The organism is Sorangium sp. So ce406, assembly GCF_051474675.1.
Taxonomy (GTDB): Bacteria; Myxococcota_A; Polyangia; order Polyangiales; family Polyangiaceae; genus Sorangium; species Sorangium cellulosum_G.
This window is the reverse complement of the sequence record NZ_CP150340.1, coordinates 519,045-749,730: the sequence shown is the minus strand read 5'-3', so window position 1 is coordinate 749,730 and position 230,686 is coordinate 519,045. Positions and strand designations below refer to the sequence as shown.

Sequence of the window (230,686 nt, the reverse complement as noted above, 5' to 3'; positions counted from 1 at the left end):
GCGCCTGGACATGCGAGTCCACGACGCCGAGCAGCCGCAGGTGAGCGACCGGGACAAGCAGGCTATACGGCAGCTCGATGCCGAACGCATAGGCCACGACCCGGGGCGTGAAGGAGGGAGTCCGCGCCCTCCCCAGATTCCAGACTCTGAACCAGGCGGCTCGGCTGATCGCCACGTCCGTCACCCCCACCGGTTGAAGCATGGCCCTGGGGTCCGCGCCTGCGGGGCCCTCGGCGACGAGTCGATGAGTCAGGTCGCCAGGCCAGCCTTGCTATGGAACCAACCCGTGAGTTGGTCGACCGATTTGCGCGGCCCGTCGTGTCGATTCGTTCGACTGACACATTCCGTCCTGGCCTGGTCAGCCTGTATTTCCCGGCTCAACTCAGGCGCTGCCTTAGGACGCTCCCGGCGATGACCAAGAGTGGTCAGCCTGTGTTTCCTGGATCAACTCAGGCGCTGCCTGAGGACGCTCCTGGCGAGGAGGAAGAGAATGGTGAGCACGTGGCGCGCGCGCAGGCCGCTCGCCTCGCCGCGGTAGACGGGGCGCACGCTGACCTCGCGGACGCGGAGGCGACGCGCCGCGAGGGCGGCGAGCAGGTCGTTCGGGTAGCCGTAGCGGGGCCAGAGCCCGTCGAGATCGAGCGCGTCGAGCGCGCGCGCCGAGATGGCGGTGTATCCGCACTGGCTGTCGGAGAGGGCCTCGAGCCCCGCCGCGCGGCGGGTGAGCGCGGCGAGCGCCGCCGTCGCGGCGAGCCGCTGGAGGGGCATGACGCGCCACACGTCCGGGTGTCGCAGGCGATCGCCCTTCACGTAATCGGCCTCGCCGGAGGTGATCGGGGCGACGACGCGCGGGAGGTCGCGCGGGTCCATCTGCCCGTCGCCGGCCATGACGGCGACGGCGGCCGCGCCGAGGGCGCGAGCGCGCCGGTAGCCGGCGACGATCGCCGCCCCGACGCCGCGGCACGCGGGGTGCGTGACCACCTCGAGGCGCTCGTCGCCCGCCGCGCGCGCGAGGTCGGCGGTGCCGTCTCGGCTGGCATCGTCCACGACGATCACGTGGTCGACGAAGGCGGGGACCGCCCCTACCGCCTCGGCGATCCAGCGCGCCTCGTCCCGCGCGGGGATGACCACTGCGACACGTGCACCGTGGAGCACGCCGGTTCGTAGCGGAAGGCGCGGCTGTCGGCAATGCGCTCAGGGCTGCGGCAATGCGCTCAGGGCTGTCGGCAATGCGCTCAGGGCTGTCGGCAGTGCGCTCAGGGCTGCGGCAGTGCGCTCAGGGCTGCGGCAATGCGCTCAGGGCTGCGGCAATATGCTGGGGGCCGCGGCGATGCGCCCGGCGCTGCCTCGCGACCCCCTGCGGGCCCGAGGCGTCGCCTGCTGCTACCCGGTGGGTCGTTTATCTGCCGGCCTTCTGCCGGAGCTCGGCGTACGACGCGCCCGGTGTGGTCGTCTCGACCGGCAGCCCGGCCGGCCCCCACCCCCGCTCCGTCAGCGCGCCGAACGCGTCGCGCGGGCCGTCGAAGCCGGCGCGCTGGTCGATGACGGCCGTGTAGCCGGCCGACACCATGGCCTCGGCCGCGCGCATCGAGCGCTGCCCGGACCGACAGCCCACGATGATCTTCGCGTCCTTGGGGTAGAGGGCGCAGACAACGTCGAGGAAGTCCGGGTTGGGCTTCATGCCGCCGGGGCCGGCGTGCAGGAGCGGTACGTTGTGGGCGCCGCTCGGGTGGCCAGCCGCGTATTCGGGCTCGCTCCGGACGTCGAGATAGAGATACCCCTCCTCCTCGATGAGCTTCTTTGCCTGTTCGGGTGATACGCGCTTGATGTCCGCCATGCGCGCAGTCTACCCCCGGCGGGGCGCGCTGGTCAGAACGTATGCACGAAGAGCCCGCTGCGGAGCTTCGGCTCGAACCACGTGCTCTTCGGCGGCATGAGCAGCCCCGCGTCGCTGACCGCGAACAGCTCGCCGATCTGCGTCGGGTAGAGGAGGATCGCCACCGTGAACGCGCCCGAGTCGACGCGCCGCTCGAGCTCGGCGACGCCGCGGATGCCCCCGACGAAATCGACGTGCTTGTCCCGCCGCGGGTCGCTGACGCCGAAGATCGGGCCGAGGATCTGGTCCTGGCATATCGAGCAATCGAGCGAGGCCACCGGGTCCTTCGCGTCGAACGACCCCGGGCGCACCCGGGCGGTGTACCAGCGGCCGCCAAGGTAGATCCCGAAGGCCTTGGGACCTGCCGGGGTCGCGGCCGCGCCGTCCTGGACCGGCGCGAGCTCGAGCCGCTCGCCGAGCGCGGCGAGGAGCGCCTCCACGCTGCGGCCGGCGAGATCTCGCACCACGCGGTTGTACGGCATGATGTTCATCTGGTCGTGCGGGAAGACGACGGCCAGGAACACGTCGTGCTCGCCGCCGTCGCCGCGCAGCTTCCGGTGCACGCGCGCCGCCGCGGCGCTGCGGTGGTGGCCGTCGGCGACGTAGAGCGTCGGGATCTGCTGAAAGCGCTCCTCGAGTTCGGCGGTCGACGCGCGGCCGAGGACCCAGAGCCTGTGCTCGACGCCGTCGGCCGTCGTGAAATCGTAGATGGGCGGCGACTGCGTGGCCTGCGCGACCACGCGGTCGATGCTCGGGTCGGCGCGGTACGTGAGGAAGACCGGCTCGTCGTGGGCGCCCAGCTCCTCGATGTGGCGGGTGCGGTCGTCCTCCTTGTCCGGGCGCGTCTTCTCGTGCTTCTTGATGACGTCCTGCTCGTACTCCGCGACCGAGGCGCAGCCGACGACGCCGATCTGCCGGTGATCCCCCATCTTCTGGGCGTAGAGGTAGAGGTGCGGCTCCGGGTCCTGCGCGAGATCGCCGCTGGCGATGAGGTCGGCGAGGTTCTGCGCGCCGCGGGCGTAGACCGCGTCGTCGTGCTCGTCGGTCCCCTCGGGCAGGTCGATCTCGGGGCGGGAAACGCGCAGGAAGCTGTGCAGCCCCCCCGCCGCGAGGGCGCGCGCCTCGGCCGTGGAGATCACGTCGTACGGCGGGCTGGCGACGCGGGCCGCGTGAGCCTGGGGAGGTCGGTAAGCGCGAAAGGGTCGGACGGTGGCCACGGCGAAGCGCCTACCCCAGCGGCCGGGGCGCGTCGAGGCGGCTCTGACGGCAGGCGCCGCGGCGAACGAGGCGGGCGGCCGCGCGCCGGCCAGCGCGGGGCCGCGGCGACGGCGACGCTGATGGCGGCGCGCGGCGCGTGCTAGGAGGGGACGCGCCCGCTCCCACGAGGCGGGCAGCTCGCCGCGCCGCGTCTCGAGACCGCACACCGCACACCGCATCACGAGGAACCTTGTCCAGCTCCGGTGAGTCCTACCCGCCGTCCCGCTATTCGACGCTCCCGCCTGGCTCGTCGGACGACGACCTCGCCTTGCCGGGCGAGGTCCCCTCGTTCTCCACGTCGCGCTCCCGCCGCGTGATCGCCGTCGGGGGCGGCCGCGGGGGCGTCGGGAAGGCGACGCTCGCGGTCAACCTGGGGGTGTATTTCGCGCAGCTCGGCCGCGACGTGATCATCATCGACACCGACGCCTACAGCCCGGGGCTGCACGCGGCGCTCGGGATCGAGGCGCCGCCGCTCGTCACGCGCGAGGACATCGAGGAGGGCAAGGCCGAGCCGATCGCGACAACGGTGCCCGGGCTCCGGCTCGTCCCGACCGCGTACGACCCGATGACCGCCACGCCGCTCCGGCCGAGCCGCGCCGCCTACTGGATGAAGATGATCCAGGAGCTCGACGTCGACTACGTGATCGTCAGCCTCGGCGCGGCGACCGGCTCCTCGACGCTCGACCTCTTCCTGCACGCCGACGTCGGCATCTGCGTCACCACCCCCGAGCCGCTCGCGGTCGAGCACGCCTACCGCTTCTGCCGCGCGCTCTACCAGCGCACCCTGCGCCGCGCGCTCATGAAGGAGCGCTTCAAGATCCGCCTCGTGGAGAAGGTGGCCGCGTCGCTCCCGGCGCTCGCGACGCCGCGCGACTTCATCATGGAGGTGAAGCGGTTCGACGAGGGGGTCGCGTCGCTCGCGGCCGCGCAGCTCCCGCGGGTGACGCCGCACCTCGTGGTCAGCCAGACGCGGCACCGCTCCGACCTCGAGCTCGGCCCGGCGATGAGCGCCGTGTCGCAGCGCTTCCTCGGCATCTCCCTCGACTACCTCGGGCACATCGAGCACGACGACGCGGTGTGGCTGACCGCGCGGCGGCGCCAGCCGCTCCTCATCGACAGCCCGACGTCGAAGAGCGCGCGCAACCTCGAGCGCGTGGCCCGGCGCATCCTCGCGCTGCTCGCCGCGCGCGACTCGCGCCCGGCCGAGGCGCACGCGCGCGCCCTCGCCGCCGCCGCGAAGAGCGCCGCGCCGGCCACCCTCTACGAGGCGCTCGGCCTCGCGCGGACGGCCGCCGACGACGAGATCCGGCGCGCCTACAAGCGGCAGCGCGACATCTACCGCGAGGGGAGCCTGCCGGTGGTCAGCGTGCTCAGCCCCGCGGTGCTCCAGAAGGAGCAGGCGCGCATCGAGGAGGCGCACGACACGCTCCTCGATCCGGTGCGCCGCCGCGCCTACGACCTGTCGACCTACCCCGACGATCCGCGCACGCCGCTCGGCCCGGCGCGGGCCGAGAACTCCGCCGTCGCGGCCGAGCTCGCCATGCTCCAGGCCGAGCTCGCGCGCGAGATCAACGCCGAGACGCAGTTCAGCGGCGCGCTGCTGCGCAAGGTGCGCGAGTCGCAGGGCGTCGAGCTCACCGACATCTCGCAGCGGACGAAGATCTCGCTGGCGCACCTCCAGGCGATCGAGAACGAGTCGATGGGCGACCTGCCGGCGTCCGTCTATGTACAGGGATTCGTTCAGGAAATTGCCAAGTACCTGCGGCTCGATCCGGCCCAGGTAGCGAAGACCTACATGCGCCGCCTGCGCGAGATCTCCGCCGGCACGCGCGCGAAGCAGCATGGCTGAGGCGGCGCCGGCCGGCGCCGAGGCGGCGCGCGCCGGCCGCGATCCCGCGAGCCGCGGCGGGGACCTCGGGTTCTCGGCGATCGCGTTCGTGCTCGCGCTCTTGCCGCGGCTCTACGTGGCGCTCGCGTGGGCGCGCGAGCCGGTGTGGGACGGCCATTACTACGACTTCGGCGCGCGCCGGATCGCCGCCGGCCTCGGCTACTCGGACGATCTCATCGTCGGCGGCCAGCCGGTGTGGCACCCGTGGTGCCACTACCCGGTCGGCTACAGCGGCTTCCTGGGCCTCGTCTACAAGCTGTTCGGCGCCGGGCCGCACGTGGCGACGGTGGCGAACGCGGTGGCCGGCGCGCTGCTCGTCGTCGTTGTCCATCGCCTCGCGCGGCAGGCGACCACGCCGGCGCGCGCCCGCGTCGCGGCGCTCCTCGCGGCGCTGTCGCCGGGGCTCATCGTGTACGCGGCGCTCCTCATGACCGAGCCGCTCGCGGCGCTCGGCCTGGTGACGGCGCCGTGGCTGCTCGCGCGCGACGCCGCGCGCGGCCGCCTGGTCCGGGGCGCGCTCCTCGCGGGCGCGGCGCTCGGCCTGACGGCGCTGGTGCGGCCGCAGAGCTTGCTCTGCGCGCCTGCGCTCGCGCTGCTGGCGCTGCGAGGCCCGGGCAGCGCCGGCGCGCGGACCGGCCACGCGGCGGCCTCCGGGCTCGGCGCGTGGAGGCGCGGCGCCCTGGCCGTGGCGCTCTCGGTCGCCGCGGCCCTCGCCGTCGTGGCCCCGTGGACGATCCGGAACTGCCGGGTGATGGACGGCTGCGCGCTCGTCTCGACGAACGGCGGCTGGAACCTCGCCATCGGCGCGTTCCCGCGCGCGACGGGGCGCTTCGAGACGCTGCGCGCGGGCGACGGCTGCCCGATCGCGCGCGGGCAGGTCGCCCAGGACCGGTGCTGGATGGCCGAGGGGCTGAAGTGGATCAAGGACGATCCCGTCCGCTGGCTGGCGCTCATCCCGAAGAAGCTGAGCTTCACCTTCGATCACGAGTCATTCCCCATCGGCTACCTGGGCGAGGCGAACCCCGCGGCGTGGCCCGAGGAGCGGCGCGCGGCCGGGCGCCTGGTCCTCACGGCGTCGCACCTCGGCCTGCTCTCGGTCGCGGCGCTCGGCGTCGTGGCGCTCCCGCGGCTGCGCCCGTGGCGGGCGCTCGTCGCGCAGCTCGCGGCGCTCGCGGCGGTGCTCGGGCTCATCGCGTGGGGCGTGCTCGGCGACGATCACGCCTTCTGGCCGCTCGCCGTGGCGATCCCGGTCATCGCCGCGCTGCCGCTGCCGGGCCGCCCCGCGAACGGGGGAGTCGTCGGCTATCTCGCGTTCGCGGTCGCCTCGGTCGCGCTGACGCACGCGGTGTTCTTCGGCGAGGACCGCTATCACATGGTCGTCACGCCCGCGCTGTGCGTCCTCGCGGCGTGCGCGCTGCGGCGAGGGGAGCCAGCGGGCGCAGCGGTACGGTCGAACGCTCCGTGAGTCGACGGGGCGGTTCTAAAGGGCGCGAGCGAGCCAGTACAGCGGGCGGCGCTTTGCATGCGCGATCGCCAGCACGAGCACGCGCTCGGCGTGCACCTCGAACGCGATCACATAGGGGAAACGGCCGAGAACCGCCCTGCGGATGTGCACCGAAGCGGGGGACGTCGTGGGCCACCTCGGAAAAGTCCCAGGGGCTTCTCCGATCCTGGCGATGATCGACGATACCTCGTCCACGAACTCGTCGCCGAGCCCGGGGCGCCGCTCATCGTACCAGACAGCGACGGCGCGAAGCTCTGCGCGCGCCTCAGGATGCAGCTCGACGCGCACGACGCATCTCGAGCTCCATCAAGAGCTCCGTTCGCGCCGAGCCCCAGTCCACCGTCTGGACGTTGCCCTCCGCGACCTCGCGCGATCGGCGCTCCAGCTCGCTCGCCCACGCCGCCGCAACTTCCTCGTCGTCCGTCTCCTCCAGACTGGAAAGCAGCTCCTCTGCGAGCCGAGCTCGCTCGTGGCGGGGTAGCCGGAGGATCTGCGCCAGGAGCTCTTCGGTCGACATCCGCGAAGCATACCACGCCCAGAGCTCACCACCTTCGCTGGCCGCCGAGCCTCCCCGCTCACCAGGGCGGCGAGGTGTTTCCGCATTCACGGACGTCGTCTGTGCTGACGGTGATTCAATGCACCTGCCAGCGCCCGACCGAGCACCAGGCCAGGAAGGGTGTCTGTCGGGCGCATTGTCGTGCTGGCCAGCGCTGATTCCGTTTCCACCGAAGCACCGCCCGCCAGACTCATGCCCTCAGGGCGCCGCCGCCGCCCCCGTCTCGCCGGGCGCCTTCCCCGTCTTCCCCGCCTCTTGCGGCTCCGCCAGCAGGACGATCTCGATACGCCGGTTCCTCGCCCGCCCCGCCTCCGCCGCGTTCGACACGACCGGCGCGAACTCCCCGTGTCCGGCCGCGGACAGGCGCTGTGGCGATATCCCGCGCTCGATGAGCACCTCGACGACCGCCACCGCGCGCGCCGCCGAGATGTCCCAGTTCGACGCGAACCGCGCATTCTTCTTCAGCTTTTTGTCATCCGTGTGCCCGGCGACCTGGAACCTGTGATCCGGTATCGTCCGGAGCACCCCCGCGATCTCGGCCAGCGTCTTCCGGCCGGCCGGCTTGACCTCGGCCTTCCCGGCGTCGAACAGCGCGTCGCTCGAGATCTCGAGCAGCGGCAGCCCGCCGCGGATCTCGACGCGGACCTTCCCGTCGTCGACCATCGCCTGGAACCGGCTCGCGAGGTCGCGCATCTGCGCCGCCCGCGCCTCGGCCGCCGCCTGCTGGCGGCGCAGCTCGTCGACCTTGGCCCGCGCCTCGGCGAGCTCGGCCGACAGGCTGCCGCGCTCGTTCGCGAGCTGGCCCACGCTCTGCCCGGCGCTCCGGAGCCGCGCCGACAGCTCCTCGTTCATCGCGGCGAGCTCGTCCAGCCGCCGCACGAGCCCGGCCTCCGCCGTGGTCGCCTCGGACAGCGTGAGGTCGCGCGCCCGGAGATCGTCCTCGAGGCGCCCGAGCTCTGCCTCGAGCGCGGCGACCTGCGCCGACCGCTGCGCCGCCTCGGCGCGGGCGGTCTGGGCCTCGGCCCTGGCCTTGTTTCCCTCCTCACGCTCTCTCCGGGTCTCGGCGCGCGCCTGGTCGTAGAGCTCCTGCCGGACGAGGCAGCCCGGCGTCGCCAGCCCGAGCAAGCCCACCGCGAGCAACCGCGCCGCGGCGGGCGAGCGCCGCGAGAACCACGCCGGGATCGTGCCGGCCATCGTCGTGTGTCTCATGAATCCCGCCGACTCTGGCACGAAACCGCGGGCAGGACGAAATTGCGGGCGCGCCCCGCGCTGCCGCGCCGCGCGAGCCCATCGCGCAGCGCCACGAACCCCTGGTACCCTCGGCCCGTGAGCTCTGGGCGAACCTGGTTTTCCGCGGGCGCGCTGGCCGCGATCACGCTGGCGGGCAGCGCCGCGGCGGCGTTCCCGCACGTGGTCCGCGAGGGGGAGACGCTCGCGCAGATCGCGGAGCGCACCTACGGGCGCGTGCAGATGGAGCAGGTGCTCGTCGCCGCCAACGCGCTCGACGCGGGCGCCGGCGTCCCGATCATCCCCGGCCTCCGGCTGGAGGTGCCCGCGCTCGGTCACCACCGCGTCACCGCGGGCGAGACCTGGGCGAACCTCGCGGAGCGGCTGCTCGGCGCCGCCGACCGGAGCGACGTCCTCGCGCTCTCGAACGACACCATGCCCTGGATCGAGCCGACCGACGGGATGGAGATCATCGTGCCGTACAACCTGCGGTACGTCGTCGGCCAGAACGACAACCTGCTCACCATCGCCTACCGCTTCCTCGGCAAGCGGGACAAGGCGTGGATGCTCCACAAGTACAACCACCTCAAGAAGGACAACCTGCACCGCGGCATGGTGATCCTCGTGCCGCTCACCGACCTGCCGCTCACGACGCAGGGCAAGGCCGAGGCCGCGAGCGCCGGCGCCCTGGTGCGCTCCGAGGGCGCCGGCCGCGCGCGCGAGGCCCAGCGCCGCGTCGACGCCGAGCTGCCGCAGCTCGCCAGCGACGTGCGGAGCGGCCGCTACATCGACGCCGTGGCGCGCGCGAACCGCCTGCTCGGCTACGGCGACCTCGCCCGGATGCAGATCGCCACGGTGCACCGGCACCTGCTCGAGGCGTACGTCGCGCTCGACGCGACCGGGCTCGCCGAGACCGCCTGCGCCGCGTGGCGCGAGTCCGATCCGACAGCGCGGCTCGACCCCATCGAGCTGAGCCCCAAGATCGTGGGCGCGTGCACCTCGTCGACGGAGCTGCACCTCGGGCCCCCGCCCCCGGACCCCGCGCCGCCGCCCCCCGCGGACGCGGGGATCGCGCGGTGATCTCCCCGGAGCCGGCGCCCGAGCGCCTGCCCGCCGGGCACCGCGTCGCCTCGCGGTACACGGTGGAGTCGGTCATCGGCGAGGGCGCGTCCGGCGTCGTGTACCGCGCCGCCCGCGACGAGGACGGCCGGCGCGTCGCGCTCAAGGTGATCCACAAGCACCTCTCCGGCACGCCCCAGATCTTCCGGCGCTACCACCGCGAGGCCGCCATCCTGAGGCGGATCGAGGGGCCCCACGTCGTCCGGATGCTCGACTTCGTCGAGGAGGACGGGCTCCTCGCGATCGCGCTGGAGCACATCGACGGGAGCTCCCTCGAGGAGCTCTTGCAGGAGCGCGCGCCGATCCCGGTCGACCTCGCGATCGAGATCGCCGTGCAGATCTGCGCCGCGCTGGAGACCGCGCACGCGGCGGGCGTGATCCACCGCGACCTCAAGCCGGCCAACGTGCTCATCGACCGCCCGGCCGCGCCGCCGGACGGGACCGACGGCGTCGCGCCGTCGCCGCTCGCCGGCCGCGTCCGCGTCGTCGATTTCGGGCTCGCGAAGGTCGTGCACGGCGAGCTGATGACGACCGGGCTCACCGAGCAGGACATGATCTTCGGCACGCCCGAGTACATGGCGCCGGAGCAGGTGCGCGGAGAGGACGTCGACCCGCGCTGCGATGTCTACGCGCTCGGCTGCATCCTCTACGAGATGGTCGTCGGCGCCGTGCCGTTCAGCAAGCGGACGCCCATCGCCGTCATGACGGCGCAGATCGCCGAGCAGCCGCTGCCGCCGCGGTCCAGCGAGCACGGCGGGCTCATCTCGGCCGGCCTGGAGGCCGTCATCCTGAGGGCCCTCGCCAAGGACCCGGCCGAACGGCACCCGAGCGCCCGCGCCTTCGCCGACGCCCTGCGCGCCTGCCGCGAGCGGCGCTTCATCGGCCATTCCCGCGCCAGCCTCGCCAGCCTCCACGACGCGGACTCGATCACCGAGCTGGAGCTCGAGCAAACCGGCCTGGACCACGCCGCCGCCCAGAACGACGTTTCCATTCCGGACGTCGCGCTTCTCCCCCCGTCCCGGGAGAGCGCGGTGGTCCAGGTGCTGCCCGAGGCCAGCGCTGCGGTGTTCAACGAGGCGTCCGGCAACAGCGCGGCGAGGGCGGGCGCCTCCTCGCGCGAGCGCATTCTCTGGACCCTGGTGGCCATTCTCTGCGCCGCCGCCGGAATCGCGGTCGGCACGCTGATCGGGGCACGTTGACCGCGCCCCGCCCTGGAATGCGGTGATGACGTGGAGCGCGCGGATCGCGATAATCGCGATCATGCGCTCCCTGCTGTTCGGCGACGCTGTCCTCGCGGCCTTCTCCTCGGCTCGGCGCCGTCGAGCGCGCGCTCTCCGCGGCACCGCCGCGGCGCTCACCCTCCTCGCCCCCGCCGCGGCCTCGGCCTACGACTCGCTCGCCGCGCCGTGCCCCGACGACCCGCTGTTCTGCAAGCGGGGACCGGTCACCTTCCAGCGCAGAGACGCCATCCCGCTCGAGCTCGACTTCGAGACGGGCTGGATTCCGCCGAGCTCACCGGTGCAAGTGAGCTTACGGGCCGCTGTCTACGCGAATACCGAGGTATCCCTGAGCGGCGCGCTCGAGGCGTCGTGGCCAGAGGCGCTCTCGCTCACCGCCCCCGGCGACCCGGGCGGAGGCGTGTTTGCCTGCGATTACGGGCTCGACGTCAGCGCCGAGGGACGCATCAGCATCTCCGTCCTGGGCCAGGACTTCGACTGGACAGGCGATATCCCCTACGTCCCGCAGATCGACTTCCAGGTGCACACCCGCGACAAGTTCGACGCCTGGGGCTGGGATCCGGGCGTCACGCTGGCGAGCTCGACGGACGTGCAGCGGCTCGCGTCCGTCTCCCTCGCCGACATCATCGGATCGATCCCCGGCATCGACGGCAGGTTCGAGCTCGACGTCGCCATGGATGTCACCGCGCGTTACGCGACACACCGCGTGGCCGTCGAGACGCTCGACCAGGCGACGGTGAGCGGGGGCGACATCACCCCGGAGCAGAGCGCGTCCTCGACGGAGTACCTGGGCGGCCCGTCGGTCGAGCTCAACGTGCGCCCCGAGGGCTCGGTGCGCTACGAGGGTACGCTCCACCTCATCCCCGCGTTCGGCGTCAGCCTGCTGGGCCGCGAGTGGTCGATCCCGATCGCCGACATCCCGCTCGCCTTCCCGCTCACCGAGCAGGCCTGGCGCTTCGAGAGCGAGCGCGTCCACGTGCCGCTCCCTGACCTCGCGCTGGACAAGCAGGAGATCGATTTCGGCGCGGTGGAGGTGGGGCAGGCCAACGCGGAGTTCGTCACGCTGTCCAACGTGGGGGAGGCGCTGCTCGACGTCGCCGTGACGGCGGGCGACGCGGAGAGCTTCGAGCTCGCGGACGCCGCGCTCGAGGTCGACGCCGAGACGGCGGTCGACTTCGCGATCCGCTTCGCGCCGAAGGCCGCCGGCGAGTTCACCGCGACGGTCCTCTTCGCGTCGAACGATCCGGACGCCCCGGAGCAGGCGATCTTCGTGAGGGGCGTCGGCGTCGACAGGCCGGAAGAGCCGCCGCACAGCGGTGAGCCCGCGGCGCAGGACGGCGGCTGCGCTTGCCGCGCGGCCGCCGGCGCGCAGGGCGGCGGCGCCTGGGCCGCCGCCGGGCTGTCGCTCGCCGCGCTCGCGGGCGGCCTCCGGCGCCGGCGCCGCGTGGCCTGAGCCTCAGGCGGCGCTCGGCGACCCCACGGAGATCTTGCGTCGCGTCGACACCGCCGCGATCTGCTCCAGCTCCTCGCCGCGCAGGGTCTCCTTGAGCACGAGCGCCTCCGCGGCCGCCTCGAGGCCCTCGCGGCGGTCGACGAGGAGCTGCTTGGCCTTCAGGTACATCTCGCCGAGCCGCTCCCTCACCTCCTCGTCCACCTCGCGCGCGGTCTCCTCGCTGCAGGTGCGCTCTTCCTGGATCACGCCGAGCATCGGCGCGCCGACGTTGCGCGACAGCGCGGGCAGCCCGAGGCGCCGGCTCATCCCGAGGCGGGTCACCATCTCGCGGACGAGCGCCGTGGCGCGCCCGAGGTCGTCGTGCGCGCCGCTCGACACCTGGCCCAGCGCGATCTCCTCCGCCGCCCTGCCGCCGAGCATCACCGTGACGCGCGACTCGATCTCCTGCTCCGTGGCGAGCTGGCGCTCGTCGCGGGGCACCTGGATCGTGACGCCGAGCGCGCCGATCGTCCGCGCCACGATCGACACCCGCTCCACCGGATCGGCGGCCGGCAGCGCGAGCGCGACGAGCGCGTGCCCGGCCTCGTGGTAGGCCACCCGCCGCCGCTCCTCCGCGGTCATGATCTGCCCGCGGCGCCGGAGCCCGAGCTGCGAGCGATCGAGCGCCTCGTCGAAGTCGGCCTGCTCGATCTCCTTGGCGCCGCGCCGCGCCCCGGCGAGCGCCGCCTCGTTGACGATCTTGGCCAGGTCGGCCCCCACCATGCCCGGCGTGCGCCGCGCCACGAGCCCGAGGTCGACGTCGCTCGCGAGCGGCACCCGGCGCGCGTGCACGGCGAGGATCGCCTCGCGGCCCCGCAGGTCGGGCCGGTCCACGATGACCTGTCGGTCGAAGCGCCCGGGCCGCAGCAGCGCAGGATCGAGCACCTCGGGCCGGTTGGTGGCGGCCATCAGGATCACGGTGGTGCGCGCGTCGAAGCCATCGAGCTCGGCGAGGAGCTGGTGGAGCGTCTGCTCCCGCTCGTCGTGGGTCGAGATCGCGCTGAGGCCGCCGCGCGTCCTGCCCACGGCGTCGATCTCGTCGATGAACACGATGCTGGGCGCGCTCTTGCGCGCCTCCTCGAAGAGCTCGCGCACCCGCGCGGCCCCGAGCCCCACGAACATCTCGACGAACTCGCTCGCGTTGAGCGAGAAGAACGGCACGTTCGCCTCGCCCGCCACCGCGCGCGCGAGCAGCGTCTTGCCCGTGCCGGGCGGCCCGATGAGCAGGAGGCCGCGCGGGATCCGCCCGCCGAGCGACCTGTACCGCGACGGCTCCCGGAGGAAGTCGACGACCTCGACGAGCTCGTCCTTGGCCTCGTCGACCCCCGCCACGTCCGAGAAGCGCACCGGCTCCTGCTTCGACCGGTCGTAGACCTTCGCCTTGCTGCGCAGGAACCCGAGCGGCCCGCCGGCCCCCTGCCCCGCCCGGCGCAGCATCATGAAGAACGCCGCGTTGATGAGGACGAGCGGCACGAGCCAGATCGCCACCTGCATCCACGCCGAGGACGAGGCGCTCTTCGCCTCGATGCGGACGCCCTGGTCGAGCAGCGCCCTCACGAGCGGCTCGTCCTCGACGCCGGGCAGCCGCGTCACGCGGACGCGCTCCCCGGGTTGCTGCGCCTCCCCCCGGCGGATCAGCTCGACCTCGTCGGGCTTCACCACCGCCGCGGCGACCTCTCCGCGCCGCACCTCGGCCACCGCCTCGTCGTAGGGCACGAGCGGCCGCCCCAGCGGCCCGAGGATCCCGGAAAAGACCAGGATCGCGGCGGCGATCAGCAGGTACCCGAGCCACGCGCGCGACACCGGTCTCCTCTCGTCAGCCATTCCATGGAGCTGATGTGTGGTGGGCGTCGCCACGGCAAGCCCTCGGCCCCGGAGGAACGGGAAAGCCGGCGGTAAAGCCGCGCGGGCGAGGGAGCCCAGCGCCGGCCGCGCGCGGCCCGGCCGCGCCCGCACGGCGAGGTGATCGCCCCGGGGATCCACGCTAAAGAAGCGCCCCTGTGCCGCCCTCTCCCGACCGCGCCTCGCTCGCCGCATTTCCCATCGACTGGGGCGGGCTCGCCCCGCTCCGCCTCAAGTCGCGGGCCGTCGCCGAGGGCGTCTACGCCGGGATGCACCGGAGCATCCGCAAGGGCGCCGGCGTCGAGTTCGGCGGGCAGCGGCCCTACGTGCCCGGCGACGATCTCCGCTTCTTCGATCGCCGCGCGCTGCTCCGCCACGACCGCCTCATGGTGCGCGAGTTCGAGACCGAGACCGATCGCGCCCTCTGGCTGTGCGTCGACGCGACCGCCTCGATGTCGTACCGCGGCCGGCGCGCGCCCGGCGCCAAGCTCGCCTACGCGGCGCTCATCGCCGCGGCCATGGCCCGCGTCGCGCTCGCCACCGGCGATCCGGTGGGGCTCGCCTGGCTGGGCGGGGCCGGCACCCACGGCCTGCCCGCGATGGCGGGGCGCGAGGCGTTCGAGCGGATCGTCGGCGCCCTGGAGGCCACGTCCGCCGCCCAGGACTGGAGCGGCGACGCGAGCGCCATCGAGCGCGCGCTCGCGCCCGTCGCGAAGAAGGCGCGCCGCGGCGCCGTGGTGCTGCTCATCTCGGATCTCCTCGATCTTGCTGATGAATCCGGCGCGGAGGGCGCGCTCTCCGCGTTCACGCCGCTCAGCACGGGCGGCCGCACGCTGATCGCCCTCCAGGTCCTCGATCCCAGCGAGGCGGAGCTCGACTTCGAGGGCAACGTGCGCCTCCGCGCCCTGGAGGGCGGCGCCGTGGTCGAGGCCGACGCGGGCGCGGTCCGCGCGCAGTACCAGGCGCGCCTCGCCGAGCTCACCGACGCCTGGTCGCGCGCGCTCGCCTCGCGCGGCGGCCGCGTGCTCCGCGCGACGACCGCCGAGCCCCCGACCGACGTCGTCCGCGCGCTCGTGCAGGCGATCGCCGAGGTGCGCCGATGAGCTTCATCACGCTCGGCGCGCTGCTGGTCGCGCTGCTCGTCGGCGCGCCGATCGCCGCGCACCTCCTGCGCCGCCGCCGCGCCGAGGAGCGGCCGTTCCCGCCGGCGCGCCTGGTCCCGGCCACGCCGCCGACCGCGCGGCGCCGGAGCCTCCTCGAGGACCGCGCCCTCTTCGCCACCCGGGCCCTCTCGGTGCTCGCGCTCGCGGTGCTCGGCGCGACGCCGCTCCTGCGCTGCTCGCACCTGTCGCTCAGCCGCAGGGCCGGCGCGTCCGTCGCCCTCGCGATCGTCGTCGACGACTCGCTGAGCATGCGGGCGCGGTCCCGCGGCGGCGATGCCGCGGGCGACGCGCGGCCGAGCGACGCGCCCTCGCGGTTCGAGCGCGCGCTGACGGCCGCGCGCGAGCTCGCCGGCGGGCTCGCGCCGGGCGACGCCGCGGCGATCGTCCTCGCGGGCGCGCCGGCCCGCGTCGGCCTCGCGTCGACGACCAACCTGGCCGCCGTCACCGAGGCGCTCGCCACGGTGACGCCGTCGGACCGCGCCACCGACCTCGACGGCGCCCTGGATCTCGCCCGCGATCTGCTCCGGGGGCTACCCCAGAGCGACAAGCGGATCGTGCTCCTCAGCGATCTCGCGGACGGCGCGCCCGGCGCCCCGCCCATCTCGGGCACGCCCGACATCGCCACGTGGGTGCCGCTCGCGGAGCTCGAGGCGGGCGGAGAGGACTGCGGGATCGTGCGCGCCGACCGATCCGGCCAGAAGGCGCGCGTCCGCGTCGTCTGCACCGCCGCGTCGGCCGCCGCGCCCGGGCCCGACCTCGCTGCAGCGGAGCGCGACGGCGGCGCGGCGGCGCCGCCCGCCGCGGGCGCCTCCGCAGGCGCGGGCGCCTCCGCGGGGCGCTCGCTCGAGGTGCGCGCCGGCGACGCCGTGCTCGGCAAGGTCGCGCTCCCTCCGGCGCTGCGCGCCGAGGAGATCTCGATCGACCTGCCCTCCGGGACGCCCGAGATCCTGATCGCCGCGCTCACCGGCGGCGACGCGATCGCCGAGGACGATCGCGCGCCGATCATCCCTGCCGGCGGCCCGCTCTCGATCGCGGTCGTCGTCGATCCTGCCACCACGCACGTCGAGACGGGCGGCCCTCCGCCGCTCGAGCAGGCGCTCTCTGCGCTCGACCTCGACGCGCAGATCAGGCCCCTGCCCTCCGTCCCGGAGCACGCGGACGAGCTGGCCGCGCACGCGGGGCTCATCGTCGACGACGCGCCCGGGTTCACGCCGGAGGTGCGCCGGTCGCTCGCCGCGTGGGTCGAGCGCGGCGGCGTCGCGCTCCTGACGCTCGGCCAGCGGGCGGCCGCGGCGCCGCTCGGGGCCGGGTTCGAGCCGCTGGTGCCCGGGGTCGTCCGCTGGTCGTCGTCCCCGGTGCCCGGCGTGGATCCCGCCACGGCGGGCTGGCTCGGCCCGTCCGCGGCCGGCCTCGCCGACATCGCCCCGCGCGGCCGGGCCACGCTCGGCCCGGAGGCCTCCGAGGGCGCCGAGGTGCTCGCCCGGTGGAAGGACGGCGCCCCGTTCCTGGTGCGCCGCCCGCTCGGGCGCGGCGTCGTGCTGTTCATGACGCTGCCGCTCAGCACGGAGGAGAGCGACGTCTCCCTGCGGCCGGCGTTCCTGTCGCTGCTCGACGGGTTCGTGGGCGCCGCGCGCGCGCGGGGCGGAGCGCGCCGCCTCGCGGCGGGCGAGATGTGGACGTTCGACGGCTACCGCGACGTGAAGGTCGAGCGCGTGCGGGTCGACAGCAGCGAGGGCGCCGCGGGGCGCGAGCCGCTCCCCGTCGCGGAGGTCGAGCGGCGGCTGCGCGTGTCGCCCCCGCTCGCCGGGCTCTACGAGCTCACCCTCGACGGCGAGCGCTCGACGCGCGTCGTCTCGGTCCCGGAGCGCGAGATCGACCTGCGCCCGCGCCGCGTCGCGGAGGGCGCCCGCGCCGCGGAGCTGGGCGGCATGTCCGCGTCGATCGACGCGTCGCCCTACGTGGCGCTGCTGCTGCTGGTGCTGCTCGCTGCCGAGCTCCTGCTGCGCGCCCTCGGCGCGCGGCGGCAGCCCTCGGAGGCCCGGGCCGGCTGAAGCCGGCCGAGGCTTTCAGTGCGTCTGCCAGTGCGCGGGGATCTCGTCCGCCGGCGGGAACTCCGGCTTGGCGGGCGCCGCGGCGACAGCGGGGGCCCGGCGCGGCCCGTTCGGCTTGAAGCTGTGCTCCGCGGCCGGGAACGTGCGCGACTGCACCTCATCCACGTAGGCGCGCGTCGCCTCCACGATCTGATCGCCGACCTCGGCGAAGCGCTTCGCGAACTTCGGGGTCAGCTCGCGGAACATCCCGAGCAGGTCGTAACAGACGAGGACCTGCCCGTCGCACCCGGCCCCGGCGCCGATGCCGATCGTCGGGACGGAGACCGCCGCCGTCACCTCCTGCGCGAGGTCCGGCGGGATGGCCTCGAGGACGATCGCGTAGACGCCCGCCTCGTCGAGGATGCGCGCGTCGGCGATGAGGCGCTCGGCCGCCTCGTCGCCCTTGCCCTGCACCTTGAAGCCGCCCATCGCGTGCACGGACTGCGGCGTGAGCCCGAGGTGGCCCATCACCGGGATGCCCGCGGCGACGATCCGGCGCACGTGCTCGGCGACCTCGGCGCCCCCCTCGAGCTTGATGCTCTCGAAGCTGCCCTCCTTCATCATCCGCCCGGCGTTCTCGAGCGCGTGCACAGGGGAGAGCTGGAAGCTCATGAACGGCATGTCGCCCACGACGTGAGCGCGCCGCGCGCCGCGCGTCACCGCGCGCCCGTGATAGCAGATCTCCTCGACCGTCACGGGGAGCGTGGTCGTGTGCCCTTGCACGACCATCCCGAGCGAGTCGCCGACGAGCAGCAGATCGGCGCCCCCCTCGTCGAGCAGCCGCGCCATCGTGAAGTCGTAGGCCGTCACCATCGCGATCGGCGAGACCCCTTTGCGGGAGCGGATCTCGGGGACAGTGACCTTCGTCGAGCGCTGCGCCGGTCTGCGCGCGCCGCCGCCACCATTGCCTTGCGGACCGTACATTGTGCCTCCGGGTCGCGGCCGCACCTGCGGTCCACGCCTCCGGAGAGGCTAGAGCGGCGCCCGCTCACCGGCAAGACGCGGCGCGCGGGCCGCCGCGACGACCGCGGTCAACCGGCCGTAATCTCCAGCGATCTCCTGTGCTTGCGAGCCTCGGCGGGCGTCGCGCCGCCGCGCAGCCAGGTCATCCGTGGCGCTGGCCGGCGCTCCCCGACGTGAGACCCGCCGCCGGCGCGCGCGAGGCGCCTGGGGGCGCGGCGCGGGGGTTCGTCAGCGCGGTCAGGACGTGGTCGCGCCAGGCGCCGTCGATGTAGAGGTAGTCGCGGGCGTACCCCTCGACGACGAAGCCGAGGCGCCGGAGCAGCCGGCCGCTGCGCTCGTTGTGCGGCAGGTAATTCGCCATCACCCGGTGGAAGCCGAGCGTGTCGAACATGTACGCGAGCGCCGCCTGGATCGCCTCCGACATGACCCCCGAGCCCACGGCGCGCTGGTCGAGCGAGTAGCCGAGGGTCGCGGCCTGGAAGGCGCCGCGGACGAACTGGTTGAAGTTGCAGACCCCGATCACCTCGCCCTCGGGGGCGCCGCGCCACTGGAGCGCGAGCCGGAGCGCCCGGTCCGCGGCGAGGTCGTCGCGATCGCGGCGGAGACGCTCGCGCCAGAACGCCTCGGTGTAGAAGCCCTCGGGGCGCGGCGGATCCCACCGGGCCAGGTGGTCGCGGTTGCGCTCGAAGTAGGCGAGGTAGCGGCCGGCGAGCTCGGGGGGCGGGATCGAGAGGCGCAGCCGCGGGGTCTCGATGCAGACGGCGCTCTTCAACCCGGCCTCCACGCGCGATGCGTCTACGACAGGGTCCCTTCGTCGAGGCGGCGCATCCCTTCGAGGAGCAGCGCCTCGGGCGAGGCGGTGATGCTGCGGGTGCTGGGCGAGAAGCTCGGGTCGAGGCGGAAGTCCCCCTCGCGGAGCGTGAGCATCCGGTAGAACGCGTCCTCGCCCTGCGCGCCCGCCCAGAGCGCGTGGACGACCTGCCCGTCGGCGAAGTGGATCTCGCCGGCCATCGAGTTCGCCTGGATCTTGAGCGCGCACGTCTTCCGGCCATGCCAGAGGATCTGGATCATGTCCGGCAGGCCCATCTCGGCGAGCGAGCCGGACACGCCGCGGGGGACGGCGGTCGAGGAGCGCCGCTCGATGAGCTGGCGGAGCTTGGCGGCCATGACGTCGGTCGACGCGGGCTTCGAGACGAAGTCGTCGACGCCGAGATCGAAGGCGCGCTGGGCGGTCTGCCGGTCCGTCTTCGCGGTGAGGATGACCCACGTCTTGTCGCGGCCGAAGCCGAGCTTCAGCGCGTCGGCCCGGAGCGCGAGGCCGGCGTCGGGCTCCTCGAGATCGATCTCGCTGACGACCACCTCGATGTCCTTCGTCTCGAGCTCGCGCCGCGCCTGCGCCACGTTGCGCGCGATCGAGACCTCGAACCCCTGCTCGAGGAGCCGCAGCTCGAGCACCGTCGTCTCCTCGGGATCCGGGTCGACGATGAGCGCCTGATGCCGGTCGGACAGGAGCTTCGCGCGCATGTCGTCGCCGGTCATGACCTGGCGGAAGAGGTCGACGATGTTCGGATCGAAGATGGTGCCGCGGTACTGGGCGAGCACGTCGCAGGCCTCGGGCGGGCGGAGCGCCTTGCGGTAGGGGTTGCGCGGGTTCTGCGTCAGGTCCGCGTAGGTGTCCGCGACCGCGAGGATGCGCGCCCCGAGCGGGATCTCCTTGCCGGACAGGCCGTCGGGGAAGCCGCTGCCGTCGTAGCGCTCGTACATCAGGTTGATCGCCGAGACGACGTCCTGCGGCAGGCCCACCGACTCCATGAGGTGCGCCGGGAGATCGACGCTCTTCGTCGCGGCGAGCCGGTGCCCCTCGTACTCGGCGACGTTGAGCGCGGTGAGGTGGTATGGGCCGTTCTTGCCGAGGTCGTGCAGGTAAGCCGATGCCACGTAGCTCGCGACCGTGGTCGGCGGCAGGCCGATGCGCTCGCAAAGCTTGCGGACGATGCGCGCGACCGTGGAGGAGTGGCCCCGCAGGTCCTGCCGGTTGTTCTCGAGCAGGCTGACGAGGACGTTGAGCGTCTCGACGTACGCGTGGCTCGTGGTCGGGTGCGGCGGCGGCGGGACCGGCGCGGACACCGGAGCGACTTGCTGCGGCTGGGCGGGAGGCGACGGCGGCACCGGCGTCGGCGGAGGGCCAGCCGTGGTCCCCCGGGGCGGCGCCGAGGGCGCCCGCATGACGGCCGGGGCCAGCGGCGTCGTGACGAGCGGCACGGGCACGGGCGCGAGCGCCGGCGTCGCGTGCGCCGGCTGTCCGTGCATCGTCTGCGTGTGCATCGGCTGGGCATGCGGAGGCGTCACGTGCGCGGGCAGCCCGTGCATCGTCTGCCCGTGCATCGTCTGCCCGTGCATCGTCTGCGGATGCGCCGCGGGCACGTGGGTCATCGAGGCCCGATCGTGCATCATCGGCGCGCGCTCATGCGTCATGGACGCGCGCTCGTGGGCCGTCGACGTGCGCTCGAAGGGGTTGTTGTTGGCGTTGTTGTAGAGGACCTCGTCGAACGAGTTCACCGGCCGGAGCAGCGAGTTGAACGCGGTCGTGTCGCCCCGGTAGTGATACGCGATGGCCGCGCGCACGGCCGCCGGCCGGGCGACGATGGCGCGTACGTCCCGCACGCCTGCAGCCAGACGGATCTCGTGCAGCGCGACGTCGTTGTCCGGGTCCGCGGTCGCGACCGAGAGCGTCGTGTTCCGTTCGTCGAGCAGGACCGGGAAGACGCCGTGCAGCGTCGCGGTGATCGCCGAGACCTTGGCGAGCACGCGCGGCTCGATGATCGCCTTCGAGAGCTTCTCGGTCGAGACGAAGCGGGTGTTGTGGACGGTCGCGATGAACTTCAGGAGCTCGGCCTCGTTGACGATATCGAGCTCGATGATGGCGTCCTCGATGCGGCCGCGCGTACGCATCGCGTACTCCACGGCGCGACGATGATCGTCCGGGGTGATGCGCCCCTCGAGGACGAGGCGATCGGCAATCCGCTGGTTCAATCCGTGAACGGAAGCCATCGAAACCCTGATTCTACTCAAAAATTGGGGGTGGGCGCGCGCCGGAGAACCCTCGCGGACGGGAGCACGCGGGGAGAGCTGGCCTGCCGCTCGCGGCGTATGCAGCCATGGGGTGCGTTCTATGAATGAGAGCAGAGCTGGGGGCTCCGCGCGAGCCCCGTGTACATCCGGGCGAACGCCGGTTGAATCCCGTGACCCCGCTCGACCGATGCGCTGCTACGTGAGGTGAAGACTGACCCCGGGTGGGCGCGCGCGCCACGTCCGGCGCTGTTCGCCAGACCGGGAAGCCCGAGGCTGCGAGGGGAAAGCGGTCTCCTGACCGGCGCGAGAGCGCCTCGCAGGAGGCGGGCGCGCTCAGGGGCGAAGGCGACCCGCCCCTGGCGCGCCGCGTGGCCGCTACTCCTCGTTCACGGCGGTGAGCGTCTCCTCGGGACGCGGCCGCGGGGCGACGTACGGGGCCTGAACCACCGGCTCGCCCTCGACCACGACCTGGAGGCGCTTGTAGGCGGGCAGCCCCGTCCCGGCCGGGATCAGGCGGCCCATGATGACGTTCTCCTTGAGACCGCGGAGATCGTCCGTCTTGCCGTTGATCGCGGCCTCGGTGAGCACCTTGGTCGTCTCCTGGAACGACGAGGCGCTGATGAACGACTCGGTCGACAGGCTGGCCTTGGTGATGCCGAGGAGGAGCGCCTCGGCGATGGCGGGCTTGCCGCCGCGCTCGAGGACGGTCTCGTTCTCCTTCTCGAAGATGTGCTTCTCCACCTGCTCGTCGACCAGGAAGTTGGTGTCGCCGACCTCGCGCACGCGGACCCGCCGGAGCATCTGCCGGACGATGACCTCGATGTGCTTGTCGTTGATACCGACGCCCTGGAGCCGGTAGACCTGCTGGATCTCGTTCACGAGCCAGGCCGACAGCTCCTTCTCGCCCTTCACCCGGAGGATGTCGTGCGGGTTCGGCGGGCCGTCCTGGAGGGGGTCACCCGCGCGCACCCGGTCACCCGGCTGCACCTGGATGTGCTTGCCCTTCGGGATCAGGTACTCGCGCGCCTGATCGCCGAGCGCGTGCCCGTCCGGCGAGTACGGCGTGATGATGACCTTCCGCTTGCCCTTCGTGTCCTTGCCGAACGTGACCTCGCCGTCGATCTCGCTGATGATCGCGTGATCCTTCGGCTTTCGGGCCTCGAACAGCTCGGCGACGCGGGGCAGACCGCCGGTGATGTCCTGCACCTTCGTCGTGTCGCGCGGGATCTTCGCGATGACCTCGCCGGCCTCGATGAGATCCCCCTCCTGGGCGACGATGTGCGCGCCGACAGGCAGCAGGTAGCGCGCCTCGAGCTCGCTGTTCGGGAGCTTCAGCGTCCTGCCGGACTCGGGGTCCTTCAGCGAGATGCGCGGGCGGACGTCGGCCGCCTTCGACTCGATGACGACCTTCCGGGAGAGGCCCGTCACCTCGTCGAGGCGATCCTGCACGCTGACGCCCTCGATGAGGTCGCCGAACTTCACCACGCCGGAGACCTCGGTGAGGATCGGCGTCGCGAACTGGTCCCACTCGGCGAGCAGCTCGCCGGGCTTGGTGCGCTCGCCGTCGGCCTTCTTGAGGATGGCGCCGTAGACGAGGCGGTTGTGCTCGCGCTCGCGGCCCGTCTCGTCGACGACCACGATCTCGCCGTGGCGGTTCATGACCACCATGGTGCCGTCCTTCTTCTTCTGGACGACCGCGCGACGCAGGCGGACGGTGCCCTCGGTGCGGGCCTCCAGGTAGCTCGCCTCGATCTTGCCGCGCGCCGCGGTGCCGCCGATGTGGAAGGTGCGCATCGTGAGCTGCGTGCCGGGCTCGCCGATCGACTGGGCGGCGATGATGCCGACCGCCTCGCCGATGTTGACCCGGTAGCCGCGCGCGAGGTCGCGCCCGTAGCACAGCGCGCAGACCCCGCGGCGGAGCTGGCACGTGAGCACCGAGCGGATGACGACCTCCTCGATGCCGGCGTCCTCGATGGACCGCACCGCCTGCTCGTCGAGCTCGGTGTTCGCCGTGATGAGCACCTCGCCGGTGAGCGGGTCGACGACGTCCTCCAGCGCGACGCGGCCGAGGATGCGATCGCCGAGCGGCTGGATGACCTCGCCGGCCTCCTCGAGCTTCGCCACGCGGATGCCGTCGAGCGTGCCGCAGTCGAACTCGGAGATGACCGCGTCCTGCGCCACGTCGACGAGCCGCCGGGTGAGGTAACCCGAGTTCGCCGTCTTGAGCGCGGTGTCCGCGAGGCCCTTCCGCGCGCCGTGCGTCGAGATGAAGTACTGGAGCACGCTGAGACCCTCGCGGAAGTTCGCGGTGATCGGCGTCTCGATGATCTCGCCGGACGGCTTGGCCATCAGGCCGCGCATCGCGGCCAGCTGCCGGATCTGCTGCGTGGAGCCGCGCGCGCCGGAGTCGGCCATGATGTAGATGGGGTTGAAGCTCGGCTCGACCGAGGACTTGCCCGTCTCGTGGTCGACGATCGTCTCCTTGCCGATCCCGCCCATCATCTCGGTCGTCACCTGGTCGGCGATGCTCGCCCAGATGTCGACGATCTTGTTGTACCGCTCGCCGTCGGTGATGAGCCCCTCCTGGTACTGCTCGACGACGCGCTCGACCTCCTTCTGCGCCTCGCCAAGGAGGACCTTCTTGGCCGGGGGGATCACCATGTGATCCATGCAGATGGAGATGCCCGCTCGCATCGCGTGGTCGAAGCCGAGCGTGCGGAGCCGGTCCGCGAGGAGGACCGTCTCCTTGTTGCGGTGGATGCGATAGCAGACGTCGATGAGGGCCGAGAGCGCCTTCTTGTCGAGGGTCTTGTTCGCGTACTCGAACGCGACCCCCTTCGGGAGGACCTCGGAGATGATGACGCGGCCGACCGTGGTCTCGACGATCCGGCGCTTCACGTGGCCGAACTCGTCGAGCTGCGGGTTGCCGTCGTCGTCGATGACCGGCACGCGGACGCGGACGCCTGCGTGCAGCGCGACCTCGCCGTTGTCGTAGGCCATCCGCACCTCCTCGGGGGAGGCGTAGATGCCCCGCAGGTAGCCCTGCGCCACGCCGTCCTCGCCGAAGGAGAGGGTGTCGGCGCGGTAGGACCCCTTCTCGAACTTCCGCTCGCGGGTCGCGTAGTAGAGCCCGAGCACGATGTCCTGCGTCGGGTTGATGATCGGCTTGCCGCTCGCGGGCGAGAGGATGTTGTTCGTGCTCATCATGAGCACGCGCGCCTCCATCTGCGCCTCGACCGACAGCGGCACGTGGACCGCCATCTGGTCGCCGTCGAAGTCGGCGTTGAACGCCGCGCAGACCAGCGGGTGGAGCTGGATCGCCTTGCCCTCGATGAGGACCGGCTCGAACGCCTGGATGCCGAGGCGGTGCAGCGTCGGGGCGCGGTTCAGGAGCACCGGGTGCTCGCTGATGACCTCCTCGAGGATGTCCCAGACCTCCGGGCGCTCCTTCTCCACCATCTTCTTCGCGCTCTTGATGGTGTTGACGTAGCCGCGCTCTTCCAGCTTGTTGTAGATGAACGGCTTGAAGAGCTCGAGCGCCATCTTCTTGGGCAGACCGCACTGGTGCAGGCGCAGCGTGGGGCCCACGACGATGACGGAGCGACCCGAGTAGTCGACGCGCTTGCCGAGCAGGTTCTGGCGGAACCGGCCCTGCTTGCCCTTCAGCATGTCGGAGAGCGACTTGAGCGGGCGCTTGTTCGGGCCGGTGATCGTCTTGCCGCGGCGGCCGTTGTCGAACAGCGCGTCGACCGCCTCCTGCAGCATCCGCCGCTCGTTCCGGATGATGATCTCCGGCGCGTTCAGCTCGAGCAGCCGCTTCAGGCGGTTGTTGCGGTTGATGACGCGCCGGTAGAGGTCGTTCAGATCGCTGGTCGCGAAGCGGCCGCCGTCCAGGGGGACGAGCGGGCGCAGATCCGGCGGCAGCACCGGGATCACGGTCAGCATCATCCACTCCGGCCGGTTGCCGCTCTCGCGGAAGGCCTCGACGACCTTCAGCCGCTTGGCGAGCTTCTTCCGCTTCGCCTCGCTGGTCGCGGCGCGCATCTCGGTCCTGAGCAGCTCGGCGAGGCCGTGCACGTCGACCTGCTTGAGCATCTCGAGGATCGCCTCGCCGCCCATCCCGGCGCTGAACTTGTCGTCACCGTACTCGTCGAGGAGCTGCAGATAGCGCTCCTCGCTCAGGAGATCGCCCCGCATGAGGCCGGTCTCCTTCGGATCGATGACGATGTAGGCCTCGCAATAGAGCACCTTCTCCAGGTCCTTGAGCGTGATGTCGAGCATGTTGCCGATGCGCGACGGGAGGCTCTTCAGGAACCAGATGTGGGCCACCGGCGTGGCCAGCGAGATGTGCCCGAGCCGCTCGCGGCGGACCTTGGACTGGATGACCTCGACGCCGCACTTCTCGCACACGATCCCACGGTGCTTCATGCGCTTGTACTTGCCGCAATTGCACTCGTAGTCCTTCACCGGCCCGAAGATCTTGGCGCAGAACAGACCATCCCGCTCCGGCTTGAACGTCCGGTAGTTGATGGTCTCCGGCTTCTTGACCTCGCCGTGCGACCACTCGCGGATCTTCTCCGGGCTCGCGAGCGAGATGCGGATGGCGCTGAACGACAGCGGGTCTTTGGGCTTCTCGAAGAAGCTGAAGATGTCACGCATGGAGACCTCCGGAGACGGAAACGAAACCGATGAACCTGTCCGCGCCCACTGTGTCAGCGCTCGGGGGCGCGCCGCCCTCGCCGCGCGCCTCCCCTGTCACCACCGACCAGGCGCGCGGCGCTCGTGACGTGACGAACTGCATCACTCCTCTTCCTCCGCGGCCGAGGCCTCCACGCCTCCGCTCGTCTCGACCAGCTCGACGTTCAGGCAGAGCGACTGGAGCTCCTTGATGAGCACGTTGAAGCTCTCCGGCAGCCCCGCCTCCAGGGTGTAATCCCCCTTCACGATGGCCTCGTACATCCGGGTGCGGCCCATCACGTCGTCGCTCTTCACGGTGAGGAACTCCTGCAGCGCATACGCGGCGCCGTAGGCTTCCATCGCCCAGACCTCCATCTCGCCGAGCCGCTGCCCGCCGAACTGCGCCTTGCCGCCGAGCGGCTGCTGCGTGACCAGCGAGTACGGCCCGATCGAGCGAGCGTGGATCTTGTCGTCGACCAGGTGGTGGAGCTTCAGCATGTACATGATGCCCACCGTGACGTTCTGGTCGAACGCGTCGCCCGTCCGGCCGTCGAAGAGGATCGCCTGACCCGAGGTCGGGAGTCCGGCGAGCTCGAGGGCGCCCTTGATGTCGGACTCGTGCGCGCCGTCGAACACCGGCGATCCCATGAAGACGCCTTCATCGACCGTCTTGACGAAGCGCTTGACGTCGGCGTCGTCGAGGTTGTCGAAGAAGCCATCCATCGACTCGTCGCCCGCGTAGATGGCCTTCAGGTGCTCCTTGATCTCGGCCGTCGCCCGCTGCTGCTCCAGCATGGTCTGGAGCTGATTGCCGAGCTCGAAGGCGCCCCACCCGAGGTGGATCTCGAGGATCTGCCCGACGTTCATGCGGCTCGGCACGCCAAGCGGATTGAGCACGAGGTCGACCGGCCTGCCGTCCTGGAGATACGGCATGTCCTCCTCGGGGAGGATCCGGCTGATGACACCCTTGTTGCCGTGGCGGCCCGCCATCTTGTCGCCGACCTGGAGCTTGCGCTTGATGGCGATATAGACCTTCACCATCTTGATGACGCCAGGCGGCAGCTCATCGCCCTTGGAGAGGCGATCGATCTTGTCGCGGAAGTGCTCCTCGCGCGTGCGGACGAGCTCCTCGAGGTCGCGCAGGATCTGCTGGACGCGCTCGGCGTCGTCGACGGGGATCTCGCCCCAGTACTTGCGCGGGATGTCGACGAGCGACGCCTCATCGATGATGGCGCCCTTCTGGAAGAGCACCTTGCCCTTGTCGTCGACGAGCTTGCCCGTCGTCTCCTTGCCGAGGAGGATCTCGCGGATGCGGCGGAAGAACGAGTCGCGGAGGATCTTGATCTCCTCGTCGCGCGTCCGCTCGATCCGGGCCCGCTCCTGATCCTCGATGTCCCGCGCGCGGTCGTCCTTCTCGGTCCCCTTGCGCGAGAACACCCGGGCGTTGATGACGATCCCGCCGACGCCGGGCGGCACCTTCAGCGAGCTGTCGCGGACGTCGCCGGCCTTCTCGCCGAAGATCGCCCTGAGCAGCTTCTCCTCGGGCGAGAGCTGGGTCTCACCCTTCGGGGTGATCTTGCCGACCAGGATGTCGCCCGGACGCACCTCGGCCCCGATGCGCACGATGCCGGAGTCGTCGAGGTCCTTGAGCGCCTCCTCGCCGACGTTCGGGATGTCACGGGTGATCTCTTCCTTGCCGAGCTTCGTGTCGCGGGCGACGCACTCGAACTCCTCGATGTGGATCGAGGTGAACACGTCGTCCTTGGCGATGCGCTCCGAGACCAGGATCGAGTCCTCGAAGTTGTAGCCCTGCCACGGCATGAACGCGACGAGCACGTTCTGGCCGAGCGCGAGCTCGCCCATGTCCGTCGACGGTCCGTCGGCGAGCACGTCGCCCTTCTTCACCACCTCGCCCGTCCTGACGACCGGCTTCTGCGTGTAGCAGGTCGACTGGTTCGAGCGCTGGAACTTCATGAGGTGGTAGATATCGGGCACCTCGGCGCCCTCGCCCTCGGCCCGGACGACGATGCGCGTCGCGTCCACGCTCTCGACGACGCCCGGGCGCCGCGCGATGACGCAGACGCCGGAGTCGCGGGCGAGCCGCTCCTCCATGCCAGTTCCCACGAGCGGGGCGTGCGACTGGACCAGCGGCACGGCCTGGCGCTGCATGTTGGCGCCCATGAGCGCGCGGTTCGCGTCGTCGTGCTCGAGGAACGGCACGAGCGCGGCGGCGACCGACACCATCTGGTTCGGCGCGACGTCCATCAGCTCGACCATCTCGGGCGTGACGATCTTGAATTCGCCGTTGTAGCGGGCCGAGACGAGGGACTCCTTGAAGCGCCCGCCCTCATCGAGGTTCACGGTCGCCTGCGCGATGTACTTGCCCTCCTCCTCGAGCGCGGAGAGCCAGATCACGTCCTCGGTCACTCGACCGTTCTCGACCTTGCGGTACGGCGTCTCGACGAAGCCGAACTCGTTCACGCGCGCGAACGTCGACAGCGACGCGATGAGGCCGATGTTCGGGCCTTCCGGGGTCTCGATCGGGCAGATGCGGCCGTAGTGCGTCGCATGGACGTCGCGCACCTCGAAGCCGGCGCGCTCGCGGGTGAGGCCGCCCGGCCCGAGCGCCGACAGGCGGCGCTTGTGGGTGACCTCCGAGAGCGGGTTGGTCTGGTCCATGAACTGCGAGAGCTGAGAGCTCCCGAAGTACTCCTTGACCACCGCGCTGACCGGCTTCGCGTTGATCAGGTCGTGCGGCATGAGCGTGTCGATCTCCTGCGACATGCTCATGCGCTCCTTGATCGCGCGCTCCATGCGGACGAGGCCGATGCGGTACTGGTTCTCCATCAGCTCACCGACCGCGCGCACGCGGCGGTTGCCGAGGTGGTCGATGTCGTCGACCGAGCCGCGGCCGTTCTTGAGCTCGATGAGGTGCCGCACCGTCTCGAGGATGTCCTGCGGGGTGAGCACGGTCAGATCGAGCCCCGGCCGCTCCTCCTCGGGGACGTCCCGGTAGAACTTGTAGTTCAGCTTCAGCCGGCCGACCTTCGACAGGTCGTAGCGCTCGGCGTTGAAGAACAGGTTGTGGAACAGGGTCTTGGCGGTCTCGAGCGTGGGCGGATCGCCCGGCCGCAGGCGCCGGTAGATCTCCAGGATCGAGTCCTCCATCGTCTTCACCTTGTCGGTGAGCAGCGTGTCGCGGAGGTACGAGCCAACGTTCAGGCCGTCGATGAAGAGGATGCGGAACTGCTCGATGTTCGCCTCGCGCAGCCGCTCGAGCTTCGCCTCGGTGAGCTCCTCGTTCACCTCGACCACGACCTCGCCCGTCTCCGGGTCGACGATGTCGTGCGCCGCCACCTTCCCGACGAGCTCCTCCGGCTCGAGGCTGAGCCGCTCGAGCTTCGCCTCCTTCATCTTCCGGATGGCAGCGCGCGTGAACTTGGTGTTCTTCTTGACGATGACGTCGTTGCCGATCTTGATGTCGCGCGTCGTCCGCTGGCCGGCCAGGAGGTCGTACTCGATGCTCTTCGCGTACTTGCCGCCCTTCTCGAGGTACACGGTCTCCGTCGAGTAGAAGTAGTTCAGCAGGTCCTGCGTCGAGTAGCCGAGCGCGCGCAGCAGCACGGTCGCGTGCATCTTCCGCCGGCGGTCGATGCGAACGTAGATGATGTCCTTCGGGTCGAACTCGAAGTCGAGCCACGAGCCGCGGTAGGGGATGACGCGCGCGGAATAGAGCAGCTTGCCGCTCGAGTGCGTCTTGCCCTTGTCGTGATCGAAGAAGACGCCGGGGCTGCGGTGGAGCTGGCTGACGACGACGCGCTCGGTGCCGTTGATGATGAACGTGCCCGTCTCGGTCATCAGCGGCAGCTCGCCGAAGTAGACCTCCTGCTCCTTGATGTCGCGCACGATCCGCTCCCCGCCGTCGCGGGTGTCGTAGATCATGAGCTGGTTCGTGACCTTGATCGGCGCCGAGTAGGTCATACCGCGCTGGCGACACTCATCGACGTCGTACTTCGGCGGCTCCAGATTGTACGAGACGAAGACGAGCTCGCTCGTGCCGTTGAAGTCTTTGATCGGGAAGACCGAGCGGAACACCGCCTGCAGCCCGACTTCCTCCCGCTCGTTCGGCGGAACGCTCATCTGGAGGAATTTGTCGTAGCTCGACTTCTGGATGTCGATCAGGTTGGGGACGTCGATGATGCGACGAACGCGACCCAGGTTCTTACGGACGCGGAAGTTGGATTGGACGACCGACGGCATCGATTTCCTCCGGCTCACACGAGCCGTGCGGGGCGGGCGCACGGCTCGAACCGAGCAACGAACACGAAGCTACGCACCAATGGCGAGCGAGCGTCCTCAGGGTGTGAGGACCCAGAACATCTTGGCTGTGGGGGCAGAGCGGACCGCGTGGCGACCCATTGAGCTCCGGCATTGGTCGAGGACCCGCACCCGCGGTCCTCTTCAGAGTTGACCGAGGACCCGTACCTGCGGTCCTCTTCTTCAGCAGCGGTCGAGGACCCGTACCCGTGGTCCTCATCAGAGGGCCCGCACGCGCGGCCCCTTTTTTCAGACAAAAGCGGGACGTGCGGCAGGGACGACCGCCCCTGCCGCCGTCCTCCGGCGGATCCCGATTTCCCTAGCAGGGAGCGGTGATCGTTACTTGAGCTCGACGGTAGCACCTGCCTCGACGAGCTTCTTCTTCATCTCCTCCGCGTCCGCCTTGGAAACCTGCTCCTTGACGGTCTTCGGCGCGGCCTCGACCAGGTCCTTCGCCTCCTTCAGGCCCAGACCGGTGATCTCGCGGATCGCCTTGATGACGCCGATCTTGTTGCTGCCCGAGTTCGCGAGGATGACGTCGAACTCGGTCTGCTCCGGGGCCTTCTCGGCCGGAGCGGCGCCGGCAGCGGGGCCAGCGGCGACGGCGACGGCCGCGGGGGCAGCCTTGACGCCCCACTTGTTCTCGAGGTCTTTGATGAGCTCGGCGATCTGGATGACAGGGAGGTTGGAGAGGTAATCGACGACCTGCTCGCGCGTGATCTCAGCCATTGCAAGACTCCTTCAAACTCTTCTGCGCGCCCCGGGGAGGGGGCCATGTAAACCAAAACCAGACGGGCGCAAGGCCCAATTGATACGAAAGCGCCCGCTCAACCCGACGAGCCCGCGTCTTCCTTCGCCTTCAAGAGATAAGCGAAATTCTGGAGAGGCGCGTTGAGCTGCTGCACGAACTGCTGGAGCGGCGCCTGGAGCGTCGCGAGCAGGGTGGCGCGGAGCTCATCCTTGCCGGGCATCGTCGCGAGCTGCGTCTCGACGGCGTCGCCCGAGAGGATCTGCCCCTCGATGAGCCCGGCCTTGATCTGGAGCTTCTGGTTGTCCTTGCGGAACGCCTTGACGACCTTGGCTGCCGCGCTCGGATCCTCGTAGCTCCAGGCCACACCGGTCATGCCGGCCAGGCTCTTCACGAGGGTGTTCGCCCAGGGATGCTCCTTGATGGCGTGGCGGACGAGCGTGTTCTTCACGACCCGGTACTCCACGCCGGACTTCCGGAACTCATCGCGAAGCTTGGTGACCGCCTCGACGTTCATTCCCTTGAAATCCAGGAAGACCGCGGAAGACATCCGCTCGAACTTCTGCCGGACTGAGCCGACAACCGCTTCCTTCTGGGACCGTTCCATGGGCTACGCCTCCTCTGCCTTGCCGATGAAGTGGACCGGGTCGATGCGAACCCCCGGGCCCATCGTCGAGGACATCGTGATGCTCCGGAGGTAGATGCCCTTCGCCGTCGCCGGCTTGGCCCGGACGAGCGCCTGGATCAGCGCGTCCGCGTTCACGTGGAGCGCGTTCTCCGCGAAGGAGACCTTGCCGATGCGGGCGTGCACGATGCCCGCCTTCTCGACGCGGTACTCGACCTTGCCGGCCTTGGCCTCCGAGATGGCCGTCTTCACGTCGAACGTCACGGTCCCGACCTTCGGGTTCGGCATCAGGCCGCGCGGACCGAGGATACGGCCGAGCTTGCCGACCAGACCCATCATGTCGGGCGTGGCGATCACGCGGTCAAAGTCCATGAAGCCTTCCTGGACCTTGTTCACGAGATCCGCCTCGCCGACAAAATCGGCGCCGGCAGCCTCGGCCTCCCTGGCCTTCTCGCCCTTGGCGAACACCAACACCCGGAGCGACTGCCCCGTGCCATGCGGGAGCACCACGGCGCCGCGGACCATCTGGTCAGCGTGCCGCGGGTTGACCCCCAGCCGGACCGCGAGGTCCACGGTTTCGTCGAACTTGGCGGGTGCGGCTTGCTTCACGAGCGCGCACGCCTCCTGCAATGTGTACTTTCGAGCGCGATCGACGACTGCTCGCGCTGCGACTTTCTTCTTGGCGACTTTCGGCACATGCCCTCCTTCTTAACGGCTCTCGCCTCCCACGGTGCGCCTCAAACTACCGTGGTAAGTCCTTGCTCTGCCCGCCGGGGCCCCTCGTTCGAGGGTCGCCTGGGCGGCGCGCGCCCCGATCGCGGGGCGCGGCTGCGACCAACCTCAATCGACGATGTCGATGCCCATCGAGCGGGCAGTGCCCGCCATGCTGCGCATCGCGGACTCGAGGTTCGTCGTGTTCATGTCCTGCATCTTGAGCTGGGCAAGCTCCTGCAGTTGCTTCTGCGTCACCTTGCCCACCTTGACCTTGTTGGGCTCCTTGGAGCCCGCGCCCGGCTTCTTCTTCGTCTCAAGCCCCGCCGCCTTCTTGAGGAGCACGGAGGCCGGCGGCGTCTTGAGGATGAACGTGAACGAGCGGTCCGAGAAGACCGTGATCACCACCGGGATGATCATGTCTCCCTGCGCCGCCGTCCGCGAGTTGAAGTCCTTGCAGAACGCCATGATGTTGACGCCGTGCTGGCCGAGCGCCGGACCGACGGGGGGCGACGGGTTGGCCTTGCCCGCCGGAAGCTGCAGCTTCACGTACCCAGTGACTTTCTTCGCCATGATGAATCTCGCACCCTATCGAACCGCCGCCCGACGGGCGGTTTACTTTTCAGAGAAACAGTGAAGTACCGCGGAGGCGCGGTCCTCGCCCGCAGGTTTGCAGCCGTTCGTCCCTGGCTAGCGCTTCTCCACGGCAGAGAAGTCGAGCTCGACGCTGGTGGGCCGGCCGAAGATGCTGACCTTCACCTTGAGCTTCTGCTTGTCCATCTTCACGTCGTCGACCGTGCCGGTGAAGTTCGCGAAGGCCCCGTCGAGCACCCGCACCTCCTCACCCACCTCGAACGTGAGCCGCGGCTTCGGCTTGACCGCTCCCTCGACGATCCCCCGCCGGAGATTGTCGATCTGAACGATCGGGACCTCCTGCGGCGTCTGGTTGCCGATGAAGCCGGTCACCTTGGGTGTGTCCTTGACCAGGTGCCAGACCTGCTCGTTCATGTCCATCTCGACGAAGATGTAACCGGGCAGGCTGAGCTTCTGGCGAACGCGAGTCTTGCCACCAGGACGGTTCTCCGTGACCGTCTCGCTCGGGATGAGGATCTCGCCGAACCGATCTTCCAGTCCGTACTGCTTCACGCGCTGCTGGAGCGCGTCGCGCACCTTCGCCTCGTATCCCGAGTAGGTATGGATGACGTACCACTTCTTGGCCATGGCGCTTGATTCCCTCAGGGTCTCCCTGCTTCAGCTTCCATCGCCGTAAACGATGTTGGTCACGAATGCCCAGAAGCGGTCGAGCAGCGCCAGGTAGAGGGTCGCCACGGTGGTCGTCGCGATCACGACGAACGTCGCGTTCGTCACCTCTTTCTTGGTCGGCCACTTCACCTTGGCCAGCTCGGCAGCGACCTCGTCGCTCCAGGTGCGGAGCTCCGGGTTGCGGAACGAGCGCACCACGACCACGAGCGCGACGATGCCGCCGACGACCATCCCGTAGGTCGCCTTGTCGTCGTCGCCCACTGCCGACAACGCCGGGAGCGTCCGGCTGAACCAGTCCTTGTTGGAGAGGGTCGCCCAGACACCGTGGACGATCTTGCCGAGCAGGTAGGCCAGCAGCATCCCGGCCGCGAAGAAGCCGGCAAGCACGTAACGCTCGGTCCCGAGCTGAGCGGCAGCGGCCTCTTCCTCCGCCTCTTCCGGCTCACCGGCGCCCTCTGCGTCAGCCGCCTCCGGCTCCTCGCTCCGCGTCGCGAGGGACGACGTCTCGGCGGGCACGATCGGTCCGGATTCCTCCGGCTCCCCATCCTCCGCGACCTTCGGCGTCTGCTTGTCTTTTTGACCCTTCGCCATAACCACACCAAACGCGCCGACCCGCGGCAGGCGGAAACCTGCTCGATGGGGCTCCGAGGGCCGCCCCTGGGCGCCCGCATTCCCCGGCAGGGGCAGAGAGGCTCGAACTCCCGACCTGCGGATTTGGAATCCGCTGCTCTACCAACTGAGCTATACCCCTAGAACCGCTGCGCCTTCCTGAGCACCCGTTCACTTCGTCTCGTTGTGAACCGTGTGCTTCTTGCACTGCTTGCAGAACTTCTTGAGCGAAACCACCTGGTCGGGCGCCTTCGTCGTCTTGTAGTTCCGCGACTTGCACTCGCTGCAGGCCAGTGAGACGGCGATGCGCGCCGCACGCCACCCACCGGCCTGCTCGCCCACGTCGGCCTCCTACGCGAGGATCTTGGTGACGACGCCGGCGCCCACCGTCTTGCCGCCCTCGCGGATGGCGAAGCGCATCTGCTCCTCCAGCGCGACCGGGGCGATGAGCTCGATCGTCATCGTGATGTTGTCGCCCGGCATCACCATCTTCACCCCCTCGGGGAGGTTCACCGTGCCGGTCACGTCCGTCGTCCGGATGTAGAACTGCGGCCGGTAGTTGGTGAAGAACGGCGTGTGGCGCCCGCCCTCCTCCTTCTTGAGGACGTACACCTCACCAGTGAACTTCGTGTGCGGCGTGATCGACCCGGGCTTCGCGAGCACCTGGCCGCGCTCGATCTCTTCCTTCTCCACGCCCCGGAGGAGGCAGCCGACGTTGTCGCCCGCCTGACCCTGATCGAGCAGCTTCCGGAACATCTCGACGCCGGTCACGACCGACTTCTTCGTGTCCTTGAAGCCGATGATCTGGACCTCGTCGCCGACCTTGATGATGCCGCGCTCGATGCGGCCCGTGGCCACGGTGCCGCGGCCCTTGATCGAGAACACGTCCTCGATCGCCATCAGGAACGGCTTGTCGATGTCGCGCACCGGCTCGGGGATGTAGCTGTCGAGCGCGTTGAGGAGCTGCTGGATCGTCTCCTCCCACTTCGGGTCGCCCTGCAGCGCCGGCAGCGACGCGCCCCGGACCACCGGCGCGTTGTCGCCGTCGAACTTGTACTTCGACAGGAGCTCGCGGACCTCCATCTCGACCAGGTCGAGCATCTCCGGGTCGTCCACGGCGTCGCACTTGTTGAGGAACACGACGATGTGGTTCAGGCCGACCTGGCGGGCGAGCAGCACGTGCTCGCGCGTCTGCGGCATCACGCTGTCGAGCGACGACACGACGAGGATCGCCCCGTCCATCTGCGCCGCGCCGGTGATCATGTTCTTGATGTAGTCGGCGTGCCCGGGACAGTCGACGTGCGCGTAGTGGCGGTTGACCGACTCGTACTCCACGTGCGCCGCCGCGATGGTCACCGTCTTGGTCTCGTCACGGACCGTCCCGCCCTTGGCGATGTCGGCGTACGAGATCGCCTTCGCCAGCTGGCGCTTCGACTGCACCTTGACGAGCGCGGCCGTGAGCGTGGTCTTGCCGTGGTCGATGTGGCCGATGGTGCCCACGTTCACGTGCGGCTTCGTACGAGTGAATTTCTCCTTGGCCATCGAGATGTCTCCTGCCGGAATGAAGTTCGCGGATGCGTTGCGCTGTCCTCGCTGGAGCCCACCATCGGGATTGAACCGACGACCTCGTCCTTACCAAGGACGTGCTCTGCCAACTGAGCTAGGTGGGCAAACGACCGACCACAGAGCGGGCGACCGGGTTCGAACCGGCGACGTTCAGCTTGGAAGGCTGACGCTCTACCAACTGAGCTACGCCCGCAGGCGCCCGCCGGGAGTGGTCCCGGCGGATGTGTATCTTGGTCGGATCGCTGTCGGAGCGAAAGACCGCCCCGGTGGAGGGTGATGGATTCGAACCATCGTAGGCATTGCCGGCAGATTTACAGTCTGCTCCCTTTGGCCGCTCGGGCAACCCTCCAGAATTTTTCTACTATCCGATCTTACCGGATCCTGTCCCTGCCGTGACCTCCAGAACCGTCGACCTGCTGCCTTGCATCGGAGCTGGCGAGGGGACTTGAACCCCTAACCCCCTGCTTACAAGGCAGGTGCTCTACCGATTGAGCTACGCCAGCGACATCGACCCGCTGCTCGCCCCCGAGGCGCCGGGAGGCGTGCGTGCTGACCTAGCGAACTGTCCCAAGACCGATCACTTCTCTACGAGCAATCTACTCCCGGCCCTGCTGGACCGTCTGCCTGCGCCGTTCGGAGTGTGCCGACCGGGCTGGACCGCAGCGAGGTGAAGCCGTTGGTGCCGCTCACATCGCTCCGAAGGTAGACGAGTCCCGCGAAGGGAGGAGGCTCTTAGCCCCCTGCAAGAGACGTGTCAAGCGGTGTGCATCGTTTTCGTCCGTTTCGCTGGAATCCGCGGCGGAAGCGCGGTCCGTCGCGTCGGGCGACGGGAGCGTCCGCCCCGTCCGGCGGCGCGTATCTCGCTCGAGTGCTGCCCGCTTTCAAGATGAACGTCGCACGTTCGGCGAAACCTTCGTCGAATCTCGCGTCGCATCGCGCGCCGATCCGCGCGCTCCCGCGCCGTCCAATCGTGCGCGGCGAGGCCCACGCCGCAGCGGCTGACCCGGCCCGCGACGGCGCGCGGCGCTGCCCCAGGCGCGCCGCGCGCCGTCGCGGCGGCACCGTGAGAGCTCCCTTGCGCTCGGCGCGCGGCTGCTGCGATCCTGCCCCGCGCACCTTCGCCCGGGCGCGCAGCTAGCCGCAGCCCGAGACGACGGGCGCGTCTCGTCATGCTTCGGGGGTAGAGGTTCGATCGCATGGACTGTCCCGCTTGCCATCAGCCAAACATCGATGGGGCGCGCTTCTGCGCCACGTGCGGCGCGCTCCTCCCTGTCGCGCCGGTGGAAGCAGATCCGCTCATCGGCACGATCGTCGGCGGCCGGTTCCGGATCGTCGGGGTGCTCGGCGAGGGCGGGATGGGCCGCGTCTACAACGGCGAGCAGCCGATGGGGACGTCGGTGCGGAAGGTCGCCGTCAAGACGCTGCTCTCGCAGCACGCGAAGGACCCGCAGGTGGTCGCGCGCTTCATGCGGGAGTGCGGCACGGTCAGCGAGCTCGAGCACCCGAACACGATCAAGGTCTACGACTTCGGTCAGACGAACACCGGGGAGCTCTACATCGCGATGGAGCTCCTCAACGGGCAGTCGCTCGAGGAGGCGCTCGAGAGGGGCGGCGCGCTCTCTCCCGAGCGGGTCGATCGCATCGTCGCGCAGGCGTGCGGGTCGCTCCAGGAGGCGCACGAGAAGGGGATCGTCCACCGCGATCTGAAGCCCGCCAACATCTTCTTGACCAGGCGCGCCGGCGAGGAGGACTACGTCAAGGTCCTCGACTTCGGCATCGCCAAGCGCGACGACCGCAGCGCCAAGGCCGAGCAGAAGCTGACGCAGCAGGGGATGGTGCTCGGCACGCCGCCGTACATGAGCCCCGAGCAGTTCACGGGAACGGAGCTCGACGCGAGGAGCGACATCTACTCGCTCGGCGTGCTGACCTACGAGATGCTCACCGGGCGCCTGCCGTTCGAGGCCGACACGCCGTGGGCGTGGGCGACGCAGCACATGACGGCGCAGCCGTTCCCGTTCGAGGCCGTGCCGATGGGCGCCGCGGCGCCGCCGAAGATGAAGGCCGCCGTCATGAGGGCCCTCAGCAAGAAGCGCGAGGACCGCCAGCAGTCGGCGCGGGAGTTCTACGAGGAGCTCACGATCGGCGCAGGGCCCCGCCTCTCGGTGCTCGGGGCGGCGCCGCGCACCCAGGTCGGCCTCGAGGCCCCGACCAGCGGGACCGCGCTGATGCCGTCGCGCTCGGGTCAGACCCAGATCGGCGAGCCGCTCTTCGTCGCGGGACCGCCCACGGGGGCTGGCAGGACCGTCGTCAACCCCCAGGCCGGCCATCATGCGGCCACCGTGATGGATCAGGCGGCGATGCCCTCGGGCGCGGTACCGGCGCACCCGCCCGTGCACACGGGCAGCGGCCAGGTGTTCCCCGCGCCGCCCCCGCCCGCGCAGAAGAACAAGACCGCCCCGATCCTCGCGGCCGTCGCGGCCGCCGCGGTGCTCGGCGTCGTGGGCATCGTCATGATGACGAGGGGGGGCAGCGGGAATGCGACCGACGAGAGCGCCTCGAACCTGATCCCGCTGCCGAGCGCGCCGTCGGTCACCGTGACCTCGGACCCCACCGTGGCCGTGCCGACGAGCGAGCCCTCCGCCCCCGAGCCCCCGCCCGATAAGGAAGAGCCCGTCAAGGCGTCCCCGGGCGAAGGTCCGAAGGGCACGCCGACGGCGACCGCCGGGCCCAAGGCCGCGCCCGCCGGTAACGAGAAGGCCGAACAGGAGTGCAGGGCCGCGATCAACCTGGCGAACGGCGGCAACACGGACCTCGCGGTGAAGCGCTACGCGGGCTGCGACGGACCCAGGAAGGCCGAGGCGCGATCCGCGATCGGCGCGAGCGCCAAGCGAGCCGTGGCGTCCAAGGGATGTGGGGCCAAGTCCCACGCGCTGGCCGCCGCGCGGATCGGGGCGAGCGAAGCGATGTCCCAGCTACCGGCGCGCTGCCAGTGACGACGTAACGTCGTGAGCAGCTGGGTACAACGCCCAGGGGGCCCCAGCTGTTCCATGCTTGCCTTGACGCCCGATTTTGACAGGTGCTAGATCCCGCCCTGAGGTTCTGAAAGCTCATTGGACGCCGCACCCTGGCTTGTTAGGTCGGCTCTTGACTTTGGAACATGGGGGAGAAGGTCGCTCACGGGAAATGGGCAGTAAGATTCGTCTGGCCGCGCCTCGAATGACATGGCGCGACATATGTCGTTCTGAAGAGTTCGCTGGGCGATGGGTCGCCCTTGACAATGTCAGGTACGTTCAGGGCGCTCCACAGCCGGCCGAGGCCGACGTTGTGGACGCCGATGACGACCTGGCCGACTTATGCGCGAGGATGCGCGAAGCCGACCGCACGGCTTGCGCGATCCTCTTCGTCGAGGACGAGGGCGCGGTCCCCTCGCGGGTCCAGCGCCTGCCGCAGCTCTGGCGTCGCGTCGCACATCACTGACCCGCCAGAACATCGCCACCCACCCAGCCACCCGACGTAGCGAGCTCCTTTTGGAGGAGTGCAGCGAGCCGAGCGTTGCGCGGCGAGCTCAGCCTCCTGGCGCTCGCGGCGTCGGATTCTGTCTGTGTGTCATCACGCTGCGACGCCGGCCTTGGCCGGTCGCGTCCGCGCCGGCTGATGGCGTCGGCCCTTCGGCTGCCGGTTACTTGAGGATCGGCTTCAGCAGCGTCTTGCCGTCCTTGACGACGACGTCGTAGTCGACGGACCTGGCCGGGTTCGTCGCGCGCAGCTTCGCGGCCTGCGCGCGGAGGCTCTCGGCCAGGCGCTCGTAGGTGACGCCGGCCGTCGACTCGCGCGCCGCGCGCTTGGTCTCGACGTACTTCGCGTAGATCTGACGCAGCCGCTGCTCCGGCAGATCGTCGTCGCGCGCGGCAGGCCGCTGCGGGGGCGGCGCGGGTCGCGCGCGCACGCCAGCCTCGAGGCCCGCGCGCGCGGCCTCCGGGGGGCGCGACGACGCGCGCTGCGCCGCATGCCGAGCTCCGCTCGTCGTGCCGGCGTCCGCGGCGGGCGGCACGGTGGAGCGACGGCGCCGGGTCGACGGCGGGCGGTCCGAGTGCACGCGCTCCTGCCGCCTCGCGCCAGCGCCCGTCGCCGCGGGCGCCACGGCGGGGGCGGCCGCTGGCGTTGGCGCGGGAGGGGCCGGCGCAGGTCTGACGAGGGGCGGCGGCGCTCGCTTCGGCGGGGGCGGGGGTTCAGGCGCGGCGTCCGCCTGGAGGACCGGCGGTGCGGCCGCGACCTTCCTCGCGTCGCCGGCCGGGCCGCTCTGCGCGCGCTGGGCGCGCATCTCCGCCGCGAGCTCGGCCAGCCGCTGACGGCTCGTGGTGCCCGCCGCCGCGGGCTGGCTCCGGTCCGCTGCGGGGCGCGCGGAGGTCTTGCCGCCTGTGGGGGAGGCCTCCGCCGGCTGTGCCTCCGCGGGCTTGATTGCCGCGGACTTCTGCTGAGGCCTGGTGAGGCCGAGACCACGAGGCAACCCTCCGAGCGGGGCGGGCTTCACGGCGGCCGTGGCCTGGGGTGGAGCAGGCGGCACGAGCGCGACGAGCGGGCGTACCTGCGGGCCTGCGGGCGCGGCGCTCGACGCCTCCGGCGCGCTCGGCTGCGCGGGGGCGTCGCGCAGAGCGGCGCCCTCGGCGGCGAGCGCTTGCTTTCGCGCCGGCGGCGCGGGGGGCAAGGGCGGAGGCGCCAGCGTGACCGCCTCGTCGTCGACGTCTATCTCCTCGTGATCCTCGGCGTCATCGCCGCGGCGGGGCGCCTCGCGCGCCGTCGCCTGCTGCTCGGCGAGGCCCGCGTAGCGCTCCGCCCGCTTGCGCCCGACGATCGTGAGCGCTTCCTTCGCCCCGACCCGCTTCGCTGCGCGGATGACGTCGCGGCGGTACGTCCCGTTCTCGATCTCGCGCGCGATGCGGCCCCAGTACTGCTGGAACGTGTTGTAGCGCTGGAGCAGCATCTGGAACTTGAACCGGAGCCCGGTGTTCCTGATCTGCTCGCGCCGCATCACCCAGATACGGCGATCGACGTCCTTCCGGGGGATGAGCGGCTCCAGCCGCTCGATCCCCATGAAGTACTGCTCGTACAGCGCGCGCAGCCGCTCGATGCGCGTCTCCAGCTCCTCAAGCTCCCGCTCGACCTCGCTCGATTCCATCGCGGCTAGAGGGGCGTGATCCGCAGGTTGTCGAAGCAGACCGGCGCGTCCCATTCGTTGAAGCCCAGGTGCTCGTGCCCCGGTCCGGAGAGCGGCTCGGGATCGCTGAGCTCCAGGTACTCGACGCCGTTCACCGACCAGGAGAGCGTCTTTCCGTCGTGGCGCTCGATCCGGAAGCGGTACGGCTGCCCCGGCGCGACCGGGCGCGCTCGCTCGTCATCGCTGTCCGGATCGACGTCGATCTCCAGTCGATCGTCGCCGTGCTCGTCGAGCCGGGCGAGCACGTGCTTCGTGTTCTTCCACCCGCCGAGGATCACGAGGTAGCTCGTCGCGTTCGTGTAGCTCGCCGCCGTCGCACCGCTCCGTCCATCTCCCCAGAGCTCCGCCTTCAGATCGCCGTCGGGGGCCTCGGCGATGGCGTCGAACTCGATCCGCGCGTTCTCCGGCAGCGGCCGCTTCAGCCACACGCCGCGGTTCCTCGCCGCACGCGCGCAGAGCCGCCCTTCCTCGATCTTCCACCTGGGGCTGAGCGCGTTCCAGTCGGGGCCAAGCGCCGACCGGTTGAAGTCGTCCTCGAACACGCCCGCACCCCTCGCGCCCTGAACCGCCCCCACCGCCGCGGTGGACGCCGACGTCGCGACCGCCCCGGCCGGCCGCGCGCTCGCGTCGCCTGTGGCCGGCCCTTCGGGGACGCACGACGCGCTCGAGAGCAGCCCGGGGACTGCGAAGACGCTGACGGCGGCACGGCCAGAGAGCACGGAATCGATGCTAGCAGCGGCGCGCGCGGACTTCGAGGGCCGCTCGCGGACGTCATCGTCAGGAGGGGGACGACGCTGCGCTGTCAGCCCGGGCGCATCGCGTTCGCCCGATGCGGCCGGACAAGCGTCTACGAGCGCCTTGGCCCGCTGCGTCATGACCGAGAGACGGCGCTTGATGGTGCCCAATCCCAGGCGTAAGGAGAGGCGCCATGCATCCCATCCTGTTTCGCGTCCCGCTGCCCGTGTGGACCGTGCCCCTGCTCTGGGTCTTCCTGATCGCTGCGGGCATCGCTTTCGCGGGCGCGATCGGGCTGTTCCTCGCGAAGAACAAACAGGCCGCAGCCGCGGCGGGCATCGCGGGCGTCGCGCTCGCCGCCCTCGCCTCCCAGTTCAAGGGGCAGACCTACACCCTGGGTCCGCTGCCCATCTACAGCTACGGCGTCATGCTCGGCCTCTCGCTCGTCGTGGGCTGGTACCTGACGCTCGGGCTCGCGGAGCGCGACGGCCTGCCGAAGGAGACGATGGCCAACTGCTACGTCGTCACCGCGCTCGCAGCGGTCGTCGGCTCGCGCGTTCTCTACATCCTCACGAACCTCGACGAGTTCGACTCGCTCGGCGCGATGTTCGACATCCGCCGCGGCGGGCTCGTGGCGTACGGCGGGTTCCTGGGCGGCTTCGTCGGCTCCTACCTGTTCCTGCGCTCTCATCGCATCCCGCTGCTCCCGTGGGCCGACGTCGCCGTCCCGAGCCTCGCCTCGGGGCTCATGATCACGCGCATCGGATGCTACCTCTTCGGCTGCGATTTCGGCCGGCCGCTCGGCGAGACGGCGCCGGCCTGGCTCAAGAAGCTCGGCACCTTCCCGCACTGGCCCGAGGGCACGCTGGACCACGGCAGCGGGTCCCCGGCGTGGGTGCAGCACGTCAAGGAGCGCGGGCTGGATCCGACCGCCGAGGCGTCGCTCGCCGTGCACCCGACGCAGATCTACGAGGCGCTCGTCGGCGCGGGGCTGCTCACGCTCCTGCTCCTCGCGCGAAGGCGGCAGAAGTTCCGCGGAGAGATCTTCCTCCTGTTCACGTTCTCGTACGGCGTCTGCCGCTACCTGCTCGAGCTCCTGCGCGATGACGCGGAGCGCGGCTCGATCCCGCCCTCGCTGCCGGAGCACGTGCTGCTCCCCGCCGGCCTCATCATCTTCGCCGTGGGGTACACGATCGGGTTCTCCCACGTCGTCCGCGACAGCGTGGCGCGGAAGGTGACGCAGGCGCTCGCCTTCCTCCCGGCGATCGCCCTGTACGTGGTCCTCAAGCCCGAGACGTTCGGCGCGTCCGCGACGATCCAGTATTCGACCTCCCAGGCCGTCGCGCTGGCGACCGGGCTGGCCGCGTCGATCGCGTTCGCGATCTACTACAAGGCCGCCCTCGACCACCCGGAGCAGGCGATGGCGCTCAACCTCCCGGACAGCCCCGCCGCCGCCGCGGACAGGGCCGCAGACGACGAGGACGAGGACGAGGACGAGGACGAGGACGACGAGCCGGGCGACGACGAGGACGAGGACGACAAGGCGGGCGAGAAGCGAAGCTCGCCGGCGAAGGCCAGCGACAAGCCGTCGCGGGTCAAGCGCGGCAGCGCGAAGGATGAGGGCCGGGCGACGGCCCGCGAACGCGGCGCCGCCGCCGAGGCGCCCGACACCACCGGAGAGGCATAGGCTGTGAAGATCGCATTCGGAGAGGGCAAGCTCATACCGGCCGTCGTGCAGGATCGGCTCACAGGACAGGTCCGGATGCTCGCGTACATGACGCGGGAGTCGCTCGCCCGGACGCTGGAGACGGGGCGCGCGACCTTCTTCAGCCGGTCGCGCGGCGAGCTCTGGGAGAAGGGGGCGACGAGCGGCAACACGCTGGCGGTGACGAGCGTCCACGCCGACTGCGATGGGGACGCGCTCCTGATCCTCGCCGAGCCCCGCGGCCCGACATGCCACACGGGGAGCCCGAGCTGCTTCTTCCGGCAGGTCGACGCCCGCGGCGACGGCGAGCCGGAGGCCGCCGACGAGGGGCAGGACGCGACCGCGCTTCTCGAGGCGCTCGAGCGGGAGATCGAGGCGCGCAAGGCGTCCTCGGCGACGAAGAGCTACACCCGGAAGCTGCTCGACGGCGGCGCGCCGCTCATCGGCGCGAAGCTCCGCGAGGAGGCCGGCGAGCTCGCGCAGGCGATCGCCGGGGAGACCGAGGAGCGCGTGGCGTCCGAAGCGGCCGATGTGATCTACCACCTCCTGGTCGGCCTCGCGTCGCGCGGCGTCCCGCTGCGCGCGGTCCTCTCGGCGCTCGCGTCGCGCATGGGCACGAGCGGCCTCGTCGAGAAGGCGCAGCGCGCGCAGAAGCGGACGTCGGAGGAGCCGTGACCGGCCGCGAGCCGCCGCTTCAGCGCGTCGGCTCGTGCTCCGCGCAGCGCTGGAAACAGTCGGTGAGCCGCCGAGAGCTGTCGGACCGCACCTCGTCACAGCTCGCGTCGGCATAGCAGGCGAGCCTGCACCGCGATGCGCCCTCGCACGCGTCGGCTCCGAGCGCCGCGCCCCGACACTCCCAGTTCCGCTGCACGCCTCGCTCGCACAGGGGGCCGAGCACAGGCACCCTGACGCCGCACACCACCAGCGCCTGCTGCTCGCGCTCACAGCTCGTGGGCTCGGTGGCGTCCCTGTCCGCCGCGCATTTCAGGCTCGCGCTGACGCAACGCGCGAGGCCGTCCGCCGCCTCTGGGCAGCCCCTCCGCTCGGCGCTCTGGACGGTGTCATCCATGCTGTCCAGGCACTCCTCGTACTCGGCGGCGCTGCACCGCCAGCAGTCGCAGAGCCCGTCGCAGACCGAGGAGGCTGTGTCCCTGCAGCCGGGGCTGCCGAGCAGGAGCCCCCCGATCGCCGTGGCGCCGACGAGAGCGAGGCCACCGACGGCGATGCGTCTCACATGTCGAGGGTATCGACCGTGAGCAGCTGGCGCAATCCGTCCGCCGCCGTCCGACAGGCCGCGACCGCACGCCGGCCGCCAGGTGCTCGCCGCGCGCCTGGACGGAGCGCTTCGGCGGCCGCCGCGGCGCTGCGCGCTGTGCGGCGACGGTCGCGCCGGCGTGCTTCGCGCCGGCGAGGGATGGGCTATCCTGGATGCGTGAGCCCGTTCCGTGAGCCGCCCGGCATCGAGCTCGGCCCGCTGGAGGTCGGCCTCGGGCGCGCGGCGCGGCGAGCCATGGTGGGCCTCATCCCGAGCGGCGGCCGGCTGATCGCGCCCGACAGCTACGCGCGGATCCTCCAGGGCGAAGGCGAGCGGTGGCGCGGCCGGTCGCATGCGGCAGGCGCGCTCGGTTCGCTGGGGCTCTTGCTGGTCGCCGGCTGCGCCTTCGTCGCGGCGACCGGCGGCTGGGAGCTGCGCGGCGCCGGCGCCACCGCCGCGACGGTGGCGCTCGTCATCGCCGGAGGGCTCTCGCTGGCCGCGGTGCTGCACGCCGTCGACGCGCCGCGCGCGCGGCTCACCGTGCGCGGCGCCGTGGTCGGCAGGGCCGCGCGGCGCGCGCTCCGCAGGGCATTGCGCCTCGCGCGCCACGCGGCGCGCGCGCCGGAGCAGTTCGGCCCGCGCCGCGTCGCCGCGCTGCGCAGGACGCTGACCCTGCTCGCGGATCCGCTCATCGCTGACTGGATCCCCGCGGACGTGCGCGGACGCGCGGAGCTCCTCCTCGCCCGCGCCATCGCCGCGAGCGTCGGCGCGCGCTGGACGCGCGACGCCAGGGTCCGGACCGAGGTCCAGGGGCTGCTGCTCGCAGCGGCCGATCACCTGGTCGAGCCGACACCAGCCCGGCTGGACCTGCGCGTGCTGGCGGAGCACACCGACGCCGCGCGCGCGGTCGAGCCCGATGCGGTCGAGCCCGACGCGGCCGATCCCTGCGGCGAGGGGATCGATCGTGCTACGGTGTGCCGCTGAGATCTCCGGAGGCTCTGGCGGTGTCGCGGAGCTCCGGCGGCTCCTTGTCGATCCCGGAGTCCCTCACGCTCCCCGGCCATCCCCCTGCCCCCCGTGCTCAGCCGCGCACTCCTCGCGCTCTGTAGCGCGCTGCTCGTAGGGTCGTGCCCAGGGCGCGCCTTCGGGCAACGCGCCGGGACCGCCGCCGGCGCTGCGTCCCCGGCGGCGGCGCAGCGGCCTCACGCGGCCGCGCGCCTCCACGCAACCGGGCTGTCCGCCGGCGCGGCCCTCCAGGCGAGGCATCGTGTCCGGTACGTCCTCGATGGGGTCGAGATCCGCGGGAACGCGCGGACCGCCGCGCGCGTGCTCCTCCGCTACGTCAGGTTCCGCGCGGGGGACGTGCTCGACGTCGAGGATCCGGAGATCGAGCTCACCCGTTATCGCCTCCTCGGGACCGGGTTCTTCGCCTCGGTCGGGCTCTCGCTCCGCAAAGGGGTCGAGCGCGGCAGCGCGACGCTCGTGATCGACGTGGTCGAGCGCAACACGTTCGTCGTCCAGGACCTCTGGCTGGGCATCGCGGCCGACGAGGACACGGCCGGCAACGCGCGGCCGCTCTCCGCGTTCACGGGCGTGCAGGTCGCCGAGACCAACCTCGCCGGCACGGGCATCACGCTCGGCGCCGGCGTCGGGCTCGCCGCGGACCAGCTCGCGCTGAGGACCCGCTTCGTCGACCCCGCGTTCGTCGGGACCCGCTGGTCGGCCGCGGTGACCTTGCTCTACAACGACGCCCGCGACTTCTTCGGCAACCGGGACGTCTCGTTCGAGTCCCCGCTGCTCGAGCAGCGCGAAGTCACGGGCTACGCCGTCGTCGCCTACAAGCGGTTCGGCGCGACGCTCGGCACGGGTCACGACGTCTCCTCGTCCTGGCAGCTCTCGCTCGACTACCACCTGGAGCAGATCGACGCGACCGTGCCCACGGTCGCGTCGCACATGCGCGGCGACAGCCGCGAGCCCATCGATTTCGACATCCTGAGCGGCAGGACGGTGCTCTCGTCGCTGCGCGCCGCGATCGACCACGACACGCGCGACGCGCCCTTCCTGACGACGCAGGGCACGCTCGCCTCCGTCGCGGTCACGGTGGGGGTGCCGCCGCTCGGCAGCGATTACGGCTACCAGAAGTTCGAGTTCGGCGCGCAACGGTGGTTCCGCCTGCCGCTGCGGCACGTGCTCCGCGTCGAGGCGTTCGCCGGCGCGGTCGCGGGGGACGCGCCGTTCTTCGAGAAGTTCTATGTCGGCGACCTCACCGACCTCTTGCCGGATCGGCTGCTCGACCTCGCTCCAGATCGGCGGCAGCCGCCGAACTTCCTCAGCACCGACATCATCGAGGTCCGGTACGGCGACTTCGCCGCGAAGATCGAGGCGGAGTACCGCATCCCGGTCTATGCCGGACGCGGCTCCATCTACGGCGTCGATCTCTTCGCCGCCGCGGGCCTGTACGGGCTCGCGACCCGCCGCGAGTTCACCGACGCGCCGACCGGGTACGAGGGCTTCTCCCGCGTGCCCGTGGACATCACCTACAACCTCGGTCTGCGGGTCGACACGGCGGTCGGCGGCGTGACGCTCGCCTTCTCGAACCTGCTCGGGATGATCCCGGCGCGGCGCGGTGAGCGGAAATGACCTGCTCGGACGCCGGCCGCGGGCCGAGACGCGCGGCGCGCGGCGCGCGGCGCGCGGCGGAAATCCGGCGGCGCGCGCGGCGAGCGCTCGCGGCGCTCAGATGGCGCGCGGCGCGGTGGCTCGAGGTGGCGCTGCTCGCGGCGCTCTGCCTCGGCGCGCGCCGGTCCCTGGCCCAGGAGCGGCCCGGCGCGGCGGAGGGCCGGCAGCCGTCGAAGGAGATCGCGGACGCCGACGCGCAGCAGGCGCTCGGCGCGCCGGCCGCGCTGCCCACGCGGGCGGCGAGCCTGACGCTCGACCGGACGATCGTGCAGCTCACCGTGAGCTTCCGCGACGTCGTCGACGGCGAGATCTCGAAGAAGCTGCTCAGCGGGCTCCCCACCGTCATCACGATGCGCGGCTACCTCTTCCACGAGAGCGGGGGCACCCCGCTGGCGCTCGCCGCCAAGAGCTGCCGCGTCGTCTATGATCTCTGGGACGAGGTGTTCCGGATCCAGCTCGTCCAGGCGGGAGGTCAGTCGAGCACGGTCGCGGTCAACGTCGAGGGCGTGCTCCGCAACTGCGCCGAGGCGCGGAGGCTGCCGCTCGCGGAGCGCTCCCTGCTCCGTGACGGCAGCCGCTATTTCGTCGCCGTGCTCGTCGAGGTGAACCCCATGAGCGCCGAGATGCTCGACCGCATCAAGCGCTGGGTCACCCGCCCGCCCGGCTCCACCGCGATCGGGCCTGGCGACTCGCTGTTCGGCTCCTTCGTCGGCCTGTTTGTGACCCGCATCGGGAACGCCGACCGGAAGCTCGCATTCCGAACGCAGCCGTTCCTTCCCCCGGCCCCCCCGCCGCCCCAGAGCCCGCCGCCCCAGAGCCCGCCCAGCCGTTGACCCGCCCGCGGCGCGGACGGGCAGCGAGCTCGCCGCGGTCCTCCGCCTCCCCCGCCGGGCGTCGTGCCGATCGACGAGCGCTGCGCGGACGCTCGCGTTCGTGTCTACTCCCTTCATGCGCCTCTTCCCCATCGCGCTCGATCTCAACGGCCGGCGGGCCCTCGTCATCGGCGGCGACGGCGAGGCGCCGTACACCGTGGAGCGGCTCCTCGCCGCCGGCGCCCGCGTCTCGGTCGTCGCGCCAGGGCAGGTCGACGGGGCGATCGAGCGAGCCAGCCGGGAGGGGTTGCTCGAGCTGCACCGGCGCGCGTACGTCGACGACGATCTCGCCGGCGCGGCGATCGTGTTCCTCGCCCCGGGCGACGACGCGCTCTCGCGGCGCCTCCACCGCGAGCTCACGGACGCCGGGCGCCTCGTCTGCACGCTCGACCGTCCGGAGGTATCGAATTTCGTCAATCCCTCGGTCGTCGCCGCCCCCGGACTGACCATGAGCTTCAGCAGCCATGGCGTCAGCCCGGGAACGATACGGCGCATCCGGGAGGACCTCAGCGCGCTGTTCTCGGATCCTCGGTTCGCGCGCTACATCGAGGCGCTCCGGCGGCTCCGCGAGAGCCTCCCTCGGGGCGCCGAGCGGACCGCGCGCATGCGCAAGGCGACCCTGGGCTTTGGCGTCGAGGCGAGGCTTCGCTTCCCTGCATGGCTGGAGCGAGGCGACGAGCCTTGATGTCCTGAGGCGCCGCGGGCGAACCCGGCACCACGCGCGCCACGAACCGTCAATTCGAGGGCGCGCGCGACCAAATGAACGCGAAAACCCTTGTGTAGAGCGGCCTTCAAGGCTTAAGTGGGCGCCCACGCGACACTATCCGCGGAGGAGGGCTTACGGTATGCGTTCACGATCGGGCCGGCTGACGATGTTGACCTCGGCGGCAATGGTCTCTGGGCTCCTGACGCTGACGAACGTCAGCCCGGCATCCGCGCAGACGGATGCCAAGCCGGCGGCGCCGCCGGCGGCCAAGCCGGCCGCGCAGGCGCCCGCCGGGGCCGCACCGACGATGGCCCCGGCAAAGCCCGCCGCCCCCGCGGCGCAGGCGGCCCCCACCGCGCCGGCTGCGCCCGCGACCGGGACGACGCCGCCCGCGGCCGGCACGCCCGCGGCCGCGGCCCCGGCGAAGGCCGCGGAGCCCGCGGCCACGGTGACCACCACGAAGCCGAAGAAGCCGCTGACCGAGAAGCAGAAGAAGGACGAGGCGAAGAAGCTCTACAAGGAGGCCGAGACCAGGTTCGACAAGGGCGAGTACGCCGTCGCGGCCGACCTCTACCGCCAGGCCGACGAGCACGTCCCCGGCGCCGCGCCGAAGTACAAGCTCGCCCTCTCGCTCGACAAGCAGGGGCTCGCGGCCGAGGCGGTCGCGGCGTGGCAGTCGTTCCTCGACTCGAAGCCGGACGCCGAGAAGTTCAAGGACAAGATCACCGAGGCGCAGGGGCGCATCGATGCGCTGAAGAAGACGCCGGCGAAGGTGCGCGTGGCGACCACGCCGGAGACGCCGCAGGGCCTCAAGATCGCGATCGACGGTGTGGCGCAGACGGGCAACGAGCTCTCGGTGCCGCCCGGCAAGCACACGCTGACCGTCTCGGCCGAGGGGTTCGCGGACGCGAGCCAGGAGATCGAGGTCAGCTTCGCCGAGGCGCGCGACGTCAGCGTCACGCTGACGCCGCAGGCGCCGCCGCCGGTCGCCGCGACGCCGGCGCAGCCCCCGGCCCCGCCGCCGGCCACCACCCCGCCGCCGGCCCAGCCGCCGCCGCCCGCGGCGCCCGTCGAGCCGCGCTCTCCGGTGCCGGCCTACGTCACGCTCGGCCTCGCCGGCGCTGGCGTCGTGGTCGGGACGATCTTCGGCATCCAGGCGCTCAGCGCGAAGAGCGACTTCGACAAGGATCCGACGACGAAGACGGCGGACCGCGTCGACCGCAACGCGCTCATCGCGGACATGTCCTTCGCCGTAGCGCTCACGTTCGGCGTCACCGGGGCGGTCCTGCTCCTCAGCGACGACACGTCGGCCGAGACGAAGACCGCGGCTTCGAGCATGAAGAAGAAGGCGTTCGTCGCTCCGTTCGTCAGCCCGACCGGCGGCGGCGCCGCTGCGCGGTTTACCTTCTAAGGGGACTACTATGTGGAAGAACCAGCACCTTCTCGCGATGGCGCTCTGCGCCGGCGCGATCTCGATTCTCGGGATGGGCTGCGAGCTCATCGCCACGGTCGATCGTTCGCGCATCCCGGGGGACGAAGGCGTCACCGATCCCTGTGCTGACGGCACGAAGAACGGCGAGGAGACCGACGTCGACTGCGGCGGCCCCACCTGCCCGCAGTGCGCGACGGCCAAGGCGTGCGCGGAGGCGGACGACTGCACGAGCGGCTTCTGCGCGGACAGCGTCTGCTGCGACACCGCCTGCGACGAGGACTGCGACTCCTGTACCGCGGAGCTCAAGGAGTCGGGCGACGAGAGCGGCACGTGCGGCCCCACCAAGGCCGACGCGGCGTGCGGCGAGGCGACGTGCTCCGACGGCGTCGAGACGGGCCGCGGCACCTGCGACGGGACGAGCGTGGAGTGCGGGCCCGGCGAGGAGAAGGACTGCGAGACGTTCGCCTGCGATCCGGAGGAGAACGCGTGCTTCACCGAGTGCACGGAGGATGCGCACTGCACGCTCTGTCATGTCTGCGGTGAGGAGGGCGAGTGCGTGCTGGCCGAAGCGGGCACGACGGGCCGGGGCTGCGAGGCGGACCAGGCGTGCGACGCCACGGGCGCGTGCAAGGCCGCGAACGGTCAGGAGTGCACGGAAGCGGCGCCGTGCGCGAGCGGTAGCTGCGTCGACGGCGTCTGCTGCGACACCGGGTGCGACTCGGCGTGCCAGGCCTGCAACATCGAGGGCTCGGAGGGCACGTGCTCGAACGTCGCGGCCGGCGGCGAGGACGGGGCGGACTGCAGCGGCGCCAACGTCTGCAACGGCGAGGGCGCCTGCGGGCTGGCGCCTACCGAGGCGTGCACCGCCGACGAGGAGTGCGCGAGCGGCAACTGCCTTAGCATCTTCGTCTGCGACGAGTTCCCGGCCGAGGGAGGAGAGGGAGGGGGGGAGCCCTGACCTCCCCCTGAGCGACCGCCGGGCTCGCTCGGAGCCCGGCGGAGCTCCCCTCCCGACCTGCGCTGCCACGGCTCCACAGGGAGCCCGGCCGACGCTCACACCTCGAACGTACCCCTCACGCGCGAGCCGACACCTTCGGCGCTGGAACCCGAAGGCGGACCGAGCACCGTCATCGACTCGGCCTCGCCGTCGAACAATCCGCCGTCATCCAGCTCGCCGTCCACAACCTCCGCCTCGTAGGCGGGCACCGTCGCGGCCTCTTCCCAGCGGCTCTTCAGCCGATCCGCCAGCTTGGCGAGCAGCTCCCGCGTCGTCTCCCTGTCGGTCGCGGACAGGAGCACCGCGTCGGGATGACCGAGGAGCAGCCGCCGCCCCTCCTCCGGCGCGATGAGGTCCGCCTTGTTGAACACGAGGATGCGGGGGATGCTGATGAGGTCGAGCTCGGTCAGCAGCGCCTCGGTCGTCTCGATGTGCTGGTCGCGCGCGGGATCGCTCGCGTCCACGACGTGGAGCAGGAGGTCGGCGTCGGCGGCCTCCTCGAACGTCGCCCGGAAGGCGGCGAACAGATCCTTCGGGAGCTCGCGGATGAAGCCGACGGTGTCGGTGATCACCACCTCGCGCTCCTCGGGGAAGCGCAGCCGACGCGAGCGCGTGTCGAGCGTCGCGAACAGCTTGTTCTCCGCGAGCACGTCGGCGCCGGTCAGCGTGTTGAGCAGCGTGCTCTTGCCGGCGTTCGTGTAGCCCACGATCGAGACGACCGGCACGCCGAGCCGGGCGCGGCGGCGGCGGCGCTGCTCGCGCTGCCGGGAGAGCCGCTTGAGCTGCCCCTCCAGGAAGGAGACGCGCTCCTTCGCGCGGCGTCGCCCGATCTCGAGCTTCGTCTCGCCAGGACCGCGCCCGCCGATGCCGCCGGTCAGGCGTGACAGCGAGTCGTCCTTCTGCCCGAGTCGAGGGAGCGTGTACTTGAGCTGGGCCAGCTCGACCTGGAGCTTGCCGTCCGACGACTCGGCCCGCTGGGCGAAGATGTCGAGGATGAGCTGCGTCCGGTCGAGCACCTTGAGGTCGGTGTGCTTCGCGATCGCCGACGCCTGCGACGGGGTGAGATCCCGGTCGAAGACGAGCGTCTCCGCGTCGAGCTCCGAGGCCCGCAGCACGACCTCATCCAGCTTGCCCCTGCCGAGCACGAGCCGCGGGTCGATGCGGTCGCGGAGCTGGAGCACCGTGTCCGCGACGTCGACGCCCGCGGTCCCGGCGAGCTCGGTCAGCTCGCGCAGGCTCTCCTCGGCCCGCGCGAGCGCGCCCACCTTCGATTTCTCGGCGACGTGGACGAGGATCGCCCGACCGTCCTTGGCCGCGACCGACCGCGTGCGCGACCGCTTCGTGAACTCGTCCTCGAGCGCCTGGATGAGCGCGCCGAAATCGACGTCGACGCGGCCGACCGCGACGGGGCCCACGGTCCGGTACGGCAGCTCCGCCTGCCGACGGCCGTCGCCGTCGCCGTCGTCCGCGGCGCCCTCCACGGTGACCGTGACCTCGTCCTTCCCGTGGACCGGCACGTTGTACGCGTACTGGATCGTCCGCGGCTCGCCCTGCGGGGTGAGCTGCACGGCCGCGACCAGGTCGAGCCGGAGGCGGACGAGGTCGACGAGGTCGTCTCGCGTGAGCGGCTCGTTGAAGAGGTGCGTGTGGACGAGCCGGAGCGCCCTGAAGCGCCCCTGCGCAGCGCGGAGGCGCCCGATGTCCGGCAGCATCAGCCGGGTCGCGTCGCCGACGACGACGTAGTCGATCTCGCCGGAGCGGTGGACGAGCGCGCCCACCTGGCGCCCTGTCTCATGCGACGCCTCGGCGAGCGCCTTGATGAGCTCGGGTGTGGCGATGGTGGCGAGCGGGACCTTGCGGCGGTAGATGCGCTCGAGGGTCTTGGTAGCTAGGGGGCTGAGTCCGGTGGTGTTTCCGTAGAGTGTGGGCATTCGATAGCGGAAGGGTATGTTGCTCCCACTCATTCATAATGCACCCGGGTCCGGTCCGCGAGCAGGGCCCCTGCAGATCGTGGCGCGGAGCCTCCATTTTCTCGCTGCGCGTCGCCGTCGCCCATCCGTCGCCCATCCGTTTGCCGCCGTTTCCCCCAACCCTCCTCGCCTGCTCGGCGCGCCCCAGATTGCCGGCGGTCGCCCGTGTTCCCTGGTAGCCACCAACTTCCTGTGGAGGCGCCGCGCGCGCCGAGGCTACCCTGCGCGCGATGGCTATCCTGACCCCGCTCTCGCTCGCGGATGCCCGCCGCATCGGCGCGCTCTACGGCCTGGAGATCGCCGACGTGCGCGGCCTCCTCGCCGGGAGCGTGAACTCCAACTTCGCGCTGACGCTCGCCGACGGCCGCGGTCAGGTGTTCCTGCGCGTGTACGAGGAGCAGCAGCTCGCCGCGGCCTCCCGCGAAGCGCGCATGCTGGAACACCTCGCGGCCGGAGGCGTCGCCACGCCGCAGCCGCTCCGGCGCCGGGACAGGGGGCCCGGATCGGAGGGCGCCGCGTTCATCGCGGAGCACGCAGGGAAGCCCGTCGCGCTGTTCCCGTGGGTCGTCGGCGATTCGCTGTGCCAGGCGCGCGTCACGCCGGACGCGACCCGTCGCGTCGGCTCGGCGCTGGCGCGGGTGCACCTCATCGGCGCCTCGTTCGAGGGAGCGAGCGCGAGCCGGTTCGACCTCGACGGCCTCGACCAGCGGCTCCGAGGTCTACGCGCGCACGCGGGCGCCGCGCCGGCCCTCCCGCCCGAGGTGGCTGCGGCCGTGGACGAGCTCACCGGCCGACTCGAACGGATCCGCGCCGCCACGCCGCGGACGTCCGGGCCCGAGACGCTGATCCACGGCGACCTCTTCCGCGACAACGTGCTCTGGCAGGACGGCGAGATCTCCGCCCTGCTCGATTTCGAGAGCGCCTCGCGCGGGAGCGCCGCGTTCGACCTCGCCGTCACGATGCTCGCGTGGTGCTTCGGCGACGATCTCGACCCCGCGCTCGCGGCCGCGCTCGCCGCCGGCTACACGTCGGTGCGGCCGCTCTCCGCCGAGGAGCGCGGCCGGCTCTTCCACGAGAGCCTGGTGGCCGCGCTGCGCTTCTCGATCACGCGGATCACCGACTTCGAGCTCCGCCCCAAGGGCAGCGGCGTCTACAAGGACTTCCGGCGCTTCCTCGCGCGGCAGCGGACGCTCGAGCGCCTCGGCCCGGAGGGGTTGCTCGCGCTGCTCGGCATCTGAGGCGCGTCCGAGGCGCGTCTGATGCGCCGCGCCTGATGCGCGTCCGCTCCGCCTCGAGTTCGGGTGGGAGCGAACGTCGGCCCGTGATTTTGCGTTAAGTTCGCGGCGCCGGTCGAGGGTGGCGTTGCGCGGCCGCTGCCCGACCGTTACCTTCGCCGGATGGCACAGGTCGGATCGCTCGATTTCAAGGGCTTCATCGAGAGACGGAAAGGCCAGCGCGCGGGCGGCGGCGATGGCGCTGGCAACGCGTACGCCTACGTGTCCGATAAGAACACGCGGCTCGCGTTCGAGAAGATGCGTCCGGTCGAGCTCGCCGTGACGGCCGCGGTCAGGCTGTTCAAGACGGTCGGCAAGAACGAGCTCCTCGGCCACGCCGTCAAGGTCGGGCCCGCGCAGTTCCCCCGCGTCCACAACCTCGCGGTCCACTGCGCCGAGACGCTCGGGATCGCGACCCCGACGATCTACATCGTCAACAGCCCCACCCTCAACGCCGCGACCTACGGCACGAACGACGACTCGTTCATCATGGTGCACTCGGCGCTCGTGGACCATTTCACAGACGACGAGCTGCTCAGCGTCATCGGCCACGAGTGCGGCCACATCCACAACAGCCACGTCGTCTACCTGACCGCGATGCACTACCTGACGCGGATGGCGTCGGTGTTCGTGAAGTGGATCGTCGGCCCGGCGATGCTCGCGCTCTCCGGCTGGTCGCGCCGCGCCGAGGTCACCTGCGACCGCGCCGGGCTCCTCTGCGCGAAGAGCCTCGACGTCTCGACGCGCGCGCTCACCAAGCTCGCGCTCGGCTCGACCAAGCTCTACGAGGAGCTGAACCTCGAGGCGTTCATCGCCCAGCACGACGAGGGCAAGGGCGGGATCGGCAGGTTCGCCGAGTTCACGGCGAGCCACCCCTGGCTGCCGAAGCGCGTCCTGGCGCTCCGGGCCTTCGCCGAGAGCGATCTCTACAAGCGCCACGCCGGGCTCGGCTCGGGCGGCCTCTCCATGGAGGAGGTCGACGAGAAGGTGCACGAAGTCATCAAGATCTGGGGCTGAGGGGCACCCTCCCTCGCCAGCTCCCCGACCAAGGCCGAGGTCCAACGCACATGCTCGAATCCTTCCACAGCCGCAAAGACGACGTGACCGGGGCGCTCCGGGATCTCGTGGAGTTCGCCGAGTCCCTCGGCGCCAGGAGCGTCGCCACGCGCATCACGAACGATCTCGTGAAGAAGCTCGACGCCGACCGGTTCCACCTCGTCGTGGTCGGCGAGTTCAACCACGGCAAGACGACCTTCGTGAACGCCCTGCTCGGCGCCTCGATCCTCCCCGTCGGCGTGACGCCCACCACGGCGGTCATCCACCACCTCGAGTACGCGGCCGACCCGCGCGCGGAGGTGGTCTACGCGTCGGGCGAGCGCACGTCCCTGCCCTTCGAGGACGTGCGGGCGTTCACCGTCGGGGGCGAGCGCTCGTCGAGCGCGGGCGAGGTGCAGTTCCTCGAGGTCGGCTACCCGGCCGAGCTCCTGCGCGAGCGCGTGGTCCTCGTCGACACCCCCGGGGTGAACGACCTCTCGCTCCAGCGCGCCGACATCACCTACAGCTACATCCCGCGGTCGGACGCCGTGCTGTTCCTCATCGACGCCGGCCAGCCGCTCAAGGAGAGCGAGCGGGTCTTCCTCCAGGACAAGCTGCTCGGGCAGTCGCGCGACAAGATCCTCTTCGTCGTCACGAAGCGCGACATCTGGAGCCAGGACGAGGAGGTCGAGGCGCTCGCCTACATCCGGAGCGAGCTCGGCAAGCTCGTGAAGTCCCCGGTGGTCTTCCCGATCTCGAGCGAGCGGGCGCTGGAGGGCGATCGGCCCGGCAGCGGGATGCCGGAGCTGCTCGATCACCTGACCCGGTTCCTCGCCGAGGAGCGCGGACGCATCCTCCTCGACAACGCGCTCGGCGAGGGCCTCGAGGCCGCGCGCCTGCTCGTCAAGGGCGTCGACGCGCGGCGGCGGGCGACCGCGATGTCGCGCGACGAGCTCAGCCGTCGCATCGAGATGATCGAGAAGGATCTCGCCGGCCAGTCGCGCACGATCGAGGAGCGGCGCGCGGGCATCCGCGAGGAGGTGAGCGCCATCCGGGCGTGGGTGCGCCGCGACCTCGACCGCTTCGTCGACGACGTGCTCCGGCAGCTGCCGGCGATCATCGACGAGGCCAACACCGACGAGATCAAGGTCTACCTTGGCGCCTTCCTGGAGCGCACCTTCGCCGAGTGGGCGCAGGCCGAGACGAAGGAGATCGCCACGGCGCTCGAGGCGCTCGCCGAGAAGACGATCGCGCTCGTCCGGGAGGACGCGCACGACGTGGCCAAGCGGGTCAGCGAGGCGCTCGGGGGCGACGTGAAGCCGCCGAACGTCGAGGTCGACACCTTCGGCTACGATGTCGGAGTCTTCGCGCTCTTCACGATCGGGCTCGGCGTGATGTTCACGAACGCCCTGCTCGGCGGGATCCTGGCGCTCGCCGCCCCGGTCCTGGCCGTCTACGTGAAGGAGAAGGTCGAGGCCGAGACGCGCAAGAAGGCGAAGGAGATGGCGCCCGTCGCGCTGCGCGAGGCGGCCGTCCGGATCGGGCCGAAGCTCGACGAGATGATCCAGGAGTTCGCGAGCCGGCTCGACGCGTGGGTGGTCACGGCCGGCCAGGAGCTGCACCGGGAGGTCATCGAGGTGCTCAAGGCGGCCCGTGAGGAGCGGGCGCGGGTCGAGCCGAGCAGCGAGACCCAGCTCAAGGCGTGCGACGCGCAGGCCGAGGCGCTCCAGGGGCTGACGGCGCGCCTGGAGGGGCTCCGGAGCGCGCTCTGGACTGTCGAGAACGGCGAGAGCAAGCCGATCCCCCCGCCCGTCTCCAGCGTCCCCAACGCCCCCGGCGGCTCGGCCTGAGCGCCGCGCACGCCTCCTGACACAGGGGGAGACGGCGCCCGAGCCGGGCTCCTCGTCCGCGCCGCCGTGGCCGTATCCAATCGTCCGGCGCTCATGCGAGAATGCGGCCGTGCAGCTCGATTTCGCAGCCCGTGAAGTGACGATCAAGCTCGTCTATTACGGCCCCGCGCTCAGCGGCAAGACGACGAACCTCGTCTCGCTGCACGGCCTCGCCGGGTCGGACGCTCGCGGACGGCTGATGACCCTCGAGACGCAGGACGATCGCACGCTGTTCTTCGATCTCCTGCCGCTCACCTTCCGCGCGAAGGACGGCGACGTCTCGCTCCGCATCAAGCTGTTCACCGTACCGGGGCAGCCGATGCACGCCGCCACGCGGCGGCTCGTGCTCCAGGGCGCAGACGGGGTCGCGCTGATCGCGGACTCGCAGACCTCGGAGACGCAGCGCAACGCCGAGGCGTTCTTCGATCTCCGCCAGAACCTGCGGGAGAACGGCCTCGATCTCGCGCGGATGCCGCTCGTCATCCAGTTCAACAAGCGCGACCTCCCCGACATCCGGAGCGACGAGGAGCTCGCGCGGCTCGCCGCGCGCGGCAAGGAGCCGGTGTACCGGGCGATCGCGACCCGCGGCGTGGGCACGGTGGAGACGTTCATGGGGCTGCTCCACCTCACGTGGGAGACGCTGGATCAGACGCACCAGCTCTCGAAGCGCCTGTCGATCAGCGGCGAGGAGCTCCTGAACAGCGCGGCGCGCCAGCTCGGGGTGACGGGCTCGGTGAACGACCTCCTGGCGAGGCGAATGGGCGGCAGCCCATGAAGCCCGACGCCCACAAGGGGACGCCGGCGGACTTCGGCCTCGACGACGAGGATCTCCTCAACATGCCGAGCTCCGCGCCGGTCCCGTCGGCCCGCGTCGCGGACGCGCCCAGCTCCTCGAAGCGCGACGGGGCGCCGAGCGAGCCGGAGCCCTCGACGCTGCCGCCCCCTGCGGCCGCGCCGGTGGTCGATCTGGTCGGCATCGGCCCGCTCTCGCTCGAGGATCTCGTGGATCGCCAGGCTCTCGGGGAGATGACGGCGTCGTTTCACAAGCTGTTCGGGCTGCCGATCCGGATCCAATCGACGAGCGGCGCGACCCTCGCGGAGTCCGGCGGCGAGCTCGCGGACGCGCCCTTCGCCGGCGCGCTCCACCAGGTGTTCCCGATCGAGTACGACGGCCGCACGATCGGCCGCTCGATCCTCGGCCCGTACCTGCCGGAGGACGCCGATCCCGCGGCGCAGGCCGGGGCGGCAGCGCAGGCCGACGCTCCCCGCGCGGCGGAGGGGCTCCCGCGCGTGGCGCGGCTCCGGCCAGAGCGGCTCGGCGCGATCGCGGACCACCTCCGCGCCGTCCTCGACCTGATCCTGTTCAGCGGGCACAAGTCGCTGCTCACGTCGACGATGCACGTCGCGTCGATCCGCGAGAGCTTCCGCGAGCTCTCGCAGAAGAACGCCGAGCTGCAGCAGGCGTACGAGCGGCTGAAGGAGCTCGACCGGCTCAAGTCGAACTTCCTGGCCACGGTGTCGCACGAGCTCCGGACGCCGCTCACGTCGATCATGGGCTACAGCGAGATGCTCGCCGAGGGCATCGGCGGGCCGCTGACCGGTGAGCAGCGCGAGTTCATCGAGACGATCCGGTCGAAGAGCGAGCAGCTCCTCGGGCTCATCATGAGCCTCCTGGATCTCTCGAAGCTCGAGAGCGGCACGCTCATCGTGCACCGCAGCGAGGTGGCCGTCGGCCCGGTGCTCTTCGAGGCGGCGTCGACCATCGCGCCTGCGGCCGCGAAGAAGGGGGTCGAGCTCCGGATCCAGGCCGAGACCGATCTCCCGCCGGTGCTCGGGGACGGCGACAGGCTGCGGCAGGTGTTCATCAACCTCGTCGAGAACGCGGTGAAGTTCACCGAGCCGGGCGGCGAGGTGATGCTCGTCGCGCGCGCCGTCAGCGACGACATGGACGACCTGCCCGGGCTGGTGCTCGTCGCGCCGCTCCAGCAGGCGGTCGAGATCCGCGTCGTGGACACGGGCGTCGGCATCCCTCCAGGCGAGCGCTTGAAGGTGTTCGACCCGTTCTACCAGATCGATCAGAGCTCGACGCGGGAGCACGGCGGCACGGGCCTCGGTCTCTCGATCGTCAAGCGCCTGGTCGAGGCGCACAGCGGCACGGTGCGCATCGAGCCGAACGAGCCGCGCGGCACCGTGTTCGTGGTCAAGCTGCCCACGGTCGCGGGCTCGCCGGCGAACAGCGTCGTGCCGCCCATCTTCCAATGACCGCGCGCTCCGAGTGGAAGCGCATCGAGATGCTGCGCGCCGTGCTCGGGGCCGCGGCCGGCGAGCACGTGCTCTGCGGCATCGGCGACGACGCAGCGATCCTCGCGCCCGCGGCGCCGCCGGGCGGGGCGCTGGCCGGCGCCGCGGAGCCGCTCGTCTGGACGGTGGACAGCGCGGTCGAGGGCGTTCATTTCCGGCGCGATCTGATGAGCTTCGAGGATCTCGGCTACCGGGCGACGATGGCCGCGGCGAGCGATCTCGCGGCGATGGGAGCGCGCCCCGTCGGCCTGCTCGCCGCGCTGGTGCTGCCCCTCGACGTGAGCGACGACGAGCTCGGCGCCCTCGCCGGCGGCCAGCGCGCCGCGTGCGACGAGATCGGCACGGCGATCATCGGGGGGAACCTCTCCCGGGGCGGCGAGATCTCGATCACGACGACGGCGCTCGGCGTCGCGGCCACGCCGCTCCGGCGCGACGGCGCGCGGCCCGGCGACGCGCTCGCGCTGGCGGGCCCGGTCGGCCTCGCCGCGGCGGGCTTCGCGCTGCTCGACCGCGGCATGTCGCCGGCCGGCGCGGCGGCCGAGCGGGCGATCCGGGCGTTTCGCCGACCGGCTGCGCGCATCGACGCGGGCCTCCGCGCCTCCGCGGTCGCGCGCGCGGCGATCGACATCTCCGACGGCCTCGCCGCCGATCTGGCGCACCTCGCGCGCGCGAGCGGCGTGCGCGTGCTGCTCGATCCTGCGGCGCTCGTGAGCGCCGACCTGCGCGACGCCGCCGCGTTGCTCGGCGCGGATGCGCTGGAGCTCGCGCTGCACGGCGGTGAGGACTACGCGGTCGCGGTCGCGGGCCCCGACGTCGGATCGCTCCCGGGCTTCGTGGCGATCGGCCGCTGCGCGCCGCGCGAGGAGGGCGCGAGCGACGTGGCGCTGCTCGGGCCGGAGGGGCAGGTGACGAGCGTCGCGGCGCGGGGGTACGACCACTTCGCCTGAAGGCGCGGGGAGAGCCTCGTGCGACCGCGCCTTACGCCCCGGTCATTGCCTCCGCGACCCGGGCGACCGCGCCCGGCGCCCTGGCCTCGCGATCGCGCGAGCATGACCTGGCGGCGCGCCGCGGCGCTCACCCGTTCTCGGGCGCGGATCCCCTGCGCCTCGCCGGCGCGACGCTGGTTGCATCCGCCGACGACGCGTCGGCCTCGGTCAGCCCGGACCGGCGCGACGACGGGCGCACCTGGTTCGCCAGGGCTGCGTGGCCTGCCAGCCGGAAGAGCCCTCCCAGGAACGTCGCGATGCGGCCGAACCGCTCGTCGAACAGCGCGATGGCCGTGCTCTTGGCCATCCGCGTCGCCTCGGCCTCGCGCGCCTCGCGCGCCACGTCCTTCAGGTGGCTGAGGAGCGCGTCTCGCCGGCGCTCGATCCGGAGCACCGCGTCGTCGACGTCCCAGCGAACCCCGTCGCGGCGCGGCGTCGGCAGCTCCTTGCTGCTGAGCGCGCGCGTCACCTCGCCGGCGAAGCGCTCGAGCTGCACCGGATCGTGCGGCGTGGCCTCGGCGAAGCCGAGCTGCGCGAGCGCTGCGGCGCCGTACAGGCTGGTGAGCCAGTCGCGGAGGTCCGTGAGCTCGTCGTGGAGCTCGTGGGCGACCTCGTCGCGGCCCTCCCGCGGCGGTCCATCGTCGGCGAGCTCGTCCGCGAGGGCCTCATCGGCCGTCACCATCCGCTCGCGCGCATCGGCGAGGGCGCGGGTGACGAGGTGCGCGAGGAGAGCGATGTTCGGCATCTTCTCTCCCTTGTGGAGGTAGGGAGAGAGCAGCGCCTCGATCTCCGTGGCGATCCGGTCCGCGTGGGTTTCCCCCGCTGCGATGACCGAGCTGGCGCTCTTCTGACGATCGGTAACCCGCTTGGAGGGCATGGCAGGCTCCTGGCGCGGCCTCCGGCGCCGTCTGGCGTCGCGGCTCAGTTGCACTCGGCGGGCGGTGTGGTCCCGGTGAGGCTCGCTCGGATCTGGGTGAGCGCCTTGGCGCGCGGGGTCTTCCCGCTCTTCACGAGCTTCTCGATCCCGGCGCAGAGGTGGGATGCCGTCGCCGCCTTCGACTTGGCCTCTTCCGACTTCCCCGACTTGGTGGCGACCGCGTGGAGCGCCGTGCAGCACGCCTGGATGGAGGCACCTCCTCCGCGGCCCGTCGTCGTCCCCGCCCCCACATTTGCATCTGCCGCTGCTGGTTCAGCGGACCCCGCGGCGGCGGGCTCCTGCGCCGCCGCGGGCTCCTGCGCTGCCGCGGGCTCCTGGGTCGCAACGGGCGTCGGGGTCGCGGTGGGCACGGGATCGGCGGCCACCGGCGCGACGGATGGCGTGGGCGTGGCGATCGTCTCCGGCTCTGCTTCTTCTTTCTGACAGGCGCCGGACAGGATGCCGCAGGTGAGAACGACGAAGGCAATGGACGAACGCGACCGGATCATGCCTCGTCTTTTACAGAGCTCCGCGAAGCACAGCCATCCGGCTGGCCCGGTACAAGCACGTCCGGGTGTCCCCGCAGCACTCTCGCGCAGCGCGAGGCCCCGTCTCCCACCGCCCGCGCTCCCCGCCCTGCCCTCCGCGATCGCCCCCGCGATCCGCATCACCGCGTCTCGCCGTCCGCGCTCTCCCAGGCGATCGCCCCTCGCCCCCCCTTTTCCCCCCGGGCTGGCGGGGGTGGGGGTGATGCGGGAGGGGCGGGCGGGGGTAGGGCCCCACGAATCCGAGCGCCGGCCCGCAGCGCAGCGACGCGCGTCAAGTCCCGGCCCCCCCGTTCACGAGGCACTAGCCACCAAGAGGCGCGAGTTCGTGGGAGGGGCCCCCCGCCCGCCCCTCCCGCATCACCCCCACCCCCGCCCGTCGCCTAGCCTAGCTGCATCCCATGCTGTTGCCGCAGTTGAGGCACTTGTAGCAGGCCCCGTTGCGCACGGTGATGTGCCCGCACCCGTCGCAGACCGGCGCGTCGCCCATCATGTCCTCGAGCTGCGCGTCGAGCGCGCTCGCCGTCCGGCCCCCGCCCTCGATCAGCACGGCCGCCGGCGAGGCCTGCGAGAACGACGCCACGCCGCTCTCCTGGGCGCGCGACTCGACCGGGTCCTCCATGGCCGAGGTGACCGGCTGCACGTGGGCGAGGTCGTAGCGGTTCAGGTACTCGACCCCGAGCACGCGGAAGAGGTAGTCCACGATCGACGTCGAGAACTTCACGTAGTCGTGCCCCTCGACGACGCCCTGCGGCTCGAACCGGGTGAAGGTGTACTGCTCGACGAACGTCTCGAGCGGCACGCCGTACTGGAGCCCGATCGACACCGCCATCGCGAAGCAGTTCATCATCGACCGGAACGCGGCCCCCTCCTTGTGGAGGTCGATGAAGATCTCGCCGAGCGTCCCGTCGTCGTACTCGCCGGTGCGGAGGTAGATCTTGTGCCCGCCGACGCGCGCCTCCTGCGTGAAGCCCTTGCGCTTCCTGGGCAGGCGGAACCGCTCCGGCGCCGCCGCCGAGGGCGAGCGCGGGCGCGGCTGGAGCGCGGCCGCCGCCTGGAGCACAGGCCCGGCGATCTCGGCCTTGTCCGCCTTGTCGGCCTTGCTCTTCGCGTCCTTGCTCTCGCTCGTGCTCGAGGTCGACGAGAGCGGCTGCGACGCCTTGCAGCCGTCGCGGTAGAGCGCGACCGCCTTGAGCCCGAGCCGCCACCCCTCCTCGTAGATCCGCTGCACGTCCTCGACCGTCGCGTCGTTCGGCAGGTTGACGGTCTTCGAGATGGCGCCGGACAGGAACGGCTGCGCCGCGGCCATCATCCGGACGTGCGCCATCGGCGCGAGGTACCGCCGGCCCTTCTTGCCGCAGCGGTTGGCGCAGTCGAACACCGCGTAGTGCTCCTCGCGCAGGTGCGGCGCGCCCTCCACCGTCATGCGGCCGATGATCGTCTCGTTCGCCTCCTCGATCTCCGCGGGCGAGAAGCCGAGGTGCTGGAGCAGCGAGAACCCGAAGCGCGCCCGCGACTCCTTGGAGACGCCGAGGCGGTCGTACGCCTCCTCGCCGAGGATCCAGGGGCCGAAGGCGAGATCCAGATCGAACACGCCCGGGATGGCGGCCTCGACCTTCGCGAGGTCGTCGTTCGTGAGCCCCTTGGCCTTGAGCGACGCCCGGTTCACGTGCGGCGCCGCGAGGAGGGTGTTCGTGCCGGAGACGTAGGCGACGATCTCCTGCACCTCCGCCTCGGGGTAGCCGAGCCGTCGGAGCGCCTCGGGCACGGACTGGTTCACGATCTTGAAGTAGCCGCCGCCCGCGAGCTTCTTGAACTTCACGAGCGAGAAGTCGGGCTCGATGCCCGTCGTGTCGCAGTCCATCAGCAGGCCAATGGTGCCGGTGGGCGCGAGCACCGTCGCCTGGGCGTTGCGGTAGCCGTGCTCCTGCCCGAGCCGCACCGCCTCGTCCCAGTCGGCGCACGCCGCCCGCCAGAGCGACTCCGGGCAGCGGTCGCGGTCGATCGCGTACGCGGCGTCGCGGTGCATGCCCATCACCCGGAGCATCGGCTCGCGGTTCCGCGGGAAGCCGGCGAACGGCCCCTTCGCGGCGGCCATCTCGGCCGAGACCCGGTAGGCGTGGCCGCAGAGGATCGCGGTGAGCGCGCCGGCGACCGAGCGCCCCTGGTCGGAGTCGTACGGGATGCCCTGCAGCATGAGCAGGGTGCCCAGGTTGGCGTAGCCGAGCCCGAGCGGCCGGTAGTCGTGCGAGTTCTTCGCGATGCTCCGGGTCGGGTAGGCCGAGAAATCGACGAGGATCTCCTGCGCGACGAAGAACACCCGGACGGCGTGGCGGTAGCCCTCGATGTCGAACGAGCCGTCCTCGCGGAGGAACCGGGTGAGGTTCAGGCTCGACAGGTTGCAGGCCGAGTCGTCGAGGAACATGTACTCCGAGCACGGGTTCGAGGCGTTGATGCGCGCCGTGTTCGGGCAGGTGTGCCAGCGGTTGATCGTCGTGTCGTACTGCACGCCCGGATCGGCGCAGCCCCACGCCGCCTCGGCGATCTGGCGCCAGAGATCCTTCGCGCTCAGCGTGTCGACGACCTCGCCGGTCGTCCGGGAGCGCGTCTCCCACGACGCGCCCGTCGCCGCCGCGCGCATGAACTCGTCGCTCACGCGCACCGAGTTGTTCGAGTTCTGCCCGCTGACGGTGTGGTAGGCCTCGCCGTTGAAGTCGGACGGGTACCCCGCGGAGATGAGCGCCATCGCCTTCTTCTCCTCGCGGACCTTCCACTGGATGAAGTCGACGATCTCCGGGTGGTCCATGTCGAGGCAGACCATCTTGGCGGCGCGCCGCGTCGTCCCGCCGCTCTTGGTCGCGCCGGCAGCGCGGTCGAACACCTCGAGGAAGCTCATGAGCCCCGAGCTCGTCCCGCCGCCCGAGAGCTTCTCCTGCTTCCCGCGGATCGCGCTGAAGTTCGTCCCCGTGCCCGACCCGTACTTGAACAGCCGGGCCTCGCTCTTCACGAGGTCGTAGATGCTCATCAGGTCGTCCTGGACCGCCTGGATGAAGCACGCGGAGCACTGCGGCCGCTCGTAGGCGTTCCGGGTCTCGACGATCTCGTCGACCGCGCCCGCCCGCTGCGCCGCCGCGCCCGCCTTCACGGCGGCGCTCCCGTTCCCCGCGTCGGCCGACGCCTCGTTCCACGCGTAGTTGCCGCCCGACCCCTCGATGCCGTAGCGGTGGTAGAGCCCGCAGTTGAACCAGACGGGCGAGTTGAACGCGCCGTACTGGTGGACGAGCAGGTACGAGAGCTCCGCCTCGAAGGTGTCGGCCTCCTTGGTCGAGGCGAAGTAGCCGCCGAAGTGCTCGCCCGCCTCGCGGATGGTGCGCGCGAGCCGGTGCACGACCTGGCGGACGCTCGTCTCGCCGAGCTCCTTCTTGCCGTGGATCCCTGCCTTGCGGAAGTACTTGGAGACGACGATGTCGGTCGCGAGCTGCGACCAGCCGGCGGGGATCTCGGCCCCTTCCATCTTGAAGACGACCGAGCCGTCGGGGTTGGTGATGACGCTCGAGCGGCGCTCCCAGGTGACCTCGTCGAGCGGGTCCGCGCCGCGCTGCGTGAACCGCCGCTCGAACGCGAGCCCGCGCGGCCGCGAGGCCCCCTTCTTCGCGGCCGTCTTCGCGGCCGCGCCGTTGGTCTGCGCCTTGGCAGCCCCCCCGGTCACCGGACGGGCCCCTCCTTCTTCCTTCGTCCGCGCCGTCATCTTGCCGTTCCCGGCGGGAAGCTTACCGCCGTCACCCACAACTGCCGACTGGGCCATTTCCAAGTCCTCCTGTGAGCCACCGCACCTGTCGGTGGCCCGGGTCCTACCGAAAGCACAAAGAGTTCCCTGGAGACGACGAGGCGCTTATCGCCTCGATCTCCCCCGGGTCCTCGTCGCTTCTCCCCGACTACCTGCTCAAACGTTCCGTTTCACGAGCAGTGAGCATAGTTTCAGGTGCCATGCCTGAAAGGCGTGCGCCGACATTCGGGAGCGCCTGACCGCCTGCTAGTCAAACCCGCGAAGCCTCCGTGCGTCAAGGAGAACCGCTACATCTTGGGATCTCCGGCCGAACAGGGCCCACATATGGGGTCCCGTCCGTCCGACCCACGTTTCGTAGCGTTCTCTGAGCAGCTCTGAACAAGTGCTACCCAACGGGCGCACAGATTGCTCACAGCTTTCCCCCGATAAAATCGCCCGCCGCCCGGAAAGCTACCCAACAATCCCCCACGCTCCCACCCCTCCCACAGCCGTCGCACCTCGAGTCAGTCGAGCTCCGCCGCTTCCCCGCAGTACGCGAGCACCCGCTCGCCCTCGCAGTGGATCGCGAGCTCGACCTCCGCCGCCAGCCCCCGCAGCCCGACGAGCTCGAGCAGCGTCGGCACCGGCGCCGGCAGCAGCGGCGGCGGCGGGATGTACCGCGACGCCCGCACGATGGTCGGCTCGATGGTCGACGCCGTCGGCCCGATCATCTGGCGCAGCTCGTGGAGCGCCCGCTCGAACCCGCCGAGCATGTCGACGAGCCCGCGCGCCTGCGCCTCCGCGCCGCTGTAGACGCGCCCCTGCGCGAGCGGCTCGATCTCCTCGACCGGCCGCCTGCGACCGCGCGCGACGACGCGGAGGAACGTCCCGTAGATCGCGTCGAGCTCGCGCTCCATCACCGACCGCTCTCCCGCGTCGAGCCGGCGCGACGGCGAGAACAGATCGGCCCGCGCGCCGCGCTTCACGACGTCGGTCGAGACGCCGAGGCGCTCGAGCAGCGGACCGAGCGCGAAGCGCGCCGAGACCACGCCGATGCTCCCCGTGATCGTCTGCGGCTGCGCCACGATCGCGTGCGCCGCCGCCGCCACGTAGTACCCGCCGCTCGCCGCCACGTTCGACATGCACGCCACGACAGGCTTCACCTCCGCGAGCCGCGTGACCTCGTGGTGGATCCTGTCCGACGCGAGCGCCGAGCCGCCAGGCGAGTCGATGTGGAGGATGACCCCCCGGATGCGCGGGTTCTGACGCGCCGCGCGCAGGCTCGCGACCAGCCGCTCCTCGCTCGCCAGCGAGGCGCCCCGGAAGTGGGCGCGGCTGACGATCGCGCCGTGCACCTCGACGACGCCGATGATCGGGCGCGGCCACATCGGCCGCAGCGAGAGCGCGCGCCGCGCGCCGAGGTAGCGCGACGCCGACACGAGGCGCGTCCTCGCAGGATGAGCGGCCGCGCGCGCCCCGCCGCCCGCGTCGCCGGCGCCGCCCTGGGCGCGGCGCGGCGAGATCGTGCCGGGGAGCAGCCCCGTCGCGAGCATGTGCTCGAGCTCGTCCTCGTACGCGACAGCGTCGACGATGCCCCGCGCCACCGCCTGCTCCGCGCCGTAGGGGGCCTCGTCGATCCACCGCGCGGCCGTCTCGCGGTCGACGCGGCGCCCCTGCGCGAGCGACGCGATCAGATCGGCGAAGCGCGCGTCGAGCAGCGCGCCGACCTGCTCGCGCTGCGCGTCGCTCATCGCGTCGCGCACGAGCGCCTCGCCGGCGTTCTTGTACATGCCCTTCGCGAACACCTCGGGCTCGACGCCGACCTGCTCCAGCGCGCGGCGCACGTAGCGCCCCTCCACCGCGAACCCGAGCGGCGACACCAGCGTCTCGGGCCCGACGACGACGGCCCGCGCCGCGGAGGCGAGCAGGAGCATCGTGTTGTCGGCCCCCATCGGCAGGTAGGCGACGATGTCCTTGCCCCCCGCCCGGATCTCGAGGAGCGCGTCCCGCAGCGAGGCGATCACCGCGGGCCCCGCGTGGACCGAGCGCATCCGGAGGAGCAGCCCCGCGGGGCGCGGGTCCTTCATCAGGTGCTTGCCCAGCTCCCGCACGCGCTCCACCGAGAGCGGCGCCCGCTGCCTCGGCCGCCACCAGAGGGCGAGCCGGACCCGCGGGGGCTGAAGATCGACAACGCGGCCGTCGATTTCGAGGACGACATACCCGCCGCGTGGTGCAGCAAACGCCCAGCGGAGCGCGCTGACCGGGAGCAGCAGCAGGCGGAAGAGATTGATGAGCAGGGCAGCGATCACCGGTGGCTCCTGGGGACGTTCAGAGGAGAGGCAGCGCCGCGCCCGCCGCCGAGCGGCGGCCGGGCCACGGCGGGGGAGAGCCGGGGAAGACAAGGTGCGCAGGAACGGACCGCGCGGCGCGAGCCCCGGGCGACCCGTGACGCCGGCGCCGCGGACCGCGCGCCGGCGCTGGAAAGAGAGAGCGTGACGCAAGGGGCCACCCTGTGGCTACACTGTCGCGCTAAGTTTCGAAGGGGACGGCGAGCGGATCTCGTTCTACGTCGTGAAGCCGTCGTCCTCTCTCCTACAGACCAGCTCAGCAAGCCGCGGGCCGCGGGCCCCCGGCGACCTGGGTGGCAGACCCCCCTCCACGGAACGTGCATCCCGAGCAGAGCGCCCCCGCCACGAGCCAGCTCCCCCCGCCAGCCCCGTCCACCTTGCGGCTCGTGCCTCTCGGCGGCCTCGGCGAGGTCGGGATGAACTGCCTCGCGCTCGAGCAGGCAGACGGTCTGCTGCTCATCGACTGCGGCGTGACGTTCCCGAGCTCGGACCTCGGCGTCGACGTCTACCACCCGCGCTTCGATCACGTGCTCGCGCTCCGCGACCGGGTGCGCGGCGTCGTGCTGACGCACGGCCACGAGGACCACATCGGCGGGCTGCCGTTCCTCCTGCGCCACCTCGACGTCCCCGTCTGGGGCCCGCCGCACGCGCTGGAGCTCGTGCGTTACCGGCTCGCCGAGCACGGGCTCGAGGACAAGGCGCGGCTCGTGGCGACGCAGGTCGGGCGCGAGGTCGCGATCGGCGGCTTCGTCGTGGAGCCGCTCCGGGTGACGCACTCGATCGTCGACGCCACCGCGCTCGCGATCCACACGGCCGCGGGGCTCATCGTCCACACCGGGGACTTCAAGCTGGACCCGTCGCCGCTCGACGGCGAGCCGACCGACGAGGCCCGCTTCCGCGCGCTCGGCAACGACGGGGTCCGGCTGCTGCTCTCCGACAGCACCAACGTGGACTCGCCCGGCGAGGCGGGCAGCGAGCGCGACGTCGCCCACGCGCTGGCCGAGCTCGTCGAGACCGCGCCGGCGCGCGTCGTGATCGGCGTCTTCGCCTCCAACGTCCAGCGCCTGCTCGCCCTCGGTCAGGCCGCGGTCCGCGCCCGCCGCAAGATCTGCCTCCTCGGCCGCAGCGTGCAGACGCACGTGCGGGCCGCGCAGGCCGTGGGGCGGCTGCCGTGGCCGAGCGACCTGCTCGTGCCGCCCGAGGTCGCGTCGTCCATGCCGCGGGAGCGGCTCCTCGTCGTCGCGAGCGGCACCCAGGCCGAGCGGGCCTCCACGCTGACGCGGTTCGCGTCGGGGACGCACCCGCACCTGCGCCTGGAGGAGGGGGATCGGGTCATCCTCTCGAGCCGGGTCATCCCGGGCAACGATCGTCCGGTCGTCGACATGATGGCCGGGCTGCTCCGCCTGGGCGTGGAGCTCGTGACCTGGTCGACGGATCGGCGCGTCCACGCGAGCGGGCACGCGCATCGAACGGAACAGACACGCATGATCGACATGACGCAGCCACGCAGCTTCCTCCCGGTGCACGGCGCGCTGCACCATCTGACGCGGCACGCGGCGCTCGCGCGGGAGCGCGGCGTGTCCGAGGTGCTCGTCGCCGAGAACGGCCACGTCGTCGAGATCGGCGCGACGCAGCCGCTCGGGCGGAGCGGCCGGGCCGTCGCCGGCCGCGTGGCGACGGCGAGCGGCGAGGAGCTCGGGGAGGAGGTCCTCCGGGAGCGCGCGAACCTCGGCCGCTCCGGGGTGGCGTTCGTGTCGCTGGTCGTCGACGTGCACGGCGCCCTCGCGGCGCCGCCGCAGGTCCTCGCCCGCGGCGTCACCGGCGAGCTCGAGGGGGGCGCGCTGAGGGCCGCGGCGCGCGCGGTCGCGCAGGCGGTGAACGACTGCGAGCCGCGCGCGCGGCGCCGCGACAACGACATCATCGAGGCGGCGCGGCTCGCGGCGCGCCGGACGATCGAGGCGAAGCTCGGGAGGCGCCCGCTGGTGACAGTGGCGCTCACGCGGCTGTGACGCCCCAGGGGGGGAGCGCCCCGCCGCCGGGCGGCGGCGAGGGCGGCGGCGGCGAGGGCGGCGACGGCGGCGGAGGCGACGGCGGCAGAGGTGGCGAGGCCCGCGGCGCGAAGCTCTCCGCCGCGGACTTCCTGCGGCCGGTGCTGCTCTCCTACATCGACCGCGTGCGCGCCGACGCGCGGCGCGTCGTCGCCACCAGCGCCCAGGGCGAGGGCGCCGAGCCGGACGTCGAGGCGGTGCACGACTTCCGGGTCTCGCTCCGCCGGCTGCGGACGCTGCTCAAGCCGGCGCGGCGCATCTACGGCAAGCGGCGTCTCCGGCCCATCGCCGATGGGCTCCGGGAGTTCGCGCGGGCGACCGGGACGCTGCGCGACGAGGAGGTGCTGCGCGAGACGCTCACCGCGCTCGAGCTGGGCGACGAGGCGAGGGCCGCCGTCGACGCGTGGGTCCAGCGGCGATCGCGCCGGGAGCACGAGGCGCGTGCGCACATCGTCGAGCTGCTCCGGCGGGACCGTCCGGGCGAAGCGGGCGCGGCGCAGGCCGACGCGCCGGCGCGGGGCGACGCGGGCGCGGCGCGGGCCGACGCGCCCGCGCCGGGCGACGCGGGCGCGGCGCAGGCCGACGCGCCGGCGCGGGGCAAGCGGCTTCGGCTGGAGAAGCACCTCGCGCGGCTCGAGCGGCGCGTCTCGCGCAAGAAGAAGGCGAAGCGGCGCGGCGCCGAGGCGCTCGCGCGGCGCGCGATCGGCGACACCCTCGACGACGTGCGCGGCCTGGCGGCGGCCGATCCGAGCGACGGCGCGGCCATGCACGCGCTCCGGATCCGCTTCAAGCGGCTGCGTTACTCCGCCGAGACGTTCTCCCCGCTCTTCGGTGAGCGCGCCGAGCGCACGGCCAGGTCCGCGTCGCGGCTCCAGCGCCGCCTCGGTCAGCTCCACGACGTCGACGAGGCGCTCGCGCAGATGAGGGACGCCGAAGGGCTGTCGCCCGCCGAGCGCGCGGCCGTCACCGACGCGCTCGGCGCAGAGAGGGCGCGGCTCGCCCACAAGGCGACCGAGGAGCTCACGCGGGAGCTCGAGACGCTCGCGGCGCTCTGGTCGGACGAGCCGCCCGCGCCCCCGCCCGGGTGACGCAGCGCGCGGCGCGCAGCGCAGCACGGAGCGCCGCAGCAAGGACGCCGCCGACAGGTACGGAGGTTCGCCGGCCGCGGAGCCCGCCATGAGGGCAGGCGGTTCGTGATACCGTCGCCAGGGCTTCTTTTCCGAGGCGAAGCTCGCCGATCCCGGAGGTCGTGTTGCGCCGCTCTGCCTTCCCAAGCGTCACCGCGCTCGTCGCTCTCCTCGCGGCGAGCGCCTGCACCCAGGACTTCGATCAGTTCAACCCCTTGCCCTCCCCGGGCTCGTCCGGGAGCTCCGGCGGGGCCGGCGGCGGTCAGGCGACGACGACCGCGGGCACCACGGGCAGCGGCGCAGGCGGCGGCGAGCAATGCCTGAACGGCGACGATGACGACCGTGACGGCGAGGTCGACTGCGCCGACGACGACTGCAGCGGGTTCACCTGCGTCGCCGTCCCCGAGGGCTGGCAGGGGCCCGGCATCCTGTACGCAGGCCCCGCGGCGGCGGACGTCGATTGCCCCGCGGACTTCCCCACGCGCGTGGACGTGGGCGGCCGCGATCCCGTCGACGAGCCGGCGACCTGCAGCCCGTGCTCGTGCGGCGCGCCGGACGTCGCGTGCGAGACGCCGGCGGTCACGGTCTACGGGGACGGCGGGTGCGGCGGGGCGAGCGTGACGCTGCCGGTGCGATCGGAGGACTGCAACAACCTCGGCGGTGACTTCCAGCCGGGCAGCTACAGCGGCGAAGCGCCCGACGTGGATTCGGCGACGTGCGCCGCGTCGGGCGGCGAGGCGACATTGCCGCCGCCGCGCTTCGGCACCGAGGGCGTCGTGTGCGCTCCCGGGCCGGACGCCGGCGGCTGCGCGGCAGGCGAGGCGTGCGCCCCGCGCGAGCTCGACGCGCCGTTCGAGCAGGGCGCCTGCATCTGGCGCGAGGGCGAGCGGCGCTGCCCCGAGGAATTCGGCGAGCGACACGTGTTCGCGAGCTCCATGATCGACGACCGCGGCTGCACGCGGTGCACGTGCGACGCGAGCGGCGTGAGCTGCGCAGCGACGCTGACGCTCTTCGAGAGGAGCGGCTGCCGGACGCCGGTCGAGACCGTGCCGTTCGACGGGGTCTGCGTCGACGATCCGCCCCCCGCCGTTTCGGTGAGGATCGAGGTGACCGGAGCCGGCAGCTGCCGGCCGCGCGGCGGCGAGCCCAGGGGAGAGATCGAGGAAGGCGAGGACAGGATCACCGTCTGCTGCGCCCGCTGAGCGGGCGCAGCGCGGCGCGCCTCCCGGCCTGTCCGGGAGGGCGCAGGAGGGCGCGCGTTCCGGAAGAAAGATGAATCTTCTTCCCTACTTACCGCACTCCCCCGGCGTCTCGCCCTCGCTCGCCAGCCGCCATCCGTCGACGGGGCTCGCCGCGCCGCGCGCCGCGGGGCGCCGTCGCGCGGCGCTCGACGGCGCTACTGCCGGAAGATCTCGACGCGCTCGAGGACGACGTCCTGGTTCGGCCGATCGCGCGTGGTCGCCACGTTGGCGATGCGGTTGACGACGTCGAGGCCGCTCACGACCTTGCCGAACACCGAGTGCCGGTTGTCGAGGTGCGGCGTGGGCCCCTCGGTGATGAACCACTGCGCGCCGTTCGTGTTCTTGCCGGAGTTCGCCATGGAGAGCACGCCGGGGCCGTCGTGCCGCAGCGCGGGGTTGAACTCGTCCTCGAACTTGTAGCCCGGGCCGCCGGTGCCCCAGCGCGCCGCCATGTCCGGGTGGCGCGAGAGCGGATCGCCGCACTGGATCATGAAGCCCGAGATGACGCGGTGAAAGCGGACGCCGTCGTAACAGGGCGTGCCCTGCATGCCCTCGCCGGTCTTCGGATCGGTCCACTTGATGGCGCCCGTGGCGAGGCCGACGAAGTTCTTGACGGTGTTGGGCGCGCGCTGCTCCTCGAGCCGGACGACGATGTCGCCGAGCGAGGTCTTCAGTCGGGCGTGCAGCTCGCCGGTGCCGGGCACGTTGATCGCGGGGAATTGCATCGGGCCTTCTCCTCTTCCTTGCCGCCGGGGCGGCGACGTCAGCCGAAGGAGGAGAGCCGCAGGGCCCCCCTCGCTGCGTTCTGGTGCGGCGGTCTTAGCGCATCTCGCGCCGCGGAAGAGGGGCGAATTTGCCTCAGGCGCGCTCGAAGAGCGTCGCGATGCCCTGGCCCACGCCGATGCACAGCGAGGCGACCCCGACCTTGGCGCCGCGCGCGCGCATCGCATGCGCGAGCGTGCACGCGATGCGCGCGCCCGAGCAGCCGATCGGGTGTCCGAGCGCGATCGATCCGCCGCGCACGTTCACGCGCGCCGGGTCGAGCTCCAGCGCCCGCGAGCACGCGAGCGCCTGCGCCGCGAACGCCTCGTTGAGCTCGAACAGATCCACGTTGGGCACGCGCAGCCCGGTCCGCTGGAGGAGCTTCTTCACCGCGGGGATCGGCCCCTCGCCCATCAGGTTCGGATCCACCCCCGCGGTCGCTGTCGCGATGACGCGCGCGAGCGGCGTCACGCCGGCGGCCTGGACGGCGTCGCTCGAGGCGAGCAGGAGGGCGGCGGCGCCGTCGTTGAGCGGCGACGAGTTGCCCGCCGTGACGGATCCGCCCTCGCGGAAGGCCGGCTTGAGCTTCGCCAGCGCCTCGAGCGAGGCGTCGGCGCGCACGGACTCGTCGCGATCGAACAGGACGGGATCGCCCTTCTTCTGCGGGACGGGGACGGGGACCACCTCGGCGTTGAAGCCGCCCGACTCCCAGGCGAGCGTGGCGCGCTCGTGGGACAGCAGCGCGAACCGGTCCTGCTCCTCACGGCTGATGCCGTGCTTCTTGGCCACGTTCTCGGCGGTCTCGCCCATCGACTGGAGCTCGAACCGCGCGGCCATCCTCGGGTTCGGGTAGCGCCAGCCGAGGGTCGTGTCGTAGACGGTCGGCGCGCTACGGTCGAACCGCTCGGCCTGCTTCGGCATCGAGAACGGCGCGCGCGTCATGCTCTCGACGCCACCGGCGATCGCGCAGTCGGCCTCGCCGGTGGCGATCATGCGCGCGGCGTCGGCCACCGCCTCGAGCCCCGAGCCGCAGAGGCGGTTCACCGTCACGCCCGGGACCTCGTACGGGAGCCCGGCGAGCAGCGCGGCCATCCGCGCGACGTTGCGGTTGTCCTCTCCGGCCTGGTTCGTCGCGCCGAAGACGACCTGGTCGAGGCGCGGCGCGAGCGAGGGATGGCGGCGCACGAGCGCGTCGAGGACGAGCGCCGCGAGGTCGTCGGGGCGGATCATCGCCAGGGCGCCGGCGTAACGGGCGATCGGGGTCCGGACAGCGTCGACGACGAAGACAGGGCGGAGAGCAACAGCCATGCAGCGATCGTAGCTTTGCCTGGTGAAGGCGCCGTTGAAGATCGCGTGAGCACGACCTCGGCTCCGTCTCCGTTCCGCGCGCGCGTCGCTCGCGACTTCATGTCGCGCCCGCCCGCCGGTTCGCGCCGGGCTGGATGCAGCCGCGCGGCCCGCGCTCGCAAGCAGGAGGACAACTCCCTACCTCGAATCTCACCGGGTGTCCGGTATTCCCCTGACACGGCACGTGCCAAGCTCCAGAGACGGCAGTATTCTGCGGAAAGTGGAACAGGGAGGCGGGGAGACAGAGAGTGTTTGAAGGTTTTCCTCCCCGCCTCCCTGTGAATTTCCGGAATTTGAGGATGCCTCAGGATCCGTTCTGTACGCCGTGAATTGATCGAGCCGTGCCAGCTCAGTAGCTGCCGCTCGACCCGCCGCCGCCGGAGCGACCGCCGCCGCCGCCGCCGAACCCGGATCCACCGCCGCCGAACCCGGATCCACCGCCGCCGCGGCCTCCGCCGCCGCCCCGGAAGAGGATCGCCTGCAGGGCGAACCAGAGGAACCAGCGGAAGGTGGGCGAGATGAGCGCGAGCAGGAGCCCCGCCACCACGGCGATGACCGTGACGCCGACCTTGATCGGCGAGGCCGGGGTGGGCGCAGGCCGCGTGCCAGGGGCCGGGCGCCGTTCCCCCTCGGGCGTCCCGGCGATGAGCGCCCGGGCGATCTCGGTCGTCCCCTGGTCGATGGCGTCGCGGAATCGATCCTGCTGGAGCAGCGGGCTGATCGTCTGCCGGATGATGTCGTTCGACTGGAGATCCGTGAGCGCTCCGCCCACGCCCTTGCCCGTCTCGATCCGGACGCGCCGCTCGGACGGGGCGATCACGAGGAGGACGCCGTTGTCGGCCCCCCGCTGGCCGAGCTGCCACGCGTTGAACGCCTCGTAGGCGACGTCCTCGATCGTCTCCCCTTCGAGCGATCCGGCCACGAAGGCGACGATCTCGAACCCGGTCTGGCGGCGGATGCGGTCGAGCTTCGCGTCGAGGGCGCGGACGTCGGCCGGGTCGAGCCGCCCCGCCGTGTCGACGACGTGCCCGGTGAGCGCCGGCGGCTTGAACTCGGCCACGGCGGGCCGGGCGACGAGCGCGCAGACCAGCGCCACCGCGGCCGCGACGGCCCTGACCACGGCCCGCAGCCGCGCTCCGCTCGAGACAACCGGACGCATCGCCGCCTCCCTCAATCGAACGAGACCTTGGGCGCCGTCTGCACCTCGGGAGAGGCGGTGAAGTACACGCGCGGCTTGAACGGCTGGCCCGTGGCCTTGTTCACCACCTGGCCACGGATCTTGAGGAGCTCCGCGTTGTACTCGCGCGCCGCCTGGTTGTACTCCTCGCGCGCCCGGAGGATCCGGTTCTCGATGCCCTCGAGCTGGACCTGGAGGCTATGGAAGCCCTGGCTCGCCTTCAGATCCGGGTATTGCTCCTGCACGACGAGGAGCCGTGACAGCGAGCCGCTGAGCTGCTCCTGCGCCTTCTGGAAGGCCTGCACCTTCTCGGGGTCGGTCAGGTCCTCCGCGTTGAGCTGGATGCTGGTGGCGCGGGCGCGCGCCTCGGCGACGCTCGCCAGCGTCTGCTCCTCGTGCTTGGCCGACGCCTTCACGACCGCCACCAGGTTCGGGACGAGGTCGTAGCGCCGCTGGAGGTTCGCCTCGAGATCCGACCATTTCTGGGCCGCGATCTGATCCTTCTCGACGAGCACATCGTAGCGCTGGCAGCCCATCACCGACGCGATGAGCGCGAGCACCGCCAGGAAAACGGGGACCACCGCCAGGCGCTTCCGAAACGTCAAAGGGTGAACAATCCGCATGACTGACTCCACGGTCGCTTTCTTTACCGCCCGGGTAAGGCGTGGATTCTCGCCATGCAAGACCGCGGCCTCGTGCCGGCCGCGGGCCCGTTCGGCGTCGGCCGCCGGCGGCGTGGTAGCCTGTCGCGTCGCGCTCGCGCTCTGGCCTCCCCCTGCGCGGGGGCCACAGGCGTGGCGCACCGCCACAGTCGACGGCCCGATGAACCACCGCGCACGCATCGCCGCTCACCCGCTCAGCCCCGCAGCGTATGCGCCCTACGGCGATGTCCTCATGGCCTCACCGCACGGACAGCCAGGCAAGCCGGCCAACCAGGGGACCGCCCTCCGCTTCGACCACCTCGCCGGGATCGAGGACCTCCGTCCCGGGCGCGCCGCGCTGAACGTCTCGGTGTTCCGCTGCGCCCCGCGGACGACGTTCCCGCTCCCGATCGCCCTGCTCGAGAAGCACCCTGGCTCGACGCAGGCGTTCGTGCCGATGACCGCGCGCCGCTACCTCGTCGTGGTCGCCCTGGGCGGCGACCGGCCCGACCTCGGCACGCTCGCCGCCTTCATCGCCCACGGCGCCCAGGGCATCACGTATCGCCCCGGCGTGTGGCACCACCCGATGATCGCGCTCGACGCAGAGACCGACTTCGTCTGCCTGGTCTGGGAAGACGGATCTCCCGGCGACTGCACCGTGGTCGAGTACGACGAGGCCGAGCAGGTCGCGATCGCGATCGACCCCTGATCCCCGGACCTCTCCCGCGTCGCCGCCGGTCCAAGCGGGGCGCGGCGGACGAGGCCAGCGACGCAGGCGGGATCGCGGCGGCTTCCGGGAGCGCTCCCCCCGGGCCCGCGCCGCCCCGCGCGCTGCGCCGCAGCCTCCGGGCGCGCTCCGCGCTATAGAGGCGCCCCGACCCCTCATGCGCCGCTCGACCCCCAACTGCTCGTTCGTCGCGCAGGAGCAGCGAAGGCTGCTCGCCGCGCTCGATGTCCTCGACGTCGCCGCCGTCGCCCGCATCCTCGAGGAGTTCGTCACGAGCGAGCGCAGCGCGCGGCTGCGCGGGGTGATCGCGGCGCGGCTCGACGCGGTCACCGTGGCCATGGACGCGCCGCACGATCCGCACAACGGGGCCGCCGTGCTCCGCTCGTGCGACGCGTTCGGCCTGCAGCGGCTGCACATCATCGAGCGGGCCGAGCCGTTCCTGGTCTCGAACACCGTCTCGCGCGGCTCCGAGCGCTGGGTCGACGTGCACACGCACCCGAGCACCGAGGCCGCGGTGGCCGCCCTCCGCGCCTCCGGGCACGAGCTCGTGGCGACCCACCCGGACGGCGATCTGACCCCGCGCGATCTCTCGAGCATCCCGCGCCTCGCGCTGGTGCTCGGCAACGAGCGCGACGGCATCCGCCCCGACCTCGCCGCCGCCTGCGCCCACGCCGTGCGCGTCCCGATGCGCGGCTTCGCGGAGAGCCTCAACGTGAGCGTCACCGCGGCGATCCTGCTCGAGCACGCGACGAACGGCCGCCCCGGAGACCTGCCCGAGCCCTACAGGATCAGGCTCTACGCCCGCGCGCTGGTGCTCACCGTGCCCCACGCCGCGGAGATCCTGGCCGCGCGCGGCATGCACCTGCCCTCGCCGCTCGGGGGGCCGCCCCCTCCGCCCACGCACCCGCGCGGCCCCAAGCCGCGCCGGACGCCGGCGATGCCCGCGGCCGGAGAGCGCAGCGCCGGCGCCCCCCAGGAGCCCGAAGGTGGGTAGCATGCAGCTCCCCATGCGAAGCCCCGGTCCTCCGCGGCGCGATCGCCGCGCCCGCGGCGCCGCCCCGCCCCCGCCAGCTCCCCGCGGCCTCCGCGCGCGCCTCGCCGCGACCCGCGCGGCGCTCGGCGGCCTGCGCGCGGCGCTCGCCCTCCTCCCGCGCGCGGCGGCCCCGTTCGCCCTGCTGCTCGCGGGCTGCATCGAGGTGCCGCCGCCCCCGCCCAGGCCGCCCCTCGAGCCGAAGGACCTCAAGGTCTCGGAGGGCGTCGGGCTCGAGATCGCCTGCACGCCGACGGGGGTCGAGCTCTGCTTCGACGCGCACGACAACAACTGCAACGGCGTGATCGACGAGGGGTGCGGGCTCCACACCGGGATCCTCCAGTTCACGATCGCCTGGGAGGAGCCCGAGGCCGACGTCGATCTCAACGTCTATGATCCGACGGGAGAGCTCGCCCGCGTCGGGGAGCCGACGGCGAGCGGCCTCATGAAGGACCGCGACTGCCCGCGCGTGAGCGGCGAGTGCCAGGAGCAGAACGTGGAGAACGTGTTCCTCACCGAGGGTGAGCCGGCCCGCGGCCGCTACCGCGTCGTCGTGCGGCTCGACAAGCTGAACGACGCGACCGCCCCCATCCGCGTCCGCCTGAGCGCGCGGATCGGCCAGCGCTCGTACAGCATGGCGCTCGACCTGTCGCCCTCCGCCGCGACCGAGGAGAAGAGCGTCGAGTTCACGCTCTGAGCCTCTGGCGAGGCGCGCCTCCCGCGGTCACAACGCGACCACGCGCCCCTCGCGCAGCCGCCTATCCGCCCTCGCAGGAACCCTACGACGACCGACGGCGACCGCGCGAGACAGGACCCGGGCGCGCGCTCTCCGCGCGCCTCGTGACCGGCGCGCGCTCTCCGCGCGCGCTTCGTGGCCACCGCGCGCTCTCCGCGCGCGTTTCGTGGCGGCCGCGCGGTTGACGTCCGCCGCTCCCCCACCTTAAAAGACATGGCCATTTTGCACCCGGAGATGTCCCGCGAATGAATCCCACGTGGATGCTCACATTGCTCGTCGGCCTCTTCGCCGCCTTTGCGTGGAGCGCCAACCGGCGTTGGCAGCTCCTCAAGGTCGGGCGCGGGGACAACCGTCTCGATCGGATCGCCGAGCGCCTCAAAGGCACCTGGGAGTACGCCTTCCGCCAGCGGAAGATGGGTTACTACCCGCTCGCCGGGCTGGCGCATAAGCTCATCTTCTTCGGATTCCTCGTTCTCCTGCTCCGGACGCTGATCCTCTGGGGCCGCGGCTTCGACCCGGCGTTCGACCTCTGGATCCTGGGGCACGAGCCCGTGCGGCTGCCGGGCATCGGCGCGGTGCCGCTCGGCGGCATCTACGAGTTCGTGAAGGACGTCATGGCGACGCTGGTCGTCGCCGGCGCGCTCGTGTTCATCTACTACCGGGCGATCAAGCGCGAGCGGCGCATGACCCTGTCCGGCGAGGGGCTCCTCATCCTCGGCATCATCCTCACGATGATGGTGAGCGACATGCTCTATGACGGCGCCGCGATGGCGCTGCACCACCGGTGGTCGACGATGGCGTGCGGCCCCGGCGACGCGGCGCTCTGCGAGCGCATCGCCACGGTGACCGCCCCGTTCGCGGGCGTCCCCGCGGACCCGGCGGCGCTCCGCTGGCACCCGTTCCCCGCCCCGGCGGGATCGCTGTTCGGCGTCCTCGTGAGCGGCGCCAGCCCGGGGACGCTCGTCGTCCTCGCGCACATCGGCTTCTGGACGCACGTCACGCTGGTGCTCGTGTTCCTGAACCTGCTGCCGCACTCGAAGCACTTCCACATCATCACGTCGATCCCGAACGTCTTCGCGCGCAACCTCGACCCGCGCGGCCGGCTGCCGCTCGTCGCGGGGAGCGCCGAGGCGATCGGCGAGATGGTCATGAAGGCCGCCGAGGAGCCCGAGAAGGCCGACCCGGTCGGCGTGGGCCGCGTCGAGGACTTCACCTGGAAGGCGATCCTCGACTTCTACACGTGCACCGAGTGCGGCCGCTGCAGCGACAACTGCCCGGCCCACAAGACGGGCAAGATGCTGAGCCCCAAGCAGCTCACGCTCGACCTGCGCGACCACCTGTACGGCCGCGAGACCGAGTTCATCAACAGGCCGGGCGGCCCGAGGGGGCTCGCCGACGGCCACGCGGCCAAGGCGAACGGGCACGCCGGCGACGGGGCGGGAGCGACGGACGGCGAGGGCGCCGGGGCGGCCGACGCGCAGGAGGGCGCCGAGCACGCGGAGCAGGCGTCGCCGGAGAACCCGGTCCCGACCCCCGAGGCCGCGTACAAGCCCGTCGACCTCGTGGCGAACGTCGTCCATCCGGACGTGCTCTGGGCGTGCACGACGTGCCGCGCCTGCGAGGAGCAGTGCCCGGTGATGATCAGCTACGTCGACAAGATCGTCTCCATGCGCCGCCACCTGGTCCTCGTGAAGGGCGAGTTCCCCGCCGAGCTCGGGAACCCGTTCAACGCGATGGAGGTCAACGGCAACCCCTGGAACCTCGCGCGCATCGACCGCGGTAACTGGGCCGAGGGGCTCGAGATCCCCACCATGGCCGAGAAGCCGCAGGCGCCCGTGCTCTACTGGGTCGGCTGCGCGGCGAGCTACGACGACCGCGCGAAGAAGATCGCGCGCGCGACCGCCAGGCTCCTGAAGGCCGCCGGCGTCGACTTCGCGATCCTCGGCCAGGAGGAGACGTGCACCGGCGATCCGGCGCGCCGCGCGGGCAACGAGTACCTCTTCGCGATGCTCGCCGAGCAGAACGCCGCGACCCTGAACGGCTACAAGGAGCAGGGCGGCATCCGGAAGATCGTCACGACCTGCCCCCACTGCTTCAACACGCTCGCCAACGAGTACCCCGACTTCGGAGCGAAGTTCGAGGTCGTGCACCACACCGACTTCCTGCTCGGCCTGGTCGCCGAGAAGAAGCTCGTTCCGAAGAAGCCGGTCCAGGGCAAGGTCGTCTTCCACGACTCCTGCTACCTCGGCCGCTACAACGACGTGTACGAGCAGCCGCGCGACATCCTGAAGAGCATCCCCGGCGTGCAGCTCGTCGAGGCCGAAGGGTGGAACCGGCAGAAGGGCCTCTGCTGTGGCGCCGGCGGCGCGCAGATGTGGATGGAGGAGCAGAACAAGGACCGCGTGAACGTCAAGCGGACCCTGCAGCTCCTCCAGACCGAGGCGAAGACGATCGCGACCGCCTGCCCGTTCTGCCAGACGATGATCACCGACGGCCTCAAGGATCAGTCCAAGGAGGACTCGATCCGCCAGCTCGACGTCGTCGAGCTGCTCGAAGAGAGCTGCGCCCTCGATCGCCCGGCCGGCAGCCGAGCGGCCACCTCGCAAGAGGCCGCTGAAACGGCCGCGTCCGCCGGCGCCTAGACCCCTCAAATTTCCGTTGCCAGCGCACGCGGGATCGCGGCGCCATGAGACCCATGGCGCACAATCCCGCGCGCTTCCCCACATTTACGCCCTGGAGCAAGCCTGACGGAGATCAGGAGCAGCCTTCTCGTGCGTCCCGTCTCGGCCTGAGCTAGATTCGGCCGTGCCGCCGGAGGTGGATGTGATTGAAGGCGCTTTGAAGGGGACTGCGAACCTGGATCCCCGCCCTACGCCGGAGGGGACCGCGAACGCGGATTTCCGGCTCACGGGGACATTGACTCATCCGATCTGCATCTCGGTCGACGCCGTCGCCGACAACGCGCTGCGCGCGCGCCAGGCAGCCTCGGGCGCAACGGAGCTCCGCTGCGACGTGTGCGACACGGCGATCGAGGGGGAGCCGGCCGGGCGCGGCCTGTACATGTGGTCGCGCGGTGAGGAGCTCCGGTTCGAGGAGCCCGCCCTGTGCGGCGGCTGCGCGGTCGCCATCGGAATGACCGCGCTCTCCGCCTGGAACGTCGAGGAAGAAGAGGGCTGAGCCCGCTCCCGCGGCCCGCCGAGAGGCGCGGGCCGCGCCGCCGCCCGGCGGCTTGTGGTCCACCTCAGCACCCCATCATCACGTCAGCGTCACGTCAGAACGCCTCGCCGATCGCCAGGTTCACGGCGATGGGCAGCACGTCGAACAGCGCCTCCGGGACCCGCTCGTCCTCGGGCCAGCCTTCCTCCCCGGGCGTGCACTTGCCGAACACCTGCAGGCACGGGACGCGGTAGCCGACGTCGAAGCGCAGCGGGCCGACCGGCGTGGTGTAGCGCAGCCCGACGCCCGCCGAGAGGTGCGGCCGCTGCGCCCCGGAGCGGAACAGGCTGAGCTCGCGGGTGACGTCGCCCGCGTCGGCGAAGATCACGGTGCCGAAGCTCTCCCCGAGCGGGATGCGGAGCTCGAGGCTCGCCTCCCAGAGCAGCCGGCCCCCGATCGGGACGAGCGGGGCTTCCTCGATGGCCGTGTCCTCCGTCGCTGTAGGAGACGGTACGCGCGCGTGCGGGCCGACCTCGTTGAACCCGTATCCACGGTTGCTCGTGGCGCCGCCGCTGAAGAACCCGCGGAACTGCATGAGCTGGAGGTCGGCCCCGCACCTCGCCCGCTCTTCGTTGCTCGCGCTTGTGTGACACCGGGTCGGGTCAAAGGACGCCTCGCCGTACTGGAGGTCCGGGTTGGTCGGGAACAACCACCCGGTCATCATGCGGAAGCCGAGGGTCCATCTCCTCGATACCGGGAGGTAGGCGCGAAACTCGGGCTGCAGGCGGATATCGCGGGCGTCGTGGAATCGCTTCGCGTTGACGGCGGTCGGGCCGACGAGGGTCTTGGCCAGCGCCGTGTCCGCCGCGAGGTAGCCGGCGAGCTGAGCGTCGAGCGCGACGTAATAGCCGTGGTGAGGGGTGAGCCTGTCGGGCTTCCCCGCCCGGTTGAGGCGGCGATCGTAGGACACGGTCGCCTGGAGGTAAGGGATGAAGATGGTCCCGAAGCCCACCGGCAGCGGCGCCGCGTTGTAGGTGAACGGGCTGTTGAGCTGAACGTTGTAGAGCAGGGAAGCGTTCAGGTCCGACTTCAGAAAAGGCCGCTCCAGGCCGATGGATCCGACGTACTCGCGATAACCAACGATCGAGTGCTCCGACTCCTCCGGAGGGGGATTTGCAGCATTTCCTGACTCCCCCTCTTCCTCTTCGGTCTTGTCCGGCTTGGTGCAGAACTCGCCGGTCTGCGGGCAGTAGAGCTTGAACGAGCCGCGCAGCACCGCGGCCGTGCGCCGCTCGAACGCCCCCGGCTGGCGGAGCTCGGACCGGAGCTGGATCTCCGGCAGGAGGCGGAAGTCGTCCTTCAGCTCGCTGCCGAACAGCGTCGAGAACTCCACCGGATAAAAGACCAGCCCCGGCCGGGCCTCGATGTTGAAGCGGCGCAGGCCGCCGAGGAAGTTGCGGTCCTCCCACCCGGCGACGAGGTGCGCCTCGACGCGCGAGCCGACCTCGGCGCCGCCGCCGAGCCGCACGGCGCGCAGCGCGGCCGGCTCCACGGAGAAGGTCACGGGGACGACCGGGCTCCTCGGCTGCCCGGGCGGCGCGAGCTCGGGCTTCACCGCGACGGCGCCGAACACGCCGAAGTCGGCGAGCGCCTGCTCGGCGTCCGCGAGCACCGCGGTCGAGAACCGCTCGCCCTCCTCGATGCCGATCGCCGTCCGGACGGGCGCCTCCGGGAGCTCCCCGAGCCCCTCCAGGTTCACCTTGCCGAACGTGCACTCGGGGCCGAGCTCGATCGTGTAGCGGACCCGCGCCTCGTTCTTCACGAGGTCCACGTCGACGTGCCCCTCGACGGTCGCGTAGGCGAAGCCGCGATCGGTGAGGACCCGCAGCAGCGACTTCTTGAGCCCCTCGTACTCGTCCTCGTCCAGGCGCTCGCCGATCTTGAGCTGGTTCTTCGCCTCGGTCACCGGCCGGGCGATGTCCCTCCCCTTCTCCAGCGTCCAGTCCCGCCACTGGAGATCCACGGAAGCGACCTTCACCGGATCTCCCTCGGAGACGACGATGCGCACCTGGACGCGCCCCTCCTTGCCGGGGCCGCCCGTGCGCTGCACCCGCGCCGCGCGCGCCCGCGCGTTGTAGAACCCGCGCGCACGCAAATACCGCTCGATGCGGGCCATGTCCCGCTCGAGGACGAACCGGTCGAACCGCTCGTACTCGACCGTGAGCGCGTCCCAGATGCTCAGGATCGGCACGCGCTCGAACGCGCCGCCGAGCAGGTGCGAGCTCTCGGCCGTCGCGATGCGCTCGGCGAGCTCATCGCCGCTGATCACCTCGCCGCCCTCGAAGGAGACGTCCTCGATGGCGCACCCGCTGAGGTCCGGGCGCGTGCACGCCGGCGGCTGCCGCGCGGCGCAGGCGGACGCCCCGAGCGCGGCGGAGACGACGAGCGCCCCGGCGACGGATCGCGCGAGCGGGGCCTGGACACCTGAAAGGTAACTTTCGGTTGTGCCGGCGGCGATGCGATCGCCCCGGTGTGCGCGATGGCGAGGATTCAACGTTACGCCTGTGTTTTCGATATGCTGCCGTCCGCTCCGTCCGTCGAGGGCCCACTCCGAGTCTGAGTGGGCCCTCGGAGAGCGGCGCGAGCGAGGGAGAGCCTACGAGATGGCAGAGCCGACGCAAAAGGAACCTGGTGCCGGTGGGTACCTCGGATATGGATTGCCGCACGAACCTGGGGCGCCCGGAGTGCCCGCGAGCGCCGGCGCGCCGATCGGAGCCCCGCCCCCCGAGGAGCGGCGCGGCGCCCTGAAGGCCCTCGTGGCGATCGGCGGCCTGGCCTACGCGGGCGCGCTCGCCGCCCCGGCCGCGAGCTTCCTCAGCGGCTCCGCCGCCGGCAACGCGGGCTCGGCAAGCGGGCGCGAGCGCTGGGTCCGGGTCGGGCGCCTCGCGGACCTGCCGCCGGACGAGCCGCGCCGCCTCAAGGTGGTCGGCGAGGAGCGCGACGCCTTCACGGTCGCGAAGGATCAGATGCTCGGCGCGATCTGGGTCATCCGCGAGGGCGAGAAGATCCGCGCGATGAGCGCAACGTGCCCGCACCTCGGCTGCGGCATCGAGCTCAACGACGACAAGAAGAGCTTCAACTGCCCGTGCCATGCGTCGCGCTTCGCCCTGTCGGGCGTGCCGGAGACGGGTCCGTCCCCGCGGGCCATGGATGCGCTCGCCACGCGCGTCGTGGACGGCTGGGTCGAGGTTGATTTCCGGCGCTACCGTGACGGGACCGCCGAGCTCCAGGAGATCGCAGGGTGAGCCTCGGCGACTGGCTGAACGAACGCATCGGGCACCGCGAGCCGATCCGCCGCCTGCTCGACGAGCCGATCCCCGGCGGCGCGCGCATCGGTTACGTCTGGGGAGGCGCGCTCGCGCTGCTGCTGCTGGTCGAGGTCGTCACGGGCGCGCTGCTCATGTCGGCGTACGCGCCGAGCGCGACCACGGCGTGGGCGAGCGTCGCGCACATCAACTTCACCCTGCGCGCCGGCTGGCTCATCCGGGGCCTCCACTACTTCGGGGCGCAGGCGCTGATCATCCTGATCGCGATCCACGTGGGGCAGATCGTGATCCACGGGGCGTACCGCGCGCCGCGCGAGGTCAACTGGTTCCTGAAGCTCGGCCTGCTCGGGGTGATCCTCGGGTTCGCCTTCTCGGGCAACCCGCTCCCGTGGGACCAGGACGGTTACTGGGGGGCGCGCGTCGAGACGGGCATCATGGGCGCGGTCCCCGTCGTCGGGCCGTTCACGCAGGAGCTCATCGTCGGCGGGGCGTCGCTCGGCCACCTGACCGTGACGCGGCTCTACAGCCTGCACGTCTTCGTGCTGCCCGCGGTCATGGCCTTGCTGCTCGCCGCGAGCTTCGCGCTGTTCCGCAAGCACGGCTTCGGCGCGCCGCACGGCGCCGATCTCCGGAAGGCGGACCGGTTCTACCCGAAGCAGCTCGGCATGATCCTGCTGGCCGCGGCGCTCGTGCTGGTCGTCATCTTCGATCTCGCGGCCATCGAGCACGGCGCCCCGCTGGAGGCGCCCGCGGACCCGGTCAGCGACTACAACGCGCGCCCGGCGTGGTACTTCCGCCCGCTCTTCGAGCTGCGCAAGTTCTTCCCCGGCAAGCTGGAGCTCATCGCGACCGTCGGCGTGCCGGGCGTGATCGGGCTGTACCTCGCGCTGCTCCCGTTCATCGACCGGAAGCCCGGCCCGCTCCGCGCCCGCCTGCCGGCGCTCGCGCCGCTGTTCCTGATCGGCCTCGGGGCCGTCGGCCTCCTCGGCAAGTCGATCGCGACCGACGCGAAGGACGAGGGCTACCAGCGCTCGCAGGCGCAGAACGCCGAGCGGACCGCGCGCGCGATGGCGCTGTTCAAGCAGGGCGTCCCGCCCGAGGGCGCGCTCGCGATGCTCCGGAACGATCCGGAGACGCGCGGCGAGGACCTCTACAAGAAAGAGTGCGCGAGCTGCCACCGGCTGAACGATCTCGGGCCGCCCAAGGAGAAGCAGACGGCGCCGGACCTCACCGGGTTCGGGACGAAGGCGTGGGCGCTCGAGGTGCTGAGGGACCCGGACGCCGACCACCTCTTCGGCAAGACGGCGTTCAAGGAGATGATGCCGTCGGTGTCGAAGCCGCCCGCGGACCCCGAGGCGGCGAAGGTGTTCACGCCGATGAGCGAGGCCGACCAGGAGACGATCGCCGCGTTCCTGGAGGCGCAGGCGCGCGGGGAGCCCGCCGCCGGGACGCAGGGCGAGAAGCTGGTCCGGCAGCGGTGCACGAGCTGCCACCGGCTCGACGGCAAGACCGACGACGACGAGTCGGCCGCGCCCGAGCTCCGCGGCTGGGCCTCGGTCGCGTGGATCGAGGCGCAGATCACGAACCCCGGCAGCGGCAAGGCCTACCCGCCGGCGGCCATGTCGAAGGACCTCGAGGGCCACATGCCGGCGTTCGAGGACAAGATCTCCGCGAACGACCGGAAGCTCCTCGCCGCCTGGGTGTACCGCCGCGCGCGCGGGGAGTCCGCGAAGACGGCCGCCGCCAAGGCGCCCGAGAAGAAGCCCTGAGCGCGCCGCTCGCGGGGCGGCGCCGTCGCCGTCCCGGGCCTTCCTCCTCCTCCTCCTCGTCGTCTCGAACAGCTCCTCGATGAACGTCGGCGCGGCGCGCGACGCCGCGCGCTGATCCGTTCGGGTCAAGGCGCGCGCCGGCGTGCGCCCGCGCGGGGCGGCGCGCGGCGCACGCCAGCGCGCGCGCGCCGGGCACGCGCGGTGCTGCTCGGCCCGAGGGAGCGAGCCAGTGGCGACATCGTGCACGGTCGTCTCACGCCGGCGTGCGCGCGGCGCTCGCCTCGAGGACGACAGCGCGCGCGTCCCAGAAAGAGCAGGACCGGTGGACCTGGATGCGGCTGTGAAGCATCACTTCCCGTGGATCGCGGGCACGATGATCGCGTCCGCCTTCTATTTTCAGGCGGCCGGGGTCTCGCGCCTGGTCGGGAGCGAGATCATCCCGGACAGAGACGGAAGGAGCGCTCCCGCGCCGCCTGTCCCCCGCCGGGCGCCGCGCGACGGCCTGCATGCGACGAGCGCCGAAGCGATCCTGCAGCGCAACCCGTTCGACTCGGCGACAGGGCCGCTCCTCCCGCGGCCGGGCGGCGCTCCCGACGCACGCGCGCCCGACGATGCGAGGAGGAGCGACGATCCGTGGAGCGACCCGATCTGCGAGGCCGGGCGCGTGGTGCTCATCGCGGCGTCCGACGACGCCGCGTGGTCGTTCGCGGCGATCGAGGGCCCCGACGGGCGGGCGCAGCTCCAGCGGCTCGGCGGCCCCACGCCGGGAGGCACGCTCGCGCGCATCGCCTGGGACCGCGTCTGGCTCACCGCGGGCGGCGCGCGCTGTCAGATGCGGCTCGGCAAAGCCAGGGCCGAGGAGGCGCCGGAGCCGCGGCCCCGGCCGCAGGCGAGGCCGGTCGGCGGCGACGCCAGCCTGAGCGCGATCCCGCCCGAGATCGCCGCGCGCATCCAGCGCGTGAGCGCGACGGAGATCCACGTCGACCGGGCGACGGTCGACCGGATCCTCGAGCAGCAGGCGCTCCTGACGCGCTCCGCCGGGGTGACCCCGGAGCGGCGGGGAGGCCAGATCGTCGGGCTGAAGCTCAGGCTCAGGCGCGGCTCGCCGCTCGAGACGCTCGGGCTGGAGACCGGGGACTCGCTGCGGTCGATCAACGGGCTCGACGTCACCGACCCGCACAAGGCGCTGGAGGCCTACGCGCGGCTCCGGACCGCGAGCCACCTGTCCATCGCGATCGAGCGCGGCGGCCAGCTCATGACCATCGACGTCGACGTCCGCTGACGGCGCGGCGCCGGCGCGGGGCTCAGCCGAACGCGTCGACGGCCGCCCTGGCCGGGCGGTTCGCGAGCGACGGCGGCGCGACCGCCGACTCCCACCACGCCGCCGCGTGCCGCTCGGTCCACGCGACGTCCATGCCCAGCGCGGCGAGCCGCTCGGACAGCTCGCGCGCCGACTGCGGCCGCTTCGCCGGGTCCTTCTCGAGGCAGTCGAGCACGAGGCGGTCGAGCGCCGGCGGGATGGCGCGCGCCGCCCGCTTCGACGGCGCGACGGGCGCCTCGGTCGCGTGGAGCAGCACGGTCTTCATGGCCGTGTCGGCCTCGAACACGAGCGCGCCCGTGAGCAGCCAGTAGGCGACGCACCCGAGCGCGTAGATGTCAGTCCGGCCGTCGATCGGACGGTCGCCGACCACGACCTCCGGCGCCATGAACGCGGGCGTCCCGGTGATCGCGTTGTCCGCCGTCAGCGTCGAGGGGGCCGCGTCCTTCCGGCGCTCGGCCACCAGCCCGAAGTCGAGCACCTTCAGGAAGTCGAGATCCGCGCCGTATCGGCACAGAAAGAGGTTCGCCGGCTTGATGTCGCGGTGCACGAGGAAGGCCTTGTGCGCCTCGTGGAGCGAGTGGCAGGCCTGGCGGAGCAGGTGGACCACCCGCGCGGGCGGCTGCGGGCCGTCCAGCTTGACGAGCGTGTCGAGGTCCATGCCCTCGAGCAGCTCCATCACGTAGTAGAACGACCCGTCCCGGGCGACGCCGAAGTCGAAGATGCCGATCGTGTGCGGCGACCGGAGCGCCGCGGTCGCCTGCGCCTCGCGCTCGAACCGCAGCTTCGCGGTGCTGTAGCTCGCCGCCCCGCCCTCGAACGCCTCCGGGCGGATCAGCTTCACGGCCGCCGGGCGCGCGAGCATCCGGTGTTTCGCCCGCCACACCTCGCCCATGCCGCCGCCGCCGAGCCGCTCGACGAGCCGGTAGCTGCCGAGCTCCCGCGCCGCGTCGAGCTTGCGCCCGAGCCCGAAGACGACGCGCGACACGAGCACCGAGAGCGCCAGGGCGATGACGCTCGGGAAGAAGCGGCGGAGCATCGCGTCGCGCGAGGGCAGCTCCATGAACCCCGACCGGACGAGCACCCACAGGAACGCCGGCTCGGTGAGGATCGCCAGCGTCGAGGTGAGCAGCGTGCGCACGCTCGGGGCCGGGACGACGATGGGGAACATCAGCACCCAGATGGCCACCGGCGACCAGCCCGGCAGCATCGGCCCCTCCGGCCACGGCTGCGCGTTCGTGGCCACGGCGAGCGAGGCGGCGCCCAGGATCTTGTAGGCGAACGAGAGGTCGACGATCCGCGGCGGCGGGAGGAGCCTCCTCCGCGCGACGACGAAGAGCGCGGCCGAGACGAGCATGAACGGCAGGTAGACCGCGAAGCGGATCGCGTGGGGGCCGAGCCGGAGGCTCGGGAAGAGCTCCGACACGATGAAGCCAAAGGCGCCCACGACGAGGGTGCAGAGCGACATCCACGCGACGCGCCGCACCGCCTGCTCCTCGAGGTCCGGCGGGAGCCGGGGCGACAACCACGCGAAGCGCGACGGCAAGCACGCGCTGCTGGCCTCGGGGCCGAGGAAGATCGTCTCGCTCATGGCATTGCGCGCGGCGCCAGGCCGCGTTCGCCTGCCTTTAGGGGAGGAGGCAGGCGGCGGGAACAGGAAGCTTCGCGCGCGGCACGGAGCCATCGTCGTCGCTCCCGCGCGCGCCGCGGCGCCGCCGCGCGCATCACGGCGCCGTCGTCGCTCCCGCGCGCCACGGCGCCGCCGCGCGCGGGAGCAGGTTGACGCAGGTTTACTTGGAGAAGACCTGCGCGGCCGCGATGCCCGCGCCCTTCGTCGCCTTGAGGATCACCTTGCCCGGGCCGCCGATCGGCAGCGGGTTCTTCCAGCAGCCGGAGGCCTTGCCGCCGAGCGTCGCCGCGGCGCCGGTGGTGCTGTCCTGCGCGAGCACGACGGGCGGCAGCGCGGGCGCCGGCTGCGAGACGAGCTGGATGTCGAGCTCCTGGACCCCGATGCCGATGCCGACGACCGTGTAGCACTTGCCAGGCGAGATGTTGATGTCCTGCTCGAGCGTCTGGCCCTCCTGGAACTGTCCTGCGAACGGCCCGCCGTCCGCCTTCATCCCCGGGGCCTCGGTCGTGCCCATCCCCTGGAGGATCGGCGTGGCGGCCACCGCGGCGACCGGCGGGACCGGCGTGGCGGCGGTGCCAGCGGGCGCGGCGGTGGCCGTGGTCGTGGGCATCGCGGTCGCGGTCGTGGTCGGCATGGCCGCGGCGCACCACTGGCCGGGCGGGCACGGGTTGGTCGGGTCCGTCGTCGGCTCGGGCGTCGACGAGCACGCGAGCGCTCCGAGCGCGGCGAGGCAGAGCGGGAGTACGTGGAAGACACGCATCATGAGAATGCTCCTTCGATGGGCATGAGCTCGCCCGATCAGAGAACGAGGTGCCAGCGCTTCTTACACCGGCTGCGGTTCGACGTGTGGGCCGAGCTCACGAAGCAGCGATCTCGACAGCGCAGGGCATCGCTGAGGCCGCCGGCGGCGGCCGCCGCGCCGCTTTGCGCCCCGCGCCTTACGTGCTATCCGAGGTCGGGCCAGCGCGGTCTTGCAATTCCAAGTAGTTAAACTATACACGTGATCCGCGTCACCTGCGTGGGACGGCAGTGCGCGCCCAGTGGTGGACCTCCCAGCGTGCGTTGCCTCCTGGCCTCTCCTGGCTCGGCGGCGGCGCGCGTCGCCTGAGGTCTGTACCGCTGTGTCCTTTGCGCCCGGCGTCGTCAGCGCGGACAGCGCGCATCCGTCGGAGCAGCCATGAGCCAGGATCAGAAGCCCCCTCCCGCTGAAGGCAACGCCCTCTGGTACAAGGACGCGGTCATCTACGAGCTCCATGTCCGCGCGTTCAGCGACTCGAACGCCGACGGCATCGGCGACTTCGAGGGGCTGATTGAGAAGCTAGATTACCTTCAAGATCTGGGCGTCACCGCGATCTGGCTCCTGCCCTTTTACCCCTCGCCGCTGCGCGACGGCGGATACGACATCGCGGACTACACCAACATCAACCCCTCTTACGGCACCCGGCGCGAGTTCGCCCGACTGCTGCGCGAGGCGCACCGCCGCGACATCCGCGTCATCACCGAGCTCGTCCTGAACCACACCTCGAACGAGCATGAGTGGTTCCAGCGGGCGCGGACCTCCCCCAAGGGCTCGCGCTGGCGCGACTTCTACGTGTGGAGCGACACGCCCCACCGCTACAAGGACGCCCGGATCATCTTCAAGGATTTCGAGACGTCGAACTGGGCGTGGGACCCGGTGGCCAACGCCTATTACTGGCACCGCTTCTACTCCCACCAGCCCGACCTCAACTTCGAGAACCCGGACGTGCACGCGGCCGTGTTCAAGGTGGTCGACTTCTGGCTCGAGATGGGCGTGGACGGGCTCCGGCTCGACGCCGTGCCGTACCTCTACGAGCGCGACGGGACGAACTGCGAGAACCTGCCGGAGACGCACGAGTTCCTGCAGAAGCTCAGGCGCCACATCGACGCGAATTTCTCCGATCGCATGCTCCTCGCCGAGGCCAACCAGTGGCCCGCCGACGCCGCCGCGTACTTCGGCAACGGCGACGAGTGCCACATGAACTTCCACTTCCCGCTCATGCCCCGGATGTTCATGGCGGTGGAGCTCGAGGACAGCTTCCCGATCGTGAACATCCTGAAGCAGACGCCCGTGGTCCACGAGAGCTGTCAGTGGGCGACGTTCCTCCGGAACCACGACGAGCTCACGCTCGAGATGGTGACCGACGAGGACCGGGACTACATGTACCGCGTCTACGCGCAGGAGCACACCGCGCGCATCAACCTGGGCATCCGCCGCCGGCTCGCCCCGCTCATGAAGACGCGGCGTAGGATCGAGCTGATGAACGCGCTGCTCTTCTCGCTGCCGGGGACGCCCGTCCTCTACTACGGCGACGAGATCGGGATGGGCGACAACATCTATCTCGGCGACCGCGACGGCGTGCGCACGCCGATGCAGTGGAGCGCCGATCGGAACGCCGGCTTCTCCAGGGCGAACCCGCAGAAGCTGTACCTGCCGATCATCATCGATCCCGAGTACCACTACGAGGCGATCAACGTCGAGGCGCAGCAGCAGAACCCTGCGTCGCTCCTCTGGTGGATGAAGCGGCTCATCACCCTGCGCAAGCAGCACAAGGTGCTCGGCCGCGGGACGATCGAGTTCCTGCACCCGGACAACAGCAAGGTGCTCGCGTTCGTCCGCGCGTACGGGGACGAGCGGCTCCTCGTCGTGGCGAACCTCTCGCGCTACGCGCAGCACGTCGAGCTCGATCTCACGCGCTTCGAGGGCATGGTGCCCGTCGAGCTGTTCGGCAGGAGCCGCTTCCCGGAGATCACGAGCAGCCGCTGCTACCCCCTGTCGCTCGGGCCGCACGACTTCTTCTGGTTCGCGCTGGAGCCGGCGGTGCCGGCGGCGACCGCGGGCGAGGGCCAGGCGGCGCCCGCGATCTCGACGAAGGGCGCGTGGCAGGCGCTCCTCTCCCCCGAGGGCCGCAGGGCGCTCGAGCCGGCGATCGGCAAGTACATCTCGGCGCGCCGCTGGTTCCGCGGCAAGGCGCGCACCCGGCGCTCGACGACGCTCGCGGACGTGATCCCGATGGCGCGCGACGCGCAGGGGGTGGCGCAGCACTTCATCCTGCTCGTGCGCGTCGAGTACACGGACGGCTCTCCGGAGACGTACGTCGTGCCGGTCGGCTTCGCGACCGGCGATCGCGCGCGGGAGATCACGACGCGCACGCGCCACGCGGTGATCGCGGACGTCACGGTGCGCGATCCGGACCCGGAGAGCGCGGCCGCGCCCGAGGGCGTCCTGTACGACGCGCTCGCGACCCCGGAGTTCGCCGCGCTGGTCCTCGCCGCGATCCGGTCGCAGGGCGTCGCGACCGGCGCCGCCGGCGAGCTCCACGCGCTGCCGCTCGGGACGACCCTCGAGGCGCTCGGTGCCGAGGGAGAGCTCCCGGCGCGCATCGCCGAGAGCGAGCAGAGCAACACGACCATCATTTACGGCGACAAGCTGCTCCTCAAGATCTTCCGTCAGGTCGAGGAGGGCATCAACCCGGAGCTCGAGATCGGCCGGTTCCTGACGGAGCACCAGTTCCCGGCCACGCCGCGGCTCGCCGGGGCGATCGACTACCAGGCCCGCGGTCGCGAGGCGACCACGGTGGCGATGCTCCAGGAGTATGTGCAGAGCCAGAGCGACGCGTGGACGAGCACGCTCGAGGCGCTGAACCGCTTCTTCGAGCGGGTGCTCGCCGACGAGGAGTCGGTGAAGGGCGGCGCGCCGCCGATGCCCGCCGGCACGCTGGTCGACGCGTCGCGCGCGGCGCCGCCGCCGATCGTGAACCAGCTCATGGGCACCGAGCTCGTGAGGATGCGGCTGCTCGGCGAGCGCACCGCGCAGCTCCACCTCACGCTCGGCAAGCAGAGCAAGGACCCCTCGTTCGGACAGCAGGCGTTCACGACGCTGCACCAGCAGTCGATCTTCCAGTCGGCGCACGGCATGCTCGCGCGCACCTTCGCGCTGCTGAGGAAGCGCGAGCGCTCGCTCCCCGAGAACGTGCGGGAGCAGGTGTCGGCGATGCTGCAGCGCGAGGCCGAGATCAACGCGAAGCTCCAGCAGATCGTGTCGAGGAAGTTCGACGTCACCCGCATCCGGACGCACGGCGACTTCCACCTCGGCCAGGTGCTCTCGACGGGCGACGACTTCATCCTGATCGATTTCGAGGGCGAGCCGGCGAGGCCGCTGAGCGAGCGCCGCTACAAGCGCGGCCCGCTCCGGGACGTGTCCGGGATGCTGCGCTCGTTCGACTACGCCGGCGCCTCGGCGCTCCGGGACGCTCGCCTCCGGCCGGAGGACGTCGCCGTCCTCAAGCCGTGGACCGAGGCCTGGGTGGCCTGGGTCTCCGCGAGCTACCTCGCGGGATACATGGAAACGATCGCGCGCGCCCAGGCGACCGCCGAGGCGCGGACCGACGAGACGGCGCCGTACGTGCCCGCGAGCGACGCCGACACGGTGCTCCTGCTCGACTTCTACATGCTCGAGAAGTGCATCTACGAGCTCGGCTACGAGCTCAACAACCGGCCTGAATGGCTGGACATCCCGCTGCGCGGGCTGGAGCAGCTGATTACGCCCAAGGCGTAATCGTGCGCTCCTCCGCTCCCCTTCCCTGACCAGAACTGTCTCAGGCGCCTCCCAACGCGTGGGGCGCGCCTGAGGCGTGGCGTTCGCGGAGACCTGCCGGCGCCGCTTCCCTCCGTCGGCGCGGCGGCGCGGCGTTGCGGCTGCGCAGGCCTCGGCCCGTGAACAGAGGAGATCCCTGGCGTGGCGCATTGGCCCGCTCGGCAGACGAAGAGTCGAGTCGTCCGGCGGCCACGTCTGGTAGGCTATCGGCCTGCGCCGCCGAAGAGAGCCCCGGGAGCGCGGTTGACCTGAACCTCGGGCCAGGAGGTCCTACCCAGTGAGCAGGAGTTCGCACCTAGGCCTGGGAGTATGCATTACCGTCGCTCTTCTCATTTTCTCATCCATCGGTCGCGCCGAGCCCACAAAAGGGCCCGTGGACGACGCGGTGACCCGCCTGCGCGTCCAGGCGAACGCCGCGCAGGCGGAGGGCCGCTTCGCGGAGTCCCGCGAGCTGTGGCAGGCGATATGGAGGATGGAGCGCTCGCAGGTCGCTGCCTGCAACATCGGGGCGCTCTCTTACCGGATCGGCGATGCGCCCGCTGCCGTGCGCTGGCTGTCGCTGTGCAAGGAGATCATGCGGCCGCCGAGCACGCCGGAGGAGCGCGAGCTGTACGAGTCGCGGCTGTTCGACCTGGCCCGCGCGCGGCAGCTCGTGGGCGAGATCCGCCTCATCGTCCCCGCCGGGGCGTCCTGCACCATCGACGGCGAGCAGGTCACGGTCGAGCGCGACAAGCTCATCCCCGTCAACCCGGGACACCACTCCATCGCCGCGACGCTGAACGGCGCCGCCGCCGTGCGGGTCGACATCGATGTTCGCCGCGGAGAGGTCCGCGAGGTGCGGCTCGATCTGACGGTCCCGGCGCTCAAACCCACGGCGACGAGGGGCCCGGCGCCGGCGAGCGCGCCGCCCAGCTCGGGGCTGCGGACCGGCCTCATCGCCGGGGGCATCGCGGGCTCGGCGCTCTTCCTGGCGCTCGGCGGCGTGCTGATGGTCGTGGCGCACGACGCGGAAGTGAACCGGGACGAGACCGCGCGGAGCGTCGGGGGCAACAACTGCCTTCGCCTCATCGCGCCGGAATGCCAGAAGGCCGCCGACTACGAGAACACGATGTTCACGGCGCGCGACCTCGGCACGGCCAGCTTCATCACGGGCGGCCTGCTCGCAGCCGGCACGCTCGGCTTCGCGCTCTTCACGCAGCAACGCGCCGAGATCACGGCGTCCGCCAGCGGCATCGCGGTGCGGGGGGTGTGGTGATCGCCCCGGATCGCGGGGGCATGGCGGCGACCGCCCGGCGGAAGCCGAGGTTGCGCGGTCGCGATGAGCCGAGCTGAAGGGCCGAGATCGGCCGCTGGACGGCCCGGGCGACGCCGTTATCCTGGAGCGCCGGAGGGGCGATGATCCGGCTGGAGCTCGCAGGCGCGCACACGAGGGTGCACTCGACGTTGTGCGGCGCCTGCCCGCAGGGGCCGACCGGCTGCTGCGCCAGCCCGCCAGGGGTCGAGTGGTCGGACATCGGGAGGATCGTGTCGCTGGGCGGCGCAGGCTGGTTGTTCGAGCAGATGGCCGTCGGCAGCCTGCGCCCTGGCCAGCGCGGCTTGCTCATGCTCCGCGTGGAGCCCCGGGACAGCGACGGTCGTGCGCTCCCGAAGAGGTGCGCTTTTCACGGTCACGAGGGCTGCACCATCCCGCCGCAGCGGCGCGCGGCGACATGCAATTACTACGTCTGCGACGACGCGTTCACGCACGGCGGCGAGCCCAGCGGCGATCCTGACGCGCTGGCGGGCCGCAGGGCGCAGGACGCGCTCGTGGATCTCTACGGGAAATGGGATCTCGAGCTCGCCGCCCGCATCCGTGAGGGCTGGCCTGACGGCCCTCCGTGGAATCAGGATTTCCTTGAATGGCTTGGTCGAGAATACGAGCGCCTCGCCTCCAGGGCAGCGTCGACCGCTCCGGCGCTCAAGCCTCGATAGCCCTGCACGGCGCGCGAGGCGCCGCGCGCAGCAGCCCTCATTGTCGAGCGTAATCGGATTCGCACCACCGGCTCGACGCTGCGGGTGTGTTTTTTGTTGCGGAGCTGTTTGGATACACGCCGTCTTGGGACATACTCCTGCGCTCGATGACCTGGCCGCGTCCAGCGGGCAACTGCGTGCCCGCTCGGGTCGCGCCGAGGAAAGGAGACTCATGTCACGGTGGTTGAAGCTCTCGTTGGTCGCCCTTGGCGCCAGCGCTCTCTTGACGGCGTGCGGAGACGACGGCGAGTCGCCCGCTGGATCCAGCACCACCAGCACCTCGTCCGCGAGCGGCTCAGGGACCGGCGGCGGTGATGCCTCCACGAGCGCGTCGGGGACCGGCGGCGGCGACGGTGGAGGCGGGAACGGCGGCGACGGTGGAGGCGGGAACGGCGGCGACGGTGGAGGCGGGAACGGCGGCGGCGCCTCCGCGCGCGCCGAGGCGGCGCTCGAGGCGACGAGCTCGAGCGAGCTGGAGGGGACTGCGACGTTCACGCAGAACGGAGACGAGGTGACGCTCACCATCACGGTGTCCGGCTGCCCTGAAGGCGAGCACTCCGCTCATCTGCACGAGAACAAGAGCTGTGAGGACAACGCTGACGCCGCGGGCGGCCACTGGATCCCCAACGGGGAGGGGCTCGGCAGCTTCACGTGTGATGCGAGCGGCGAGGGCACGCACACGGTCACGCGCGGCACCGACGTCTGGACCGTGGGCGACGGCGCCAGCACCGACGTGACGAAGTACTCGATCGTCGTTCACGCCGCGGCCGATCCGAGCGCGGGCGGCCGCATCGGCTGCGGTCTCATCGAGCTGGAGTAACCCTCCGCACGGCATCCGCGCGCCCCGTCCGAGCCTCGGCGGGGCGCGGCCACTCCCCCGGCTCGGGTCCGGTCGCGACGCTGGTCCGACGGGCTAGCGAGACGTCGCGCCCGGCGTGATCTCCTGGGGTCGGAGCGAGACCGTGCGCTCGACGACGTCCGACGCGGCGAGCTGCAGGAACAGCGACTCGTCGAAGGACCCGGCCCTCGACACCACGACGACCTGCATCCCCGTGGGAAGCTCGATGCTGAGCGGCGTCTTGCCGAGCTCCGTCCCGTTCCACGTGACCTTCGCGTCGGACGGCTCGCTCTTGATCGTGACCTTGGCCTTCGGGCCAGCGCTCTCGAGAGGGGCCGACGTCGTCGGAGGAGCCCACTCCTTCGTCGTGGGCGCGACGTCCGACGCGTGCACCGAGCCGTCCAGCAGCGTGCCCCGCTGCACCATCGCGACGGCCCCCGCGGCCAGCAGCGCCGCCGCGCCGAGCGCGGTGAACAGGTACCCGCGCTGCCGCCAGGGCGAGGGGCGTCCCACCGTCGCGCCCAGGCTGTCGGGATCGGCCGCCGGCGGCTCGTGCTGAGGCAGACCAGGGGTGCTGTGCTCGGTGAGGACCGGCAGCCCGGTCGCAGAGGGCCACATCGAGCGGTTCATCCCCATGACCATCGACGCGCGAGGGAAATCGCTGATCATGGAGGCGCGCTGGATGTCGCCGGTGACGTCCAGCGAGCTCAGGTACTCGAACTGCGCGGTCACCTGCTGGCGCACGAGCGCCCTGCTCTCCGCGAACATCTCGAGCACGTACGCGCCGAGCTGCTCCTTCCGGACGTCCTCGCCCGAGACCAGGAGGTAGCTCTCCAGCGCGTCACCCATCTCCTGCGCGGTCGCGAACCGCCGCGCGGGGTCGCGCTGGAGCGCCTTCGCCACGATCTCGTCGAGCGCCGGGTCGATGTCCGGCACCACCGTGGAGAGCCGCGGGATGTCCCGCGTGAGGAGCTGGTGCATCACGGCGACGTGATCGCCATCGAACAGCCGGCGCATCGCCAGGAGCTCCCAGAGCACGATGCCAATCGCGAAGATATCGGCCCGCCGGTCGACGTCCTCGCTCGCCATCGCCTGCTCGGGCGCGGCGTACGCCATCTTGCCTTTGAAGGTGCCGTTCTCGGTGTGCGCCGCGTTGAGCGACGCCTTCGCGACGCCGAAATCGACGATCTTCACCGCACCGTCGTACGTGACGAAGATGTTGTGCGGCGAGACGTCGCGATGGACGATGCCGAGCAGCCGGCCGTCGAAATCCGTGAGCTCGTGCGCGTAATGCAGGCCGCGCAGCGTCTCGGCGATGACCCGGACCCACGCCGTGCGTGTGAAGTTGCTGGCGCCGGCACAGCCGCTCACGACCGCCCGCACGATGTCCTTGAGCGGCTGGCCCTCCAGGTACTCCATGACGATGAAGTACCCGCCGCTCTCGCCGCCGATCTCGTAGGTCTGGATGACGTTCGGGTGGTTGAGCCGCGCCGACAGCTTCGCCTCGTCCAGGAACATCAGGACGTAGCGCGGGTCCTCCGCCATGCCGACGCGGAGGCACTTCACGACAACGAGCTTGTTGAACGACCCGGGCCCGCGGGAAACGGCGAGGAACACGTCCGCCATTCCACCGCGACCTAATTTTGCAACTAGGCGGTATCTACCAAGCAAGCTATTACTCGCTTGCTTGTTCGCAGAGATGATTTGACCGCCTGCATTCACGACATCCCCCGCTATAAGAGCTTAACTACTCCGTTGACCTGAAGTTTGCAAAGACTTTTACGCTCGGAAACACTTGCGCACCCGACACGTAGGTGGCGCGGCGCGGCATCCTGGCGCAGCGCTTCATCGGCCGCCGAACACGCGACCGGCCGAGGTGGCGGGCCAACCGGGTCGAGGGGAGTGAATGTTGGCGCCCTGACAACCTCGCCTGGTATCGAGAGGCCCGACATGTGGCCGCGCGCACATCGCGCTCGCGCCAACATGCCAGTTGATCGGCCACACTGTCATTGTACACCGACAGCTCGGAGCGTGGTGACCGGAATGTGCGACCCAGGGCGATCCGCACAGGTCCGCCGGGGACACCAGCACAGGTCCGCTCGGCGGGGGTCATGGAGCCTGTTGGTAATGGCGCCCACACACCGACTCGTCGGCGACCCAGAGTCGGTTACCGCCTGACGCAGTATCCGCCCTGCGCGGAGCCTGAGCCCCGCCAGGGTCGCTCAGCAGTCGGGGATCTACCAGGGGTCCTGCGTCCAGAACCTGCGCACGACCTCGAGCGTGGCGTCGAGCTGCTCGAAGTGCGGGAGACCCCGCGTCGGGGAGACGCGAGCGACCTCGACGCGGGCGTTCTGCTGCGCGAGCTCGTCGAGACGGTCGAAGCGCGCGTGGGGGTCGCGATCGTAGAGGACCAGGGTGGGGACGGGCAGGCGGGCATAGAGACGCTGGAACGCGTCCTCGGTGAACAGGTCGCCGGCGATGAACGCGAGGGGGGCGCGGTGGGCGCCAGGCTCCTTCGAGGTGCGGATGGCGTAGTCGACAAGGCCGGGATCCGGCGCGCCGACGAAGTTCTTCTTCAGGAACCAGCGGATGCTCGGCGGCGTGGCGAGCACGCGGTAAAGCGCCTCGGCGACGTGAGGTACGTGCGAGACCGCCCGCAGGACGAGGCTCGCGCCGGGCGCCTCGCGGCCCAGCCCCGTGGGAGAGACGAGCACGAGGGTGTGAACGAGGCTCATCTCCTCGCAGGCGACGGCGGCGGCGAACTCCGAGGAGAGGGACAGCGCGATGACGTCGGCGCCGCCCGGCTCGCGCACCACGTCCGTGAGGAACCGGCGCACGGCGGCGCGGTAGAGCTCACGATCGTAAGCGCGGTCGGTGCGCTCGGAGAGGCCGAACCCCGGGAGATCGAGCGCATAGACGGGCCGCTCCGCGCGGAGCGCGTCGAACAGGGGGGCCACCTCCTTCGACGAGGCGGCCGCGTCGATCGCATGCAGGAGGACCACCGGGCGCCCCGTGGCGCGCGTGTCCACGTAGTACGCGAGGCGGCCCGCGCTCCACGTGTCCACGTGACGGATCTCCGCGTCGAGCGCGGGGGCCAGGGGGGCGCGCTCCGCCTTGCGGAGCGCGCTCGGCGCGAAGCGTCCGACGACCGCATCGAGGCTCATCGCGCGCGCGCCCATCACGTCTCCTCCGGCGAGAGCATGCCCTCGTCGTCCGCGCGCTCGATGTCGGCGATGCTGGCGGTCCTCGGAGCCGGTCGAGCGTCGACGCGGCCGCCCTCGTCCGGTCGATCCTGACCAGGCTCGCGGCGCCCGTCGCGCGCGGCTTGATCCGAGACCTCCTGCGCGGCGCGCACCAGCCTCTCGAGGCGCTCCTCTTCCATGTGATGACGAGCCCCGTCCGGTCCGCCGTGCCGATCCTCGAAACGGTGGTGCCCGGGATCGGGCTGGCCTCGGGGCACGGTGCGCTCAGGTCGAACTGTCATGCTCAGCTCCTTTCGCTGGAGCCCAGGAGCACGGACCGTGCCTCGGCAAATCGCCGCCCCGGAGACGCTCGCGCAGCGCTCGCTGGGCCGAGCAGGAGCAAACACGCCCCAGGCGTGACGCTTCGCCTCAGGGGATGTTTGTAGCGGGAGGTGCGTCTTTCCCGGGTCGCCGCCGATGTCGCGGACGAACGGACAGGAGCCCTCCGCGCTCGATCCGATACAGGCGCTCAGCCGGCGACGTCGAGCTTGCGGCCAGAGGGCTTGTTGATGTCGGCGAAGAAGTCGTTGCCCTTGTCGTCCACGACGATGAAGGCCGGGAAATCCTCGACCTCGATCTTCCAGACCGCCTCCATGCCGAGCTCGGGGTACTCGAGGACCTCGACCTTCTTGATGCAGTCCTTGGCGAGGCGCGCGGCCGGACCGCCGATCGAGCCGAGGTAGAAGCCGCCGTGCTTCTTGCAGGCCGCGGTGACCGCAGGGGAGCGGTTGCCCTTGGCGAGCATGACGTAGCTGCCGCCGCTCGCCTGGAAGAGATCGACGTACGCGTCCATGCGGCCGGCCGTGGTGGGCCCGAACGAGCCGGAGGCGTAGCCCGCCGGCGTCTTCGCGGGCCCGGCGTAGTAGACCATGAACTCCTGCATGTAGCTCGGCATGCCGTCGCCGCGGTCGAGCCGCTCCTTGATCTTCGCGTGCGCGATGTCGCGCGCGACGATCATCGGCCCGGTCAGCGAGAGCCGCGTCCGGATCGGATACTTCGAGAGCTCCGCCCGGATCTCGCGCATCGGGCGGCGGAGATCGAGCTTCACGACCTCGCCCCCGAGATCCGCCTCCGTGGGGTCGGGCAGGTACCTCGCGGGGTCGCTCTCGAGCTGCTCGAGGAAGATGCCCTCGCGCGTGATCTTGCCGAGCGCCTGCCGGTCCGCGGAGCAGGAGACGGCGATGCCCACCGGGCACGAGGCGCCGTGGCGCGGCAGGCGGATGACCCGCACGTCGTGGCAGAAGTACTTGCCCCCGAACTGGGCGCCGATCCCGGTGCGCTGCGCGAGCTCGAGGACCTTCTGCTCGAGATCGCGATCGCGGAAGCCGCGGCCGCGGGCGTTGCCCTCGGCCGGGAGCGTGTCGAGGTAACGCGCCGAGGCGAGCTTCGCGACCTTGAGCGTGTGCTCGGCCGAGGTGCCGCCGACGACGATCGCGAGGTGGTACGGCGGACACGCCGCGGTGCCGAGCGCGCGGATCTTCGCCTCCAGGAAGGAGAGCAGGCTCTCGGGGTTCAGGAGCGCCTTGGTCTCCTGATAAAGATAGCTCTTGTTCGCGGAGCCGCCGCCCTTCGCCATGAAGAGGAACTTGTAGGCGTCGCCGTCGGTCGCGAAGATCTCGATCTGCGCAGGGAGGTTGTCGTTCGTGTTGACCTCCCTGTACATGTCGAGCGGCGCGAGCTGCGAGTAGCGGAGGTTCTGCGCGCGGTAGGTCTCGAAGACGCCGCGCGCGATCGCGGCCTCGTCGCCGCCGCCGGTGAAGACGAGCTGGCCCTTCTTGCCCATGACGATGGCCGTGCCGGTGTCCTGGCACGACGGGAGCACGCCCCCCGCGGCGATGCTCGCGTTCTTGAGGAGCTCGAGCGCTACGAAGCGATCGTTCGAGGAGGCCTCGGGGTCGTCGAGGATGCGCGCGAGCTGCGCGAGGTGACCGGGCCGGAGGAGGTGGGCGATGTCGCGCATCGCCTCGCGCGCGAGCAGGGTGAGCCCCTCCGGCTCGACCTTGAGGAAGGTCGAGCCAGCGGCCTCGAAGGTGGAGACATGGTCGCGGCTGACGAGGCGGTACGGGGTCTCGTCATGGCCGAGGGGCAGCATGTCCTGGTACTGAAAATCGGTCATCGTTCGGGTCTCCGGGGGCAGGGAGGCTGCGGGTCCCCCTTCTTTGCATGGCTCCGGGCCCGGGCTCAACACCCGCCCGGAGCCGGCCGTCACGCGGGGAGATCGCGCGCCACGTCGTCGAGCACGGCTGAAATCGACCGGAGGAGCGGGGCGCGGGCGGTCCGCAGGAAGAAGTGCCCGCCGGGGAACACCTCGGTCCGGAAGGGCCCGCGCGTGTGCTCGCGCCATGCCTCCATCTCGGCGGGGCTCGCGCGCTCGTCGTCGACGCCCCCGAAGGCCGACATCGGGCAGTCGAGCGGGGGCCCGGGGACGAACGGCTCGGCCTCGTTGACGGCCACGTCGGCGCGGAGGACGGGAAGGAAGAGCGCGAGGAGATCCGGCTCGCGCAGGACCTCCTCGGGCGTGCCCCCCATGCGGCGGAGCCACGCGAGGAACTCGTCGTCGGGCAGGCCGTGGAGCGGAGCAACGATGGGCAGGTGGGGGGCGCGCCGCGCCGACACGAACAGGTGGCGCGGGAGCGGAGCGCCGCGGCGGCGCAGCTCGCGCGCAAGCTCGAAGCTCACCAGCGCGCCGAGGCTGTGGCCGTAAAACGCGAACGGCTTCGCGAGCCAGCCGTCGAGCGCGGTCGCGAGGGCCTGCACGAGCGGCGTGAGGCGCTCGAACGGCGGCTCGCTGAGGCGCGCCTCCCGGCCGGGGAGCTTGATCGCGCAGAGCTCCGTGTGCGCGGGGAGCTCGCGCCACCAGGCGCTGTAGACCGACGCGCCGCCGCCCGCATAGGGAAAGCAGAAGAGGCGGAGCCGGGAAGCGGGGTTCGGCCGCGGGCAGCCGACCCAGGCGTCGGAGGTCGAGCGCGTGGTCATGGGGTCGCGCTCAGCGTAGCTCGCCGCTGCCGCGCCCGCCTCCCTACCACTTGCTGCCGAGGGCGACGCGGATGGTGGCGACCTTGCCCTGATCGAGGCCGAAGCCGAGATCGTCGTCCAGCGCGACCAGCGCGCCGACGCGCGTGAACGAGCCCTTCACGAGCGGCTCCCAGGCGATGAACGGCTCCGCCGCGAGCTGGGCCGAGTTGCTGGAGGAGAGGGGGAACGCGGCCTGGAGGCGCATGCCGAGGCCGAAGTTCCCGAACGGGCGAAACTCGATCTCGTTGCCCTGCTCGATGACGGACTTCGTCATGTCGCCGTCCCGGGTCGGGAGGAAGACCTGGGCCGCCACGTCGTGGGTGAGGAACAGCATCTTGCCGAAGTGGATCTCGGTCCCGACGCGCGCCCGGAAGGCCCAGTGCCCGAGCAGCACGCGCTGCGCATCGAAGTAGGCCCGCGCGGGGAAGTTCGCCACCGCCGCGACCTCGAGCGTTCGCCCGGGGTGCGGGTGGAGCGGGATCGTCAGGCCCATGCCGCCGAAGACCGCGAGGTTGGGCAGCAGGTTGTCAGCGTAATGGAGGCCGAACGTGGGATTGCCGAGGAAGAACCTGCTGTAGCGCGCGTCGCTCTCGAACGTCCTGCCGAACAGATCCGTGGACTGGAAGCCCACGACATCGCCGTAGGCGAACGGTATCTCCGCGTCGAGGTGGAGACCGGCGAAGAGCTTGTACTGCGTGGCGGCGGTGATGGCGATGCCGAGCCGCTCGGACTCCGTGACCTCGACCTCGTCCGGATCGGCGCCCGCCGCCGCGGTGTACCTCTGGTACGACGAGCTGAGGACGTCGATCTCGAATCCGAACCGGCCACCCTGGCTCTTCGCCCAACGCTCCTTCGTCTTGTCCGTGATGGGCTGCCGCGGCGCCGCCTCTTGCGCGAGCGCAGGCGCGGCCAGGGAGAGCATGAGGAACAAGGTACCAAGAGACGCTTTGGTCGTGCTCACCTGGTGTCTCCCATCTCGTACTGGACTCGAGGGATGCGCGGGCGATTGACCACCTTGTCGTACTGTCGCCGCCGCGCCGCCGCGCCGCACGGGCGAGGCCCCATGAACCGCGGCGCTCGCCCGGATCAATGCAGCCCGAGCGCGCTGGATGCAAGCTTTTTGACCGCTGTGACCCTGCGACGCCCCGCGTCGGGACAGCGTTGGACGAAGGAAGGCACTCGCCTAGAAGGAGCCCACGAGCTGGAGCGATGACGGCGTGCACACGAGCCTGACGGAGGGAGATGGCGCGCGCGCTCCGTCGCCGCGCTCCGGGCCTCCGCCGACGACCGTGAGAACCAGCGAGACGCCGCCGGCGATGACGGCGGCGCCGGCGACCAGGTCGGCGGTGAGCGCGAGCGTCGCGGTCCTTTTCCGCTCGCGATCGATCGTCCGCGCGTCGCCGGGGAACGCGTCGAGCGCGGCCTGGAGGTCGGCAGAGGCGCCGAGAGCGATGACCCCGGTGACGGCCGCCCCCGCGGCGAGCGTGCCGGTCGCGATCCACGGGAGCACGGGCGCGCTCCACGCCGCGCGAGGGGCGCGATCCACCGGGGCGCTGGGCTGCGCCGACGAGGAGGCCACCGGGCTGCCCGCGCCCTCGGCCCGCAGGGCGCGCGCCTCGGGCAGCTCGATCCGGAGCTGGACGTGATCGCCGCCGGCCACCTCGATGACCCGCAGGACGGCCGGGCGACCCGGCACCTCGGCGACGATGCGCCGGCGCCCGGCGCTGAGCAGCAGGGGCTCGGCGAGCGGCGTCTTGCCCACGGGCACATCGTCCACGGAGATCTCGACGCCAGGCGCCGAGGTCGATAACGCGACGGTCGCGACGCGGCCCCGCAGGACGGCGATGTCCCTCTCGACCTCGGCCCGCCGGTCGCCCGCGATCCGCGCGCCGCCGTCGGCGAGGTATTTCTCGAAGGCGCGCAGGGCGCAGGCGTAGTCCCTGAGCTGATAACACGCCCCGGCGACGTTGAAGAGCACCTGATATGCGGGCGCGAGCGCGTAGGCGCGGCGAAACTCGGTGAGCGCCGCGATGTAGTCGGCCTCGCCGTAGAGCTCGACGCCGCGCCGGAAGCGCGCGTCGGCCTCCGCGGTCCTGTCGGCGGGCTCGGCGAGCGCGCCGCGCGGGACGACGAGCGCGATTGCGGCGCACAGGGCGAGGGCTCGCGGGATCCTCATCGGGCGTAGGGGCTCTCCAGGTCGATGGCGCGCCGCGGCCTCCGCTCGGTCAACGTCGGCGCGGGCAACGTCGGCGCGGGCGCGATGGGCGGCGACGCGGCCGCCGCGGGGCCCGTCGTGGCGGCGATCACCGGCGCTCTCCGAGGGATGGGGAGGCGCTCGACTGGCCGCGGCTCCGGCGCGCGCTCCAGCGACAGGCTCAAGAAGAGATCGTTGCTCGCCGTGATCTTCTCTTCACGCGCGAGGAAGCCCGGCGCCTCGGCGCGGACGACGTGCTCGCGGCCGTCCCTCACGAGCCGCCCCGCGTAGGGGCCGAGCGATACCTGCGCTCCATCGACGGAGAGCTTCGCGTCGGCGGGCGAGACGCGGACGACGAGTTTGATCGCCTCGCCTTGGCTCGATGAGGGCTCCGCCTCTTGCCCTGGGGAGGGCTCCGTCGCCGCGGACGCGGCGGCCAGCGCCTGGCGCTCCGGGCCCGACGCGGCCCTCAAAGGCCGCGCGCGCATGAAGCCGACGCTCGCGATTCCCACCACGGCGACGCAGGCGACCGCGATCGCGACGAGCGCGCGGCCCGGGCGCGCGGCGGGCTCCTTCGGCTCGGTCGAGCTCACCGAGGGCAACATCGAGCTCGCGTGCGATACGCTGGGGGCCGCGGGCGCGGTCAAGGTCGGGGTCATCGACACCGGGCTCGCGCTGAGCCTCGGGAGCTCGACGAGCGCGCCCCTCGGCTGGCTCCCGCTCCAGCGCACGCCGCCCAGCTGCTCCTCCACGAGCAGCTTGAGCCGCGCCCGGTCCTCCGCGAACTGGCTGGCCACGATCGCGCCGACGTGCCGCGCGGTCATGTCCCTGTGGTGCTCGTGGAGCCAGCGCTCGAGCTCCTCCTGAAGCTCGGCCGCGGTGGCATACCGGGCTCCGAGCGCGGGCGCGAGCGCCTTCATGCAGATCCGCTCGAGCTCGGGGTCGACGTGGACCGTGGACGCTTCTTCCCGCAGCAACGGGAGCTCCCCGAGGGCGAGCCGCCCGAGGATCGCGAGGTCGTTGTAGCCCTTCCACATGCGCCTGCGGGCGATCGCCTCCCACAGGATCACGCCCACGGAGAAGATGTCGGAGCGCCGGTCGACGCGCTCGCCGCGCGCCTGCTCCGGCGACATATACGACACCTTTCCCTTGAGCGTCCCGGTGCGCGTCTCCGACAACGAGTCGGCTGCCTTGGCGATGCCGAAATCGACCACCTTGATCACGCCGTCGTAGGTGACGAAGATGTTCTGCGGGCTCGCGTCACGGTGGACCACGTCGATGGGTGTGCCGTCGAAATCGCGCAGCTCGTGCGCGTGATGGAGCCCGGCGAGGGCGTCGCACAGGACGCGCACCTGGAGCGGGAGCGGCACCTTGTCGTGCCCCATGCGGCTGCGGACGGCGCCGAGCGGCTGGCCATCGAGGTACTCCATGGCGATGAAGAAGCGCGCTCCGTCGTCGCCGACCTCGTACGTCTGCACGACGTTCGGGTGGTTGAGCCGGGCCGCGAGGCGCGCCTCGTCGAGGAACATCGCGAGGATGTCGGCGTCCGCGCACAGCTCTGCCCGCACCCGCTTCAGCACGACGAGCTTGTTGAACCCCACCGGCCCCTGGGCGACCGCGAGGCACACGTCCGCCATGCCGCCCCTGCCAATCTCGACGATCGGGCGATATCTCCGCCAGTCATTGGGATCGCTGGGAGCGCTCATTCGACCTGTGCTGGGTCGATCCCGCCGAGGGGAAGCCCGGCGGCAGGATGCCTGTGGCCTGTTACTTCGAGGCAACCTCCGGGTGACGTTCCCGCGAATGCGGGCGGCCTCCGCAGGCCGGTTTCGTCCGTGTATCCTGTGAGCCCGGAGCGCCGGGCCTCTGCCGGGCGCCGGGCACGCGGCGCGGCGTCAACCGCTCTCTTGCACTCAGGACATCGAGATGAACGACAAGCGCCGTCGCACCGACTCACCTGCCCTCGCCCTCGCCCTGAGCACGCTCACAGCCGGCGCCCTCGCCACGGGCGGCCTCGCGTGCTCGCTCATCGTCGAGCGCCGTGGCGAGCAATGCAACGCGGACGCGGACTGCGCGCAGTTCGGCGGTGCGGTCTGCGCTGTCGCGGAGCGCGTCTGTGTCCCCGCGTCGAGCGGACCGGGGGGCGGCGGCGTCACCCCGGCGGATTGCGCGGCGACCGACAAGCCCATCGCGGAGATCGCCGGGGACATCACGGAGGATTTCACGCTGAGATGCGGACTTGATTACCTGCTCGAGGGTCAGGTGAACGTCACCGCGGGGGCGACGCTGACCGTCGAGAAGGGCACGACGATCCGCGGCGACAGCAACCCGCAGGCCCCCGCGGTCCTCGTGGTGCACCCCGGCTCCAAGCTCATCGCCGTGGGCACGAAGGACGAGCCCATCGTGTTCACGAGCGGCAAGGCCCCGGAGGACCGGCGTCCCGGGGACTGGGGGGGCGTCATCCTCCTCGGCAACGCGCGGATCAACCACGTGGACGGGGAAGGCAACCACGTCCCGGGTCAGATCGAGGGCCTGACGAACGGCGGGCAGTACGGAGGAATCGACGACAACGACTCGAGCGGCACGCTCAAGTACGTGCGCATCGAGTACTCCGGCGTGAAGATCGCGCCAAACAACGAGATCAACGGGCTCACCCTGGGCGGGGTGGGCCGCGGGACGATCATCGATTTCGTCCAGGTGAGGCACGTGTCCGACGACTGCTTCGAGTTCTTCGGGGGCGCGGTGAACGCGAAGCACCTCGCCTGCCAGTACAGCGGCGACGACGCGTTCGACTGGGACTACGGCTACCGCGGCAAGCTCCAGTTCCTGGTCGCGCAGCAGGACCCAGGCGTCGCGGAGGAGACGAACGGGTTCGAGGGGGACAACGACCCGCTCGCGCTCACGCCGGCGCCCGAGCCGAGGAGCGAGCCCACGATCTACAACGCGACGCTCTGCGGGAAGGGCGTGGACCTGGACAAGGAGCAGTATGGCATTCTGCTCCGCCGGTCGACGAGGGCGACCATCGTCAACACGATCGTCACGGGCTTCGAATCTGGCCTCGACGTGCGCGACCCGGAGACCGTGCCGAACGTGTCGAGCTCGATCTTCTCCAACCTGGTGAACGACTTCGCCTTCGCCGAGGTGAGCGACGGGACAGGCCCGCTCGCGGATGACGACGGCGGCTTCGATGAAATCGAGCTCCTGAGCGACCCCGACCGGAAGAATCGGGCCGTGGACCCGGGTATCCAGGGTTGCTTCGATCCCTCGGCGCCGGTCTTCGGTCCCGTGAAGTCCTTGACGGAGAACGCGGCCACGCCGACGGGCGGCTTCTTCGATCCTGACGCCGCGTTCGTAGGCGCGTTCAGGGACGCCGACGACACCTGGGCCACGTCGGGGAAATGGGCGGTGTGGAGCGCGAACTAACCGGGCTCGGCGACAGATCGGATGGCCCGCTTGAGGCCGCCGGCGCCAGCGGGCATGCCAGATGCCTCCGATGGCCGGAGTGAGCCGAGGAGGCTGGATATGGAGCACGTGAACCTTCGTGATGTGCCGATCCCGGCGAGCCGGATCGGGCTCGGGACCTGGGCCATCGGCGGGTATCAATGGGGGGGCGCCGACGACGACGTGTCGGTTCGAACGATTCACGCGGCGCTCGACCTCGGGATCAACCTCATCGACACGGCACCTGCCTACGGGTTCGGGCACTCCGAAGAGGTCGTCGGTCGGGCGATCGCCGAGCGGGGCCAGCGCGATCGGGTCGTCCTCGCGACCAAGGTGGGCCTCGAGCGGCGCGGGGACGCGCTCTTCAGGAACGGGACGCGACGGCAGATCCTGGAGGAAATCGAGCTCTCGCTCAGCCGGTTGCGCACCGACTACATCGACCTGTACCAGGTCCATTGGCCGGATCCGCAAACGCCCTACGAAGAGACGGCCGCGGCCCTCCTCGAGCTCCAGCGGGAGGGCAAGATCCGCGCGATCGGCGTCTCCAACTATCCGATCGACGCGATGCTGCGGTTCCGTACCGTCGCGCCGATCGCCTCGGCCCAGCCGCCGCTGAACCTCTTCGAGAGGCAAGCGGAGGCGGACATCCTGCCCTGGTGCCGCGACAACGGGGTCGCCACGCTCACGTACGGCGCGCTCTGCCGCGGGCTCTTGAGCGGCGCGATCGACGAGAAGACCGAGTTCCTCGGTGACGACCTCAGGAGGGTCGACCCGAAGTTCCAGCCGCCGCGCTTCGCGCAGTACCTCGACGCGGTGAGGCGCCTCGAGCGGTTCGCGCGCGACCGCTACGGCCGGAGCGTGCTCGCGCTCGCGGTGCGCTGGGTGCTCGACCAGCCCGGTGTCTCGGTGGCCCTCTGGGGAGCCCGGCGGCCGGAGGAGCTCGCGCCGATGAAGGAGTTGATGGGCTGGAGCCTCGACGACGAGGCCCGCGCCCATATCGACGCTGTGCTCGCCCAGACGGTGCACGACCCGGTGGGTCCCGAGTTCATGGCGCCGCCGGAGCGGCCCGCCGCGGAGGGGGAGCGCTCGGCAGCTTGACGGTACGGAGGATCCGCCATCTCGCGCGGTCGCCCGAGGTCGCGGGCCAGACCGCACAGAGCGGGCTTGCCGCGATCCCACGGGCGACCCATGGAGCCCATCGCGCGGCGGCGCGCGAGCCAGTGCGCGCAGGGAGGGGAACGCGTGAGATCGGTTGCTGCCTTCATGGCCGAAGGGGTGGTGCGCCTCGTGGAGGAGGACGGGCCGGATGCCCTGCCGCTGGCGCGCGGGCATGTGCTGCTTCGCCCCCTCGAAGTCGGCGTGTGCGGAACAGACCGGGAGATCGCGGCGTTCGCCTACGGATCCGCGCCTCCAGGAAAGGATCGGCTCGTGCTGGGACACGAGGCTGTCGCGGAGGTCGCGCGGACCGGCGAGGGTGTGGAGCGCGTTCGTCCCGGAGATCTCGTGGTGCCGATGGTGCGCCGGCCCTGCGACCGCGTCGAGTGCCCGGCCTGCCACGCCGGGCGCCAGGACTTTTGCACGACAGGCGAGTTCATCGAGCGCGGGATCCGCAGGGCGGACGGCTTCATGACCGAGCTCGTCGTCGACGAGGAACGCTACCTCGTTCACGTTCCACCGTGGGCCTTCGAGCTCGGCGTCCTCGTCGAGCCGCTGAGCATCACGGCCAAAGCGTTCGCCCAGCTCGACGCCATCCTGACGCGCCTGCCATGGGATCATGACGGGGCGCGAGGCCTGGTCCTCGGCGCTGGACCGATCGGCGTGCTCACGGCGATGGGCCTGGTCGCGAGGGGAGCTCGGACTGTCGTCTACTCGAGGGAGCCCGAAGACGACGACCGGGCGGAGCTCGTGCGCGGCATCGGCGCCGACTACGTATCGAGCGGGACCACCGACGTCCCCGGGCTCGTGCGCCGCGCCGGGCCGTTCGACGTGATCATCGAGGCGGTCGGCGTGCCCGAGTTCGCGTTCCAGACCGTCCGGGCGCTGGCGCCCAACGGCGTGTTCATCGTCACGGGCGTCCCCGCGCCGAGGCCCGCGATCGGCTTCGATGCTGCCGGCTTGATGCGCGATCTCGTCCTGCACAACCAGGTGATCGTCGGGACCGTGAACGCCGGCAGCGCGTCCTACGAGGAAGCCGTTCGCATGCTCGAACGGTTCCTGATCCTGTTTCCCGACTCGGTGCGACGGGTGATCCAGCGGCGCGTCGCGCTCGACGAGGCGCCGGCCTTGCTGCGACGACCAGGGGGTGGCGTGAAGACGGTGATCCGCATCGCAGAGGCCGGAGCGGCGACGCGCGACGAGCGGCTCCCGACTCCCGGGCGGGCCGCGGCGCGATCGGATCGCGGAGGGTGAGCGCGCGATGAGCCAGACGCGAAAGCTGCGGAGCCAGGCCTGGTGGGACGATGAGACAGCCCCGGACATGACGGCGCTGTACGTCGAGCGTTACCTGAACTTCGGGCTGACGCTGGGAGAGCTGCAGTCCGGCCGCCCCATCATCGGGATCGCCCAGACGGGGAGCGATCTCGTGCCGTGCAACCGACACTTGCTGAGCCTCGCCGTCCGGATCAAGGAGGGCGTGCGCGATGCCGGCGGGATCCCGCTGGAATTTCCGGCTCACCCTCTCCAGGAAACGGGCAAGAGGCCCACCGCAGCCCTCGACAGGAACCTCGCGTACCTCGGGTTGGTGGAGGTGCTCTTCGGATATCCGCTCGACGGCGTGGTGCTCACGACGGGCTGCGACAAGACGACGCCGTCCTGCCTGATGGCGGCGGCGACGGTCGACCTGCCCGCGATCGTGCTCTCGGGCGGGCCGATGTTGAACGGGTATTACCAGGGAACGCGCGCAGGCTCGGGGCTCGTGCTCTGGGAGGCGCGCAGGCTGCTGGCGGCCGGCGAGATCGGCTACGCGGAGTTCATGGACATGGTCGCCGCGGCCGCGCCCAGCGCGGGGCACTGCAACAGCATGGGAACGGCCTTGTCGATGAACGTCCTCGCCGAGGCCCTCGGGATGTCGTTGCCCGGGTGCGCGGCGATCCCGGCGCCTTACCGGGAACGGGCGCAGATGGCGTACGCGACCGGACGCCGGATCGTGGAGCTGGTCCACGAGGACCTGAGGCCGAGCGCGATCATGACCAAGGCCGCGTTCGAGAACGCCATCGCCGTCGCAGATGCGATCGGCGCGTCGACCAACTGTCCGATCCACATGAACGCCATCGCGCGCCATATCGGGGTCGAGTTGACCAACGACGACTGGCAGAGGGTGGGGCAAGACGTGCCCTTGCTCGTCGACTGCCAGCCGGCCGGGCGCTTCCTGGGAGAGGACTTCCATCGCGCGGGAGGGGCGCCCGCCGTCATGAACGAGCTGCTCCGCGCCGGCCGCCTCCACGCGGATGCCCTCACGGTCTCGGGACGCACGGTGGGGGCGAACGTGGCGAACGCCGCCGCCACCGACCGCGACGTGATCCGACCGTACGAGGAGCCCCTGCGCCCCGCGGCAGGCTTGCTCGTCATGAGCGGGAACCTCTTCGATTCGGCCGTCATGAAGGTGAGCGTGATCGGCGAGGCCTTTCGGGACCGCTACCTGTCGGACCCCGAGCACCCCGACGTCTTCACGGCGCGGGCCGTCGTCTTCGAGGGGCCGGAGGATTACCACGCGCGCATCAACGACCCATCGCTCGAGATCGACGAGCGCTGCATCCTCGTCATGCGCAGCACGGGGCCGGTCGGGTATCCGGGCTCCGCGGAGGTCGTGAACATGCAGCCGCCCGACGCGCTGCTCCGGCGCGGGGTGACGTCGCTGCCGACGCTCGGCGACGGCCGCCAGAGCGGTACGTCGGACAGCCCCTCGATCGTGAACGCGTCGCCCGAGTCGGCGATGGGAGGGGGCCTCGCGCTGCTCCGGACCGGGGATCGCATCCGGGTCGACCTGCAGCGGCGCCGCGTGGACGTGCTGCTCTCCGACGAGGAGCTCGAACAGCGCCGCAAGTCCCTCACGCCGCACCACCGCGAGAGCCAGACTCCATGGCAGGAGCTCTACCGGAGCTCGGTCGGTCCGCTGTCCACCGGCGCGTGCTTCGAGCCGGCGATCCGGTACCAGCGCCTCGTTCAGCTTCGCGGGCTGCCTCGCCACTCGCACTGAACGGATCGGGAAGCAGAGGTGAGCGCCATGAGCATGCAAGAGACGGGGCCGGTCGTCGTGCTGGACCACGATTTCGGCGACATCGATATCGAGCGATCCATCATGGAGCCGGCCGGCCTGGAGGTCGTCGCCGCGCAATGCAAGACCGAAGACGACGTCGTGGCCGTCGCGCGCGACGCCGCCGGCGTGCTCACGCAGTACGCAGAGGTCAAGGAGCGCGCCCTCTCGGGGCTCCGGCGCTGCCGGGTGATCGCTCGGTACGGGACCGGCGTCGACACCGTCGACGTCGCGGCGGCGACGAGGCGTGGGATCCGCGTGACCAACGCGCCGAACGAGTGGTGCGCCGACGAGGTCGCCGACCACGCCGTGGCGCTCCTGCTCACGCTCGCCCGCAAGCTCCCCGCGTACGATCGCGCCACGCGCCGCGGTTCCTGGTCGTGGCAGGATGGCCGGCCCATCCACCGGATGCGCGGGGCGACCCTGGGCCTCCTGTCGTTCGGCGCGATCGCGCGGGGCATCGGCGCGCGGATGGCGAGCTTCGGCGTGCGCGTGACGGCGCACGACCCCTTCCTCGACCCGGACGAGATCCGCGCCGCCGGCGCTGCCCCCGTGTCCTTCGACGAGCTCCTGGAGCGCTCCGACCACGTCGTCGTCCAGGCGCCGCTCACGTCCGCGACGCGTGGTCTCATCGGGGAGCGCGAGCTCCGGCGCATGAAGCCGACAGCCATCCTCGTGAACACCGCCCGCGGGCCCATCATCGATGACGACGCTCTGTACCGGGCGCTCCGGGAGGGATGGATCGCAGGAGCCGGGCTCGACGACATCGCCGAGGAGCCGGCGAAGCGGCGCGGCTGGACGCCGGCGAGCCCGCTCTTCTCCCTCGATAACGTCGTCGTGACGCCTCACGCGGCCTACTACTCGGAAGAGTCGCTCGAGTTCGTCCGGCGGTTCGCGGCGAACGAGGTCGTTCGCGTCCTCTCCGGGCAAGAGCCGATGTCGCCCGTGAACCTGAAGGCCGCGTGAGGTCGCCTGCGCCGGCGCCGGCGGGCACGGCGAATGCCTTCCATGGACGCGTCCATGGAACGACCAGCCTTGAACCAGTCCGCAGCCCCGAGCCCGTGCGACGAGCCCTGGGTCGACGTGAGCGTCCCGATCCGTGACGGCATGGTGCACTGGCCGGACAACCCCGCCGTGGAGATCGTCCAGACGCAGCATCTCGAGCGCGGCGACCCCGCGACGGTCTCACGCCTCTCGCTCGGCGTGCACACCGGCACGCACGTGGATGCTCCGGCTCATTTCCTGCGCCGCGGCGCGGGGATCGATCGCATCCCGCTCGACCGGTTGATCGGGCCGGCGCGCGTCCTCGATCTCGGAGAGGCCGATCGGATCCGGCCGGACCACCTCGCGCAGATCGAGATCCACCCGGGCGACCGAGTCCTGTTCAAGACGAGAAACTCTCGATTCTGGGGCGACTCGCGGTTTCGCGCCGATTACACCTATCTGTCCCTGGACGCAGCCCGTCACCTGGTCGAGCGAGGCATCTGGACCGTGGGGATCGACTACCTGTCGATCGGAGACATGGATCATGGCGCCGAGACGCACCGGGTCCTGCTCGCGGCGGGCGTCTGCGTCATCGAGGGGCTGGATCTCTCGGGCGTCGAGCGCGGCGCTTACGACCTCGTCGGCCTGCCGATACGCCTGGAGGGCCTCGACGGCGCTCCTGCGCGGGTCGTCTTGCGCCGGCGACGACCGGAGCCGACGGAGGTTCGATAGCGGTCAGGTTCGAACATGAGCGCCCGGCTCCGGCCGCGCGCGGCCGAAGGCGTCGCTCCTGCCCCAGCGCCCAGGGATGTCGAGGAGCCGGATCTCCCCGAGCTCGGCAGGGACCGCCGGATCGACGACAAGGCGGTTCCCCATGGGCTCCAGCCCGAGCAAGGCGCGGAGGAAGAGCAGAGGAGCCCCGGCGGCCCACGCCTGGGGGCTGCACGCCGTGGGATATTCGACCGGAAACCTCGTGAGCTCTCGCGGATACCCGGCGAACGCCTCCGGCAAGCGGTGATGGAAGAAGGGCGCCGCGGCCAGGTTGCTCGTCGCCACACGCCCAGCCTCCACGCTGAAGCCGTAGCGCCGGAGCCCGAGCGCGATCAACGAATTGTCGTGCGGCCATACAGTCCCGACGTGATATCCGATGGGGTTGTACCCGCCCTCGTCGTCGGCCATGGTACGTACTCCCCAACCGCTGAACAGGCGGGGGCCGAGGAGGTGCTCGGCCACGCGTTCGGCCCTGGATTCCTCGACGATGCCGCTCCAGAGCAGGTGGCCGATGTTCGAGGTCAGGGAATCGACCCTGCGCTTCTGGCCATCCAGGGCGAGCGCGAAGAAGCCGCGATCGTCGAGCCAGAAGTCCCGGTTGAAGCGGCGCTTCAGCTCCTCCGCCTCTCGCTCGAGGCGCGCCGCGAGCTCGGGGTCCCGCCAGATCTCGCGCGCGAGCCGGGCGCTCCGCACCTTCGCGTCGTAGGCGTAGCCCTGGATCTCACAGCACGCGAGGGGCCGCGGCGCGAGCGATCCGTCATGGAACACGATGGAGTCCCATGAGTCTTTCCAGCACTGGTTCTCCAGGCCAGTCTCGGGGTTGCGCGTGTCGTACTCGACGTACCCGTCGCCATCCCGGTCCCCCCACTCGTCGAGCCATCGGAGGGCGGCGCGCGCGGCGTGTTCCATCGACACGACGAGCTCAGCGTCGCCGGTCCAGCGCTCGTACTCGTCCAGCAAGATCAGGAAGAGCGGCGTCGAGTCGGCAGCGCCGAAGTAGGGAGAGTGCGGCCGCTCTTCGAAGGCGGTCAGCTCGCCCCATCGGACCTCGTGGAGGATCTTCCCCGGCTCCTCGTCGCGGAAATCGTCCCGCCGGGTGCCCTGGCGGCGCGCGAGGTAGCGAAGGGTGGAGCGCGCGAGCTCGGGGACGAACGGCAATGCTTGCAGGCTCGTGATGATGCTGTCGCGGCCGAACGCCGCCATGAACCACGGCAGGCCAGCGGCCGGTATGGCGGCGTCCGGCATGAGCTTGGAGAAGAAGCGCAGCGCGGCCAGGTCGATGAGGCTCCGCTCGTACGTTCGCGCGAGGGGGTCGTTCGAGGTGATGAGCCGTGGCGCCCTGTCGAGCCAGCTCTCGAGGCTGGTGCCGATGTTCGGGCGCGCGTGGCTCTCGCCGTGGGCATACTTCACCCGGCTGTGCCGCCCCTCCAGCCCGTCGATCGCCGCCAGGACGTCGAGGCAGGTGCTCCAGGTGCCATGCGGCTCGATGTGCACCCGGAAGGCGAGGCCGCTCGGCTCGATCCGCGCGGGCTGCGACGCCGAGATCCATGTCTCGCGCACGAAGCGCTCGCGCCTGTATCCGAGCACGAGCCGGTTGTCCTCGATGCGGTGATAGTGCTCGCCTTTCTTCTGAAGCATGTCCTTGACCTCGAACAGGTCGGCGAAATCGGCGGCGGCCCGGATCCGGACGTCGAGATCGACGGGGGCCTTGTCGTGGTTCATGAGCAGGAGATCCTCGTGGAACCCGTCGCCCGCGAGCCGGGTCCGGACGACCGACAGGGTCGATTGGACGTACATCGCGGCAGGCCTCGGGACGAGGAAGAACTGGGCCTGGAAGTACTGCACGTCGTCGGTGGACAGCGCGGCCGGCACGACGCCGTCGATCGTCAAGACCCATTCGGAGAGGAAGCGCGTGTCGAGGTGAAAGAGGCCGAGCGGACGGTTGACCGAATGTTCGATGTTGCCGCGCAGGTCGCTGACGACGAACGTGCCGCCGTCCAGGATGCTCACTTGCCGTTCCATGTCCCCCTCCGACGACGATCAGCCAGCGCGTCGCTTCGGGGCCTCGCTCGTCCCCCGGGGCGTCGCTTCGGGAGCCCCTCCGTCACCCGGACAGAAGGCGCTCTGGAACATCTGCGCGACGGCCAGGTCTCCCCGCACGCTGACACGGCCCTGCATGATCGCGGTGATCAGGTTCTGTTCGCCGTGGACGATGCGCGAGAAATCGTCGGGCGAGCAGGAGAGCTCGCAATCCTCGCTCGCGCCCTCGGGCGCAAGCCTGAACGACCCGTCGTCGACCTCCACCACGACGCGCTCGCCGTCGGTGAACGCCAGAGCACATGACTTGCGCGCGCCTCGCAGACGGGCGTCGTACCGCCCCACCACGAGGGCCTGGATGAGATCTCTCGCTCGCCGCATGATGAATCCGTGTATCCGGGTTGCCGGTCTCGCCGTCGCGGCCTCGGCAAAGCAAGGCGCGTGCCCGTTGGTGTGGTGTCGCGGAGCGGTTTGCGCGCGCAGCGGCTCCTCGTCGGGCAGGGAGCTATCAGGCTTGCGGACCGGGCACCGGCGCGCATGTACTGGCCATGCCAGCTCCGATCGAACACTACGGTCTCATCGGTGACACGACGACGGTCGGCTTGATCTCACGTAACGGCTCGCTCGACTGGCTGTGCCTGCCGCGCGTCGACTCGGATGCGTGTTTCGCGAGGCTGCTCGGGCACGGCGACCACGGTTACTGGACGCTCCGGCCAGCGACAAGGATACGAAGCGTGGAGCGGCGGTATCGGCCAGACACGCTGGTCCTCGAGACCGAGTTCTCCTGCGACAGCGGGCGGGCACGGCTGATCGACTTCATGCCCCCGTGGGTCGCAGGGCACGATGCCGCCCGGATCGACGAGGGAACCCAGGGGGTCGCCGCGCACGACGTCATCCGGATCGTCGAGGGAATCGAGGGCCAGGTCGCCATGCACTCCGATCTGAGGGCGCGGTTCGGCTATGGCCGCGTGATCCCCTGGATCAGGTGCGACGGGAGCCGGGCCACGCTCACGTCGGGGCCGGCCGCGCTCGCGTTCAGCAGCCCTGCGCCGCTCGACCCCGACTGGGACGCCGCGCGGCTGGAGACGAGCTTCATCGTCCGCGCGGGGCAGCGCCTGCCGTTCACCCTCACCTATTACCCGTCGCACGAGCACGCGCCCGACCACCCCGTCGACGCGGAGCGGGAGCTCGCGCGGACCGAGCGTCACTGGCGGGCGTGGGCGAGCCGTTGTCCCTACCAGGGCCGCTTTCGCGACGCAGTGGTGCGATCGCTCCTCACGCTGAAGGCGCTCACCTATGCGCCCACGGGCGGGATCGTGGCGGCGCCGACGACATCGTTGCCGGAGGATCTCGGCGGCGTTCGCAACTGGGACTATCGCTACTGCTGGTTGCGGGACTCCACCCTGACGCTCGACGCGCTGATGCGCGGCGGGTACCTGGAGGAAGCCCAGGCGTGGCGCGACTGGCTCATGCGCGCCGTGGCCGGCGCTCCTGCGCAGCTTCAGATCATGTACGGCGTGGCCGGCGAGCATCGGCTCACCGAGACCGAGCTGCCGTGGCTCCCGGGATACGAGGAATCGAAGCCGGTGCGGATCGGCAATGGCGCATACGACCAGTTTCAGCTCGACGTCTACGGCGAGGTGCTCAACACGCTCTACGACGCCCACGTGCAGGGGCTGCCGGATCTGCCGCACACCTGGGACCCCATCGTGGAGATCGTCGATTTCGTCGAGGAGGCCTGGCAGCGGCCGGACGAGGGCATCTGGGAGATCCGCGGGGCGAAGCAGCTCCACTTCACGCACTCGAAGCTGATGGCCTGGGTGGCCGTGGATCGCGCCGTGCGGATGATCGAGGAGTTCGGCGTCGGCGGACAGCATCGACTGGGGAAGCGGGCCCAGCGCTGGCGCGCGTTGCGAGAGGAGATCCGCAGCGACCTGCTCACGCGCGGATTCGACGCGCGCGTCGGCGCGTTCACGCAATCGTACGGCTCGGACGCCCTCGACGCCAGCGTGCTCCTGATCCCACACATGGGCTTCCTGGCCGCGGACGACCCGCGCATGCTGTCCACCGTCGCGGCGATCGAGAAGGGCCTCACCCGGGATGGTCTCGTGCTGCGCTACGCCACCGAGACGGGGGTGGACGGGCTGCCGGGCCATGAAGGCACGTTCCTCATCTGCAGCTTCTGGCTCGCCGACAACTACGCGATGGCCGGTCGCCTGGACGACGCGGAGGCGCTCCTCGATCGGCTGGTCTCGCTCTGCAATGACGTCGGCCTGCTCTCCGAGGAGTACAGCCCTGAGCTGGGTCGCCAGCTCGGCAATTTCCCGCAGGCGTTCTCTCACATCGGGCTCGTCAACACGGCTCATATCATCGACGCGAAGCGCGCCGGGAGGGAGGTGTCCCTCCCGTCTGCAGCGTAGCCTCCGGGCCCCGCGTCCTGTCCGCTCTGCGTGGTCGTTCCTCCGCTGCGCGTACGCGCTCTCGCGGCGCCAGGCTGTTCGGCGCCACCTCTCGTGCGCTGCGCCCGGTCAACGCCTCCCGCCCGCCGCTCCCGCCCGCGCCTCCAGGCGCGCAGCGAGCCCCCGGCGCTCCTCCGACGCCTCCGCGCCCCCCCGCGCCCGCAACGCGAGCGCCAGCACCCGCGGCAGGTTGAGGGCCTCCCCCCGCGCGCGCATCTCCGCGTACGACCGCTCGTGATCGCGAGGCACCCGCAGCGACCAGTTGTGGTCACCCATCGTCCCGGGAGCGTTGTAGATCTCCTTGAGCCCGAGCAGATCGGAGAAGAAGATCATCACGTTCGCCGCCTGGCTCGCGAAGAGGTCGGCGAACTTGGCCTGCGCCAGCGCGCGCGGGTCGGACGCGAGCGCGCGCGCCATCGCGCCCTCCTCGGACGGCGAGGGCGCGAGGCGCGAGGCCAGGTACGCCGCCTGCCGCCCGAGCGCGCCGCTCCGCTCCCACGCGTCGAGGAGCCTCCAGAGCGGCGGCGTGTCGTGGGTGCCCACCATGATCCAGTCGGAGGGCCCGGCGTTCTCGCTGCGATAGACGTCCTTCGGGTTGTCGAGATCGGCCTTCTGCGTGACCCGGAAGCGACCGAGCCCGTGCCGCTCGAGCACGGCCCGGAGCGGGAACGGGAGCGTGCTCAGCACCTCGCACACGATGTCGGTCGTCGCGCGCCCGCGCGCCTCGGCGCAGCTCGCGATCGTGTCGAAGATCACGCTGTAGCGCCCGACCTGCTCCGGCGTCAGCGAGGTGACCCAGTCGTCGGCATACCGGGGCACACCGCGGTTGAGCTGCGCGGGAGAGGCGATGGCGTAGCGGGCGAGCAGCGGGTGATCCGGCAGATCGGGCGACGAGAAGAGCCGCGCGCCGCCCTGGACCGCGCGGAGCGGATCGGGGGCGTCGGCGACATGGACCCACGGGCAGACGAGGCCGTGCGGGTGATCGAGGCGCACGCCGTCGAACTCGTCGAACATCTTGTCCATCCGCGCCCGCACGAGCGCGAGCGCGCCGGAGGAGGCGTCGGTGTACTGGGCCGGATCCAGGACAGGGTAGTTCCACACCTGGCCCTCCGGGTTGGTCCGGCTCGGCGGAGCCCCCATGAGATAGCCCTTCAGGAAGACCGATTGATGAGCCCAGGCATCCTGGGGCGAATAACCGATCTGCAGGTCGCCGAAGAGCTTGAGCCCGAGCGAGGCCGTCACGCCCCGGAGCGCCGCGTGCTGCTCGTGCGCGAGGAGCTGGCAGAAGGCGTAGAAGTCGACGTCTTCGCGGTACCGGTCGAGGAGCTCCCGCCGGCGATCCTCGCAGGCGACCACCTCGCCGGGGCCGGGCGCGAAGAGGCGGCGATCGAGCTCCGGCGCGCCGGTCCAGCCGTGAAACCAGCCGCTCCGGTGCTCCTCGCAGAGGGGGCCGTAGAGCGCGTCCCGCTCGATCCACGCGGCGTTCCGCTTCCTGAACGCGGCGAGGCGGCCGGCGAGGTCGTCGAGCTCGCCGCGCTTCCGCCGGTCGACGTACGACGCGAACGCCTCCCGGAGCGCGGCGCGCTGCGCGCGGTACGCGTAGCCGTGCTGCGCGCGGCCGTCGTGGCCGCCGGGCTTGCCGGCGACGATCTTCGTCACCGCCTCGGGGCGAAGCAGCGCGCCCCACGGGCCGTCCTCCGTCAGCCGGGCGAGCGCGATCGACAGCGTGCTCCGCGAGAAGATGGTGCCGTCGTACGGAGATGCGTTGTCGGCCGACGTCTCCCCCTGAGGGCCGAGCTGGATGCCGTTGAACCCGAGATCGCGCGCGAACCGGAGGAACCGGCGGCCCCCCTCGGTGTACGGGGACCCGCGCCCGGTGTCCTCCGCGTCCTCCGACGGGAAGCTCGGATCGTGGATCGCGAGCACCAGGTTGCGGATGCCCAGGAGCTGCAATGCGGCCCTGACGAGCTCCCGCTCGTCGTCGTCCGCTCGAGCCTGGGCCGGCCCCACGTCGCCCTTGTCGTTCCCGACGTTGTTCATCGCGGTAGGTATAGCGATGAAGGGATCGGCCCGCCAAGCCGCGAAAACAAGGGACATTTCTGCCTCAGTGGCGTGACTACGCCGCTGTACGGCGAACCCCGATTGAGGCTGTCAGGCGCCGAGGCGCGTGCCCGCCGCGACTCCCGCCGTCGCCCCGGCGGCGCCCACCATCGGGAGCGTGAAGAAGAACGTGCTCCCCTCGCCCACCTTGCTCTCGACCCAGATCCGCCCGCCGTGGACCTCGACGAGCGCCTTCGCGATCGAGAGGCCGAGCCCCGTGCCCTTGTGGGCGGTCTCCTTCGCCTGCCAGTAGCGCTCGAAGATGCGCGCCCGCTGGTCCTCCGGGATGCCCGGGCCGGTGTCGCGCACCGAGACGAGCACCTCCCTGCCCCACGGCTGGGCGCAGAGCGCGACCTCGCCGCCCGCGGGCGTGAACTTGATCGCGTTGCCGACGATGTTCGCGATCACCTGCAGCACCCGCTCGCGGTCGCAGAGCGCCCGGTCGACGCCGTGCTCGACGCCCTGCTCGATGCGCAGCGACTTCTCGGCCGCCTCCTCCCGCAGGAGCTCGATGGCGTCGCTCAGCAGGCCGGAGACGTCGTGCGGCGCCGGCTGGATCGAGATGTGGCCGCCGTCGAGCTTCGCCAGGTCGAGCAGATCGCGGATGAGGCGGTTCATGCGATCGGCCGACTTCTGGATGCGCTCGACGGGGCGCCGGAGCTCGGCCGATTCGTCCGAGCTCGGCAGCTTCCGGCGCAGGAGGCTCGTGTTCATGACGATGGTGGCGAGCGGGCTCTTGAGGTCGTGCGACACGACCGCCACGAGCTCCTCCCGGGCGCGGATCGCCCGCTGCGCGCTCTCGTAGAGCCGCGCGTTGTCGATCGCGAGCGCGGCCCGGCGCCCGAGCTCCTCGGCGAGGGCCCGGTCCTCGGCGCCGTACAGCAGGTCGTCGCGGCCCGAGGCGATCGTGAGCACGCCGAGCATGGTGCCGCGGGTGACGAGCGGCACGGAGATGTAGCGCCGCAGGCCGAGCTCCCTGAGGAGCGCCTCGCTGGCCGACGCGGGCGGCTCGCTGTCGCGCGCGTCCAGCCCTCGCTCCGCGGCGGCTGGCGCGCCCGCCACCTCGCAGAGCACCGCCTCGCCCGTCTCCAGCACGCGCGCCACGCCGGACGGGAGGACCGAGTCCATCGGCGTCTGGCCCTGGAGGAGGCGCGCGAGCTCGCTCTTCTGCGGGTCGGCGTGGACGACGACCGCGCGCCGGAGCATCGCCTCGCGCTCCATCATGTCGACCATGCACCAGTCGGCGACGAACGGGACCGGCAGGCGCGCGACGCGCACGAGGGTCGCCTCGTAGTTCAGCGAGCTGGAGAGCAGCCGGCTCGCCTCCGAGAGGAACGCGGCGCGGCGCTGCGCCGCCTCCGCCGCCGCTCGCCCCGCCTCGGCCGCGGCGAGGTGCCGCGCCCGCTCGCGCTCGTTCTCGATCATGCGGGCGTAGAGCAGCCGGTGCACGAGCGCCGTGCGGAAGGTGCCGGCGAGCCGGCGCATCATGCCCCGGTACCGCGGCGCGGACGGGGGCTCGCCCTCGAAGCAGAGGATGAGGCTGGACGCGCCGCTGTCGCCCTGCCCGTCGAGCGAGAAGTGCCAGGTCACGAGCCCGGGCCGCGCGAGCTCGGGGTACGGCAGGCAGAGGCCCTCGCCCTCGTCCGCGGGCGCGGCCGCCGGGGGCGGGGACCGCGGCGGGATGGACAGCGCGCGCGAGCTCGCCGACAGCCCCGCGGCGTCGAGGAGCCGAGGGGCGAGCGGCGTCGGCTCGACGAGCACGATGACCGCGACGCAGCTCAGCCGCTCGGCGAGCCGCTCCAGGAAGATCGCCATCGACTGGCGAGGATCGAACAGGTCGAGCGCTGCGACCGTGAGCTCCTGAAGGACGCTGAGGAGCGCCAACCGTTCCTCCTGGATCTCGTGATCTTCGTCGCTCGCCATGGGCAGGGATCCAGCCGCTCCGGCGCTCAAGCCCCCAGCGCGAGCACGACAGCGGTCTTGTTGTGGAACTGCGGTACCCCGCGGCCCAGCGCGCCCACCTCGCCGAACGTCAGACAGCCCATCACCGGGACGCTCTGGCCGAGCTCGTTCTCGAAGGTGGTCAGCTCGTCGCGCACCGTGTCGCCGAGCATCATGCACCGCGAGATGCAGTCGAACACGAACGCGCCGGCGATCGGCCCGGCCACGGCGTCGCGCGCGGTGGTCGCCGCCTCGCGCGCGGCGCTGACGAGGCCGATGGGATCGCCCTCCATGACGCGGATGAGGCAACCGTCCGGGACCTCGCCGACGCAGTAGAGGCCGCCCGGCGTGACCACGCGCAGCGGATCGCGGATGACGTGCTCGCCGTCGGCCTGCGGGATGCCGAGCGGGTGGGTCATCGCGAAGGTGGCGAAGCCGTCGAGGTTCACCTGATCTCCGCGCGCGCGCGCGGTGCGCTGGTAGACCGAGAAGGCCCCCTCGAACTCGAGCTCGGCGACGACCGTCCCCTCGGCGCGCGTGACCATCGTCGGGGGCCCGTAGGGCCGGAAGCCGTGGCGGATGCCGGTGGCCATGCGGGCCGGCGAGTCGATCGCGACGACGACGACGCTGTCCGAGTAGGCGCGGCCGCCCGCGAACTGCGCGGTGCGCACGAAGCGGAGGTTGTCGCCCGCGCCGCCGCCGGCCCAGACGACGCCCGTCCCGCCGACCTCGACCGCGCCGCGCACGACGTCGGCCGCGTTGCCGGTGAGCGCGTCCGGCAGCACGATGAGCGCGCGGCTCCACCCCGGCGCGGCGGACGACGGGAACCCCTCGAGCGCGCGCGACGCGGCGAGCACCCCGGCGCGCCGTCCGTCCTGGCTCACCGGGTGCGCGACGCCGACGCCGACGCGCACGGCGTCCGACGCGACCAGCCCCACGACGAGCCCCTGCCGGAGGAGTCGGCTGCCCGCGAAGACCCCCGCCGTGCAGCACCCCGCCCAGGGGACCCCGGGCAGCTCGCTCGTCACGGCCGCAGCGAGCGCGTCGGCGTCATACTGGTCCGTCGACAGGACGAGCGCGAAGGCGGGGCGCGCCGGTCCGAGCGGCGACGCCGGTCCGGGCTGCAACGCCGGTCCGGGCGGGGAGGCCGATCCGGGCTGGGAGGCCACGTGCTCGGGGCGCGCCGACGCGCGGAGCGCCGCCGCCACGGACTCGGCCGCAGCCTTCTTTGGATCCGCCGAGGAGCTCGCCCCGATAAACATCTGTGTCGTCATATCCTCTTCCCCCCTCACAATTCAGGCACTCTCGTTATACTGGAGATTCGCTCGCTCGTCACGGCGCGTGGCTCTCCTGTCTTGTCGTCCGTACGGGGCGATCCACCCCGTCAAGCGACTCATGGTTTTCCCGGCCGCGCGCGGCGCGAAGGGCCGGCAAAGCCGTCGGCGGGCCTACCCAAGGAGAGCTGCGGAGGAGAGAGCGAACCCCGAGACCGTGGGGGCAGAACCATTATCCTTCAATAAGACAACGAGCGCTGCAAGCCCGTCAGACGCGCCGGAGGCATCCTTGTCGCTCTCCGAGAAACGATGAGGGTGGTGCGCAGCACGCCGTACGACGCAGCGCACCACGCGAGCAACGCGAGAGTGCGTGCGCTTGCACGGGAGTCGTCATGCCCAAGGCGGAATCACGGCGAGTCGCCGGGGCAGCCGGGCGAGGTGCGGTTGGGCCGCCCACGAACGGCGCAGCACAGAGCTCCGCCGCCAGCGGGACGTGCAGACACGATCAGGGATCCGACTGCAACAGCGTGTACGTGTGGGGCTGCCAGAACCCACCGCGCTCCGTCCCCGGGGCGGCGCCGACGGCGACGAGCACGAACCCCCGGCCGTTCGCGATGCTGCTCGCCTCCACGTCGCTGTTCGCCAGGATCTCGCGCATCGGCACCGAGGCCATCTTCCTGGCGTCGACGGGGTCGTAGGCATGGACGGCCACGTCCTCGGGCGCGCCGAGATCCGCCTCCGCCAGCCCGGCGAACGGCGGGGAGGGCGAGATCGCTCCATACGAGAGCTCCTGCGCGAGGATCACCCCGCTCACCGACGAGCGATCGGGGGTGAGGTGGACGTCGATCACCGGCGTCGCCGCGCTCGCGTGCGCGACCTGCAGCCCGAGCCTGTCGAAGCGCGTCCATCGCGACATGGCGACCGCGACGAGGCCGGCGGTCGGCGTGTCGATCGTGTAGGCGTCGCCGCAGGCCTGCTTCTCCAGGGCGTCGGTGTGCCCCTCGCCGCCGAGGCAGCCGGTGGCGACCAGGAGCAGGCTCTTCTCCTCGGCGAACACCGACGCCGGCACGACGGGGAGCGCCACGGCCACGATGGGGGGCGAGGCCTCGGCGGCGAGCGCGAGGATCTCGGCGCAGTCGAGCCCCTCGATCGCGCCGAGATCGCCGGCGATCACGTGGGGGCCCACGCTCGCCCCCTCGGGGATCACCGCGCCGAGCGGCTCGACCACCTGGGCCCGGGCGAACGCGAGGCCCTCGCCGGCGCCCGGCCAGGGGTCGACGCCGGCGCCGGTGCCGTCGGGGTACGCGAGGAAGCAGAAGCGGACCGCGTCGCGGTCGGCGACGCCGTTCACCACGGTGAGCTTCGTCGGCCCCGGCGGATCGACGACGTCGCCGCCGCCCGCGCCGGATGTCGCGGCGCTGCTCGAGGTCGCCCCCGAGCCGGCGCCGGCGCCGGACGTGCTCGCCGCGGCCGGCGGATCTCGTCCGAGGAGGTCGTGGTCCTGCGTGCAGCCGGCCGCAGCGGCGAGCGGGATCCCCGCGAGGCAGGCCCAGCCGATCGGACGAACGCGGTGCAGCACGCTGCGAGCTTACCGTGCTAGGCGGGGTCGATGCGGGTCCATCTCACCGCGACAGCCGCCGCCGCCGTCCGCCGCGGCCACCCGTGGGTGTACCGAGACGGTATCGCGGGCGGCGGCGAGAACGCCGTCCAGCGCGGGGAGCGCCGGCGCGGCGAGCGCGCGCCCCGCGCCGGCGGCGCGGCGGCCACGGGGGACGTGGTCGAGCTGTCGGCCGAGGGCGCGCCGTTCCTCGGCCGGGGGCTCTGGGACGCGGAGTCGGCGATCGCCGTCCGCGTCTTCCAGCGCACGCAGGCGCCGCCGCTCGACGAGCGCGCCCTCGCGGAGCGGCTCGAGCGCGCCTTCGCTCTGCGCGACGGCTGGTTCGCGGGCCGCGACACGACGGCCTACCGCCTGTGCAACGGCGAGGGGGACCGCGTGCCGTCGCTCGTCATCGACCGGTACGACCGCGCCGCGGTGGTCCGCCTCGACGGCGGGATGCTGGCGCCGTGGCTCGATCGGCTGCTCCCGCACCTGGCGCGCGCGCTGGGCGCCCGCGGCGTGCGCTCGATCGGGCTGCGCGCGCGCGCGTCGTCGGCGGCGGGCGGGGACGCGGAGGGGAAGAAGCTCGCGCACCTGCACGGGCCGCCGCTGCCGGATCGCCTGTTCGTGAGGGAGACCGGGGTCGCGATGGAGGTCGACCTCGCGCGCGGGCAGAAGACGGGGGCGTTCCTCGACCAGCGCGACAACCGCGCTCGCGTGCGCGCGCTCGCGGCCGGGCGCCGGCGCGTCCTGAACCTGTTCAGCTACGCGGGGGGCTTCTCGGTGGCCGCGGCGCTCGGCGGCGCGGGCCGGGTCACCTCGGTCGACTCGGCGTCGGCCGCGCACGCGTCGGCGCAGCGCACCTTCCGGGAGAACGGCGTCGATCCGGCGGCGCACGACTTCGTGACGGCGGACGCGTTCGACTTCCTCGAGAAGGCCCACGCGCGCGGCGATCGGTACGACCTCATCGTCTGCGATCCGCCGAGCTTCGCGCCGAGCGAGCGCGCCAAGCCGCGCGCGCTCGGCGCCTACCGGCGGCTGCACACGGCGGTCGCGCGCGTGCTCGGTCGCGGCGGCCTGCTGTGCGCGGCGTCGTGCTCGAGCCACATCACGGCGGAGGACTTCCTGGCCACGCTGGACGACGCGACCCTGGAGCGGGACGACCTGCGGGTCCGTGCGATCCACGGGCAGCCGGAGGACCACCCGACGCTGCCGGCGTGGTGGGAGGGGCGTTACCTCAAGTTCGTGGTGCTGGAGTAGCGAGGAGCGACGGCGGGAGAGGCGCGCGCAGGGGCGCGGCGGCCGCGGACGATCACACCGCGGCGCGCCGCCCCAGCAGGAACGCCGCCAGCGCCTCCGCCTTGGGCACGAGGGTCTTCACCTCGATGAGCTCGTCCTTCGTGTGGAAGCCGCTCCCCCGCGGCCCCAGGCCGTCGATCGACGGGATCCCGATGTCCGCCGTCGAGCTCGCGTCGGACCCGCCGCCGATGAGGGGCGCCTCGGCGTCGCCGAGGCCCGCCGCCCGCGCGCACGCCCCGTACTCCCGGTAGAGCGCGGCGCTCGCCTCGGTCCGCACGAGCGGCGACCGCGCGATCTCGCACTCGGCGCGCACGGCGGTGCCGGGCACCTCGACGGACGCCTCGCGCGCGGCCGCGGAGAGCGCCGCCATCATCGCCTCGCCGTCCGCGCGGCTCACGAAGCGGAAGTCGACCCCCGCCTCCGCCGCGTCAGGCACCGTGTTCCTGCCGTGCCCGCCGCTCACCACGCCGACGTTGACCGTCACCTGCCGCCCGTAGTCGGTGAGCCGCTGCGCCCTGTCGATGAAGCGCGCGAGCGCCCAGATCGCGTTCGCGCCCTGCTGGTGGGCGTTGCCGGCGTGCGCCGCCTTGCCCGTGGCCCTCACCACGGCGTTCCCCGTGCCCCGGCGCGCGGTGATGATCCTGTCTCCCTCGCGCCCCGCCTCGAACACGAGCGCGCACGAGGCGCCCGCGAGCTCGCGCTGGAGCAGCGGGCGCCCCTCGGGCGACCCGACCTCCTCGTCCGACACGATCGCGAGCCGCACCGGGATCTCGGGCAGCGCGCCGATCGTCTCGAGCGCCCGGAGCGCCTCGATCGCGACCACGATCCCGCCCTTCATGTCGAGCACGCCCGGCCCGCGGGCGAGCTCCCCGTCGAGGCGGAAGCCCTCGAAGGTCCCCGGCGGGAACACCGTGTCGAGGTGCCCGATGAGGGCGACGTGGCCCGCCGGTGACGCCTTCGCCGCCTCGCTCTCCACCACCCAGTGCGCCGCGAAGCGCGCGCTCGCGAGCCGCCGCACGCAGAGGCCGGGGATCGTCGAGAGCTCGTTGGCGATGACCTCGCCGACCGCGTCGCCGCCGCGCGGGTTGTCCGTGAACGAGTTGAGGCTCACGAGCCGCTCGATGAGCGCGAGCATCGGCTCCGTGCGACCGGAGAGCGCCTGTCGGAGGGCCTGCATCACCGCGCCAGCATGCCACGGAAGCCCGGGCGCCGCCGCGCCCCTGCTCCCGCGCGGTCCTCCGGGCTTGCGCGTGCGCCCGCGCTCCCGCGCGAGCGGCCGATCGGCGCCCCGCGGGCTTGCGCGCGCGGGGCGCGGCCGGCGACCTCTGCCCTGGCCGCGGCAGAAGTGGTACGTGTCCGCTCATGCAAGGTTCCAGAGCAGCGCGGAGGCGCCCGTGACAGCGTCGGAAGGACCGCTCGTTATCAAGCTCGGCGGCGAGGTCGTGGGCAGCCCCGCCCTCGCCGTCCTCGCCAGCGACCTCGCGGCGCTCAGCCGCGCGGGGACGCGCGCGATCGTCGTCCACGGCGGCGGCGCGCAGGCCACCCGGCTGCAGGAGCGGCTCGGCATCCCTGTCCGGCAGGTCGCTGGCCAGCGCGTCACCGATGCGGACACGCTCGACGTCATGAAGATGGTCGTCGCCGGCAAGCTCAACGTCGACCTGTGCGCCGCGCTCCTCGCCGCGGGCGCGCGGCCCGTCGGGCTCCACGGCGCCAGCGGGCCCGCCGTCACGGCCGTCAAGCGGCCGCCGAAGGTCCACGCGAGCGTGGGGCCCGATCCGGTGGACCTCGGCCTCGTCGGCGACATCACCGGCGTCGACCGCGCGCTGCTCGAGCTGCTCGGGCGCGGCGGCTACCTGCCCGTGCTCGCGTGCCTCGGCGCCGGCGCGGACGGGCAGGTCTACAACATCAACGCCGACACGGTCGCCAACCGGGTCGCCATCGAGCTCGGCGCCGCCGGGCTCTTCCTCGTGAGCGACGTGCCCGGCGTGCTGCGCGACGTCTCCGATCCCGCCTCGCGCATCCCGAGCCTCACGGTCGCCGAGGGGCGCGCCCTCATCGCGAGCGGCGCCGTCACGCGCGGGATGATCCCGAAGCTCGAGGAGTCGTTCGCCGCGCTGGCAGAGGGCGTCCGCCGCATCCACATCCTCGGCCGCCTGCGCCCGGGCGATCTCGCGCGCGAGGCGAGCGCGCCGGGATCCATCGGCACCGTGCTCGTCCCCTGAGCGGCGCGGCCGGCCTCGCCCGGGCCGGCCCCGCGCCGTATGCTCCTCGCCTCGTATGCGCCTCGCCTCCGCGATGATGGATGCCGTCCGGGCAGCGCTGTCGTTCGTGCAGGAGCACCCCGAGCAGATCGCGATCGGCGCCGGTGTGGCCCTCACCAGCTTCGTCGGCGGCATGGTGCTCGTCGCGGTCGTGCTCGTCCGGATGCCCGAGGACTACCTGGTGAAGCAGGAAGACGAGCCCTTCCTGCCGGGGCGCCCGGCCTGGATGCGCGTGTCGGCGCGCATCGGGAAGAACCTGCTCGGCGTCCTCGCGGTGGCGCTCGGGATCATGCTCTCGCTGCCTGGCGTGCCGGGCCCGGGCGCGCTGGTGATCCTGATCGGCGTGATGCTCCTCGACATTCCCGGCAAGCGGCGCATGGAGCGGCGGTTCCTCGGGACGCCGAAGATGCGCGCCTTCGCCGATCGCGTGCGCGCCCGCTTCGGCCGCCCGCCGCTGCGCGTTCAGGCGGACTCGCGCCGCTCGTCGCCCAGCCGGGGCTGAGCGCCCGCCTCGCCGGACGCGCGCGGCGCGCCCGCGGCGCCCTGCGCCTGCGCCGCCGGGCCCCTGGGCGAGGCCCCGCGGCGCAGCCGGAGGTGCCACACGAAGAGCGCCGCGGCGATCGTGAGCGAGAGCCCCGCCGAGACCCACTCGCGCGGCGCGAGCAGGATGCAGCCGGCGACGAAGGCGCAGGTCGCGAGCGTGAGGCGCTCTTCCGCGTCGGGCATCCGGGGCACCTCGTGTCCTCGTTACCTCCCCGCGCCACGCGCATCAAGCGCCCCGCGCGGTCCCGGCGGCCCCCCGCGCTGCGCCGCCGGCCGGCGCCCGCCCGCCGCGCCCCTGGTCGCCTCGTGCGGCGCCAGCGCGGTTGCGGTAGGTAGGTTCGACAGCGGCGAGCGCTCTGCTCGCGCAGGATCGATCTCGACGCCTTATGAACGCAAACGACGATCGCGACGAGAGCGAGCTCGAGGGCGCGCTCCGGAAAGAGGACCCCAGCGAGCGCCGCGGCGCCGACGGGAAGGCCGCCGCCGCGAAGGGCTCCGGCGCGCGCGAGGACGCGCCCGCGGGCGACCGCGCTGCGGCCGGGGAGGACGACGCGGAGGACGCCGCGGCCGACGAGGACGACGACGCGGAGGGGGCCGACGAGGCGCCCGCCCCGCGCCCGCCCGGGCCGTCGATGTGGGACATCCTCCGGGACAGCTTCTTCACGTTCGACCGCCGGACGCTCGGCTTCACGCGCATCCTGCTCGGCTTCTTCCTCATCGGCGACCTGCTCCGCCGCTCGTGGGCGTGGAGCGACATGTTCGCGGACATCGGCGTCCTGCCGAACCACGTGAACCTCTGGCGCCCGCAGGGCAGCGGCAACTTCTCGCTCGTCAACGCCTTCTCGACGCCGGGCGAGCTCTGGGTCCTCTGGGTCGTGATCTTCGCGACCTACGTCTGCCTGCTCATCGGCTGGAAGACGAAGCTCATGCAGGTGCTCTCGCTCGTGTTCGTCACGAGCATGAACGGGCGCGTGCTGCTCATCGAGAACGGCGGCTACGTCGTCCACAACCTGCTCCTGCTCTGGACGTGCTTCCTGCCGCTGGGCGATCGCTTCTCGCTCGACGCGCTCCTCGCCTCGATGAAGCGGAGCCGCGAGCGGACCGCCGCCGACCTGAACGACCGCACCACGCTCGACGACCCGCTCAAGCCGGACAGCCACATCACCGTCCTCGGGCCCGTCCTGCTGATCCAGATCGCGGCGATCTACTTCTTCAACGTGGTGCACAAGACCGGCCCCGCCTGGAAGAACGGGACCGCGATCCACTACGTGCTCTACGTCGACCGGATGGTGACGCCCATCGTGGCGGACATCCGCGACTACGCGCCGAACTTCCTCATCCTGTTCATGACCAAGATGGTCATCTCCTTCGAGGCGGCCATCCCTGTGTGCCTCCTGGCGCCCGTCGGCCGCGCCTGGGCGCGCCGGCTCACGATGGTGATGATGAACGTGCTCCACATCGGCTTCGGCATGACGTTCGTGCTGGGGCCGTTCGCGTGGGCGCTCTGCGTGATGTCGACGCTCCTCTTCGGCCGCGAGGACTGGGAGATCGCCGCGCGCACGATGCGGCGCGCGCACCGGGCCCGCGTCGTGCTCTTCGACCCGCGCTCGCCGGGCGCCGTCCTCGCCTGCCGCGTCCTGAAGCGGATGGACCGGTTCGGGCTGCTCACCTTCGAGGCGTCGAGCTCCGCGGCGCACGGGCTGTCGGTGCGGCGCCCCGACGGCGCGCTGGCCGCGGGCGCCGACGCGCTCGCGGACATCGTCGCGGCGATCCCGCTCGGCCCCGCGGTGGCGTGGGCGATCCGCCTGCCGGGCGTGCGCGGCGCGGTGACGGCGGCGATGGCGGCGGCGCACCGCCGCAGCCTGGGCCGGGCGCTCGGCGCGCAGATCCCGGAGCGCTCCGAGGTCGCGCCCCCGCCGGCGCCGCTCCGGCTCTGGGGGCGCAAGGGGCTCGTCGCGCTGCGCGAGATCGGCGTCCTCGTGATGTTCGTCGGCGCGGTCAACCAGGCGGCGGTCGAGCTCTGGGTCATCAAGAACCGCTGGAAGGTGCCGCACCCCGAGCCGACGCGGATCCTCGCGCAGAAGCTCCGGTTCCTCCAGGGCTGGTTCATGTTCTCCCCCAACCCGGTGATGGACGACGGGACAATCGTCGTCGATGCGGTCACGGTCGACGGCCGCCACATCAATCCGTTCACGGGCGAGCCGCCGAACTTCGACCTGCTGAACGCGAAGAGCTTCGCGTACACGCAGATCTGGTGCGACTACTACGCGCGCATCAAGCTGCCGGCCAACACCGCGTACCGCGACGCGATGAAGGAGTACATGTACCGCTACCCCGAGCGGACGGGCCGGCCCGAGGACGCGATCGTCTCCGGCGACGTGTACTGGGTGAAGGACTGGAACCCGAAGTGGGGCAGCACCCAGAGCTACGGAGAGGAGCGCGAGAAGCTCTTCTCCTTCTACAACCCGAAGGCGCAGGCGCGCGCGCAGGCCGAGCCGGAGCAGGCGCCCGAGAGCCCCGCGAACTAGCAGCACCTCGTCAGCCGAGGTCGTCCTCGTCGCTCGGCGAGAGGTCTTCCGAGCTGCCCGCCCGGAGCTCCAGGGCGGGCACGACAGGCACGAACCACGTGGAACAGCCGGGGCCGGACGGAAAATGCGATCGGCGCTTGACAGGGGCGCCCCGGCGAGTAGAGTCCGCGCTCTCGAAAGCGAGGGCCTGTAGCTCAGTTGGGAGAGCGCTAGAATCGCACTCTAGAGGTCGCAGGTTCGATCCCTGTCAGGTCCACCCTCGAAGTTGCTCACGTCTCTTTCTTGGTAGTTCTCTTCTTATCTCTTCACAGAGGAACGCTGGTCGACGGCGGGCGTGAGCTCGCCGCGAAGCGAGCTCTGTGAAAAGCGTTCGAGCTCTTCGTTGAGCTCACGCTGAAGGCGTGCTCGGTCCGGTGCCCGGCCTGCCCATGGCTGCGCGGAGGGGCGCTGCCTGCCACAAGCGTTCGTCGCCTCGATGTCGGCGCCTGGAGCGCCCTGATGCGCGGCGGAGGGAGCCCTCCGGGAGGGACGCGGGCACGGTGGGCGGCCAAGCGACGCGCCCGCCCTGCCCGCGCCTGCGTGCTCAGTCGTCGATCGGCTCGAAATCGGCCTTCGTCGCGCCGCAGTCCGGGCAAATCCAGGTGTCGGGCAGGTGCTCGAACAGCGTCCCCGGCGCGATGCCGGTGTCGGGGTCACCGAGCGCCGGGTCGTAGATGAATCCGCAGACGATGCACCGATATTTCTTCATCCGTCGTTCTCCTGAGGGGCCTGGCGAGCCGCGGACGACGCTACCACAAGGGCGGACGCCGCCACGGGCGATCCTGCCCGCGCCACGGCGCTCGACGCGCACCCGCGACGAGCCGCTGGCCGGCGCGACGTGAGGGCGGCCGCGGCCGCGACGGCGCGCCTCAGCGAGGCGCCGGCGCGCCGCGCACGGCGAGCTGCTTCTTGCGCAGCGCGCGCGCGATCGGCCCGTAGGCCAGCCGGAGGAGCCAGCGCGGGCAGACGACGCCGAGGTGCACGACGAACCACGCCACCAGCCCGGGCACCACGAGCGCGCGGCCCCGGTCCACCGCGCGGACGAGAGAGCGCGCGCAGCGCTCCGGCGAGATCGACAGGAGCGCGGGCGGCTCGAGGCCCGTGAAGTTGCCGGCCATCTCGTTGAACTCGGTCTGCACCGGGCCCGGGCAGACCTGCGTCACCCGCACGCCGGTGCCGGCGAGATCGAGGCGGAGCGCTTCGGTAAAGCTCGTGACGAAGTGCTTCGTGCCGATGTACGAGGCCATCCCCGGCCCGAACGTGAGCCCGAAGCCGGAGCTCACGTTCGCGATCGCGCCGCGCCCGCGAGACACCATCGGGACGACGAGCCGGTGCGTGAGGTACGCGAGGCTCGTCACGTTCAGCGCGATCATCTGCTCGGTCCGCGACCACTCGGAGAGGTCGAACACGCCGACGTCGCCGAAGCCGGCGTTGTTGACGAGGACGTCGACCTGCCCGACCTCGGCCGCGGCGGCGCGGAGCATCGCGTCGACCGCCGCCCGATCGGTGACGTCGCAGCCGAAGACGAGCACGGTGAGCTCCGGCCGCGCCGCCGCGAGCTCGGCGCGCAGCGCGTCCAGGCGATCCTTGCGGCGCGCCACCAGCACGAGCGCCCGGGCGCGGCGGGCGACCTCGTGCGCCACCGCGCGGCCGATGCCGGACGACGCGCCGGTGATGAGGACGACCCCGCTGTCGATGGGCGAATCCACGGCCGCAAGGGTTGCCCAGCCGCCCCCGTGCGCGCAAGGGTCCCCCTCGCCGCGCGGCCGCCGCTGCCCCGCGCCGTCACGCGGCGCGCGCCGCCCGCCTCGCCCGCCGCGCGCCGCCCGTCTCGCCCCGCAAAGATCGAGAAAACAAGGCGAGACGGGAGAGCGCACCTCGGGGTAGATAGGCGCTCAGGAGGCATCTCAGCCTCCATGGCGCTACCTTCAAGACCAAGAGTTGCAACCCGCCGGTAACACGCATCACCCGATCGACGCCCCCGCGAGGCCGCCGCCCAGCGCGCCTGATAGCCGACGGCCCCGGCGGCGAAGCGGCCGCGGCGCGCGTTGACGTTCAGGGCGGCTACTTCTACCGTGGACCGCGTCCTCACGAGCCAGGAGACATCATGCGTTGGCCCTCTTCTCTCATCAGTGTGCTCCTCGTCGCCGCCGGGCTGGGCGCGTGCGATCGACAGGCGGATTACGAGTATCAGCCCCCCGCGGCCTCGACCACGGGCAAGCCCGCCGCGCCGGCCGCGGGCGAGACGAAGCCGCTCGTCTTCAATCCAGACGACGTCAAGTCCTTCAAGGTCCTGCCCGCGAAGTTCGACTACGAGAAGAACCCGATCACCGATGAGAAGGTGACCCTGGGGCGGATGCTGTGGTACGAGGCGCGCCTCTCGAAGAACCACGATATCTCCTGCAACTCGTGTCATGACCTCTCGTCGTACGGGGTCGACAACAAGCAGTTCTCGTCGGGTCACAAGGGCCAGCTCGGCGGGCGCAACTCGCCCTCCGCGTACAACGCGGGCCACCACGTCGCCCAGTTCTGGGACGGCCGCGCGGCCACGCTCGAGGACCAGGCCAAGGGGCCTATCCTGAACCCCGTCGAGATGGCGATGCCGGACGAGAAGCGGGTCATCGCGACGCTCAAGTCGATCCCCGAGTACGTGAACCTCTTCAAGGCCGCGTTCCCCGAGGACAAGGAGCCGATCACCTACGACAACATGGCCAGGGCGATCGGCGCGTTCGAGCGCGGCCTCGTCACGCCGTCGCGCTTCGACAAGTACCTCAACGGCGACGACAAGGCCCTCACCGCCGAGGAGAAGACGGGGTTCCACAAGTTCATCTCGCTCGGCTGCCCGACCTGTCACACGGGCGTCGCCGTCGGCGGCTCGACGTTCCAGAAGCTCGGCCTCGTGAAGGAGTTCACCGGCCTCAAGGACTTCGGGCGCTTCGACCACACGAAGGACGAGAAGGACAAGTTCTTCTTCCGCGTCCCGAGCCTCAGGAACGTCGAGAAGACCTTCCCGTACTTCCACGACGGCTCGCTCGCGACGCTCGACGAGACCGTGACCAAGATGGCGTGGCACCAGCTCGGCGTGGAGGCCAAGCCGGACGAGGTGAAGGCCGTCGTCGCGTTCCTCAAGGCGCTCACCGGCGAGCTCCCGACCGAGTACATCAAGAAGCCCGAGCTGCCCCCGAGCACGCCGACCACGCCCAAGGCCGACCCGACGTGAGCTGATCCGTTGCGCCGGGAGGGCGGATCGGGTCTGCTCCGCCCTCCCGCATGAGCACGACCTCGGGCGACGACGGACGAGCCGCGCCCGCTCCTGAGGACGGAGCGGGCGCCCCCGAGGACGGAGCGAGCGCCCCCGAGGACATCGCGGGCACGCGCGAGGGGCGCACCGCGCGGGCGCTCGTCTTCGTGCGCGAGCGCTTCGACGGCGCGTGCCTCGCCTTCCCGGTCGCGGCGCCGGACACCGCGAGCTTCGGCCGCGACGAGGACGTCCTCGTCGAGCAGCGGCTCTTCCTGCGCGAGCACGCGGCGCGCGCCCAGCCCGAGGCGATCTCCAGGCTCTCGTTCCCGCAGGGCACAGCCCTCCTCACCGTGGACGTCGCCGTCCCGCGCGAGGACCTGCCGCGCAAGCTGCGGCGCGAGGTGCCCGTGAGCTTCCCCTGCGTCATCGTGCCCGCCGGCGAGCAGGCGGCGCAGGCGCGCGTCGATGAGCGCGACGCGTGGGTGCTCGTGCCGGCCCTCGGCCACGCGTTCTACGTGGAGGCGGGCGCGCCGATCGAGCCGGCGATCCGGCGCGAGGTGCGCCGGCTCCTCGCCTCGCAGTCGCTGTCGACGTGGGACCACCTCGGGCTCCTGCCCGGAAGCGCGCACCGCCTGGAGGTGCTCCACGCCCCGCTGCCCGAGCCCGACCGCGCGCAGCCCGGCCAGCGCGTCGCCTCCATCGCCGAGCGCGCGCGGCGGAAGCGGGCGGTGGACGCGCTCGTCTCGGTCGCGACCCCGCTCCACGTGGCCGCGCAGCGCAGCCCGCTCGCGGCGCCGCCGATCGCCTGCCGCGACGCGGAGCTCGCGCGCCTCGCCGCGCTGCTCGACGGCGAGGAGCGCCTCGGCGTGCTGCTCGTCGGGCCGGAGCACGCGGGCAAGACCGCGCTCATGCAGGCGTACGTCGCCCGCCAGACGCGGCTCGTCTACGCGACGTCGGGCGCGCAGCTCATCGCGGGCATGAGCGGACTCGGCCAGTGGCAGGAGCGCGTCCATGGCGTGATGGAGGCCGCCGCCGCGCTCGACGCGGTGCTCTACTTCGAGAACCTCGACGACCTCCTCGCCGAGCGGGTCGACGGCGGCCACGTCGACCTCGCGGGCGCGATGCGGCCCTACCTCGACGAGGGGCGCGTGCGCGTCGTCTGCGAGCTCCGCGACGACCGGCTCGACGCGCTCGAGGGCCGGCACTGGGCGTTCTTCGCCGGGCTGAGCCGCATCCGGATCGAGCCGCTGTCGGCCGCCGACACCCGGAGGGCGCTCGCCGAGCGCGCCGAGCGCGACGCCCAGGTCGAGCCGCACCGCCCCGCCGTCGCGGGCGACGCGCTGACGGCGCTCATCGATCTCGCGGAGCGCTACCTCCCGTACAGCGCCTTCCCGGGCAAGGCCGTGCGCCTCTACGAGGATCTGCGCACCGTGCACGAGCGGGAGCGCACCGCGCAGGGCGAGCCGGTCACGCTCGGGCGGAGCGACCTCTACGAGCTGTTCTCGATGCGCACGGGGATGCCGGCGTTCCTGCTGCGCGACGACCTGCCGCTCCGGGTCGATCGCGTGGCGCGCGATCTCGGCGCGAGCGTCGTCGGGCAGGAGCGCGCGGTGCGCGCGCTCGCCGAGACGATCGCCGTGGTGAAGGCGGGGCTCTCGCCGCCGGACAAGCCGCTCGCGACGTTCCTCTTCGTGGGGCCGACGGGCGTCGGCAAGACCGAGCTCGCCCGCGCGCTCGCGGCGCTGCTCTTCGGCTCGCCCGATCGGCTCTCGCGGTTCGACATGAGCGAGTTCGCGAGCGAGGGCGCGGCCGATCGGCTGATCCGCGGGACCGACGGCGCGGGCGGGCTGCTCACGCAGCGCGTGCGCGAGCAGCCGTTCTGCGTGCTCCTGCTCGACGAGATCGAGAAGGCGCACCGGGCCGTGTTCGACCTCCTGCTCCAGGTGCTCGGCGAGGGGCGGCTCTCCGACGCGCGCGGCAGGACGGCCTACTTCCACAACGCGATCGTGATCATGACCTCGAACCTCGGCGCGGCGGAGCGGCGCGCGCAGGCGGGGTTCTCCGGCGGGCCGGGCGCGGGCTCCCCGGAGGAGCGGGCCGCGCTGGACGAGGCGCACTACCAGCGCGTCGTCGCGGGGGCGTTCCGGCAGGAGTTCGTGAACCGCGTCGATCGCGTCGTGCCGTTCCGGTCCTTGACCCGCGCGGAGCTCGCCGAGGTCGCCCGCCTCACGACGCAGCGCCTGAGCCAGCGCCGCGGGCTCTCCGAGGCGGGCGTCGCGCTCGAGGTGTCGCCGCGCGCGCTCGCGCGGCTCGCCGAGGACGGTCACGCGCCGGCCTACGGCGCGCGGGCGCTCCGGCGGCACATCGAGGAGCACCTCGCGGCGCCGCTCGCGCGGCTGCTCGCGCGGCTCGGCGGCGACGCGCGAGAGCTCACGGTGTGGGTCACCGAGGCCGGCGAGCCGGAGGCGCCGGCGCCGGTCGACGGCGCCGTGGTCGGCCGCGCGGAGACGCCCGCGCTCCGCCTCGAGGCGCGCCGGCGGCGCGCGGCGCGGGCGGCGCAGCGGGCGTTCGGCGTCGAGCAGGTGGGCGACCTCCGGCGCGAGGTGGACCAGTGGATGGGCCTCGCGCCGATCGAGCAGCTCCGGGAGCAGATCGACTTCCTGCTGACCCAGCTCAGCCTCTCGACCGGGGCGTCGCGCGACCGCCGGAAGGAGCTCGACACGTCGGCGCTGCAGGCCGAGCACCACCGGCTGAGCGAGCTCTGGGCGCGGCTCGCGAGCGCGCAGGAGGAGATGCACAGCGTCGAGGAGCTCGCGCTGATGGCGCTGCTCGAGGGCGAGGAGGTGCGCGAGCTCGCGGGCGAGGCGCGCGCGGCGTGGGAGGGCTTCCGCAAGGTGCTGCCGCGCGCGATGGTCGCGACGGAGGCGCGGCGCGACGCGATCACGCTGATCCTGGAGGAGCTCGACGAGGGGGCGTTCGACCGGTGGCTCGCGCCGCTCCTGAAGGAGCTCCCGCGGCGCGGGTGGGGCGCGACGGTGCACATCGACGGCGACCGCGCCGGGCTCGGCGACGCCGCGTGGCCCGCGAGCCGCCGGTGGGGCCCGCCGCGCGCGCCGGGCGACGTGATCGAGGCGCTCGCCCGGCCGAAGCGCGGCTTCCGGAGCGTGCTCCTGCGCTGCACGGGCGCGTACGCGGGCGCGTTCCTGTCGCTCGAGCGGGGGCTGCACCAGATCGTCGTGAGCCGGCGGGAGGCGGGCGCCGCGCGCGACACGTCAGGCGACGGGCGGCTGCACGTGTTCGTGCACTTCGTCGCGCACGCGGCCGACATCGCCGAGGATCAGTGGGAGCACCGGTCGCTCGCGCCGCCCCCCGCCGGATCGGCGGCGGCGCGGCGGCGCGGGGCTGCGGCGCGCGAGCACGACGAGGTCGAGGGCGCGGTGCTGATCGCGGGGCGCCGCGCCCGCATCGCCATGGATCCGGCGTGGTACTGGGAGCGCCTCGACGAGATCGCGCTCACGCACCTTCTCCTGTTCGAGGGCGAGGGGAGCGGGCTGGATCGGAGCGCATACTTCAGCGCGGGCGCGGACGACGAGCGCCCGGACTGACGAGCGCCCTCACGGGCGCGCGCAGCTCGTGAACGCGATGTCCACCTGGAAGGGCCGGGTCGCGTCCTCCGGCACATCCAGGGCGGCGCTCTGCGCGCAGCGCATGCCGAGCGCGTGCGTGAGGTAACGCATGTACCCCGCCTGCGCCTCCGCGAAGCTCGCGAACTCGAGCGTCGCGACGCAGCCGGACGTGCGGCACGAGAGCCGCTCGACCTTCCCGGCGTGCTCGAACTCCTCCGCGACGCGCGCGATCTCGGCTCGGAGCGTCTCGGTTGCGCCGCTCGACCAGGCGTCGTCGAGCGGCTCAGCCTCGAGCCGCGCTATCCGCTCGCGCTGCTCGGCGATCACGCGCCCGCGCTCGGCCTCGACCTCGGCGGCGTCGGGCGGGGGCCGCGCCGCGAGCGGAGGCTCCGGCGCGCGTCCTGAAGGCGCCACGGGCGGGGAAGCCTGGACCGTCGAGGCGCGCTCCGCCGCCGGGATGACGCCGGCGTTCATCGGCAGCGCCCCGAGAGGCGGAGCTTCGTCGACGGCCGCCGGCGTCGCGACGGAAGCCGGACGGCCCGCCTTCGGGGCGAGCACGAGCGAAGCGATCACGGCGGCGGCGACGCCCACACCGGCCGGCCACACGACGCGAAGCAGCGATGAGAGACGATGGACGTGCGACATGGCGCTCCTCCTCGACGATCGATGAACGAAGGCCTTCAGCGGCTCTCCTGGCCTGCTCACCAGGTCTGGATGCCGGCGATCCTGCTGTTGCCCCCGGTGCCGCCGCGCGGGATCGAGATGACGAGCACCGGGTAGTTGTCCGCCAGCGCCGGGTTCCTGAGGTGGTTGATGTTGGCCGCGTCGAGGCTGCGCCCGATGAAGAAGCCGGTCTCGGTGTTCTGCGTGATCAAACCAGGGTTCGCACAGACGGCGGCCCCTCCTGCCCACGACGTCATGCAGACACGGGCGGTGACCTGACCGTTGGTCTCGTTGTTCCCGTCGTACCCGTCGACGAAGATCGGCTGTCCGGAGTCGCGGAGCGCCGTCGAGATGGGGCAGTAGATGTTGCGCGCGGTGGACCACGCAAAGCCCCCGCTGCGGTTGGAGATGCCGTCGGCGCTGACCCCGTAGTCGCCGACATAGTCCGTCTCGAAGAGGCAGGCCGCGGCAGGCGTGGGCTCGCGCGCGTCGGCCGGCGGTGTACCGAGCACGCTGAAGGACGCTGCTGCGATGGCCAGACCGGTCAGGACCCGAGCGAGGACGCGAATGCTTTTCATGAGGATCTCTCCGTAACAAAGGGCTGGTTGCAGTGGACGATCGCTCTCGTGCGATCGCGCCGTGGACATTGCACGGCTCGCGCCAACACCCTTCACGGACAGACCCGAGCCGGCGCGGCGCGATGCCCGAGCGACCTCGCGCCTCTGTCGCTCCTCTCCTGCTGGATTGCCGGGGACCGTCGCTCCGCTCAGGCGCCGTCGACGAGCCTCCGCCGGGTCAGCGCGCCCTCGAGGTGGAACCTGCCCTCGAGGGCCCTGTTGCACCGGTTGCACGCCGTCTCTCCCGGGCAAGGCCGGTCGTGACACGGCGTCGGCGCGTTCGCGCGGCGCACGCCGGGTGTTGCGCCCGTTGCACCGGCGATCAGCCGCGAAACTGCTCCGGATCGATGCCGTACCGCTTCAGCCAGCGCTGGATCTGCATCCGCGCCTTGCCCATGGCTTCCGCGACGCGCGTGATGTTGCCCCGGTGCTCGCGCAGGAGCGCGAGCAGCTCCTCCCGCCGCGCGTCGTCCTCGCTCGGCGGCCGGAAGGCCTCGGCGCTCGCGCGCTGCACGGCCTCGGGCAGGTGCTCGAGCTCCACCCGCCTCGCCTCGCCGGCGAGCACCACGGACGTCTCCAGGCACTTCTCGAGCTCCCGGATGTTGCCGGGCCATGAATACCCGAGCAGGGCGCGCGCCGCGCCCGGGTGGAGCTGCACCCGGTCGACCCCCGCCGGATCGAGGCGGCGCAGCAGCGCGGCGGCGAGCAGGCCAAGGTCCTCGCGACGGTCGCGCAGCGGCGGCAGATCGAGCCGGTGGCCCGTGAGGCGCGCGAGCAGATCCGCGCGGAAATCGCCGGAAGCGGCCATCTGATCCAGCGGCCGGTGCGTGGCGGCGAGGACCCGCAGATCGACCGGCACGGCGCGCGTGCCGCCCACGGGGCGCACCTCGCGCTCCTGGAGCACCCGCAGCAGCGCCGCCTGGGACGACACGGGCAGGTCGCCGATCTCGTCGAGGAACAGCGTCCCGCGGTCGGCGCTGCGCACGAGGCCCACGCGATCCTCGGTCGCGCCGGAGAACGCGCCCCGGCGGTGGCCGAACAGCTCCCCCTCGACGAGCTCGCGGGGGAGCGCGCCGCAGTTGAGCGCCACGAACTCGCCGGGCCGCCCCGAGAGCGCGTGGAGGGCGCGCGCGACCACCTCCTTGCCCGTGCCCGTCTCGCCCTCGATCAGCACGGAGATGGCCGAGCGCGCGATCGGCGCGATCTGGGCGAATTTGCGGCCCAGCGGGGGGAGCAGCGTCGCGAGGCCGGGCGCCGCCCCGTCGAGCGCCGACGCGTCGAACACCGCCGGCGCCCCCGGCGCGCTCGGCAGGGCGGCGCGGAAGACGAAGAACGTGTGCCCGAGCTCGATGACGTCGCCGTCGCGGAGCTCGGCGCGCTGTACCCTGGCGCCGTTGACGCAGCTGCCGTTCTTCGAGCCGGCGTCCTCGAACATCCAGCGCTGGAGCACCCGGACCACGCGCGCGTGCGTCGAGGAGAGCCAGGGATCGGGCGCGCGCACGACAAGGCCGTGGACGGCGCCGGCGGTCCGCGCCTCGATGGATCGCGCGGCGCCGCGGCCCACGACGATCTCGCCGAGGCCGGCGAGCGCCACGCGGACGGGGGGCGCGAGCGGGCGGTGGCCCTCGAGGACGAGGAAGAGGTGCGCGCCCGACGCGCCGTCCGCCGCCGCCGGGAGAGCCGGCGTCGCGGAGATCGTTCCGCTGTCAGGGACCGGGGGCATCGGCGCTTCCTCTGCTTCCGCTACCCACCCTCCGGGCGGCCGTCAACACGCCGGCCTGGGGCGCGCGACGCCAGGAACGCCGGTGATCCGGGGTACTTCCCGCGATGTCGGCGGCCCGGCGTCGAGGGAACGCGGCCGACGCGCCGCCGGCGCAACACGGCCTCGCGCGCGCGGGGGGGCGCGCCGGACCGGCGGGCACGGGCCTTGTAATGGCTGGGCGCATGAACCATCGGCGCATGACCCTTCGACGCCTCCTCGTCTCGCTCGCGCTCGTCCCCGTCACCCTCGCTGCCCTGGCGCAGCTCTCCTCGGCCAGAGACAGGATGCCGCGGAATGGGCTCAGCACCAGAGCCGTCCCGCGGAACCTCGGTTTCCTCAACGAGCTTCAGTCGCGCCGCCTCGCGCTCGTGCCCGCGCTCGAGGCCATCCTCGCAAGCCGGGGCCCCGGCGCCGGGTTCACGGCGACAGGCCCCGAGAGCGAGAAGGAGCTCCTGAAGTACGTCGTCGGGTGCGCCGTCGACCCCGGCGTGTCCGTCGCGGCCGGGGGCCTCACCTGGAGCGGTGAGCTCGGGCTCTGCGGCGACACATCCACGCTCGGGAGCTGGATGAAGGACCCGGCGCAGCCCGGGTGCCTCGAGGCCGTCTCCGCCTGCGTCCTCGCGCGGGTGAACGCGCTCGGAAAGCAGGTCCCTGTCTCGATCCGCGACCAGGATCACAGGCTCACGCTCCTCGACGCGGTGCCGGTCCAGCGCGCGCTCCGCGAAGGACCTTCGATCCAGAGCTTCGACGCCTGCGGCCACGGCGGGCCGCCGACCCTCCACGAGAACTGCGGCTGGACCGCGGCCTACGTCGGGATCTGCAAGCGCGGCAAGCGGGTGAGCCTGCAGCGCAGGGAGCCGGTGAAGGAGCCGGTGATCGCGCGCGTGTGCAAGGGCATCCACGGCTGTGACCATGGCCTGGCCGACCGCTCGAACCCCCCGGGCTATCCGTTCCACTATGCGGGCTTCGTGGGAGGGTTCGGCGAGGACCAGCCGATCGAGTTCACGTGTCCCTGGGACGTGGGCGCTGCCCCGAGCGGGCACCTCGACGACACGTACTTCAGCGTGATGGTGGCGCCAGCCGACACGGGCTCTGTCTCCCCCCGCGCAGTCAAGGCCTCTCCCGGCGCCACCTTCACGTATCCGGCCGCGGAGCGGGAGGTGTTCACCTATGCGGAGGGCGCGTTTTACGGGGATATCTTCAAGGCGCCCCCGGCGAGCCGTACATCGGCAGGCGACGACGACGGGAGACACGCCTGCTACAGCGAGATCTGGTCAGAGGGCCAGGCGTACTTCACCGATCGGTTCTGCGCGGGTCGGGGCCTGGATTGCGAGCTCGACGCCCCGACCCTCCCCTGCCGGCCTCTCGGCGCCTTCCCCCACGTCTGCGCGGCCACGGGCCCCGCGCCGGAGTCAACCTATCTCGACTGCAAGGAGGGGCCCTCCAGCACCTATCGATGGGAGCACGGGGTCACCGTCTTCCTCAACGACCCGAGCGATCTCGCCAGCGGGCCGGAGGGCTGGGCGACCGTGTGCAGCCACGACAAGTGCACGACCGGCGCGGCGCTCGACAAGTGGTGCAGCCCGAGCGTGACGGAGGTCTGCGCCGTCGATCCGTACTGCTGCACGGTCGCCTGGGACAGCGTCTGCGTCGGCGAGCTCGAGAGCGTGGCGGGCAGCTGGGCGTGCCGCATGCACGAAGGCGACTGCTCCCACCCGCTCTGCGCCACGGGCAGCCGATGCGAGCCCGAGCCGGACACCGCGACCTACTGCGTCTGGGAGGTCTGCGCCGCAGACCCTTACTGCTGCACGACCGCGTGGGACAGCGTCTGCGTCGGCGAGGTGGGGAGCGTGTGCGGTCAGACCTGCGAATGAGGCGAGCGCCCCGCGCCCGGCTCACCGCGCCGCGCCGCGGGGCGCCTGGGCGAGCCGGCGCATCTCGGCCACCGCCGGGACGGGCTCGTCGGCCACGGACCACGCGTCGAGGACCTGCCGCGCGAGCCCCCGCGCCCGATCGCCGTCGCCGCGCCGGGCGGCGCGGCGCGCGGCGCGCACCAGCGCGAGGCTCGCCCCGTTGAGCTCCGCGGACCGGTCGGCGACCGCCGCGTCCAGGCGGTCGATGAGCTCGAGCTCCCCCGCGTGCTCGAACGCCTCCGCCATCGGCCCGGCGAGCACCTCGACGAACGGGCCCGGCGTCCGGAGCAGCGGGCGGAACGCGCGCGCCGCGCCCGCGAGATCGCCCGCCGCGTAGCGCTCGGCCCCCGCCGTGAAGGCGTCCGCGTCCGGGAGGGCGCTGTACGACAGCGGCTGCCGGAGCGCTCGGAACCGGGCGAAGCAGCGGCGGGAGACGGCGGGCGAGGCGTGCGCGCAGACGGCGGGCAGGCGCAGCGGCACGTCGAGGTGCGCGACGTCGAGCGGCGGGGGCTCGGGATCCAGGAAGCGCTCCACGATGACGTCGGCGACCTCCCGCGCGCGGCCGAGGACGAGCGCGATCTGCAGCGCGTGCCACGCGATCTCGAAGCGCTCCGCGCGGAGCCACCCGGCGTCGTCCGCGGAGACGACCATGGCCTGCCGCGCCCGCGCGAGCGCGGCGCCGAAGCGCGCCTCGCTCGCCTCGACGCGCAGCAGGAGGAGCTCGCTCCGGAGCCGGTGGACAGGGTAGCCGCCGCCCGCCAGCGCGAGCGCGATGCTCCGCACCTCCTCGCGCGCGCCGGCGGCGAGCAGCGCGTCGGCGAGGGTGCTGGCCACGTACGTGTCGAGGGGCGAGAGCGTGTAGGCGCGCCGGGCGTACGCGAGCGCGGCGCCCTTATCACCCGCGCTCTTCGCGTGGAACAGCCACCCGTAGCTGTCCCAGGGCGCCCATGCCTGCATCGCGCGCAGCGCGACCGCGGCGCTCGAGGTGCCCTGCGTCACCGCGACGAGCTGGGGCCAGGGCGCGCAGAGCTCGCCGATCGCGTTCTCCGGCTCGGCCTGCACCGCGAGCATCGCCATCTCCTCGGCCCGCCTCGGATCGGACGGCTGGAGGAGGCACGAGAGCGTCGCCGCGAGCGTCGAGCGGCCGAGCGCGGAGGTCTCGCGCTGGAAGCGCCGATCGAGCTCGGCGTTCACCGCCGGGTCGTCCGCGGATCGCGCGTTGTGCTCGACGCGCGCGCGCGCGGCGAGCCCGCCCGGTGACGCGGGATCCAGGGGAGGCAGCGCCACCTCCGGCAGCGGGAGGCCGAGCGTGTAGGCGCAGCGCCAGCGCTCGCCGGGCCCCATCTCCGCGAGCTCGGCGCTCCTCGCCGCGACGCGAGAGCATTCCTCGGGGAGCCCGCCCGCGTTGTGGCTCATGGCCAGGGCGAGATCGACCAGCGCGAGACCGTCGTCGATGCCACGGGCACGAGAAAAATCCGCCACGACAGGATCGAGCGCGGGCGCCGCCGGGAGCGAGCCCCGCTCGGCGAGGGGCGTCATCGCGTCGCGCACGGCCTCGTAGAGGGCGCGCCCGGCGCCGGCGGCGCGATCGATCTCGGCCCCGTCGGGTCGACGGAGGACGAGCGTGATCCGGAAGCCGGCGCCCTCCCGGACGACCTCGCCGTCGGCGTACGCCGCCGCCCGCCGGCGGGCCGCCTCGATCGACGTCGCGCGCGCGCCGGGCGCGGCGTACGGGTCCTCGGGGAACCGGTCGACGAGCTGCGCCGGGAGCGACAGCAGCTCCGCGGGGACGAGCGTGCGCGACGAGGATCCGCCGAGGAGCACGCGCGCCCGCTCGCACACAGCGCCCGCCGCCGCCGCGCCGAGCCACCCGGCGGGCGCGTCGACGCCCGAGGCCTCCAGGATCGGGCAGGCGAGCACCGCCCCGGGGGCCGCGAGCGGAGAGGGCGCTGTGGGCGCCATGTACGAGCGGGCGGCCGCGTCCTGCCGCGGCCGCGCGCCGGCGCCGAGCCACGCGCTGGCCCCGACCATCACCATCGCCAGCGCGCCGCCCGCGCCCAGCGCGCGCCACCGCCACGGCGCGCGGCCGGGCGCAGTCCTCGGCGCACGCTCCTCCGGCGCGAGCGCCGCGATGCCGTCGACCGGCACTTGCTCCGTCGGCGCGAGCGCCGCGAGCTCGTCGCCCTGCGCCGTCGCGCTCTGCTCGACCGCGTCCGCCCCGCCCCCGTCCGCCGTCAGCGTCCGGCCGTCGCCCTCGCCGCCGGCGCGCGCCTCGGCCGCGCCGGTCCCCACCTCGGCCGCGCGCTCGCCGCGCGCCTCCCCGGCGTCCGTGGGCTCGTCGCCGCCTCGGGGCACGTCGGTGCCCCACACGTCCGCGAGCGCCTCGACCGCCGCGCGCGCGCTCGCGAAGCGGCCCGACGGATCGACGTGCGTCGCCTTCACGAACCAGGCGTCGAACGCGGGCGGCAGCTCCACGCCGCGCCGCGCCGCGCGCGCGCTCGCGCGCTCGCCGGGGCCTCGCGTCGTGACGAGCGCGAACGCGAGCAGGTTGTCGTGCTGGGCGAGCTCCTGCGCCCAGTACGCCTCTCCCGTGAGGAACGTGTAGGCGATCATCCCCAGCGCGTACCGATCCACGGCGGCCGTGATCTTCGCGCCCAGGAGCTGCTCCGGCGCCATGTACAGCGGCGTCCCCACGGCCGTGGCCGTCCCGGTGGCCGCCCCCTCGGCCATGAGCTTCGCCACGCCGAAATCGAGCACCTTGATCCGCGCCTGCCCGTCCTGCTCGGCGAGGAACAGGTTCCCCGGCTTCAGATCGCGGTGGATGACGGACGCCCGGTGCATCGTGTCGAGCGCCACCGCTGTCTCGTGCAGGGCGCGCACCGCCTCGTCCGGCGAGAGCCGGCCCAGCCGCTTGAGCCGCTGGCTCAGGTCCTCTCCGCGCAGGAGCTCCATCACGAGGAACGGCGCGCCGGTCGCCTCGTCGACGCCGGCGTCCAGCACGTCCACGACCCCGCCGCCCCCCACCCGCGCCGCGACCCTCGCCTCGAGCGCGAACCGCTCGCGCAGGTCCTGCCGCTCGGCGATGTGCGCGTGCATGACCTTGAGCGCGCACCGCCGGTCGGTCTGCGCGTGCAGCGCCTCGTAGACCGCGCCCATGCCCCCTGCGCCGAGCCGCCGGAGCACGCGGTAGCGGCCCGCGAAGACGATGCCTTCGACGAGCCCCAGCCCGAGCGGCGCCTGCTCCTCCACGCCTGCAGGATGTCACGGAGCGCGCGCGCTGAGGAGCCCGCGCGGCCGGGCGATCCGGGTCGCCGCGGCGCGGATCGCCCGAGAAATCGAGCCGCAGCGGAGAGAGCGCGCGGGGGCCGCCGGGATCTCCACTACACTCGCCGCCGTGCACTTCACGATCCCGCTCTTCGAGCGGAGGACCACGAACGTCGCGTGCGTGACGCTCGGCCTCGGCCCGAGCACGCGCTCGCGCGAGGGGCGGCACCCGGAGCGCGTGCGGCGCCTGCTCATCGAGGAGCTCAGGCCGATCTTCGAGAAGACCCGCGCCGCGCAGCTCGCGCGCTTCGAGGTGCCGCGCGGCATCCGGCTCGAGAAGGTGCGCCTCGAGCTCACGCTGTCCGGCGCCGGCCTCGCCGATCGCCGCAAGGTGAGCGGGCTCTGCCCCGTCGTGCTCGAGCCGCGCTGGGCCTCCGAGCACGAGCGCATCGTCTTCGCCTACCACCCCGCCCGGCAGGGCGACGCGGCGCCGATCCGCGACGACCTCCCGCTGGACGAGCAGCTCCGCGCCCTGTTCCAGGTCGCGTGGGCCGCGCTCGACGACGACGAGATCGCGGCGCTCTGGAGCCGCGGCAAGGAGCGCCTCACGACGCTGTCGTTCTCGTGCACCCCGCGCTCGGCGCTCGCGGACCTGCCCGATCGGCCGGGCGACGACGACACCGGCGCCGACCCGGCGTTCCGCTGGAAGAAGCGCCGCGGCCTCAAGGTGCTGCCGGGCCTCGGCGTGAGCCTCACGCAGCGCGCGGCCCAGGGCGACCTCGACGGGGGCGCGCCGCGCTCGCCGCAGCGCGAGCAGCTCGCGCTGCTGCTCGGCGCCGGCAGGGCCCAGCCCGTCATCGTGGTCGGCCCGCCGGGGTGCGGCAAGACGACGCTGATCCACCGGGCGGTGCTCGACCTCCTCGAGGCCGACGGGTACGCCGCGCACCGGAACCTCGACCGCGCGCGCGACGTCGTCGCCGTGAGCGGCCGCAGGATCATCGCCGGGATGAGCCACCTCGGCGACTGGGAGAAGCGCTGCGTCGAGCTGGTCGAGGACGCGCGCAGCCGGGGCGCGATCCTCGTGGTCGACGACCTCCACCACTTCGGCCGGATCGGGCGGTCGCGCGAGAGCGAGCGCTCGCTCGCCGACTTCTTCCGCGGCCCGCTCTCCCGCCGCGAGATCGTGATGGTCGGCGAGTGCTCGCCCGAGGCGTTCCGCCTGCTCGAGCAGGAGGCGCCGTCGTTCGCGGCCCTGTTCACGCCGCTGTTCCTCCCCGAGGCGACGCCCTCCGAGACCTTCCGCCTCATGGTGCGCGAGGTCCGCGCCCTCGAGCAGCGCCACGCCGCCCGCGTGAGCCCGTACGCGCTGCGGACGATCCTCGATCTCGGCGGCTCGCTCCTGTCGGCGCAGGCGCTCCCGGGCAAGGCCATGGACCTCCTGCGCGAGGTCGTCCGCGCGACCGGGAGGCCCGCGCCCGCCGCCGAGCAGGCCGCCGCGCGCGGGCCGCGGCCGGTCGGCTCGCACGACGTGCTCCGGCTGCTGTCGCAGAAGACCGGCGTGCCGGGGCTGCTGCTCGGCGGCGACGAGCCGCTCGACGCCGGCGCGCTCGAGGAGGAGATCGGCCGGCGGGTCATCGGCCAGCCCGAGGCCGTGCGCGCCGCGGCGGATCTCGTGGCGCGCATCAAGGCGGGGCTCGTGGACCCGCGGCGCCCGTACGGGGTGTACCTGTTCACCGGGCCGACGGGGACCGGCAAGACCGAGCTCGCCCGGTGCATGGCGGAGCTCATCTACGGCGGCGCGTCGCGCCTCCTGCGCCTCGACATGAGCGAGCACAGCGGCCCCGACGCGCCGGCGCGGCTCATCGGAGACCGGTACGCGCCCGACGGGATCCTGACGCAGCGGGCGCGGGAGCAGCCGTTCTCGCTCGTGCTGCTCGACGAGATCGAGAAGGCGCACCCGTCGGTGCACAGCCTGCTGCTCCAGCTCTTCGAGGACGGCCGGCTCACCGACGCGGCGGCGCGGCCCGCGCACTTCAACCACGCCGTGGTGGTGATGACGTCGAACCTGGGCGCGCGCGCGCGGCCCTCGCTCGGCTTCGGCGGCGCGGGGCTGTCCGAGGCGCGCGCGCTCGCGGCGGCGGAGGAGGCGGCCCAGGAGGTCGCGCGGGCCGTGCGCGAGTTCTTCCCGCCCGAGCTGTTCAACCGGATCGATCGGGTCGTGCCGTTCCGGCCGCTGACGCCCCAGGTCGCGGTACGGGTAGCCGAGAAGGAGCTCGACAAGCTGCTCTGCCGTCGCGGGCTCACGGAGCGGAGCGTCTTCGTGCGCCGGGGCGCCGGCGTGGCCGAGCGGATCGCGCGCGAGGCGTTCGTCGCCGAGGACGGCGCCCGCTCGGTGAAGCGGTTCGTCGAGGACGAGATCGGCTCGCTGCTGAGCGACGCGCTCGCCGGTAGCGCGCCCGCCGCGATGCAGCTCCTGCGCATCCACACGCGCGGCGCCCCCGCCGAGGACGGCGCCGCGCCGGCCGCCTCGCCTGCGCCGCCCTCCCCTTCCCCCGCTTCCCCCGCCCCCGGTCCCTTCGTGCTGCACCGCGAGGCGCTCGTGGAGGCCGAGCCCGCGGCCGCGGCGTGGGCGCTCGCGCCTCTCGTGGAGCGGCCGCTCGACGCGCTCGTGGCGGAGCTCTCGCCGCTGCTCGAGTTCGTCGACGCGCTCGAGCGGAGCGACGACCTCGCGCGCCTCTCGGAGCGGATCCGCTACCACCTCGCGGAGCACAGCCGCACCGCCGCGGCGGGGCCCGAGGCGCACGAGCACGCGGAGGCGATCTACAACCTCGACGCGATGCGCGGGGCGATCCGGGCGTTCCGCGAGCGCATCGAGCTCGCCCGGCGGCGGAGCGGCGACGACGACGAGCAGCGGCACCTCGACCTGGAGATGCAGCGGTTCCGGCACGTGGTCGTGGCCGACGAGTGGAGCCGCCACCGCGTGCGCCTGTTCCACCGGGGCCAGCAGGCGCGCCCGCTGCCGCGGCTGGCGAAGCAGGAGGTGCTCGAGTGCATCGCCGAGGGCCACGCGCTGCGGCGCGCGCTCCGCAAGGTGGACGAGCCGGGCCAGCACGCGGTGCTGATCGAGCTGCTCCGCGCCGCGAGCTTCACGGAGGCACCGGCCGGGGCCCCCGCCGGCGCGCGCGACGCGGCGGAAGAGGGGCTCTTCGAGGCGCTCGCGCGCGCGTACGGCGAGGCGGGCGGCGAGGTCGAGGGGTGGGCGGGCGCGCGATCCGGCCGCGCGCCGGAGGGCGACGGCCACGCGCGCGCGGTCGAGCACGGCCGCGGGACGGCGGGGCTCGACGCGGCGCTCTCGAGCGGCCCGGAGCTGCTCGTGCTGAGCGTCGTCGGGCTGTGCGTGCGGGACTTCTTCGAGCTCGAGACGGGCGCGCACGTCTGGACGTCGCTCGCGCGCGGCCCCGAGGTGGTGCGGGTGCGCGTGCTGCCGGCGCGGCCGGGCCTCTCGCCCGCGGCCGCGGTCCGCGACCACCTCGATCGGCAGGCGGCGTTCGACGAGGCGGCGCGGCGCGGGCGCGCGCTGCCGCCGAACCCGGCGGAGCTCCTGCCCGTGGTGCGCCGGATCCGGTTCGACCCGCCGCGCCGGCCGGGCACGGCCGCGCCGATCGAGATCGAGGACTACGTCATGGGGTATGCGGAGGCTTCGTCGGTGCGGAGCCTGTCGCAGGCGCTCGCGCCGCTGTGGCTGCTCCGGATGAGCCGCGAGGACCTCGCGTGACCTGGCGTGACCGGCGCGCCGGGCCTACTGCGTCTTGAACAGGTCCAGGATCCCCTGCCCGATCGCGGCCGGGTCCGGGATCGCGACGCCGGTCGGCTCGGTGCCCTCGAGGAACACCTCCTGGACCGCGTTCTCCTGCCCGGGCATCGCGATCATGCCGGTCTCGGGGTCGATGTCGAGGCGCACGATCCCGAGCGGCTCCGGGAAATCGGTCGCGGGCCGCCCCGCGTGCGCCTTCTCCATGAACGCGACGAAGGCCGGCAGGGCGGCGCTGCTGCCCACCTCGCGCGCGCCGAGGGGCGCGGCGTCGTCGAAGCCGGTCCACACGGCGCACGCGATGTCGGTCGAGTAGCCGACGAACCACGCGTCCCTGGCGTGGTTCGTCGTGCCGGTCTTGCCCGCGATCGGCCGGCGCAGCGAGAGGGCCTGCTTCGCGGTGCCGACCTTGACGACCGAGGTGAGCAGGTCCGTCGTGATGTACGCCTCGGCCGCGGTCATCACCGGGCGCGGCGGCGGCCGCGCGGGCAGCGGCAGCGCCTCGCCGCGCGGCCCCGTGATCTTCGTCACGACGACGGGCTCCTGGTACGCGCCGCCCGCCGCGAACGTCGCGTACGCGGCCGCCATCTCGCGCGGGGTCACCTCGTACGAGCCGAGCGCGAGCGACAGGTCGGCGCCGAGCTTCGAGGCGATCCCGAGCTCGCGCGCCCACGCGACGACGGCCTCGGGGCCGACCTCCCGGAGCGCCGCCACCGCGGCGACGTTCACGCTGTGCGCGAGCGCCTCGCGCAGGCGCTTCGGGCTCTGCCCCTCGCTCTCGTCGTAGTTGCCCGGCTGGTAGCCGTCGAGCGCCGCGGGGTTCGTCTCGAGGATCGACGCGGCCGTGAGCTTCCGCGCGTGGATGCCGTAGCCGTAGACGAGCGCCTTGAACGTCGACCCCGGCTGGCGGTGCGCGTGGCTCGCCCGATCGAGCCCGCCGCGCGCGCCGTCGTAGCCGCCGACGAGCGCGACGATCTCGCGCGTGCGCGCGTCGATCGCGACGAGCGCGCCCTGCGGGCCGAGGTCCAGCCGGAGCTTGCCGGCGTCGGGGTCGCCGGCGAAGCGCACGCGCAGCACCTTGCCGATCTCGGCGAAGCGGCTCGGCGGGAGCCCGCGCGGGTTGTACCGGCGCTCCTTGCGCAGGTCGACGGTCCCCTGGACGGTGCCGACGCGGATCGCCAGCGTCCCGCGGCCGTCGTCGGCGCCGGTCACCGCGCCGAGGTAGGCGCGGTTCGGGTCCCTCGGCTCGCCCTGGAACGGCGCCGGGTCCCCCTTGGCCCTGGCGAACGGCGCCGCGATGCCGTGCCGCGCGGCGTACGCGTCGAGGTTCTGGCGCACCGCCGCGCGCGCCGCGGCCTGCATCTTCGGGTCGATCGAGGTCACGACGGTGTAGCCGCCGTACCGGGCCTCGGGCCCCACGGCCTGCCGCAGCGCGCGCTCGGCCTCGGCGACGACCTCCGGCGCGAGCTCGTCCGAGTGCTCCGGCTCGGGGGCGAGGCGGATCGGCTCCGCGAGGGCGGCGTCGATCTGCGCCGCGGGCATGAACCGCTTCTCGCGCATCTGGCCGAGCACGAAGGCGCGGCGCTTCTCCGCGCGCTCCTTGCTCACGCGCGGCGAGTAGATGGACGGCCCCTTCACGATGCCCGCGAGGAGCGCCGCCTCGGCGAGCGTCACCTGGCGGACGCTCTTGCCGAAGTAGAACCGCGCGGCCTCCTCGACCCCGTAGCGCCCGTGGCCGAAGTAGATGTGGTTCAGGTAGAGCTCGAGGATCTGGTCCTTCGTGAGCTCCTGCTCGATCCGCCGGGCGAGGAGGAGCTCGCGCATCTTGCGGTCCAGCGTGCGCTCGTGCGTGAGCAGCACGTTCTTCACGACCTGCTGCGTGATCGTGCTGCCGCCCTGGCGCGCCTCGGCGGAGCGCAGGTTGACGATCAGGGCGCGGAGCATGCCGAGGTAGTTGAGCCCGTCGTGCTTGTAGAACCTGGCGTCCTCGGCCGCGAGCGCCGCGAGGCTCATCGCCGGCGGGATCTCGGTGACGGGCACGAGCGTCCGACGCTCGACGAAGAGCTCGCCGATGACGGTGCCGTCGCGCGCGAGGAACCGCGTCACCTGCGGCGGGTTGTAGTTCTTCAGCTCCGCCGTTGTCGGCAGGTCGCGCTCGTAGTGGCGGACGACGAGGAAGAAGGCGAGCGTCGCGGCCGCGAGGAGGCACGCGAGGGCGATCGCGAGCCGCCTGCCCCACAGGAGGAGCTGCGCGCGTCGCGGCGGCCTGGGGCCCGGGTTGCGGGGCTTTCGCTGGAGGAGGGCGCGGAGCGCGGCGATCCCCCGCGCCCACGGCGGGCGCGCGGGCGTGGGCGGCGGGTGCGCGGGTGCTTGCGCCGGCGGCGGGTGCGCGGGCGCGGGTGGCGCCGACGGAGCGTACGCGGGCGCGGACTGCGCCGGCGGAGCGTACGCGGGCGCGGGCGGCGGGTGCGCGGGTGCTTGCGCCTGCGGCGGGTGCGCGGGCGCGGGCGGCGCCGGCGGAGCGTACGCGGGCGCTTGCGCCTGCGGAGGGTGCCGGGGCGACCAGAGCCGTGTCGGCGCGCGATCGCTCGGCGTCGGGTCGGAGCTCGCCGCGCCTCCGTCGTACGGCAGCGTGGGTTCCAGCGGGGCGGGTCGAGCGCCGGCCCCTTCGGGGTGCGCGGGGGGTTTTCGCGGGGGGTCCGAGGCCATGCTTCAGCGCGCCGGAGCCCGCGGCGCCACCGCGGCGCCCGGGGTGCGGTGATCCAGCCGCGCCACGGTACCACGATCGATCTCCACGGTGGTCCCGCGCGCCCGTCGTCTCATGCGGCGACGAGTCCCGCCTCGCGCGCCAAAATCCAGGCGAGTCTCTCGCGCGCGCGGCGACCCGGCGCGGCGGTGGGAGATGGCTTGTCCGTCAAAGGCTGCTCCCGCGCCGCGCTCGCGCGATACAGCCGCTCGGCGTCGCCCGCCGTCAGCCGCCGAGCGGTGTCCAGGACTCGATAGCGACATCGGTCCAGCGCCGGACTCGATGGCTGCCGACGCGCCCGGCGGCATCCAGAGCGCGAGGAGGTGAGCTCCGGCACCGGCTCTACCTCGTTCGAGCCTCGCCTCCCGGAGCCGTAAGCCAGGACCACAAGGCCCAGCTGGCTCGATACGGGGCGGCGTTTCCGTCAGCGCTGGGCTGTCGTGCGTGCGGAGGTGAGGACGGGATTCGAACCCGCGTATAACGGTTTTGCAAACCGTTGCCTAACCACTTGGCTACCTCACCGACTGTTCGAAGCGGCGCGAGGTCATGCCTCATCCCGGCCCCGCTGTCAACGCTTTCGGCACCTCGACCTCGATTTGTGCAGCCGAGCCACCTCGACATGGAGCGCTCCACCGCGCCTTCTCGCGTCCTCCCCCGGCGGAGGAGCGCGCACGGCGCGTGCGCACCCCCTCCACCCTCCGCCGGCCCCTGCGTCCTGGATCCCTCCTCGTGACCTCCAGGCCCCCCGCTCGCCTACCGCTCGCGCCCGCCGCGCCGCGTCCCCCGCGCATGCCCCCGGGTCCCCGGCGCCGCCAGCGTCCGCCCGAGGTAGCTGGCCGCGTAGGTCGCCAGCCGCGTGGCCTGGAGCAGCCCGCGCGGCACGATCCCCCGCCCCGAGCGAAACGGATCGAAGCGGAGCGCGTTCTGGTCGATGTCCACCGGCTCGTACAGCTCGATATCGGCCACGGCCATCCACCGCCCCCGTCTCCCCCGCCTCACCTCGAGCCGCAGCAGCGCGAGCCCCGACGCCGCCGCGCGCTCCAGCCTGTCCAGGCGATTGCCCTCCACCGTCTTCGCGCGCAGCGGCACCAGGCGGAACTCCGCACGACCGAAACTGGCCACGTCGAAGGGCAGCTGCGCGTAATAATCGTTGTCCAGGAAGTCGCGCGTCTTCGTCGTGAACAGCGCGATCGGAAGCAGCGCAAAGCGCCGCGCGCTCAGGAAGATCAGGTCCTGATCACGGTCGCTCGCGACCGCCGTCGCCTCCTCGCTCGTCCGGAACCGCACCGCGATGCCCAGCACATCCGGGCGGCGCTCCCGCTTGCCGCCCCGCCACCGCCATAACGCGCTCGACAGCCGCACGAGCGCCGGCCCCGCGAGCCGCTGCGCCAGCGCGCCGACATCGCCCTCCACCGCGAGCGCCTTCACCCCCGCGCAGTAGACCACGCCGTCGGCATGGACCAGCCGCGCTCTCCGGAGAAGGCTGCCCTGCCAGACAAAGGGAGACAGCACTCCCCCGATCGCACGCCCAATCGCTTCCAGAAACCGCATGACGCCCCCCTCCCTGCAACCTGGAGCGCCGGGGACCCATCGCAAGTCGGGCCCACACGGGCGCGCCGGTCGCCGCGACGCGCCGAGATCTGCTGTTCTCCGCGCCCCCTCCGCTCTGCCGTGCAGAGGCGATTCCAGCGAAGCGCAGCGCCCCAGGCGCTCCCGCTCGTCTCCGGTCCTCCAGCCGCCCTCGCCTCTCCACGCCCGCCACGCACGAGGCGCGCGCGAACCGCGAGGCGCTCTCTCGACGACCGCGCGACCGCGTTACTGCGCGCCGGCCTTCGCGGACGGGTCGAGCGCCGGGGCGGTCTCTCGCTGCGCCCTGTGCTCGATGAGGCGCTTCACCACGAGCGTGAGGAGCGCGAGGAGCACGAGCAGCGAGGCGACGGCGAACGCCGCCGAGAAGTGGAACTCGTTGTAGAGCACCTCGACGTGCAGCGGCATCGTGTTGGTCTGTCCCCGGATATGGCCCGAGACGACCGACACCGCGCCGAACTCGCCCATCGCGCGCGCGTTGCAGAGCACCACGCCGTAGAGCAGGCCCCACTTCGCGTTGGGGAGGGTGATGCGGAAGAACATGCTCCACCCGCTCGCGCCGAGCGACAGCGCCGCATGCTCCTCGTCCGCCCCCTGGCTCTCCAGGAACGGGATGAGCTCGCGCGCGACGAAGGGGAACGTCACGAACGTCGTCGCCAGGATGATGCCAGGACGATCGAAGATCACCCGGAGGTCATGCTCGATGAGCCAGGGGCCGATCACCCCCTGCGCCCCGAAGAGCAGGACGAAGATCATGCCGGAGATCACCGGCGAGACCGCGAACGGCAGGTCGATGAGCGTGACCAGCAGGCTCTTGCCAGTGAACTCGAAGCGCGCGATCGCCCAGGCCGCGGCCACGCCGAAGACGAGGTTGAGCGGCACCGCGATGAGCGCCGTCGTGAGCGTCAGCTCGATGGCGGCGACGGCGTCCGGCGCGGTGATCGCCCGCCAGTACCCCGACAGGCCATCCTTCAAGGCCTCGATGAACACCGCCACGACCGGCAGGAAGAGGAAGAACCCGAGGAACGCCAGCGCCACCGCCGTGAGCGCCCAGCGCACCAGCGGCGGCTCGGAGGTCGCGCCGCGCACCGCGCCGCGCGACCTCACCCGCAGCTTGCCCGCCGCGCCCGCCATTACGACGCGACCCCGGGCGCGCCGGCGCCGGCAGGGCCAGCGGGCGCCGGGCGCGGCGCCTCGACCGGGCTCCGCGACGACACGCGCGCGCCGCTCCAGGCCTGGAGTCGGTTGATCAAGAAGAGAAGGACGAAGGAGCAGAGCAGCATCACCAGCGCGAGCGCCGTCGCGCCCGCATAGTCGTACTGCTCGAGCTTGGTCATGATGACGAGCGGCGTGATCTCCGTCTTGAGCGGCATGTTCCCGGAGATGAACACGACCGACCCGTACTCGCCGAACGCCCGCGCGAACGACATCGCAAACCCGGTGAGGATCGACGGCCAGAGCGACGGGAGGAGGACGCGACGGAAGATCTCGAATCGGCCCGCGCCGAGCGACGCCGCCGCCTCTTCCTGATCCACCTCGAGCTCCTCCATCACCGGCTGGACCGTCCGCACCACGAACGGGAGCCCCACGAAGGTGAGCGCGATGACCACGCCGAGGCGGCTGAACGCGCTCTGGATCCCGAGCGGGTAGAGGAACCGGCCCACCCACCCCTGCTGCGCGTAGATGGCCGTGAGCGCGATGCCGCCGACCGCCGTCGGGAGCGCAAACGGCAGATCGACGAGCGCGTCGACGATCGACTTGCCCGGAAAGGTGTAGCGCACGAGCACCCACGCCACGAGCACGCCGAAGATCGCGTTGATGCCCGCCGCGATCAGCGACGCGGAGAAGCTCATCTTCAGGGAGGCGACGGCGCGCGGCGACGTCACCACCGCCCAGATCTCAGCGGGGTTGAGCGTCGCCGTCTTGAGGAAGATCATCGACAGCGGGACGAGCACGAGCAGCGACAGGTACGTTACCGTGATACCCATCGCGAGCCCGAAGCCGGGCAGAACGCTCTGTCGCCGCCACAGGAGACCCACAGAATTTTACTTGCCGGCCTGGTAGATCTGGTCGAAGACGCCGCCGTCGGAGAAGTGCGTCTTCTGGGCTTTCTGCCATCCGCCGAAGATCTCGTCAATCGAGAAGAGCGCGACCTTCTGGAAGACACCCTCCGACTCGGCCGCCGCGAGGACCGCCGGAAGGCGCGGGCGGTAGAAGTGCTTCACCGCGATGCGCTGCCCCTCCTCCGTGTAGAGGAAGTTGAGATACGCCTCCGCAGCCGCCCTGGTCCCGCGCTTGTCGGCCACCTTGTCGACCACCGCGACCGGCGGCTCGGCGAGGATGCTGATCGACGGGACGACCACCTCGAACTTGTCCTTGCCCGCCTGCTTCACCGCGAGCAGGGCCTCGTTCTCCCACGCGATCAGGACGTCGCCGATCTGGCGCTCGACGAACGTCGTGGTCGAGCCGCGCGCGCCGGTGTCGAGGACGGGCACGTTCTTGAAGAGACGGCCGACGAAATCCTTCGCTCTGGCCTCGTCGCCGCCCGCGCGCTTCAGCTCGTAGCCCCACGCGGCGAGGTAGTTCCACCGCGCCCCGCCCGAGGTCTTCGGGTTCGGCGTGATGACCGCGACACCCTCCTTCACGAGATCGTCCCAGTCCTTGATGCCCTTCGGGTTGCCCTTGCGCACCAGGAAGACGATGGTCGATGTGTAAGGAGAGCTGTTGTCCTTGAGGCGCGCCTGCCACCCGTCCTTGATGTAGCCGGCCGACGCGACCGCATCGACGTCGTAGGCGAGCGCCAGCGTGACGACGTCCGCCTCGAGCCCGTCGATCACCGAGCGGGCCTGCTTGCCCGAGCCGCCGTGCGACTGCTTGATGGTGACGTCCTGCCCGCTCTGCTCCTTCCAGCGCTTCGCGAAGGCGGCGTTCACCTCCTCGTAGAGCTCGCGCGTGGGGTCATACGAGACGTTCAGGAGCTGCACGGCCCCGGACTTCGCGGCGCCAGGCGCAGCGCCGGTCGCGTCGCCCTTCGAGCACGCGGCCAGCGCCAGCACACAACAGACCATCATGATCAAGCATCGCATCGGTCGTCTTTACTCCCTCATCCCGTGGCCAGGAACCGCGCTTCCCGCTGCGCGAGCGCGTCGAGCAGCTGCTGGAAGCGCGAGGCGCCGATGCGGCGCGCCATGAAGGCCGCGCGGCCCAGCTTCTGGCAGAGCTTCTTCGCGAGCAGCACGCCGCCGTGGCTGTTCACGTCCGTCAACACGATCACGAGATCGGCCCGCTCGATGGCCGCCCGCAGCTCGGCCGCCCCGCGGCCCCCGGTGTTGCCCGTGTGAAACTCCAGGTGGTGGCCCGCCTGCAGCGCCATCCGCTCTAGCTGGGCCTGATTGCGATCCAACCCCCCGATCCAGGTGATCCGCATCGCGCCGTCTCCTTGCAACGTCCAGCGGGCCATCGCCGCTATAACGGACATATCTCACGCTAAAGCGGAGGACGCAAGGGAGATCTGTCAGTATAACGGAGGACACGTCTTGGATACCGGAGGGAGACCGAGCGGCTGGGATCCGGAAACAGAGAAAGCAGCGCAGGCAGCGCGGGATCGGGCAGGCCGACCGCGGCCGCGAGGGGCTAACCGCGGGAGCCGTAGGTCATGACGAGGTACATGACGGCCTCGACGCCGCCCAGGTTGCGGTAGCTGTGCGGGCTGTCGGCCTCGAAGAGGATGGCGTCGCCGGTGTCGAGGACGCGCCGCTCGCCGGCCACGGTGATCTCCACCGAGCCCTCCGTGACGATCAGGTTCTCGGAGGTGCCGGGGGCGTGCGCGTCGGCGTGCTCCACGGAGCGCGGCGCGAGGCGGAGCTCGTAGAATTCGACGTTGCGCGGCCGATCCATCGGGAAGAGCGCCCGGGAAGAGAACTCGCCGTTCTTCGAGCGCAGGATGCGCGCGTGCGCCGACTGCATGACCGTCGTCACGGGCGAGGCCGCCTGGCTCATCAGCGCCGAGAAGGGGACCCCGAGGGCGCGCGCGATCTTCCAGAGGACGTTGATCGTCGGCGTGCTCTGGCCCAGCTCGATCTGCCCGAGCATCGCCCGGCTCACCCCGGACGCCTTCGCCAGCCGCTCGAGCGACAGGCCGCGCTCGGCGCGGAACCGCTTCAGGTTGGAGGCGACGACCGGCGTGAGATCCGAGGCCTCGTCGAACGCGGGATCGTCCCCGCCCGGCTCGCTCGCCGGGGGCGCCGGCCCGCTCGCCGGGGGCGGCGGCTCGGCGGCCAGAGATCGCGCGGATTGCTGGGCTTTGCGTGCCTTCACTGGAGGCGTATCCGCCATGGTGGAGGGCGCGCGTCAAGCGAGCGAGGGAAGAGGGCGCTCAGGCGCCGCCAGAGACGGCGTCGGCCACCGCGCTCCTGGCCGACGGGCGGGGCGCCGGCGGCGCGGCCGCGGTCGCCGCGGCGGGCAGCGCGGTCCGCGTGGTGTGGCCCGTGATGAGCCGGGCGCCGCGCTTGAAGGTGATGTACTGCCACATCCACGCGAACATTACAGCGAAGCGGTTCTTGAAGCCGATCAGGAAGAGCACGTGGACGCCGAGCCAGGCGAGCCACGCGAGCATGCCCGACATCTGCAGGCGCCCGACCTTCGCGATGGCGCGCGAGCGGCCGATGGTCGCCATCGTCCCCTTGTCGAGGTAGGCGAACTGCCCGCGCGGGCGGCCCTTGAGGTCGCCGAGGATGCAGCGCGCGACGAAGCGCCCCTCCTGGATGGCGGCGGGGCTGAGGCCGGGCACGTCGACGCCGTTGCGGTCGCGGAGCATGGCCATGTCGCCGATGGCGAAGGCGGTCGGGTGCCCGGGCAGCGAGCAGTCCGGCTCGACCTTCACGCGGCCGATGCGGTCGAGCTCGACCCCGAGCGCGTGCGCGAGCGGGGTGCCGCGGACGCCGGCGGCCCAGATGACGGTCGCGGCGGGGAGGCGCTCGCCGTCCTCGAACTCGACGCCCTGCTCGTCGATGGTCCGGAAGCGGCGGCCCTTGATGACCTCGACGCCGAGCGACGTGAGCTGCTCCTCGGCGCTCGTCGAGAGGCGCTCGGGGAAGGCCTGGAGGATGCGCTGGCCGATCTCGACGAGCAGCACCCGCGAGAGCGACGGGTCGAGGGCGCGGAAGTCGCGCGCGAGGATGTAGCGCGCGAGCTCGGCGAAGGCGCCGGCCATCTCGACGCCGGTCGCGCCGCCGCCGATGACGACGAACGTGAGCAGCCGCCGGCGCACGGCGGGGTCCTGCTCGCGCTCGGCGGCCTCGAAGGCGAGCAGCATCCGCTCGCGGATGGTGAGCGCCTCGTCGAGGTTCTTGAGCGCGGGCGCGAACCGGGCCCACTCCTCGCGGCCAAAGTAGTTGTTGGCCGCGCCGACGGCGAGGATCAGGTAATCGTAGTCGAGCGTGTCGTCGTCGACGGTGATGCGGCGGCCGGCGAGGTCCACGCGCGTCACCTCGCCGAGCAGGACGCGGGCGTTGCGCTGGCGCGACAGGACCGACCGGATCGGAACGGCGATGTCGGCCGGCGAGAGGCTCGCGGTCGCGACCTGGTAGAGCAGCGGCTGGAACAGGTGGTGATTCGTCCTGTCGACGAGCGTGACCCGGACGGGCGCGTCGCGGAGCGCCTTTGCCGCGTTCAGGCCGCCGAATCCTCCGCCGACGATCACGACGTGGGGCTCTTTCGCGGGCGTGGCCATGGTGCCTCCTGGCGAGGAACGCTTCCTCGGTGGCACGCCGATGGTAGGGGTCGCCGATCAGCGCGGCAAGCGGCCGCGACGGCTCATGCGGCGGCCTTCACGTCGCCCACGTCCGCGCTCGTCGTCACGTCGGCCTTCACGTCCAGCTTCACGTCGATCTTCAGCTCGGGCTTCAGATCGGGCGCGGCCTCGCCCCGGAGCGCCTCGGCGAGCAGCTTCCGGCCGCGGTGCAGGCGGCTCATGACCGTGCCGACCGGGACGCCGAGCTGGGTCGCCGCGTCCTTGTAGGACATCTCCTCGAGGTCCACGAGCACCACCGTGTCGCGGAAGCTCGGCGGGAGCGTCGCGAGCGCGCGGCGCACGCCGGGCGAGAGGGCGTGCATCTCCGCGCGGCGCTCGGGCGCGGTCCACGCGCAAGGGTCGGTCGCGAGCACGTCGAGGGCGTTGCGCTCGCGGCGGCTGCGCCGGCAACGGGTGATGAAGACGCTGAAGAGGATCTGATGCACCCACGCCCGCAGGTTGGTCCCAGGCTCGTAGTTGGACGCGAACCGGATCGCGCGCTCCACCGTGTCCTGCACGAGGTCCTCCGCCGTCGCGGGCGATCGGGAGAGCCGGAGCGCGCGGCCGAAGAGCTCCGGTGTCATTTCGACAAGGCCGCGGAGGAGCTCGTCGAGCGCCGCCCGCGGTCCGCCGCCCGGCGCCGTCCCGGCCGCGCCGTGGGACGGCCCGGGCCCGAGCGCGGGCCTCACGCCGGGCGGCAGCGGCGCTGGATTCGTGGACCGGGCGGGGACGTGAGCGGCGTGGACGAGCATGGGCGGGACCTCCTTCGCATCGGCACTGGCAAGGCAGGTGCCACCGAGAGGACCGCGCGAACGCCGCGAAATACGCCGGATGGCGCGGGCGGAGACACGCGGGCGCGTGTCAAATCGACATCAGGCCGCGCGCGCGCGTCAGAGTGGCGAAGCGTGGCGAAGCGTGGCGATGCGCGGCGCGCCGGGCGGCTCCGCGTCAGAGCGTCTCGAGGTAGGCGACGAGATCGTCGATCTGGTCCGGCGTGAGCGTCGAGGTGACGCCGTGCTTGTCCCCTCCGCCGCACGGCCCGAAGCGGTCGTGGAGGGTCGCGGCGCAGCCGTCGTGCATGTACGGGGCGCGCGCGGCGAGCCCGCGCAGCGAGGGCACCTGGAAGGCCTTGCCCGTGCCCACGTCGACCGTCCGGTTGTCCGTGAGCTTCTCGCCCGCGTGGCACGACGCGCAGGCCACCTCCTGGTCGTTGAAGAGCGCCTCGCCGCGCCGGACGGCGTCCTCGTCCGCCGGCGCGGACAGGGGCACGGGCTTGATCGTGTCGAGCCACGACGCGAACGCCGCCACGCGCTCGGCGCTCTGCCGCTGGCCTCCCATCCGCTGCTCGAACACCTCGCTCATGATGGTGTCGAAATTGGTCATGTCGCCGTCCCAGTGCAGCGGCGCCGTCGCGATCACCCCGCCCGCGAGCGTCTGCGTCCGCCGCGCGCCGATCGGCTTGAAGGACCACACCCGCCCGTCGTCCAGCCCCTCCGGGTGGCACGACGCGCACGCGAGGGGCATCAGCACGGTGCCGAGGCCGTGAAACAGCGCGTGGCCCGTGTCGACCCGGCGCTCGCCCGGGAGCAGGAACGTCGCGATCAGCTCGCCTGTCAGGGCCGAGAGGCGCACGACGCTCGGCGGATCCCGGAGCTGCACGAGCAGGTTGCTCGCCTCGTCGTAGCCGACCGCGATGGGGTCCCCGGGCACCGAGATGCTGCGCTGACCGCCGGAGAACTCGCAGCCGAGCGAGTCCGTCTTCTCGAGCAGATCGAGCGGCGTCTCGAACACCATGCGGCTGCCCGCCATCAAGATCGCCCCGCGGAAGCCGTCCGGGGAGATCGCCATGTCGACCGGGAGCACGCCGAACCCGATGCCGCCCACGCCGGCCGCGGGCGGCGCGGGCTCCGGGTTGGCCTCGCTGGGCAGCGGGCGCAGCATGGTCACCGCCGGCTGCGTCACGATCGTGGTGCAGTCGAACCCCGCGTAGCTGTTCTGCGGCGCGTCCGCGATGTCGATGGGATCGACCAGGCCGCGCTGGTGCACCATGGCCACGCCGCCCTCGGGCAGCGGGATCATCCTCCACGCCACCGCTGGCTCGAAGACGCGCTCCAGCCGGGGCTGGACGGCGATCGGCGGCTTCATGCGCTCGACCACGGCGCCGTCCTTCGAGAGCACGAGGAGCTCGGGCGTCCGGAACCGGCTCACGAGCAGCGAGTCGCCCTCGACGACGACGTCGCGCAGGTCGCGGTCGAGGCGGAGCGCGCGCACGGGCGGGGCCTCGAGGTCGGAGGAGAGCGAGACGAGCTCTCCGCCCGCGCACGCCACGTGGAGCAGCTCCGTCTTCGCGTCGTAGGCCAGGCCGCGCGGCGCGGGGCAGACCGGCCTGCGGTGCATCTCCCGGGTCGCGAGGTCGATCGTGACCACCGCGCCGCCGCGGCGGAGCGCCACGTGCGCGGTGCCGGGCGCCCCCTCGATCACGCGCCCCGGCTCGTCGCCCGCTTGCAGGGCGAGGTCGGGCACCACCTCGCCGGTGGCGAGATCGACGAGGGATACCCTGTCGCGGTCCGGATCCGCGGCGACGGCGAGCTGCCTGTCGGCGGTCACGAGGAGCGTACCGCCGCTGATCGGGGGCGGCGGCACCGGGGACACGACGGCCTCTTCGTCCCCGACCCCGCCTCCGCCCGTCCCGTCGAAGCCCCCCGTCGAGAAGGCCCCCGTCGAGAAGCCTGCGCCCGCCCCCACGCTGCCAGGCCGGTCATCGCCAGGAAACCACTCCTCGCCTTCCTCACATCCGACGATCGCCGCGGCGGCGAGCGCGGCGAGCCACGTTGCGACGTGCGCTTTCATATGCCTCCTGCGCCCGGCGCCTCGCGATCACGGCCCGAGCGTTCCTTGCGTTTCGAACAGCGCCGCTGGAGCCGGGCTCCGCGCGCGTGCGATGATCCCGCCATGAACAAGATCGCGGTTCTCGGTTCAGGGATTGTCGGGCAGACGCTGGCCGACGGATTCCTCAAGCACGGTTACAGCGTGATGCGCGCCACGCGCGAGCCCTCGAAGCTCGCGAGCTGGCTCTCGGACGCGGGGCCGAAGGCGACCGTCGGGACGTTCGCGGAGGCGGCGCAGTTCGGTGACCTCGTGGTGCTCGCCGTGAAGGGGACCGCGGCCGAGCAGGCGGTCGATCTCGCGGGCGCCCAGGCGCTCGCGGGCAAGACGGTCATCGACGCGACCAACCCCATCGCGGACGAGCCGCCCGTCCACGGCGTGCTCAAGTTCTTCACGGGGCCGAACGAATCGCTGCTCGAGCGGCTCGCGCGGCGAGCGCCCGAGGCGAACTTCGTGAAGGCGTTCTCGTGCGTCGGCAGCGTGTGGATGGTCAACCCGGATTTCGGCGACGTCCGCCCGACGATGTTCATCTGCGGCGAAAGCGCCGCCGCGAAGAAGCAGGTCGAGCGCATCCTCGACACCTTCGGCTGGGAGACCGAGGACATGGGGAGCGTGGAGGCGGCGCGCGCGATCGAGCCGCTCTGCATGCTCTGGTGCATCCCCGGGCTGCTCCACAACCGGTGGACGCACGCGTTCAAGCTCCTGAAGAGGTAGCCAGGCGAGCGGCCGCGCCGGGGCGCGCGGCCCTCCGCGCCGGACCTGCGCGAATTTACAATGAATTCAAATAGATAGCGGATGGACCCCGGCGGCCAGCGCGGCGATCAGGCCGGGGACCAGCTCGGCGATCTCGCTCGCGAGAAGCCCGCGGTCGCTGCCCGTGCGGGCGCGCCACACGTCGCCTGCGAGCGCGTGGATCAGCACCCCTGCGCTCGCGGCGGCGGCGGGCTCCATCGAGCACAGGAGGGCCGCGATCATCCCGGTCAGGACGTCGCCCGAGCCGGCGGTGGCGAGCGCCGGGTTGCCCGCCATGCAGATGAACATGCGGCCGTCCGGGAGGGCGATGACCGTGCGCGCCCCCTTGAGCAGGACGATCGCCCGGGTCAGCGCCACGGCGTCGCGCACGGCGCCGAAGCGGTCCTCCTCGACGGCGCGCGCGCTCCGGCCGAGCAGCCGGCCGAGCTCACCGGAGTGCGGCGTCAAGACGAGGCTCCCGCGCGCGCTCGCGAGCGCCTCGGGGCGGCCGACGAAGTGCGTGAGGGCGTCGGCGTCGACGACCTTGAGGCCGTCCCAGCCCAGCACGACGTGGTCCACAGCGGCCCGCGCCTTGTCGTCGAGGCCGAAGCCGGGGCCGATCGCGACCGCCCGCCGCCCGGCGAGCGCAGCGTCGAGCGTCGCCTCGATGCGCGCCGGATCGATCGAGGTCGTCATCAGCTCGACGACGCGCGACTCCATCGCGCGCGCCGTGTCGGCCCAGGTGCAGATCGTCACGAGGCCCGCGCCCGTGCGCATCGCCGCGCGCGCGGTGAGCAGCCCGGCGCCGAGCTTGCCGGACGAGCCGGCGATCACGAGCACGTTGCCGGCCTGGTGCTTGTAGACGCTCGCCTCGCGCGGGCGCAGGTACGCGCCGATCGTCTCCTTGCGGATGACCTCCGCGACGTGGCCCACCTGGGCGAGGATCGGCCGGTCGGGGACGCCGAGGTCGACCACGTGGACGTTGCCCGCGAGCCGCGCGCCCTCGGGCGTGAGCAGGCCGATCTTGAGGTGGCCGAAGGTGACGGTCTCGTCCGCCTGCACCGCGGCGCCGAGCGGCGCGCCGCTGTCGGCGTCGAGGCCCGAGGGCACGTCGAGCGCGATGCAGAGGCAGGTGGCGGTGTTGAGGACGCCGATGACGTCGGCGAGGTGGCCCTCGATCGGGCGGTCGAGGCCGGTGCCGAAGACAGCGTCGACCACGAGGTCGGCCTCGGCGAGCGCGGCCTCGAGCGGGAGGAGCGACGCGCCGGGGGGGAGCTCGGTCAGCGCGCCGCCGAGGTCGACGTACGCGTCGTGGTGGATGCGGCTGTCGCCGGTGACCTTCTCGGAGGGGGCCGCCAGGAAGACCTGGACCTCGGCGCCGCGGGCGAGGAGGTGGCGCGCCACGACGAAGCCGTCGCCGCCGTTGTTGCCGGCGCCGCAGACGACGACGACGCGGGCGTGGAGCGGGTAGGTCGCGGGCTGCCCCGGGCTCGGGACGTGGCGCACCGGGAACGAGCGGACCCGCGCGGCGCGGGCTTCCTCGACGTCGCGGCGGTTGTTCGGCGGCGGCGGGACGCTCCCGGCGCGCGGGCCGCCCCCGGAGGGCAGCGTGGCGGGCCAGAGCGCCCGCGCGGCCGCCTGGCCGGGCGCGATCTGGCCGGGGAGACCGGCGGCGACGGGCTGTCCGGCGCTGCGCGCCTCGATGATCGCCGAGATGACGTCGGCGGCGCCGCGGCCCGCGTTCTCCATGAGGACCACGCCGGGGACGTGGCACTGGTGGATCGCGTGCTTGTCGAAGGCGCGCATCTGCGCGCGCGAGAGGACCGGAATCACGAGCGTTATTTCCCTTCGTCGTCCAGGTGGGATCGGCTCTCGCCGTCCTCTTCATCATCGGTCGGCGATCGGCCTTCGCCGTCCCCTTCATCATCGGTCGGCGATCGGCCTTCGCCGTCCCCTTCATCATCGGTCGGCGATCGGCCTTCGCCGTCCTTTTCTTCATACGTCGGGGATCGGCCTTCGCCGTCCCCTTCCAGAATGGCCACCGCCGCCGCCACGCCGGCGTCGTGCGTGATCGACAGGTGCACCCGCTTGACGCCCAGGCGCTCCGCGAGCGCGCGCGCCGGGCCGTGGAGCGCCATCGTCGGGGGCGAGCGCGGCGCGCCGCGCACCTCGAGGTGGTGCCAGCCGACGCCCGGCGCGCCGGAGAGCGCCTTCACCACCGCCTCCTTCGCGGCGAAGCGGCCCGCGAGCGCGGTCGCCCGGTCCACGCGGTGCGCGAGCGAGCGGCGCTCGGGCTCGGACAGCACCCGCTCCCAGAACCGCTCTCCCCACCGCGCGAGCGCCTCCTCCATGCGTTCGATGCCGCAGACGTCGATCCCGATGCCGAGGATCATGCGCCCACCTCGATGAACCGGGGGCGGAGGCCTGCGGGCGGCGGCCCGACGGCGACCGCGCAGGCAGCGCTCGCCGCGGCGCGATCGACGGAATCGACGGAGCAGAGACGCGGGGGGAAGGCCATGCCGGCGACTCTACCCTATTCACCGGCGACGCCCTGTGAAACGCGCCCGCGGCGCGCGCGGGCCCCGAGGAGCGCGGAGCACGACCCCCGCAGGTGCGCTCGCGCGGTGGCCCGCCCCTCCAGGGCAGCCGGCCGCGACGCGAGGCCCACGGGCATCGCGCGACCCGGCCGCGGCGCGCGCCGTTCGCGGCTGGTTCCGCCCACCAGGAGTCCGTCCAGCGATCCGGAGAGATTCAAACGCAAAGGCGCAAAGGCGCAAAGGCGCAAGAGAGAACGAGCTTCATGCATTTTTGCGTCTTTGCGCTCCTGGCGACCTTGCGTTGAAATCTCTCTCCTCTCGCGAGGCAGATCCGTGGCAGGATTTCTGACCCGCGGCACTAGCCTCCTCGCGGCGCCCATGCAGACAGCCCTCGATCTGACGGTCATGCTCCCGCCGAGCGCCTACGACTACGGCGAGCGCTCGTCAGGGGAGGCGCACGGCGTGGTGCTGACCAGGCCCCACGTGGTGAACCTCATCCTCGATCTCGCGGGCTACACCGCGGACCGGGACCTCGCGTCGCTGTCGCTGCTCGAGCCGGCCTGCGGCCACGGCGCGTTCCTCGTCCCGGCCGCCGAGCGGCTCATCGCGTCGGCGCGCCGCCACGATCGCGACCTGCGAGACATCGAGTCCGCCATCCGCTCCTACGACATCGAGCCAGACCACGTGGGCCGCGCGCGCCACGCGGTCTCCGGCGCGCTCGCCCGGCTCGGGTTGCCGCTCGACGACGCAAAGCGCCTCTCGGACGCCTGGATCGCCCACGGCGACTTCCTGCTCACCAGCCAGGGACGCCGCTTCGACGCGGTGGTGGGCAATCCACCCTACATCCGGATCGAGCAGCTCTCTCCCGAGCTCCAGGAGGAGTACCGGCAACGCTACCGATCGCTCTACGACCGCGCCGATCTCTACGTCGCGTTCATCGAGCGCGGCCTCGATCTCCTCGCGCCCGGCGGGGTCCTCTCGTTCATCTGCGCCGACCGGTGGACGCTCAACCGCTACGGCGCGCCGCTCCGCCGGCTGCTCTCGAGGTGGTTCCGGGTCCGGTGCTACATCGACCTGCACCGCGCCTCTCCGTTCGAGTCTGACGTCGTCGCGTATCCGTCGATATTCGCCGTGTCGCGCGGCAAGACCGGGAGCGTCCCTGTCGCGACGCTGAGCACCGCCTCTCCCGAGGAGTGCGAGGCAGCGTCCTCCGCGCTCCTCGGGGCGCGCGCGCCGGAGCGCTGCCCCGGCGTCACCGTGTCGGAGTACCCCACCTGGTTCGACGGGGACGACCCCTGGGTGCTCAGCTCACCGGAGCACCTCGAGGCCCTGCGCTCGCTCGAGGCGCGGTTCGCGCCGATCGAGGAGGTGGGCGGCACCCGCGTCGGCATCGGCGTCGCCACCGGGAGCGACAGGATCTACATCGTCCGCGACGACCTCGATATCGAGCGCGATCGCCTCGTGCCGCTCGTCCTGCGAGACGACATCGAGGACGGCCGCATCCGCGACGCCGGGCGGTGCGTCATCAACACCTTCGGGCGCGACGGCAAGGTGGTCAATCTGGACGAGTACCCGAAGCTCGCCGCTTACCTGCGCGCCCACGAGGCCGAGATCAGGCAGCGCTACATCGCCCAGAAGAGCGCCGCGAGCTGGTTCCGCACCATCGATCGCGTCTACCCCGAGGTGGCCTTCGCCCGGAAGCTGCTCATCCCCGACATCGCAGGATCCAACGAGGTGGTCTACGAGGAGGGCAGGTTCCACCCGCACCACAACCTCTATTTCATCACCTCGGAGGGCTGGGATCTCGAGGCGCTCGGCGGGCTCCTCAGCTCACGGGTCGCCCTCTTCTTCGTGTGGTCCTACGCGGTCAAGATGCGCGGGGGCTACCTGCGCTTCCAGGCGCAGTACCTGCGGCGGATCCGGCTGCCGCCGCCGGAGAGCGTCGCGGAGGGCCTGATGAGCGACCTCCGCAGCTCCTTCCGGCAGCGCGACTTCGAGCGGCTCGACGCGCTCGCGCTCCGCGCCTACGACATCGACGCGCTCCCGGGGTTCAGCTTCGTCGACACGAGACGACGGCGCGCTGCCTCGCCCGCGCGCGGCGTGGTACGGTCGCGCTCCCACAAGGCGTTCGCGGGCGAGGGACGAGCGGATGACGGCCGAGAGGATCGAGTGCGCTAGCCGTATCGAGGGCGTCGTCGTGTACGCGCGCGGGGCGATCGTCACCCGCCGCGTCGCGCTCGCGGCGCCGCTCCCCCGGGGGGCGGCGGAGATCGCGGTGCCGGGGATCACCCCGCTCGCCGAGCCGGGGAGCTTCCGCGCGCTCGTGTCCACCGCGCCCTCCGCGGGCGACGCGGCAGGGGCCTCGCGGGCGCCGCGCGAGGTCGTCGGCGTGCGCGCGCGGCTCGTCGTGCCCCCGGCGCCCGTCTCGAAAAGCGCGCTCTCGGCGCAGCTCCGGGAGCTCGAGCTCGCGGTCGAGCGCCTGTCCGCCGAGCACGCCCACCTCCGCCTCTGGCGCGACCGGCTCGCGGACGTCGTGCTCGATCCGGAGCTCGCGCGGCGCTTCCGGCCGGGCGACCCGGCGGCCCGCGTCCGGGACGCGCTCGCCGTGAGCGGGCTGCTCTCGGACGAGCTCGCCGCGCTCGACGCGCGCGCCGCCGCGCTCGCGGCGGAGCTCGAGCGCGCCCGCAAGGAGCTCCGGGCCGCGCAGCTCGACGCCGCGCAGGCGACGAGCGGCGAGGTCGAGGAGCGCGCCCCGACGCGCCTCGACGTCGTCGTGCGGCTCGCGCCCGCGCGCGACGGCGCGGGCGGGGAAGCGGGCGGGGAACCGACGCTCCGGCTCGAGTACGCCGTCGCCGCCGCGCGCTGGTGGCCCGCCTACGCGGCGCGGTTCTCGCGCGGCGCGACCGAGGTCGCCCTGCAGCTCGACGCGTTCGTGGCGCAGGCCTCCGGCGAGGACTGGAAGGACGTGCGCCTCGCGCTCGCCACCGCCGAGCTCGTGCAGGACACGCGGCTGCCGGAGCTCCCCTCGCTGCGGCTCAGCCGCGCGCAGCGCCCGCCGCGCCGCGGCTATCGCCCCGCGCCCGAGGGGCTCGACGCCATGTTCGAGGGGTTCGACCGCTTCGTCGCCGCCCTCCCCGCGCCGGCGCGGGCCAAGGCCGCGCAGGCGGAGCTCCCGCCCGGCGCGCGCGGCGACGACGACGACGACGAGCGCACGCTGATGCCGGCCACGCTCGCGGGAGACGCCGAGCTGGCCGCCGACATGGCCGGCGAGGAGCTGCTCGAGACGCGACGGAGGGTGCCGCTGACCGGCGCGCCCCCGCCGCTGCCGGCCGCGGCCCCCTCCTCGGCGGCTCCCGGCGCGGCCCTCGCGCCTCCGCCCCCGATGATGCTCGCCGAGCCGATGCCGATGCCCGCGCCGGCGCGCAAGTCGCGCGGGCTGTCGCTGTCGCTCCCGTCGTTCGGCGGGGGTTCCGGGCCGGCGCCCCAGGCGATCGCGCCCGCGGCCCCCAGGGGCGGCTTCGCCCGCGTGCAGGCCGCCGAGCTCACGGCCGGCGTGGCCGACGACGCGCTCGCCGAGGGGCCCGAGGACGCCGGCGCGGCCCCGGCGCCGCTCGATCCGGCGCAGGTCGAAGGGTGGCTCGACTTCGACGCGCTGCACCTCCCCGGCGCGGGCCCGCAGCGCGGCCGGCTCACGCGCGAGAGGCCCCGGCGCTCGAGGCGCCTCGCGAAGCGGGCCGAGGCGGACGTCACGAACCTCCCTACCCCGCCCCGCGCCGCGGACCCGCGCGACACGCGCGGGCAGTTCGATCATCTCTACGCCGGCGAAGGCGCCGCCGATGTGCCGTCGAACGGCAGGCTCCACCGCGTCGCCCTGAGCACCGCGCGCGCCCCGGCCACGCCCCGGTTCGTCGCCGTGCCGCGCGAGGCCGCCGAGGTCTACCGCGAGGCGCGCGTCGAGAACCCGTTCGACGCCCCGCTCCTCGAGGGGCCGGTCGAGATCTTCGTCGACGGCGCCCTCGCCGCGCAGTCCACGCTCGGGCACGTCGACCGGGGCGGCGTCCTCCGCGCCGGCCTCGGCGTCGAGGAGCGGATCCGGGTCGCCAGGAACGCGCGCGTCGACGAGTCGAGCGCCGGCCTGCTCGGCGGCTCGCTCGCCGTCGAGCACGCGGTCACCATCGATCTCTCCTCGTCGCTGGGGATGAGCGTCGAGGTCGAGGTCCTCGACCGCATCCCGGTGACGGACGACAAGGACGTCGAGATCAAGCTGCTCTCGTCGCAGCCGAGGGCCGAGCCGTACAGCCAGGAGGAGCTCGGCGAGCCCGTGCGCGGCGGGCTGCGCTGGCGCGTGCCGCTCGCGCCCGGCGGCAAGGCTTCCGTGGCCTTCACGTACCGGGTGGTGTTCTCCTCGAAGAGCGAGGTCGTCGGCGGTAACCGCCGGGAATAACAGGGGAAACGAGCGCGCCATGGCAAGCGATGCGAACGGTTCGGGCCGGGCTGAGCGGAGCGCCGCCGAGGGGAGCGCGGGCGGGGGGAGCGCCGCCGAGGGGAGCGCGGGCGCAGGCGACACCGCCGAGGCGAGCGTCGCCGAGCGCGCCCCCCACCCGAGCGCGGCGCGCGCGGTGACGCTGTTCGAGGACCGCGCCGAGGTCGTGCGCGCGGCGCGCGTCGAGGTCGCGGCCGGGGCGCAGTGGGTCGCGATCGGCGGCGTGTCGGTGTTCGTCGACGAGCGCACCGTGCAGGCGCGCGTCGCGCCGGCGGGGGGCGCGGACGGCGCGGGCGCGGCCCGGGTGACGGCGGCGCGCGTGCGGTGGAGGGCGCACCGGGAGGCGGCGCTCGGGCGCGAGGCGATCGACGCGCTGGAGCGCGAGCACCGCGAGGCGTCCCGGCGAGCCGCCGCCGCCGAGCTCGCGCGGGACCGGGCGTCGCGCCGCGAGGCGCACCTCGATCAGCTCCTCGCCACGTGGGCGCACGCGGTGGGCGAGGTCCCGAAGGACGCGGGCGAGCCCGCGCGGCTCGCGTCGTGGCGCGCCGGCGTCGAGGCGCTGCGCGCGGCGCTCGACGAGGCCCTCGCCGCGTCGGCCGAGGCGCGCGCGGCGCGTGCGCACGCGGAGGACGACGCGCGGCGCGCCACGGCGCGGCTGCGCGAGGGGTCGGTCGAGCAGCCGCGCTACGAGGCGGTCATCGAGGTGGAGATCCACGCCCCCGCGCCGCAGCCCGTCGAGATCGAGCTGACCTACCGCGTCGCGTGCGCTGTCTGGCGCCCCGAGCACCTGGCGCGGCTCACCGTGGACGGCGCGGGCGACGCTGCGGGCGACGCCGCGGGCGCGGGCGGCGCCGCGGGCGCAGGTGGCGCCTCGGGCACAGGCGGCGCCGCGACCGCCGCCGCGCGCGCGGACGCGGGCGACGCCGCGGCGCAGGGGACGCGCGGCTCGGTCGAGCTCACGACCTGGGCGACGGCGTGGCAGGCGACCGGCGAGGCCTGGGTGAACGTCGCCGCGCGCTTCTCGACCGCGCGGCCGGCGCGGAGCGCCGAGGCGCCGCTCCTCGGGGACGACGTCCTCCGGCTGCGGCGCAAGACGGACCTCGAGCGCCGCCGCGTCGTCGTCGAGGCGCGCGACCAGGCGATCGCCGCGGCCGGGCTCGACCGCGGGGCGCGCGCCGTCGACGAGATGCCCGGCGTCGACGACGGGGGCGAGCCGCTGGTCTTCGAGGCGACCGAGCCGGTCACCCTCCCCTCCGACGGCCGCCCCCTCCGCGTCGAGATCGCCCGGCGCGCGGTCCCGGCCGAGCTCGCGCTCGTGCTGTACCCCGAGGTCCACCCCGCGGCGCACCTGCGCGCGACCGCGACGCTCGACGGCGGCGACGCCGGGAGGGGCGGCGGCGCCGGGAGGGGCGGCGGCGCCGGGAGGCCGCGCCCGCTGCTCGCCGGCCCGGTGCGGATCGCGCGGGGCGGCAGCCTCGTCGGCCGCGCCCGGCTCGACTTCGTCGGCGCCGGCGAGCCGTTCGAACTCGGCTTCGGCGTGGACGACGCTGTGCGTGTGCGGCGCAACGTGGACGAGGAGCAGGACACCTCGGCCATCACCGGCAGCCGCAAGATCCGCCGCCGCGTGAAGCTCTCCCTTTCCAATCTCTCCAGCATCGCGAAGCGGGTGCTCGTCACCGAGCGCATCCCCGTCAGCGAGGTGGCCGAGGTGGAGGTCGCGCTGGTCGAGGCCGTCGGATGGGCGCTGGAGGAGAAGGACGGGTTTCTCCGCAGCCGCGTCGAGCTACCCCCGAAGGGCCTGAAGACGATCTCGTTCAGCTACGAGCTGCGCGCGGGTGCGAGCGTCGTGTTGCCGTTCTGAAACGAGACCGCGGCCGCCGCGACCGCCGTTGACAGGACGCGGTACGCTTCTGTAACTGATGGATTCTCCAGCAGCTTCACTCGCGGGAAGGAGGGTTGCCATGAGGCAGCAGATCGACGGGGCCGTGGTGCTGACCGCGGCCGAGGAAGACGTCATGGAGTACTTGCCCAACCGGGGCGTCTTCTTTGCGCAGTTGCTCGGCAAGCACCGCGGTGACGGCTTCGGCTTCTACAAGGGCAAGATGGAGCCCGGCTGCGAGATCTCGCGCGAGCTCCACACCGAGACCACGGAGACCATCTACATCCTGGCCGGGAAGGCGCTCGGCATCATCGGCGACCGCGAGGTCCCCCTCGGCCCCGGCCAGATGATGCACGTCGAGAAGAACGTGCACCACGGGCTGCGCAACGCGGGCGCCGGGCCGCTCGAGTTCCTCGTCATCGGCCACCCCGACTTCTGATCGCGCGGTCCGCTCCTTGAGGTGCACTGCAGCGCTGCGGCTGGCCTCGGGCGCCGTCGCCGCGGCGGCGCTGCTCGGCGCGCCCGCGGCGCGGGCCGAGGCCCCCCTGGCGCCCACGCCGCGCAGCGCCGCCGCGGCGACGGCGCCCGAGACCGCGCGGCCCGAGCTGGCGTGGGACCCGCGCTGGCCGCGCTTCCGCGCGAGCGAGTACGTGGCCACGGGGCTCCTCGCCGCGACCGCCTTCGCGACGCTGGCCATCCCGCCTGCGGAGGGCCGGTGGACGGCCGTGAACGGCTTCGACGGCGCCGCACGCGACGCCCTGCGGATCCGGAGCGACCGCCAGCGCGAGATGGCGCGGGACGCGAGCGATCTCCTGCTCACGCTGATGACCAACCAGCTCGCGGCGGACGCCCTGCTCGTGGCCTGGTGGGGGCACGGGCGCGGCAGCGTCGCGTGGGAGATCGCGCTGATCGACATCGAGGCGCTCGCGCTGAACGCGGCCGTGAACGGCCTCGTCGCGGGGCTCACGAGCCGCGAGCGCCCCTACCGCGCCGTGTGCGTCGGGCCGGAGGAGGAGCAGGACCGCGACTGCCGCGGGAGCAAGCGGTACCGGAGCTTCTTCAGCGGCCACAGCTCGACCGCGTTCACGGCGGCGGGGCTCATGTGCTCGCACCACGCGCACCTGCCCCTCTACGGCGGCGGCGCGCCCGACGCGCTCGCGTGCGTCGCCTCGCTCGGCGCGGCGACCGCCGTGGCGACGCTGCGGGTCGTCTCGGACCAGCACTTCGCGACCGACGCGCTCACGGGCGCGGCCGTCGGCACCCTGACGGGCCTCGGGCTCCCGTGGCTCCTGCACTACCGCGGCGGCGCCTCGGCCTCGACGTCGACGCGCGCGGACGCCGTGTCGATCAGCTTCGTGCCTGCGCCGCTCGGCGGGTACCTGATGGGCAGGTTCTAGTCATGGCCCGCCGCCGCGCGCTCGCCGCCGCCGCGCTCGCCGTCGCCGCCGCGCCCGTCCTGGTCCCGGCCGCGGCCGTCGCCCAGGATCCGGCCGACCTGCCGCCGCCCGCCAGCGATCCGCCGGCGGTGTCCTCCGGGGTGGACCTCCTGCAAAAGCGCTCGTACTGGGCGCGGAGCGCGCCCGCGCGCCCGTTCGTCTCCGCGGTCCTGGAGCTCGGCGTCATCTATTTCAGGCCGAGCCTCGCGCTCGGCGTGGGCCGGCCGCACTGGTCGTGGATCGGGATCGAGGGGTACTCGAGCGTCTCGCCCTCGGGCGGCGCGCAGTACGTGGGCCTGCGCGCGGCGCTGCCCAGCCTGGAGATCCGCGGCGGCGCGCGGTACGCCTTCTCGACGACGCAGTACTTCCTCGAGCCCCGAGCGTCGTACACGCGCCGGGACACCGAGCTCATGCTCGGCCCGAGGTCGCGCTACATCGCCGGGGAGCTCGAGGTGTCGGGCTCGATACCGCTCCTCGGAGGCAGCCTGTTCGGCGTCGCGACGGGCTATGCGGTGCTGGGCACGCCGGAGGGGTACTACCTCTACGAGGAGGCGCTCCACGCCGTGATGAAGCCGCCATACCTCTACCGCGCCCGGCTCGGCTACATGGCGGAGATGGACCGTTTCGGCGAGCTCCGGCTCGGCGCCGCCGCCGAGGTGCTCGGCAACCCGGGCCGCGAGAGCGTGGTCGTGCGCATCGGCCCTCTCCTGGCGATCTCGCTGACACACCACCTCGACGCGGTGGGAACGATGATGGTGGTGGCGGCGACGCCCGATCGGCTCGGCCTGCTGGGCGCGGATCTCGGGCAGCTCGGCTTGCGATACCGGTGGGCGACCGGCGATCGATGGCCGGAGTTCCCCTGAGCCATGCGCCGGGCACGCGGCGTGGTAAGCGTCCTGGCATGAACAAGCTCATTCCCCTGACCTTTCTCGCCGCGTCGCTCGCGGCGTGCACCCAGCCCGGCGACGCCAGCGCCCCTGCCGCCCCCGCGGCGACCGGCGCCGCCGCGCAGCAGCCCGCCAGGGCGGAGGCGGAGAAGGCGAAGGCCGCGGACGCGCCGGCGGCTCAGGCGAACGCGGGCCCGGCGAAGGTCGGCCAGCCCGCGCCGGATTTCACGCTGCCGGACCTCGACGGCAAGCCCGTCAAGCTGGCCGACCACAAGGGCAAGACGGTCGTGCTCGAGTGGTTCAACCCCGGTTGCCCGTTCGTGCAGCTCGCGCACCGCAAGGGCGGCCTGAAGGACGTGCCCGCGCAGCAGATGGCCAAGGGCGTCGTGTGGCTCGCCATCAACTCGGGCGCTCCCGGCAAGCAGGGCGCCGCCAGGGAAGACAACGTGAAGGCCAGGGGCGAGTTCGGGATGAGCTACCCGATCCTCGTCGACGAGAAGGGCGATGTCGGCCGCGCCTACGGCGCCCAGCGCACACCGCATATGTACATCATCGACCCGCAGGGTACGCTCGTCTACGCGGGCGCCATCGACAGCACGAAGGGTGGTGAGCCCGAGCCGGGCGAGCAGGTCACGAACTACGTCGAGGCCGCGCTGGGCGAGCTCACCGCCGGCAAGCCCATCTCCACGAAGGAGACCGAGGCGTTCGGCTGCACGGTCAAGTATTGAGCTGCGGGCCGACGGCCCTGAGCGGTATCGCAGCTTGACCCACCTTGGACGCATGTCGCGCCCCCCACATCGATCCATGACGTGGACGGCGCGCGCCCCTCTCTGCGTTCGTGCCTTTCCGCGCTGGCCGCTTTCCTCGCCCGCCCCTTTCCACGCTGGCATCGTTCCACGCCGGCCTCTCTCCTCGAGCAGAACACCCGCCGACCTGCGCCCGTCGACCGCGATCGCCGCGTAGCCAGCGTCGCACGCTCGCGCCATACTGAAAGCGTACAGAGCGCGGCGACACGGCGCGTCGGGGTATTGACATGGACGTAAACTCCGGTCTACCGTCGTGCGACAGTTCTGTAGTATCGCCAGGTGCTCACGACCCAAGACGCTCACTGGCAGGCAACCCAAGCGGTTCGGGAGGATGGCGATTCGGGGCCATACGCTGGGAGCTGCCAAGGGAGGTGCTGATGCGAAGGTTGATGTCCACACTGCTCCTTGCCCTGGTGTGTGGCTGCGCTCCGGACGTCTTCGACACGGATGAGCGCCTCGCGACGACGGTCGATCTCCTGTCGACCGGAGAGGGTGAGTCGGCCAGTCCGGCGCCGGGCGATCGCTCGCCGAGCGGGGTCGCATCGAACGGGTTCTGGCCAAACGGGTTCTGGCCGAACGGGTTCTGGCCAAATGCGCTCAGGCCGGACTCGATACCGTCCACCTCCTTGCGCGCTCTCCGGGTCCAGGCGCTGGAAGGGGCCGTGTCGCGCGACTTCATTCGTTATGCGGTCGGGTGCGCGCTCGACCGTTCTCAGGCGGTCGAGCTCGACGGGCCTGACGGCGCCGCGGAGCACCGGGGTGAGGTCGGGCTCGCTCCGGAATGGGTGGACGGGCCGCTCTCTCCGGTCAAGCAGCGATGGGTCTCGGCCTGCATCGCCGCGCGGACCAACTACTTCGGCGTGCGCGTGATGCTCTCGATGCGCTCGCAGGGCAGCGCACAGCTCGCCGCCGGCCCGGAGGAGCGCGGCGCCTTCGCCAGCAAGGAGGGCGCGTTCTGGGGCAACCTGTTCAGCGAGACGCCGGCGCTCTACACATGCCACGTCCCGGACAACCTCGAACACTCGCGCGCGAGCAGCCGCTCGTGTGCGACGGGGCATGATACCGGCTCGGCGGTCGTTGGGTGCGGTATCATCCAGCGGACGGGAGACTGCTCTTCCGTTTGTCTGGCCGCAGGCGACCCGGCGATGGGTTATGCAGCGTGCAGCGGTTCGAGGGAGGTCATCACGACCTTCCTCGAATAGACTCGAAGCCCCGAGCCCTGGGGGTCCCGCCTTTGCTGTCGAAAAGGGTCCGATTGATGAGCCGAGTGGGAAGAGCGGGCCCGGAGAGCGCGCGCGCCGCGAGATCGGCGGACCAGGAGCCCACGCCGAGGGGCGCCCCGCTCGCCTCCTCGAGCAGGGCTCCCCGCTCCGTCTCGTCGGTCCCGCCCCTTCCTCCCGCTCCCCCCGCCACGCCGGCCCTGGCCGCTCCGCCTGTCTCGCCCGTCCCTCCGGAAGCATCGGGCGCCGCGCAGGACACGGTGTTCGTCTGCGTCGATCCGCCCCCCTCGCGCGCGCCGAGCCGGTTTCCGATCCGCGACTGGGATCGCTATGAGTGCGTGTCGCTCGTCGGGGAAGGGGGAATGGGGACGGTCTACAAGGCCAGGGACCCTCGACTCCAGCGGTACGTGGCGCTCAAGCTCATCCGGGGCAACGATCCGGAGCTCGCGCAGCGCTTCATCTGGGAGGCGCGGGCCCAGGCCCGGGTCGAGCACCCGAACGTCTGCAAGGTGTACGAGGTCGGCGAGGCCCAGGGCCAGCCGTTCATCGCCATGCAGTACATCGACGGCCAGCCGCTCCACCGCGTGGCGCAGCAGATGTCGCTCGAGCAGCGGCTCAAGATCGTCGCCGACGTGGCGGACGGCCTCCACGCCGCCCACCGGCTCGGGCTGATCCACCGCGACATCAAGCCGGCGAACATCCTGGTCGAGCGGACGGCCGACGGCGCCTTCCGCCCCTACCTGCTCGATTTCGGGCTCGCGCGCGACATCGGGGCGGACGGGCGGACGACGACGAGCGATGAAGGGACACCCGCGTACATGGCGCCGGAGCAGGTGTCCGGGGGCCAGCGCCCGCTCGACCGCCGCACGGACGTCTACTGCCTCGGCGCGACGCTCTACGAGGTCCTCTCCGGGCGCCCGCCGTTCGTCGATCCGTCGATGACGAGCCTCATCTGGCGGGTGGTCCACGAGCTGCCCGTGCCGCCGCGCCAGCTCGACAAGGGGATCCCGGTCGATCTGGAGACGATCGTGATGAAGTGCCTCGAGAAGGAGCCTCAGCGGCGGTACGACTCCGCGAAGATGCTCGCCCTCGATCTCGGGCGCTACCTCGAGGGCGATCCGATCGAGGCGCGGCCCGTGAGCCTCGTGTACCGCGCCCTGAAGCGGGCGAGGAAACACCGGCTCGCCGTCTCGGCGGCCGCGGCGGCGCTGGTCGTGCTCGCGCTCTCCGGCGCCGTCGCCCTCCGCGCGAAGCTCGCCGCCTCGCGCCAGGCGGAGCTCGCGGCGCACGTGGCGTCGCTGGCCGAGGGCTTCGGTCAGGACGTGAAGGAGATGGAGCTGTTCATGCGCTACGCGTACGCGCTCCCCCTCCACGACGTGTCGCGGGAGAAGGAGGTCATCCGCGCGCGCATGGGCGAGATCGACCGGAAGATGCAGGCGATGCGCGGGGCCGCGGGCGACCTCGTCGAGGGTCCGGGCCGTTACGCGCTCGGGCGCGGGCACCTCGCGCTGCACGAGCCCGAGGAGGCGCTGCGGCACCTCGAGGCGGCGCTCGGGAGCGGGTACGCCGCGCGGGAGGCGAAGTTCGCGGCGGGGCTCGCGCACGGGATGCTCTACCGCAAGGGGCTCGACCGGGCGCGGCGGCTCGCCGACAAGGGGGAGCGGTCCGCGCAGCAGATCGAGCTCGACGAGCGGCACAAGGGCCCGGCGATCAAGTACCTGCGCGACAGCGTGAGGTCGACCGGGGCGCCGTCGGCGTACACCGCGGCGCTGACGGAGCTCTACGAGGGGCGCTTCGACGAGGCGCTCGGCGACGCGCGGCGGGCGTTCGCGCGATCGCCCTGGGAGTACGAGGCGAAGAAGCTGGAGGGCGACGTCCTGTCGGCGAAGGGGGCGGCCGCGCGCGACGCCGGCGACCACGCGGCGGCGCTCGTCGAGTTCCGGGCCGCCGTCGCCTCGTACGACGCCGCGGCGCAGATGGCCGAGAGCGACCCCGAGCTCCACGAGGCGACCGCGAGCGCCCTCAGCGAGATCATGCTGATCGAGGCGCAGCGCGGCGGCGACGTGGAGCAGCTCTTCGCGCAGCTCCTCGATCGCTGCGACCGGGCGCTCCACGCCAACCCGCGCGCGAGCGGCGCGCACGCGAAGAAGGCCTGGGCCCACGTGCACCGGGCCAGGCGGGACCTGTCGAGGGGCGCTGACCCGAGGCCGGACCTCACCCGGGCGATCGCGGCGAGCGAGCAGGCGATCGAGGGGGACCCGTCGGACGCGACAGCGTACGGCTCGATGGGGGCGAGCTTCTTCCTCATCGCGTCCTACGAGGGCACGCTGGGGCTCGACACGCGGCCGTCGCTCGAGCGCGCGATCGAGAGCATGCAGCGGTCGCTCGCCCTCGATCCGAACTCGTTCTGGGCGTGGAACGACACCGGCATCGCGTTCGGGATGATGGCCGAGTACAGCGCGTCCCGCGGCGCCGATCCGATCCGCCTCTTCGGGCTCAGCGCGTCGCACATCGAGCGGGCGATCGAGATCGCCCCGAACGACGCGCCGCCGCGCCTCAACCAGGGCTGGTTCCACGCGCAGCGGGCGCAGTACGAGCTCGACCACGGGGTGTCGCCCGAGGCGTCGCTCGAGGTGGCCATGGACCACCTCGAGGCGGCGCTCCGGCTGCGGCCGGACAGCTACCAGTCGTACAACAGCCTCGCGCTGGCCTACCTGATCCAGGGCCGGTACGAGCGGCTCACCGGGCGGAGCCCGGAGGTGTCGCTCGCGCGGTCGCTCGACGGCTACACCGCGGCGGCGCACCTCAACCCGGAGGATCTCGAGGCTCAGCAGGGGACGGGCCTCGCGCTCGCCGAGGCGGCGCAGTGGGCGCTCTCCCGCGGCGAGGATCCGACCGGCGCGCTGCGCGCGGCGCGGGGCGAGCTGGAGCGCATCGTGGCCGCGCGGCCGCGCAACGCGGAGGCGCTCCTCGCGCTCGGGGGCGTCGACCTGCTCGCGGCGCGCTGGGCCGCGTCCCGGGGGCGGATCCCCGTGGCGCCGCTGGACGCCGCGGAGCGTTCGCTGCTCCGCGCGGTCGAGGCGAACGACGGAAACGCGAGGATCTTCGCGACGTTGGCCGAGGTCCACCGGCTGCGCGCCGCCGTCGCCGCGCCGGGGCTCCTCGACGCGCGCGCGGAGGTCGAGGCGGGGCTCGCGCTCGTCGATCGCGCGCTGGAGATCGACACGGACTTCCCCGCGGCGAGCGCCGAGCAGGGCGCGCTGCTCCTGCTCAAGGCGAAGGCGGAGCGCGACCGGGCGCTGCGCCTGGATCTGGCCCGCCGCGCCGCCGACGTGCTCGATCGCGCGCTCCGCGAGAGCCCGCTGCTCGCGCGCGAGTACGCGCCGCTCCTCGGCGAGGCGAGGAAGGTCGCGGAGGCGAGCGGCCCCTAGCGCCGCTCCCGCCGGGGGCGCGACAGTCTGGACATGGCCTCGTCGTGGGCCCACTTGGCGCGCATGAACTCGCCGGCGTCGCCGCCGCGATCGGGGTGCGTGACGAGCGCGAGCCGGCGGAACGCCTGGCGGATCTCGTCGGCGCTCGCGGCCTCGGTGACGCCGAGCACCGCGAACGGCGAGGCGCCGCGCGCGACGGCGGGCCGCGACGGGGCGCGCCGCGACGGCCCGGGGGGCGGCGGCGGGGGCGCGTCGCGGCGCGCGCGCGGCCTGGGCCAGGGGGGCTCGCCGCGCAGGACGCGGGTCCAGGCCGTCGCCCACGCCGGCTCGATCTCGACGAGCGGGCGCCCGGCGGCGCGCTCGGCCTGCGCCCGCGCCTCTTCCACGGTCCGCGCGCCGCCCTGGCTCGCGTCCGGCGGGCGGAACGGCTCGCGCGCAGGCTCGGCCGTCCACCAGGCGGCCCACAGGAAGCGTCGGCGACGCGTCGGCGTCACCGCGTAGACGCCGCGGAGCGGGAGCGTCATCGCCGCGGAACGTGGCACGGATCGGCCCGAGCGGCGAGCGCTCCTCGGACGCGCGCGTGGGTGGGTGCGCGCGCCGCCCGGCCCTCCGCGCCGCGCGGCCGGTCAGAAGATCTCGGGGCACCACGGGGCGCGCGCGGCGCGGAACAGGCGGTCGGCGCGCTCGACGGCGTCCTCCGAGAGCGCCTCGACCTGGCCGGCGTCGGCGAGGCCCTGGAACGAGACGCCGCCGAGGTAGGCCGAGCCGAGGGCCGTGATGTCGAGGCGGAGGTCCGGCGCCTGCGCGGTCCGCGTCGCGCGGCGCTCGCCCCCGTGCAGCCGAAAGCGACCGGCGTTCGAGGGGTAATCGCGGTCGGTGATCTCGAGGGTGAGCGGCTCGCTGCTGCCGTAGGCGCGCGCCGCGAGCGCGGCCTCGACGTCCACGATGCGCACCCACACCCCGTCGCTCGCCGTGAGGCGCAGGCGCCGCGGCTCGGCGACGAGCAGGCCGAGCGGGTGATCGGGCGGCAAGAGGCTCGCCTCGATCCGCTGCGCCAGGTCGATGTCGAAGAGGTACCTCCAGAGGAGCCGGGTCCCGAGCGGCGACGCGCCGATCGCCTCGATCACGCGGACCGTTCCGACAGGGATCTGGGAGGCGTCCCACCGGTGGTGCACGCAGTACAGCGCGTACGCCTCGGGGCGCCCGTCGACCTCGATCACGGCGCGCTGGAGCGGGCCGCCTCCCTGGCGGACGAAGTCGTTGTCGCTCAGCCGGCGGACCTGCCACCACGCCTTCGAGCGCGCGAGCATCCCCGGGGCGAGCGGGCGGGCGCGCTCCCAGATCGACGCGAAGGGCTCGAGCGCCTCCTCTTCTCCGAGCAGCCGCGCGCGGCCCTGGGCGCTGGCCTCTCCGCGGAACGCGGCGCGATCCCGCTCGATCGAGATGGAGCACGCCCGGGACGCGAGGCCGTAACCGAAGCGGCCGTAGATGGTGCCCTCCGTGGCCCAGAGCGAGGAGATCGGCCGCCCCTCGGCCCGCGCGTCGTCGAGGTGGCGGCGGATGAGGGACGTGAGGATGCCGCGGCGGCGGTGCGTCGGAATCACCGCGACCGCCGTGAGCCCGGCGGCCGGGACGGCGCCGCCGCCGGGCGTGGTCATGGTGAGCGAGAACGAGCCGGCGGCCCCGACGATCGACTCGCCGTCATATGCGCCGATGCGCGACGAGAGCTCCTCGAGGCGCTTCATCCCCTCCGTGCGCTCGGGGTTCGGCATCGCGCCGAACGCGGTGAGGATGGGATGAACGAACTCGCCCTGCTGCTCGGCGGTCAACTGCCGGAGCTCGATGTGCATGCGGCGCACCATAGCAAAGGGGCAGCGCGTCCCGGGACTCGCGGGCACGGATCTGCTGACCAGGCCGTCCGCGGCGCATCGAGCGCCGCGCCGCCAGGAGCGGTGGGCATCTCCCCACGACGGGTGGGCAGAAGAAGGCGAGTCATGTCCGGTTCAAGCAGAACCGTGGCCAATCAACGCCAGCGATCTCGCAGAACGAGCGATGTCGTACCTCGGGCTCGGTCCGACACGGTGCTTGTCCCAGGGTGCCGACGTCACACAGGAAGGCCTGAGACGACCCTGCGACACGATCTGCGGCCTACGCGCTCAGCCGCTCCCGCTCCCTCGCCGCCGCCCGCCGGACGCGCGTCTTCAGCCACGCCTCGATGAGCGGCCACACGGTGAGCGGCGCGTCCCGGCCAACGACGATGTCGAGGTGGCCGCGCGGGAACTCGCGGTACGTCCTGTCCGAAGATCGGCTGAAGTCGTACGCCGGCTTCACCGACGCCGGCGGCGCGAGGTCGTCGAACGTGCCGGCGATCACGAGGAGCGGCAGATCCAGGCCCTCGAACGCCTTGGCGTACCCGAAGAGGCTCCCCATGTGCTGGCCGCTCTTCCGCGACGCCGCCGCGTCCAGGAACATGTTCCGCAGCACCGTGATGCTGCCGCTGTCCATCGCCAGCGACATGTGCTGCGTGAGCACCCGCGTCTCCATCGAGCCAGGCACGAAGCCCCGGATCGGCAGCGGAAAGATCGGGCTCTCGACGAACGCGCGCACGAACCGGAACGGCTCACCCCACGCCGACAGCGCCAGCGCCCCCTGCCCGAGCGGGACGCGGCGGTCGACCGTCAACATCAGCCGGCCGAGCAGCGCGAGCGCGCGCGACCCGTGCGTGAACAGGTACGGGCTCCCCAGCGTGACGATCCCCCCCACCGCGTCGCCCATCGTCGGCGCGGTCGCGTAGCTGACGAGACCCCCGAGCGAGTGCCCGATCAGGTACACCGGCCGCGGGCCGGAGATGCGCCGCACCTCCTCGATCGCCGCCGGCAGGTCCTCGCGGACGAAATCCGTCACGTGACCCGGCCGCCGCGCCCCGAGGTGCCGCGACCGCCCGTGCCCCCGCAGATCCAGGTTGAAGACGTCGAAGCCAGCCCGCGCCAGGTAGTTCGAGAAGCTCCGCGACGGCAGGTGCCAGATGTAACGGTTCTGGCCGTACCCATGGACCAGCAGCACGCTCGCCACCGTGCTCCGCAGCCGCGCGCTGCGCTTCCGGATCATCGCGAGCGGCACGTCGTGGACCACCGACTCCCTGTCGACGACCGGGTCCTCCCCCCCGGGAGCGCGCGCCCCCTCGATCCCACGGCTCGCCGGCGCAACCTCGACCGCGGTGCTGCGGACCCGCACCACCACCAGCTCCTTGATGAACCTGTCCCGCTCATCGCGGTCGATCGTCTGCTCCACCTGGGACTGGTGAAGGATCATCCTTTCCGTCTATTGCGGATCATTTCGCTGTGCGCAACCTCGGCCGTTCCCGTGCTGGGGCGCCGCGCCGACGTCGCACCGGCGCCCAGGCCGGGCTCCGGCGAGCGCGCTCTGCCGCACCCCGCGCACGCCGGAGCGCGCGCTGCCCGCCGCACCGCGTCCGCCGACCGCACCCCCGGCTCACCCGGCTCACGCGCGACCCCCGTCGCACCGCGCACCGTCGCCGTCGCGCCGGAAAAAGCTCCGCCATGGGCGGTCCGCGGGCGCCCCACGGCGCTGCGTCTCGTGTACCCTCCCCCCTCGGCTGGTACCCGGTACACCGGGGCGCGCGGCGAAACGGAGCTCGCCTCGGCGCGCCCGTCCCGTGAGTGCCCGAGTCCGGCCCTGACCTTACGCATCGCTAGGTGACCTACAATGTACCACTGGAAGATGGGTCGGCAGCTCGCGGTCGGGGTGCACGCCAGGGCCGCCGCGCTCGCCGCGCTGCTCGGCGCCGTGTGCTTCACGTCGAGCGCCCGCGCGCAGTCGGAGGACGGCGTCGACAGCAACCCGGACGACTCCGTCGCGGCCGAGAAGCAGGCCGAGGGCGAGAAGGCGCAGGGCGACGAGACGCCCGGCGAGAAGGACAAGGAGCCGGAAGCGGCGCCTGAGCCCGCCGACGCCAACGCCCCGCTCGAGAAGGACGGCAAGGCCTACAAGTTCATCGGGGTCCGGTTCCGGAACGTCATCGTCCCGAAGTTCATGATCAACCTCTTCGCCGACGGCGGCGCGTCGGTGAACGTCTTCACGTTCGGCCCGGAGTTCACCACGCGCAAGAACGGCCTCGAGCTCGATCTGGCGCTGTCCTACGCCGACTACTCGATGGATCCCTTCCTCTTCAAGGGGAAGAACGACGACCAGTTCGCCTGGGAGATGGTCTCCAGCGACATGAAGCTGGTCTATTTCACGAGCGATCTCCTCTTCGAGATCCCGCTCGACGAGGAGAAGGGCCGCTTCTCGCTCCTCGTCGGCGGCGGCGTCGGGCTCGGCGTCGTGTTCGGCAACCTCCACCGCGCCCAGGCGTACCCGAACGGCGGCGCGTCGAACCCGGGCCCCGACGACGTGAGCTCCTGGAGCCGCTGCACCGGCCCGGGCGGCCCGGGCGGCGCGTACTGCGACGCGTCCAACAACCACTACGGCGACTACGACGAGCCGAGCTGGGTCAACGGGGGCGCGAAGCCCTCGGTGTTCCCGTGGGTCTCGTTCCCGCAGGTGAGCTTCCGGTACAAGCCGATCAAGCAGCTCCAGACGCGGCTCGACGCCGGCATGTCCATCACCGGGTTCTTCTTCGGGATGTCCGCGGGGTATGGGCTCTGATCGAGGGATGACGTGACGTCTCACCCGCTGTTCCCCTCACGATACGAGCCGCTCGGGACGCTCGGAAAGGGCGGCGGCGGCGAGGTGTGGGCGGTGCGCGACCGGATCACCGGAAAGACGGTCGCGCTGAAGACGCTCGGCGAGGACGCGGAGGAGTCCGAGGTGCTCGCGCTCGTGCGCGAGGCGGCGGCGCTGTCGGGCGTCGAGGGCCTCGGCGTGCCGCGCGTGCTGCGCTTCGGCCGGCTGCCCGGGTCCGGCCGGCCGTTCATGGTGCGCGAGCTCGTCGAGGGGACGAGCCTCGCCGACCTGCTCGTGCGCCCCGGCGACCTGACCAGCAAGCTCGAGGCCATCGCCGACGCGGCCGATCAGCTCACGCGCCTGCACCGCGCCCTCCTGCTGCACGGCGACGTGAAGCCCGCGAACATCATCGTGGGCGAGGGCGGCCGCGCGACGCTCGTCGACCTCGGCCTCGCGGCGCCGTTCCGCGACGGCGGCGCGCGGCCCGTGGGCCTCACGCCCCGCTACGCCGCGCCGGAGCTCTTCAAGGGCGACCCGCTCACCGTCCGCGCCGAGGTGTTCGCGCTCGGCGCGACGATCGCCGAGGCCCTCCGCGACGGCGCGGACGACGAGCGCGACCCCGGCGTGGTCGCGGAGCTCCAGGCGGTCGTCGACCGGGCGACCGCCCGCGACCCGAACGCGCGCTACCCGAGCGCGGACGAGCTCGCGAACGCGCTCCGGCGCGCCGCGCGGCTCCCCTGCGGGCCGCACGAGGAGGACGCACGGCCCGACTCCGACGCCGGCGCGGTGGTGTGGCCGATCGTCGGGCTGGACGCGCCGTGTACGCGGCTGCTCGCGCAGATCATGGGCCTGCCCGCGGGCGGCGGGCTCTCGATCGCGGGGCCGCCGGGATCCGGGCGGAGCGCGCTGCTCCGGCGCATCGCGTGGTCGCTCGAGGTCGGCGGGTACGGCGTCGCGTGGGTCGAGGCGGCCGGCGTGGCCGACCCGCGCGAGGCGCTCGCGATCGAGCTGTCCGGGCACGACCCCGGCCGGGTGACGGCGCTCGTCGACGACGCCGACCGGCTCGGCGGCGCGGAGCTCGAGCGGCTCGACGAGGTGCGCAAGGCCGGCGGCAAGCTCGTGCTCGTGGTCGGGAGAGAGCCGGCGAGCGGCGCGTTCGAGCGCGTCGAGATGGCGCCGCTCGACGAGGAGGTCGCCCGCGAGCTCGTCCAGCGCACCATCCCGTCGCTGAGCGACGCGGTGGCCGCGCACGTCGTCGCGCGCGCGGGGCGGTGGCCGGGGCGCATCCGGGAGATCGTCGCGCGCATCGCCGGCGCGCCCGTCGCGTCGACCGAGGACGTCGACCGCCTGCTCGACCCGCCGCCCGCCTCCGGGGCGGCGGCCTCGGGCCGCGGCGCCGCGGGCGCCGAGGGGGAGGCGCTGCCGTCCGCGGAGATCCACCGGCTGCTCGATCGCGGCCACTTCGACGCGGCGGCGGAGGCGCTCGGCCGGTACGAGCGCGACGGCTCGCCCGCCGTCGTGCTCGCGCGCGCGCGCCTCGCCATGAACCGCGGCGACACCGCGCGGGCGCTCGCCGAGCTCGGGCGCGTGAAGGACGAGGTCGAGACCTCGGGCGACCACGCGCTGGCGGCGTTCTGGTCGCTGCAGATGGCCCGGGCGCTCGTCCGCGTCGGCGACTACGGCGAGGCGGAGCGCCGCGCGGTCGAGGCCGTGGAGCGGGTGGGCCCGATCAAGCTCGAGGCGGAGCTCGCCGGGGGCGTGCGCTCGCTGCTCGCGTCGGTCGCCGCGTTCGGGGCCTCGCCCGAGGCGATCGCCTCCGAGGCGGTGGCGACGCGCGGGCTGGCGCAGAGCTTCGCGTCGCGGCACGAGGAGGCGAAGCGCACGCTGGAGCACGCGGTCCGCCTCGCGCGGCTCACGGGCGAGCCGCGGATCCTGTCGGTCGCGCTCGTCTCGCTCGCGTTCGCGCTCCAGCGGGACGACCGCCTGAGCGAGGCGAAGGCGGTCTACGAGGAGGCGCTCACGGCGGCGGAGCAGGCCGGCGACGCGGGCACGCTCGCGACGACGCGGCTGAACCTCGCCGCGCTCACGAAGCTGCAGGGCGACCTCGGCGCGGCGATCCGCCACCTGGAGGCCGCCGTCGACCTGGGCCGGCGCTCGGGCCGCGTGGCGACCATCCGCCAGGCGCTCCTCAACCTCGCGAACCTCGACCTCTACCTCGGGCGGCTGGCGCGGGCGCGGGTGTCGCTCGACGCGCTCGCCACCCACCGGGCCGACCTCGCGCCGCAGCAGCACGCGCAGCTCCTCGCGCTCGAGGCGGAGCACGCGGCGCGCTCCGGCGACCTGGAGCAGGCCGAGCGGCTCTGCCTCCAGTGCGCCGAGGCGTACGAGGCGATGGGCCGGCGCGTCGACGGGGTCGAGGCGCGGCTCGAGCGCGTCCTCTTCGCGGTGGCGCGCCCCGGCGCCGACCCGCGCGCGCTCGGCGAGGAGATCGACGTGGCCGCCGAGCGCCTCGGGTCGACCGGGGCGCACCGCGCGCTGCTCGCGCTCGCGCGCGGGCGGGTCGCGGCGATCGCGCGCGACGAGCGGCAGGCCCGGGCCGCGTACGACGAGGCGCTCGAGGCGGCGCGCGCCGCGGGCCAGCGCGACTGGATCTGGCGCGCGCTGGAGGCGCGGGCGCAGCTCGAGGCGGAGCGTGGGCACCTCATCCGGGCGCGCCACGACCGCGAGGAGGCGCTGATCACGCTCGAGGAGATCGCCTCGAAGCTGCCGCGCGATCTGCGGGAGGTCTTCTGGAACGACGCGCGGCGCAAGGAGATCCGGGCGGCCGCGATGCTCGAGCTGATGAGCGGCCGCACCGTGCCGTTCACGCAGAGCGCGGCGCCCCCCGGCGAGGACCGGCTGGCGCGGGTGCTCGAGATCAACCGGGCGATCGCCGGCGAGCACGACCTCACGCGCCTGCTCGCGAAGGTGACCGATCACGCGATCGCGCTCCTCCAGGCCGAGCGCGGGTTCATCATCCTGCAGCGGCCGCCGCGCGACGAGCCGCCGCAGAGCGCGGGCGAGGCCGCGGTCGACCTCTCGATCCACGCCTCGCGCGACCAGGCCGGGGACGACCCGCACGCGCGGTTCTCCAGCTCGATCGCCGAGCGGGTGATCTCCACCGGCGAGCCGGTCGTGACCACGAGCGCGCGCGACGACGCGCGCATGAGCGACTACGTCTCGGTCCACCAGCTCATGCTGCAGTCGGTCGCGTGCGTGCCGATCCGGCAGCGGAGCGGGCAGGTGATCGGCGCGCTGTACCTGGAGACGCGGCTGAGCGCGGCGGCGAAGTTCGAGGCCGAGCTGCCCACGCTGACGGCGCTGGCCGATCAGGTGGCGATCGCGATCGAGACCGCGCGGCTCGTCAGCGAGAACGAGCGCCGCGCCCGCGAGCTCGAGCGGACCAACGAGGAGCTGCGCGCCGCGCGCGCCAAGCTCGAGGAGCTGCTCGGCCACCGCACCGCGCAGCTCGCCGCGACGCGGCGGGATCTGCGCTCGGCGCGCGCGGTGATCCGCGGGCATTTCGGCTACGAGGGCCTGGTCGGCACGAGCGAGGCGATGCGCCGCGTGTACGCGCTGATCGACCGGGTGAAGGACACGGACATCCCGATCCTCATCACCGGTGAGAGCGGGACGGGCAAGGAGGTCGTCGCGCGGACGATCCACAACGCGAGCCCGCGGGCGAAGAAGCCGTTCGTCGGCGTCAACTGCGGCGCGATCCCGGAGCACCTGCTGGAGAGCGAGCTGTTCGGGCACATGCGCGGGGCGTTCACGGGCGCGGACCGCGACCGCAAGGGGCTCTTCCGGGAGGTGACGGGGGGGACGATCCTGCTCGACGAGATCGGCGAGATGCCGCAGAAGATGCAGGCCGGGCTGCTCCGGGTGCTGCAGGAGAAGGTCGTGCGCCCCGTCGGCGGCGCGCGCGAGGAGCCGGTCGACGCGCGCGTCATCGCGGCGACGCACCGGGACCTCGCCGACATGGTCTCGCGCGGCACGTTCCGCGAGGATCTCTACTACCGGCTCCACGTCGTCGAGGTGCGGGTGCCGTCGCTGCGGCAGCGGATCGAGGACATCCCGCTGCTCATCGACTACTTCCTCGGGATCTTCGCCGCGCGCTACGGGCGCGATCGCCGCAGCGTCTCGCGCGCCGCGCTGAAGCGGCTGTCGGCCTACAGCTGGCCCGGCAACGTGCGGCAGCTCGAGAACGTGCTGCTCAACGCGTGGGTCCTCTCGGACCGCCCCGAGCTGGAGAGCGACGACTTCGAGCTCCCCGACGCGGCGCCGCGGTCGCTGCGGGCCCCCGAGCCGCCGGCGTCCGTGCCGCGCGCGCCCGCGAGCGGCGCGGGCGTGCGCGGCACGGGCGGCTCGGGCGGAGCGGGTGAAACGAGCGCCGGTCGGGCCCCGCCGCCGCCGCCGCCGAGCGACCGGCGCGTCGAGACGTCGCTCGACGCGCACAAGGCGAGCGAGCGAGAGCGGATCCTGGTCGCGCTCTCGTCCTGCAACTGGAACCGCGTGAAGGCGGCGCAGGTGGTGGGCCTGCCGCGCCGGACGTTCTACCGGCGGCTGAAGGAGTACGGGATCCAGTGAGCGCCCGCCGCGCGCGGCGCGGAGGCGTGGCGTCACGTGGAGCGAGCGACGTGGAGCGAGCGCGCCTGGCGCGGCGCCCCGGCGGCGCCTTGACCAGGGATCTCCTTTGCGCGAGCATCGTGGAGGAGGGCTCTCCCCGGGCCCTGCTCCTCGCGGCCCGTTCCCGGCAGGGTCGGTAGGAGGGGCGAAGAGGGCGCGGCCCTTCGGGTGGGTTCGTCGCGATCCTCCAGAGCGACCGCCCGTCGCGCCGGGACGACACGTGCGCGGTCGCGGGGAGCGGTCCGATGCCGAATCGACGAGCGAACAAGAAGCTGCGCGCGCGGGTCCTCGCGCGCATGGGCGAGACCGGGGAGAGCTACCAGAAGGCCCTCGCTCACGTGCTGTCCCTGGGCGGCGCTCCAGCGCCTGCGCCCCCGGCGGGCGATCGCGCGGGGGCGCGCCCCCGGCGTCCGGCCGTCCGGGAGGCGGCGCCCGCCTCGCCGCTGCTCCTGTACCAGCAGGCGGTGGCGCTCCTCGCCGTCGCGGATGAAGCGCGCCGGCTGGACGGAGAGCCGTCGAGCGCGGCGATCCACGCCGAGGCGCTGGCGACGTTCGCGGTCTACTGGCGCGCGAGCGGGAGGTCCGGGGCCGCGCCGTTCCGGCTGGGGGGCGACGCGACCCGCGAGCTGCGGGCCGGCGCCGATCTCGTGGAACGCGCCCGATCGGCGGCCCGGCGGTGGTGGCTCGGGCAGCCGGCGAGCGCGCTGGCGACGGCGGCGCTCGCGGGCCGGGGCAAACGCTGAGCGCGCGCGCGTTGCGGTCTTGCCGGGCTGCGCGCCTCCGGGCAGGCTTCCGCGGTGTGGAGCCGACGCGCCGTCTCGGTCGCGCCGCTGCGCCACGCGCACAGGATCCCGTGAGCGATCGTTCGAACCTCGCCGCCTCCATCGACGGCGCGCCCCTCTCCGACGAGGAGGCGCGCGATCTCTGGACGCGGTTCAGCCGGTACATGGATGAGCACCGCGGCGACATGGCGGGCTTCGCGCGCGAGAACGGCTACGTCAGCGTGACGCCGACGTTCGAGCGCGGCCGAGCGCTGCTCGTGGCCCGCACGACGGAGGCGCCGCCGGAGAAGCCCGCGCCGCGCGCCGCCGGGGACAGGCCCGCGCCGCGCGGCGGTGGCGGCAAGCCGACCCCGCGCGGCGGCGGCAGGCCGACCCCGCGCGGCGGCGGCAAGCCCGCGCGCGGCAGGCGGCGGCGCTGAGCGCCCTTTCGCCGGCGCGGTTCAGGGCGCCGACGGATCGACCCTCGGAGAGAATTCGAACCACAGAGGCACAGAGGGCACAGAGGAAGAGAGAAGAGAAAGGGAGAAGAGAAAAGGACAAGAGCCTTTATCTCTCTTCTCTGTCTCTCTTCTCTCCCTCTGTGCCCTCTGTGCCTCTGTGGTTCGAACTCTCTAGTATCTCTCGCGCTCGTAGCGCTTCGGGGCGCTCGGCACCCTGGAGTCGCGCGTCGCGCCTTCCTCCTGGCGCGCCTCGATCCGGCCGGCGAGGACCGCCTCGGCCAGCTCGCGGTGCCCGGGGCTCGTCGCGCGATCGGCGCGCGCGAGCGACTGCTCCGCCGCGGCGCGCGCCTCGGCCGCGCGCCCGGCGAGCGCGTGGGTCCGGGCGATCTCGGCCAGCGTCGCGGAGAGCTCCGAGGCGTTGCCCGAGACCTCCAGGAGCCGCTTCGCGCTCAGGTAGAGCGACAGCGCGCCGCCGAGATCCCCCTGGATGCGCGCGAGATCGCCGCGCGCCCGGAGCACGCCGGCCTGGCCGGCGCCGTCCTCCAGCACCTCGAACAGGGCGAGCGCCTGATCGTAGTCCGAGAGCGCGTCCTCCAGGTCCGACGCGTCGGCGGCGGCGACGCCCACGAGCTCGGCCACCAGCTCGAACTGCGCGCGGCGGAGATCGCCGCGCGCCTTGAGCGTCGCGGCCTGGCCGCGGCGCTCGAAGCCCGAGCGGAACAGCGCGAGCGCGCGATCGTAGTCGCGCACCGCGTCCACGAGGTCCTCCTGCTGGGAGCGCAGATCGCCGCGCGCCTTGAGCACCAGGGCCTGGCCGAGGAGATCGCGCGTCGTCGTGAACAGCTCGAGCGCCTGATCGTAGTCGCGCTCGGCGCCCGCGAGATCCCCCTGCCGGGTCCGCAGATCGCCGCGCGCCTTGAGCGCGCTGGCCTGCCCGAGGTGGTCCTCGGTGGCCTGGTACAGCGTGAGCGCCCAGTCGTAGTCGCGCGCGGCGCCCGTCACGTTGTCCTGGCCGAGGCGCATGTCGCCGCGCGCCTTGAGCACGCTGGCCTGGCCGCTCCTGTCGCCCGCGCCCTGGAACAGCGCGAGCGCGGTGCTGTAGTCGCGCGCGGCGCCCGGCAGGTTGCGGAGGCGGACGCGGAGATCGCCGCGTGCCTTGAGCGCCCGCCCGTGCGCGGCGCCGTGCGGGCGGGCGCGCGGCTGCTGCTCCGAGGGCACCAGGCCGTCGACGTCCGACGTCGGCGAGCGCGACCCGGCGCGCGGCTTGAGCGGCTCGCGATCGCCGAGCTGCAGGAAGAGCTGGATCGCCAGATCGTAGTCGCAGACAGCGCCGCCGAGGTCGCCCTCCTCGGCGCGCGCGAAGCCCCGCGCGCGCAGCGCGTCCCCCTCCCCCGCGCGGTCGCCCGCGCCCTGGAACAGCGCGAGCGCCTCGTCGTAGTCGCGCACCGCCTGGACGGGGACGCCCTCCCGCAGGCGCAGCGCGCCGCGGTCCATGAGCACCTGGGCCTGGCCGAGCGCGTCGCCCGCGGTCCGGAACAGCGCGAGCGCCTCGTCGTAGTCGCGCCCCGCGGTCGCGTAGTCGTTCCGGCGGACGAGCAGGTTGGCGCGCTCCCGCAGCGCGTGGCCGCGCGCCTCCGGCGCGGTGCCGTTGAGGCTCGGCGGCGCGCCGCTCGAGCGCGGCCCCCGCATCCCGCCGTCGCCGAGCGCCTCGGTCATCGACCCGCTCTTCGGCGCGCAGCGCTCGGTCACGCTGTCGAAAGAGCGCTGGGTAGGAGGATCGCCATCCACCCCCTTCGACTCGGGCTGGGCGTCGGCGCGGCGAAGCATGGGCATGACAGAGGGACCATCATACCGCGGCCGCGCCTCCCCCGTGGAGACATTGCGCCGGCGTCCGCGCGCCGTCCCCAGCCACGCGCGGTCCGGAATCCCGGGCGCTCTCTTACGGAAGCTCCGGGCGCCCTCCTACCGGGCTGCGGCGGTTTCCCGAGTGGCCTGCCGAGCTCCGACGCCGACGGTCGCCCGGGCGACCCGCGCGTTTCGTCGCGGTCGGCGCGGCGCCGGGGCCTCAGAGGCCCTTGCGCGAGATGAGCACCGCGTCCCGCTCGACCTCGTGCATCGCGTGGGTCACGAGCGCCGCGGCCGTGCGCTCCCGCACGTGCACCACACGCAGCTCGGCGTAGGTCTCGTCGGGCAGCAGCTCCTCGTCGACGCCGAACTTCGGCGCGTCGACCTGCGCCGGCCGCTCGTCCTGCACCCGCGGCCTCAGCGTCGCCAGCTTGCCGGCGCCCCCGAGCTGCTGCACCCAGCGGTCGCCGCGCCGGACCGCGAAGAAGCGCTGCCCGGGCTTCACGCCGTCCTTCTCGCCCTTGTCGATGAACATCACCTGGTACTGGCCGAAGAGCTGGTAGGGGTAGACCGACGCGAGGATCTTCGCCTCCAGGTCCTGCTCGGCGCTCGCAGGCGGGACCACGTTGAAGCGGCGCGCCACCGAGCCCACCCTGTCCCCGCGCTCGATCACGTCGAGCGACTCGATGAGCCGCGCGCGCACCATGTGTGTCTTCGGGTTGTAGCGGTCGACGCGCGCCGTGCCGCGCACCGTCACGAGCTCGCCCCGCACGTCCCCGCTCCTCACCTTCTTGATCTCGCGGAAGATCGTGAGGTCCTGGCCGATCTCGACGTCGTGATCGTCCGAGAGCCGCAGGTAGACGTCGTCGCCCTCGCTGAGGAGCATCTGGTCCTCGGGGCTCGCGACGAGCTCGCCCCACGTGTCCTTGTTCACGTCGTCGACCCAGCCGAGGTCGCGCAGGAACACGGTCTTCGGCGGCACCCGCGACCCGCGGCCCGTCGCGCGCGCTCCGAGCCCGATGCTGCCACGGGTCGGCCCCTCGCTCGGGTCGCGGAGCCGGATCCTGTCGCCCGGGTAGATCCAGTGCGGGTTCTGGAGCTGCGGGTTCAGCGCCCAGACCTGCGGCCAGGCGTAGGGGTTCGTGTAGTACCTGCCCGAGATGTCCCAGAGCGTGTCGCCGCGCCGCACCGAGTGCGACTCGGGCACGAACTGCCCCTCGACGACGTAGCTCCCGCCCGCGCTGCCCCGCACCGAGGCGGGCCCCTCGCTGCGGCGGCCCAGGTCGAAGCCGTCCGACGGGCGCGACGTGTCCGTCGTGCCCCGCGAGCTCGAGGGCAGGTGGGCGTTCGGATCGAACCCCGGCTGCGGGAAGCCCGGCGGCATCACGACCTGCGTGTCGACCGTCGGCTCGCCCGGCGGGAGCTGGACGACGGTGACGCCCGGCGCCTGGCCGCCGGGGGCGCCCCCCTCGGCGCCCTGATCCTGGGCGAGCGCCAGCGGCGGCGCGGCGGCGAGCGCCAGGGAGACCGGGATCCACGTTGCCTTCACGGGGGACTTCATCGCTTGCGCCTCGACAGGGTGGAGGGGGGCGGGCTCGGCGGCGGCGTCCCGCCCGGAGGCTCGTCGACAACGACGCCGTGCGCGGTCGAGCGGAGCACCGGCGGCCGCGCGGCGCCGTCGGTCTGCGGCTCCGCTTCGGTCCCCGGCGCCGCCTCCGGCGCGAGCCGCACCACCTCGAGGTCGGGCCGGTCCGGCTCTTCGTGCGAGGCGGCGCGGGCCTCGGCCGCGCCGGCTGCCTCGGCGCGCGCGGCGCCGACGCGGCCGCCGCGCGAGAGCTCCAGCGAGCCGACGCGGTCCGCGAGCACCGCGTTCTCCGCGCGGATCCTCACGAGCTCCGCGCGCAGCTCGGCCAGCTGCCGATCGACGATCGCACCCCGCGCCCCGCCGCACCCGGCGGCGAGCGCGGCGAGCGACAGCCCCAGCGAGCAGATGCCCAGGCGTGTCCTCATGCAGCGCCCAGCCTACCTGCCGCCGCGCCGGCCGGCCAAACGCGCGGCGATCTCCGCGCGCGCGCGGAGTTCTGCTAGGGTCGCGCGTCGCCAACCGGCTGAGAGGGGACAACGTGCGGAAACTCTTTCTGATTTTCGTGATCGTGACGGCGTGCGCCGGGGCCGCGTGCGGCGATGACGGCGAGGCGCCCCAGCCGACCGCGTGCTTCGACTACGGCGCGTTCGACGGCGCCGCCCCCGAGGTGAGCTTCAGGACCGACGTGCTCCCCCTCTTCCAGCGGGGCTGCGCGTTCAGCTCGACCTGCCACGGCGCCGAGGCCGGCTCGGCCGGCTCCGCGTACCTCGGCCCGCCGCTGAGCGAGCAGGCCACGGACGCGCAGATCGACGCGATCGTGGCCCAGAACGTCGGCGTCGCGTCGCGGACGCCGTCCGGCATGCCCCGGATCGCGGCCGGCGACCCCGCGAACAGCTTCCTCATGCACAAGCTCGACGGCACCCTGACCTGCGGGGACCTCGAGTGCGCCCCCGACGGCTGCGGGAAGTCCATGCCCGCCGGCGGCGACATCCTGCCGGCAGCGGAGCGGGACACCGTCCGCAGGTGGATCCAGCAGGGGGCCAAGGTCAATTGATCGGACGGCTCTCCGGTCAGGTCGTCGAGGAGGGCGACGAGGGCACGGTCGTGCTCGACGTCGCCGGGGTCGGCTACGAGGTGACGGTCCCGCTCGGCGCCCTGGGCCGCGCGCGCGGCATCGCCGGCTCGGACGCGATCACCCTGTTCGTGCACACCCACGTGCGCGAGGACGCCCTCCTCCTCTACGGCTTCGCGACCCGCGAGGACAGGGCGGCCTTCCGCGTGCTCATCGGCATTTCCAGCATCGGCCCGAAGATCGCGCTGGCCATCCTCAGCGCGCTCGGCGCGGCGGAGCTCGCCGCCGTGATCGCGCGCCGGGAGACCGCGCGCCTCACGGCCATCCCCGGCGTCGGCAAGAAGACCGCCGAGCGGCTCGTCCTCGAGCTGAAGGACAAGCTCGTCAACCTCCCCTCGGTCCCGCTCTCCGCCGCCGCCCCGCCGCCCGCGGCCGCCGGCGCCAAGCAGGACCTGCTGCACAGCGCGCTGACCCGCATGGGCTACCGGCCGGCCGAGGCCGAGCGCGCGGTCACCGCCCTCGGCGCGCGCGTCGAGAGCGCCCCGCTGGGCGACCTCGTGCGCGACGCGCTCGCGCTCCTGTCCAAGTGAGCCGCCCGCGCGCCCGCCCCCCTGCAGGACGACGGCCGGGCAGCGCGCTGCCCGCGGCGCGCCTGCCCGCGTACGCCCGCGCGCCTGCCCGCGCACGCCCGCGCGCCTGCGCGCCCGCGGCGCGCCGCGCACGGAGAGAAGCGACAGACAGTCGACAGAAGGCGGCCGCGGCGAATATGCTCCCGCCGCCGTTTGCCCTGAGACCCCGTCCGGTCGCTCGTTGTGAGGAGGCCTGGTGATCACCTGCCCGAAGTGCTCCAAGGAAAATCAGGACCATTACAAGTTCTGCCTCGGCTGCGGCGCCGAGCTGCCTCGCGACGTGTCGCCGAAGAAGTTCGCGCCGGGCACCCCGCCCCACGGCGTGCCGGCGGCCTCGCGGTCGAACAACTACGGCGATGAGCCGACCGCCATCGGCACCGGCGCACAGAAGGGCCCCGCGCTCGCGCCCCCGCGCGCGTCCCAGCCCCCCGCGGTCCAGCCCCCCGCGCTCGTCGACCCCGCGGCGTTCGCCGTCCCGATCCGGGGGGAGGACACCGCCTCGGGCCGGAAGGCGGCAGCCGCGGCGCCGGCCGCGTCGGCGTCGCCGTCGACCGCGGCGGCGGCCGGCGCGGGGACGGTCGTCTGCCCGCAGTGCCAGGAGCCCAACCCGCCGAGCAACAAGTTCTGCGCGCTCTGCGGCTTCAAGCTCGTCAAGCCGGCGAACCTGTCCGTGCAGCCGCCCCCGCCGGTGGTGTCGACGTCCGGCGCCGCGAACGTGGTGCTGACGGCGCTCCGGGCCGACGGCACCGAGGCCGGCTCGTACACCCTGCCCGCGAACCCGACGACGATCGGGCGCGACTCGGGCGCGATCTTCGGCGGCGACAGCTACCTCTCGCCGCGCCACGCGACGTTCTCGATCAAGGGCGGGCGGCTCTTCGTCAAGGACGAGAGCTCGCTGAACGGCGTCTACCGCAGGCTGCGCAGGGACACGCCGGTGCAGCTCGAGAACGGCGACGTCTTCCGCATCGGCCAGGAGCTCGTCCGCCTGGAGTCGCTCGCCCCCGCGCCCGCGACGCCCGACGGCGTCGAGCGGCTCGGCAGCCCCTCGAAGGGCTACGTCGCGCGGCTGGCGCTGATCATCGGCCGGGACGCGACCGGCAACGCGTTCCCGGTCCCCGACACCGGCCTGCACCTCGGGCGCGAGCGCGGCGACATCCTCTTCCCCGAGGACGGCTACGTCTCCGGGCTCCACTGCCAGATCTCGGTCCAGGGCGGCCGCCTGTCCCTCACGGACCTGGGCAGCTCGAACGGCACCTTCCTCCGCGTCCTCGGCGAGACCGAGATCACGGGAGGCGACATCCTCCTCATGGGTCAGCAGCTCTTCCGCGTGACCGTCTGACGGAGCGAGGTCCCCGCTCCGGGGACGCGACCGTCCCGCTCGCACAACCCGCTGCCCCGTCGTACCCTGGGCCCCCCGAGACGCCGCCATGGAAAGTGTCCGCACCATCCGCGTGGTCGCCGCCGTGATCGAGCAGGACGGCCGCTACCTCATCACCCAGCGCCGCCCGACCGCCGTGCTGCCGATGCTCTGGGAGTTCCCCGGTGGGCGCGTGGAGGAGACCGAGACCGACGCGGCCGCGCTGAAGCGCGAGGTCCGGCACCGCCTCGGCGTCGAGATCGAGGTCGGCCAGCTCATCTCGTTCGTGAGCCACCCGTACGAGCGCTACGTCGTCGACCTGTACCTCTACGAGTGCCACATCAGGAGCGGCGAGCTCGCCTCGCTCGCCGTGAACGCGTTCCGGTGGGTCACGAGCGCCGAGTTCGACCGCTACCCGTTCACGCCGGCCGACGAGGCCAGCATGAACAAGCTCCTCGGCATGTCCTGAGGGACCTGGCGCGCCTCACAGGCGCGGCGAGCGCCGCAGCAGCACGAGGAACAGCGGCCCGCCGAGGACCGCGGTCACGGCGCCCACGGGCGGCTCGGTGCCGAGCCACCGGAACAGGAGGCGCGCGAGGAGGTCGCACGTCGTGAGCAGCACGGCGCCGGCGACGAGCGACAGCGGCAGGAGCCGCCGGTGATCCGCGCCGGCCAGCCGGCGGACCGCGTGCGGGACGATGAGCCCGACGAAGCCGATGAGGCCGGTGCGGCTGACGATCGCGCCGACGACGCACGAGGACGCGAAGAAGACGCGGCGCTCGACGGCGCGCACGTCGACGCCCAGGGTGCCGGCCGACTCGTCGCCGAGCGAGAGGAGGTTCAGGCGCGCGGCGTCGGCGAGGAGCACGGCGCAGCCGGCGGCCACGTAGGCGGCGACGCCGAGGAGCGCCGAGGTCGTGGGCAGCTCGACGAAGCCGATGAGCCACCGGAGGAGCTGCTGGGCGCGCGACGGGGAGACGACCGTCTTGAGGAAGGTGATGAGGCCGGCCGCGATGGAGTTCACGATCACGCCGGCGAGGAGCATCGAGGCGCCGGAGGTGCCCTCGGCCGCGCCGCGCGCGATCGCGTAGACGAGCACCGTCGCGACGAGGCCGCCGACGAGCGCCGCCGCCGGCAGGAGCGTCGCGCCGAGCACGGTCGCCGAGCCGACGCCGAGCGCGATCGCGACCGCGGCGCCGAGGGCGGAGCCGCCGGAGACGCCGAGCACGTACGGCTCGGCGAGCGGGTTCCGGAGCAGCGCCTGGAAGGCGGCGCCCACGGCCGCGAGGCCGGCGCCGGAGATCGCCGCGAGGAGCACGCGCGGCAGGCGCACGTCGAGCAGGAGGGTCCGGTCGAGGCCCGGGCCCGCGAGGGCGCGCTCGAGCGAGACGGGCTCGGCGCCGAGGAGCACGGCGGCGAGGAGCGCGAGGACGAGCGCCGCGGGCGCCGCGGCGAGGGCGAGCGCGCGTGGCCCGGGGAGCGCGCGGGCGGACCCGGGGGCCGTCAATCCTGGCCGCCTCCGCGCGCCGCGGGCGGCAACGTGACGGGGCCGCTGTTGCGATCGGCGTTCCGCTCGTAGATGAGGCGCAGGCCCGTGAGCGTCAGGTCGTCGTCGACCGCCTCGATGGTCTCGGTCTGCGGCGCGATGAGCCGCGCCAGGCCGCCCGTGGCGATGACCCGGCACGGGTAGCCGAGCTCGCGCCGGAGCCGGCCCACGAGGCCGTCGACGAGGCCGGCGTAGCCGTACACGATGCCCGACTGCATCGAGTGGACGGGGTTGCGGCCGACGACCCGGGGCGGGAGGGCGATCTCGACGCGGGAGAGCCGCGCGGCGCGGGAGAAGAGCGCCTCGGCGCTGATCTGGATGCCCGGCGCGATGACGCCGCCGAGGTACTCGCCCCGCGGGGTCACGCAGTCGAACGTCGTCGCGGTGCCGAAGTCGACGACGATGACGCCGGTCGCGGCGGCGTGATCGCCCCGGCCTGCCTCGCCGCCCCGGCCCGGGTCGATCCCGTGCTCGCGCGCCGGGGCGGCCTCCGGCGCCCGCTTCACCCACTCGTGCGCGGCGACCGCGTTGACGATCCGGTCGGCGCCGACCTCGCGCGGGTTCTCGTAGAGGATCGACATGCCGGTCTTGATGCCCGGCCCGACGACGAGCGGCTCGATCCCGAACGCCCGCTCGACGAGCCCGACCATCGTGTCGGTCAGCGTCGGCACGACGCTCGCGATGACCGCGCTGTCGATGCGGGCGAGGTCGACGCGGCGGAGGTCGAGCATCTGCCGCACGAGCACGGCGTACTCGTCCGCTGTGCGCGAGCGCGCGCTCTCGCAGCGGAGGTGGTGCCGCAGCGCCTCGCCCTCCAGGACCCCGAAGCTGATGTTGGTGTTCCCGACGTCGATGGCGAGCAGCATGCTGGCGGGACTCTAGCGCCGCGGGCGAAGACGCCGTCAGGATTTGTGGGCGCCGCGCGGAAGGGTGCGTGGACCGGTGCGTTGACAGGTGCGTGGAACGGCACGCGGAATGATGCGCGGACCGCGCGCGCCCCTCAGCGCTTGCGCGCGAGCGTCACCCCGTCGCGGACGGGGAGCAGGACCTTCTCGACCCGCTGGTCCCGGGCCAGGAGCTCGTTGAACGCGGCGAGGGCGCGGCCGTCCTCGGTCTCGGGGGCGAGGACCTCGCCGCTCCAGAGGGTGTTGTCGGCGACGATCAGCCCGCCGCGGCGGAGGCGCGGCAGCGCTTCCTCGTAGTAGGTCGCGTACCGCGCCTTGTCGGCGTCGATGAACACGAGATCGAGCGGCGGGCTCGCCGGCAGGCCGCGGATCGTGTCGAGCGCGTCGCCGAGGGCGATCCGGATCTTCGGGCCGTGCTCGCTGCGGTCGAAGAACGACCGGGCGAGGCGGGCGACGTCGGGGTCGCGCTCGCACGTGACGAGCTCGCCGTCCGGCGGGAGCGCCTGGGCCATGCTGAGCGCCGAGTACCCCGTGAACGTGCCGAGCTCGAGCACGCGCCGCGCCTGCATGAGCGCGACGAGCATCCCGAGCAGGGTGCCCTCGACCCGCCCGACCTGCATGCCGGCGCTCGGCACATGGGCATGGGTGTATTCGCGGAGCTCGTCGAGCAGCGCGGGCGGCGGCTCCGTGTGGTCGTGGGCGTAGCGGTCTATCTCTGGCGTGACGATGGCGGCCATGGTCGGGGTACCTCGATGGGCGCCACGATAGCGCGCGCCGGGGCCCCGCACCCCAGCTTGAGCTGCCGCCGGCCTTCGATGTAGCGTCCGCCATGTCCTATTCTTCCTGGATGACGTGCGTCGCGGCGGCGGCGCTGCTCGCGACCGCCTGCAGCTCGGCGCCGAGCAGCCCCGGGACCGGCGGCGCGGGGGGAGCCGGGGGATCGGGCGGCGCGGCGGGGACGGGCGGCGCCGGGACGGGCGGCGCCGGGACAGGCGGCAGCGGCGGGGCGGGCGGCGCCGGAGCCGGCGGAGGGGCGAGCGCCACGACGAGCGGCAGCGGCGGCGCCGGGGGCGAGGAGGCCTACGCGTGCGCCTCGCTCGGCGACCCGTGCACGACGTGCCTGTCGCTGCGGTGCCAGGAGAGCTACTGCGCTTGCCAGCAGAGCCCGGAGTGCGCCGCCCTGGCCAACTGCTCTCTCACGTGCGCCCCGGGAGACAAGGTCTGCGAGCAGACGTGCTTGACCGCCCACGAGGCGGGCATCTCCGACAGCTTCCTCGAGGGCGTCTGCGCGTCCGATCTCTGCAGGGTGCAATGCCCGTCGCGAGCCCCCGTGTCCGCGTGCGACGCGTGCCTGTTCTCGCGGTGCGCCGCCGACATGAACGCGTGTATCGCCGACCCGTCGTGCAGGGCGCTCCGCGCGTGCGCCGACGGGTGCAAGGTGGGTGACGCCGTGTGCGAGGAGCGGTGCGCGGCGCAGTACGAGGCCGGCGGGCAGGCCGCTGGCAGGGTCGCCGCGTGCGAGGGCGACGTGTGCCGCGCGGCGTGCGAGGGCGGGTGACGCGCCGCGCGCCGCCGGGGTCGACGCGCCCGTCGACGAACCGGCCGAACGGGCCTAGCATCGCGCCCGTGCCTCACCACGGCTTGCGCCAGATAGAGCGGAACCCGTACACGGCCCTCTACCACGACGCCCTGCAGCAGCTCGTGGCGCTCAAGCGATCTTCGCTGCATTACCCCAGCATCGAGGTGCTCGATCAGAACTTCGATCGCCTCGAGCAGGCGCTCGGGGTCGTGTCGCGGCATCGCTCTGTCCTGCTCGTGGACGCCCGGGACGCGCCGTTCCGCAACGACGACAAGTTCGACGAGCCGTTCGCGCGGCGCCATGCGCGCCTGGTGCAGGGCTTCAAGAAGATGGCGGTCATCCTGAGGAGCGCGGTCGGGGCGCTCCAGGTCGGGCGCATCACGAAGGGCTCTCTCCAGCCCGTGAGCACCTTCACGAAGCCCGAGGACGCGCTCCGCCACCTCGGCGTGCAGCTCGATCTCAACCAGCTCTAGGAGAGAGGTTTACCTCCGGTGACGCCGAGCACCTCGCCGTTGATGTAGCTCGCCTCGTTCGAGGCGAGGAACACGAACGCGGGGGCGAGCTCGGCCGGCTGCGCGGGGCGCTGCATCGGGGAGTCCTTGCCGAAGGTGGCCACCTTCTCGGCCGGGAACGACTGCTCGATGAGCGGCGTCCAGACGGGGCCGGGCGCCACGACGTTGACCCGGATGCCGCGCTTGATGAGGTCCTGCGCCAGGCCCTTGCTGAAGGTGACGATCGCGCCCTTGGTCGACGCGTAATCGAGGATGTTCGGGCTCGGCTGGTACGCCTGGATCGAGGCAACGTTGATGATCGCGCTGCCTTCCTTCATGTGGGGCAGCGCGTGCCGGACGAGGTGGAACATCGCCACGATGTTGACGCGGAACGTCCGTTCGACGCGCGCGGCGTCGATGTCCTCGAAGCGCTCCGCGGACTTGCCCTGCTCTGCGGCGTTGTTCACGAGGATGTCGATCCGCCCGAACTTGCGGGCCGTCTCCTCGATGACCTTGCGGCAATGGGCCTCGTCGGCCAGGTCGCCGGGGATCGTGATCGCCTCGCGCCCCGCCTCCTTGACGGCCCGGGCGGTCTCCTTCGCGTCCTCGTGCTCGCTCAGGTAGGCGATGGCCACGTGGGCCCCTTCCCGGGCGAAAGCGAGCGCGACGGCGCGGCCGATCCCGCTGTCGCCGCCGGTGATCAGCGCGACGCGGTCCTTCAGCCGGCCGAGCCCCTTGTACGACGACTCGCCGTAATCGGGCCTCGGATCCATCTTGGCCTCGATGCCGGGCCGGTCCTGGCTCTTGGCCTCGAAAGGCGGCTTCGGGCCTGCGTCCTTCGGATCCTGGGTCGGTCCAGTGTTCTGCATGCCTCCTCCTGATGCGGTTCGGTGGTGGGAGGTCGATCGCGCTCCCAGCGGTACGTGGCCATGGTGACGGCCTCGAGGCTCCGCCATCGGTCCCGGCCTGCACTGCGGATCGGAGCGCTCCTGACGCTGGCGCTGGGCCCGGCACGCGCATCAGGGCTTGACAGCGGGCAGCTGCTCCGGTGTCGTCGCCCTGCGTTGTTCGCGGCATACCGCCGTCGCTGAGAGGAAAAGGAGCAACGGTTACCATGAAACACGTCGACGAGAAGCTTCTGGAGTCGAACCTCGAATATCGGTTCGGGTACCTCATCGAGTTCATCGGCTTCGGAGAGGCGGACATCGCCGCCATTCATGGGGCCGCGCTGCACCTCGCCCCGCGCGTCGAGGCGCTCGTCGACGCGGTGTACGAGAAGCTGTTCCTCTATGACGCCACGAAGCGCCACTTCGTGCCGAAGCAGCACGGCTACGAGGGGCAGGCCCCGACGGATCTCCTGTCGCTCACGCTGAACCACGAGCAGATCAAGTTCCGCAAGAAGCACCTCGGGGAGTACCTTGTCCGGCTCGTGACCCACCCGTACGACGCGAAGCTGGTCGCTTACCTCGACATGGTGGGGAAGATCCACACGGCCAGGGCGGGCAATGCCGAGCTCGTCGTCCCGCTCGTGCAGATCAACGCGCTCATGGGCTTCGTGTCGGACGCCCTCCTCCAGACGATCGTGTCCCTGGGTCTGGACCGGGAGACCGAGGTGCGCACGCTCCGCGCCTTCAACAAGCTGCTCTGGATCCAGAACGACCTCCTCGCGCGCCACCACCTGCCGGCGGCCTGATCCGAGGGCGGCGCGGCTCCCCGCGTCGCGGCCGGCGGCGTGGCATGACAGCCCAGCTCGCGGGGTGGGCCGCTGTTCACGCGGCCAGAGAAGAGGCGTGGTGAACATCACCGGAGAGGTGGATAGTCTCGCCGTCATCCGCGGATCTCGTGGAAGAGGTCGCCGCTTCTCGCCACGATCGTGACACATCGCCCCTGCGTCTCGACGGGTCGCCGGTCGCAGGTGAGGACCTGACGCGCTGTAGGAGCTTGCGGCACGCGTGTTGCCGCGCGCTCCATCATGAGAAGGACGACAGAAACCTGGTGGATCCTCGTGCTCCGCGGGATCGCGGCGCTCGGGATGGGCCTTCTGACCCTGCTCCTGCCTGGACATAGCCTCGGGGCGCTGGTCGTCGTCTTCGGCGTGTACCTCGTCGTCGAGTCGCTCATCGCGCTCGCCGGGGCGGCGCGGTGCGCGCGGCTGGGCCAGCGCTGGCGAGCGAACGCGGCGCACGGGCTCATCAGCCTCGCGGGCGGCATCGTGACGCTGGCCTGGCCCGGGCTCTCGGTGTTGATCCTGCTCTACCTGGTCGCGGCGTGGGCCATCGTGGGCGGCGTCAAGGATATCGTGGTGGCGGTCCGGTTCCGTCACCGCATCGCCGGCGAGTGGCTGCTCGCGTTCGCGGGCGTGATCGCGGTGGCCCTCGGGGTGCTCGTGATGGCGCTCCCGAGCGCGGGGGCGCTGGCGCTCGTGCTGTGGGTCGGCGCTTATGCGATGGTCCTCGGGGTGAGCCTCCTCATCTCGGGGTTCGCCATCCGGGCTTACCAGAGGAGGCCGCGGAGGGAGGCGTCGATCGACGGGTTCGGGCAGGCGCGGGCTTGACCGGCCCCCGGAGAGGGTGTTCGTCGCGCGGGGTGGGGGCCCCGCCGAACTCGCCTGAAACAGGAGCCATCCGGCAAGCCGGATGACTCCTGTTTCAGGATCAGACATCGGCCCATCCCCCACCCCGCGCGACGAACACCCTCTCCGGGGGCCTACCGTCATCATGAAATGAGGATGAACCGGTCGGAGACGCCAGGAAGAGAACTGGAACGGCCTGGCGAGCTTCGACGCTCTTATTCGGCTGTACACGACGCCTGAAATGCAACGCTCCCGCCTCCGGGCCTCTGGCCTGGAAGCGGGAGCTGTTCACGGGTGGCGCGATGTGCGCTGGCCGCTATACGGCGCTCTCAGACGCAGATGGAGTCGCAGTCGTAGTCCTCGTCACACGCCGAGACGCAATCGCCGTCGTCGTCACACGCCGAGACGCAGTCGTCGTGGTCGGTCGTGCACGCGGTGATGCAGTCATCGCCGCCCTCACCCGGAGTGTCGTCGTCCGCGTCGACGAAACAGCCCGCCGCCAGGGGAATCGTGGAAACCAGAAGCACGGCCAGGATCTTACGCATCATGGGGTTGTCCTCCTTCGTTGTGTACTGTCCGCATGCGATGCAGGGGACATCGAGCACTCAAGCAGGGGACGTACCAATCGCGCGCCGCCGCGACTCGCCTGTTGCCGAGCAAACCCCAGAGACGCGCGGCGCCGGACAAAGCTGGCTCGGCGCCGCGAAAATCGGGCTCGGCGCGGGGCGGCGCGCCGACGTGATCGGCCGACGAGCGACGTCGGGCTGAAGGCAAATCGCCACACGGGCGCGGGCAACGGCTGGGCCCGGACGCGCGGCAGCCCTGATTTCGCGGGTACCGGCAGAAAGGCGGCCTCTTCGGGCACCCGGCGCCAAACTGCCACAGCCGACTCGACCGTGAGCGCCCGACATCCGGCCAGTCGCGCCCCCGATCTCCCACCGTGGCCCCGACGAGGGCGGCGGCCTCGCCGGACCGCCGCCCCGGCCGGATCAGGCCTCGTCCTCGGCCTTCTTCGGCTTCGGCGGGGGGCGGTCCGCGGCGTAGCGCCGCAGATCCAGCGTGTACGGCGCGTCCTCGTGGGGGTACGCGGGCTTGCCGGTGACCGGCCAGGGCGTCTGGCCCTCGAGCGTGAACCGCTGGGCGCGCCGCGCCGCCGCCTCGAAGCGCGTGAGCGGCGCCGCGTCGAAGGCGCGACCCTCGGGGTGCCACACGTGATAGGCGCACGCGCCGATCGAGCGCTTGCCCCACGTGTCCAGGATGTCGAGGTGGATCGGGTGGTGGATCCCGAGGTGCGCGTGCAGGCTGTGCGGCGGCGCCCAGGCGCGGAACCGCACGCCGCCCACGTACTCGGCCGCCGTCCCGGTCGGGCGGAGCGGCAGGACGTGGCCGTTCACGAGCACCCGGTGGCGCTCCGGCGTCAGCCCCTGCACGCGCACCTCGATGCGCTCCATCGACGAGTCCACGTAACGCGACGTGCCCGTCGTCGTCAGCTCCTCGCCGAGCACGTTCCACGGCTCGATCGCGTTGCGCACCTCCAGCACCACGTCGCCCGCGTGCAGCGTGCCCACCACCGGGCAGCGCAGCTCGATGAACGGGCGGTACGCGTCCGCCGGCAGGGCGAGGCCGCGCTGCTTCAGGTGATCGAGCACGTCCTCGAAGTCGCGCCACAGGTAGTACGGCAGGAGGAAGCGGTCGTGCAGCGCCTGGCCCCAGCGCACGAGCTTGCCCGAGTAAGGCTCGGCGGCGAACGCGGCGAGGAGCGTGCGAATGAGCAGCGTCTGCGCGACCGCCATCCGGAAATGCGGCGGCATCTCGAAGGCGCGCAGCTCGATGAGCCCCTGGCGGCCGTAGGCGGTCTGCGGATCGAACAGCTTGTCGATGCTCACCTCGGCGCGGTGCGTGTTGCCCGTCATGTCGACGAGCAGGTGGCGGAACAGCATGTCCGCGAGCCACGGCGGCTCGCCCTCGCGCCGCTCGAAGGCGCGCGAGAGCGCGATCTCCAGCTCGTAGAGGTTCTCGTGGCGCGCCTCGTCCACGCGCGGCGCCTGCGACGTCGGGCCGACGAACAGGCCGGCGAACATGTACGAGAGCGACGGGTGGTGCTGGTTGAAGGTCAAGAGGCTCGCCAGGAGATCCGGCCGGCGCAGGAAGGGGCTCGAGAGCGGCGTCGGGCCGCCGAACGTGAGGTGGTGGCCGCCCCCGCTCCCCGCCATGCGCCCGTCGACCAGGTACTTCTCGCAGTGCAGGCCGCTGTGGAGCGACGCGTCGAACACCGTCTCCAGCAGCGACGCGTACGCGCGCACCCCGTCGGTCGGCGGCAGGTTCACCTCGAGCACGCCCGGGTCCGGCGTCACCGAGAAGCGGAGCAGCTCCGCGCCGGACGGCGGCGGATACCCCTCGAGCAGCACGTCGATGCCCGTCTCCTGCCGGGTCGCGTCGATCGCGGCGATGAGCTCGAAGAAGTCCGCCGGCGCGAGGAGCGGCGGCAGGAAGACGTGGACGATGCCGTCGCGCGTCTCGACGCAGAGCGCCGTGCGCACGCCGTAGCCCGACCGCCCCGCCGCCGGCGCGGCGCGCTGGGCCGCGGCCGCGTGCTCGTCCGGAGCGGCGCGCCGGCGCGCGGCGAGCGCGCGCGCCGCCTCGGGGTGGTCGGCGTCGCCGTCGCCGGCCAGCGCCTCGACGCGGCGCTGCTTCTGCTCTTCCCCGGCTTCCTCGTCGTCGAGCTCGCCGCGCCGCGGATCCGGCGGCGACACGAGCTCCTCGAGCGGCGGGGGCGGCGCCGCGGCGATGAGCGAGCGCAGCGGCAGGCGCAGGCCGAGGGCGCTGTCGCCGGGCAGCAGGAAGAGGTGCCCGCGCCGGAAGCCCCAGCGCTCGCTGATCCACGACCCCCACTGGCGCGTGAGGGGCAGGACGAAGCCGACCTCGGAGCCGAGCCCCCGGTCGAGCACCCGCGCGAGGCGCCGCCGCTCCTCAGGGTCGTCGAGGTTCGCCTTGAGCGGGTCGACGTCGACGGGCAGGCTCGCCTCGTCCTGGAGGTGGCGCCAGGGGTCCTCGTAGGCCGGCATCAGGAACTCGGAGAGCCCGAGGCGCGCCGCCAGCGCCTGGGCGAACTGCCGCGACTGGAGGAGGCCGCGCCCGCGCGACGAGCTCCGCGCCGAGATCGCGGGATCCGCGTGGCGCGCCTGGGACATGTCGGTCCACAGGGCGGCGCCGTCGCGGCGGCCGATGATCTCGAGCGCCCAGCGGGGCAGGCTCTCGCCGGGGTAGTGCTTGCCGGCGCGGAGCAGCAGGACGCCGCCCGGCGTGATCCGGCGCCGGAGCTCGTGCGCGAGCTTGAGGCCCTGCGACCACTTGGTCGGGCCGAGCGCGCCCTCGCGCCACTCCGGGGCGTCCGGGTACTCGCGCGAGTTGAAGGTCGGCTCGCCGCCCATGGTGAGGGTGAGGCCCGCGGCGGCGAGCCGCTCGTCCGCGCGGTCCGCGACGGACAGGAGCTCCTGCCACACGGGCTCCTCGTAGGGCGTCGTGGGCCGCGGCTCGTGGCCGAGCCGCCCGACCTTCATCTCGAAGGACACGTCGCTCGCGCGCACGTCGCTCGTGCCCTCGACCGGCGCCGCGAGCGCGGGCGACGCGGTGCAGGCGAGCGGGATGTGGCCCTCGCCGCAGAGCAGGCCGCTTGTCGCGTCGAGGCCGATCCAGCCGGCGCCGGGCAGGAAGACCTCGGCCCACGCGTGCAGGTCGACGACGTCGCGGCTCACGCCGCGCGGCTGGTCCGGGATCATCCCCTCGTCGGTGAGCTGCACGAGGTAGCCGCTGACGAAGCGCGCGGCGAGCCCGCGCGACCTGAGCGCCGCGATGAGCAGCACGGCCGAGTCGCGGCAGCTCCCGCGCCCGTGGCCGAGCGTCTCCTCGGGCGTCCAGATGCCGGCCTCCTCGCGGATGACGTACTTGATGCGCCGGTTGACCGCGGCGTTGAGGGCGACGATGAGCGAGACGGTGTCGCCGTCCCTGGGCAGCCCGGCGAGGAACTCGTCGAGCAGCGGGCCGCGGGCGATCGTGGGATCGGCGCTGTCGAGGAAGGGGGCCAGGTCCTGCTTGAGCTCGGCCGGGTAGGCGAACGGGACCTTCTCGGCGCGCTCGTCGAGGTAGAAGTCGAACGGGTTGACGGGGCGCACGCTGACCGCGAGCTCGACGAGGATGTCGAGGTGCGGGACGCGCTCCCCCGCGGGCAAGAGCACCCGGGCGACGTGGTTGCCGTACGGGTCCTGCTGCCAGCGCACGTCGATGGGGGGGTCGATCTTCAGGCTGTACGACTCGATCTTCGCCTTCGCGTGCGTCGCGGGCCGCAGGCGGATGAGGTGCGGGCCGAGCGAGGCGGGAGTTGGATAGCTGTAGCGGGTCCGGTGCTGGATGAGCAGGCGCACGGTGGTTGTCTCCGGGAGTGGCCCTATCCAACCAGAAGTGACTGCGTTCGTCTCGCTCTGCGCGAGGCGGCGCGCGTTCGTTTCCGCGATGATTCAGCCAGGGAACGGCGGTGTGGCGGCGCGTGTCACCTCTCGTCGATCGAGCTCGCCATCGGGTTGCTCGCGCGGAGAACCCCCTCTCGGTGGGCCTACCGCGACGACGAGGCGGGGGATGCGCGTGGGGGATGCGGGCGAGCGCGGCGAGATCGTGCGACGGCGTCGCTGCACCTTTCGCCCTGTTCTGCTCGGCGTGGGACGCCGGGGCCGCCGCGCCGGCGCCGCGCGCTTGCCGTCCGAGGGCGAAGCGGTGATCATCGGCCGCTGTGTCGGATTCCGAGACGAAACGGCCCTCGATGGCCCCGGTCGAGCCGGGGACCGTGCTCGCCGGCAAGTACCGCGTGGAGCGGATCATCGGCCAGGGCGGGATGGGGGTGGTCGTCGAGGCGCGGCACGTCGTGCTCGACGAGCGGGTCGCGCTGAAGTTCCTGCTCCCCGAGTTCACCCGGCACCCCGAGGGGTCGGCCCGCTTCCTGCGCGAGGCGAAGGCCGGCATGCGGATCCGGAGCGAGCATGTCGCCCGTGTTTCGGACGTCGGCACGCTCGAGACCGGCGCCCCGTACATGGTCATGGAGCTCCTCGACGGGAGCGACCTCGCGCGCCTGCTCCGGGACCACGGCGTGCTCGGCATGGAGGACGCTGTCGACTACGTCGTCCAGGGCAGCGAGGCGATCGCCGAGGCCCACGGGCTCGGCATCGTGCACCGCGATCTCAAGCCGGCGAACCTGTTCCTGACGACGCGCGCCGACGGCTCGCCGCTCGTGAAGGTGCTCGACTTCGGCATCTCCAAGATGGCGACCAACGCGGTCGACATCCTGACGGGCACGGACGCGGCGCTCGGGTCGGCGCTGTACATGTCCCCGGAGCAAATGCGGCAGACGCGCTCGGTCGATCACCGCACCGACATCTACGCGCTCGGCGTCTCGCTCTACGAGCTGCTCGCCGGCCGGCAGCCGTACTACGCCGAGACGCTGCCGCAGCTCTGCGCGGAGGTGCTGACGGGCAGGCCGACGCCGCTCCGGGACATCCGCCACGACGTGCCCGCCGCGCTCGCGGCCGTGCTCGAGAAGGCCTACGCCCGCGAGCGCGAGCACCGGCACGCGTCGGTCGCCGAGCTCGTCGTGGCGCTCGCCCCGTTCGCGCCCGCGCGCACGTACCCGACCATCGACCGGATCGCGCGCATGGGCGGCCTGTCGCTGCGCGCGGCCGCCCTCGGCGGGCACCGCGCGTCGCAGCCCTCGTTCTCCGCCGCGGACGCGCGGGGCTCGGCGCCCGCGATCCGCGAGCCGTCGTGGCCGGGGATCTCGTCGTCCCCGCCGGCCGGGCACGCCGACGCCGCGCCGCTGCCGCGCCCGGCGACGCCGTACCCGCACCCGCAGCCGCCGTTCTCGCAGCAAGCGCCGGCGGTCGCCCACGCGGCGACGCCCTACCCGCACCCGCAGTCGCCGTTCTCGCAGCAGCCGCCCTCAGGGGCCGCCCACGCGGGGGCGCCGTACGCGCCGTCGCCGTTCTCGCAGCCGCCTTCGAGCGCCGGCGGCGCGCCGGGGCCGTACGGCGCGGAGGGCGGCAGGCCGAGCCCGGTGCCGCCGGAAGGCCTGCCGGCGCCCACGCCGCAGCAGCAGATCGTGCCCGGCCCGTACAACGCGCCGATGAGCTCCCGCGCCGCCGCGACCTTCGCCTCGTCGACCACGCTCGGGATCTCGTCGGACGGGCGCCGGATCCCGGGCTTGCAGGCCTCCCCTGCCGCGGTGGTCGCCATCGCGCTGCTCTCGGCGACGCTCCTCCTCGGGGTGATCGCCGTCGGCGTGTTCATGATCCGCGGGAGCGGCAAAGACGGCGCGGGGACCACGCCGGCCACGCAGGCGGAGACCGCGAGCGCGGCGCCGCCCGCCGCGCCAGCGCCGACGCCGACAGCCGAGACCTCGGGGCCGAGCGCGGGGGCTGCGACGCCGGGCGAGCCGACGGTCAGGCCGACGGGCGCGGCGAACGACGGCGCGACGACCGACGCTGCGACGACCGGCGCTGCGGCCGAGGGCGCCTCGACGGCCGCGAGCACCTCGACGAGCGCGAGCCCCTCGGCGGCGGCGCCTGCGTCCGCGCCGGTGAGGGCTGCGCCTCCCGCGGGTCGCAACAGGCCGGCTACCCGTCCCGCCACGCCTCCGGCGACCCAGCGACCTCCTCAAGGCATCGACCTGAACGATCCGCACTGAGCCCACCGCCCATGATCCTCTCCAGATTGCACGCTCCCCGCGCGCTCCGTCGCGCCCGCCTCGTCCTCGCCTCCGTCGTCCTCGCCTCGGCGGCCCTGCTCGCGCCCGCGGGCGCCGCTGCGCAGGGCGCTGGCGATCCGACCCTGGCCCAGACGCTGTTCGAGGAGGGGCGCCGCCTGATGGAGGCGAAGTCGTACGCCGAGGCGTGCCCCAAGCTGGCGGAGAGCCAGCGCCTGCGGCCCGGCACGGGCACGCTGCTCAACCTGGCGCTGTGCAACGAGGCGCTCGGCAGGACGGCGACGGCGTGGGGGCAGTTCAAGGAGGCGCTCTTCGCCTCGAAGAAGGAGGGCAACGCGGCGCGCGAGGCGTTCGCGCAGGAGCACATCAGCGCCCTGGAGCCGCGGCTCTCGAGGATCCAGCTCAACGCGGAGGGCACGCCCGGCCTGCTGATCCGCGTCGACGGCCACGACATCCCCGCGGCGGCGCTCGGCACGCCGATCCCGATCGATCCGGGCGCGCACGAGGTCGAGGCGACCGCGCAGGGCTACTCGGTCTGGTCGACGACCGTGCAGGTCGGCGACAGCGCCGACCTGAAGACGATCGCCATCCCGAAGCTCCAGCCGGCGCCGCCCGAGAAGGTCGCCGCGCCAGAGGGGCCCGCGCCGGGCGGCACGTCCGGCGGGACCGGCGGCGAGGGCCTGCGCACCGCGGGGTTCGTGATCGGGGGCGCCGGCGCGGCGGTGCTCGGCGTCGGCGCCGTGTTCGGGATCCTCGCCGCGGGCCAGGCGAGCGACGCGGAGAAGGACCAAGCGCTCTGCCCGAACCAGCAATGCACGCCGCTGGGCCGCAAGGAGATCGACGCGGCGGAGACCAAGGCGCTCGTGTCCACGATCGGCTTCGGCGTGGGCGTGGCCGCGCTCGGCGCGGGCGCGATCCTGGTGCTGACGTCGGGCCCGTCGAGGACGGAAGGGGCCCGCGCCGCCGGGGCGCGACACGGCTCCGCTGGCGGCGGGGTGCAGGCGCGCGTCGTGCCGCTCATCGGTGCTGACGGCGGCGGCGTCGGGGTGCTCGGCAGATTCTGATTCCTCGGGTCAGAAATCCCGCCAGGGCACTGCCTCGCGAACAGAGAGGGAGATTTCAACGCAAAGGCGCAAAGACGCAAAGACGCAAAGATACAGATTCATCATTCTGCTCTTTTTTGCGCCTTCGCGACTTTGCTTCTTTGCGTTGAAATCTCACCTCGCGCAGCGCGAGAGCGTCGCTCGATAGAAGACGGGCACCGACGCGTCAATCAGGGGGTGTCCGCACGTGACATCTGCGCCGGCGCGCGCTCGCTTATGTCTCGATGGATGACGACGGTCCGTTCGTGGAGACGTCTATCACGGCCAGGCTCAGGAGCCGCAAGGACGATGTGATGGATCGCTGGGCGCGCCGGGTGCTCGAGGATCCGGGGGCGCCGAGGGCGCAGCGGCCCGCGGGGCCCTTGCTCGCCCGCGAGGTCCCGGAGCTCTTCGATGATCTCGTCGAGGTGCTCTCGGCGAGCCGGCGCGCCGAGCAGCGCGGCGGCGAGGACGCGGAGCTCCGCTGCGCCCACGCGCGGGTCGAGGAGCACGCGCGCCGCTGCGCCGCGCAGGGGCGCTGCATCGCGGCGGCGCTGCGGGAGCTGTCGCACCTCCGGGCGGCGCTGATCGAGGTCTGTGTCGAACAGGGCATCTCGCTCGGGGTGAGCGAGGCGCAGGTGCTCCACGCGGTCGTGGACGCGAGCATGTGGACGAGCGCCCTCGAGATCGAGGCGGCGACGCGCGCCGCGCTCGAGGACAGCGGCGCGCTGCTGCGGCTCGCCACGCGCGCCGGCGGCGTGGGCGTGTGGGACTACGATACCGTGACCGGCAAGCTGCGCTGGGACGAGCGCTCCCGGGAGGTGGCCGGGCTCGATCCGGCGTCGGAGGTCCGGTACGACGTGTTCCTCGCGGCGGTCCACCCCGACGATCGCGAGCGCGTAGAGGAGGCCGTGCGGCGCTCGCAGACCCCGGAGAGCGGCGGCGAGTACAGCATCGAGTACCGCCTCGTGGGGCTCTGCAACGGGGTGGAGCGCTGGGTCGCCGTGCAGGGTCGCACGTTCTTCGACGCCGCGGGGCGCGGCGTCCGGATGATCGGCACGGTGATCGACGTCACCGAGCGCAAGCGGGCGGAGGCGGCGCGGCGCGAGGAGCTCGTCCGTCGCGGCCGGTTCATGGCGGCGTTCAGCCATTACCTGCGCACGCCGCTGACCTCGATCACGCTGGCGAGCCGCATGCTGACCCACCACGGCAACCTGACGCCGCGCCAGGCGAGGAACGCCGAGCGCATCGCGGCGAGCGCGCGCCGCATGGCGCGGACGATCGACGACCTGCTCGATCTGACGCGGAGCCGCTGCGGCGCGAACGGCATCCCGATCGCGCCGAGGCCGGAGGACCTCCATGCCCTCTGCAAGAGCGCGATCGACGAGCTCAGGGCGGCGCACCCGGGCGTGCCGATCCGGCTCGATCTGGAGGGGAGCGGCGCCGGGCGATGGGACGCCGAGCGCGTCGCGCAGATGGTGACGAACCTCGCGCAGAACGCGGTCGATCACGCCGACCCGGGGAGCGCCGTCGGGGTGACCGTGCGCCCGCGTGGGGGCGATCTCCTGATCGAGGTGCACAACGACGGGCCGGCGATCGCGCCCGAGCTGCTGGAGACGCTGTTCGACCCGTTCCACGAGGCGCCCGCGGGAGCGAGGACGAGCACGGGGCGCGGGCTGGGGCTCGGGCTGTTCATCGCGCAGCAGATCGCGAGGGCGCACGGCGGGGAGATCGCGGTCGAGAGCACGGCGACGCGGGGGACGACGTTCACGGCGAGGCTGCCGCGGACGGCGGAGGCGGCGGGGAGCTGAGGGATCCGCGTCAGGCGACGCAGCAGAACGTGGACGGCGCGCTCGGGTGGAGCTCGCCGACGGGCTCGCCGCCGTGCGGAGCGCAAGCGCCCGGCTCCACGGCCGCGATCGTGGCCGACTTGCTGCCGAGGCCGACGCCGGGAGGCGTGACGACACAGAACGGGACGCTCGAGCCGACGAGGTTCGACGCGAGCAGGTCGGTGCAGCCGGCGTCGCGGTAGACGGACGCCATGATGGTGCAGGAGGCGCCGGTCGGATCGCCGCAGCCGCAGGGGGTGCAGTCGCGGCCGTCGATCACGTCCTTGAAGAAGGTGCGCTTGAGGGCGTAGCCCTCCGGGCAGTCCGCTTCGCCCTCGTGGAAGACGCAGGTCAGGAACCCGGAGGGCGCCGCCGGCACGCACGTCGTCGCGTCGCCGCACGACGTGTACGCCCCGGGGAGGCACGCAAGGGCCCGCGTCGCCCACGGATCGAGCCTGGGGACGGGCGGCGGCTCGTCGATGCGCGGCGTGCACGAGGCGGTCGTGACCGAGGGCGCCGCGATCGTGAGCGACTGCACGCAGGGCTCGCCGTTGCAGAGCTGATCGGCGGGGATGGGGCTCGCGGAAGTGCAGGCGCCGTCCCATCCGTCGGGCGCGGCGAAGGAGGTCGCCACGGTGTCCGGCTCGTCGCCGGGGCAGGAGGCGGAGGAGGATGCCGCCCAGTCGGTGGGGAGCGCGCACGAGGCCTCGGGCGGATCGCACGCGCAGGACGCGCATTCCTTGAGAGGCTGCTGGAGATCGGCGAAGCCCTCGTAGCCGAGCGTCGGCGCGTCGGCGGGGCAGTCGGGGGCGGCCTCGGGCGGGCCGTGCCAGAGCAGCGCCGGGCCGAACCAGCCGAGCGGCGCGGGCGGGGCGCACTGGCCGGAGCACAGTGAGCTGTGCATGTCGCCGCCGGCCGCCCCGGTACCGCCCTCGCCGCCGGTACCACCGGTGCCGCCCTCACCGCCTTGGCCACCGGCGCCGCCCTGGCCGCCTGCCCCGGTATTGGGCGGTGGGTCGCAGTAGCCCAGGTCGATCTCCTCTTGTGTACAGGGACCCGTGATGATGATCGGCTCCTGCTCACAGCCGGCGATCAGCAGCATTCCTGGAACGACGAGCCATGTTGCACGCATGGCTGAGACCCTACTTAACCACCTGTCTTCAGTACAAGACGAATGCGTGAAGAAGAACCTCATGGGCACCATTCCCTCAGTCGAGGAAATTTCTCGCACCTTCAGCGCTGCGGATGCTTACTGAGCTCGTCGTCGGATCGTTTCATAAATTCATCCGTAGGCCGATCCCGAGCGCCACAGCGAGGGCAGGAGCGCTCCAGACGGGGCGTTCGGGCGTGGGGGCGCCCGGGTGGCGAAGGATCGCAGCGCCCACCACCGGGTGAACGACCTCGGCGTGTGCCTGAGCGGATACGTTCCGTGAAAGCGGCGCCTCGATGCCCGCCCGTGCCCCCATTCCGGCGCTGAGATTCCATCGTGATGCCGCGTCGAAAGGGACGCTGGGTGCCGCGCGGAGCATGCCGAGTTCAGCGAGGCCGCAGGCGAACAGGACGCGGCGGTCCAGGCAGACCACGATGTCCGTCGTGATGGTGGACACCGACACGTCCACGGCCTCGATTTTCCCCGCCAGTGCGGCAAGCCCGCGGACCTCCAGCGCGACCGACCACGCCGGCCAGCGGCCGCTGATCGACAGCGCCGGTCCCACCGAAACACCGGGCGTCGGCCCGAGGCCCACGACGGCATCGAGGCCGGCCACCCAGCGGAATCGCTCTGCTGGAACCGGCGGCGCGCTGCTCTGCGGTGCGCGCACGGGCGGCGTCTTGAGCGGCGCGGGTGTCGTTGGCGGCGCATGGGCCGGCTGCGGCGGGCAGGGTTGGTCCGGCGAGCAGGGATCCTGAGGCGGAACGGACTGCCCGGCGGGTGCCGCCGGTGCAGCGGGCGCGGCGGGCGCTGCCGAAAACTCGGCGGGGTCTTCGAGCAGCACGGCGATAGACAACGCCATGGCAGCGACGAGCCGGCGGCAGTCCTTGCGGGAGCTGAAGCCGTCGGCCCAGAGTCCCCGGCCGTTGCCATTGCGGAGGAACATCGAGCCGACGAGCTCGCCGTCCCGGCGCTCGATGGAGGCGGCCATCGTGAGTGGAGCGTTCGCATCGTACGGATCGACGCCGCCCATCTGGCGGGCTGTCTCTGCGCGCAGGAACTGCTCGTCGGGGCACTGCTCGGCGCCGGGCCCCCGGATGAACTCGAGCCGCACGCGAGTCGGCGGGGGGCTGGGCGCGGCGTGGACCGGCGCGATCCCGAGGGCGGAGATCGCCGCGGCGGTCATCGAGGCGAGCGCTGCACACCGTGCTCGCTGCAGGCCTCGTGTGTCGCGGTGCGATGTGCGCCTGCGCGCGGGTGGCGACTGCGGCGACTGCGGCTTCTGCGACGTCACGGGAGTTCCTGTCCCGTGGCGCTGCCGGCGGGCGCGGCGGGCGTGGTTGGTGCGACCGGCTCGGCGGGCGCGGCGCGCGGTGCATCCATCTTCGATCGCAGCCGCTCGCGCATCATCTTCAGCCGGCCCTGCGGAAACCGCCGTTCGTGGGCGGCGATGCGCTCCATCGCGGCGGTCCGGTCTCCTTGCAACAGGGCCTGCTTGGCGGCCTCGAGCAGCCGCAGCTCCTGGGCGAGCGGCTCTTCCTCCTCGTCGGAGCGAGCCTGCTGCTTAGGCGCAGCGGGCCTGTGCTGGCCGAGGACATTCGCCAGCGCCGGCGTCGGTGCTCGAGCGGCGGATGCTTCCCTGTCCGAGATCGCGACGAGCCGGGGCGACTCGAGTCGCGGCGCCTCGCCCGGAAGGCCCGCGGGTGGCGGCGGCGCGCCGGCGTCGACCGCGCTCGAAACGAGCAGCGATCTCGCGACCGGCCCCAGGCGCTCGGCCCAGGAGACCGGCGCGGGAGCGAGCGCTGCGATCATGGCGGCACCGCCGACGGCTGCCGTCCCCCACTCCAGCACCGGGCGGAGGAGGCGTGCAAGACGCAGGAGACGCGCGAGGCGCGGGAGGCGGCCAGGACCATCGGCAAGCGCCTGCTGCGCGGGATCGCTCGGGAGGTCGCGGCCGGTCGCGGGCGTGTTCGTCTCGACGGCGGCGGCGTGGCCGGGGCGCGGCGCGACGACGGCGCGCGAGGAGGCGACGGAGAAGAGCGGGAGCATGAGCAGGCCGGACCGGAGCGCCTGCTGCTCTTCGGGTCGCAGGCGCTTCACGGCGGCGCGGTAGTCCTCGCGCGCGAGGCGCAGCCGGCTCGCGGCGGTGTTCTCGTTGAGCTCGAGCGCGCGCGCGATCTCGTGCACCGGGGTGTCGTACGCGTCGGCCAGGATCAGGATCGCGCGCCGCTCCGGGGGGATCTTCGCCAGCAGGCGGATCGCGACCGCGACCCGCTCCTTCGTGGCGATGCGCTGCTCGCTGCTGGGCGCGACGTCGGTGGCCTGGAAGCACGGCGCGTCCGCGAGGCCCACCGGCACCTCGCGCCGCCGGTAGGCGCGCTCCAGGTGGCGCCGAACCTGTCGCCAGGCGATCCCGAAGAGCCAGGTCGACTCGGATCGCCAGTGCTTGCCGAGGCCGTGGGGGCGCGATGCTCCGGCGGGATCGCGCGGCGCCGGGTGAGGGGGAGGCGGAGGAGCGGCGTCGTCCTGCGGCTGCACGGTATCCACGATGGCGGCGGGCACGGCGGAGACGAAGTCCTGCAGAGGCGGCGAGGTCGGCGGAGGCGAGGCTGGCAGCGGAGGCGGCAAGGCCGGCGGCGAAGGCGGCAAGGCCGTGCCGTGCGTCCTGGCGGGATGAGCGGGGTCGTACCGGGGGAGGCTGGTGTACGCGCGGAGCAGGACCTCCTGCGAGAGGTCGTCGATGTCGTCCTCGGCGACGCCCAGGTACCGGAGCATGCCCGGGAGGACGTGGACGGCGGTGGCGTGCATGGACGCCCAGGTGCTGTGCTGGACGAGGTCGGCAGGAGGGGGAGGGGGAAGAGAAAGAGGGCCCATACTAGGAATTACGGGGGGCTTCCGGGAACCGTCACGGAATCGGCAGGGAGAGGTGGGACGGTGGCCGGGTGGGACGCGGTGCCGATCCCTCGGGGCAAGCGCCCCCGGCGGAGCCGCAGGCTGGACGGGGGCCTGGGGCCTGAAGGCCTGGGCCCCGGCCCCTGGGGTTCCCGGGGGGCGTCCTCTTCGCCGGCTGAGCAGCTCGACCTCGGCGAAGAGCTCGCCGTCGCGCTCAGCGTCACGCACGAGATCGTCGAGGGCGTGCGCGATCACGCAACGCGTGCGGGTCTGCCCGTGGGCCGCTTGCTGCACGTCCGCACCCCCACGATAGGACATGGGGCGATGCCGGACGGCGCCTATGCGCTGGGTTGGGCCACCACGGTGCGGGGTCGCGTGATGCGGGAGGCGCGGCGCGCTGGAGCGACGAAGGTCGACCTGTTCATGGCCGGGCCCCTGGGCGCGGCCTTGTTCCTGGCTCCTCACCAGATGGTGACGACGAGGCCAGAGGCGCGGACTTGCTCATCCTTCGTCACGAGCTCTGCACCGTTGGCGCTCGCGGTCGCCTCGATGAGCCGATCCGCCGGATCTCCATGCAAGGGGAGCCGCGCGGCGAGGGCGGCGACCGCCGGCTCGATCGGCGAGAGGATGGTTCTCCTCGTCGAAGGTCCACTGGTCCGCGTTCTCGACGGGAGCATCGATGTCCCCTGCAAGCCGCACCGAGCCGGTGAGCGGGCCGAACCGCTCGGGGTGGCGCCGAGGGGACGGGGCGAGCGGGGCCACGTCCTTGGTGGAGGGCGTGCTCCCTGCGGCGATACGCTTGGCCCGGAGGCGTTCGACGATGGGGAGGAGCGCCTGGACGTCCTCCTCGGAGAGCTCGGCGAGCTGCTGAACCAGGATCTGGCGGGCCGTCACGGTGGCAAGCCTGCCGAGTGAGGCACGCGCGTTCCACAGCCGGCGCCCCGAACGCTCGGCCCAGGGCGGCAGCGCCCGCGCCCAGGCGCTCGCTTGACGCGCATTCCCATCGTTCAGCCTGGATTTCGCGCGTTGGCGCCGGTCGCGCGCTGACGAGGCCGGGCTCGCTCCCGATAGGGTGCTCGAGCGCCGGGACAGGCAGCGACGATCCGCCTCGACCGGCGCGTGTTCCAGGAGCTGTGCAGCGCGAAGAGAGCCGCGATGTCCACGAGCTGTTCGTCGAGCTGATTTTCCGCCTGCGGCTCCGGAGTTCAAGCAGCCAACGACGAGTCCACAGGCCCAGGACGGCGGCCGGGGTCTCCGGCCCGGCACACGCGAGCTCGGATGTGCCAGCCGGCCTGGACCTGTGCCAAGGCAGAGGGGTCCGGCACCGGCACAACCGCAGTGCATTGCGACACACCGGGTTCCGGACCCCTCGGAAACGCTCAGCGGAGCGATGACGGGGCCGATCTTGTGCCAAAAAGCGCCCGATTCAGCGCAATTTTGTGCCATCCATCCCCTTGGAGCGCGGATTATTGTGCCAGAAGGGGGGTCCGGGACCCTCCGGACCGTGAAGAAGAGCGTCCATGGGGGTCCCGGACCCCTTCGGGGCCGCCGTGCAGAGCGCCTGCCGGGGTGCCGGACCCCTTCCAGGCCGCGATCCACGGCGCCTGCGCCGGTCCGGGGCGCCTTCCGGGCCCCGCCCCGGTCCGTACGTCAGGGCACCGGGGCGCTCCTCGGCCGACCGCGGAGCACGCGCGGTGTAGCGACTCGTCAAGCCGCATGTCTTGCTGGGGTCCCTCGCGTGGAAGCGGCCCAGCAGGTCGGCCCCGCGAGGGAGAGCGCGCCAGAGGAGCCCACGAACGCGCTCATGATCAGCGCGAGCGGCGGAGAGCTCATCCCGCCGACGCCGAGGCAAGCCCCCGACGCGCATCCATGGGGCCGCCGCCTTTCAGCGGCGGAGAGTCCGGGGCCGCTGCTCCAGCCCTCGCAACGCGAGGTGATGCTTCGATGGGGCCGCCGCCCTTCAGCGGCGGAGAGGTTCACCGAGAACGCGGCCGGGGACCCGTTCGACCTGCTTCAATGGGGCCGCCGCCTTTCAACGGCGGAGAGGTCGCCCAGAGCCACTACGCGGCCCTCCAGCTCAGCCCAGCTTCAATGGGGCCGCCGCCTTTCAGCGGCGGAGAGATCGAGGCGGCGGGCGTGGAGAAGTAAGGGCGCATGGCTTCAATGGGGCCGCCGCCTTTCAGCGGCGGAGAGCTTCGTCCGCAAGCGCGGCGACGCGACCCTCCCAGGCTTCAATGGGGCCGCCGCCTTTCAGCGGCGGAGAGATGCAGGTCATCCGGGCCGAGCTCGCCGCGCGCGCGCTTCAATGGGGCCGCCGCCTTTCAGCGGCGGAGAGGGCGGCCTTCGTCCTGCAGCTCTCCGCCGACGTGCCGCTTCAATGGGGCCGCCGCCTTTCGGCGGCGGAGAGTCGGGAGCGGGACGTCGCATGGGGCGCGGCGAAAGCGATTCAATGGGGCCGCCGCCTTTCAGCGGCGGAGAGAGGACCACCGGCGAGCCGATGATCGCGGTTCGCCCTCCGCTTCAATGGGGCCGCCGCCTTTCAGCGGCGGAGAGAGTGCGGATGGGGTCGGCCGTCGTGCGAGAAGGAGCGGCTTCAATGGGGCCGCCGCCTTTCAGCGGCGGAGAGGTGGGCGGGACCCTCGCGGGCCTCGCCCTTGCCACGTTGTGGCTTCAATGGGGCCGCCGCCTTTCAGCGGCGGAGAGCTCCCCATTCCCATGGGCTAGATTCGTCATAGGGAGTATAGCTTCAATGGGGCCGCCGCCTTTCAGCGGCGGAGAGTTGGCGCGGGGTACGCCCGGGTGACGTGCCCTATCACGCTTCAATGGGGCCGCCGCCTTTCAGCGGCGGAGAGCGGAGTTCGTGGAGCGGAGCGGGGCCGAGACGCCGGCTTCAATGGGGCCGCCGCCTTTCAGCGGCGGAGAGCATGGGGGCCGTCGAGGCGGTCGGAGGCATCACGGCGCTTCAATGGGGCCGCCGCCTTTCAGCGGCGGAGAGGCCTTGCTACCATCGAGGGATGGTGGGACGGATGGCTGCTTCAATGGGGCCGCCGCCTTTCAGCGGCGGAGAGCTGAGGGGTCGGGCCCCCGCGGCGAGCCGACCGTCGGGCTTCAATGGGGCCGCCGCCTTTCAGCGGCGGAGAGCGCCGACAGCGGCAGCGATCCCGTGATCAGCGACGTCCTGCTTCAATGGGGCCGCCGCCTTTCAGCGGCGGAGAGCGGGGCGTTCCCCTTCGATCCGGTCAACACGAAATTCAGCGAGCTTCAATGGGGCCGCCGCCTTTCAGCGGCGGAGAGACCCCGCGAGCGAGCTCACCCGGAGCAGGGACCAGGGGCTTCAATGGAGCCGTCGCCTTTCAGCGGCGGAGAGCTGCCGCTCGACGGTCTGGCGCAGCTTGTCCAGGAGCTGCTTCAATGGGGCCGCCGCCTTTCAGCGGCGGAGAGCCCGTGCGGTCCCAAGTCCCGTCCACAGGTTTTCCCAGGCTTCAATGGGCCGCCGCGTTTCAGCGGCGGAGAGCTGCTACGCCGAGGTGCAGACCTATCCGCGTGTGAGGCTTCAATGGGGCCGCCGCCTTTCAGCGGCGGAGAGGCGGCGCTGCCGAAGAACGGTTTTGGTGAGGTCCCGTTGCTTCAATGGGCCGCCGCCTTTCAGCGGTGGAGAGAGCAGAAGGTCCTCGCCGGCGCCACCATGCTTGAGGTCGCGCTTCAATGGGGCCGCCGCCTTTCAGCGGCGGAGAGCCCGGGCGCACGATGCCCGCGTCGATCCTGATCAAGCTTCAATGGGGCCGCCGCCTTTCAGCGGCGGAGAGCGTCCAGGGAGCAGGGGGCAACAAGCTCGCCACGTGGCTTCAATGGGGCCGCCGCCTTTCAGCGGCGGAGAGCCTCGCGAACGCGCTCGCGATCCTGATGCTCCGGCGCGTGCTTCAATGGGGCCGCCGCCTTTCAGCGGCGGAGAGATCGGAGCGAATTCTGCGACGGCCCTTGGTTCCCTCTCAGCTTCAATGGGGCCGCCGCCTTTCAGCGGCGGAGAGGGCCTCCACCTTCTGGACCAGAGTCCGGCCAGCAATGTGCTTCAATGGGGCCGCCGCCTTTCAGCGGCGGAGAGGCGGGCTCTGGGACGCCGAGCGGCTGCCCGAAGCCGCGTGGCTTCAATGGGGCCGCCGCCTTTCAGCGGCGGAGAGGGCCTCGGCTTCACCAGCGCCGACGAGGCCAAGGCGGCGCTTCAATGGGGCCGCCGCCTTTCAGCGGCGGAGAGACCGTGCAGTACGCGCTCGAGCACACCTACACGGTGCTGCTTCAATGGGGCCGCCGCCTTTCAGCGGCGGAGATCTGGTCGAAGTTCGGATCGTCGGCCTCGTCGGCGATGCTTCAATGGGGCTGCCGCCTTTCAGCGGCGGAGAGCCCAGTTGTTGCGCCCTCGGATCGTCACCAGACCTTCCGCGCTTCAATGGGGCCGCCGCCTTTCAGCGGCGGAGAGCGCGGGCGTCGGCGCCCCGACCGCCTTGGCCAGGCGCTTGCTTCAATGGGGCTGCCGCCTTTCAGCGGCGGAGAGTCGGTTCGAGCGCCAGCCGTTCGAGATGACGTCCTAGCTTCAATGGGGCCGCCGCCTTTCAGCGGCGGAGAGAGCGGCGTGCGTCGTGGACCTCGTCTGGTTGCCCCAGGTGCTTCAATGGGGCCGCCGCCTTTCAGCGGCGGAGAGCATGCCGGGGAGGAGCGTGGGCCCGGCGCACTACCGGCTTCAATGGGGCCGCCGCCTTTCAGCGGCGGAGAGCGTGCATGAGCGGCGCGACCGGCTCCAGAAGCCGAAGACGCTTCAATGGGGCCGCCGCCTTTCAGCGGCGGAGATAGCAACCAGCGCGTCAAGGAACAAGGGGAGTGGCAGCTTCAATGGGGCCGCCGCCTTTCAGCGGCGGAGAGCCCTTGAGCGGCGCGGCCTCGTTTCCTTCGGTCCTACGCTTCAATGGGGCCGCCGCCTTTCAGCGGCGGAGAGGTGGTGGGGCGGCGACGGCGCCGTCCGCGTGCTGGCGCTTCAATGGGGCCGCCGCCTTTCAGCGGCGGAGAGGTCCGGCGTCTCATGACACCGGAAGAGCATAAAGCGGGCTTCAATGGGGCCGCCGCCTTTCAGCGGCGGAGAGCCTGGAGGCTCTTGCCGCTGCCCGGGGTGTTCGCGTCGCTTCAATGGGGCCGCCGCCTTTCAGCGGCGGAGAGGCGGACGAGCGGCCGGCGCGCGCGCTGCCGGTGCCGGAGCTTCAATGGGGCCGCCGCCTTTCAGCGGCGGAGAGCAGGATCGCGGGCCTGCAGTCCAACGACGACATCCGCTTCAATGGGACCGCCGCCTTTCAGCGGCGGAGAGGCATCACGCGCGCACCCTTCCTCGGGCCAGCGCCCGCTTCAATGGGGCCGCCGCCTTTCAGCGGCGGAGAGGCATCACGCGCGCAGCCCTTCCTCGGGCCAGCGCCCGCTTCAATGGGGCCGCCGCCTTTCAGCGGCGGAGAGAGAATTTGCGTGTCAGATCGTGCTGAGTGGTACGATCACGCTTCAATGAGGCCGCCGCCTTTCAGCGACGGAGAGCGCGCGTACCCCTCCGCGGTGTGCCTCCCGTACCGCTCGCTTCAATGGGGCCGCCGCCTTTCAGGCGTCGGAGAGAAGGACTTCAACGCGGTCGCGCCGCTCGATCACACGCTTCAATGGGGCCGCCGCCTTTCAGCGGCGGAGAGACCGAAGCTGTTCAGAGGTTAACACGCTATGGAATCGCTTCAATGGGGCCGCCGCCTTTCAGCGGCGGAGAGAGCGGCGCGGCTCGCCTTCCGCGCCGCTACTGAACCTGCTTCAATGGGGCCGCCGCCTTTCAGCGGCGGAGAGCATGGGCCCGCTTTCTCGGTCAGCTACCGCTGTGAAGTCTTCAATGGGGCCGCCGCCTTTCAGCGGCGGAGAGATCGTACACTTTCTTATGCCGCTACTCCGCGGCGGTTAGCTTCAATGGGGCCGCCGCCTTTCAGCGGCGGAGAGCGCCGCTCCCCCTGGGCACGTACGAAACGCCAGGCTGGCAGGCTTTAATGGGGCCGCCGCCTTTCAGCGGCGGAGAGGAACGCTGCCCGGGCCTGGCGGAACTGATCACCCAGGTGCTTCAATGGGGCCGCCGCCTTTCAGCGGCGGAGAGGGCTCAAGCTATGGTGAATCCGATTCGGAAAAATCTCGAGCTTCAATGGGGCCGCCGCCTTTCAGCGGCGGAGAGTGAGTCGTTGTTGGCTCAAGCTAAAACGCTCATTCGTGCTTCAATGGGGTCGCCGCCTTTCAGCGGCGGAGAGCCCATATGCTGGTGATTCGTGATGACTTTCACTACCAGATTCAATGGGGCCGCCGCCTTTCAGCGGCGGAGAGTGTATAGGATCCCGAACCGCGCCCGTTCAGTGCGGGTGCTTCAATGGGGCCGCCGCCTTTCAGCGGCGGAGAGGCTCTCCCCGAGGTGCTCGCCTCGGCCGTCGACAACAGGCTTCAATGGGGCCGCCGCCTTTCAGCGGCGGAGAGCCTCTGGCGTGTGTCCGAGGGCGTCCGGTGCGTTGAGAGCGCGGCTTCAATGGGGCCGCCGCCTTTCAGCGGCGGAGAGCGCGATGATCTCGTGTCCAGGGCTCACGACGACGGCGCTTCAATGGGGCCGCCGCCTTTCAGCGGCGGAGAGTGTTCCGGAATGCCGAGCGCTGCACTCGGTGCGGATAGCTTCAATGGGGCCGCCGCCTTTCAGCGGCGGAGAGGTCGAGCGCTGCGACAGGGTGGGGCCTTACCAGCCACGGCTTCAATGGGGCCGCCGCCTTTCAGCGGCGGAGAGCGGTGGACCCGAACGCGCCGACCGTCCCCGGTCAGCCGCTTCAATGGGGCCGCCGCCTTTCAGCGGCGGAGAGGCCCATCCCCTGGACCGTCCGCCTCTCCGACCTCCCCCTGCTTCAATGGGGCCGCCGCCTTTCAGCGGCGGAGAGACATCCCGATGCTCCAGCGCCTCCTGCCCTGGGAGCTGCTTCAATGGGGCCGCCGCCTTTCAGCGGCGGAGAGGTCATCCGGACGAACCGGAACGGCGAGCTGGAGATCGCTTCAATGGGGCCGCCGCCTTTCAGCGGCGGAGAGGCCTCATCGTCCGAGGCGTCGCGCTCGCCGAGTTCGGGCTTCAATGGGGCCGCCGCCTTTCAGCGGCGGAGAGGCTCTCCTGCTCGCGCCTTGCTGAGGGACGCCCTCGCCTTCAATGGGGCCGCCGCCTTTCAGCGGCGGAGAGCGCTCCGGCGCTGCCTCGCGCTCCCACCCGTACCGCGCTCCCTTCAATGGGGCCGCCGCCTTTCAGCGGCGGAGAGGGGGCCTCCGAGGAGTACCTGCCATTTCGCGCACTTGCAACCTGGTTTGCGCGAGGTTCCCGTCCGGCCCCTCGATCCGGCGGCCGGAGGCGCCTCCGCGCGCCCCCGGCCACCTGAAAATCGATCGTTATTTCAAACACCTGCCGGTCTTGCGAGCGCCCCCCGGCTTTTCCGCGTCACTCCACCGCTCGCAGCCGGAGCTCCCGCCCTCTTCTACCACGCCCCTTCCTCCCCTTGCCCAGCCCTTCCGTTCTCCCGGTCCGCTTTGCCGCCATAAGCACCACCTCCGCCGCTCGCCTCCCTGCCTCCGGCGCCGCCGCCCCCGCCTCGCCGCGCGCGTTCCCCGCCTCGACCGTCTCGGCCCCCACCTCGCCGGACTCATCCCCCACCTCGCCGGACTCATCCCCCACCTCGCCGGACTCACCCCCCACCTCGCCGGCGTCATCCCCCGCGGGGCGCTCGCCTTCCGAGCCGGGGGCCGCCCCCTCCGTCCAGGGGGATCCCGCCCGCCACCCCGGCGCCCCGCCGCCCGGGCCGGGGCTGCCTTCTCTCTCGCCCCGGCGTCCTTTCGCCGCCCCCCGCGGCGCCCTTCTCGACCCGGGGGCCCCGGCGCCGCCCCCGGGGCACGCCCCGACGCGCACACTCCGGACGCACTCCACATGTCGACACCCCACGACGGCCTTGATAGCCGTGCCACTGGGAGGTGGATCATGGCCAAGCTCACCATAGGTCAGAAAGCGGAGCGCGTGCTCCTGCTGCTCATGGGACTCCGCAAGAACAAGGTCGCCGCCGCGCTCGTCGCTCACGGCTTCTCCGATGACGATCTCTCCGAGGGATGGCGCCTGCTCCAGCGCGTCACCCGCACCCGCCTCGGATTCGTCGCCACCGCCGCCGCGACCGACACCGGCTTGATCAACGAGCTCGACGCCTGGGAGAACAAGTGGTTCCCCATCGCGTCCGCGACCCTCAAGCGCCACGCCCCGCAGGCGCACGCGTTCGTGTTCCGCAACCTCACCCAGACCGAGGGCGCCGCCGTCCTCGTCTCCGTCAGCACCTTCGTCGAGCGCTGGGAGAGCCTCGGCAAGTCCAAGGAAAAGGGCGGCCCCGACGCCGAAGGCGATGAGGCCCGCAAGATCCTCGCAAAGCGCGGACTCACCAAGGCCGTCATCGACGAGGCGAAGCAGCTCCTCGCACGCGCCGGAAAGCTCGAGTCTGTCGCCGAGCTCCCGCCCGCCGCCGCCGGCGACGAGGTGTTCGACAAGGCCGAACAGAATCTCTGGGACTGGTACCTGGAGTGGAGCACCATCGTCCAGAGCGCCATCAAGGACCGCAGGACCCTCCGCGAGCTCGGCTTCCGCCGCGCCAGCTCCTCCAAGGCCGCCGCCGCCGAGGAGCCCGCCGGCGACGAGGAGGCCGAGGAGGAAGAGGCCGAGGAGGAGAGCGACAGCGAAACCGCCCCGCTGCAGGCCGAATCCGGCGCGTTCCTCACCGGTGCCCCCGTCGCCGCCGCCGGACGCAAGGGGCGCTGAGCGCGAGAACGCACCGCGCCCACGCTCACTTTCCCACTCCCTGTCTGCCTGCCATCCATCGAATCCCACGTCGCTGCCGCTGCTGTTGCCGCCGCTCACAGCGGCAGCAGCAGCGCGGCACAGCACCGCGCAGCGCGGGCAGTCCGCGCCGGCGGGCAGCACCATCAACACCATTCAAGCACAACATCGATGCGATGCGCGTAATGCGGTGTAACGACTCCGGCCACTCCTCTCGCCCTTGCGCCGCCGCTTGCGCGGGGCGCGCAGGGAGGCGCTCCAGGAGGGCCAGCTCGGGACGCGGGCGAGGCAGTTCGAGAAGAAGCTCGGCCGGCCGCTCGCCGAGGCCGAGCGCTCCGTGCTGGCCGAACGGTTCGACCGGCTCGGACCGGATCGCCTCGACGACGTCCTCCTGGAGCTCCCCGCCGGCGCGCTCGCCGCCTGGCTCGCGGCCCCGGCGGCAAGCTGACGACAGCCTTGCCGATGGCCGGCAACGCCTCGACGTGACGTACGCCGGTGCCGCGCCCGGCTCGCAGCCCCGCGTCGTGTGGGCCGTCGTCACCTGCGCTCAGCTTCACCGGACCGGCGGGCGAATACCGGCGACCTTCTTGCCGTCGCGCTGCACCTCGACCTCGACAGGCGCGTTCGGCCCCGCGGCGCGCAGCGCCTCCTCGAGCCCTCCCCCCTCGATCTTCACGTCCTTCAGATTGCGCTCCTCCGGCTTGCGGCCGACGGCGCCGACGCAGTAC

At 72.4% G+C, this 230,686-nt stretch carries 167 protein-coding genes, 7 tRNA genes, 1 pseudogene and 3 CRISPR repeat arrays (2 of these 178 only partly in view); of the genes and pseudogenes, 81 read left to right on the top strand and 94 right to left on the bottom strand.

What is annotated here, in order from left to right; all coding sequences use genetic code 11:
- The 4 genes from WME96_RS02780 to WME96_RS02765 form a co-directional block, all read right to left on the bottom strand.
- A protein-coding gene (locus tag WME96_RS02780; RefSeq protein ID WP_437288630.1) for a HAMP domain-containing sensor histidine kinase crosses the window boundary here: on the bottom strand, positions 1-97 show its 5' portion. 2,042 nt of this gene lie to the left of the window's left edge; only the first 97 of its 2,139 coding nucleotides appear in the window; it begins with the start codon at positions 95-97; its stop codon lies off the left edge, out of view.
- A gap of 347 nt (positions 98-444) precedes the next feature.
- The gene (locus tag WME96_RS02775; RefSeq protein ID WP_437288629.1) at positions 445-1,131 is read right to left on the bottom strand and encodes a glycosyltransferase; all 687 of its coding nucleotides are present in this window, start codon (positions 1,129-1,131) and stop codon (positions 445-447) included.
- A gap of 268 nt (positions 1,132-1,399) precedes the next feature.
- Positions 1,400-1,837, bottom strand: a complete 438-nt coding sequence (locus tag WME96_RS02770) for a rhodanese-like domain-containing protein (protein ID WP_437288628.1) — start codon at positions 1,835-1,837, stop codon at positions 1,400-1,402.
- A gap of 32 nt (positions 1,838-1,869) precedes the next feature.
- A complete protein-coding gene (locus WME96_RS02765) occupies positions 1,870-3,093 on the bottom strand; it encodes a DUF1015 domain-containing protein (RefSeq protein ID WP_437288627.1) in 1,224 nt (407 codons plus the stop codon).
- Between the two features lie 230 nt (positions 3,094-3,323).
- Between WME96_RS02765 and WME96_RS02760 the strand changes: the two genes are divergently transcribed.
- Positions 3,324-4,982, top strand: coding sequence for a helix-turn-helix domain-containing protein (locus WME96_RS02760; protein WP_437288626.1), 1,659 nt, complete (start codon positions 3,324-3,326; stop codon positions 4,980-4,982).
- Complete coding sequence (locus WME96_RS02755; RefSeq protein ID WP_437288625.1) at positions 4,975-6,486, top strand: glycosyltransferase family 39 protein; 1,512 nt, start codon at positions 4,975-4,977, stop codon at positions 6,484-6,486. Before WME96_RS02760 ends, WME96_RS02755 begins: the two co-directional genes overlap by 8 nt.
- A 15-nt stretch (positions 6,487-6,501) precedes the next feature.
- Here WME96_RS02755 and WME96_RS02750 read toward each other — a convergent pair whose 3' ends face one another.
- The 3 genes from WME96_RS02750 to WME96_RS02740 all read right to left on the bottom strand — a co-directional run bounded on the left by WME96_RS02750 (position 6,502) and on the right by WME96_RS02740 (position 8,290).
- Positions 6,502-6,813 carry a type II toxin-antitoxin system RelE/ParE family toxin gene (locus tag WME96_RS02750; RefSeq protein WP_437288624.1) on the bottom strand — a complete coding sequence of 104 codons (312 nt, stop codon included), beginning with the start codon at positions 6,811-6,813 and terminating at the stop codon, positions 6,502-6,504.
- Positions 6,791-7,042 carry an addiction module protein gene (locus tag WME96_RS02745; RefSeq protein WP_437288623.1) on the bottom strand — a complete coding sequence of 84 codons (252 nt, stop codon included), beginning with the start codon at positions 7,040-7,042 and terminating at the stop codon, positions 6,791-6,793. Before WME96_RS02745 ends, WME96_RS02750 begins: the two co-directional genes overlap by 23 nt.
- A 237-nt stretch (positions 7,043-7,279) precedes the next feature.
- Entirely contained in the window at positions 7,280-8,290 is a 1,011-nt protein-coding gene (locus WME96_RS02740) for an OmpA family protein (protein WP_437288622.1), read from the bottom strand.
- Positions 8,291-8,407: 117 nt separating this feature from the next.
- On the opposite strand from WME96_RS02740, the gene WME96_RS02735 reads away from it, so the two are divergent.
- The 3 genes from WME96_RS02735 (at position 8,408) to WME96_RS02725 (ending at position 12,118) form a co-directional block, all read left to right on the top strand.
- A complete protein-coding gene (locus WME96_RS02735; RefSeq protein WP_437288621.1) occupies positions 8,408-9,388 on the top strand; it encodes a LysM peptidoglycan-binding domain-containing protein in 981 nt (326 codons plus the stop codon).
- On the top strand, positions 9,385-10,626 hold the full coding sequence (locus WME96_RS02730; protein WP_437288620.1) for a serine/threonine-protein kinase: 1,242 nt from the start codon (positions 9,385-9,387) through the stop codon (positions 10,624-10,626). Before WME96_RS02735 ends, WME96_RS02730 begins: the two co-directional genes overlap by 4 nt.
- 61 nt (positions 10,627-10,687) lie before the next feature.
- Positions 10,688-12,118, top strand: a complete 1,431-nt coding sequence (locus tag WME96_RS02725) for a choice-of-anchor D domain-containing protein (RefSeq protein WP_437288619.1) — start codon at positions 10,688-10,690, stop codon at positions 12,116-12,118.
- A 3-nt stretch (positions 12,119-12,121) separates the two neighbouring features.
- Here WME96_RS02725 and ftsH read toward each other — a convergent pair whose 3' ends face one another.
- Positions 12,122-13,960, bottom strand: a complete 1,839-nt coding sequence (ftsH, locus tag WME96_RS02720; RefSeq protein WP_437288618.1) for an ATP-dependent zinc metalloprotease FtsH — start codon at positions 13,958-13,960, stop codon at positions 12,122-12,124.
- Between the two features lie 197 nt (positions 13,961-14,157).
- On the opposite strand from ftsH, the gene WME96_RS02715 reads away from it, so the two are divergent.
- Positions 14,158-15,102 carry a DUF58 domain-containing protein gene (locus tag WME96_RS02715; RefSeq protein WP_437288617.1) on the top strand — a complete coding sequence of 315 codons (945 nt, stop codon included), beginning with the start codon at positions 14,158-14,160 and terminating at the stop codon, positions 15,100-15,102.
- The gene (locus WME96_RS02710; protein WP_437288616.1) at positions 15,099-17,213 is read left to right on the top strand and encodes a VWA domain-containing protein; all 2,115 of its coding nucleotides are present in this window, start codon (positions 15,099-15,101) and stop codon (positions 17,211-17,213) included. The genes WME96_RS02715 and WME96_RS02710 overlap by 4 nt, the downstream gene beginning before the upstream one ends.
- 15 nt (positions 17,214-17,228) lie before the next feature.
- Here the strand turns inward: WME96_RS02710 and panB are convergent, their stop codons facing one another.
- The 18 genes from panB to WME96_RS02620 all read right to left on the bottom strand — a co-directional run bounded on the left by panB (position 17,229) and on the right by WME96_RS02620 (position 36,306).
- The gene (panB, locus tag WME96_RS02705) at positions 17,229-18,176 is read right to left on the bottom strand and encodes a 3-methyl-2-oxobutanoate hydroxymethyltransferase (protein ID WP_437288615.1); all 948 of its coding nucleotides are present in this window, start codon (positions 18,174-18,176) and stop codon (positions 17,229-17,231) included.
- A gap of 181 nt (positions 18,177-18,357) precedes the next feature.
- Complete coding sequence (locus WME96_RS02700) at positions 18,358-18,987, bottom strand: GNAT family N-acetyltransferase (protein ID WP_437288614.1); 630 nt, start codon at positions 18,985-18,987, stop codon at positions 18,358-18,360.
- A gap of 23 nt (positions 18,988-19,010) precedes the next feature.
- Entirely contained in the window at positions 19,011-21,266 is a 2,256-nt protein-coding gene (locus WME96_RS02695; RefSeq protein WP_437288613.1) for an HD domain-containing phosphohydrolase, read from the bottom strand.
- A gap of 396 nt (positions 21,267-21,662) precedes the next feature.
- A complete protein-coding gene (gene rpoC / locus WME96_RS02690; RefSeq protein WP_437288612.1) occupies positions 21,663-25,946 on the bottom strand; it encodes a DNA-directed RNA polymerase subunit beta' in 4,284 nt (1,427 codons plus the stop codon).
- 141 nt (positions 25,947-26,087) lie between these two features.
- Positions 26,088-30,224, bottom strand: a complete 4,137-nt coding sequence (gene rpoB, locus WME96_RS02685; protein WP_437288611.1) for a DNA-directed RNA polymerase subunit beta — start codon at positions 30,222-30,224, stop codon at positions 26,088-26,090.
- A 396-nt stretch (positions 30,225-30,620) separates the two neighbouring features.
- Positions 30,621-31,010, bottom strand: a complete 390-nt coding sequence (gene rplL / locus WME96_RS02680) for a 50S ribosomal protein L7/L12 (RefSeq protein ID WP_437288610.1) — start codon at positions 31,008-31,010, stop codon at positions 30,621-30,623.
- Between the two features lie 98 nt (positions 31,011-31,108).
- Positions 31,109-31,636, bottom strand: a complete 528-nt coding sequence (gene rplJ, locus WME96_RS02675; protein ID WP_061618348.1) for a 50S ribosomal protein L10 — start codon at positions 31,634-31,636, stop codon at positions 31,109-31,111.
- A gap of 3 nt (positions 31,637-31,639) precedes the next feature.
- Positions 31,640-32,350: a 50S ribosomal protein L1 gene (gene rplA / locus WME96_RS02670; RefSeq protein ID WP_061618349.1), complete on the bottom strand. Its 711-nt coding sequence runs from the start codon at positions 32,348-32,350 to the stop codon at positions 31,640-31,642.
- A gap of 144 nt (positions 32,351-32,494) precedes the next feature.
- Positions 32,495-32,938, bottom strand: a complete 444-nt coding sequence (gene rplK / locus WME96_RS02665; RefSeq protein WP_020732610.1) for a 50S ribosomal protein L11 — start codon at positions 32,936-32,938, stop codon at positions 32,495-32,497.
- 117 nt (positions 32,939-33,055) lie between these two features.
- Entirely contained in the window at positions 33,056-33,586 is a 531-nt protein-coding gene (nusG, locus tag WME96_RS02660; protein WP_061618351.1) for a transcription termination/antitermination protein NusG, read from the bottom strand.
- A 30-nt stretch (positions 33,587-33,616) separates the two neighbouring features.
- Entirely contained in the window at positions 33,617-34,219 is a 603-nt protein-coding gene (gene secE, locus WME96_RS02655) for a preprotein translocase subunit SecE (RefSeq protein WP_437288609.1), read from the bottom strand.
- 87 nt (positions 34,220-34,306) lie between these two features.
- Positions 34,307-34,379 (bottom strand) — tRNA-Trp (locus WME96_RS02650).
- Between the two features lie 29 nt (positions 34,380-34,408).
- A complete protein-coding gene (rpmG, locus tag WME96_RS02645) occupies positions 34,409-34,579 on the bottom strand; it encodes a 50S ribosomal protein L33 (protein ID WP_436613121.1) in 171 nt (56 codons plus the stop codon).
- A 9-nt stretch (positions 34,580-34,588) separates the two neighbouring features.
- Positions 34,589-35,779 carry an elongation factor Tu gene (tuf, locus tag WME96_RS02640; RefSeq protein ID WP_437288608.1) on the bottom strand — a complete coding sequence of 397 codons (1,191 nt, stop codon included), beginning with the start codon at positions 35,777-35,779 and terminating at the stop codon, positions 34,589-34,591.
- A 52-nt stretch (positions 35,780-35,831) separates the two neighbouring features.
- Positions 35,832-35,907: transfer RNA gene (locus WME96_RS02635), tRNA-Thr, on the bottom strand.
- A gap of 16 nt (positions 35,908-35,923) precedes the next feature.
- A tRNA-Gly gene (locus WME96_RS02630) sits at positions 35,924-35,996 on the bottom strand.
- A 74-nt stretch (positions 35,997-36,070) separates the two neighbouring features.
- Positions 36,071-36,152: transfer RNA gene (locus WME96_RS02625), tRNA-Tyr, on the bottom strand.
- A gap of 81 nt (positions 36,153-36,233) precedes the next feature.
- Positions 36,234-36,306: transfer RNA gene (locus WME96_RS02620), tRNA-Thr, on the bottom strand.
- 693 nt (positions 36,307-36,999) lie between these two features.
- Between WME96_RS02620 and WME96_RS02615 the strand changes: the two genes are divergently transcribed.
- The gene (locus WME96_RS02615; protein WP_437288607.1) at positions 37,000-38,796 is read left to right on the top strand and encodes a protein kinase domain-containing protein; all 1,797 of its coding nucleotides are present in this window, start codon (positions 37,000-37,002) and stop codon (positions 38,794-38,796) included.
- Positions 38,797-39,482: 686 nt separating this feature from the next.
- On the opposite strand, the gene WME96_RS02610 is transcribed toward WME96_RS02615, so the two are convergent.
- Both WME96_RS02610 and WME96_RS02605 read right to left on the bottom strand, forming a co-directional pair.
- The gene (locus tag WME96_RS02610) at positions 39,483-40,979 is read right to left on the bottom strand and encodes an MXAN_5187 C-terminal domain-containing protein (protein WP_437288606.1); all 1,497 of its coding nucleotides are present in this window, start codon (positions 40,977-40,979) and stop codon (positions 39,483-39,485) included.
- A 5-nt stretch (positions 40,980-40,984) separates the two neighbouring features.
- A complete protein-coding gene (locus WME96_RS02605) occupies positions 40,985-41,737 on the bottom strand; it encodes a hypothetical protein (RefSeq protein WP_437288605.1) in 753 nt (250 codons plus the stop codon).
- A 209-nt stretch (positions 41,738-41,946) separates the two neighbouring features.
- Here WME96_RS02605 and WME96_RS02600 point away from each other — a divergent pair, with 209 nt between their 5' ends.
- Both WME96_RS02600 and hisIE read left to right on the top strand, forming a co-directional pair.
- Complete coding sequence (locus WME96_RS02600) at positions 41,947-43,440, top strand: prolipoprotein diacylglyceryl transferase (RefSeq protein ID WP_437288604.1); 1,494 nt, start codon at positions 41,947-41,949, stop codon at positions 43,438-43,440.
- A gap of 3 nt (positions 43,441-43,443) precedes the next feature.
- Entirely contained in the window at positions 43,444-44,133 is a 690-nt protein-coding gene (gene hisIE / locus WME96_RS02595) for a bifunctional phosphoribosyl-AMP cyclohydrolase/phosphoribosyl-ATP diphosphatase HisIE (protein ID WP_437288603.1), read from the top strand.
- A gap of 19 nt (positions 44,134-44,152) precedes the next feature.
- Here hisIE and WME96_RS02590 read toward each other — a convergent pair whose 3' ends face one another.
- Complete coding sequence (locus tag WME96_RS02590; protein WP_437288602.1) at positions 44,153-44,692, bottom strand: hypothetical protein; 540 nt, start codon at positions 44,690-44,692, stop codon at positions 44,153-44,155.
- 198 nt (positions 44,693-44,890) lie between these two features.
- Between WME96_RS02590 and WME96_RS02585 the strand changes: the two genes are divergently transcribed.
- The 6 genes from WME96_RS02585 (at position 44,891) to WME96_RS02560 (ending at position 51,360) form a co-directional block, all read left to right on the top strand.
- A complete protein-coding gene (locus WME96_RS02585; RefSeq protein WP_437288601.1) occupies positions 44,891-45,697 on the top strand; it encodes a hypothetical protein in 807 nt (268 codons plus the stop codon).
- A gap of 93 nt (positions 45,698-45,790) precedes the next feature.
- Positions 45,791-47,353: a BamA/TamA family outer membrane protein gene (locus WME96_RS02580; RefSeq protein ID WP_437288600.1), complete on the top strand. Its 1,563-nt coding sequence runs from the start codon at positions 45,791-45,793 to the stop codon at positions 47,351-47,353.
- Entirely contained in the window at positions 47,350-48,225 is an 876-nt protein-coding gene (locus WME96_RS02575; RefSeq protein ID WP_437288599.1) for a hypothetical protein, read from the top strand. The genes WME96_RS02580 and WME96_RS02575 overlap by 4 nt, the downstream gene beginning before the upstream one ends.
- Positions 48,226-48,325: 100 nt before the next feature.
- Positions 48,326-48,949 (top strand): precorrin-2 dehydrogenase/sirohydrochlorin ferrochelatase family protein, encoded by a 624-nt coding sequence (locus WME96_RS02570; RefSeq protein WP_437288598.1) that lies wholly within the window; start codon positions 48,326-48,328, stop codon positions 48,947-48,949.
- A gap of 205 nt (positions 48,950-49,154) precedes the next feature.
- The gene (locus WME96_RS02565; protein WP_437288597.1) at positions 49,155-50,381 is read left to right on the top strand and encodes a PEGA domain-containing protein; all 1,227 of its coding nucleotides are present in this window, start codon (positions 49,155-49,157) and stop codon (positions 50,379-50,381) included.
- 10 nt (positions 50,382-50,391) lie between these two features.
- Entirely contained in the window at positions 50,392-51,360 is a 969-nt protein-coding gene (locus WME96_RS02560) for a hypothetical protein (RefSeq protein ID WP_437288596.1), read from the top strand.
- A 95-nt stretch (positions 51,361-51,455) separates the two neighbouring features.
- Here WME96_RS02560 and hflX read toward each other — a convergent pair whose 3' ends face one another.
- The gene (gene hflX, locus WME96_RS02555; protein WP_437288595.1) at positions 51,456-53,330 is read right to left on the bottom strand and encodes a GTPase HflX; all 1,875 of its coding nucleotides are present in this window, start codon (positions 53,328-53,330) and stop codon (positions 51,456-51,458) included.
- A gap of 269 nt (positions 53,331-53,599) precedes the next feature.
- On the opposite strand from hflX, the gene WME96_RS02550 reads away from it, so the two are divergent.
- The 6 genes from WME96_RS02550 to thiL all read left to right on the top strand — a co-directional run bounded on the left by WME96_RS02550 (position 53,600) and on the right by thiL (position 60,815).
- The gene (locus tag WME96_RS02550; protein ID WP_437288594.1) at positions 53,600-54,607 is read left to right on the top strand and encodes a homoserine kinase; all 1,008 of its coding nucleotides are present in this window, start codon (positions 53,600-53,602) and stop codon (positions 54,605-54,607) included.
- Between the two features lie 159 nt (positions 54,608-54,766).
- Positions 54,767-55,660, top strand: a complete 894-nt coding sequence (locus WME96_RS02545; protein ID WP_061619741.1) for a M48 family metallopeptidase — start codon at positions 54,767-54,769, stop codon at positions 55,658-55,660.
- A 50-nt stretch (positions 55,661-55,710) separates the two neighbouring features.
- Positions 55,711-57,528, top strand: a complete 1,818-nt coding sequence (locus tag WME96_RS02540) for a dynamin family protein (RefSeq protein ID WP_437288593.1) — start codon at positions 55,711-55,713, stop codon at positions 57,526-57,528.
- A gap of 109 nt (positions 57,529-57,637) precedes the next feature.
- Positions 57,638-58,342, top strand: a complete 705-nt coding sequence (locus WME96_RS02535) for a GTP-binding protein (RefSeq protein WP_061619739.1) — start codon at positions 57,638-57,640, stop codon at positions 58,340-58,342.
- On the top strand, positions 58,339-59,829 hold the full coding sequence (locus tag WME96_RS02530; RefSeq protein WP_437288592.1) for a sensor histidine kinase: 1,491 nt from the start codon (positions 58,339-58,341) through the stop codon (positions 59,827-59,829). Before WME96_RS02535 ends, WME96_RS02530 begins: the two co-directional genes overlap by 4 nt.
- Complete coding sequence (gene thiL, locus WME96_RS02525; protein ID WP_437288591.1) at positions 59,826-60,815, top strand: thiamine-phosphate kinase; 990 nt, start codon at positions 59,826-59,828, stop codon at positions 60,813-60,815. The genes WME96_RS02530 and thiL overlap by 4 nt, the downstream gene beginning before the upstream one ends.
- Before the next feature lie 127 nt (positions 60,816-60,942).
- Here thiL and WME96_RS02520 read toward each other — a convergent pair whose 3' ends face one another.
- The 4 genes from WME96_RS02520 to sppA form a co-directional block, all read right to left on the bottom strand.
- Entirely contained in the window at positions 60,943-61,731 is a 789-nt protein-coding gene (locus WME96_RS02520) for a hypothetical protein (protein WP_437288590.1), read from the bottom strand.
- 44 nt (positions 61,732-61,775) lie between these two features.
- Positions 61,776-62,279: a hypothetical protein gene (locus WME96_RS02515; RefSeq protein WP_437288589.1), complete on the bottom strand. Its 504-nt coding sequence runs from the start codon at positions 62,277-62,279 to the stop codon at positions 61,776-61,778.
- A gap of 424 nt (positions 62,280-62,703) precedes the next feature.
- The gene (locus WME96_RS02510; RefSeq protein ID WP_437288588.1) at positions 62,704-66,120 is read right to left on the bottom strand and encodes a vitamin B12-dependent ribonucleotide reductase; all 3,417 of its coding nucleotides are present in this window, start codon (positions 66,118-66,120) and stop codon (positions 62,704-62,706) included.
- A 485-nt stretch (positions 66,121-66,605) separates the two neighbouring features.
- Positions 66,606-68,390, bottom strand: a complete 1,785-nt coding sequence (gene sppA / locus WME96_RS02505; RefSeq protein WP_437288587.1) for a signal peptide peptidase SppA — start codon at positions 68,388-68,390, stop codon at positions 66,606-66,608.
- Positions 68,391-68,746: 356 nt separating this feature from the next.
- On the opposite strand from sppA, the gene WME96_RS02500 reads away from it, so the two are divergent.
- The 3 genes from WME96_RS02500 to WME96_RS02490 all read left to right on the top strand — a co-directional run bounded on the left by WME96_RS02500 (position 68,747) and on the right by WME96_RS02490 (position 72,806).
- On the top strand, positions 68,747-70,438 hold the full coding sequence (locus tag WME96_RS02500) for a ribonuclease J (RefSeq protein WP_437288586.1): 1,692 nt from the start codon (positions 68,747-68,749) through the stop codon (positions 70,436-70,438).
- Positions 70,435-71,565, top strand: a complete 1,131-nt coding sequence (locus WME96_RS02495) for a CHAD domain-containing protein (RefSeq protein WP_437288585.1) — start codon at positions 70,435-70,437, stop codon at positions 71,563-71,565. Before WME96_RS02500 ends, WME96_RS02495 begins: the two co-directional genes overlap by 4 nt.
- Positions 71,566-71,729: 164 nt before the next feature.
- Positions 71,730-72,806 carry a hypothetical protein gene (locus WME96_RS02490; RefSeq protein WP_437288584.1) on the top strand — a complete coding sequence of 359 codons (1,077 nt, stop codon included), beginning with the start codon at positions 71,730-71,732 and terminating at the stop codon, positions 72,804-72,806.
- 194 nt (positions 72,807-73,000) lie between these two features.
- Here WME96_RS02490 and WME96_RS02485 read toward each other — a convergent pair whose 3' ends face one another.
- From WME96_RS02485 to WME96_RS02470, 4 genes are all read right to left on the bottom strand, one after another.
- Positions 73,001-73,570: a peptidylprolyl isomerase gene (locus tag WME96_RS02485; RefSeq protein WP_433932995.1), complete on the bottom strand. Its 570-nt coding sequence runs from the start codon at positions 73,568-73,570 to the stop codon at positions 73,001-73,003.
- Between the two features lie 133 nt (positions 73,571-73,703).
- A complete protein-coding gene (locus WME96_RS02480; RefSeq protein ID WP_437288583.1) occupies positions 73,704-74,915 on the bottom strand; it encodes a thiolase family protein in 1,212 nt (403 codons plus the stop codon).
- 388 nt (positions 74,916-75,303) lie between these two features.
- Positions 75,304-76,113, bottom strand: a complete 810-nt coding sequence (locus tag WME96_RS02475) for a TPM domain-containing protein (RefSeq protein ID WP_437288582.1) — start codon at positions 76,111-76,113, stop codon at positions 75,304-75,306.
- An 11-nt stretch (positions 76,114-76,124) separates the two neighbouring features.
- Positions 76,125-76,712 carry a LemA family protein gene (locus WME96_RS02470; RefSeq protein WP_437288581.1) on the bottom strand — a complete coding sequence of 196 codons (588 nt, stop codon included), beginning with the start codon at positions 76,710-76,712 and terminating at the stop codon, positions 76,125-76,127.
- A 241-nt stretch (positions 76,713-76,953) separates the two neighbouring features.
- Here WME96_RS02470 and WME96_RS02465 point away from each other — a divergent pair, with 241 nt between their 5' ends.
- From WME96_RS02465 to WME96_RS02445, 5 genes are all read left to right on the top strand, one after another.
- Entirely contained in the window at positions 76,954-77,481 is a 528-nt protein-coding gene (locus WME96_RS02465; protein ID WP_437288580.1) for an ureidoglycolate lyase, read from the top strand.
- A 175-nt stretch (positions 77,482-77,656) separates the two neighbouring features.
- Positions 77,657-78,493, top strand: coding sequence for a TrmH family RNA methyltransferase (locus WME96_RS02460; protein ID WP_437288579.1), 837 nt, complete (start codon positions 77,657-77,659; stop codon positions 78,491-78,493).
- A gap of 13 nt (positions 78,494-78,506) precedes the next feature.
- Positions 78,507-79,226: a hypothetical protein gene (locus WME96_RS02455; RefSeq protein ID WP_437288578.1), complete on the top strand. Its 720-nt coding sequence runs from the start codon at positions 78,507-78,509 to the stop codon at positions 79,224-79,226.
- A 299-nt stretch (positions 79,227-79,525) separates the two neighbouring features.
- A complete protein-coding gene (locus tag WME96_RS02450; protein ID WP_437288577.1) occupies positions 79,526-81,907 on the top strand; it encodes a (Fe-S)-binding protein in 2,382 nt (793 codons plus the stop codon).
- 196 nt (positions 81,908-82,103) lie between these two features.
- On the top strand, positions 82,104-82,442 hold the full coding sequence (locus WME96_RS02445) for a hypothetical protein (protein WP_437288576.1): 339 nt from the start codon (positions 82,104-82,106) through the stop codon (positions 82,440-82,442).
- Between the two features lie 94 nt (positions 82,443-82,536).
- Here the strand turns inward: WME96_RS02445 and WME96_RS02440 are convergent, their stop codons facing one another.
- Positions 82,537-84,939, bottom strand: coding sequence for an autotransporter assembly complex protein TamA (locus WME96_RS02440; protein ID WP_437292263.1), 2,403 nt, complete (start codon positions 84,937-84,939; stop codon positions 82,537-82,539).
- 226 nt (positions 84,940-85,165) lie between these two features.
- On the opposite strand from WME96_RS02440, the gene WME96_RS02435 reads away from it, so the two are divergent.
- The 3 genes from WME96_RS02435 (at position 85,166) to gspC (ending at position 88,798) form a co-directional block, all read left to right on the top strand.
- Complete coding sequence (locus WME96_RS02435; protein WP_437288575.1) at positions 85,166-85,726, top strand: ubiquinol-cytochrome c reductase iron-sulfur subunit; 561 nt, start codon at positions 85,166-85,168, stop codon at positions 85,724-85,726.
- Positions 85,723-87,516 carry a cytochrome b N-terminal domain-containing protein gene (locus tag WME96_RS02430; protein WP_437288574.1) on the top strand — a complete coding sequence of 598 codons (1,794 nt, stop codon included), beginning with the start codon at positions 85,723-85,725 and terminating at the stop codon, positions 87,514-87,516. The genes WME96_RS02435 and WME96_RS02430 overlap by 4 nt, the downstream gene beginning before the upstream one ends.
- A gap of 340 nt (positions 87,517-87,856) precedes the next feature.
- On the top strand, positions 87,857-88,798 hold the full coding sequence (gene gspC / locus WME96_RS02425) for a type II secretion system protein GspC (RefSeq protein ID WP_437288573.1): 942 nt from the start codon (positions 87,857-87,859) through the stop codon (positions 88,796-88,798).
- Between the two features lie 22 nt (positions 88,799-88,820).
- On the opposite strand, the gene WME96_RS02420 is transcribed toward gspC, so the two are convergent.
- Together WME96_RS02420 and WME96_RS02415 are read right to left on the bottom strand one after the other, a co-directional pair.
- Positions 88,821-90,425: a serine/threonine-protein kinase gene (locus WME96_RS02420; protein WP_437288572.1), complete on the bottom strand. Its 1,605-nt coding sequence runs from the start codon at positions 90,423-90,425 to the stop codon at positions 88,821-88,823.
- 199 nt (positions 90,426-90,624) lie between these two features.
- Entirely contained in the window at positions 90,625-91,227 is a 603-nt protein-coding gene (locus WME96_RS02415) for a hypothetical protein (RefSeq protein WP_437288571.1), read from the bottom strand.
- A gap of 414 nt (positions 91,228-91,641) precedes the next feature.
- Here WME96_RS02415 and treS point away from each other — a divergent pair, with 414 nt between their 5' ends.
- From treS to WME96_RS02395, 4 genes are all read left to right on the top strand, one after another.
- On the top strand, positions 91,642-95,040 hold the full coding sequence (treS, locus tag WME96_RS02410; RefSeq protein ID WP_437288570.1) for a maltose alpha-D-glucosyltransferase: 3,399 nt from the start codon (positions 91,642-91,644) through the stop codon (positions 95,038-95,040).
- A gap of 412 nt (positions 95,041-95,452) precedes the next feature.
- Positions 95,453-96,334, top strand: coding sequence for a hypothetical protein (locus WME96_RS02405; protein ID WP_437288569.1), 882 nt, complete (start codon positions 95,453-95,455; stop codon positions 96,332-96,334).
- 140 nt (positions 96,335-96,474) lie between these two features.
- A complete protein-coding gene (locus tag WME96_RS02400; RefSeq protein ID WP_437288568.1) occupies positions 96,475-97,050 on the top strand; it encodes a hypothetical protein in 576 nt (191 codons plus the stop codon).
- 211 nt (positions 97,051-97,261) lie between these two features.
- A complete protein-coding gene (locus WME96_RS02395; RefSeq protein ID WP_437288567.1) occupies positions 97,262-97,909 on the top strand; it encodes a superoxide dismutase family protein in 648 nt (215 codons plus the stop codon).
- A gap of 93 nt (positions 97,910-98,002) precedes the next feature.
- Here WME96_RS02395 and WME96_RS02390 read toward each other — a convergent pair whose 3' ends face one another.
- The 8 genes from WME96_RS02390 to WME96_RS02355 form a co-directional block, all read right to left on the bottom strand.
- Entirely contained in the window at positions 98,003-99,553 is a 1,551-nt protein-coding gene (locus WME96_RS02390) for a serine/threonine protein kinase (protein ID WP_437288566.1), read from the bottom strand.
- A gap of 611 nt (positions 99,554-100,164) precedes the next feature.
- Positions 100,165-101,106, bottom strand: coding sequence for an alpha/beta fold hydrolase (locus WME96_RS02385; RefSeq protein ID WP_437288565.1), 942 nt, complete (start codon positions 101,104-101,106; stop codon positions 100,165-100,167).
- Complete coding sequence (locus tag WME96_RS02380) at positions 101,106-101,411, bottom strand: hypothetical protein (RefSeq protein ID WP_437288564.1); 306 nt, start codon at positions 101,409-101,411, stop codon at positions 101,106-101,108. The genes WME96_RS02385 and WME96_RS02380 overlap by 1 nt, the downstream gene beginning before the upstream one ends.
- 227 nt (positions 101,412-101,638) lie before the next feature.
- A complete protein-coding gene (locus WME96_RS02375; protein WP_437288563.1) occupies positions 101,639-103,285 on the bottom strand; it encodes a fumarate hydratase in 1,647 nt (548 codons plus the stop codon).
- 89 nt (positions 103,286-103,374) lie between these two features.
- A complete protein-coding gene (locus WME96_RS02370; RefSeq protein WP_437288562.1) occupies positions 103,375-104,145 on the bottom strand; it encodes a thioesterase II family protein in 771 nt (256 codons plus the stop codon).
- A 43-nt stretch (positions 104,146-104,188) separates the two neighbouring features.
- Positions 104,189-105,106, bottom strand: coding sequence for a hypothetical protein (locus WME96_RS02365; protein WP_437288561.1), 918 nt, complete (start codon positions 105,104-105,106; stop codon positions 104,189-104,191).
- A 261-nt stretch (positions 105,107-105,367) separates the two neighbouring features.
- Positions 105,368-106,360 (bottom strand): PEGA domain-containing protein, encoded by a 993-nt coding sequence (locus WME96_RS02360; protein ID WP_437288560.1) that lies wholly within the window; start codon positions 106,358-106,360, stop codon positions 105,368-105,370.
- A complete protein-coding gene (locus tag WME96_RS02355; RefSeq protein WP_437288559.1) occupies positions 106,357-108,084 on the bottom strand; it encodes a serine/threonine-protein kinase in 1,728 nt (575 codons plus the stop codon). Before WME96_RS02355 ends, WME96_RS02360 begins: the two co-directional genes overlap by 4 nt.
- Before the next feature lie 220 nt (positions 108,085-108,304).
- On the opposite strand from WME96_RS02355, the gene WME96_RS02350 reads away from it, so the two are divergent.
- The 6 genes from WME96_RS02350 to WME96_RS02325 all read left to right on the top strand — a co-directional run bounded on the left by WME96_RS02350 (position 108,305) and on the right by WME96_RS02325 (position 115,787).
- Entirely contained in the window at positions 108,305-109,801 is a 1,497-nt protein-coding gene (locus WME96_RS02350; RefSeq protein ID WP_437288558.1) for a hypothetical protein, read from the top strand.
- A gap of 99 nt (positions 109,802-109,900) precedes the next feature.
- The gene (locus WME96_RS02345) at positions 109,901-110,917 is read left to right on the top strand and encodes an aldo/keto reductase (RefSeq protein WP_437288557.1); all 1,017 of its coding nucleotides are present in this window, start codon (positions 109,901-109,903) and stop codon (positions 110,915-110,917) included.
- 144 nt (positions 110,918-111,061) lie between these two features.
- Entirely contained in the window at positions 111,062-112,228 is a 1,167-nt protein-coding gene (locus WME96_RS02340) for a glucose 1-dehydrogenase (RefSeq protein WP_437288556.1), read from the top strand.
- Positions 112,229-112,235: 7 nt separating this feature from the next.
- Positions 112,236-114,014: an IlvD/Edd family dehydratase gene (locus WME96_RS02335; protein WP_437288555.1), complete on the top strand. Its 1,779-nt coding sequence runs from the start codon at positions 112,236-112,238 to the stop codon at positions 114,012-114,014.
- A 27-nt stretch (positions 114,015-114,041) separates the two neighbouring features.
- Complete coding sequence (locus WME96_RS02330; protein ID WP_437288554.1) at positions 114,042-115,037, top strand: C-terminal binding protein; 996 nt, start codon at positions 114,042-114,044, stop codon at positions 115,035-115,037.
- 54 nt (positions 115,038-115,091) lie between these two features.
- Positions 115,092-115,787: a cyclase family protein gene (locus tag WME96_RS02325; RefSeq protein WP_437288553.1), complete on the top strand. Its 696-nt coding sequence runs from the start codon at positions 115,092-115,094 to the stop codon at positions 115,785-115,787.
- 3 nt (positions 115,788-115,790) lie between these two features.
- Here WME96_RS02325 and WME96_RS02320 read toward each other — a convergent pair whose 3' ends face one another.
- Both WME96_RS02320 and WME96_RS02315 read right to left on the bottom strand, forming a co-directional pair.
- Positions 115,791-117,848 (bottom strand): amylo-alpha-1,6-glucosidase, encoded by a 2,058-nt coding sequence (locus WME96_RS02320; protein WP_437288552.1) that lies wholly within the window; start codon positions 117,846-117,848, stop codon positions 115,791-115,793.
- Positions 117,849-117,866: 18 nt separating this feature from the next.
- Entirely contained in the window at positions 117,867-118,244 is a 378-nt protein-coding gene (locus tag WME96_RS02315) for an SCP2 sterol-binding domain-containing protein (RefSeq protein ID WP_437288551.1), read from the bottom strand.
- Positions 118,245-118,411: 167 nt separating this feature from the next.
- Here WME96_RS02315 and WME96_RS02310 point away from each other — a divergent pair, with 167 nt between their 5' ends.
- A complete protein-coding gene (locus WME96_RS02310; protein ID WP_437288550.1) occupies positions 118,412-120,283 on the top strand; it encodes a glycoside hydrolase family 15 protein in 1,872 nt (623 codons plus the stop codon).
- A 108-nt stretch (positions 120,284-120,391) separates the two neighbouring features.
- Here the strand turns inward: WME96_RS02310 and WME96_RS02305 are convergent, their stop codons facing one another.
- The 4 genes from WME96_RS02305 to WME96_RS02290 form a co-directional block, all read right to left on the bottom strand.
- A complete protein-coding gene (locus tag WME96_RS02305) occupies positions 120,392-122,362 on the bottom strand; it encodes a 4-alpha-glucanotransferase (RefSeq protein WP_437288549.1) in 1,971 nt (656 codons plus the stop codon).
- A gap of 111 nt (positions 122,363-122,473) precedes the next feature.
- Positions 122,474-124,345, bottom strand: coding sequence for an ATP-binding protein (locus WME96_RS02300; protein WP_437288548.1), 1,872 nt, complete (start codon positions 124,343-124,345; stop codon positions 122,474-122,476).
- Between the two features lie 26 nt (positions 124,346-124,371).
- Positions 124,372-125,637, bottom strand: coding sequence for an FIST signal transduction protein (locus tag WME96_RS02295; RefSeq protein ID WP_437288547.1), 1,266 nt, complete (start codon positions 125,635-125,637; stop codon positions 124,372-124,374).
- A 505-nt stretch (positions 125,638-126,142) separates the two neighbouring features.
- Complete coding sequence (locus WME96_RS02290; RefSeq protein ID WP_437288546.1) at positions 126,143-127,216, bottom strand: hypothetical protein; 1,074 nt, start codon at positions 127,214-127,216, stop codon at positions 126,143-126,145.
- Positions 127,217-127,246: 30 nt separating this feature from the next.
- Between WME96_RS02290 and WME96_RS02285 the strand changes: the two genes are divergently transcribed.
- Positions 127,247-128,494: a class I SAM-dependent rRNA methyltransferase gene (locus WME96_RS02285; protein WP_437288545.1), complete on the top strand. Its 1,248-nt coding sequence runs from the start codon at positions 127,247-127,249 to the stop codon at positions 128,492-128,494.
- Between the two features lie 52 nt (positions 128,495-128,546).
- On the opposite strand, the gene WME96_RS02280 is transcribed toward WME96_RS02285, so the two are convergent.
- The gene (locus tag WME96_RS02280; protein ID WP_437288544.1) at positions 128,547-129,710 is read right to left on the bottom strand and encodes a M20/M25/M40 family metallo-hydrolase; all 1,164 of its coding nucleotides are present in this window, start codon (positions 129,708-129,710) and stop codon (positions 128,547-128,549) included.
- A gap of 217 nt (positions 129,711-129,927) precedes the next feature.
- Between WME96_RS02280 and argB the strand changes: the two genes are divergently transcribed.
- A complete protein-coding gene (argB, locus tag WME96_RS02275; RefSeq protein ID WP_437292262.1) occupies positions 129,928-130,755 on the top strand; it encodes an acetylglutamate kinase in 828 nt (275 codons plus the stop codon).
- A 55-nt stretch (positions 130,756-130,810) separates the two neighbouring features.
- Positions 130,811-131,296: a hypothetical protein gene (locus tag WME96_RS02270; RefSeq protein WP_437288543.1), complete on the top strand. Its 486-nt coding sequence runs from the start codon at positions 130,811-130,813 to the stop codon at positions 131,294-131,296.
- On the opposite strand, the gene WME96_RS02265 is transcribed toward WME96_RS02270, so the two are convergent.
- The gene (locus WME96_RS02265; protein ID WP_437288542.1) at positions 131,257-131,520 is read right to left on the bottom strand and encodes a hypothetical protein; all 264 of its coding nucleotides are present in this window, start codon (positions 131,518-131,520) and stop codon (positions 131,257-131,259) included. The genes WME96_RS02270 and WME96_RS02265 overlap by 40 nt on opposite strands.
- A 203-nt stretch (positions 131,521-131,723) precedes the next feature.
- Here WME96_RS02265 and WME96_RS02260 point away from each other — a divergent pair, with 203 nt between their 5' ends.
- Together WME96_RS02260 and WME96_RS02255 are read left to right on the top strand one after the other, a co-directional pair.
- Positions 131,724-133,865 carry a hypothetical protein gene (locus WME96_RS02260; RefSeq protein ID WP_437288541.1) on the top strand — a complete coding sequence of 714 codons (2,142 nt, stop codon included), beginning with the start codon at positions 131,724-131,726 and terminating at the stop codon, positions 133,863-133,865.
- Between the two features lie 183 nt (positions 133,866-134,048).
- Positions 134,049-134,121, top strand: a tRNA-Ala gene (locus WME96_RS02255).
- 327 nt (positions 134,122-134,448) lie between these two features.
- Here the strand turns inward: WME96_RS02255 and rd are convergent.
- Together rd and WME96_RS02245 are read right to left on the bottom strand one after the other, a co-directional pair.
- On the bottom strand, positions 134,449-134,613 hold the full coding sequence (gene rd / locus WME96_RS02250; RefSeq protein WP_061613696.1) for a rubredoxin: 165 nt from the start codon (positions 134,611-134,613) through the stop codon (positions 134,449-134,451).
- 160 nt (positions 134,614-134,773) lie between these two features.
- Complete coding sequence (locus WME96_RS02245) at positions 134,774-135,613, bottom strand: SDR family NAD(P)-dependent oxidoreductase (protein ID WP_437288540.1); 840 nt, start codon at positions 135,611-135,613, stop codon at positions 134,774-134,776.
- Between the two features lie 398 nt (positions 135,614-136,011).
- Between WME96_RS02245 and WME96_RS02240 the strand changes: the two genes are divergently transcribed.
- Both WME96_RS02240 and WME96_RS02235 read left to right on the top strand, forming a co-directional pair.
- Entirely contained in the window at positions 136,012-137,124 is a 1,113-nt protein-coding gene (locus WME96_RS02240) for a cytochrome-c peroxidase (RefSeq protein WP_437288539.1), read from the top strand.
- A 50-nt stretch (positions 137,125-137,174) separates the two neighbouring features.
- The gene (locus WME96_RS02235) at positions 137,175-140,750 is read left to right on the top strand and encodes an AAA family ATPase (protein ID WP_437288538.1); all 3,576 of its coding nucleotides are present in this window, start codon (positions 137,175-137,177) and stop codon (positions 140,748-140,750) included.
- 9 nt (positions 140,751-140,759) lie between these two features.
- On the opposite strand, the gene WME96_RS02230 is transcribed toward WME96_RS02235, so the two are convergent.
- The 3 genes from WME96_RS02230 to WME96_RS02220 all read right to left on the bottom strand — a co-directional run bounded on the left by WME96_RS02230 (position 140,760) and on the right by WME96_RS02220 (position 143,774).
- Complete coding sequence (locus WME96_RS02230) at positions 140,760-141,416, bottom strand: hypothetical protein (RefSeq protein WP_437288537.1); 657 nt, start codon at positions 141,414-141,416, stop codon at positions 140,760-140,762.
- Positions 141,417-141,472: 56 nt separating this feature from the next.
- Entirely contained in the window at positions 141,473-142,012 is a 540-nt protein-coding gene (locus tag WME96_RS02225) for a hypothetical protein (RefSeq protein WP_061619954.1), read from the bottom strand.
- A 361-nt stretch (positions 142,013-142,373) separates the two neighbouring features.
- On the bottom strand, positions 142,374-143,774 hold the full coding sequence (locus tag WME96_RS02220; RefSeq protein ID WP_437288536.1) for a sigma 54-interacting transcriptional regulator: 1,401 nt from the start codon (positions 143,772-143,774) through the stop codon (positions 142,374-142,376).
- Between the two features lie 236 nt (positions 143,775-144,010).
- On the opposite strand from WME96_RS02220, the gene WME96_RS02215 reads away from it, so the two are divergent.
- Entirely contained in the window at positions 144,011-145,687 is a 1,677-nt protein-coding gene (locus tag WME96_RS02215; protein WP_437288535.1) for a hypothetical protein, read from the top strand.
- Between the two features lie 21 nt (positions 145,688-145,708).
- Here WME96_RS02215 and WME96_RS02210 read toward each other — a convergent pair whose 3' ends face one another.
- On the bottom strand, positions 145,709-148,975 hold the full coding sequence (locus WME96_RS02210) for a protein kinase domain-containing protein (RefSeq protein WP_437288534.1): 3,267 nt from the start codon (positions 148,973-148,975) through the stop codon (positions 145,709-145,711).
- A 145-nt stretch (positions 148,976-149,120) separates the two neighbouring features.
- Between WME96_RS02210 and WME96_RS02205 the strand changes: the two genes are divergently transcribed.
- Positions 149,121-152,765 (top strand): AAA family ATPase, encoded by a 3,645-nt coding sequence (locus WME96_RS02205; protein ID WP_437288533.1) that lies wholly within the window; start codon positions 149,121-149,123, stop codon positions 152,763-152,765.
- A gap of 24 nt (positions 152,766-152,789) precedes the next feature.
- Here WME96_RS02205 and WME96_RS02200 read toward each other — a convergent pair whose 3' ends face one another.
- The 11 genes from WME96_RS02200 to WME96_RS02150 all read right to left on the bottom strand — a co-directional run bounded on the left by WME96_RS02200 (position 152,790) and on the right by WME96_RS02150 (position 165,775).
- Positions 152,790-155,510 carry a penicillin-binding protein 1A gene (locus WME96_RS02200; RefSeq protein ID WP_437288532.1) on the bottom strand — a complete coding sequence of 907 codons (2,721 nt, stop codon included), beginning with the start codon at positions 155,508-155,510 and terminating at the stop codon, positions 152,790-152,792.
- A 487-nt stretch (positions 155,511-155,997) separates the two neighbouring features.
- Positions 155,998-156,069: transfer RNA gene (locus tag WME96_RS02195), tRNA-Cys, on the bottom strand.
- Between the two features lie 231 nt (positions 156,070-156,300).
- The gene (locus WME96_RS02190; protein WP_437288531.1) at positions 156,301-157,059 is read right to left on the bottom strand and encodes a hypothetical protein; all 759 of its coding nucleotides are present in this window, start codon (positions 157,057-157,059) and stop codon (positions 156,301-156,303) included.
- Positions 157,060-157,362: 303 nt separating this feature from the next.
- Complete coding sequence (gene cysW, locus WME96_RS02185) at positions 157,363-158,268, bottom strand: sulfate ABC transporter permease subunit CysW (protein WP_437288530.1); 906 nt, start codon at positions 158,266-158,268, stop codon at positions 157,363-157,365.
- Positions 158,268-159,173 (bottom strand): sulfate ABC transporter permease subunit CysT, encoded by a 906-nt coding sequence (cysT, locus tag WME96_RS02180; protein ID WP_437288529.1) that lies wholly within the window; start codon positions 159,171-159,173, stop codon positions 158,268-158,270. The genes cysW and cysT overlap by 1 nt, the downstream gene beginning before the upstream one ends.
- Before the next feature lie 6 nt (positions 159,174-159,179).
- Positions 159,180-160,205, bottom strand: coding sequence for a sulfate ABC transporter substrate-binding protein (locus tag WME96_RS02175; RefSeq protein WP_433937705.1), 1,026 nt, complete (start codon positions 160,203-160,205; stop codon positions 159,180-159,182).
- A 32-nt stretch (positions 160,206-160,237) separates the two neighbouring features.
- The gene (locus WME96_RS02170) at positions 160,238-160,561 is read right to left on the bottom strand and encodes a DUF2325 domain-containing protein (RefSeq protein ID WP_061607824.1); all 324 of its coding nucleotides are present in this window, start codon (positions 160,559-160,561) and stop codon (positions 160,238-160,240) included.
- A gap of 206 nt (positions 160,562-160,767) precedes the next feature.
- Positions 160,768-161,451 carry a helix-turn-helix domain-containing protein gene (locus WME96_RS02165; protein WP_437288528.1) on the bottom strand — a complete coding sequence of 228 codons (684 nt, stop codon included), beginning with the start codon at positions 161,449-161,451 and terminating at the stop codon, positions 160,768-160,770.
- A 58-nt stretch (positions 161,452-161,509) separates the two neighbouring features.
- Positions 161,510-162,865, bottom strand: coding sequence for an NAD(P)/FAD-dependent oxidoreductase (locus WME96_RS02160; protein ID WP_437288527.1), 1,356 nt, complete (start codon positions 162,863-162,865; stop codon positions 161,510-161,512).
- A gap of 83 nt (positions 162,866-162,948) precedes the next feature.
- Positions 162,949-163,677: an RNA polymerase sigma factor gene (locus tag WME96_RS02155; protein ID WP_437288526.1), complete on the bottom strand. Its 729-nt coding sequence runs from the start codon at positions 163,675-163,677 to the stop codon at positions 162,949-162,951.
- Between the two features lie 196 nt (positions 163,678-163,873).
- Complete coding sequence (locus WME96_RS02150) at positions 163,874-165,775, bottom strand: c-type cytochrome (RefSeq protein ID WP_437288525.1); 1,902 nt, start codon at positions 165,773-165,775, stop codon at positions 163,874-163,876.
- 102 nt (positions 165,776-165,877) lie between these two features.
- Between WME96_RS02150 and WME96_RS02145 the strand changes: the two genes are divergently transcribed.
- On the top strand, positions 165,878-166,525 hold the full coding sequence (locus tag WME96_RS02145) for an NADPH-dependent F420 reductase (RefSeq protein ID WP_437288524.1): 648 nt from the start codon (positions 165,878-165,880) through the stop codon (positions 166,523-166,525).
- A gap of 66 nt (positions 166,526-166,591) precedes the next feature.
- On the opposite strand, the gene WME96_RS02140 is transcribed toward WME96_RS02145, so the two are convergent.
- The 3 genes from WME96_RS02140 to WME96_RS02130 are packed head-to-tail and all read right to left on the bottom strand — an operon-like array spanning position 166,592 to position 169,061.
- On the bottom strand, positions 166,592-168,376 hold the full coding sequence (locus tag WME96_RS02140; RefSeq protein WP_437288523.1) for an NAD(P)H-hydrate dehydratase: 1,785 nt from the start codon (positions 168,374-168,376) through the stop codon (positions 166,592-166,594).
- A gap of 5 nt (positions 168,377-168,381) precedes the next feature.
- Positions 168,382-168,936: a holo-ACP synthase gene (locus WME96_RS02135; RefSeq protein WP_437288522.1), complete on the bottom strand. Its 555-nt coding sequence runs from the start codon at positions 168,934-168,936 to the stop codon at positions 168,382-168,384.
- Positions 168,933-169,061 (bottom strand): hypothetical protein, encoded by a 129-nt coding sequence (locus WME96_RS02130; protein WP_437288521.1) that lies wholly within the window; start codon positions 169,059-169,061, stop codon positions 168,933-168,935. Before WME96_RS02130 ends, WME96_RS02135 begins: the two co-directional genes overlap by 4 nt.
- 397 nt (positions 169,062-169,458) lie before the next feature.
- Here WME96_RS02130 and WME96_RS02125 point away from each other — a divergent pair, with 397 nt between their 5' ends.
- From WME96_RS02125 to WME96_RS02085, 9 genes are all read left to right on the top strand, one after another.
- Positions 169,459-171,258 (top strand): Eco57I restriction-modification methylase domain-containing protein, encoded by a 1,800-nt coding sequence (locus WME96_RS02125; RefSeq protein ID WP_437288520.1) that lies wholly within the window; start codon positions 169,459-169,461, stop codon positions 171,256-171,258.
- On the top strand, positions 171,230-173,524 hold the full coding sequence (locus tag WME96_RS02120) for a DUF4139 domain-containing protein (RefSeq protein ID WP_437288519.1): 2,295 nt from the start codon (positions 171,230-171,232) through the stop codon (positions 173,522-173,524). The genes WME96_RS02125 and WME96_RS02120 overlap by 29 nt, the downstream gene beginning before the upstream one ends.
- A 19-nt stretch (positions 173,525-173,543) precedes the next feature.
- On the top strand, positions 173,544-175,424 hold the full coding sequence (locus WME96_RS02115; RefSeq protein WP_437288518.1) for a DUF4139 domain-containing protein: 1,881 nt from the start codon (positions 173,544-173,546) through the stop codon (positions 175,422-175,424).
- 100 nt (positions 175,425-175,524) lie between these two features.
- Complete coding sequence (locus WME96_RS02110; protein WP_061605734.1) at positions 175,525-175,881, top strand: cupin domain-containing protein; 357 nt, start codon at positions 175,525-175,527, stop codon at positions 175,879-175,881.
- A 16-nt stretch (positions 175,882-175,897) separates the two neighbouring features.
- Positions 175,898-176,839, top strand: coding sequence for a phosphatase PAP2 family protein (locus WME96_RS02105; protein WP_437288517.1), 942 nt, complete (start codon positions 175,898-175,900; stop codon positions 176,837-176,839).
- A 2-nt stretch (positions 176,840-176,841) separates the two neighbouring features.
- Positions 176,842-177,741 carry a hypothetical protein gene (locus tag WME96_RS02100; protein WP_437288516.1) on the top strand — a complete coding sequence of 300 codons (900 nt, stop codon included), beginning with the start codon at positions 176,842-176,844 and terminating at the stop codon, positions 177,739-177,741.
- Positions 177,742-177,779: 38 nt separating this feature from the next.
- Complete coding sequence (locus WME96_RS02095; RefSeq protein ID WP_433932910.1) at positions 177,780-178,493, top strand: thioredoxin family protein; 714 nt, start codon at positions 177,780-177,782, stop codon at positions 178,491-178,493.
- A gap of 467 nt (positions 178,494-178,960) precedes the next feature.
- Positions 178,961-179,773: a hypothetical protein gene (locus tag WME96_RS02090; RefSeq protein WP_437288515.1), complete on the top strand. Its 813-nt coding sequence runs from the start codon at positions 178,961-178,963 to the stop codon at positions 179,771-179,773.
- A gap of 278 nt (positions 179,774-180,051) precedes the next feature.
- Complete coding sequence (locus tag WME96_RS02085; protein WP_437288514.1) at positions 180,052-183,222, top strand: protein kinase domain-containing protein; 3,171 nt, start codon at positions 180,052-180,054, stop codon at positions 183,220-183,222.
- On the opposite strand, the gene WME96_RS02080 is transcribed toward WME96_RS02085, so the two are convergent.
- From WME96_RS02080 to WME96_RS02070, 3 genes are all read right to left on the bottom strand, one after another.
- The gene (locus WME96_RS02080; RefSeq protein ID WP_437288513.1) at positions 183,219-183,746 is read right to left on the bottom strand and encodes a J domain-containing protein; all 528 of its coding nucleotides are present in this window, start codon (positions 183,744-183,746) and stop codon (positions 183,219-183,221) included. The two genes, WME96_RS02085 and WME96_RS02080, sit on opposite strands and share 4 nt — an antisense overlap.
- A gap of 102 nt (positions 183,747-183,848) precedes the next feature.
- Entirely contained in the window at positions 183,849-185,072 is a 1,224-nt protein-coding gene (locus WME96_RS02075) for a GNAT family N-acetyltransferase (protein ID WP_437288512.1), read from the bottom strand.
- Between the two features lie 298 nt (positions 185,073-185,370).
- Positions 185,371-186,534, bottom strand: coding sequence for an alpha/beta fold hydrolase (locus tag WME96_RS02070; protein ID WP_437288511.1), 1,164 nt, complete (start codon positions 186,532-186,534; stop codon positions 185,371-185,373).
- Between the two features lie 414 nt (positions 186,535-186,948).
- On the opposite strand from WME96_RS02070, the gene WME96_RS02065 reads away from it, so the two are divergent.
- The 4 genes from WME96_RS02065 (at position 186,949) to WME96_RS02050 (ending at position 193,774) form a co-directional block, all read left to right on the top strand.
- On the top strand, positions 186,949-187,890 hold the full coding sequence (locus WME96_RS02065; RefSeq protein WP_437288510.1) for a hypothetical protein: 942 nt from the start codon (positions 186,949-186,951) through the stop codon (positions 187,888-187,890).
- Positions 187,891-187,902: 12 nt separating this feature from the next.
- The gene (locus tag WME96_RS02060) at positions 187,903-192,534 is read left to right on the top strand and encodes a sigma 54-interacting transcriptional regulator (protein ID WP_437288509.1); all 4,632 of its coding nucleotides are present in this window, start codon (positions 187,903-187,905) and stop codon (positions 192,532-192,534) included.
- 284 nt (positions 192,535-192,818) lie between these two features.
- On the top strand, positions 192,819-193,316 hold the full coding sequence (locus tag WME96_RS02055) for a hypothetical protein (RefSeq protein ID WP_437288508.1): 498 nt from the start codon (positions 192,819-192,821) through the stop codon (positions 193,314-193,316).
- Positions 193,317-193,426: 110 nt separating this feature from the next.
- Positions 193,427-193,774 (top strand): hypothetical protein, encoded by a 348-nt coding sequence (locus WME96_RS02050; RefSeq protein WP_437288507.1) that lies wholly within the window; start codon positions 193,427-193,429, stop codon positions 193,772-193,774.
- 192 nt (positions 193,775-193,966) lie between these two features.
- Here the strand turns inward: WME96_RS02050 and WME96_RS02045 are convergent, their stop codons facing one another.
- The 3 genes from WME96_RS02045 to WME96_RS02035 form a co-directional block, all read right to left on the bottom strand.
- Positions 193,967-195,628 carry a tetratricopeptide repeat protein gene (locus WME96_RS02045; RefSeq protein WP_437288506.1) on the bottom strand — a complete coding sequence of 554 codons (1,662 nt, stop codon included), beginning with the start codon at positions 195,626-195,628 and terminating at the stop codon, positions 193,967-193,969.
- A 232-nt stretch (positions 195,629-195,860) separates the two neighbouring features.
- The gene (locus tag WME96_RS02040; RefSeq protein ID WP_437288505.1) at positions 195,861-197,201 is read right to left on the bottom strand and encodes a LysM peptidoglycan-binding domain-containing protein; all 1,341 of its coding nucleotides are present in this window, start codon (positions 197,199-197,201) and stop codon (positions 195,861-195,863) included.
- Complete coding sequence (locus WME96_RS02035; RefSeq protein ID WP_437288504.1) at positions 197,198-197,650, bottom strand: hypothetical protein; 453 nt, start codon at positions 197,648-197,650, stop codon at positions 197,198-197,200. Before WME96_RS02035 ends, WME96_RS02040 begins: the two co-directional genes overlap by 4 nt.
- A 113-nt stretch (positions 197,651-197,763) precedes the next feature.
- Between WME96_RS02035 and WME96_RS02030 the strand changes: the two genes are divergently transcribed.
- The 4 genes from WME96_RS02030 (at position 197,764) to WME96_RS02015 (ending at position 200,752) form a co-directional block, all read left to right on the top strand.
- Complete coding sequence (locus WME96_RS02030) at positions 197,764-198,279, top strand: hypothetical protein (RefSeq protein WP_437288503.1); 516 nt, start codon at positions 197,764-197,766, stop codon at positions 198,277-198,279.
- On the top strand, positions 198,276-198,887 hold the full coding sequence (ruvA, locus tag WME96_RS02025; protein ID WP_437288502.1) for a Holliday junction branch migration protein RuvA: 612 nt from the start codon (positions 198,276-198,278) through the stop codon (positions 198,885-198,887). Before WME96_RS02030 ends, ruvA begins: the two co-directional genes overlap by 4 nt.
- Positions 198,888-199,122: 235 nt before the next feature.
- Positions 199,123-200,265, top strand: a complete 1,143-nt coding sequence (locus WME96_RS02020; RefSeq protein ID WP_437288501.1) for an FHA domain-containing protein — start codon at positions 199,123-199,125, stop codon at positions 200,263-200,265.
- Positions 200,266-200,353: 88 nt separating this feature from the next.
- The gene (locus WME96_RS02015; protein ID WP_437288500.1) at positions 200,354-200,752 is read left to right on the top strand and encodes a (deoxy)nucleoside triphosphate pyrophosphohydrolase; all 399 of its coding nucleotides are present in this window, start codon (positions 200,354-200,356) and stop codon (positions 200,750-200,752) included.
- Positions 200,753-200,767: 15 nt separating this feature from the next.
- On the opposite strand, the gene WME96_RS02010 is transcribed toward WME96_RS02015, so the two are convergent.
- The 3 genes from WME96_RS02010 to WME96_RS02000 form a co-directional block, all read right to left on the bottom strand.
- Entirely contained in the window at positions 200,768-201,790 is a 1,023-nt protein-coding gene (locus WME96_RS02010; RefSeq protein WP_437288499.1) for a FecCD family ABC transporter permease, read from the bottom strand.
- A complete protein-coding gene (locus WME96_RS02005) occupies positions 201,787-202,695 on the bottom strand; it encodes a type III pantothenate kinase (protein WP_437288498.1) in 909 nt (302 codons plus the stop codon). Before WME96_RS02005 ends, WME96_RS02010 begins: the two co-directional genes overlap by 4 nt.
- Before the next feature lie 134 nt (positions 202,696-202,829).
- Complete coding sequence (locus WME96_RS02000) at positions 202,830-203,471, bottom strand: O-methyltransferase (protein ID WP_437288497.1); 642 nt, start codon at positions 203,469-203,471, stop codon at positions 202,830-202,832.
- Between the two features lie 92 nt (positions 203,472-203,563).
- Here WME96_RS02000 and WME96_RS01995 point away from each other — a divergent pair, with 92 nt between their 5' ends.
- A complete protein-coding gene (locus WME96_RS01995; protein WP_437288496.1) occupies positions 203,564-204,292 on the top strand; it encodes a hypothetical protein in 729 nt (242 codons plus the stop codon).
- A 68-nt stretch (positions 204,293-204,360) separates the two neighbouring features.
- Positions 204,361-204,786, top strand: a complete 426-nt coding sequence (locus tag WME96_RS01990; RefSeq protein ID WP_437288495.1) for a hypothetical protein — start codon at positions 204,361-204,363, stop codon at positions 204,784-204,786.
- Here the strand turns inward: WME96_RS01990 and WME96_RS01985 are convergent.
- The gene (locus WME96_RS01985; protein ID WP_437288494.1) at positions 204,783-205,673 is read right to left on the bottom strand and encodes an SDR family oxidoreductase; all 891 of its coding nucleotides are present in this window, start codon (positions 205,671-205,673) and stop codon (positions 204,783-204,785) included. The two genes, WME96_RS01990 and WME96_RS01985, sit on opposite strands and share 4 nt — an antisense overlap.
- 245 nt (positions 205,674-205,918) lie before the next feature.
- Here WME96_RS01985 and WME96_RS01980 point away from each other — a divergent pair, with 245 nt between their 5' ends.
- The gene (locus WME96_RS01980) at positions 205,919-206,497 is read left to right on the top strand and encodes a protoglobin family protein (RefSeq protein ID WP_437288493.1); all 579 of its coding nucleotides are present in this window, start codon (positions 205,919-205,921) and stop codon (positions 206,495-206,497) included.
- A 279-nt stretch (positions 206,498-206,776) separates the two neighbouring features.
- Complete coding sequence (locus WME96_RS01975; protein WP_437288492.1) at positions 206,777-207,358, top strand: HdeD family acid-resistance protein; 582 nt, start codon at positions 206,777-206,779, stop codon at positions 207,356-207,358.
- Between the two features lie 347 nt (positions 207,359-207,705).
- Here the strand turns inward: WME96_RS01975 and WME96_RS01970 are convergent, their stop codons facing one another.
- Both WME96_RS01970 and WME96_RS01965 read right to left on the bottom strand, forming a co-directional pair.
- Positions 207,706-207,924, bottom strand: coding sequence for a hypothetical protein (locus WME96_RS01970; RefSeq protein WP_437288491.1), 219 nt, complete (start codon positions 207,922-207,924; stop codon positions 207,706-207,708).
- A 441-nt stretch (positions 207,925-208,365) separates the two neighbouring features.
- Complete coding sequence (locus tag WME96_RS01965) at positions 208,366-211,797, bottom strand: DUF2126 domain-containing protein (protein WP_437288490.1); 3,432 nt, start codon at positions 211,795-211,797, stop codon at positions 208,366-208,368.
- A gap of 392 nt (positions 211,798-212,189) precedes the next feature.
- Here WME96_RS01965 and WME96_RS01960 point away from each other — a divergent pair, with 392 nt between their 5' ends.
- From WME96_RS01960 to WME96_RS01950, 3 genes are all read left to right on the top strand, one after another.
- Positions 212,190-214,103 carry a serine/threonine protein kinase gene (locus WME96_RS01960; RefSeq protein ID WP_437288489.1) on the top strand — a complete coding sequence of 638 codons (1,914 nt, stop codon included), beginning with the start codon at positions 212,190-212,192 and terminating at the stop codon, positions 214,101-214,103.
- Positions 214,104-214,114: 11 nt separating this feature from the next.
- Positions 214,115-215,185, top strand: coding sequence for a hypothetical protein (locus WME96_RS01955; protein WP_437288488.1), 1,071 nt, complete (start codon positions 214,115-214,117; stop codon positions 215,183-215,185).
- Positions 215,186-215,448: 263 nt separating this feature from the next.
- Entirely contained in the window at positions 215,449-217,014 is a 1,566-nt protein-coding gene (locus WME96_RS01950; RefSeq protein ID WP_437288487.1) for an ATP-binding protein, read from the top strand.
- A 10-nt stretch (positions 217,015-217,024) separates the two neighbouring features.
- On the opposite strand, the gene WME96_RS01945 is transcribed toward WME96_RS01950, so the two are convergent.
- From WME96_RS01945 to WME96_RS01935, 3 genes are all read right to left on the bottom strand, one after another.
- Entirely contained in the window at positions 217,025-218,164 is a 1,140-nt protein-coding gene (locus tag WME96_RS01945) for a hypothetical protein (protein ID WP_437288486.1), read from the bottom strand.
- 142 nt (positions 218,165-218,306) lie between these two features.
- Entirely contained in the window at positions 218,307-219,476 is a 1,170-nt protein-coding gene (locus WME96_RS01940; protein ID WP_437288485.1) for a hypothetical protein, read from the bottom strand.
- A complete protein-coding gene (locus WME96_RS01935; RefSeq protein WP_437288484.1) occupies positions 219,473-220,990 on the bottom strand; it encodes an RNA polymerase sigma factor in 1,518 nt (505 codons plus the stop codon). Before WME96_RS01935 ends, WME96_RS01940 begins: the two co-directional genes overlap by 4 nt.
- On the opposite strand from WME96_RS01935, the pseudogene WME96_RS01930 reads away from it, so the two are divergent.
- Positions 220,970-221,518: pseudogene (locus WME96_RS01930) on the top strand (hypothetical protein); the annotation flags it as partial. The gene WME96_RS01935 and the pseudogene WME96_RS01930 sit on opposite strands and share 21 nt — an antisense overlap.
- Positions 221,519-221,535: 17 nt before the next feature.
- Here WME96_RS01930 and WME96_RS01925 read toward each other — a convergent pair.
- The gene (locus WME96_RS01925; protein WP_437292448.1) at positions 221,536-221,751 is read right to left on the bottom strand and encodes a PIN domain-containing protein; all 216 of its coding nucleotides are present in this window, start codon (positions 221,749-221,751) and stop codon (positions 221,536-221,538) included.
- 1,186 nt (positions 221,752-222,937) lie between these two features.
- A CRISPR array of direct repeats spans positions 222,938-224,660; the repeat unit is 36 nt; unit sequence GCTTCAATGGGGCCGCCGCCTTTCAGCGGCGGAGAG.
- 112 nt (positions 224,661-224,772) lie between these two features.
- A CRISPR array of direct repeats spans positions 224,773-226,642; the repeat unit is 36 nt; unit sequence GCTTCAATGGGGCCGCCGCCTTTCAGCGGCGGAGAG.
- Between the two features lie 109 nt (positions 226,643-226,751).
- A CRISPR array of direct repeats spans positions 226,752-228,411; the repeat unit is 36 nt; unit sequence GCTTCAATGGGGCCGCCGCCTTTCAGCGGCGGAGAG.
- 710 nt (positions 228,412-229,121) lie between these two features.
- Here WME96_RS01925 and WME96_RS01920 point away from each other — a divergent pair.
- The gene (locus tag WME96_RS01920; RefSeq protein WP_437288483.1) at positions 229,122-229,940 is read left to right on the top strand and encodes a hypothetical protein; all 819 of its coding nucleotides are present in this window, start codon (positions 229,122-229,124) and stop codon (positions 229,938-229,940) included.
- Positions 229,941-230,178: 238 nt separating this feature from the next.
- Positions 230,179-230,406 (top strand): hypothetical protein, encoded by a 228-nt coding sequence (locus tag WME96_RS01915; protein WP_437288482.1) that lies wholly within the window; start codon positions 230,179-230,181, stop codon positions 230,404-230,406.
- A gap of 105 nt (positions 230,407-230,511) precedes the next feature.
- Here WME96_RS01915 and cmr6 read toward each other — a convergent pair whose 3' ends face one another.
- On the bottom strand, positions 230,512-230,686 hold the end of the coding sequence (cmr6, locus tag WME96_RS01910) for a type III-B CRISPR module RAMP protein Cmr6 (RefSeq protein WP_437288481.1). 1,235 nt of this gene lie beyond the right edge of the window; the window shows 175 of its 1,410 coding nt (coding positions 1,236-1,410); its start codon lies beyond the right edge, outside the window; it ends in the stop codon at positions 230,512-230,514.

What these genes read in the sequence shown, in the direction of transcription:
- WME96_RS02770 (WP_437288628.1), bottom strand. Translation starts at nt 1,837, where the DNA reads ATGGCGGACATCAAGCGCGTATCACCCGAACAGGCAAAGAAGCTCATC.
- WME96_RS02755 (WP_437288625.1), top strand. Translation starts at nt 4,975, where the DNA reads ATGGCTGAGGCGGCGCCGGCCGGCGCCGAGGCGGCGCGCGCCGGCCGC.
- WME96_RS02745 (WP_437288623.1), bottom strand. Translation starts at nt 7,042, where the DNA reads ATGTCGACCGAAGAGCTCCTGGCGCAGATCCTCCGGCTACCCCGCCAC.
- WME96_RS02740 (WP_437288622.1), bottom strand. Translation starts at nt 8,290, where the DNA reads ATGAGACACACGACGATGGCCGGCACGATCCCGGCGTGGTTCTCGCGG.
- WME96_RS02725 (WP_437288619.1), top strand. Translation starts at nt 10,688, where the DNA reads ATGCGCTCCCTGCTGTTCGGCGACGCTGTCCTCGCGGCCTTCTCCTCG.
- WME96_RS02710 (WP_437288616.1), top strand. Translation starts at nt 15,099, where the DNA reads ATGAGCTTCATCACGCTCGGCGCGCTGCTGGTCGCGCTGCTCGTCGGC.
- panB (WP_437288615.1), bottom strand. Translation starts at nt 18,176, where the DNA reads ATGTACGGTCCGCAAGGCAATGGTGGCGGCGGCGCGCGCAGACCGGCG.
- WME96_RS02695 (WP_437288613.1), bottom strand. Translation starts at nt 21,266, where the DNA reads ATGGCTTCCGTTCACGGATTGAACCAGCGGATTGCCGATCGCCTCGTC.
- rpoC (WP_437288612.1), bottom strand. Translation starts at nt 25,946, where the DNA reads ATGCGTGACATCTTCAGCTTCTTCGAGAAGCCCAAAGACCCGCTGTCG.
- rpoB (WP_437288611.1), bottom strand. Translation starts at nt 30,224, where the DNA reads ATGCCGTCGGTCGTCCAATCCAACTTCCGCGTCCGTAAGAACCTGGGT.
- rplL (WP_437288610.1), bottom strand. Translation starts at nt 31,010, where the DNA reads ATGGCTGAGATCACGCGCGAGCAGGTCGTCGATTACCTCTCCAACCTC.
- rplJ (WP_061618348.1), bottom strand. Translation starts at nt 31,636, where the DNA reads ATGGAACGGTCCCAGAAGGAAGCGGTTGTCGGCTCAGTCCGGCAGAAG.
- rplK (WP_020732610.1), bottom strand. Translation starts at nt 32,938, where the DNA reads ATGGCGAAGAAAGTCACTGGGTACGTGAAGCTGCAGCTTCCGGCGGGC.
- nusG (WP_061618351.1), bottom strand. Translation starts at nt 33,586, where the DNA reads ATGGCCAAGAAGTGGTACGTCATCCATACCTACTCGGGATACGAGGCG.
- secE (WP_437288609.1), bottom strand. Translation starts at nt 34,219, where the DNA reads ATGGCGAAGGGTCAAAAAGACAAGCAGACGCCGAAGGTCGCGGAGGAT.
- tuf (WP_437288608.1), bottom strand. Translation starts at nt 35,779, where the DNA reads ATGGCCAAGGAGAAATTCACTCGTACGAAGCCGCACGTGAACGTGGGC.
- WME96_RS02615 (WP_437288607.1), top strand. Translation starts at nt 37,000, where the DNA reads ATGGACTGTCCCGCTTGCCATCAGCCAAACATCGATGGGGCGCGCTTC.
- WME96_RS02610 (WP_437288606.1), bottom strand. Translation starts at nt 40,979, where the DNA reads ATGGAATCGAGCGAGGTCGAGCGGGAGCTTGAGGAGCTGGAGACGCGC.
- WME96_RS02600 (WP_437288604.1), top strand. Translation starts at nt 41,947, where the DNA reads ATGCATCCCATCCTGTTTCGCGTCCCGCTGCCCGTGTGGACCGTGCCC.
- WME96_RS02575 (WP_437288599.1), top strand. Translation starts at nt 47,350, where the DNA reads ATGACCTGCTCGGACGCCGGCCGCGGGCCGAGACGCGCGGCGCGCGGC.
- WME96_RS02565 (WP_437288597.1), top strand. Translation starts at nt 49,155, where the DNA reads ATGGTCTCTGGGCTCCTGACGCTGACGAACGTCAGCCCGGCATCCGCG.
- WME96_RS02560 (WP_437288596.1), top strand. Translation starts at nt 50,392, where the DNA reads ATGTGGAAGAACCAGCACCTTCTCGCGATGGCGCTCTGCGCCGGCGCG.
- hflX (WP_437288595.1), bottom strand. Translation starts at nt 53,330, where the DNA reads ATGCCCACACTCTACGGAAACACCACCGGACTCAGCCCCCTAGCTACC.
- WME96_RS02550 (WP_437288594.1), top strand. Translation starts at nt 53,600, where the DNA reads ATGGCTATCCTGACCCCGCTCTCGCTCGCGGATGCCCGCCGCATCGGC.
- WME96_RS02545 (WP_061619741.1), top strand. Translation starts at nt 54,767, where the DNA reads ATGGCACAGGTCGGATCGCTCGATTTCAAGGGCTTCATCGAGAGACGG.
- WME96_RS02540 (WP_437288593.1), top strand. Translation starts at nt 55,711, where the DNA reads ATGCTCGAATCCTTCCACAGCCGCAAAGACGACGTGACCGGGGCGCTC.
- WME96_RS02530 (WP_437288592.1), top strand. Translation starts at nt 58,339, where the DNA reads ATGAAGCCCGACGCCCACAAGGGGACGCCGGCGGACTTCGGCCTCGAC.
- thiL (WP_437288591.1), top strand. Translation starts at nt 59,826, where the DNA reads ATGACCGCGCGCTCCGAGTGGAAGCGCATCGAGATGCTGCGCGCCGTG.
- WME96_RS02520 (WP_437288590.1), bottom strand. Translation starts at nt 61,731, where the DNA reads ATGCCCTCCAAGCGGGTTACCGATCGTCAGAAGAGCGCCAGCTCGGTC.
- WME96_RS02515 (WP_437288589.1), bottom strand. Translation starts at nt 62,279, where the DNA reads ATGATCCGGTCGCGTTCGTCCATTGCCTTCGTCGTTCTCACCTGCGGC.
- WME96_RS02510 (WP_437288588.1), bottom strand. Translation starts at nt 66,120, where the DNA reads ATGGCCCAGTCGGCAGTTGTGGGTGACGGCGGTAAGCTTCCCGCCGGG.
- WME96_RS02485 (WP_433932995.1), bottom strand. Translation starts at nt 73,570, where the DNA reads ATGCAATTCCCCGCGATCAACGTGCCCGGCACCGGCGAGCTGCACGCC.
- WME96_RS02480 (WP_437288583.1), bottom strand. Translation starts at nt 74,915, where the DNA reads ATGGCTGTTGCTCTCCGCCCTGTCTTCGTCGTCGACGCTGTCCGGACC.
- WME96_RS02475 (WP_437288582.1), bottom strand. Translation starts at nt 76,113, where the DNA reads ATGCGTCCGGTTGTCTCGAGCGGAGCGCGGCTGCGGGCCGTGGTCAGG.
- WME96_RS02465 (WP_437288580.1), top strand. Translation starts at nt 76,954, where the DNA reads ATGAACCACCGCGCACGCATCGCCGCTCACCCGCTCAGCCCCGCAGCG.
- WME96_RS02460 (WP_437288579.1), top strand. Translation starts at nt 77,657, where the DNA reads ATGCGCCGCTCGACCCCCAACTGCTCGTTCGTCGCGCAGGAGCAGCGA.
- WME96_RS02455 (WP_437288578.1), top strand. Translation starts at nt 78,507, where the DNA reads ATGCGAAGCCCCGGTCCTCCGCGGCGCGATCGCCGCGCCCGCGGCGCC.
- WME96_RS02450 (WP_437288577.1), top strand. Translation starts at nt 79,526, where the DNA reads ATGCTCACATTGCTCGTCGGCCTCTTCGCCGCCTTTGCGTGGAGCGCC.
- WME96_RS02420 (WP_437288572.1), bottom strand. Translation starts at nt 90,425, where the DNA reads ATGAGCGAGACGATCTTCCTCGGCCCCGAGGCCAGCAGCGCGTGCTTG.
- WME96_RS02415 (WP_437288571.1), bottom strand. Translation starts at nt 91,227, where the DNA reads ATGATGCGTGTCTTCCACGTACTCCCGCTCTGCCTCGCCGCGCTCGGA.
- treS (WP_437288570.1), top strand. Translation starts at nt 91,642, where the DNA reads ATGAGCCAGGATCAGAAGCCCCCTCCCGCTGAAGGCAACGCCCTCTGG.
- WME96_RS02400 (WP_437288568.1), top strand. Translation starts at nt 96,475, where the DNA reads ATGATCCGGCTGGAGCTCGCAGGCGCGCACACGAGGGTGCACTCGACG.
- WME96_RS02395 (WP_437288567.1), top strand. Translation starts at nt 97,262, where the DNA reads ATGTCACGGTGGTTGAAGCTCTCGTTGGTCGCCCTTGGCGCCAGCGCT.
- WME96_RS02390 (WP_437288566.1), bottom strand. Translation starts at nt 99,553, where the DNA reads ATGGCGGACGTGTTCCTCGCCGTTTCCCGCGGGCCCGGGTCGTTCAAC.
- WME96_RS02385 (WP_437288565.1), bottom strand. Translation starts at nt 101,106, where the DNA reads ATGGGCGCGCGCGCGATGAGCCTCGATGCGGTCGTCGGACGCTTCGCG.
- WME96_RS02380 (WP_437288564.1), bottom strand. Translation starts at nt 101,411, where the DNA reads ATGACAGTTCGACCTGAGCGCACCGTGCCCCGAGGCCAGCCCGATCCC.
- WME96_RS02375 (WP_437288563.1), bottom strand. Translation starts at nt 103,285, where the DNA reads ATGACCGATTTTCAGTACCAGGACATGCTGCCCCTCGGCCATGACGAG.
- WME96_RS02370 (WP_437288562.1), bottom strand. Translation starts at nt 104,145, where the DNA reads ATGACCACGCGCTCGACCTCCGACGCCTGGGTCGGCTGCCCGCGGCCG.
- WME96_RS02365 (WP_437288561.1), bottom strand. Translation starts at nt 105,106, where the DNA reads ATGCTCTCCCTGGCCGCGCCTGCGCTCGCGCAAGAGGCGGCGCCGCGG.
- WME96_RS02360 (WP_437288560.1), bottom strand. Translation starts at nt 106,360, where the DNA reads ATGAGGATCCCGCGAGCCCTCGCCCTGTGCGCCGCAATCGCGCTCGTC.
- WME96_RS02355 (WP_437288559.1), bottom strand. Translation starts at nt 108,084, where the DNA reads ATGAGCGCTCCCAGCGATCCCAATGACTGGCGGAGATATCGCCCGATC.
- WME96_RS02350 (WP_437288558.1), top strand. Translation starts at nt 108,305, where the DNA reads ATGAACGACAAGCGCCGTCGCACCGACTCACCTGCCCTCGCCCTCGCC.
- WME96_RS02345 (WP_437288557.1), top strand. Translation starts at nt 109,901, where the DNA reads ATGGAGCACGTGAACCTTCGTGATGTGCCGATCCCGGCGAGCCGGATC.
- WME96_RS02335 (WP_437288555.1), top strand. Translation starts at nt 112,236, where the DNA reads ATGAGCCAGACGCGAAAGCTGCGGAGCCAGGCCTGGTGGGACGATGAG.
- WME96_RS02330 (WP_437288554.1), top strand. Translation starts at nt 114,042, where the DNA reads ATGAGCATGCAAGAGACGGGGCCGGTCGTCGTGCTGGACCACGATTTC.
- WME96_RS02325 (WP_437288553.1), top strand. Translation starts at nt 115,092, where the DNA reads ATGGAACGACCAGCCTTGAACCAGTCCGCAGCCCCGAGCCCGTGCGAC.
- WME96_RS02320 (WP_437288552.1), bottom strand. Translation starts at nt 117,848, where the DNA reads ATGGAACGGCAAGTGAGCATCCTGGACGGCGGCACGTTCGTCGTCAGC.
- WME96_RS02315 (WP_437288551.1), bottom strand. Translation starts at nt 118,244, where the DNA reads ATGCGGCGAGCGAGAGATCTCATCCAGGCCCTCGTGGTGGGGCGGTAC.
- WME96_RS02310 (WP_437288550.1), top strand. Translation starts at nt 118,412, where the DNA reads ATGCCAGCTCCGATCGAACACTACGGTCTCATCGGTGACACGACGACG.
- WME96_RS02305 (WP_437288549.1), bottom strand. Translation starts at nt 122,362, where the DNA reads ATGAACAACGTCGGGAACGACAAGGGCGACGTGGGGCCGGCCCAGGCT.
- WME96_RS02300 (WP_437288548.1), bottom strand. Translation starts at nt 124,345, where the DNA reads ATGGCGAGCGACGAAGATCACGAGATCCAGGAGGAACGGTTGGCGCTC.
- WME96_RS02295 (WP_437288547.1), bottom strand. Translation starts at nt 125,637, where the DNA reads ATGACGACACAGATGTTTATCGGGGCGAGCTCCTCGGCGGATCCAAAG.
- WME96_RS02285 (WP_437288545.1), top strand. Translation starts at nt 127,247, where the DNA reads ATGCGGGTCCATCTCACCGCGACAGCCGCCGCCGCCGTCCGCCGCGGC.
- WME96_RS02280 (WP_437288544.1), bottom strand. Translation starts at nt 129,710, where the DNA reads ATGCAGGCCCTCCGACAGGCGCTCTCCGGTCGCACGGAGCCGATGCTC.
- WME96_RS02270 (WP_437288543.1), top strand. Translation starts at nt 130,811, where the DNA reads ATGCGCCTCGCCTCCGCGATGATGGATGCCGTCCGGGCAGCGCTGTCG.
- WME96_RS02265 (WP_437288542.1), bottom strand. Translation starts at nt 131,520, where the DNA reads ATGCCCGACGCGGAAGAGCGCCTCACGCTCGCGACCTGCGCCTTCGTC.
- WME96_RS02260 (WP_437288541.1), top strand. Translation starts at nt 131,724, where the DNA reads ATGAACGCAAACGACGATCGCGACGAGAGCGAGCTCGAGGGCGCGCTC.
- rd (WP_061613696.1), bottom strand. Translation starts at nt 134,613, where the DNA reads ATGAAGAAATATCGGTGCATCGTCTGCGGATTCATCTACGACCCGGCG.
- WME96_RS02240 (WP_437288539.1), top strand. Translation starts at nt 136,012, where the DNA reads ATGCGTTGGCCCTCTTCTCTCATCAGTGTGCTCCTCGTCGCCGCCGGG.
- WME96_RS02235 (WP_437288538.1), top strand. Translation starts at nt 137,175, where the DNA reads ATGAGCACGACCTCGGGCGACGACGGACGAGCCGCGCCCGCTCCTGAG.
- WME96_RS02230 (WP_437288537.1), bottom strand. Translation starts at nt 141,416, where the DNA reads ATGTCGCACGTCCATCGTCTCTCATCGCTGCTTCGCGTCGTGTGGCCG.
- WME96_RS02225 (WP_061619954.1), bottom strand. Translation starts at nt 142,012, where the DNA reads ATGAAAAGCATTCGCGTCCTCGCTCGGGTCCTGACCGGTCTGGCCATC.
- WME96_RS02220 (WP_437288536.1), bottom strand. Translation starts at nt 143,774, where the DNA reads ATGCCCCCGGTCCCTGACAGCGGAACGATCTCCGCGACGCCGGCTCTC.
- WME96_RS02215 (WP_437288535.1), top strand. Translation starts at nt 144,011, where the DNA reads ATGACCCTTCGACGCCTCCTCGTCTCGCTCGCGCTCGTCCCCGTCACC.
- WME96_RS02200 (WP_437288532.1), bottom strand. Translation starts at nt 155,510, where the DNA reads ATGGCCTCGGACCCCCCGCGAAAACCCCCCGCGCACCCCGAAGGGGCC.
- cysW (WP_437288530.1), bottom strand. Translation starts at nt 158,268, where the DNA reads ATGGCGGGCGCGGCGGGCAAGCTGCGGGTGAGGTCGCGCGGCGCGGTG.
- WME96_RS02175 (WP_433937705.1), bottom strand. Translation starts at nt 160,205, where the DNA reads ATGATGGTCTGTTGTGTGCTGGCGCTGGCCGCGTGCTCGAAGGGCGAC.
- WME96_RS02170 (WP_061607824.1), bottom strand. Translation starts at nt 160,561, where the DNA reads ATGCGGATCACCTGGATCGGGGGGTTGGATCGCAATCAGGCCCAGCTA.
- WME96_RS02160 (WP_437288527.1), bottom strand. Translation starts at nt 162,865, where the DNA reads ATGGCCACGCCCGCGAAAGAGCCCCACGTCGTGATCGTCGGCGGAGGA.
- WME96_RS02155 (WP_437288526.1), bottom strand. Translation starts at nt 163,677, where the DNA reads ATGCTCGTCCACGCCGCTCACGTCCCCGCCCGGTCCACGAATCCAGCG.
- WME96_RS02150 (WP_437288525.1), bottom strand. Translation starts at nt 165,775, where the DNA reads ATGAAAGCGCACGTCGCAACGTGGCTCGCCGCGCTCGCCGCCGCGGCG.
- WME96_RS02145 (WP_437288524.1), top strand. Translation starts at nt 165,878, where the DNA reads ATGAACAAGATCGCGGTTCTCGGTTCAGGGATTGTCGGGCAGACGCTG.
- WME96_RS02135 (WP_437288522.1), bottom strand. Translation starts at nt 168,936, where the DNA reads ATGATCCTCGGCATCGGGATCGACGTCTGCGGCATCGAACGCATGGAG.
- WME96_RS02130 (WP_437288521.1), bottom strand. Translation starts at nt 169,061, where the DNA reads ATGGCCTTCCCCCCGCGTCTCTGCTCCGTCGATTCCGTCGATCGCGCC.
- WME96_RS02125 (WP_437288520.1), top strand. Translation starts at nt 169,459, where the DNA reads ATGCAGACAGCCCTCGATCTGACGGTCATGCTCCCGCCGAGCGCCTAC.
- WME96_RS02120 (WP_437288519.1), top strand. Translation starts at nt 171,230, where the DNA reads ATGACGGCCGAGAGGATCGAGTGCGCTAGCCGTATCGAGGGCGTCGTC.
- WME96_RS02115 (WP_437288518.1), top strand. Translation starts at nt 173,544, where the DNA reads ATGGCAAGCGATGCGAACGGTTCGGGCCGGGCTGAGCGGAGCGCCGCC.
- WME96_RS02110 (WP_061605734.1), top strand. Translation starts at nt 175,525, where the DNA reads ATGAGGCAGCAGATCGACGGGGCCGTGGTGCTGACCGCGGCCGAGGAA.
- WME96_RS02100 (WP_437288516.1), top strand. Translation starts at nt 176,842, where the DNA reads ATGGCCCGCCGCCGCGCGCTCGCCGCCGCCGCGCTCGCCGTCGCCGCC.
- WME96_RS02095 (WP_433932910.1), top strand. Translation starts at nt 177,780, where the DNA reads ATGAACAAGCTCATTCCCCTGACCTTTCTCGCCGCGTCGCTCGCGGCG.
- WME96_RS02090 (WP_437288515.1), top strand. Translation starts at nt 178,961, where the DNA reads ATGTCCACACTGCTCCTTGCCCTGGTGTGTGGCTGCGCTCCGGACGTC.
- WME96_RS02080 (WP_437288513.1), bottom strand. Translation starts at nt 183,746, where the DNA reads ATGACGCTCCCGCTCCGCGGCGTCTACGCGGTGACGCCGACGCGTCGC.
- WME96_RS02075 (WP_437288512.1), bottom strand. Translation starts at nt 185,072, where the DNA reads ATGCACATCGAGCTCCGGCAGTTGACCGCCGAGCAGCAGGGCGAGTTC.
- WME96_RS02070 (WP_437288511.1), bottom strand. Translation starts at nt 186,534, where the DNA reads ATGATCCTTCACCAGTCCCAGGTGGAGCAGACGATCGACCGCGATGAG.
- WME96_RS02065 (WP_437288510.1), top strand. Translation starts at nt 186,949, where the DNA reads ATGTACCACTGGAAGATGGGTCGGCAGCTCGCGGTCGGGGTGCACGCC.
- WME96_RS02055 (WP_437288508.1), top strand. Translation starts at nt 192,819, where the DNA reads ATGCCGAATCGACGAGCGAACAAGAAGCTGCGCGCGCGGGTCCTCGCG.
- WME96_RS02045 (WP_437288506.1), bottom strand. Translation starts at nt 195,628, where the DNA reads ATGCCCATGCTTCGCCGCGCCGACGCCCAGCCCGAGTCGAAGGGGGTG.
- WME96_RS02040 (WP_437288505.1), bottom strand. Translation starts at nt 197,201, where the DNA reads ATGAAGTCCCCCGTGAAGGCAACGTGGATCCCGGTCTCCCTGGCGCTC.
- WME96_RS02035 (WP_437288504.1), bottom strand. Translation starts at nt 197,650, where the DNA reads ATGAGGACACGCCTGGGCATCTGCTCGCTGGGGCTGTCGCTCGCCGCG.
- WME96_RS02015 (WP_437288500.1), top strand. Translation starts at nt 200,354, where the DNA reads ATGGAAAGTGTCCGCACCATCCGCGTGGTCGCCGCCGTGATCGAGCAG.
- WME96_RS02005 (WP_437288498.1), bottom strand. Translation starts at nt 202,695, where the DNA reads ATGCTGCTCGCCATCGACGTCGGGAACACCAACATCAGCTTCGGGGTC.
- WME96_RS02000 (WP_437288497.1), bottom strand. Translation starts at nt 203,471, where the DNA reads ATGGCCGCCATCGTCACGCCAGAGATAGACCGCTACGCCCACGACCAC.
- WME96_RS01995 (WP_437288496.1), top strand. Translation starts at nt 203,564, where the DNA reads ATGTCCTATTCTTCCTGGATGACGTGCGTCGCGGCGGCGGCGCTGCTC.
- WME96_RS01985 (WP_437288494.1), bottom strand. Translation starts at nt 205,673, where the DNA reads ATGCAGAACACTGGACCGACCCAGGATCCGAAGGACGCAGGCCCGAAG.
- WME96_RS01980 (WP_437288493.1), top strand. Translation starts at nt 205,919, where the DNA reads ATGAAACACGTCGACGAGAAGCTTCTGGAGTCGAACCTCGAATATCGG.
- WME96_RS01975 (WP_437288492.1), top strand. Translation starts at nt 206,777, where the DNA reads ATGAGAAGGACGACAGAAACCTGGTGGATCCTCGTGCTCCGCGGGATC.
- WME96_RS01970 (WP_437288491.1), bottom strand. Translation starts at nt 207,924, where the DNA reads ATGATGCGTAAGATCCTGGCCGTGCTTCTGGTTTCCACGATTCCCCTG.
- WME96_RS01960 (WP_437288489.1), top strand. Translation starts at nt 212,190, where the DNA reads ATGGCCCCGGTCGAGCCGGGGACCGTGCTCGCCGGCAAGTACCGCGTG.
- WME96_RS01955 (WP_437288488.1), top strand. Translation starts at nt 214,115, where the DNA reads ATGATCCTCTCCAGATTGCACGCTCCCCGCGCGCTCCGTCGCGCCCGC.
- WME96_RS01950 (WP_437288487.1), top strand. Translation starts at nt 215,449, where the DNA reads ATGGATGACGACGGTCCGTTCGTGGAGACGTCTATCACGGCCAGGCTC.
- WME96_RS01945 (WP_437288486.1), bottom strand. Translation starts at nt 218,164, where the DNA reads ATGCGTGCAACATGGCTCGTCGTTCCAGGAATGCTGCTGATCGCCGGC.
- WME96_RS01935 (WP_437288484.1), bottom strand. Translation starts at nt 220,990, where the DNA reads ATGCACGCCACCGCCGTCCACGTCCTCCCGGGCATGCTCCGGTACCTG.
- WME96_RS01925 (WP_437292448.1), bottom strand. Translation starts at nt 221,751, where the DNA reads ATGCTCCCGTCGAGAACGCGGACCAGTGGACCTTCGACGAGGAGAACC.
- WME96_RS01920 (WP_437288483.1), top strand. Translation starts at nt 229,122, where the DNA reads ATGGCCAAGCTCACCATAGGTCAGAAAGCGGAGCGCGTGCTCCTGCTG.